Origin of the sequence: Pseudomonas sp. NPDC089406 (assembly GCF_044900265.1) — a bacterium.
GTDB classification, from domain to species: domain Bacteria; phylum Pseudomonadota; class Gammaproteobacteria; order Pseudomonadales; family Pseudomonadaceae; genus Aquipseudomonas; species Aquipseudomonas fakonensis.
Window position 1 is genome coordinate 1 of record NZ_JBJDNC010000001.1, and the last position, 228,263, is coordinate 228,263.

Annotated in this window: 189 protein-coding genes, 3 tRNA genes, 3 pseudogenes, 4 CRISPR repeat arrays and 1 riboswitch (1 of these 200 running past the window's edge); of the genes and pseudogenes, 115 read left to right on the forward strand and 80 right to left on the reverse strand. The window is 64.6% G+C overall.

Features of this window, described 5'->3' with window-relative positions:
* Positions 1 to 96: 96 nt before the first annotated feature.
* Positions 97 to 1,260 carry a hypothetical protein gene (locus ACI2KK_RS00005; protein WP_404667417.1) on the reverse strand — a complete coding sequence of 388 codons (1,164 nt, stop codon included), beginning with the start codon at positions 1,258 to 1,260 and terminating at the stop codon, positions 97 to 99.
* A gap of 68 nt (positions 1,261 to 1,328) precedes the next feature.
* On the opposite strand from ACI2KK_RS00005, the gene ACI2KK_RS00010 reads away from it, so the two are divergent.
* Positions 1,329 to 1,913 (forward strand): YcbK family protein, encoded by a 585-nt coding sequence (locus ACI2KK_RS00010; RefSeq protein ID WP_404667418.1) that lies wholly within the window; start codon positions 1,329 to 1,331, stop codon positions 1,911 to 1,913.
* On the opposite strand, the gene ACI2KK_RS00015 is transcribed toward ACI2KK_RS00010, so the two are convergent.
* Entirely contained in the window at positions 1,853 to 2,755 is a 903-nt protein-coding gene (locus tag ACI2KK_RS00015) for a LysR substrate-binding domain-containing protein (RefSeq protein ID WP_404667419.1), read from the reverse strand. The two genes, ACI2KK_RS00010 and ACI2KK_RS00015, sit on opposite strands and share 61 nt — an antisense overlap.
* Positions 2,756 to 2,951: 196 nt before the next feature.
* Here ACI2KK_RS00015 and ACI2KK_RS00020 point away from each other — a divergent pair, with 196 nt between their 5' ends.
* Positions 2,952 to 3,569 (forward strand): LysE family translocator, encoded by a 618-nt coding sequence (locus ACI2KK_RS00020; RefSeq protein ID WP_404667420.1) that lies wholly within the window; start codon positions 2,952 to 2,954, stop codon positions 3,567 to 3,569.
* Between the two features lie 54 nt (positions 3,570 to 3,623).
* Here the strand turns inward: ACI2KK_RS00020 and ACI2KK_RS00025 are convergent.
* A tRNA-Met gene (locus ACI2KK_RS00025) sits at positions 3,624 to 3,700 on the reverse strand.
* Between the two features lie 96 nt (positions 3,701 to 3,796).
* Entirely contained in the window at positions 3,797 to 4,729 is a 933-nt protein-coding gene (locus ACI2KK_RS00030) for a FecR family protein (protein ID WP_404667421.1), read from the reverse strand.
* Positions 4,730 to 4,923: 194 nt separating this feature from the next.
* Between ACI2KK_RS00030 and ACI2KK_RS00035 the strand changes: the two genes are divergently transcribed.
* Together ACI2KK_RS00035 and ACI2KK_RS00040 are read left to right on the forward strand one after the other, a co-directional pair.
* The gene (locus ACI2KK_RS00035; RefSeq protein ID WP_404667422.1) at positions 4,924 to 6,129 is read left to right on the forward strand and encodes an MFS transporter; all 1,206 of its coding nucleotides are present in this window, start codon (positions 4,924 to 4,926) and stop codon (positions 6,127 to 6,129) included.
* A 501-nt stretch (positions 6,130 to 6,630) separates the two neighbouring features.
* A complete protein-coding gene (locus ACI2KK_RS00040) occupies positions 6,631 to 7,788 on the forward strand; it encodes an MFS transporter (protein WP_404667423.1) in 1,158 nt (385 codons plus the stop codon).
* Positions 7,789 to 8,097: 309 nt separating this feature from the next.
* Here the strand turns inward: ACI2KK_RS00040 and ACI2KK_RS00045 are convergent, their stop codons facing one another.
* Together ACI2KK_RS00045 and ACI2KK_RS00050 are read right to left on the reverse strand one after the other, a co-directional pair.
* A complete protein-coding gene (locus ACI2KK_RS00045; protein ID WP_404667424.1) occupies positions 8,098 to 9,054 on the reverse strand; it encodes a DUF4880 domain-containing protein in 957 nt (318 codons plus the stop codon).
* Positions 9,041 to 9,556, reverse strand: a complete 516-nt coding sequence (locus ACI2KK_RS00050; protein ID WP_369988145.1) for a sigma-70 family RNA polymerase sigma factor — start codon at positions 9,554 to 9,556, stop codon at positions 9,041 to 9,043. The genes ACI2KK_RS00045 and ACI2KK_RS00050 overlap by 14 nt, the downstream gene beginning before the upstream one ends.
* A gap of 213 nt (positions 9,557 to 9,769) precedes the next feature.
* Here ACI2KK_RS00050 and ada point away from each other — a divergent pair, with 213 nt between their 5' ends.
* Both ada and ACI2KK_RS00060 read left to right on the forward strand, forming a co-directional pair.
* Positions 9,770 to 10,810: a bifunctional DNA-binding transcriptional regulator/O6-methylguanine-DNA methyltransferase Ada gene (gene ada, locus ACI2KK_RS00055; RefSeq protein WP_404667425.1), complete on the forward strand. Its 1,041-nt coding sequence runs from the start codon at positions 9,770 to 9,772 to the stop codon at positions 10,808 to 10,810.
* Positions 10,811 to 10,865: 55 nt separating this feature from the next.
* On the forward strand, positions 10,866 to 13,265 hold the full coding sequence (locus ACI2KK_RS00060; protein ID WP_404667426.1) for a DUF3772 domain-containing protein: 2,400 nt from the start codon (positions 10,866 to 10,868) through the stop codon (positions 13,263 to 13,265).
* A 156-nt stretch (positions 13,266 to 13,421) separates the two neighbouring features.
* On the opposite strand, the gene ACI2KK_RS00065 is transcribed toward ACI2KK_RS00060, so the two are convergent.
* The 13 genes from ACI2KK_RS00065 to ACI2KK_RS00125 all read right to left on the reverse strand — a co-directional run bounded on the left by ACI2KK_RS00065 (position 13,422) and on the right by ACI2KK_RS00125 (position 26,157).
* A complete protein-coding gene (locus tag ACI2KK_RS00065; RefSeq protein WP_404667427.1) occupies positions 13,422 to 13,676 on the reverse strand; it encodes a hypothetical protein in 255 nt (84 codons plus the stop codon).
* Between the two features lie 607 nt (positions 13,677 to 14,283).
* On the reverse strand, positions 14,284 to 15,714 hold the full coding sequence (locus ACI2KK_RS00070; protein ID WP_404667428.1) for an aldehyde dehydrogenase family protein: 1,431 nt from the start codon (positions 15,712 to 15,714) through the stop codon (positions 14,284 to 14,286).
* Between the two features lie 13 nt (positions 15,715 to 15,727).
* Complete coding sequence (locus ACI2KK_RS00075; RefSeq protein WP_404667429.1) at positions 15,728 to 17,227, reverse strand: purine-cytosine permease family protein; 1,500 nt, start codon at positions 17,225 to 17,227, stop codon at positions 15,728 to 15,730.
* An 86-nt stretch (positions 17,228 to 17,313) separates the two neighbouring features.
* The gene (locus tag ACI2KK_RS00080; RefSeq protein WP_217886521.1) at positions 17,314 to 17,703 is read right to left on the reverse strand and encodes a nuclear transport factor 2 family protein; all 390 of its coding nucleotides are present in this window, start codon (positions 17,701 to 17,703) and stop codon (positions 17,314 to 17,316) included.
* A gap of 263 nt (positions 17,704 to 17,966) precedes the next feature.
* Positions 17,967 to 19,145, reverse strand: a complete 1,179-nt coding sequence (locus tag ACI2KK_RS00085) for an MFS transporter (protein ID WP_404667430.1) — start codon at positions 19,143 to 19,145, stop codon at positions 17,967 to 17,969.
* A gap of 223 nt (positions 19,146 to 19,368) precedes the next feature.
* Positions 19,369 to 20,469, reverse strand: a complete 1,101-nt coding sequence (gene ychF / locus ACI2KK_RS00090) for a redox-regulated ATPase YchF (protein WP_095115861.1) — start codon at positions 20,467 to 20,469, stop codon at positions 19,369 to 19,371.
* Positions 20,470 to 20,492: 23 nt separating this feature from the next.
* A complete protein-coding gene (gene pth, locus ACI2KK_RS00095; protein ID WP_404667431.1) occupies positions 20,493 to 21,077 on the reverse strand; it encodes an aminoacyl-tRNA hydrolase in 585 nt (194 codons plus the stop codon).
* 79 nt (positions 21,078 to 21,156) lie between these two features.
* Complete coding sequence (locus ACI2KK_RS00100) at positions 21,157 to 21,750, reverse strand: 50S ribosomal protein L25/general stress protein Ctc (protein ID WP_404667432.1); 594 nt, start codon at positions 21,748 to 21,750, stop codon at positions 21,157 to 21,159.
* Between the two features lie 120 nt (positions 21,751 to 21,870).
* A complete protein-coding gene (locus tag ACI2KK_RS00105; RefSeq protein ID WP_404667433.1) occupies positions 21,871 to 22,812 on the reverse strand; it encodes a ribose-phosphate pyrophosphokinase in 942 nt (313 codons plus the stop codon).
* Positions 22,813 to 22,857: 45 nt separating this feature from the next.
* Positions 22,858 to 22,932 (reverse strand) — tRNA-Gln (locus ACI2KK_RS00110).
* Positions 22,933 to 22,952: 20 nt separating this feature from the next.
* Complete coding sequence (ispE, locus tag ACI2KK_RS00115; RefSeq protein ID WP_404667434.1) at positions 22,953 to 23,813, reverse strand: 4-(cytidine 5'-diphospho)-2-C-methyl-D-erythritol kinase; 861 nt, start codon at positions 23,811 to 23,813, stop codon at positions 22,953 to 22,955.
* Between the two features lie 4 nt (positions 23,814 to 23,817).
* Complete coding sequence (gene lolB, locus ACI2KK_RS00120; protein ID WP_369988132.1) at positions 23,818 to 24,435, reverse strand: lipoprotein insertase outer membrane protein LolB; 618 nt, start codon at positions 24,433 to 24,435, stop codon at positions 23,818 to 23,820.
* Between the two features lie 3 nt (positions 24,436 to 24,438).
* On the reverse strand, positions 24,439 to 26,157 hold the full coding sequence (locus ACI2KK_RS00125) for a tetratricopeptide repeat protein (protein WP_217840348.1): 1,719 nt from the start codon (positions 26,155 to 26,157) through the stop codon (positions 24,439 to 24,441).
* Between the two features lie 316 nt (positions 26,158 to 26,473).
* Here ACI2KK_RS00125 and hemA point away from each other — a divergent pair, with 316 nt between their 5' ends.
* From hemA to murI, 5 genes are read left to right on the forward strand one after another with little or no spacing between them, the layout of a single operon-like run.
* Positions 26,474 to 27,751, forward strand: coding sequence for a glutamyl-tRNA reductase (gene hemA / locus ACI2KK_RS00130; RefSeq protein ID WP_217886513.1), 1,278 nt, complete (start codon positions 26,474 to 26,476; stop codon positions 27,749 to 27,751).
* Positions 27,748 to 28,830 carry a peptide chain release factor 1 gene (prfA, locus tag ACI2KK_RS00135; protein ID WP_186662811.1) on the forward strand — a complete coding sequence of 361 codons (1,083 nt, stop codon included), beginning with the start codon at positions 27,748 to 27,750 and terminating at the stop codon, positions 28,828 to 28,830. Before hemA ends, prfA begins: the two co-directional genes overlap by 4 nt.
* A gap of 1 nt (position 28,831) precedes the next feature.
* Positions 28,832 to 29,662 carry a peptide chain release factor N(5)-glutamine methyltransferase gene (gene prmC / locus ACI2KK_RS00140; protein WP_404667435.1) on the forward strand — a complete coding sequence of 277 codons (831 nt, stop codon included), beginning with the start codon at positions 28,832 to 28,834 and terminating at the stop codon, positions 29,660 to 29,662.
* A complete protein-coding gene (locus tag ACI2KK_RS00145; RefSeq protein WP_404667436.1) occupies positions 29,656 to 30,411 on the forward strand; it encodes a molybdopterin-synthase adenylyltransferase MoeB in 756 nt (251 codons plus the stop codon). Before prmC ends, ACI2KK_RS00145 begins: the two co-directional genes overlap by 7 nt.
* Positions 30,404 to 31,201, forward strand: a complete 798-nt coding sequence (gene murI, locus ACI2KK_RS00150) for a glutamate racemase (RefSeq protein WP_404667437.1) — start codon at positions 30,404 to 30,406, stop codon at positions 31,199 to 31,201. The genes ACI2KK_RS00145 and murI overlap by 8 nt, the downstream gene beginning before the upstream one ends.
* A 25-nt stretch (positions 31,202 to 31,226) precedes the next feature.
* Here murI and ACI2KK_RS00155 read toward each other — a convergent pair whose 3' ends face one another.
* The 5 genes from ACI2KK_RS00155 to ACI2KK_RS00175 all read right to left on the reverse strand — a co-directional run bounded on the left by ACI2KK_RS00155 (position 31,227) and on the right by ACI2KK_RS00175 (position 36,291).
* Positions 31,227 to 31,919: an SDR family NAD(P)-dependent oxidoreductase gene (locus tag ACI2KK_RS00155; protein ID WP_404667438.1), complete on the reverse strand. Its 693-nt coding sequence runs from the start codon at positions 31,917 to 31,919 to the stop codon at positions 31,227 to 31,229.
* A gap of 1 nt (position 31,920) precedes the next feature.
* Complete coding sequence (phrB, locus tag ACI2KK_RS00160; RefSeq protein WP_404667439.1) at positions 31,921 to 33,357, reverse strand: deoxyribodipyrimidine photo-lyase; 1,437 nt, start codon at positions 33,355 to 33,357, stop codon at positions 31,921 to 31,923.
* A gap of 13 nt (positions 33,358 to 33,370) precedes the next feature.
* Positions 33,371 to 34,240: a MerR family transcriptional regulator gene (locus tag ACI2KK_RS00165; protein WP_404667440.1), complete on the reverse strand. Its 870-nt coding sequence runs from the start codon at positions 34,238 to 34,240 to the stop codon at positions 33,371 to 33,373.
* Complete coding sequence (locus ACI2KK_RS00170) at positions 34,230 to 35,198, reverse strand: YbgA family protein (RefSeq protein ID WP_404667441.1); 969 nt, start codon at positions 35,196 to 35,198, stop codon at positions 34,230 to 34,232. The genes ACI2KK_RS00165 and ACI2KK_RS00170 overlap by 11 nt, the downstream gene beginning before the upstream one ends.
* A 106-nt stretch (positions 35,199 to 35,304) precedes the next feature.
* Positions 35,305 to 36,291, reverse strand: a complete 987-nt coding sequence (locus tag ACI2KK_RS00175) for an NAD(P)/FAD-dependent oxidoreductase (RefSeq protein ID WP_404667442.1) — start codon at positions 36,289 to 36,291, stop codon at positions 35,305 to 35,307.
* A gap of 188 nt (positions 36,292 to 36,479) precedes the next feature.
* On the opposite strand from ACI2KK_RS00175, the gene ACI2KK_RS00180 reads away from it, so the two are divergent.
* Both ACI2KK_RS00180 and hemH read left to right on the forward strand, forming a co-directional pair.
* Positions 36,480 to 37,385, forward strand: coding sequence for a TIGR01777 family oxidoreductase (locus ACI2KK_RS00180; protein ID WP_404667443.1), 906 nt, complete (start codon positions 36,480 to 36,482; stop codon positions 37,383 to 37,385).
* 13 nt (positions 37,386 to 37,398) lie between these two features.
* Positions 37,399 to 38,412 carry a ferrochelatase gene (gene hemH, locus ACI2KK_RS00185; protein ID WP_404667444.1) on the forward strand — a complete coding sequence of 338 codons (1,014 nt, stop codon included), beginning with the start codon at positions 37,399 to 37,401 and terminating at the stop codon, positions 38,410 to 38,412.
* 88 nt (positions 38,413 to 38,500) lie between these two features.
* On the opposite strand, the gene ACI2KK_RS00190 is transcribed toward hemH, so the two are convergent.
* Together ACI2KK_RS00190 and upp are read right to left on the reverse strand one after the other, a co-directional pair.
* Positions 38,501 to 39,775 (reverse strand): uracil-xanthine permease family protein, encoded by a 1,275-nt coding sequence (locus ACI2KK_RS00190; protein ID WP_404667445.1) that lies wholly within the window; start codon positions 39,773 to 39,775, stop codon positions 38,501 to 38,503.
* A 2-nt stretch (positions 39,776 to 39,777) separates the two neighbouring features.
* Positions 39,778 to 40,416: a uracil phosphoribosyltransferase gene (gene upp / locus ACI2KK_RS00195; protein WP_011532223.1), complete on the reverse strand. Its 639-nt coding sequence runs from the start codon at positions 40,414 to 40,416 to the stop codon at positions 39,778 to 39,780.
* A gap of 161 nt (positions 40,417 to 40,577) precedes the next feature.
* On the opposite strand from upp, the gene ACI2KK_RS00200 reads away from it, so the two are divergent.
* The 4 genes from ACI2KK_RS00200 to ACI2KK_RS00215 all read left to right on the forward strand — a co-directional run bounded on the left by ACI2KK_RS00200 (position 40,578) and on the right by ACI2KK_RS00215 (position 42,556).
* Positions 40,578 to 41,135, forward strand: a complete 558-nt coding sequence (locus tag ACI2KK_RS00200; RefSeq protein WP_217840334.1) for a hypoxanthine-guanine phosphoribosyltransferase — start codon at positions 40,578 to 40,580, stop codon at positions 41,133 to 41,135.
* 3 nt (positions 41,136 to 41,138) lie between these two features.
* Positions 41,139 to 41,612 (forward strand): WbuC family cupin fold metalloprotein, encoded by a 474-nt coding sequence (locus tag ACI2KK_RS00205; RefSeq protein WP_404667446.1) that lies wholly within the window; start codon positions 41,139 to 41,141, stop codon positions 41,610 to 41,612.
* Positions 41,613 to 41,727: 115 nt separating this feature from the next.
* Positions 41,728 to 42,198, forward strand: a complete 471-nt coding sequence (locus ACI2KK_RS00210) for a hypothetical protein (RefSeq protein ID WP_217840332.1) — start codon at positions 41,728 to 41,730, stop codon at positions 42,196 to 42,198.
* Positions 42,199 to 42,265: 67 nt separating this feature from the next.
* Positions 42,266 to 42,556 carry a PA4642 family protein gene (locus tag ACI2KK_RS00215; protein WP_404667447.1) on the forward strand — a complete coding sequence of 97 codons (291 nt, stop codon included), beginning with the start codon at positions 42,266 to 42,268 and terminating at the stop codon, positions 42,554 to 42,556.
* Between the two features lie 219 nt (positions 42,557 to 42,775).
* Here the strand turns inward: ACI2KK_RS00215 and mqo are convergent, their stop codons facing one another.
* Together mqo and ACI2KK_RS00225 are read right to left on the reverse strand one after the other, a co-directional pair.
* Positions 42,776 to 44,281, reverse strand: coding sequence for a malate dehydrogenase (quinone) (gene mqo, locus ACI2KK_RS00220; RefSeq protein ID WP_404667448.1), 1,506 nt, complete (start codon positions 44,279 to 44,281; stop codon positions 42,776 to 42,778).
* Positions 44,282 to 44,885: 604 nt separating this feature from the next.
* Entirely contained in the window at positions 44,886 to 45,116 is a 231-nt protein-coding gene (locus ACI2KK_RS00225) for a hypothetical protein (protein WP_404667449.1), read from the reverse strand.
* Between the two features lie 146 nt (positions 45,117 to 45,262).
* On the opposite strand from ACI2KK_RS00225, the gene ACI2KK_RS00230 reads away from it, so the two are divergent.
* Positions 45,263 to 45,847 (forward strand): YajG family lipoprotein, encoded by a 585-nt coding sequence (locus ACI2KK_RS00230; RefSeq protein ID WP_217886494.1) that lies wholly within the window; start codon positions 45,263 to 45,265, stop codon positions 45,845 to 45,847.
* Between the two features lie 368 nt (positions 45,848 to 46,215).
* On the opposite strand, the gene ACI2KK_RS00235 is transcribed toward ACI2KK_RS00230, so the two are convergent.
* A complete protein-coding gene (locus tag ACI2KK_RS00235) occupies positions 46,216 to 46,422 on the reverse strand; it encodes a hypothetical protein (RefSeq protein ID WP_369988100.1) in 207 nt (68 codons plus the stop codon).
* 159 nt (positions 46,423 to 46,581) lie between these two features.
* Between ACI2KK_RS00235 and ACI2KK_RS00240 the strand changes: the two genes are divergently transcribed.
* On the forward strand, positions 46,582 to 46,842 hold the full coding sequence (locus ACI2KK_RS00240) for a hypothetical protein (RefSeq protein WP_217840326.1): 261 nt from the start codon (positions 46,582 to 46,584) through the stop codon (positions 46,840 to 46,842).
* Between the two features lie 144 nt (positions 46,843 to 46,986).
* Here ACI2KK_RS00240 and ACI2KK_RS00245 read toward each other — a convergent pair whose 3' ends face one another.
* Complete coding sequence (locus tag ACI2KK_RS00245) at positions 46,987 to 48,153, reverse strand: 1-acyl-sn-glycerol-3-phosphate acyltransferase (RefSeq protein WP_404667450.1); 1,167 nt, start codon at positions 48,151 to 48,153, stop codon at positions 46,987 to 46,989.
* A gap of 125 nt (positions 48,154 to 48,278) precedes the next feature.
* Here ACI2KK_RS00245 and ACI2KK_RS00250 point away from each other — a divergent pair, with 125 nt between their 5' ends.
* Genes ACI2KK_RS00250 through ACI2KK_RS00260 form a run of 3 tightly spaced genes read left to right on the forward strand, consistent with a single transcriptional unit; the run spans position 48,279 to position 49,357 of the window.
* Positions 48,279 to 48,461 (forward strand): CPXCG motif-containing cysteine-rich protein, encoded by a 183-nt coding sequence (locus ACI2KK_RS00250; protein WP_217886491.1) that lies wholly within the window; start codon positions 48,279 to 48,281, stop codon positions 48,459 to 48,461.
* The gene (locus tag ACI2KK_RS00255; RefSeq protein ID WP_217840324.1) at positions 48,461 to 48,721 is read left to right on the forward strand and encodes a putative signal transducing protein; all 261 of its coding nucleotides are present in this window, start codon (positions 48,461 to 48,463) and stop codon (positions 48,719 to 48,721) included. The genes ACI2KK_RS00250 and ACI2KK_RS00255 overlap by 1 nt, the downstream gene beginning before the upstream one ends.
* Positions 48,722 to 48,736: 15 nt before the next feature.
* A complete protein-coding gene (locus ACI2KK_RS00260) occupies positions 48,737 to 49,357 on the forward strand; it encodes an SOS response-associated peptidase (protein WP_404667451.1) in 621 nt (206 codons plus the stop codon).
* Positions 49,358 to 49,728: 371 nt separating this feature from the next.
* Here ACI2KK_RS00260 and ACI2KK_RS00265 read toward each other — a convergent pair whose 3' ends face one another.
* Entirely contained in the window at positions 49,729 to 50,571 is an 843-nt protein-coding gene (locus ACI2KK_RS00265) for a methyl-accepting chemotaxis protein (protein ID WP_404667586.1), read from the reverse strand.
* Positions 50,572 to 50,583: 12 nt separating this feature from the next.
* Positions 50,584 to 51,870: pseudogene (locus ACI2KK_RS00270) on the reverse strand (HAMP domain-containing protein); the annotation flags it as partial.
* A 152-nt stretch (positions 51,871 to 52,022) separates the two neighbouring features.
* On the opposite strand from ACI2KK_RS00270, the gene ACI2KK_RS00275 reads away from it, so the two are divergent.
* Complete coding sequence (locus tag ACI2KK_RS00275) at positions 52,023 to 52,838, forward strand: M48 family metallopeptidase (protein WP_404667452.1); 816 nt, start codon at positions 52,023 to 52,025, stop codon at positions 52,836 to 52,838.
* Positions 52,839 to 52,964: 126 nt separating this feature from the next.
* On the opposite strand, the gene ACI2KK_RS00280 is transcribed toward ACI2KK_RS00275, so the two are convergent.
* The 3 genes from ACI2KK_RS00280 to ACI2KK_RS00290 form a co-directional block, all read right to left on the reverse strand.
* A complete protein-coding gene (locus ACI2KK_RS00280; RefSeq protein ID WP_217888805.1) occupies positions 52,965 to 53,546 on the reverse strand; it encodes a TMEM165/GDT1 family protein in 582 nt (193 codons plus the stop codon).
* A gap of 91 nt (positions 53,547 to 53,637) precedes the next feature.
* A riboswitch (yybP-ykoY riboswitch) is annotated at positions 53,638 to 53,756 on the reverse strand.
* Positions 53,757 to 53,796: 40 nt separating this feature from the next.
* Complete coding sequence (locus ACI2KK_RS00285) at positions 53,797 to 54,795, reverse strand: methyltransferase (RefSeq protein ID WP_404667453.1); 999 nt, start codon at positions 54,793 to 54,795, stop codon at positions 53,797 to 53,799.
* Positions 54,796 to 54,847: 52 nt separating this feature from the next.
* Positions 54,848 to 55,813, reverse strand: a complete 966-nt coding sequence (locus ACI2KK_RS00290; protein ID WP_404667454.1) for a 2-hydroxyacid dehydrogenase — start codon at positions 55,811 to 55,813, stop codon at positions 54,848 to 54,850.
* 287 nt (positions 55,814 to 56,100) lie between these two features.
* Here ACI2KK_RS00290 and ACI2KK_RS00295 point away from each other — a divergent pair, with 287 nt between their 5' ends.
* From ACI2KK_RS00295 to ACI2KK_RS00340, 10 genes are all read left to right on the forward strand, one after another.
* Positions 56,101 to 57,783, forward strand: coding sequence for a fatty acid--CoA ligase (locus ACI2KK_RS00295; protein WP_404667455.1), 1,683 nt, complete (start codon positions 56,101 to 56,103; stop codon positions 57,781 to 57,783).
* A gap of 326 nt (positions 57,784 to 58,109) precedes the next feature.
* A complete protein-coding gene (locus tag ACI2KK_RS00300) occupies positions 58,110 to 60,047 on the forward strand; it encodes a DUF1302 domain-containing protein (protein ID WP_404667456.1) in 1,938 nt (645 codons plus the stop codon).
* A gap of 18 nt (positions 60,048 to 60,065) precedes the next feature.
* On the forward strand, positions 60,066 to 61,430 hold the full coding sequence (locus ACI2KK_RS00305; RefSeq protein ID WP_404667457.1) for a DUF1329 domain-containing protein: 1,365 nt from the start codon (positions 60,066 to 60,068) through the stop codon (positions 61,428 to 61,430).
* 254 nt (positions 61,431 to 61,684) lie between these two features.
* Positions 61,685 to 64,399, forward strand: coding sequence for a LuxR C-terminal-related transcriptional regulator (locus ACI2KK_RS00310; protein ID WP_404667458.1), 2,715 nt, complete (start codon positions 61,685 to 61,687; stop codon positions 64,397 to 64,399).
* Positions 64,400 to 64,528: 129 nt separating this feature from the next.
* Positions 64,529 to 66,136, forward strand: a complete 1,608-nt coding sequence (locus tag ACI2KK_RS00315) for a response regulator (protein WP_369988082.1) — start codon at positions 64,529 to 64,531, stop codon at positions 66,134 to 66,136.
* Positions 66,133 to 66,825 carry a sensor histidine kinase KdpD gene (locus ACI2KK_RS00320; RefSeq protein ID WP_217840313.1) on the forward strand — a complete coding sequence of 231 codons (693 nt, stop codon included), beginning with the start codon at positions 66,133 to 66,135 and terminating at the stop codon, positions 66,823 to 66,825. The genes ACI2KK_RS00315 and ACI2KK_RS00320 overlap by 4 nt, the downstream gene beginning before the upstream one ends.
* Positions 66,826 to 67,183: 358 nt before the next feature.
* Positions 67,184 to 67,705 (forward strand): N-acetyltransferase, encoded by a 522-nt coding sequence (locus tag ACI2KK_RS00325; protein ID WP_404667459.1) that lies wholly within the window; start codon positions 67,184 to 67,186, stop codon positions 67,703 to 67,705.
* Between the two features lie 34 nt (positions 67,706 to 67,739).
* Entirely contained in the window at positions 67,740 to 67,901 is a 162-nt protein-coding gene (locus ACI2KK_RS00330; RefSeq protein WP_404667460.1) for a hypothetical protein, read from the forward strand.
* A 70-nt stretch (positions 67,902 to 67,971) separates the two neighbouring features.
* The gene (locus ACI2KK_RS00335; RefSeq protein ID WP_404667461.1) at positions 67,972 to 68,616 is read left to right on the forward strand and encodes an MBL fold metallo-hydrolase; all 645 of its coding nucleotides are present in this window, start codon (positions 67,972 to 67,974) and stop codon (positions 68,614 to 68,616) included.
* 95 nt (positions 68,617 to 68,711) lie between these two features.
* Entirely contained in the window at positions 68,712 to 69,425 is a 714-nt protein-coding gene (locus ACI2KK_RS00340; protein ID WP_217840309.1) for an OmpA family protein, read from the forward strand.
* Between the two features lie 117 nt (positions 69,426 to 69,542).
* Here the strand turns inward: ACI2KK_RS00340 and pta are convergent, their stop codons facing one another.
* Positions 69,543 to 71,633, reverse strand: a complete 2,091-nt coding sequence (gene pta, locus ACI2KK_RS00345) for a phosphate acetyltransferase (RefSeq protein ID WP_404667462.1) — start codon at positions 71,631 to 71,633, stop codon at positions 69,543 to 69,545.
* Positions 71,634 to 71,665: 32 nt separating this feature from the next.
* Positions 71,666 to 71,968 carry a DUF3565 domain-containing protein gene (locus tag ACI2KK_RS00350; protein ID WP_404667463.1) on the reverse strand — a complete coding sequence of 101 codons (303 nt, stop codon included), beginning with the start codon at positions 71,966 to 71,968 and terminating at the stop codon, positions 71,666 to 71,668.
* Here ACI2KK_RS00350 and ACI2KK_RS00355 point away from each other — a divergent pair.
* The 3 genes from ACI2KK_RS00355 (at position 71,967) to ACI2KK_RS00365 (ending at position 74,472) form a co-directional block, all read left to right on the forward strand.
* Positions 71,967 to 72,452, forward strand: coding sequence for a peptidylprolyl isomerase (locus tag ACI2KK_RS00355; protein WP_217840306.1), 486 nt, complete (start codon positions 71,967 to 71,969; stop codon positions 72,450 to 72,452). The two genes, ACI2KK_RS00350 and ACI2KK_RS00355, sit on opposite strands and share 2 nt — an antisense overlap.
* Before the next feature lie 142 nt (positions 72,453 to 72,594).
* On the forward strand, positions 72,595 to 73,077 hold the full coding sequence (locus ACI2KK_RS00360; RefSeq protein ID WP_217886477.1) for a glutathione peroxidase: 483 nt from the start codon (positions 72,595 to 72,597) through the stop codon (positions 73,075 to 73,077).
* A gap of 291 nt (positions 73,078 to 73,368) precedes the next feature.
* Entirely contained in the window at positions 73,369 to 74,472 is a 1,104-nt protein-coding gene (locus tag ACI2KK_RS00365) for an NADH:flavin oxidoreductase (protein ID WP_404667464.1), read from the forward strand.
* Here the strand turns inward: ACI2KK_RS00365 and ACI2KK_RS00370 are convergent.
* Positions 74,441 to 75,652: a glycosyltransferase family 4 protein gene (locus tag ACI2KK_RS00370; protein WP_404667465.1), complete on the reverse strand. Its 1,212-nt coding sequence runs from the start codon at positions 75,650 to 75,652 to the stop codon at positions 74,441 to 74,443. The two genes, ACI2KK_RS00365 and ACI2KK_RS00370, sit on opposite strands and share 32 nt — an antisense overlap.
* A 179-nt stretch (positions 75,653 to 75,831) precedes the next feature.
* Between ACI2KK_RS00370 and ACI2KK_RS00375 the strand changes: the two genes are divergently transcribed.
* The gene (locus ACI2KK_RS00375) at positions 75,832 to 77,148 is read left to right on the forward strand and encodes a methyl-accepting chemotaxis protein (RefSeq protein WP_404667466.1); all 1,317 of its coding nucleotides are present in this window, start codon (positions 75,832 to 75,834) and stop codon (positions 77,146 to 77,148) included.
* Between the two features lie 191 nt (positions 77,149 to 77,339).
* On the opposite strand, the gene cysZ is transcribed toward ACI2KK_RS00375, so the two are convergent.
* Complete coding sequence (cysZ, locus tag ACI2KK_RS00380; RefSeq protein WP_404667467.1) at positions 77,340 to 78,068, reverse strand: sulfate transporter CysZ; 729 nt, start codon at positions 78,066 to 78,068, stop codon at positions 77,340 to 77,342.
* 319 nt (positions 78,069 to 78,387) lie between these two features.
* Here cysZ and trxB point away from each other — a divergent pair, with 319 nt between their 5' ends.
* Positions 78,388 to 79,350 (forward strand): thioredoxin-disulfide reductase, encoded by a 963-nt coding sequence (trxB, locus tag ACI2KK_RS00385; RefSeq protein ID WP_217886469.1) that lies wholly within the window; start codon positions 78,388 to 78,390, stop codon positions 79,348 to 79,350.
* A gap of 152 nt (positions 79,351 to 79,502) precedes the next feature.
* On the opposite strand, the gene nadC is transcribed toward trxB, so the two are convergent.
* Positions 79,503 to 80,351, reverse strand: coding sequence for a carboxylating nicotinate-nucleotide diphosphorylase (gene nadC, locus ACI2KK_RS00390; RefSeq protein ID WP_404667468.1), 849 nt, complete (start codon positions 80,349 to 80,351; stop codon positions 79,503 to 79,505).
* Positions 80,352 to 80,595: 244 nt separating this feature from the next.
* On the opposite strand from nadC, the gene ACI2KK_RS00395 reads away from it, so the two are divergent.
* From ACI2KK_RS00395 to ACI2KK_RS00415, 5 genes and pseudogenes are all read left to right on the forward strand, one after another.
* On the forward strand, positions 80,596 to 82,749 hold the full coding sequence (locus ACI2KK_RS00395) for a DUF1631 domain-containing protein (protein ID WP_404667469.1): 2,154 nt from the start codon (positions 80,596 to 80,598) through the stop codon (positions 82,747 to 82,749).
* Between the two features lie 100 nt (positions 82,750 to 82,849).
* The gene (gene ampD, locus ACI2KK_RS00400) at positions 82,850 to 83,416 is read left to right on the forward strand and encodes a 1,6-anhydro-N-acetylmuramyl-L-alanine amidase AmpD (RefSeq protein ID WP_404667470.1); all 567 of its coding nucleotides are present in this window, start codon (positions 82,850 to 82,852) and stop codon (positions 83,414 to 83,416) included.
* Complete coding sequence (ampE, locus tag ACI2KK_RS00405; RefSeq protein ID WP_404667471.1) at positions 83,413 to 84,243, forward strand: regulatory signaling modulator protein AmpE; 831 nt, start codon at positions 83,413 to 83,415, stop codon at positions 84,241 to 84,243. The genes ampD and ampE overlap by 4 nt, the downstream gene beginning before the upstream one ends.
* A 1,201-nt stretch (positions 84,244 to 85,444) precedes the next feature.
* Positions 85,445 to 85,648 (forward strand): annotated as a pseudogene (locus ACI2KK_RS00410) (HAMP domain-containing protein); the annotation flags it as partial.
* Positions 85,649 to 85,801: 153 nt separating this feature from the next.
* Complete coding sequence (locus ACI2KK_RS00415) at positions 85,802 to 86,506, forward strand: methyl-accepting chemotaxis protein (RefSeq protein ID WP_404667587.1); 705 nt, start codon at positions 85,802 to 85,804, stop codon at positions 86,504 to 86,506.
* 270 nt (positions 86,507 to 86,776) lie between these two features.
* Here ACI2KK_RS00415 and ACI2KK_RS00420 read toward each other — a convergent pair whose 3' ends face one another.
* Positions 86,777 to 87,553, reverse strand: coding sequence for a TatD family hydrolase (locus tag ACI2KK_RS00420; RefSeq protein WP_404667472.1), 777 nt, complete (start codon positions 87,551 to 87,553; stop codon positions 86,777 to 86,779).
* A gap of 2 nt (positions 87,554 to 87,555) precedes the next feature.
* Positions 87,556 to 88,548 carry a catabolite repressor/activator gene (gene cra, locus ACI2KK_RS00425; RefSeq protein WP_369988061.1) on the reverse strand — a complete coding sequence of 331 codons (993 nt, stop codon included), beginning with the start codon at positions 88,546 to 88,548 and terminating at the stop codon, positions 87,556 to 87,558.
* Between the two features lie 293 nt (positions 88,549 to 88,841).
* Between cra and ptsP the strand changes: the two genes are divergently transcribed.
* Genes ptsP through ACI2KK_RS00440 form a run of 3 tightly spaced genes read left to right on the forward strand, consistent with a single transcriptional unit; the run spans position 88,842 to position 94,370 of the window.
* On the forward strand, positions 88,842 to 91,694 hold the full coding sequence (ptsP, locus tag ACI2KK_RS00430) for a phosphoenolpyruvate--protein phosphotransferase (protein WP_404667473.1): 2,853 nt from the start codon (positions 88,842 to 88,844) through the stop codon (positions 91,692 to 91,694).
* Between the two features lies 1 nt (position 91,695).
* Positions 91,696 to 92,646, forward strand: a complete 951-nt coding sequence (gene pfkB, locus ACI2KK_RS00435) for a 1-phosphofructokinase (RefSeq protein WP_404667474.1) — start codon at positions 91,696 to 91,698, stop codon at positions 92,644 to 92,646.
* Positions 92,646 to 94,370 carry a PTS fructose-like transporter subunit IIB gene (locus tag ACI2KK_RS00440; RefSeq protein WP_404667475.1) on the forward strand — a complete coding sequence of 575 codons (1,725 nt, stop codon included), beginning with the start codon at positions 92,646 to 92,648 and terminating at the stop codon, positions 94,368 to 94,370. Before pfkB ends, ACI2KK_RS00440 begins: the two co-directional genes overlap by 1 nt.
* Before the next feature lie 146 nt (positions 94,371 to 94,516).
* On the opposite strand, the gene ACI2KK_RS00445 is transcribed toward ACI2KK_RS00440, so the two are convergent.
* Positions 94,517 to 94,738, reverse strand: coding sequence for a DUF3820 family protein (locus ACI2KK_RS00445; protein WP_404667476.1), 222 nt, complete (start codon positions 94,736 to 94,738; stop codon positions 94,517 to 94,519).
* Positions 94,739 to 94,940: 202 nt separating this feature from the next.
* Here ACI2KK_RS00445 and ACI2KK_RS00450 point away from each other — a divergent pair, with 202 nt between their 5' ends.
* Positions 94,941 to 95,417: a PA2169 family four-helix-bundle protein gene (locus ACI2KK_RS00450; RefSeq protein ID WP_217840288.1), complete on the forward strand. Its 477-nt coding sequence runs from the start codon at positions 94,941 to 94,943 to the stop codon at positions 95,415 to 95,417.
* Between the two features lie 108 nt (positions 95,418 to 95,525).
* Here the strand turns inward: ACI2KK_RS00450 and ACI2KK_RS00455 are convergent, their stop codons facing one another.
* The 7 genes from ACI2KK_RS00455 to ACI2KK_RS00485 form a co-directional block, all read right to left on the reverse strand.
* Positions 95,526 to 97,028, reverse strand: coding sequence for a diguanylate cyclase (locus tag ACI2KK_RS00455; RefSeq protein WP_404667477.1), 1,503 nt, complete (start codon positions 97,026 to 97,028; stop codon positions 95,526 to 95,528).
* Between the two features lie 260 nt (positions 97,029 to 97,288).
* Complete coding sequence (locus ACI2KK_RS00460) at positions 97,289 to 98,599, reverse strand: OprD family porin (protein WP_404667478.1); 1,311 nt, start codon at positions 98,597 to 98,599, stop codon at positions 97,289 to 97,291.
* 204 nt (positions 98,600 to 98,803) lie between these two features.
* Positions 98,804 to 99,028, reverse strand: coding sequence for a hypothetical protein (locus tag ACI2KK_RS00465; protein WP_404667479.1), 225 nt, complete (start codon positions 99,026 to 99,028; stop codon positions 98,804 to 98,806).
* A gap of 137 nt (positions 99,029 to 99,165) precedes the next feature.
* Positions 99,166 to 100,572 (reverse strand): heavy metal sensor histidine kinase, encoded by a 1,407-nt coding sequence (locus ACI2KK_RS00470; RefSeq protein ID WP_404667480.1) that lies wholly within the window; start codon positions 100,570 to 100,572, stop codon positions 99,166 to 99,168.
* A gap of 132 nt (positions 100,573 to 100,704) precedes the next feature.
* Positions 100,705 to 101,376, reverse strand: a complete 672-nt coding sequence (locus tag ACI2KK_RS00475) for a heavy metal response regulator transcription factor (RefSeq protein ID WP_217886452.1) — start codon at positions 101,374 to 101,376, stop codon at positions 100,705 to 100,707.
* 9 nt (positions 101,377 to 101,385) lie between these two features.
* Positions 101,386 to 104,478 carry a multidrug efflux RND transporter permease subunit gene (locus ACI2KK_RS00480; protein WP_404667481.1) on the reverse strand — a complete coding sequence of 1,031 codons (3,093 nt, stop codon included), beginning with the start codon at positions 104,476 to 104,478 and terminating at the stop codon, positions 101,386 to 101,388.
* Complete coding sequence (locus tag ACI2KK_RS00485) at positions 104,475 to 105,653, reverse strand: efflux RND transporter periplasmic adaptor subunit (protein ID WP_404667482.1); 1,179 nt, start codon at positions 105,651 to 105,653, stop codon at positions 104,475 to 104,477. Before ACI2KK_RS00485 ends, ACI2KK_RS00480 begins: the two co-directional genes overlap by 4 nt.
* Positions 105,654 to 105,926: 273 nt before the next feature.
* Between ACI2KK_RS00485 and ACI2KK_RS00490 the strand changes: the two genes are divergently transcribed.
* The 7 genes and pseudogenes from ACI2KK_RS00490 to ACI2KK_RS00520 all read left to right on the forward strand — a co-directional run bounded on the left by ACI2KK_RS00490 (position 105,927) and on the right by ACI2KK_RS00520 (position 113,658).
* On the forward strand, positions 105,927 to 106,475 hold the full coding sequence (locus ACI2KK_RS00490) for a fimbrial protein (RefSeq protein WP_404667483.1): 549 nt from the start codon (positions 105,927 to 105,929) through the stop codon (positions 106,473 to 106,475).
* Positions 106,476 to 106,547: 72 nt separating this feature from the next.
* Entirely contained in the window at positions 106,548 to 107,276 is a 729-nt protein-coding gene (locus ACI2KK_RS00495; protein WP_404667484.1) for a molecular chaperone, read from the forward strand.
* 31 nt (positions 107,277 to 107,307) lie between these two features.
* Positions 107,308 to 109,815: a fimbria/pilus outer membrane usher protein gene (locus ACI2KK_RS00500; RefSeq protein WP_404667485.1), complete on the forward strand. Its 2,508-nt coding sequence runs from the start codon at positions 107,308 to 107,310 to the stop codon at positions 109,813 to 109,815.
* Positions 109,812 to 110,900, forward strand: a complete 1,089-nt coding sequence (locus tag ACI2KK_RS00505) for a fimbrial protein (protein WP_404667486.1) — start codon at positions 109,812 to 109,814, stop codon at positions 110,898 to 110,900. The genes ACI2KK_RS00500 and ACI2KK_RS00505 overlap by 4 nt, the downstream gene beginning before the upstream one ends.
* Before the next feature lie 34 nt (positions 110,901 to 110,934).
* Complete coding sequence (locus ACI2KK_RS00510; RefSeq protein WP_404667487.1) at positions 110,935 to 111,990, forward strand: fimbrial protein; 1,056 nt, start codon at positions 110,935 to 110,937, stop codon at positions 111,988 to 111,990.
* An 84-nt stretch (positions 111,991 to 112,074) separates the two neighbouring features.
* Positions 112,075 to 112,404: pseudogene (locus tag ACI2KK_RS00515) on the forward strand (PAS domain-containing protein); the annotation flags it as partial.
* Positions 112,405 to 112,563: 159 nt separating this feature from the next.
* On the forward strand, positions 112,564 to 113,658 hold the full coding sequence (locus tag ACI2KK_RS00520) for a methyl-accepting chemotaxis protein (protein WP_404667588.1): 1,095 nt from the start codon (positions 112,564 to 112,566) through the stop codon (positions 113,656 to 113,658).
* A gap of 267 nt (positions 113,659 to 113,925) precedes the next feature.
* On the opposite strand, the gene ACI2KK_RS00525 is transcribed toward ACI2KK_RS00520, so the two are convergent.
* On the reverse strand, positions 113,926 to 114,660 hold the full coding sequence (locus tag ACI2KK_RS00525; RefSeq protein ID WP_404667488.1) for a YkgJ family cysteine cluster protein: 735 nt from the start codon (positions 114,658 to 114,660) through the stop codon (positions 113,926 to 113,928).
* Positions 114,657 to 114,965: a hypothetical protein gene (locus ACI2KK_RS00530; RefSeq protein ID WP_404667489.1), complete on the reverse strand. Its 309-nt coding sequence runs from the start codon at positions 114,963 to 114,965 to the stop codon at positions 114,657 to 114,659. Before ACI2KK_RS00530 ends, ACI2KK_RS00525 begins: the two co-directional genes overlap by 4 nt.
* 190 nt (positions 114,966 to 115,155) lie before the next feature.
* On the opposite strand from ACI2KK_RS00530, the gene ACI2KK_RS00535 reads away from it, so the two are divergent.
* Positions 115,156 to 116,898 (forward strand): anti-phage dCTP deaminase, encoded by a 1,743-nt coding sequence (locus tag ACI2KK_RS00535; protein ID WP_404667490.1) that lies wholly within the window; start codon positions 115,156 to 115,158, stop codon positions 116,896 to 116,898.
* A gap of 198 nt (positions 116,899 to 117,096) precedes the next feature.
* Here ACI2KK_RS00535 and ACI2KK_RS00540 read toward each other — a convergent pair whose 3' ends face one another.
* Positions 117,097 to 117,996 carry a chemotaxis protein gene (locus ACI2KK_RS00540; RefSeq protein WP_217840271.1) on the reverse strand — a complete coding sequence of 300 codons (900 nt, stop codon included), beginning with the start codon at positions 117,994 to 117,996 and terminating at the stop codon, positions 117,097 to 117,099.
* Positions 117,997 to 118,174: 178 nt separating this feature from the next.
* Positions 118,175 to 119,725, reverse strand: coding sequence for a nitric oxide reductase transcriptional regulator NorR (gene norR / locus ACI2KK_RS00545; RefSeq protein ID WP_404667491.1), 1,551 nt, complete (start codon positions 119,723 to 119,725; stop codon positions 118,175 to 118,177).
* A gap of 154 nt (positions 119,726 to 119,879) precedes the next feature.
* Between norR and hmpA the strand changes: the two genes are divergently transcribed.
* The 13 genes from hmpA (at position 119,880) to ACI2KK_RS00610 (ending at position 149,623) form a co-directional block, all read left to right on the forward strand.
* Positions 119,880 to 121,055 carry an NO-inducible flavohemoprotein gene (hmpA, locus tag ACI2KK_RS00550; protein ID WP_404667492.1) on the forward strand — a complete coding sequence of 392 codons (1,176 nt, stop codon included), beginning with the start codon at positions 119,880 to 119,882 and terminating at the stop codon, positions 121,053 to 121,055.
* Between the two features lie 430 nt (positions 121,056 to 121,485).
* Positions 121,486 to 121,992 carry a disulfide bond formation protein B gene (locus ACI2KK_RS00555; protein WP_369988036.1) on the forward strand — a complete coding sequence of 169 codons (507 nt, stop codon included), beginning with the start codon at positions 121,486 to 121,488 and terminating at the stop codon, positions 121,990 to 121,992.
* Positions 121,993 to 122,552: 560 nt separating this feature from the next.
* Positions 122,553 to 123,497 carry a ubiquinol oxidase subunit II gene (cyoA, locus tag ACI2KK_RS00560; protein WP_404667493.1) on the forward strand — a complete coding sequence of 315 codons (945 nt, stop codon included), beginning with the start codon at positions 122,553 to 122,555 and terminating at the stop codon, positions 123,495 to 123,497.
* Positions 123,498 to 123,500: 3 nt separating this feature from the next.
* Positions 123,501 to 125,519: a cytochrome o ubiquinol oxidase subunit I gene (gene cyoB / locus ACI2KK_RS00565; RefSeq protein WP_404667494.1), complete on the forward strand. Its 2,019-nt coding sequence runs from the start codon at positions 123,501 to 123,503 to the stop codon at positions 125,517 to 125,519.
* A 3-nt stretch (positions 125,520 to 125,522) separates the two neighbouring features.
* Positions 125,523 to 126,146 (forward strand): cytochrome o ubiquinol oxidase subunit III, encoded by a 624-nt coding sequence (cyoC, locus tag ACI2KK_RS00570; RefSeq protein WP_217840265.1) that lies wholly within the window; start codon positions 125,523 to 125,525, stop codon positions 126,144 to 126,146.
* Positions 126,146 to 126,478 (forward strand): cytochrome o ubiquinol oxidase subunit IV, encoded by a 333-nt coding sequence (gene cyoD / locus ACI2KK_RS00575; protein ID WP_404667495.1) that lies wholly within the window; start codon positions 126,146 to 126,148, stop codon positions 126,476 to 126,478. Before cyoC ends, cyoD begins: the two co-directional genes overlap by 1 nt.
* 11 nt (positions 126,479 to 126,489) lie before the next feature.
* A complete protein-coding gene (cyoE, locus tag ACI2KK_RS00580; protein ID WP_217840263.1) occupies positions 126,490 to 127,377 on the forward strand; it encodes a heme o synthase in 888 nt (295 codons plus the stop codon).
* Positions 127,378 to 127,874: 497 nt separating this feature from the next.
* On the forward strand, positions 127,875 to 129,002 hold the full coding sequence (locus ACI2KK_RS00585) for a hypothetical protein (protein ID WP_404667496.1): 1,128 nt from the start codon (positions 127,875 to 127,877) through the stop codon (positions 129,000 to 129,002).
* Positions 129,003 to 129,166: 164 nt separating this feature from the next.
* Positions 129,167 to 130,375: an alanine transaminase gene (gene alaC, locus ACI2KK_RS00590; protein ID WP_404667497.1), complete on the forward strand. Its 1,209-nt coding sequence runs from the start codon at positions 129,167 to 129,169 to the stop codon at positions 130,373 to 130,375.
* Between the two features lie 335 nt (positions 130,376 to 130,710).
* Entirely contained in the window at positions 130,711 to 131,094 is a 384-nt protein-coding gene (locus ACI2KK_RS00595) for a YkgJ family cysteine cluster protein (protein WP_404667498.1), read from the forward strand.
* Between the two features lie 337 nt (positions 131,095 to 131,431).
* Positions 131,432 to 148,282, forward strand: coding sequence for an autotransporter-associated beta strand repeat-containing protein (locus tag ACI2KK_RS00600; protein WP_404667499.1), 16,851 nt, complete (start codon positions 131,432 to 131,434; stop codon positions 148,280 to 148,282).
* Positions 148,283 to 149,129: 847 nt separating this feature from the next.
* On the forward strand, positions 149,130 to 149,375 hold the full coding sequence (locus tag ACI2KK_RS00605) for a hypothetical protein (RefSeq protein ID WP_404667500.1): 246 nt from the start codon (positions 149,130 to 149,132) through the stop codon (positions 149,373 to 149,375).
* Complete coding sequence (locus ACI2KK_RS00610) at positions 149,372 to 149,623, forward strand: DUF3077 domain-containing protein (RefSeq protein ID WP_404667501.1); 252 nt, start codon at positions 149,372 to 149,374, stop codon at positions 149,621 to 149,623. Before ACI2KK_RS00605 ends, ACI2KK_RS00610 begins: the two co-directional genes overlap by 4 nt.
* Positions 149,624 to 149,834: 211 nt before the next feature.
* On the opposite strand, the gene ACI2KK_RS00615 is transcribed toward ACI2KK_RS00610, so the two are convergent.
* From ACI2KK_RS00615 to ACI2KK_RS00625, 3 genes are read right to left on the reverse strand one after another with little or no spacing between them, the layout of a single operon-like run.
* Positions 149,835 to 150,140 carry a hypothetical protein gene (locus ACI2KK_RS00615; RefSeq protein ID WP_404667502.1) on the reverse strand — a complete coding sequence of 102 codons (306 nt, stop codon included), beginning with the start codon at positions 150,138 to 150,140 and terminating at the stop codon, positions 149,835 to 149,837.
* A 2-nt stretch (positions 150,141 to 150,142) separates the two neighbouring features.
* Positions 150,143 to 150,688 (reverse strand): DUF4225 domain-containing protein, encoded by a 546-nt coding sequence (locus ACI2KK_RS00620; protein ID WP_404667589.1) that lies wholly within the window; start codon positions 150,686 to 150,688, stop codon positions 150,143 to 150,145.
* A 37-nt stretch (positions 150,689 to 150,725) separates the two neighbouring features.
* On the reverse strand, positions 150,726 to 151,211 hold the full coding sequence (locus tag ACI2KK_RS00625; RefSeq protein ID WP_404667503.1) for an Hcp family type VI secretion system effector: 486 nt from the start codon (positions 151,209 to 151,211) through the stop codon (positions 150,726 to 150,728).
* Positions 151,212 to 151,888: 677 nt separating this feature from the next.
* Here ACI2KK_RS00625 and ACI2KK_RS00630 point away from each other — a divergent pair.
* The 6 genes from ACI2KK_RS00630 to ACI2KK_RS00655 all read left to right on the forward strand — a co-directional run bounded on the left by ACI2KK_RS00630 (position 151,889) and on the right by ACI2KK_RS00655 (position 157,678).
* Positions 151,889 to 152,452: a GNAT family N-acetyltransferase gene (locus ACI2KK_RS00630; protein ID WP_217886429.1), complete on the forward strand. Its 564-nt coding sequence runs from the start codon at positions 151,889 to 151,891 to the stop codon at positions 152,450 to 152,452.
* Positions 152,453 to 152,509: 57 nt separating this feature from the next.
* Complete coding sequence (locus tag ACI2KK_RS00635; RefSeq protein ID WP_404667504.1) at positions 152,510 to 153,037, forward strand: sigma-70 family RNA polymerase sigma factor; 528 nt, start codon at positions 152,510 to 152,512, stop codon at positions 153,035 to 153,037.
* Between the two features lie 2 nt (positions 153,038 to 153,039).
* A complete protein-coding gene (locus ACI2KK_RS00640) occupies positions 153,040 to 154,005 on the forward strand; it encodes a FecR family protein (RefSeq protein ID WP_404667505.1) in 966 nt (321 codons plus the stop codon).
* 74 nt (positions 154,006 to 154,079) lie between these two features.
* The gene (locus ACI2KK_RS00645; RefSeq protein WP_404667506.1) at positions 154,080 to 156,608 is read left to right on the forward strand and encodes a TonB-dependent siderophore receptor; all 2,529 of its coding nucleotides are present in this window, start codon (positions 154,080 to 154,082) and stop codon (positions 156,606 to 156,608) included.
* A gap of 67 nt (positions 156,609 to 156,675) precedes the next feature.
* Positions 156,676 to 157,221 (forward strand): hypothetical protein, encoded by a 546-nt coding sequence (locus ACI2KK_RS00650; protein WP_404667507.1) that lies wholly within the window; start codon positions 156,676 to 156,678, stop codon positions 157,219 to 157,221.
* 70 nt (positions 157,222 to 157,291) lie between these two features.
* Positions 157,292 to 157,678: a lysozyme inhibitor LprI family protein gene (locus tag ACI2KK_RS00655; protein ID WP_404667508.1), complete on the forward strand. Its 387-nt coding sequence runs from the start codon at positions 157,292 to 157,294 to the stop codon at positions 157,676 to 157,678.
* A 332-nt stretch (positions 157,679 to 158,010) separates the two neighbouring features.
* Here the strand turns inward: ACI2KK_RS00655 and mnmH are convergent, their stop codons facing one another.
* Positions 158,011 to 159,126 (reverse strand): tRNA 2-selenouridine(34) synthase MnmH, encoded by a 1,116-nt coding sequence (gene mnmH, locus ACI2KK_RS00660; RefSeq protein WP_404667509.1) that lies wholly within the window; start codon positions 159,124 to 159,126, stop codon positions 158,011 to 158,013.
* Complete coding sequence (gene selD, locus ACI2KK_RS00665; RefSeq protein ID WP_404667510.1) at positions 159,126 to 160,160, reverse strand: selenide, water dikinase SelD; 1,035 nt, start codon at positions 160,158 to 160,160, stop codon at positions 159,126 to 159,128. Before selD ends, mnmH begins: the two co-directional genes overlap by 1 nt.
* 253 nt (positions 160,161 to 160,413) lie before the next feature.
* Here selD and ACI2KK_RS00670 point away from each other — a divergent pair, with 253 nt between their 5' ends.
* Genes ACI2KK_RS00670 through phnE form a run of 4 tightly spaced genes read left to right on the forward strand, consistent with a single transcriptional unit; the run spans position 160,414 to position 163,644 of the window.
* Positions 160,414 to 161,268, forward strand: a complete 855-nt coding sequence (locus tag ACI2KK_RS00670) for a putative selenate ABC transporter substrate-binding protein (RefSeq protein ID WP_404667511.1) — start codon at positions 160,414 to 160,416, stop codon at positions 161,266 to 161,268.
* On the forward strand, positions 161,265 to 162,059 hold the full coding sequence (locus tag ACI2KK_RS00675; RefSeq protein WP_404667512.1) for a phosphonate ABC transporter ATP-binding protein: 795 nt from the start codon (positions 161,265 to 161,267) through the stop codon (positions 162,057 to 162,059). Before ACI2KK_RS00670 ends, ACI2KK_RS00675 begins: the two co-directional genes overlap by 4 nt.
* Complete coding sequence (locus tag ACI2KK_RS00680) at positions 162,053 to 162,880, forward strand: PhnE/PtxC family ABC transporter permease (RefSeq protein WP_404667513.1); 828 nt, start codon at positions 162,053 to 162,055, stop codon at positions 162,878 to 162,880. The genes ACI2KK_RS00675 and ACI2KK_RS00680 overlap by 7 nt, the downstream gene beginning before the upstream one ends.
* Positions 162,877 to 163,644 (forward strand): phosphonate ABC transporter, permease protein PhnE, encoded by a 768-nt coding sequence (gene phnE, locus ACI2KK_RS00685; protein ID WP_404667514.1) that lies wholly within the window; start codon positions 162,877 to 162,879, stop codon positions 163,642 to 163,644. Before ACI2KK_RS00680 ends, phnE begins: the two co-directional genes overlap by 4 nt.
* Positions 163,645 to 163,896: 252 nt before the next feature.
* Here phnE and ACI2KK_RS00690 read toward each other — a convergent pair whose 3' ends face one another.
* Positions 163,897 to 164,793 carry a bestrophin family protein gene (locus ACI2KK_RS00690; protein ID WP_404667515.1) on the reverse strand — a complete coding sequence of 299 codons (897 nt, stop codon included), beginning with the start codon at positions 164,791 to 164,793 and terminating at the stop codon, positions 163,897 to 163,899.
* Positions 164,794 to 165,033: 240 nt separating this feature from the next.
* Between ACI2KK_RS00690 and ACI2KK_RS00695 the strand changes: the two genes are divergently transcribed.
* Positions 165,034 to 165,330, forward strand: coding sequence for a type II toxin-antitoxin system RelE/ParE family toxin (locus tag ACI2KK_RS00695; RefSeq protein WP_404667516.1), 297 nt, complete (start codon positions 165,034 to 165,036; stop codon positions 165,328 to 165,330).
* Positions 165,327 to 165,623 (forward strand): addiction module antidote protein, encoded by a 297-nt coding sequence (locus ACI2KK_RS00700; protein WP_404667517.1) that lies wholly within the window; start codon positions 165,327 to 165,329, stop codon positions 165,621 to 165,623. The genes ACI2KK_RS00695 and ACI2KK_RS00700 overlap by 4 nt, the downstream gene beginning before the upstream one ends.
* Positions 165,624 to 165,640: 17 nt before the next feature.
* On the opposite strand, the gene ACI2KK_RS00705 is transcribed toward ACI2KK_RS00700, so the two are convergent.
* Positions 165,641 to 166,120, reverse strand: coding sequence for a GNAT family N-acetyltransferase (locus tag ACI2KK_RS00705; RefSeq protein ID WP_404667518.1), 480 nt, complete (start codon positions 166,118 to 166,120; stop codon positions 165,641 to 165,643).
* A 223-nt stretch (positions 166,121 to 166,343) separates the two neighbouring features.
* Between ACI2KK_RS00705 and ACI2KK_RS00710 the strand changes: the two genes are divergently transcribed.
* Entirely contained in the window at positions 166,344 to 167,384 is a 1,041-nt protein-coding gene (locus ACI2KK_RS00710) for a diguanylate cyclase (RefSeq protein WP_404667519.1), read from the forward strand.
* Between the two features lie 200 nt (positions 167,385 to 167,584).
* Here the strand turns inward: ACI2KK_RS00710 and ACI2KK_RS00715 are convergent, their stop codons facing one another.
* The 10 genes from ACI2KK_RS00715 to ACI2KK_RS00760 form a co-directional block, all read right to left on the reverse strand.
* The gene (locus tag ACI2KK_RS00715) at positions 167,585 to 168,508 is read right to left on the reverse strand and encodes a hypothetical protein (RefSeq protein WP_404667520.1); all 924 of its coding nucleotides are present in this window, start codon (positions 168,506 to 168,508) and stop codon (positions 167,585 to 167,587) included.
* A 660-nt stretch (positions 168,509 to 169,168) separates the two neighbouring features.
* Positions 169,169 to 169,856: a CRISPR direct-repeat array (repeat unit 28 nt; unit sequence TTTCTGAGCTGCCTACACGGCAGTGAAC).
* Between the two features lie 130 nt (positions 169,857 to 169,986).
* Positions 169,987 to 170,550, reverse strand: a complete 564-nt coding sequence (gene cas6f, locus ACI2KK_RS00720) for a type I-F CRISPR-associated endoribonuclease Cas6/Csy4 (RefSeq protein WP_404667521.1) — start codon at positions 170,548 to 170,550, stop codon at positions 169,987 to 169,989.
* Positions 170,551 to 170,553: 3 nt separating this feature from the next.
* Positions 170,554 to 171,579, reverse strand: coding sequence for a type I-F CRISPR-associated protein Csy3 (gene csy3 / locus ACI2KK_RS00725; protein ID WP_404667522.1), 1,026 nt, complete (start codon positions 171,577 to 171,579; stop codon positions 170,554 to 170,556).
* 31 nt (positions 171,580 to 171,610) lie between these two features.
* A complete protein-coding gene (csy2, locus tag ACI2KK_RS00730; RefSeq protein WP_404667523.1) occupies positions 171,611 to 172,600 on the reverse strand; it encodes a type I-F CRISPR-associated protein Csy2 in 990 nt (329 codons plus the stop codon).
* A complete protein-coding gene (csy1, locus tag ACI2KK_RS00735; RefSeq protein WP_404667524.1) occupies positions 172,593 to 173,918 on the reverse strand; it encodes a type I-F CRISPR-associated protein Csy1 in 1,326 nt (441 codons plus the stop codon). The genes csy2 and csy1 overlap by 8 nt, the downstream gene beginning before the upstream one ends.
* A 92-nt stretch (positions 173,919 to 174,010) precedes the next feature.
* A complete protein-coding gene (gene cas3f / locus ACI2KK_RS00740; protein ID WP_404667525.1) occupies positions 174,011 to 177,400 on the reverse strand; it encodes a type I-F CRISPR-associated helicase Cas3f in 3,390 nt (1,129 codons plus the stop codon).
* The gene (cas1f, locus tag ACI2KK_RS00745) at positions 177,397 to 178,374 is read right to left on the reverse strand and encodes a type I-F CRISPR-associated endonuclease Cas1f (protein WP_404667526.1); all 978 of its coding nucleotides are present in this window, start codon (positions 178,372 to 178,374) and stop codon (positions 177,397 to 177,399) included. Before cas1f ends, cas3f begins: the two co-directional genes overlap by 4 nt.
* A gap of 245 nt (positions 178,375 to 178,619) precedes the next feature.
* Positions 178,620 to 179,728: a CRISPR direct-repeat array (repeat unit 28 nt; unit sequence GTTCACTGCCGTGTAGGCAGCTCAGAAA).
* Positions 179,729 to 179,752: 24 nt separating this feature from the next.
* Entirely contained in the window at positions 179,753 to 181,081 is a 1,329-nt protein-coding gene (locus tag ACI2KK_RS00750; RefSeq protein ID WP_404667527.1) for a Fic family protein, read from the reverse strand.
* A gap of 219 nt (positions 181,082 to 181,300) precedes the next feature.
* Positions 181,301 to 182,350: direct repeats of the CRISPR family, unit length 28 nt; unit sequence GTTCACTGCCGTATAGGCAGCTCAGAAA.
* 92 nt (positions 182,351 to 182,442) lie between these two features.
* A complete protein-coding gene (locus ACI2KK_RS00755) occupies positions 182,443 to 182,697 on the reverse strand; it encodes a DUF3077 domain-containing protein (RefSeq protein ID WP_217886415.1) in 255 nt (84 codons plus the stop codon).
* 17 nt (positions 182,698 to 182,714) lie between these two features.
* The gene (locus ACI2KK_RS00760; protein ID WP_404667528.1) at positions 182,715 to 182,951 is read right to left on the reverse strand and encodes a hypothetical protein; all 237 of its coding nucleotides are present in this window, start codon (positions 182,949 to 182,951) and stop codon (positions 182,715 to 182,717) included.
* 520 nt (positions 182,952 to 183,471) lie between these two features.
* On the opposite strand from ACI2KK_RS00760, the gene abiEi reads away from it, so the two are divergent.
* On the forward strand, positions 183,472 to 184,026 hold the full coding sequence (abiEi, locus tag ACI2KK_RS00765) for a type IV toxin-antitoxin system AbiEi family antitoxin (protein WP_404667529.1): 555 nt from the start codon (positions 183,472 to 183,474) through the stop codon (positions 184,024 to 184,026).
* A complete protein-coding gene (locus tag ACI2KK_RS00770) occupies positions 184,013 to 184,912 on the forward strand; it encodes a nucleotidyl transferase AbiEii/AbiGii toxin family protein (RefSeq protein WP_404667530.1) in 900 nt (299 codons plus the stop codon). Before abiEi ends, ACI2KK_RS00770 begins: the two co-directional genes overlap by 14 nt.
* 374 nt (positions 184,913 to 185,286) lie before the next feature.
* Positions 185,287 to 185,735: direct repeats of the CRISPR family, unit length 28 nt; unit sequence GTTCACTGCCGTATAGGCAGCTCAGAAA.
* Between the two features lie 285 nt (positions 185,736 to 186,020).
* On the opposite strand, the gene ACI2KK_RS00775 is transcribed toward ACI2KK_RS00770, so the two are convergent.
* The 3 genes from ACI2KK_RS00775 to ACI2KK_RS00785 all read right to left on the reverse strand — a co-directional run bounded on the left by ACI2KK_RS00775 (position 186,021) and on the right by ACI2KK_RS00785 (position 187,292).
* A complete protein-coding gene (locus ACI2KK_RS00775; protein WP_404667531.1) occupies positions 186,021 to 186,746 on the reverse strand; it encodes a zeta toxin family protein in 726 nt (241 codons plus the stop codon).
* 7 nt (positions 186,747 to 186,753) lie between these two features.
* The gene (locus tag ACI2KK_RS00780) at positions 186,754 to 187,011 is read right to left on the reverse strand and encodes a hypothetical protein (RefSeq protein WP_404667532.1); all 258 of its coding nucleotides are present in this window, start codon (positions 187,009 to 187,011) and stop codon (positions 186,754 to 186,756) included.
* A 196-nt stretch (positions 187,012 to 187,207) separates the two neighbouring features.
* Positions 187,208 to 187,292, reverse strand: a tRNA-Leu gene (locus ACI2KK_RS00785).
* A gap of 108 nt (positions 187,293 to 187,400) precedes the next feature.
* Here ACI2KK_RS00785 and queA point away from each other — a divergent pair.
* The 6 genes from queA to ACI2KK_RS00815 all read left to right on the forward strand — a co-directional run bounded on the left by queA (position 187,401) and on the right by ACI2KK_RS00815 (position 193,475).
* A complete protein-coding gene (gene queA, locus ACI2KK_RS00790) occupies positions 187,401 to 188,450 on the forward strand; it encodes a tRNA preQ1(34) S-adenosylmethionine ribosyltransferase-isomerase QueA (protein WP_404667533.1) in 1,050 nt (349 codons plus the stop codon).
* A gap of 14 nt (positions 188,451 to 188,464) precedes the next feature.
* On the forward strand, positions 188,465 to 189,580 hold the full coding sequence (tgt, locus tag ACI2KK_RS00795) for a tRNA guanosine(34) transglycosylase Tgt (RefSeq protein WP_014589748.1): 1,116 nt from the start codon (positions 188,465 to 188,467) through the stop codon (positions 189,578 to 189,580).
* Between the two features lie 44 nt (positions 189,581 to 189,624).
* On the forward strand, positions 189,625 to 189,960 hold the full coding sequence (gene yajC / locus ACI2KK_RS00800) for a preprotein translocase subunit YajC (RefSeq protein ID WP_138218914.1): 336 nt from the start codon (positions 189,625 to 189,627) through the stop codon (positions 189,958 to 189,960).
* Between the two features lie 64 nt (positions 189,961 to 190,024).
* Complete coding sequence (gene secD / locus ACI2KK_RS00805) at positions 190,025 to 191,887, forward strand: protein translocase subunit SecD (RefSeq protein ID WP_404667534.1); 1,863 nt, start codon at positions 190,025 to 190,027, stop codon at positions 191,885 to 191,887.
* A gap of 10 nt (positions 191,888 to 191,897) precedes the next feature.
* Positions 191,898 to 192,806 (forward strand): protein translocase subunit SecF, encoded by a 909-nt coding sequence (gene secF / locus ACI2KK_RS00810; RefSeq protein ID WP_404667535.1) that lies wholly within the window; start codon positions 191,898 to 191,900, stop codon positions 192,804 to 192,806.
* Between the two features lie 120 nt (positions 192,807 to 192,926).
* Positions 192,927 to 193,475: a glycine zipper 2TM domain-containing protein gene (locus tag ACI2KK_RS00815; protein ID WP_369987998.1), complete on the forward strand. Its 549-nt coding sequence runs from the start codon at positions 192,927 to 192,929 to the stop codon at positions 193,473 to 193,475.
* Positions 193,476 to 193,684: 209 nt separating this feature from the next.
* Here ACI2KK_RS00815 and suhB read toward each other — a convergent pair whose 3' ends face one another.
* Positions 193,685 to 194,503, reverse strand: a complete 819-nt coding sequence (gene suhB / locus ACI2KK_RS00820) for an inositol-phosphate phosphatase (protein ID WP_217886407.1) — start codon at positions 194,501 to 194,503, stop codon at positions 193,685 to 193,687.
* Positions 194,504 to 194,654: 151 nt separating this feature from the next.
* Here suhB and trmJ point away from each other — a divergent pair, with 151 nt between their 5' ends.
* The 21 genes from trmJ (at position 194,655) to ACI2KK_RS00925 (ending at position 213,343) form a co-directional block, all read left to right on the forward strand.
* On the forward strand, positions 194,655 to 195,410 hold the full coding sequence (trmJ, locus tag ACI2KK_RS00825) for a tRNA (cytosine(32)/uridine(32)-2'-O)-methyltransferase TrmJ (protein WP_404667536.1): 756 nt from the start codon (positions 194,655 to 194,657) through the stop codon (positions 195,408 to 195,410).
* A 3-nt stretch (positions 195,411 to 195,413) separates the two neighbouring features.
* Positions 195,414 to 196,214 (forward strand): serine O-acetyltransferase, encoded by an 801-nt coding sequence (cysE, locus tag ACI2KK_RS00830; RefSeq protein WP_217840225.1) that lies wholly within the window; start codon positions 195,414 to 195,416, stop codon positions 196,212 to 196,214.
* Between the two features lie 167 nt (positions 196,215 to 196,381).
* A complete protein-coding gene (iscR, locus tag ACI2KK_RS00835) occupies positions 196,382 to 196,873 on the forward strand; it encodes a Fe-S cluster assembly transcriptional regulator IscR (protein ID WP_050704358.1) in 492 nt (163 codons plus the stop codon).
* A gap of 42 nt (positions 196,874 to 196,915) precedes the next feature.
* Complete coding sequence (locus ACI2KK_RS00840) at positions 196,916 to 198,130, forward strand: IscS subfamily cysteine desulfurase (protein WP_404667537.1); 1,215 nt, start codon at positions 196,916 to 196,918, stop codon at positions 198,128 to 198,130.
* A 46-nt stretch (positions 198,131 to 198,176) separates the two neighbouring features.
* Positions 198,177 to 198,563, forward strand: coding sequence for a Fe-S cluster assembly scaffold IscU (gene iscU, locus ACI2KK_RS00845; protein ID WP_007929523.1), 387 nt, complete (start codon positions 198,177 to 198,179; stop codon positions 198,561 to 198,563).
* Between the two features lie 28 nt (positions 198,564 to 198,591).
* Positions 198,592 to 198,915 carry an iron-sulfur cluster assembly protein IscA gene (gene iscA / locus ACI2KK_RS00850; RefSeq protein ID WP_003248536.1) on the forward strand — a complete coding sequence of 108 codons (324 nt, stop codon included), beginning with the start codon at positions 198,592 to 198,594 and terminating at the stop codon, positions 198,913 to 198,915.
* Between the two features lie 8 nt (positions 198,916 to 198,923).
* Positions 198,924 to 199,445 (forward strand): co-chaperone HscB, encoded by a 522-nt coding sequence (hscB, locus tag ACI2KK_RS00855; RefSeq protein WP_404667538.1) that lies wholly within the window; start codon positions 198,924 to 198,926, stop codon positions 199,443 to 199,445.
* A gap of 43 nt (positions 199,446 to 199,488) precedes the next feature.
* Entirely contained in the window at positions 199,489 to 201,351 is a 1,863-nt protein-coding gene (gene hscA, locus ACI2KK_RS00860; RefSeq protein WP_404667539.1) for a Fe-S protein assembly chaperone HscA, read from the forward strand.
* 3 nt (positions 201,352 to 201,354) lie between these two features.
* Positions 201,355 to 201,696, forward strand: coding sequence for an ISC system 2Fe-2S type ferredoxin (fdx, locus tag ACI2KK_RS00865; protein WP_304548609.1), 342 nt, complete (start codon positions 201,355 to 201,357; stop codon positions 201,694 to 201,696).
* Between the two features lie 11 nt (positions 201,697 to 201,707).
* Complete coding sequence (gene iscX, locus ACI2KK_RS00870; RefSeq protein WP_016393987.1) at positions 201,708 to 201,908, forward strand: Fe-S cluster assembly protein IscX; 201 nt, start codon at positions 201,708 to 201,710, stop codon at positions 201,906 to 201,908.
* Between the two features lie 89 nt (positions 201,909 to 201,997).
* Positions 201,998 to 202,423 carry a nucleoside-diphosphate kinase gene (ndk, locus tag ACI2KK_RS00875; RefSeq protein ID WP_008092560.1) on the forward strand — a complete coding sequence of 142 codons (426 nt, stop codon included), beginning with the start codon at positions 201,998 to 202,000 and terminating at the stop codon, positions 202,421 to 202,423.
* A gap of 28 nt (positions 202,424 to 202,451) precedes the next feature.
* The gene (gene rlmN, locus ACI2KK_RS00880) at positions 202,452 to 203,594 is read left to right on the forward strand and encodes a 23S rRNA (adenine(2503)-C(2))-methyltransferase RlmN (protein ID WP_404667540.1); all 1,143 of its coding nucleotides are present in this window, start codon (positions 202,452 to 202,454) and stop codon (positions 203,592 to 203,594) included.
* 15 nt (positions 203,595 to 203,609) lie between these two features.
* Positions 203,610 to 204,371 (forward strand): type IV pilus biogenesis/stability protein PilW, encoded by a 762-nt coding sequence (gene pilW / locus ACI2KK_RS00885; protein ID WP_404667541.1) that lies wholly within the window; start codon positions 203,610 to 203,612, stop codon positions 204,369 to 204,371.
* A complete protein-coding gene (locus ACI2KK_RS00890; protein WP_404667542.1) occupies positions 204,368 to 205,387 on the forward strand; it encodes a RodZ domain-containing protein in 1,020 nt (339 codons plus the stop codon). The genes pilW and ACI2KK_RS00890 overlap by 4 nt, the downstream gene beginning before the upstream one ends.
* Before the next feature lie 3 nt (positions 205,388 to 205,390).
* Positions 205,391 to 206,500, forward strand: coding sequence for a flavodoxin-dependent (E)-4-hydroxy-3-methylbut-2-enyl-diphosphate synthase (ispG, locus tag ACI2KK_RS00895; RefSeq protein ID WP_217840218.1), 1,110 nt, complete (start codon positions 205,391 to 205,393; stop codon positions 206,498 to 206,500).
* Between the two features lie 22 nt (positions 206,501 to 206,522).
* Positions 206,523 to 207,809, forward strand: a complete 1,287-nt coding sequence (gene hisS, locus ACI2KK_RS00900) for a histidine--tRNA ligase (RefSeq protein WP_217840217.1) — start codon at positions 206,523 to 206,525, stop codon at positions 207,807 to 207,809.
* Between the two features lie 38 nt (positions 207,810 to 207,847).
* Positions 207,848 to 208,489: a tetratricopeptide repeat protein gene (locus ACI2KK_RS00905; RefSeq protein WP_217840216.1), complete on the forward strand. Its 642-nt coding sequence runs from the start codon at positions 207,848 to 207,850 to the stop codon at positions 208,487 to 208,489.
* A complete protein-coding gene (bamB, locus tag ACI2KK_RS00910) occupies positions 208,464 to 209,633 on the forward strand; it encodes an outer membrane protein assembly factor BamB (protein ID WP_404667543.1) in 1,170 nt (389 codons plus the stop codon). Before ACI2KK_RS00905 ends, bamB begins: the two co-directional genes overlap by 26 nt.
* Before the next feature lie 117 nt (positions 209,634 to 209,750).
* Positions 209,751 to 211,214: a ribosome biogenesis GTPase Der gene (gene der, locus ACI2KK_RS00915; RefSeq protein ID WP_404667544.1), complete on the forward strand. Its 1,464-nt coding sequence runs from the start codon at positions 209,751 to 209,753 to the stop codon at positions 211,212 to 211,214.
* 201 nt (positions 211,215 to 211,415) lie between these two features.
* Complete coding sequence (locus ACI2KK_RS00920; protein ID WP_404667545.1) at positions 211,416 to 212,564, forward strand: pyridoxal phosphate-dependent aminotransferase; 1,149 nt, start codon at positions 211,416 to 211,418, stop codon at positions 212,562 to 212,564.
* Positions 212,552 to 213,343 (forward strand): amidohydrolase, encoded by a 792-nt coding sequence (locus tag ACI2KK_RS00925; RefSeq protein ID WP_404667546.1) that lies wholly within the window; start codon positions 212,552 to 212,554, stop codon positions 213,341 to 213,343. Before ACI2KK_RS00920 ends, ACI2KK_RS00925 begins: the two co-directional genes overlap by 13 nt.
* Positions 213,344 to 213,454: 111 nt before the next feature.
* Here ACI2KK_RS00925 and ACI2KK_RS00930 read toward each other — a convergent pair whose 3' ends face one another.
* Complete coding sequence (locus ACI2KK_RS00930; RefSeq protein WP_404667547.1) at positions 213,455 to 216,007, reverse strand: PepSY domain-containing protein; 2,553 nt, start codon at positions 216,005 to 216,007, stop codon at positions 213,455 to 213,457.
* Between the two features lie 336 nt (positions 216,008 to 216,343).
* Entirely contained in the window at positions 216,344 to 218,644 is a 2,301-nt protein-coding gene (locus ACI2KK_RS00935) for a TonB-dependent receptor (protein WP_404667548.1), read from the reverse strand.
* Positions 218,645 to 218,915: 271 nt separating this feature from the next.
* Between ACI2KK_RS00935 and ACI2KK_RS00940 the strand changes: the two genes are divergently transcribed.
* Together ACI2KK_RS00940 and ACI2KK_RS00945 are read left to right on the forward strand one after the other, a co-directional pair.
* Positions 218,916 to 219,596, forward strand: coding sequence for a Fe2+-dependent dioxygenase (locus ACI2KK_RS00940; RefSeq protein WP_217886394.1), 681 nt, complete (start codon positions 218,916 to 218,918; stop codon positions 219,594 to 219,596).
* Between the two features lie 2 nt (positions 219,597 to 219,598).
* Positions 219,599 to 220,348, forward strand: a complete 750-nt coding sequence (locus ACI2KK_RS00945) for a tetratricopeptide repeat protein (protein ID WP_404667549.1) — start codon at positions 219,599 to 219,601, stop codon at positions 220,346 to 220,348.
* A 193-nt stretch (positions 220,349 to 220,541) separates the two neighbouring features.
* Here the strand turns inward: ACI2KK_RS00945 and ACI2KK_RS00950 are convergent, their stop codons facing one another.
* Entirely contained in the window at positions 220,542 to 221,705 is a 1,164-nt protein-coding gene (locus ACI2KK_RS00950) for a type III PLP-dependent enzyme (protein ID WP_217886392.1), read from the reverse strand.
* A gap of 582 nt (positions 221,706 to 222,287) precedes the next feature.
* Here ACI2KK_RS00950 and ACI2KK_RS00955 point away from each other — a divergent pair.
* The 3 genes from ACI2KK_RS00955 to ACI2KK_RS00965 all read left to right on the forward strand — a co-directional run bounded on the left by ACI2KK_RS00955 (position 222,288) and on the right by ACI2KK_RS00965 (position 226,280).
* Positions 222,288 to 222,773, forward strand: coding sequence for a sigma-70 family RNA polymerase sigma factor (locus ACI2KK_RS00955; RefSeq protein ID WP_404667550.1), 486 nt, complete (start codon positions 222,288 to 222,290; stop codon positions 222,771 to 222,773).
* A 17-nt stretch (positions 222,774 to 222,790) separates the two neighbouring features.
* The gene (locus ACI2KK_RS00960; protein WP_404667551.1) at positions 222,791 to 223,753 is read left to right on the forward strand and encodes a FecR family protein; all 963 of its coding nucleotides are present in this window, start codon (positions 222,791 to 222,793) and stop codon (positions 223,751 to 223,753) included.
* A gap of 109 nt (positions 223,754 to 223,862) precedes the next feature.
* Complete coding sequence (locus ACI2KK_RS00965) at positions 223,863 to 226,280, forward strand: TonB-dependent siderophore receptor (protein WP_404667552.1); 2,418 nt, start codon at positions 223,863 to 223,865, stop codon at positions 226,278 to 226,280.
* A gap of 232 nt (positions 226,281 to 226,512) precedes the next feature.
* Here the strand turns inward: ACI2KK_RS00965 and ACI2KK_RS00970 are convergent, their stop codons facing one another.
* Both ACI2KK_RS00970 and ACI2KK_RS00975 read right to left on the reverse strand, forming a co-directional pair.
* The gene (locus tag ACI2KK_RS00970) at positions 226,513 to 227,670 is read right to left on the reverse strand and encodes a betaine/proline/choline family ABC transporter ATP-binding protein (RefSeq protein WP_404667553.1); all 1,158 of its coding nucleotides are present in this window, start codon (positions 227,668 to 227,670) and stop codon (positions 226,513 to 226,515) included.
* Positions 227,667 to 228,263, reverse strand: partial view of an ABC transporter permease gene (locus tag ACI2KK_RS00975; RefSeq protein WP_217840199.1) — the 3' portion only. 57 nt of this gene lie beyond the right edge of the window; only the last 597 of its 654 coding nucleotides appear in the window; the start codon falls outside the window, past its right edge — the gene reads right to left on this strand; the stop codon is at positions 227,667 to 227,669. The genes ACI2KK_RS00970 and ACI2KK_RS00975 overlap by 4 nt, the downstream gene beginning before the upstream one ends.

Below are 228,263 nucleotides of genomic sequence, written 5' to 3' on the forward strand. Positions count from 1 at the left end.
CCCCCCCCCCCCCCCCCCCCCCCCCCCCCCCCCCCCCCCCCCCCCCCCCCCCCCCCCCCCCCCCCCCCCCCCCCCCCCCCCCCCCGCTCCTACACCTCAGATCTCCGGCTGCTGCACCTCGAGCGGTTTGCGCAAATCGCGCAGGTTGCGCGTCGCTGCCCCGGTATTGCACTTGGCCGCCGCCTGCTCCGGGGTCATCTCGCGGATGGTGCGGTAGAACAGCTCGCAGGTCTGCTTCTTCTGGGTCACCTGCCACTTGCTGGTACAGGCCTGCAAGGTCAGCTTGGCATCAGCCTGCGGGTTGCGCCCAATGCCGGCCTGCCAGCAGGCGGCAGACAAGTCCTGGCCCATCATCTTCAGGCCGGCGGCATCGGCTTTTTCCTGGTCACCGTTGTAGCTTTTCGGGTCGGCGGCGTACCAGATGGCGCTCGGGTGGTTGGCGCCCAGTACCGGCACCTTGGCCGCGCCCGGCTCGGGGCTGATGTCGACCAGCCCGAGCACATCCACCTTGGGCCCGTATTGCTGCTGAACCCAGCTGCGCACCGGCGCGCCGAAGGCGACCATCGGCAAGGCGGCCTTGCCGCCCTGGGTCAGGGCCATCTCCTTGACCATGCGCACCTGGTAGTCGTGGAAGTAGCTGTAGGTGCCCTCCAGCGTACTGCCGGCGCTGGCTGGCGCGGCGATGGGGGCAATGTCGATGATGGTCTGGTAGGCCGGCGTGCTGGCTGCCTCGATGCCATTGAAGGTCAGCAGCTCGGCCCAGCGGTCGGTGGTGCTGGACTCGAGGTAATCCTGGTAGCGGGTCAGCGAATAGTCCGGCGGGAAGTGCAACAGCTCGATGCTGCGGCGCTGCTCAAGGGCCATGCCCAGCGGCAGGAACAGGTACCAGTCATAGGACCATTTGCCGTCCTTGTTCAGCTTGCTGGCGCCTTCATAGGCCAGCTCGCCGCTGTCGAGCAGCTTGCGCAGCGGCTCGGTGTAGCCTTCGGGCACGCCGCTGATACGGGCATGCAGGCGGTCGTGTTCGCGGGTTACCTGCACTTTGGCGTCGGTGTAGCCGTCGCGCTGCACGCTTTGCGTCAGGTAGTGCTCGACGGTCTGTTCCAGGGTCCAGTCGCGGTAGCAGATTACGTGGCAGTTGTTGGGGAAGGCGAACAGGCGGGTGGCGCGCTGGGCGTCGCCCAGGTCGATGCGCGCGTCAGCCATGGCCAGGCCGCTGAAGGCGAGGGCGGCCAGGCCCGATAGTGCAATCTTGTGCATGCTTAACTCCATGTCAGTGGCCGCCAGGACGGCGGGCGCGCGCCCATGGTGGATGAAGAGGAGGGGGGATGAAAAGTGCCCGGATGTGGCTGCTGGCCACGGCTTTTTGCGCTGTGCTACCCGCGCAGGCCGACCAGCGCGACCTGTGGATGTTCGCCCAGTGGGCCGGTGACCACGAGAACCGCGCCTTTCGCGAAATGCTGGTGCAGGCGCGGCTGTACGGGGTAGTGCCCATTCACCAGTTGCTGCGCTCGGCCTCGGACTGGCGCTTGTGCCATGCCGCGCCGTTCGCGGTGCCACCGGCCAGCCATTGGCCGGCAGTGCGCTCCACCCTGGCACTGCTCAAGACGCTGGGCGAGCAAGGCGCACTGGGCCCGTTCGAGGTGGTGTCGGCCTACCGCGACCCACGCCTGAATGCCTGCGCCGGTGGCGCCCCGAGCAGCGCCCACATGCGCGCTTTCGCCGTCGACCTGTTGCTGCCGCCCTGGGCAGACCCCAACCCGCTGTGCCGCTTCTGGCAGCAGCACGGCGAGGCCTGGAACATGGGGCTGGGGCGTTACCCGTCGGGGCGCATCCATATCGACACCGCCGGCTACCGCACCTGGGGTGGCGATGGCGGGGCGGGTTCGTCGTTCTGCCCCAGGCTCAAGTGAGCCAGGCAAGCCTGGCATTCGCCGCTGACCCATTCGGCGAAGCGCTGGCGCTTGCTGCCGTCGTTCAGTGGCTGCGGGCTGAGCAGGTGGTAGGCAGAGCCGTCGCGGATGAAACCGAACGGTGCCTGCAACTGGCCGCTGTCCAGTTCGTCACGCACCATCAGCGCCGAGGCCATGGCCTGGCCAAGGCCGGCGCTGGCGGCCTGGATCGACAGGTAGAAGTGCTCGAAGTCGCTGCGCTCACTGCTGCCTGGAGGTTGGCCGGCCAGGCGTTGCCAGGTCGCCCAGGCATCGGCGCGGGTGGCGCTGTGCAGCAGGCGTGTGCCCTGGTGCCCCGGCGCGTTGACCGGGCCGATCCATTCGTCGCAGATCTTTTGGCTGTGCAACTGGCGGCTCCAGTGGAAGTCGTCGCGGCGCAGGGCCAGGTCGATACCACCGCGGGTGAAGTCCACCGGGCCGCCGGCGGCCACCAGGTGCAGTTGCAGGCCAGGGTGCGCTGCGTGAAAGCGCGGTAGCCGCGGGATCAGCCAGCGCATGGCGATGGTGGGTTCGCAGGACAGCACCAGCACCTTGTCCTCGGGCTGCTGCAGGCGCTGCACGGCGCCTTCGAGCTGCTCGAAGATCGCCCGGGTGGTGTCGTGCAGGCTGCGCCCGGCGTGGGTCAGGTGCACGGCGCGGTTGCGCCGTTCGAACAGTTCGACCCCAAGGCTTTCCTCGAGCAGGCGTACCTGGCGGCTAACGGCGCCGTGGGTGACGTGCAGCAGCTCGGCGGCCTGCACGAAGCTCTGCGTGCGGGCGGCCATGTCGAAGTAGCGCAGGGTGGCGAGTGGGGGCAGTTTCATAGATTTCTGCTGGCTTTACTGCCCCCATCGCCGGCAGGTGATCTCCTGTAGGAGCCGGCTTGCCGGCGATAGGGCCAGTGGCATCAATAAAAAATGTGTGAAGAAAACTAGCAGATCCACAACGTAATTAATCGATTTTATGCCTTGCCCAGTCATTCGATACTCACGCCTCAGTCAATTCCCATCGAGTATCTATATGGCCGAACTCCTCGCCATCGCCCTGTTCACCATCCTGGCCGTCATCAGCCCCGGCGCCGACTTCGCCATGGTCACCCGCAGCAGCTACGCCCAGGGCCGCAAGGCTGGCCTGGCCGCCGCCGTGGGCATTGCCTTGGGCGTGCAGGTACATGTGCTGTACACCGTGCTCGGCATTGCCGTAGTCATCAGCCAGAGCCCGGCACTGTTCCTGACCATGAAGCTGCTGGGCGCGGGCTATTTGATTTACCTGGGTTACAAGTCGCTGACCAACCGCACGCACATTCAGCTCGACGGCCTGGACGTCACTAACAACGCGCACCTTGCCCAGGCGCTGCGCACCGGCTTTTTGACCAACGCCCTCAACCCCAAGACCATGCTCTTCGTGGTTAGCGCCTACACCCAAGTGGTGCAGCCCGGCAGCTCGCTGGCACTGAGCTTTGCCTACGGCGGCTTCATGTCGTTCGCCCACTGGGCGTGGTTCAGCCTGGTGGCGGTGTTCTTTTCCAGCGAAGGGCTGCGAGGCTTGATGATCGAGCGCCAGCTGCTGGTGGACCGGGTCATCGGCGTGGCGTTGATCGGCCTGGGGCTGGCCGTGGCAGTGGCGGGGGTGAGGTAGGTTTTCTGCAGGCAAATAAAAAGGGCTTATCTTTCGATAAGCCCTTTTTGAAGGTGGTGGCTACACAGGGACTTGAACCCCGGACCCCAGCATTATGAATGCTATGCTCTAACCAACTGAGCTATGTAGCCAACTTGGCGCGCATTATTAGCTCGAAAGGCCAACCTGTCAACACTCACTTCAAAAAAAATTTCCAACCTTTCAAAAACTTAGCCGGCATACCCGGTTCAGCGGGCGATCAGCCAGTGGCCAAGCACCCCGTGCAGGCTCAGGTGCTGTTCGCTGGCCAGCTGTTGCAGGCTCTGGGCCGGGTGATCCAGGTCGAAATCACCGCTCACCCGCCGGTAGCCGGCTTGTTCGTCCATCAGCCAAACCCGCTGGCCCTGGTAACCGGCCAGGCGCTCCAGCACTTCACCCAGCGGCCTTTCCTTGACTTGCAGGCGCCCACGGCGCCAGGCGTCGGCGGCCTTGGCGTCGGTTTTTTCCGTTGAATTGATGCGCGTGCTGGTAAAGGTCACCCGTTCGCCGGCATTGACCATGCGCTGGTCGCCGCCCAGCAGCACGGCGGCCTTGCCGGCCAGTACCACCAGTTCGTCGTGGTCGCTGTAGCGGGCCAGTTGCAGGCGGGTGCCGAATACCTGAATACGCGCATCGTCCACCTGCACCTCCATGGCCCGGCCATCGAGCATCACCTCCAGGTACACCTGCCCCTGCACCAGGTGCAGCAGGCGGGTGCGGCTGCGCAAATCGACGTTCATCGCGCTGGCGCTGTCCAGGTGCAGGGTGGAGCCGTCGGCCAGGCGCACGCTGCGCCGTTCACCGCTGTCGGTGTGCAGCTCGCAGCTCAGGCGTTGCAGCATGGGCCAGTAGAGAAAGGCCAGCACTGCCAGCACCATCAGGAACAACAGCCCCAGCCACAGCCCAACGCGGCTGCGGCGCAGGCGGGTTTCGCGCGGGCGCGGGCGCGCGGGCTCCGGCGCCTGCAGCTTTTGCCAGTAGGCCTCCAGCTGGGCGTAAGCGCGGGCGTTGAGCGGGTCCTGGCACCAGTTGCCGAAGGCCTGGCGCAGGGCTTCGTCGCAACCTGGCTGGCGCAGGCGCGAGAACCAGTCCAGGGCTTCCTGCTCGGGGTCGGGCTGCTGCAAGGCGGGCATCGGGCTCATGGGGTGGGGTGCTCGCAAGGGCAGGGCGGTTACGCCCAGCGTTTACGGTGAGGAGATGCAAGGATGCTAAGTATATTGAGAACCATTTACAAGTGCGTGCCAGATGGATGGTGGCCCATGCAAATAAAAAGGTAGCTTCGTATCTATTTGTTTCACGATAATCGGTTCCCAACCTGCGCACGGAAACCGAGCCCATGGCCACCAGCAGTACCTCGACCAGCAGCGCCACCAGCACCGCCAGCCCGTTGGTGATGCGCATCATCACCTTCTGCGCCCTGGCGCACCTGATCAACGACCTGATCCAGTCGGTGCTGCCGGCCATCTACCCGATGCTCAAGGCCAACTACGACCTGAGCTTCACCCAGATCGGCCTGATCACCCTGACCTTCCAGGTGACCGCCTCGCTGCTGCAGCCTTGGGTGGGCTTTTTCACCGACAAGCGCCCAACCCCCAACCTGCTGCCCATGGGCACCCTGTGCACCCTGGTGGGTATCGTCATGCTGGCGTTCGTCGGCAGCTTCCCGATGATTTTGCTGGCCTCGGCGCTGGTGGGCATCGGCTCGTCGACCTTCCACCCCGAGACCTCGCGCATCGCCCGGCTGGCTTCGGGCGGGCGTTTTGGCCTTGCCCAGTCGACCTTCCAGGTGGGCGGTAACGCAGGCTCTGCGTTCGGCCCGCTGCTGGCGGCGGCCATCGTCATCCCGTTCGGCCAGACCCACGTGGCCTGGTTCGGCGTGGCGGCGCTGTTCTTCTTCGCCGTCACCCTGATGCTGCGCCGCTGGTACAAGGAACACCTCAACCAGGCCAAGGCGCGCAAGGCGGTGCAGGCTAACCACGGCATCTCGCGCCAGCGGGTGATGATGGCGCTGGTGGTGCTGGGGCTGCTGGTGTTCTCCAAGTACTTCTACATGGCCAGCTTCACCAGCTACTTCACCTTCTACCTGATCGAGAAGTTCCAGCTGTCGGTGGCCAGCTCGCAGTTGCACCTGTTCCTGTTCCTCGGCGCGGTGGCGGCCGGCACCTTCTTCGGCGGGCCGATCGGCGACCGCATCGGGCGCAAGGCGGTGATCTGGTTCTCGATTCTTGGCGTGGCGCCGTTCACCCTGGTGCTGCCCTACGCCGACCTGTTCTGGACCACCGTGCTCAGCGTGGTGATCGGCTTCATTCTGGCTTCGGCGTTCTCGGCCATCGTGGTGTATGCCCAGGAACTGGTGCCGGGCAACGTGGGGATGATCGCCGGGATTTTCTTCGGCCTGATGTTCGGCTTCGGCGGTATCGGCGCGGCACTGCTGGGTTACGTGGCCGACCTGCGGGGTATCGAATATGTGTACGGGGTGTGCTCGTACCTGCCGTTGTTCGGCTTGTTGGCGGTGTTCCTGCCGTCTACCGGCAAGCGCTGACAGTGTTCGCATGAGCGCCGCGTACCTGTAGGAGCGGGTTTACCCGCGAAGCAGACGACGCGGTGGATGGCACCGGCTGCGCCGGTGTTCGCGGCTGAAGCCGCTCCCACAGGGACCGCATAGCCTTCAAACCTGCGCCGTACTTGTAGGAGCCGGCTTGCCGGCGATTGACGCAACCATCACCGCTGGCCTAGAGTGCCGCCTCCATTCTTCCACCTGCGTAGTTCAAGCGATGCGCCGTACCGATGTATTCAGCTCCCCCCGCCAGCCTGTCGCTCCGACAGCGCGCCGCGCGTGGCCGAGCGACACGGTGCTCAAGCGTCGGCGCAGCGTGCTGTTTGCCTTCACCTTCTCGCCACACCTTGCCCTGAACTGATCCGCGCCCCTGCGTGCCGCGCCTTGCCGGCGTGTGCGCATGCGCCTGCGTTCGAACATCTTTCAGTGGTTTTTCAGCCGGCCCGGGCGTTGCGCCCGTGCGTGCCGGTTTGCAAGGAGTGGTACATGAACATGCGTTTGCTGGCGGGCCTGTTGTTCGCCGTTTCGGTGGTTGGCTTCAGCCTGGGGGCGAGCCTGCCGCTGGTGTCGTTGCGCCTGCACGAGGCCGGGGCCGGCACGTTGCAGATCGGCATCATTTCGGCGATACCCGCAGCGGGCATGATGCTCTCGGCGTTCATGGTCGATGCCTGCTGCAAGCACCTGACCCGCCGCGTCATCTACCTGCTCAGCTTCAGCCTGTGCACCCTGAGCATCGCCCTGCTGGAGTGGGCCTTCGACTCGATGCTGTGGCTGGCGCTGCTGCGCCTGGGCTTAGGTATCGGCATGGGCATCGCGATCATCCTCGGCGAGTCGTGGGTCAACGAGCTGTGCCCGGAGCATAACCGCGGCAAGATCATGGCCCTGTACGCCACCAGCTTCACTGGCTTTCAGGTACTGGGCCCGGCGCTGCTGGCGCTGCTGGGCGCCGACAGCCCGTGGCTGACCGGGGTGGTCACCGCCTGCTACGGCCTGGCCTTGCTGTGCATTGTGTTCACCGTGCCCAACGACCATGTCGAGCACGAAGAGGGCGAAAAAAGCTTCGGCCTGGCCGGCTTCTTCCGCGTCGCCCCGGCGCTGTGCGTGGCGGTGCTGTTCTTCTCGTTCTTCGATGCGGTGGTGCTGTCGCTGCTGCCGGTGTACGCCACCAGCCATGGCTTTGCCGTGGGTGTGGCGGCGCTGATGGTGACTGTGGTGTTTGCCGGCGACATGGTCTTCCAACTGCCGTTGGGCTGGCTGGCCGACCGGGTCGAGCGCACCGGGCTGCACCTGGTGTGCGGGCTGGTGGCCATGGGCATCGGCATCGCGCTGCCGTGGCTGTTGCAGATGACCTGGCTGCTGTGGCCGCTGCTGGTGGTGCTGGGCGCGGTGGCGGGGGGCATCTACACCCTGGCGCTGGTGCTGATCGGCCAGCGTTTCAAGGGCCAGGACCTGGTAACGGCCAATGCCAGCGTGGGCTTGCTGTGGGGTGTGGGCAGCCTGGTGGGGCCGCTGGTCAGCGGCGCTGCGATGGACGTGGCGCCCCATGGCTTGCCCATGGCGCTGGCGCTGATGGCCGGGCTGTTCGTGTGCTTTGCGCGGCAGGCCTATCGCCGGGCGGGCAGGTTGCAGGCGGCGGTGGACTGACAAGGTCACAAGCGCACCGCCTGTCCTGTAAGCGGCTTTAGCCGCGGCAGGCGACGCGGTGGATGGCACCGGCTGCGCCGGTGTTCGCGGGCAAGCCCGCTCCCACAGGATTGCGCAAAGCCTGCGGCAAGCGCCGTACCTGTGGGAGCAACTGTCTTGCTCAACTTCTAAAAGCTGGCGCGATCCCTGTGGGAGCGGGCTTGCCCGCGAACACGGGCAAAGCCCGTGCCATGCCGCGCGGTGCTTTCAGCGCGGGCAAGCCCGCTCCCACAGGATTGTGCAAAGCCTGCGGCAAGCCCAACCCAGGCCTTACGCCGCGCCGATGCTCACCCAATAGCGCGTACGGTAGTCGACCCGCACCGGCAGGCTGCGGGCGATCAGTAGCAGAATCTGGTCGGTATCGGCCAGCTGGTAGGTGCCGGACACCTTCAACCCGGCCACCTCCGGCGCGCAGCGCAGCAGGCCCGGGCGGTAGCGCGACAGCTCGTCGACGAACTCGCCCAGCGGCATCTGCTGCACACTGAGCACGCCTTCGGTCCAGCCCCAAGGGTCGCCATGCAGGGTGGCGGGCTGGTAGCGGCCATTGCTGGAAATCTGCAGCACCTCGCCGGCTTTGACCGGGTGGGCGGCGGGTGACGCGGGGAACAGCGTCACCTCGCCGTGACGCACCGCCAGCAGCAACCCTTCTTTGTTTTCCCGCAGCAGCAGCTGGCCGCCTTGGGTGGCCAGGTCACCGATGCGGGTGACGATATGGAACGGGCGGTTATCGCCGGCGTTGCTGTTCAGGCTGACTTCACCCTGCACCAGGGTCAGGTGGCGCAGGTCGGCGCTGTAGTGCAGGTCGATGGCGCTGTCGGTGTTCAGGCAGATCTGGCTGCCGTCGTTGCCGGTCAGGTCGCGGTGCTCACCGGTGGCGGTGCGGCTGTCGGCCATCAAGGCCGTAAGGCCCAGTGGTTCGCGCGCGGTCCAGCCCACTGCGCCGCCCGCGGCCAGCAGCGACAACAGCTTGAGGTGGTCACGCCGGCTGCTGCGCAGGCTTTGGCTGGCGTCCAGGGTGCGCCGGCTCAGCTCGCCCGGCAGCCCGGCCAGTTCGTCGCCCATGGCGCTTACCCGTTGCCAGGCCCGTTCATTCAGCGGGTCGCTGGCAAGCCACAGCTGGAACTGGCGCTCGGTGCGCGGGCCGGGGCTGTCGTAGCGCAGCCGCACCAGCCAGTCGATGGCCTGGTCGACCTGGGCCTGGCTGGGTGGTTGCTCAGGCGTCGGCATAGCGCAACCGGTAGCAGGCGCCCAGGGCCTTGGCCAGGTCGCGCTCGACCGTGGCCCGCGACACGTTCAACTGCAGGGCGATCTGGTTCAGTGGCAGGCCGTCGAGCTGGGCCAGCAGGAATGCCTGGCGTGCCCGGGGCAGCAGCTTGTGCAGGGCAAGGTCGAGGCGCTCGAGGGTGTCGAGGATGACCAGGCGCTGTTCTTCACTGGGCGCCTCCTGCTCAGGCAGGCTGGCCAGGCTTTCGAGGTAGGCCTTTTCCAGCGCGCGGCGGCGGAACTGGTCGATCATCAGCCCCCGGGCGATGCTGCTGAGGTAAGCGCGGGGCTCTTTGAGCGGCGATACCTGGCGGGCCTTGAGCAGGCGCACGAAGGTGTCCTGGGCAAGGTCCGCGGCGTGCTCGCGGCAACCCACCCGCCCGGTCAGCCAGCCGCGCAGCCAGCGGTGGTGGGTTTGATAGAGCAGATCGACCTCGGCCGGTTTCAGCGTGTCATTGATCTGCATCGTCAGAAGAGCCTTGCCCGAGGAATGTGATTGTTAATTGTTCTCAATTCTATGTGGGGCAGTGCTGGCAGATCAATGGTATGCCAAGGTTTTTGCCGATGAATGGTTGTTCATTGACCTGCGAGGGTGAGCGTGGAATTACCTGCAAGAATCGGAGTGATAGCTTCGGTCAACCCTGTCAGGCTAGCCCTACCGCACCCCGGAGAGCCCCCGATGAAGCCCTACACCACCGACGCCGACCGCTGGCAAGCCGTGCAGGCCAGGGACAGCACCGCCTACGGCCATTTCGTCTACGCCGTGCGCAGCACCGGCGTGTATTGCCAGCCAGCCTGCAAGTCGCGCCTGGCCAAGCGTGAGAACGTCGAGTTCTTCGACGCCGCCGCCCAGGCCGAAGCTGCCGGCTACCGGGCCTGCAAACGCTGCTGGGCCAGCCCTCGGCGCACCGACCTGGTGGCCCGCGCCTGCCGCCTGATCGAAGCCGGCGACCCGGCGCCCAGCCTCGATCAGCTCGGCGCTGCGCTGAACGTCAGCCCGTTCCACCTGCACCGCCAGTTCAAGGCCGAAACCGGCCTGACCCCCAAGGCTTACGCTTCGGCCTTTCGCGCCCGGCGCCTGCGCGAGCGGCTGGGCGAGGCCGGCAGTGTCACCGAGGCCATTTTCGATGCCGGTTACAACTCCAACAGCCGCTTCTACGAAAGCGCAGGCGAACGCCTGGGCATGCGCCCGCGCGAGTACCGCGCAGGCGGCGAGGGCGCGGTAATCCGCTTTGCCTTGGCCCAATGCTCGCTGGGGGCAATCCTGGTGGCGCAGAGCGAGCGCGGCATCTGCGCGATCTTCCTGGGCGATGAACCCGAGCCGCTGCTGCGTGACCTGCAGGACAAATTCCCCAAGGCCCGGCTGGTTGGTGGCGATGCTGACTTCGAGCGCTTGGTCGCCGAGGTGATCGGTTTTGTCGAAGCGCCGGCCCTGGGCCTGGCCTTGCCGCTGGATGTGCAGGGCACGGCCTTTCAGGAGCGCGTATGGCAGGCGCTGCGCGAAGTGCCGCCGGGCTGCCGGGTCAGCTACAGCGACATCGCCGAGCGCATCGGCGCGCCCCGTGCGGTACGCGCCGTGGCCCAGGCTTGCGCGGCCAACAGCATCGCCGTGGCCATCCCCTGTCACCGCGTAGTGCGCCGCGACGGCGACCTCAGCGGCTACCGCTGGGGGGTAGAGCGCAAGCGCCAGCTGCTGGGCCGAGAAACGGCGCCCTCTTGAACCTGCGGAACGCGTAGAATTTCCTCTTTGTCGAGTTGTGCTAGAGGAATGTTCGATGGGGCGTGTCAGCCTTGAGCGATTTTATGCAGGCATCCTGGCCCTGCTGTTGTGGGTGGCCATGCCGGCCTGGGCGGCGCCTGTCACGCCGGTATCGCGCCTGGCGGTGGCCGAACAGCAGGTGCTGGACGAAGACGCAAGCCTTGAGCAACTGAGCGAGCGCCTGGACCAGATCCGCCAGGGCGTCACCGCCAATGCCAATGACGATTTGCTCTCGCAACTGCGCCAGTCGGCGATGCAGGTGCAGCGCCAGGCTGATGCCCTGGCCACCCAGCGCACCACCGATGTCGAGCGCCTGGATGACCAGCTCAAGGTGATCGGCCCGGTGCAGGCGGACGAGGCCGAAAGCCTGACCCGCCAGCGCCAGCAGCTTACCGATGAAAAGAACGCGGTGCTGGCTGAGCAGAAGGAGGCCACCACCCTGACCCAGTCGGCCCGCGACCTGTCCACGCAAATCGTCAACCTGCGCCGCAGCCTGTTCAACTCGCAGATCACCAGCCGCGCCGCCAGCCCGCTGAGCCCGGCGTTCTGGTCGAGCCTGATCCGCCCCACCGACGAAGACGTGGCACGCCTGCGCGAGTTGCGCGGCGAGGCTGCCGATGCTGTGGCCAGTGCTTTCAGCGTCGAGAACCGTGGGCTGTTCATCACTGCGCTGATTGCGGCGGTGCTGGTCTGGACCCTGCTGCGCAAGTTGCTCGAACGGCTGCTGGCCAAGGCCATGGTGCGCTGGCTGCCCGAAGGCCGGCTGCGCCGCAGCGCCCTGGCACTGGGCGTGAGCCTGGCCACCCTGGGCACCATCGCCGGGTCCGTGTCGCTGCTGCGCTGGGGGCTGGAGAGCAGCGCCGAGCTGGGCAGCGACGTGGCCAGCCTGACCAACCACGTGCTCACCCTGGTGGTGTTCAGCGCCTTCATCGCAGGCCTCGGCCGCGCCATGCTGATGCTGCAGCGCCCGTCCTGGCGCCTGCCGCCAATCCCTGACGAGGTGGCCAGTGCCCTGGGCTGGTTCCCCAAGGCACTGGCCCTGAGCCTGATGGTGCTGCTCACCCAGGAGCGCATCAACAGCGTGATCGGCACCAGCCTGGCGCTGACCCTGGCCACCAACGGCCTGACCGCGCTGGTGGTGTCGTTGCTGTTCGTCGCCGCGTTGGTGGCCTACCGCCGCACCCGGCGCAAGCATGAACTGGAGCGCCCGACGGGCCTGGCCGGGTTGATCCCGTTCGTGATCGTGGTGTGGGTGGTGTTGATTCTGCTGACGCTCTTGGCCGGTTACCTCACCCTGGCGTACTTCCTGACCGCCAAGCTGCTGTGGATCAGCGTGGTCACCACCTGTGCCTACCTGTTGGTGACGGTGTTTGGCGACCTCTGCGAAACCCTGCTGTCGCCACGCCAGCCCGGCGGCCTGGCGCTGGCCTCGGCCCTGGGCCTGCAACAGCGCCATCAGGCCCAGGCCAGCACCATCCTGGCCGGTATCGGCCGCACCGTGCTGCTGTTCTGCGCCGCATTGCTGGCGTTCATGCCGTCGGGCACCAGCCCCGGCGAGCTGCTGCTGAGCCTGGCCGACTGGGACGGCAGTGGCGGCAAGGTGCTGGGCAACCTGAACATCGTCCCGGCGGATATCTTCCTGGCACTGGCGATGCTGGTCGGTGGTTGGTTCGCCATCCGCGTGGTCAAGCGCTGGCTGAGCGAGCGCCTGCTGCCGGAAACCGACATGGACGCCGGCATGCGCGCCTCCCTGGTGACCCTGGTCGGTTACCTGGGCTTCCTGTTCCTGGCCATGCTGGTGATGTCGACCCTGCGCATCAACCTCACCAGCCTGACCTGGGTGGTCAGTGCGCTGTCGGTGGGTATCGGTTTTGGTTTGCAGCAGATCGTGCAGAACTTCATCTCCGGCCTGATCCTGTTGACCGAGCGCCCGGTGAAGGTGGGCGACTGGGTGAGCCTGGCGGGGGTCGAGGGTGATATCCGCCGCATCAACGTGCGCGCTACCGAAATCCAGATGTCCGACCGCTCGACGGTGATCGTGCCCAACTCGCAGTTCATCTCGCAGAACGTGCGCAACGTGACCATGGCCAATGCCCTGGGCGTGGTCGGCATCACCCTCACCCTTCCGCTGGAGACGGACCCTGCCAAGGTGCGCGAGGTACTGCTGGCGGCGTACCACGAGCACGAGGCGATTCTCGATGCGCCGGCCTGCTCGGTGTCGTTCAAGGATTTGACTGCCAGCGGCATGGTGATTGGCGTCAGCGGCTACGTGGCCTCGCCGCGGCAGGTTTCGGGCACCCGCAGTGATCTGCTGTTCACCATTCTTGGCCGGCTGCGCGAGGAGGGCATCGCCCTGTCGTCACCGGCGAGCATGGTGCTGGTGCAGGAAGGGCCACGGCCGGAGGAGCCTGCGTGACAGCAGGCTCAATTTCTAGCCCCAGGATCTCGACCTCATGCAAAATCGCCGGGGCCGCTACGCGGCCCTTTCGCGACACAAGGCCGCTCCTACAGGGATCGCATGACCCTGTAGGAGCCGGCTTGCCGGCGATGAGGCCGGCACAGGCAGGCCAACTCAGGCCTGCCCGGCCTTCAACGCATGCTCTGCCAACGCCCGCCCCATCTGCACGTTGTGCGCGGCATTGACCAGCATCCCCAACCCCGGCTCCCCGGCCAGGGCGCAGCAGTATTCATCGATGGTGTCTTCGATCCCGCGCATCAGCTGGATCGCGTGCACCAGCGCCTCGGCGACGGGCATGTCGTGGTTGATGGTGAAGAAGGGGCGTTGTGCGGATTTTGCGGTGGGTGGGTCGGGGACAAGTTTTTTCATCGTGAATCTCCCAGGTTGGTCAGGAGCTGCACGCTGATCCCTCTCACAGGATTGGGTGGCAGCTGGACGCGGGGTGAGAGACCGGAGACCTGGGAACCCGGCCAGGACAAAGCCTGCCCGCGTACAGCTGCCGCTAGGCTGCAAACCAGATCTCAGGCTCTCACACCCGGTCGCCATTACGACGACCCGGGGGAAGTTAGTCCTGCTAGTGATGATCGACAATGCCGAAGCGTCTGCAGCGCGCGTAGGGTAATTCCCAAGCTGATGGGCTTTGAAGCACTTTGTTTCAAGTTCGGAAATGTCTTACGGATGGAGAGGGGTACTGGACCGGCGTGGGAGCGGGTTTGCCCCGCGATGGGTTCTGCATGCGATCGCGTCAGGGCTGACAGGTGTTCGCCGATAGCCTTGCAGCGCCTATCAGATCGAGCGCCGCCCGCGCGGCGCTCGATCTCACAGGCGCTGAAACTCTTTTGCCATGCACCTGCCAGCCTCCCACAGCCCGCGAAAGGGATGGCTACCAGATCAGTCAGCCTCCCACAGCCTTCGAAAGGGATGTGCTACCAGACCTGCCAGCCCCCCGAAATCCTCAAAAGGAACGCCTAAAAACTCACCCCAAACACCGCGTCACATGCTTCACCGACTGATATCCCGAAAGCCCCCAAGGCCCGAGCTCGCGGCCAATCCCGCTGCCCTTGGTGCCGCCCCACGAGGTCTCGACGAACACCGCCTGTACCGAGTTGATCCACACATGCCCCACCTCCAGCGCATCGGCCACGCGTTCGGCGCGTTCAAGGTCGGCGCTGCACACGGTGGCCACCAGCCCGAAGCGGCTGTCGTTGGCCTGGGCGATGGCTTCGGCTTCACTGGCAAAGCGCCGGGCGCATAGCACCGGGCCGAAGATTTCCTCGCTCCACAGGCGGCTGCTGGTGGGCACATCCACATACAGCGTGGGGCTGACGAACCAGCCGTCGCGGTCCAGCGCCTGGCCGCCGGCCAGGCATTTCAGGCCTTCTTCGCGAGCGGTGGCGAAGTAGCCGGCCACCTTCAGCCACTGCGCCTGGCTGGTCAGCGGGCCCATGCCAACCTCTTCGAGCAGCGGGTTACCCACCAGCAACTGCTGCAGCGCGGCCTGCAGGCGCGGCAGCAGGGCATCGGCGATGCCGTCCTGCACCAACAGGCGCGAGGTGGCCGAGCACATCTGCCCGGCGTTCCAGGTGATGCCGGCGACAATCCATTCCACCGCCTGGTCGACGTCGCAATCGTCGAACACCACGATGGCCGACTTGCCGCCCAGCTCCAGGGTCACCGGCCGGCACTGCGCGGCAGCGGCGCGCATCACCTGGCTGCCAACGCCGTTGCTGCCGGTGAACGACAGCTTGTCCAGGCCGTTGTGGCCGCTCAGGGCGGCGCCGGTTTCGGCCTTGCCGTTGACGATGTTCAGCACCCCGGCCGGCAGGCCCAGCTGCTCGGCGATCTGGCCGTAGGCCTGCTCCACCAGCGGGGTCACTTCGGAGGGCTTGAGCACCACGGTGCAGCCGGCCGCCAGGGCCGGGGCGAGCTTCCAGGCGCTGGTCACCAGCGGGAAGTTCCACGGCACGATCAGGCCGACCACACCCACCGGTTCAAGGCGTGTACGGGCAGTGAAGCCCGGTGCGGCCAGGGGTACGTCGCGGTTTTTGCCGGGCAGTTGCTCGGCAAGGTCTGCGTAGTAGGCAAAGGTGGCGATGGCATCGTCCAGGTCGATCTCGGCCTCGAAGCGCGGCTTGCCGTTGTTGCGCATTTGCAGGGCGATCAGTTCGTCACGGCGCTGGCCGAGCTGTTCGGCAAAGCCGCGCAGGTAGGCGGCGCGTTCGGCTGGCGTGACGGTTTTCCAGCTGGCTAGGGCGCGCCGCGCAGCGGCCACGGCCTGGTCTACCTGGGCGGTGCTGGCGGCCATCAGTTCGGCGAACGGCTGGCCGCTGGAGGGGTCGTGGACAACGATGCAGTCGTTGCCCTGGCCTTCGACCCAACGGCCGTCGATGAAGTGGGGAGTGGTCATGGGCAAATTCCGGTCAGGCCATTTCGGCAGTGGTCACAGGTTGTACCGGCACGCTTTTGCAGCGCACCCAGCGCGGGCCCTTGGGGCCATACACGCCAGCCGGTTCAGGGAACAGGTTGAGCAAGATCAGGTACAGCACGCAGGCGATGCCCAGGGTCACCGGCAGGCTCAGGTCGATGCCGCCAGCCAGCTCGCCCAGCGGGCCGACGAACTGCCCCGGCAGGTTGACGAAGCACAGGCCCACCGCCGCGCTGGGGATCCACGCCCCCATGCCGCGCCAGTTCCAGCCGTGGTTGAACCAGTAATGGCCGCCCTGCTGGCCGCGGGTGAACACCTGCAGGTCGTCGGCGTGGTAGAAGCCGCGGCGGGTGATCAGGCCGAGAATCATGATCACCATCCAGGGGCTGGTGCAGGTGATGATCAGCACGGCGAAGGTCGATACGCTCTGCACCAGGTTGAAGGTGAAGCGGCCGACGAAGATGAAACCGATGGCCAGCACGCCGATCAGCAGCGTGGCCGCGGCGCGGCTGAGCAGGCGCGGGAACACGCTGGACATGTCCAGGCCCGTGCCATACAGCGCCGTGGTGCCGGTGGACATGCCGCCGATCACGGCAATCAGGCACACCGGCAGGAAGAACCAGCCCGGCGAGATCGCCAGCAGCCCGCCCACGTAGTTGTTGGCGGCGATGTAGTCCGGTGCCTGGCTGGCCACCAGGGTGGCGGTGCACAGGCCGAACAGGAACGGGATCAGCGTGGCGGTTTGCGCGGCGATCACCGCCAGCATGATGCGGCGCTTGGGCGTGGCGCGGGGGATGTAGCGCGACCAGTCACCGAGGAAGGCGCCGAACGACACCGGGTTGCTCATGGCCAGAATGGCCGCGCCGACGAAGGCCGCCCAGAAGCCCGCCTGGCCCAGGTTGACGCTGCCGGCGTAGCCCGCATCGAACGGCCCGGCAAAGGCGACGATGCCCAGCAGAAACAGCAGGCTCGAGGCCCACACGGCAATCTTGTTGACCCACAGCATGAAGCGGAAACCAAAGATGCACACCACCAGCACCAGCACCGCGAACAGGCCGTAGGCCAGGCCCAGGGTCAGGTCGGTTTCCGGCAGGCCCGCCAGGCGCTTGGCGCCGCCCACCAGGGCGTCGCCCGAGCTCCACACCGACAGCGAGAAGAACGCCACGGCCGTCAGCAGCGACAGGAACGAGCCGACGATGCGCCCGTGCACGCCGAAGTGCGCGCCGGACGACACGGCGTTGTTAGTGCCGTTGAGGGCACCGAACAGGCCCATGGGGGCGAGGATCAGCGCGCCCACGCCGACCCCCAGCAAGATCGCCCAGACCCCGGCCTGGAACGACAGCCCGAACAATACCGGGAAGCTGCCGAGCACGGCGGTGGCGAAGGTGTTGGCACCGCCGAAGATCAGGCGGAACAGGTCCAGCGGGGCGGCGTCGCGTTGATCGTCGGGGATCTGTTCGACGCCATTGGTCTCGATACCGGTCGAGTGGCTCATGGTGGTGCTCCAGCGCGAGTGTTGTCGGCCTGTGGCAGGCCTTGTTGTGGGTGCGATGGCAGTGCGGCAAGGCCGCTTTCAAAGGGTCAGGCGGGTGAAACGACCGACAGGTGCTCGTGGCACGCCAGCCAGCGTTCGCCGTGCTGGCGGAACACGATGGTCTCACGCTCGTTCAGCGCGTGTTCTTCACCGGCGATGCGAATGCGGGTAGCCACGTCGTGCATGAAGATCGCCACATCCCCTTGCAGGCTCACCTGCACGTTGCTGGATTGGCAGCCGAGCACGGCAAAGCCTTCGGCCTGCCAGCCGGCCCAGACTTCTTCGTAGGCACGGCGCGACAGCAGCGGCTGGGGCAAGGTGTGGAAAAGGAAGGTGGCATCTTCGCTGAAACAGGCGAAGTAGCGGGCGGTGTCGTTGCTGGCGAAGGCGGCTACGAGGTCGGCGGCGGCCTGCCGTACCTGGAGTGTCTGGTCCACGGGAGTGGCCTCACGGTTATTGTGATTGTTGATGAAGCGATTCTGGTGGCGGCGGGCGGGGGGACAAATCGGCTGGGGCAAATAATCAGTTCAGGAATTTGTGAACCAATGGGCTGTTTGGGTCTGCCCCTGTCGAGGCCTTGGCAGGCGACTTTGGCTTTTGTGGGGCAGACCGACCAAGTAACCGACCAAGTAACTGCCGGGAATATGCCCGCCCAGCCCCTCTGCTTCCAGGCCCGGCCCCATCGCCGGCAAGCCGGCTCCTACAGGGGGACGCGGTCTCTGTAGGAGCCGGCTTGCCGGCGATGGGGCCCTCTGACCGAGCGCACGGCAAACCCCGCCGCCAACACGGTCAACGCAACACCGGCCCATGGCGTGTGGGCCAACGACGCCGCGCCGATCACTGCCCCGCCAATGGCCGAGCCCAAGCCCACCCCCAGGTGCATTGCCGACAGGTTCAGGCTCATGCCGGCGGGGAAGGTGTCGTTGCCACGGCTGGCCAAAAAGCTCTGCACCACAGGAGAAGTGGTCCAGCTCAACGCCCCCCACAGCATCATCGCCGGAATGAACAGCCACGGCGTGCTTGCGCAGAACGGCAGCATCAGCAGGCTGGCCAGGTACAGCAGGGGCGCCAGTACGATGGCCTTGCCCGCGCCCAGGCGGTCAGCCATCCAGCCTCCCAAGTAACCACCCGCCACACCGGCAATGCCGAACGCGGCAAACACCGCCGCCAGCCAGGCGGCCGGTACCTTGGCGATGTGCTGGGCGTAGGGCGCAAGATAAGCGAACACGGTGAAGTGCCCGGCAATCATCAGCAGCGACACCAGCTGCGCCGCCACCAGCCGCCCATCGCGCAGGTGGCGCAGGTAGCTGGCCAGGGCAATCGGCTCGCTGCCCTGTAGCTGCGGCAGGCCGCGCCAGGTCATCAGCAGCACCAGTGCCGCCAAGGCGCTCAGGCCAACGAACACCCCGCGCCAGCCGAGCACGTCGCACAGCAGCATGCCGGCAGGCACCCCCAGCACCAGCGAGCTGCAGATACCCATGAAAATCACCCCGATGGCGCGCCCGCGCAGCGTATCGGGCACCAGGCGCGTGGCCATCAGCGTACACACAAGGCAGGTCAGGGCGCTGGTGGCGGCCATGCCCAGGCGCGCCAGCAGCAGCGCGGTATAGCCCGGCGCCAGGGCGGCCAGCAGGTTGCACAGGGCAAACACGGCCAGTGCGGCGCACAGCAGTCGACGCAGCGGTAGGCGGCGGGTAAGCAGGGGCGAGAAGGGCGCGGCGAGGGCGAAGCTTAAGGAGAACACCGTGGTCAGTTGCCCGGCGACGCCAAGGGGGACGTCAAGGCCATCGGCCAGGGCAGGGAGAATGCCAACGGTGATGTTTTCGGCCATGCCGGTGACGAAGGTCGCCAGGGCCAGCAGCCAGATACGCGGGTTCATGTGTTGCCTCCGATAAACAGGCCGGCGGTGGTCCGGACCCATTGGCCCCGACGGCTGACCGGCGAGGTCAGGTCCATCGGGTTTCGAGGCAGTGCTTCGGTTATCCCGGGTTCAAGCAAGGGGGAGTGTATTGAGCAAAAAATCGCGGGGCAAGCCCGCTCCCACGCCAAGTCAGGAACCGGCGTGGGAGCGGGCTTGCCCCGCGATTGCATAGCGCTTGCGCTTAGACGTTGAAGCGGAAGTGCATCACGTCACCGTCCTTGACGATGTAGTCCTTGCCTTCCAGGCGCCATTTACCGGCTTCCTTGGCACCGCTTTCACCCTTGAACTGGATGAAGTCGTCATAGGCCACCACTTCGGCGCGGATGAAGCCTTTTTCGAAGTCGGTGTGGATCACGCCGGCGGCCTGTGGTGCGGTGGCACCTACGCGCACGGTCCAGGCGCGAACTTCCTGTACGCCTGCGGTGAAGTAGGTCTGCAGGTTGAGCAGCTCGTAGCCGGCGCGGATCACGCGGTTCAGGCCAGGCTCTTCCAGGCCCAGGGCCTCGAGGAACATGTCCTTCTCTTCGCCGTCGTCCAGCTCGGCGATTTCGGCTTCGATCTTGTTGCACACCGGCACCACCACCGCGCCTTCTTCTTCGGCGATGGCCTTGACCACGTCCAGGTGCGGGTTGTTGTCGAAGCCGTCTTCGGCCACGTTGGCGATGTACATCACAGGCTTACTGGTCAGCAGGTGGAAGCCACGGATGACGGCTTTCTCGTCGTCAGCCATGTTCTTCATCAGGCTGCGCGCCGGCTTGCCTTCGGTGAAGTGCGGGATCAGCTTTTCCAGAATCGCCTTCTGCGCCAGGGCTTCCTTGTCGCCGCCCTTGGCGTTGCGGGCAACCTTCTGCAGTTGCTTCTCGCAGCTGTCGAGGTCGGCGAAGATCAGCTCGAGGTCGATGATCTCGATGTCACGCTTGGGGTCGACGCTGTTGGAAACGTGGATCACGTTCTCGTCTTCGAAGCAGCGCACCACGTGGGCGATGGCGTCGGTCTCGCGGATGTTGGCGAGGAACTTGTTGCCCAGGCCTTCACCTTTCGACGCACCGGCCACCAGGCCTGCGATGTCGACGAACTCCATGGTGGTCGGCAGGATGCGGTTCGGTTTGACGATCTCGGCCAGTGCTGCCAGGCGCGCGTCGGGCATCGGCACGATGCCGCTGTTCGGCTCGATGGTGCAGAAGGGGAAGTTCTCCGCCGCGATGCCGGACTTGGTCAGGGCGTTGAACAGGGTGGACTTGCCGACGTTGGGCAGGCCGACGATGCCGCAATTGAAACCCATGGGAATTCCCCTTTAGAGAGTTGTCAGGCCTTCTGGCTGTGCAGCTCGCGCATCGCCTTGGCGAAATCGCCAGCGAGCACGTCCGGCAGCACGCCGAGGGCAAAATCGATGCTGGCGTCGAGCTTCTCCTGCTCGGCGCGCGGCGCGCGGCCCAGGACGAAGTTGGAGACCAGTTTGGCGTCGCCCGGGTGGCCAATGCCAAGCCGCAGGCGGTGGAAGTCGTTCTGGTTGCCGAGCTGCGCGATGATGTCGCGCAGGCCGTTATGCCCGCCGTGGCCGCCGCCCTTCTTGAGCTTGGCGACGCCCGGAGGCAAGTCGAGTTCGTCGTGGGCCACCAGAATGGCGTCCGGTTTGATCCGGAAGAAATTCGCCAATGCCGCCACGGCCTGGCCGCTGCGGTTCATGTAGGTGGTGGGGATCAACAGACGAACATCGTTGCCTTGATGGCTGAATTTAGCCGTCAGGCCGAAATACTTTTTGTCAGCAGACAGCGATACGCGCTGGGCACTGGCAATGCGTTCAACGAAAAGAGCCCCTGCGTTATGCCGGGTCTGTTCGTATTCGGGGCCGGGGTTACCCAGGCCAACGATCAACTGGATGGCGGTCACGTCAGGGGCTCTTCCTTGGTGTTGGTGGGTTACGGTGCGCGCGGCACTGTAACCCGATCAACGCCGGCGTGCGAGTGGATTACTCGGCAGCGCCTTCTGCTTCTGGTGCAACGCGTGGAGCGTGAACGTTGGCAACAGCTTTATCATCACCGTGGGCCAGAGCGACGAACTCTACGCCTTTCGGAGCTTTCAGGTCCGACAGGTGGATGATGGCGCCGATTTCAGCGTTGCTCAGGTCCACTTCGATGAACTCAGGCAGGTCTTTGGCTTCGCAGGAAACTTCGATCTCGGAAACGACGTGCGAGATTTCGCCGCCTTTCTTGACCGGGGCTTCTTCGCCGACGAAGTGAACCGGTACCTTGGCGGTCAGTTTCTGGCCAGCAACGACGCGAACGAAGTCGGCGTGCATGATGAAGCCTTTGGCCGGGTGACGCTGCATGGCCTTGACCACGACGTTTTGCTTGGCGCCGTCGACGTTCAGTTCGATCACGTGGCTGAAGGCAGCTTCGTTTTCGAACAGCTTGGCGATTTCCTTGGCCACGATGGTCAGGGATTGGGCTTCTTTATCGCCACCGTAAACAACGGCAGGGATGTTCAGCGAGTGACGCAGGCGGCGGCTCGCACCTTTCCCCAGGTCAGTACGCGCTTGGGCGTTCAGGATGAAGTCAGTCATTTTGTTTCTCCAAAATAGCCTCCCGAAAGGCGTTTGCGACCAGCGCCAGACGGGGATGGCAAAAAAGCCCCGCCCCAACAGGTGTTGGGGCAGGGCGCTTCATATCAACACGTGTTCCGCTTAGCGGAACATCGCGCTGATCGATTCTTCATTGCTGATGCGACGCATCGCTTCAGCGACAACCGGTGCGATATCCAGCTGGCGGATACGGTCACAGGCTTGAGCAGCGGCGGACAGCGGGATGGTGTTGGTCACCACCAACTCGTCCAGTACCGACTTCTCGATGTTCTCGATCGCGCGGCCCGACAGGACAGGGTGCGTGCAGTAGGCGTAAACCTTGGCAGCGCCGTGTTCTTTCAGGGCCTTGGCCGCGTGGCACAGGGTGCCGGCGGTGTCGACCATGTCGTCCACCAGGATGCAGGTGCGACCTTCGACATCACCGATGATGTGCATCACTTCGGAGTGATTGGCCTTTTCGCGGCGTTTGTCGATGATACCCAGGTCGACGCCCAGAGACTTGGCGACGGCGCGAGCACGCACCACACCACCGATGTCCGGGGAGACGATCATCAGGTTCTCGAAACGCTGGTCTTCGATGTCGTCGACCAGTACGGGCGAGCCGTAGATGTTGTCGACGGGGATATCGAAGAAGCCCTGGATCTGGTCAGCGTGCAGGTCGACGGTGAGAACACGGTCGATACCCACGACAGTGAGCATGTCAGCGACGACTTTGGCGCTGATGGCTACACGTGCCGAACGCGGACGGCGGTCCTGGCGGGCGTATCCGAAGTAAGGAATCACGGCGGTGATTCGCGACGCTGAGGAGCGGCGGAAGGCGTCGGCCATCACTACCAGTTCCATCAGGTTGTCGTTGGTTGGGGCACAGGTCGGCTGAATGATGAAGACGTCTTTACCGCGAACGTTTTCGTTGATTTCAGCACTGATCTCGCCGTCGGAGAATTTACCGACAGACACATCACCCAGTGGAATATGCAGCTGACGTACGACACGCCGAGCCAGATCGGGGTTGGCATTCCCCGTGAAGACCATCATCTTGGACACGCGCAGTACCTGAAGGCTGAGGGTAACCTGGATGAGTAGAAGAAATGGCAGGGGCGGCTGGATTCGAACCAACGCATGGCAGGATCAAAACCTGCTGCCTTACCGCTTGGCGACGCCCCTGTATCTGTTGCTGCGAACGCTTATGCGCTCGACTTCTTGAGCAGGCTCTGCAGCTTGCGATGCAACATCGAAACGTTGCTTCCTTTCGCCACAAACCCTGTTTGGGTCTCTGAAAGAAGGGCCAGAACTCTATCAGCTTCGGCTTTGCTTGGGAAGGCCCCAAACACACAACTTCCAGTGCCGGTCATTCGAGCTTCGGTATATTTACCCAGTGAATTCAACGCATTGCGAACTTCTGGATAACGCTGCTCTACTACCGGTTGGCAGTCATTTCGACTGTTTCCCTCGGGAACGGGGCGCATCTTAAGGGGGAGGGAATCACGTGTCAACTCTGGATGCGAAAAAATTTCCGCTGTGCTGACAGACACTTGCGGCACCAGCACGACGTACCAGGGTTCTTCAGGGTCGACCGGGGTCAGTTGCTCGCCCACGCCCTGGGCAAACGCCGCGTGGCCACGCACGAACACCGGCACGTCGGCGCCCAGGGTCAGGCCCAGGGCGGCCAGGCGGTCTTCATCCCAGTCCAGCTGCCACAGGTGGGCCAGGGCCAGCAGGGTGGTGGCGGCGTCGGAGCTGCCGCCGCCGATGCCGCCACCCATGGGCAGCACCTTGTGCAGCCAGATGTCGGCGCCAAGCGTTGTGCCGGACTGCTGCTGCAGCAGGCGCGCGGCGCGCACGATCAGGTTGCTGTCGTGGGGCACGCCTTCGATCTCGGTGTTCAGGCGTACCTGGCCGTCGTCACGCAGGGCAAAACCCAGTTCGTCAGCGTGGTCGAGAAACTGGAACACGGTTTCCAGCTCGTGGTAACCGTCCGGGCGTCGGCCGGTGATGTGCAGCCACAGGTTGAGCTTGGCCGGGGCTGGGAGCAGCAGCTGTTGCATGGTTTCAGTGCCCCAGCTGGCGTGGTTGCCAGTCTTTCACCACCAGCGTCACGTCGATGTTCTCGCCGTGCAGCTTCAGGCGCTCGGGCAGCCAGTAGCCGTTCTGCTCGGTATAGCTGAGGTATTCCACCTGCCAGCCGTCCTGGGTCAGGGCGGCCAGGCGGCTGTCGCCGTCCAGGGTCAGTTGGCTTTTGCTGTCGGGGGCCGGCAGGCCGCGTACCCACCACACCAGGTGCGACACCGGCAGGCGCCAGCCGAGCTGTTCTTCTAGCAGCGCTTCAGGGTTTTCGGCCTGATAACGGCCCTGGTTGGCCACCTCGAGCGTGACGCCGCCGGGGCGGCCGGTCAGGCGAGCGGCGCCGCGGCCCAGCGGGCCGGCCAGGCGAATGTCGTAGTAGTCCTGGCGCTGCAGCCAGAACAGCGTGCCGCTGCCCGAGTCACGCGGTGCGCGAATGCCCACCTTGCCGTTGATCTGCCAGCCGTCGAGGGTGCTCAGCTGCTGCTTGTGCTCGCGCCACTGTTGCGGGTTGCCTTGGCCGCGCACGGCTTCTTTGCTGCCGAAGCCGGCGCAGCCGGCCAGCAGGGCGATGAGGGTGAGGGTGATGCAATGGCGCAGCAACATGGTTTACAGGCTCTCGGATCCGGTCAGGCGCAGCAAGGTCTTGCGCAGGATGGGGCTGTCGGGCTGGGCTTCGAAGCCCTTGGCCCAGAACTGGCGGGCTTCGCGGCGTTTGCCGTTGGCCCACAGCACTTCGCCCAGGTGGGCGGCCACTTCATGGTCGGGGAAGCGCTCGAAGGCCTGGCGCAGCAGGCGCTCGGCTTCGTCGAGCTTGCCCATGCGGTAGTTGACCCAGCCCAGGCTGTCGAGCACCGCCGGGTCGTCCGGAGTGAGCTGGTGGGCCTTGTCGATCAGTGCCTTGGCCTCGGCGTAGCGGGTGGTGCGGTCGGCCAGGGTGTAGCCCAGGGCGTTCAGGGCCATGGCGTTTTCCGGCTCGCGGGCGATGATCGCGCGCAAGTCCTTCTCCATTTCCGGCAGGTCGTCGCGTTTTTCGGCGAGCATGGCGCGGGTGTAGAGCAGGTTGAGGTCGTCGGGGTAGCGCTTGATCGCCTGTTGCAGCACCTGGTCGGCCTGGGCCTCCTTGGCGTTGTTGCCCAGGCTCTCGGCTTCGATCAGGTACAGTTGGATGGCGTAGTCGGGCTGCGCCTCGCGGGCTTCGGCGAGCAGGCGCGAGGCCTCGGCGCTGCGGCCGTTGGCGATGAGGATGTCGGCCTGGCGCAGCTGCGCCGGCAGGTAGTCGGGGCCGGCACCGACCAGGGCGTATTCACGCAGGGCCGAAGCCGGCAGGCCACGCTCTTCGCGGATGCGGCCGAGGTTGAAGTGGGCGGCGTCGGCATTGCTGTCGCGCTCGACCATTTCCTGCAGGTAGCCCTCGGCTTCGTCCCAGTGCTTGGTTTCCATGCATACCAGGGCCAGCGAGTAGCGCACTTCGTCGTCTTCGGGGTACTGCTGCAGCAGGCTTTCGAACTCGGCCTTGGCGTCATCGATGCGGTCCTGCTCGACCAAGGTGCGTGCATAGGTCAGGCGCAGGCGCTTGTCGTCGGGGTTGTCGCGGATCGCGCCGCGCAGCAGCGGCAGGGCTTCCGGGCCGCGGTCCATGGCCTGCAACAGGCGGGCGCGCAGCAAAATCGGGGCGATCTCGCCGTTTTGCGGCGGGTGCGCCTCGAGCAGGTCGAGTGCCTGCTCGGGCTTGTTGTCCTGGTTCAGCAGCAGCGCCTTGCCGAACACCAGCTGGCCGTTGTCGGGGTACTTCACCAGCAGGCGGTCGAAGCTCTGCATCAGGCCGTCGCGGGTGCTCTGGTCGGTTTCGGCGGCGGACAGCGCGAGGAAGTCGAAATGGGTGTCGCCCTGGCCCTGCAGAACCTTCTCCATGTACACCATGGAGTCGTCGTAACGCCCGGCGCGGGCCAGCTGAATGGCGGCGGCGCGCTGGGCATCGAGGTTTTGCGGGTCGTTGCGGGCCCAGATCAGCGCGCTGTCCAGAGCCGGCTCGTCAGCGCCGAGGTACTCGGCGATGCGGTAGGCGCGCTCGGAAACCCCTGGGTCCTGGGTTTTTTCGGCCTGGTCGGCGTAGTTGGCCAGGGCGATGTCGAAGCGGTTGCGCTGGCCGGCCAGCTCCGCCACCAGCAGGCTGTACAGGGTGTCCTGCTTGAACGAGCCGTACACCACCGGTTTTTCCGCCTGCTTGTCGGCGTCGGCGGGCGACTGGGCGTCCGTCTTCGGGGCCAGGCTCTGGCAGCCTTGAAGCAGGGCGAGGGCGAGCAGCAGTGCGTAGGATTTATTCATATGAGGCTTAATAAAGAGGCTCAACCGGCGGTCGGAGCATGATGACACAAGCGCCGTGGCAAACCCACCCGCGCAACGTCCGGTTAACTGCGACCATGGCGGGGTGGGGGAGGTTCCGATCATGGTCCCTGTAGGAGCCGGCTTGCCGGCGATCAGCGGCCGTGCCGGTGCCATCCACTGCCTGCTCGGGCCCCATCGCCGGCAAGCCGGCTCCTACAGATAATTGCGTCATGGCAGCACAATAGCGAACGGTGGTTGTTCTGGAACCTGCGAAGTAGGACAATTATCGGCTTCACGTCCCAACCAGCGACCTTGCATGGCCTTTCTTGCACTTGGTATCAACCATAAGACTGCCTCGGTAGACGTACGCGAGCGCGTGGCGTTTACCCCAGAGCAGCTGGTCGACGCCCTGCAGCAGCTCTGCCGACTGACCGCCAGCCGCGAGGCTGCGATCCTGTCCACCTGCAACCGCAGCGAGCTTTATATAGAGCAGGACCACCTGTCCGCCGATGCCGTGCTGCAATGGCTGGCCGACTATCACCGGCTGAGCCTGGACGAACTGCGCGCCAGCGCCTACGTCCACGAGGAGCACGATGCGGTCAAGCACATGATGCGCGTGGCCTCGGGCCTGGACTCGCTGGTGCTGGGCGAGCCGCAGATTCTCGGCCAGATGAAGTCGGCCTACGCCGTGGCGCGCGAGGCCGGCACCGTCGGGCCGCTGCTCGGGCGGCTGTTCCAGGCTACCTTCAGCGCCGCCAAGCAGGTGCGTACCGATACCGCCATCGGCGAGAACCCGGTGTCGGTGGCCTTTGCCGCAGTGAGCCTGGCCCGGCAGATTTTCTCCGACCTGGGCCGCAGCCAGGCGCTGTTGATCGGCGCTGGCGAAACCATCACCCTGGTGGCCCGCCACCTGCACGAGCAGGGCGTACGCCGCATCGTCGTGGCCAACCGCACGCTGGAGCGGGCGAGCATTCTTGCCGAGCAGTTCGGCGCCCACGCCGTGCTGCTATCGGATATCCCCCAGGAGCTGGCCAACAGCGACATCGTCATCAGCTCCACCGCCAGCCAACTGCCGATTCTGGGCAAGGGCGCGGTGGAAAGTGCGCTGAAACAGCGCCGGCACAAGCCGATCTTCATGGTCGACATCGCCGTGCCGCGGGATATCGAGCCGCAGGTAGGGGAGCTTGACGACGTATACCTGTACACCGTCGACGACCTCCACGAAGTAGTGGCCGAGAACCTCAAGAGCCGCCAGGGCGCGGCCCAGGCGGCCGAAGAGCTGGTGTCGGTCGGCGCCGACGACTTCATGGTGCGCCTGCGCGAGCTGGCCGCGGTGGATGTGCTCAAGGCCTACCGCCAGCAAAGCGAGCGGCTGCGTGACGAAGAACTGCAAAAGGCCCTGCGCTTGCTGGGCAACGGCTCCAACCCCGAAGACGTGCTGATGCAGCTGGCCCGGGGCCTGACCAACAAGCTTTTGCACGCCCCCAGCGTGCAGCTGAAAAAGCTCTCTGCCGAAGGCCGCCTCGATGCGCTGGCCATGGCCCAGGAACTCTTTGCCCTCAACGAGGGCTCGACGGACAAACCCCCGCAATGAAAGCGTCGCTGCTGAACAAACTGGACACGCTCCAGGACCGCTTCGAGGAACTCACCGCCCTGCTCGGTGATGCCGAAGTCATTTCCGACCAGACGCGCTTTCGCGCCTACTCCCGCGAGTACGCCGAAGTCGAGCCGGTGATCGGCGCCTATAAAGAGTGGCGCAAGGTGCAGGACGACCTGGAGGGCGCCCAGGCGCTGCTCAAGGACGCCGACCCTGACCTGCGCGAAATGGCCGTGGAAGAAGTGCGCGAGGCCAAGGAGCAACTGGTGGGCCTGGAGTCGCAGCTGCAGCGCATGCTGCTGCCCAAGGACCCCAACGACGGGCGCAACGTGTTCCTCGAAATCCGTGCCGGCACCGGTGGCGACGAGGCGGCGATCTTCTCCGGCGACCTGTTCCGCATGTACTCGCGCTACGCCGAAAAACGCGGCTGGCGCCTGGAAATTCTCTCCGAGAACGAGGGCGAGCACGGCGGCTACAAAGAGATCATCGCCCGGGTCGAGGGCGACAGCGTGTACGGCAAGCTCAAGTTCGAGTCGGGCGCGCACCGCGTGCAGCGCGTGCCCGAGACCGAGTCGCAAGGCCGTATCCACACCTCGGCGTGCACCGTGGCGGTACTGCCCGAGCCCGACGAGCAGGTGGCCATCGAGATCAACCCGGCCGACCTGCGGGTGGACACCTACCGCGCCTCCGGCGCCGGCGGCCAGCACGTCAACAAGACCGACTCGGCGATCCGCATCACCCACTTGCCCACCGGCATCGTGGTGGAGTGCCAGGAAGAGCGTTCGCAGCACAAGAACCGTGCCCGCGCCATGTCCTGGCTGTCGGCCAAGCTCAACGACATGCAGACCAGCGCCGCGCAGAACGCCATTGCCAGCGAGCGCAAGCTGCTGGTGGGCTCGGGCGACCGCTCCGAGCGCATCCGTACCTACAACTACCCGCAGGGTCGGGTCACCGACCACCGCATCAACCTCACGCTCTACTCCCTAGACGACATCCTCGCCGGTGGCGTGGATGCAGTGATCGAGCCGCTGCTGGCCGAATACCAGGCCGATCAGCTGGCCGCCCTGGGGGACTGACATGACCATCATCGCCAGCCTGCTGCGCAACGCGCAGCTGCCGGAATCGCCCTCCGAGCGCCTGGACGCCGAGCTGCTGCTGGCCGCTGCCCTGGGCAAGTCGCGCAGCTACCTGCACACCTGGCCCGAGCGTATCGTCAGCAGCGAGGCGGCCGAAACCTACGCCGGTTACCTCGCGCGCCGCCGCGCCGGTGAGCCGGTGGCCTACATTCTGGGCCAGCAGGGCTTCTGGAAGCTCGACCTGGAGGTGGCGCCGCACACGCTGATCCCGCGCCCGGATACCGAGCTGCTGGTGGAGACCGCGCTGGAGCTGGTGCCGGGCAAACCGGCCCGGGTGCTCGACCTGGGCACCGGCACTGGCGCCATCGCCCTGGCCCTGGCCAGCGAGTGCCCGGCCTGGCAGGTGACTGCGCTCGACCGTGTCGACGAGGCCGTGGCCCTGGCCGAGCGCAACCGCCAGCGCCTGGGGCTGGGCAATGTGCAGGTGCGTAGCAGCCATTGGTACAGCGCGCTGGCCGGCGAGCGTTTCGACCTTATTCTGAGCAACCCGCCCTACATCCGCGCTGCCGACCCGCACCTGGCCGAAGGCGACGTGCGTTTTGAACCCAGCAGCGCGTTGGTAGCCGGTGAAGACGGCCTGGATGACCTGCGGCTGATCGTCGCCCAGGCCCCGCAGCACCTGCTGCCCGGTGGCTGGTTGTTGCTCGAGCACGGTTACGACCAGGCCGCCCAGGTGCGCGAATTGCTCGGTGCTGCCGGCTTCATCGAGGTGGCCAGCCGTATCGACCTGGGTGGGCATGAGCGCATCAGCCTGGGGCGCCTGCCATGCTGAGTGATCAGGAGCTGCTGCGCTACAGCCGCCAGATCCTGCTGTCGCAGGTGGACATCGAGGGCCAGTTGCGCCTGAAACACGGCAAGGCCCTGGTGATCGGCCTTGGCGGCCTGGGCTCGCCAGTGGCGCTGTACCTGGCAGCAGCCGGTGTGGGCGAACTGCACCTGGCCGACTTCGACAGCGTCGACCTGACCAACCTGCAACGCCAGGTCATCCACGACAGCGCCAGTGTCGGCATGAGCAAGGTGGATTCGGCGATTCAGCGCCTGCAGGCGATCAACCCCGAGATCGCGCTGATCGCCCATCGCCAGGCACTGGACGAAGACTCGCTGGCCGCGGCCGTTGCCGCGGTGGACGTGGTGCTCGACTGCTCCGACAATTTCGGCACCCGCGAAGCGGTCAACGCAGCGTGCGTAGCAGCCGGCAAGCCACTGGTCAGCGGTGCGGCCATTCGCCTCGAAGGCCAGCTGTCGGTGTTCGACACCCGGCGTGACAACAGCCCCTGCTACCACTGCCTGTACGGCCATGGCAGCGAGGCCGAGCTGACCTGCAGCGAGGCCGGCGTACTCGGCCCGCTGGTGGGCCTGGTGGGCAGCCTGCAGGCGCTGGAAGCACTCAAGCTGCTGGCCGGTTTCGGCGAGCCGCTGGTGGGCCGCCTGTTGCTGATCGACGCCCTGAGCACCCGTATGCGTGAGCTGCGGGTCAAGCGCGACCCGGCCTGCGCCGTGTGCGCCAGCCGCCATGGCTGAACGTTCGGCGCCGGTGGGCGTGATGGACTCGGGGGTCGGCGGCTTGTCGGTGCTCGCCGAGATCCAGCGCCTGCTGCCCAACGAATCCTTGCTGTACGTGGCCGACAGCGGCCACGTGCCCTACGGTGAGAAAACCCCCGACTACATTCGCCAGCGCCTGCGCCATATCGCCGGGTTTTTCCACGAGCAGGGCGCCAAGGCCATGGTGCTGGCCTGCAACACCGCCACCGTGGCGGCGGTGGCCGACCTGCGCGAGCGCTACCCGCATTGGCCGCTGGTGGGCATGGAGCCTGCGGTCAAGCCGGCGGCAGCCGCCACCCGCTCCGGGGTGGTCGGCGTGCTGGCCACCACCGGTACGCTGCAGAGTGCCAAGTTCGCCGCCTTGCTCGACCGCTTCGCCAGCGACGTGCGGGTGATCACCCAGCCGTGCCCGGGCCTGGTCGAGCGCATCGAGGCCGGCGACCTGGCAAGCCCGGTGCTGCGCGAGCTGCTGGCCGGTTACCTGCAACCGCTGCTGGCGGCGGGCTGCGACACGGTGATTCTCGGCTGCACGCATTACCCCTTCCTGCGCCCGCTGCTGGCTGGCATGGTCCCGGCCGAGGTGGCGATCATCGACACTGGCGCCGCCGTGGCGCGGCAACTGCAACGGCTGCTGGGCGCCCGCGAGCTGCTGGCTGAAGGGCCAGCGCGGGCTACGCGGTTCTGGAGCAGCGCCGACCCAGGCAGCCTGGAAAAAGTCCTGCCGTTGCTGTGGCATACACCCGACAGCGTGCAACGCTTGCCGATGTAAAAGAGGTATGAAGGCTGCGCTGCCCTTACTCAGGCAGCGGCCACAGCCTGTCGGGCCTGAGCACCTCGAGCACCAGCTCCGGCTGGCGCAGCGCCAACCGTTCGATCAGTTCCTGGGCCGTGCGCTCGGGCGTCCAGTCTTCAGCGATGGCCAGGGGCAGCGGGCTGTTCAGCGGCTGCGGGGCTACCAGCGTCAGGTCGATGCCCAAGGCTTTGAGGGTGGCGCGTTGATCACGCAGCCATTGCACCAGGCTGTTGCTGGCGGATACCGGCTGGGTCGGGTGGTACAGCTGTTGCGCGGTGTAGCGGCTGAGCACGGCCATTACCTGCGGCTGTTCGCCCTTGGCCAGCAATGGCAAGGCGGCCCTCAGGCATAGTTCGGTGGCCTTGAAATTGCTGGTGGCAATCGCTTCGAAGACTTGCCCGGCCTTCAGCCCTGCTTGCAGGTAATCGCAGGCTCCGGCATTGATCACCAGGCTGTCGAGTGCGCCCCAGGTTTGTTGCAGGCCAAGGCCGGCAGCATCGGCCTGGCCGCTGTCGTGCAACTGGCCTGGCAGGCGCTGCAGTTGCCCGCCAGCCTGTTCGCCCAATGAGTCAAGTGCCTGGCTGTCCCTACCGCTGGCGGCGACCCGGTGCCCGTGTATGAGCGCCCGGTTCACCAGGGCCAAGCCAAGTCCGTCGGCGGCCCCTGTAACCCAGAAACGGCGTGAAATGCTCAATTCAAATCCCCTGATCCTGCCAGCCGGACAGGCCCTTGAAGGCTTCCAGTGCCCGCTGGCGACTACTGTCGAGATCGACTATTGGACGTGCATAGGAATTAGTAGCAAAGAGGTCAGCGGATTTCACCGGTAAATGAATTAATTTTTCACTTTGGCCGTGCAATTCGGGCAGCCAGTGCCGGATGAATAGGCCCTGCGCATCGAAACGCTGCGACTGGGTGACCGGGTTGAAGATACGAAAGTACGGAACCGCGTCGGTGCCGGTGGAGGCGCTCCACTGCCAGCCGCCGTTGTTGGCGGCCAGGTCGCCGTCGATCAGGTGGCGCATGAAGTGCCGCTCACCTTCGCGCCAGTCGATCAGCAGGTTCTTGCTGAGGAACATGGCAACGATCATGCGCAGGCGGTTGTGCATCCAGCCGGTGTGCAGCAGTTGGCGCATCGCCGCGTCGATGATCGGGAAGCCGGTGCGGCCCTCTTTCCAGGCTTGCAGGTCAGCCGGCGCGTCGCGCCAGGGCAGGTGCTCGGTGTGGGCGCGGAAGGCGCGGTGCCGGGACACCTGTGGATAACCCACCAGAATGTGCTTGTAGAACTCGCGCCAGAGCAGCTCGTTGACCCAGGTCTGCACCCCGGCGTTACCGCTGTCGAACTCGCCGTGGTTGCTGGCAAGCGCTGCGTGCAGGCACTGGCGCGGTGAGATCACCCCGGCAGCAAGATAAGGCGAAAGCTGGCTGGTGCCTTGCTTGGCCGGCAGGTCGCGCTGTAGCGGGTAGTCTTCGACGCGTTCGTCGATGAAGCGGGCCAGGCGCTGGTGCGCTTCGTCTTCGCCGGCCGGCCAGTGTTCGCGCAGGGCTCGCGGCGTGCCTTCGAAGCCTTCGATGTGCTGCGGAATCGGGTCGCTGTCGATGATCAGCGGGGCCTGCGCCTTCACCTGCGCGGCGCGGGCCGGCAGGCTGCGGTGCAGGTGCTCCAGGCACACCCGCTTGAACTGGCTGAATACCTGAAAGTAATGGCCGGCGCGGGTGAGGATGGTGCCGGGCTGGAACAGCAACTGGTCGAGGTGGCCGTGGGCGGCGATGCCTTCGTCCTGCAAGCGCTGGCGGGTGGCTTGGTCGCGGTCGGCCTCGTTGACCCCGTACTCGTCGTTCCAGTGCACCGCTTCGATGCCATGCTGGCGGCAGACCTCCAGCACGGTTTGCGGTACATCGGCCCAGGTGTCGGTATGGCGCACCAGCAGCGGTATGTTCAGCGCCTGCAGGCCCTGGCGCAGCTGGCGCAGGTTGCGCAGCCAGAAGTCCACTTTGCAGGCGGCATCGTCATGGGCCTGCCACTGGCCGGGGCTGGCAACCCACAGGGCGAGGGTCGGCCCGCGTTGGCAGGCGGCCGCCAGGGCGGTGTTGTCGTCGATGCGCAGGTCGCTGCGCAGCCAGATCAATTGCATGGGGTGTCCGCGGTCAGGGTTGCTGGAGGGCGCGCAAGGCGGCCTGGGGGCTGTCGAACAACTGTGTGTCGGGCAGCGCTAACTGCTGCAGTTCGCCCTGGTGCAGGCTCAGGGTGGGGCCGCCGAGCAGCTTGGGCATGCCGATGTCTTTCAGCGCGCGCGCCCAGGCGGCGAGGTCTGGGCGCTTGCCCAGGTGCAGCAGCACGGCCCGTGGTTGCAGCAGTTCCACGGCCTGGCGCAGTTGGCGCGGCTCCACCTGCCATTCGAGAATTTCCAGGGGCTGGCCACTGCTGCTGAGCAGCCAGGCACACAACCAGAATTCGGCATCGAAGGCGCTATCGTCGGTGCGTGCCAGCAGCACGGCGGGGCCGGCCAGGGAGTGGCTGTCGTGGTACACCCGGGCGCCCAGCTTGCTGCGCAGCCAGGTGTTGAAGAAGGCCTGTTCCAGGCGTGCGTCGAAGTGCGATTGCCAGCGCCGGCTCAAGGTGCCGAGCAATGGCAGCAGCAGGTGCTCGCACACGGTCACGGCCGGGTACAGGGCCATGGCCTGGTTGAGCAACTGGTCGAGCTGGCGCTGCGCCAGGCGGCCGACGGCGTCGGTCATCTGGCCGATGCGCTCGCCCCATTCGCCGGAAACCTCGGTGGTGGCGTGGGCGGCGTTGTCCAGCAGCTCGCGCACCTGGCTTACGGCAGCGCCGCGTTCGAGCCAGCGCAGCACGTCATGCACACGCTGCACCTGGTCCTGTGGATAAAGCCGGTGGCCCTTGGCGGTGCGCTGGGGTTTGATCAGGCCGTAGCGGCGCTCCCAGGCGCGCAGGGTGACCGGGTTGACCCCGGTCAGCCGGGCCACTTCGCCAATGGGGAGCAGGTCGTCAGATTGCATTGCGTAGTCCAAGGTTCTCGGGGTGAGGCTGCAGGTAGGCCTGCTGCGTCAGGTAGGGGGTAGGGTGCTTGCGCAGGTGGTGCTTGAGCAGGGTCAGCGGCACCACCAGCGGCACCACGCCACTTTGGTACTGCGCGATCAACTGCTTGAGTTCGGCCTTGTCGGCCTGGCCCAGGTCGTTGCGCAGGTAGCCGCTCAGGTGCAGCAGCACGTTGCAGTGGGTGCCGCGGCTGGCGCAGCGGCGCAGGGCCTGCATCAGCTGGCTGAAGTAACGGGGGCCGACGTGTTGCGGGTCGTCGTCGCGGGTCATGCTGCCCAGCAGCTTGCCCAGGGTGCGATAGGCGTGCGGGTTGTGGGCCATCAGCAGGTATTTGTAACGGGCGTGGAAGCGCAGCAGCGCGCCACGGCTCAGGCCTTGCTGCAACAGTTGCTGCCAGTCGGCGTAGGCGTACACGCGGCTGATGAAGTTCTCGCGCAGCACCGGGTCGTGCAGGCGGCCTTCTTCCTCCACAGGCAGGTCCGGGCGCTTGTCGCAAAAGGCGGCGGCATAGGCGCCCCGGGCACTCTTGAGGGCAGGGCGGCCATCTTCCTGATACACCTTGACGCGCTCCAGCCCGCAGGAGGGGGACTTCTGCATGAACACGTAGCCGCAGATATCGTCGAGCTCGCCGGCCATCTGCTCACCATAGGCGCGCAGCGGGCCAGACAGGTCGGCGCCGCTGTCGCGGCTGCCAGTGACGATGGGGTGCTCGGGATCGCCCACCAGGCGGATCGGCTCGCGCGGAACGCCCAGGCCAATGGCGACTTCAGGGCAGACGGTCACCCAGTCAAAATGCTCGCCGAGCAGTTGCCGGCACAGGTCGGAGTGTTTGTGGCCGGCGTTGTAGCGTACGTCGTGGCCGGCCAGGCAGGCGCTGATGGCAATGCGGGGCTTGTGGCCGGGTGGGGAAACATTCATCGCGGCCTCCGGAATAGGCTTGTACAAAATTGATTTGTTGTACAAGTCTATTCCAGCACAAAACCGAACTTATACAAATAGCCTTTTGTGTATAAGCCTGTTGAAACTACTCCAGATGCTCGAGCAAACGCCGTGCGGCTTCCTGGCCGCTGAGCCAGGCGCCCTCGACGCGGCCCGACAGGCACCAGTCGCCGCAGGCATAAAGGCCCTGGTCGGCATCGGCCAACGCGCCCCATTCGTGGTTGCCGGCAGGGCGCGCGTACAACCAGCGGTGGGCGAGGGCGAAGGTCGGTGGCGGTACCACGCAGCCGACCAGCTCGGCGAACTCGCCCCACAGCTGTTCGATCACGCTTTCCTTGGTCAGGTCGATGTGCTGCTTGCTCCAGTCCGAGGTGGCGTGCAACACCCAGGTATCGAGCTGCTCGTCACGGCCGGGCTTGCTGCGGTTGCGGGCCAGCCAGTCGAGCGGGTTATCCTGCACGAAGCAGCCTTGCATGGGGGTTTCCAGGGCGTTCTGAAAGCCCAGGGCGACGGCCCAGGTGGGTTCCATCTGCACGCCTGCGGCCACGGCGGCGAGCTTGGGGGTGGCGGCCAGCAGCGGGGTGGCCTGGGGCGCCGGCACGGCGATAACCACCCGGCTGAACGGGCCGTGGCTGCAGCCTTCGGTATCTTGCAGGTGCCAGTACTGCTTGCCGCGGAACACCTCGGCAATGCGGCAGCCGAAGTTCACCGTGACGTCCTTGAGCAGGCCGCGGGTGATGGCGCTCATGCGCGGCACGCCGACCCAGCGGGTTTGTTCGTCGGGGGAGGGGGTCAGTTCACCGTCGCGGTAGTTGTACAGCTGCGGTTTCCACTGCGCGGTCCAGCCGGCGGCGACCCATTGCTGTACCTGCTCGACGAAGCGCCGGTCGCGGGCGGTGAAGTACTGGGCACCGAGGTCCAGCGCGCCGGCTTCGCTGCGCTTGCTGGCCATGCGCCCGCCACTGCCGTGGCCCTTGTCGAACAGGTGGACGTTCTGCCCGGCCTTTTGCAGCGCCTGGGCGGCGGAAAGGCCAGCGATACCGGCCCCGATGATGGCGATTGGTACAGTCATGATGGCCTCTTCGAACCTTGCTGTGTTGCAGCCTACGCTGCCAGGCAAACCTGTACAATGCACAAATACTGTATAAGGATATTCCGCTCGAGATACAGGTTGGCCTATGGTTTATCCGAGAGCGTTCGGTCAAAAAAGTGCCTTGATCTTAAAAATAGACCACGGCTGCCAACTGTGAGGACACAGCCATGCATATATTGCTGACCGGTGGTACCGGGTTGATCGGCCGCCACCTGTGCCAGCTGTGGCACGGGCAGGGCCATCGCCTGACCGTATGGAGCCGCAGCCCCGGCGAGGTGGCGAAACACTGCGGCCCGGGCGTGCGCGGCATCGCCCGGCTGGATGAAATTGCCGAGGATGATGCGGTGGATGCGGTGGTCAACCTGGCCGGCGCGCCCATCGCCGACCGGCACTGGACCGCGGCCCGGCGCAGCTTGCTGTGGGCCAGCCGCATCAGCCTCACCGAGCAGTTGCTGGCCTGGATGGAGGGCCGCGAGCAGCGCCCTGAAGTGCTGGTTTCCGGTTCGGCGGTGGGTTGGTATGGCGACGGCGGCGAGCGCGAGCTGAGCGAAGCCTCGCCACCGGTGAAGGAGGACTTCGCCAGTCAGCTGTGCATCGCCTGGGAAGAAACCGCCAGCCGCGCCGAGACCCTTGGCATTCGTGTGGTGCTGGTGCGTACCGGGTTGGTGCTGGCCAGCGACGGCGGCTTTTTGTCGCGCCTGTTACTGCCGTACAAGCTGGGGCTGGGCGGGCCTTTGGGCAATGGCCGGCAGTGGATGCCCTGGGTACATATCGACGACCAGATCGCCCTGATTGATTTTCTGTTGCAGCACAAGGACTGCCGCGGTCCCTATAATGCCTGCGCCCCGGAGCCGGTGCGCAACCGCGAGTTCGCCAAGTGCCTGGGCCGCACCCTGCATCGGCCGGCCTTCCTGCCGGTGCCGGCGCTGCTGCTCAAGGTCGGGCTGGGCGAGCTGTCGACGCTGCTGCTGGGTGGCCAGCGCGCGCGCCCGGTGCGCCTGCTGGCCGCCGGTTTCACGTTCCGCTACAACGATCTGCAATCGGCCCTGGACGCGCTGTCCAGCCGCCTCTGACATAGGACGCTGCATGACCGATCATGCCCTGCTGCTGGTCAACCTGGGTTCGCCGGCCTCCACCTCGGTGGCCGATGTGCGCCGTTACCTCAACCAGTTCCTCATGGACCCGTACGTGATCGACCTGCCCTGGCCGGTGCGGCGCCTGCTGGTGTCGTTGATCCTGGTCAAGCGCCCCGAGCAGTCGGCCCATGCCTATGCCTCGATCTGGTGGGATGAAGGCTCGCCGCTGGTGGTGCTGACCCGCCGGCTGCAGCAGGCGATGCAGGCCCACTGGCCGCATGGCCCGGTGGAAATCGCCATGCGCTACGGCCAGCCGGCCTTGCCCGAGGTGTTGGAGCGCCTGGCCGCGCAGGGCGTGCGCAAGGTCACTTTGGCGCCGCTGTACCCGCAGTTTGCCGACAGCACCGTCACCACCGTGGTGGAGCTGGCCAGGCAGACCATCGCTGCGCGCAACCTGCCGCTCGAAACCCGCGTACTGCAGCCGTTCTACGAGCACCCCGAGTACATCGATGCCTTGGTGGCCAGTGCCAGGCCGCACCTGGAGCAGGATTACGACCACCTGCTGCTGAGCTTCCATGGCCTGCCCGAACGCCATCTGAAAAAACTCGACCCTACCGGCACGCACGACTTCCAGGCCGCCGACTGCTGCGCCGGCGCCAGTGCCGAGATGCGCGCGGTGTGTTACCGCGGCCAGTGCCTGGCCACGGCCAAGGCGTTCGCGGCGAAGATGGGCATCCCCGATGGCAAGTGGTCGGTGTCGTTCCAGTCGCGGTTGGGCCGGGCCAAGTGGATCGAACCCTATACCGAGACTCGCCTGGATGAGTTGGCCAAGGCCGGGGTGAAGAAGCTGCTGGTGATGTGCCCGGCGTTCGTCGCCGACTGCATCGAGACGCTGGAAGAGATCGGCATGCGCGGGAGCGAGCAGTTTGTCGAGGCCGGTGGTGAGCAGCTGGTGCTGGTGCCGTGCCTGAATGATCACCCAGAGTGGGTGCGGGTGTTGGCGGGGATGTGCGAGAAGGTTTGAGGGCCTCATCGCCGGCAAGCCGGCTCCTACAGGGATATGTGTAGGAGCCGGCTTGCCGGCGATAGGGCCCTGTCAGGCTAACGCCGGATCAAGGCTGCTGATCATCCAGCTGTTTGTGTTTCCAGGCATCATTGCCCGGCAGCAGCAGGTTCAGGGCAATGGCCACGATGGCGCACAGGGCAATACCTTTCAGGCCCCAATCGTCCGGGCCGTCGCCGCTGCCGATCAGCACACCGCCAATACCGAACACCAGGGTCACCGAAACGATCACCAGGTTGCGCGCCTCACTCAGGTCGACCTTGTGGCGGATCATGGTGTTCAAGCCCACCGCGGCGATCGAGCCGAACAGCAGGCACAGAATGCCGCCCATCACCGGTACCGGAATACTCTGCAGCAGCGCGCCGAACTTGCCGATGAAGGCCAGGGTGATGGCGAACACCGCCGCCCAGGTCATGATCTTCGGGTTGTAGTTCTTGGTCAGCATCACCGCGCCAGTCACTTCGGCATAGGTGGTGTTGGGCGGGCCGCCGAACAGGCCGGCTGCGGTGGTGGCCAGGCCGTCGCCCAGCAGGGTGCGGTGCAGGCCGGGCTTTTTCAGGTAGTCACGGCCGGTCACGCTACCCACGGCGATCACGCCACCGATGTGTTCGATGGCCGGGGCCAGGGCCACCGGGACGATGAACAGGATGGCCTGCCAGTTGAACGCGGGCGCGGTGAAGTTGGGCAGCTCAAGCCAGGGCGCAGCGGCGATTTTTGCCGTGTCGACCACGCCAAAGGCGAACGACAGGGCAAAGCCCACCAGCACGCCGGCAATGATCGGCACCAGGCGGAAGATGCCCTTGCCGAACACGGCCACGATCAGGGTGGTCAGCAGCGCCGGCATGGAAATCAGCATGGCGGTCTTGTACGGCATCAGGGCGGCGCCGTCACCACCTTTGCCCATGGCCATGTTGGCGGCGATCGGCGCCATGGCCAGGCCGATGGAAATGATCACCGGGCCGATGACTACCGGGGGCAGCATGCGGTCGATGAAACCGGTGCCCTTGATCTTCACCATCAGGCCCATGAAGGTGTACACGAAGCCTGCCGCCATCACCCCGCCCATGGTCTCGGCCAGGCCGAACTGGCCCTTGGCGAGAATGATCGGGGTAATGAAGGCAAAGCTCGAAGCCAGGAACACCGGCACCTGACGGCCCGTGACCAGCTGGAACAGCAAGGTGCCGATGCCGGCGGTGAACAGGGCCACGTTGGGGTCGAGGCCGGTGATCAGCGGCATCAGCACCAGCGCGCCGAATGCCACGAAGAGCATCTGCGCGCCCGAGACGACCTGGCGCCACAGCGGGTCGTTGAAGCCGTCCTGCATGGTCAGGCGTCCTTCTGTTTGGTGCCGAAGATCTTGTCACCGGCATCGCCCAGGCCCGGCACGATGTAGCCGTGCTCGTTCAGGCGCTGGTCGATGGAGGCGGTGTAGATCTGCACGTCCGGGTGGGCCTTTTCCACCACCTCGATGCCTTCCGGGGCGGCGACCAGCACCATGGCGCGGATCTCCTTGCAGCCGGCCTTTTTCAAAAGGTCGATGGTGGCGACCATCGAGCCGCCGGTGGCCAGCATCGGGTCGATGATCAGGGCCAGGCGCTGGTTGATGTCCGGGGCGAGCTTTTCAAGGTAGGTGTGCGCCTCGAGGGTTTCCTCGTTGCGCGCAACGCCCACGGCGCTGACCTTGGCGCCCGGGATCAGGCTGAGCACGCCGTCGAGCATGCCGATACCGGCGCGCAGAATAGGCACCACGGTGATCTTCTTGCCGGCGATTTTCTCGACTTGCACCTTGCCGCACCAGCCGTCGATTTCGTAGGTTTCCAGCGGCAGGTCCTGGGTGGCTTCATAGGTCAGCAGCGCGCCGACTTCCTGGGCGAGTTCGCGAAAATTCTTGGTGCTGATGTCGGCGCGGCGCATCAGGCCGAGCTTGTGGCGGATCAGCGGATGGCGGATCTCACGAGTGGGCATAGGGGGGCTCCGGAAGGCGGGCAAAAAAACCGCGCTAGGTTAATCTATTCAGTCCTGCCTGTCGTGCAGTCATTGTGCACGTTAGTCCATAAAGGCTTGATCTGGGACGAGCGGATGCGTACCTTTGCCCGCTTTTCCAAAACGCCCCCCTGGAGAGCGCCATGTCCGCCGATCTCGAGCACATCCGTCAAGTCATGCGCGAGGCAGACTGCCTGTACAACGAAGCCGAAGTCGAAGCGGCCATCGCCAAGGTCGGCGAGCAGATCTGCAAGGACCTGCACGACAAGAACCCGGTGGTCTTCTGCGTGATGAACGGCGGCCTGATCTTTGCCGGCAAGCTGCTCACCCACCTGCAGTTCCCGCTGGAAGCCTCGTACTTGCACGCCACCCGCTACCGCAACCAGACCAGCGGCGGCGAGCTGTTCTGGAAGGCCAAGCCTGAAGTGTCGTTCATCGACCGCGACGTGCTGATCGTGGACGACATTCTCGACGAGGGCCACACCCTCAGCGCCATCATCGAGTTCTGCAAGCACGCCGGCGCCCGCTCGGTGCACACCGCCGTGCTGATCGACAAGGACCACGACCGCAAGGCCAGCCCGGACCTTAAAGCCAACTACGTTGGCCTGCCGTGCGTGGACCGCTACATCTTCGGCTACGGCATGGACTACAAGGGCTACTGGCGCAACGCCAACGGCATCTTCGCCGTCAAGGGCCTGTAAGCCATGCGCCAACCCGCGTTCCTCGACCAGTCGTTGTTCGCCGGGCTGGCCGCACAGGCGGCGGCCAACCCCCGTGGCCGCCAGCACCACAACCTGCATGACATGGCCGAGCCGTGCCACCGCATGGCCGTGGGCCTGCAGCCTGACACCTACATCCCGCCGCACCGCCACCTGAGCGAGGACAAGGCCGAAGCGCTGATCGTGCTCAAGGGGCGCTTGGGGCTGCTGATTTTCGACGACAGCGGCGGGCTGCTCGACAAGCGCGTGCTGCAGGCCGGCGGCGACTGCCTGGGCGTCGACCTGGCGCCGGGCACCTACCACGGGTTGGTGGTGCTGGAGCCGGACAGCATCCTGTTCGAATGCAAGGCCGGGCCGTACCGCCCGGTGGGCGAGGGCGAGCATGCCCATTGGGCGCCGCGTGAAGGTGAGCCGGGCGTGGCCGACTACCAGGCCTGGATGCGCGCGCAGTTCGATTGACCTGCCGGCTCCTACAGAAAGAACGCTCCCCATGTAGGAGCCGGCTTGCCGGCGATAGGGCCGTTACAGGCCTACCCACCATGCTAGAGTGCCCCTTCATGCCAAGGAGCCCCACATGCGTGCGATCTTCCCCCTGCTGCTGGCGGTGAGCCTGCCACTGTCCGCTGCCCCGCTGCACAGCCAGTTCCTGCCTGCCGACGACCTTTCGCTGCGCCAGGAGGCGCCTACCGCCCAGCAACTGCTGCAAGTCACCGACTACTCGGTGGTGGTGGGCACCCAGCGCCAGTCCGACCAGCAACCCATCCCGATCACCGCCTCGCTGCAGATGCGCCTGAAGGGCAAGCCGATGAACAAGGGCGCGACCATCGCCCAGGTGCTGCTCAACTTCGACGGCGAGGGTGGCAAGAGCCTGAAAAAGCCGGTGTTCGACGACAAGACCCGCACCCTCACGCTCAACTACCCCATGGCCGACTACCGGGTGATCATGGACCTGCTGCGCAACGAAACCCTCTACGTGCAGTTTCTCAGCTACCCCAACGGCCACATCTGGGCCGACCTGCACACCGGCACCGTACGTACGCGTTGAGGCAGGCGGGGCCGGGGGTTACACTGCCGGCCTTCGAAATTCCGTGATGGCTTAGTTGGAGTCGGCGATGCGTAAAGACAAGAAACAGGTGATTGGTGACGAGATCAGCGATGACTACATCAAGAGCTTCCTGCAATTCGAGCCGGCCGATGGCCTGACCTCGCCTTCGCACCACAAGCTGATCAAGGCCTACCGCGGCCTGCGTGTCGACGACTTCGAGCGTTTTGTCGGGTTCTTCGTCGAGGCCGGCCTGGATGTGGACGGCAAGGACGAGCACGGCAAGACCTTCGCCGAAGTGATCGCCGACCAGCGCAATGCGCCGGAGTACATCGAGATCATCGGTAACGCCCGCGGCTGATCCGGCGCTGGTTGCTCGCCTGTAGGAGCGGCCTTGTGTCGCGAAAGGCCTGCGTAGCGGGCCCAGGATTTGAGCATCATGCAAGATTGCCGGGCCTGCTGCGCAGGCCTTTCGCGACACAAGGCCGCTCCTACAGAGAGAAGAGGCCGGGACAGGCTGACAACGTTATCGGCCACAAAAAAACGCCCCGGGGGGCGTTTTTTCGTTTCAGTCAGCTGCTCAGGCGTAATGCTTGGCCGGGCTGCTTTCCACCAGTTCCAGCGCCACGTCGTTGTCGGCGCTGATCTTGTGGTAAAGCGCGGCATCGGCAGCCAGGACCTTCTCGCGGGCCGGGAAGATTTCCTTGAGCTTGGCAGCCCAGGCGCCCTTGGCCTGCTCGGGGAAGCAACGCTCGATCAGATCGAGCATGATCGACACGGTCACCGAAGCGCCCGGGGATGCGCCGAGCAGCGCGGCCAGGCTGCCGTCCTGGGCCGAGACCAGCTCGGTACCGAACTGCAGGATGCCGCCCTTTTTCGGGTCCTTCTTGATGATCTGCACGCGCTGGCCAGCCACTTCCAGGCGCCAGTCCTCGGCCTTGGCCTCGGGGTAGAAGCGGCGCAGCGACTCCAGGCGTTGCTCCATCGACTGCATCACTTCGCTGACCAGGTACTTGGTCAGGTCCATGTTGTCGCGGGCGACCGCCAGCATCGGGCCGATGTTGCCCATGCGCACCGACAGCGGCAGGTCCATGAACGAGCCGTGCTTGAGGAACTTGGTGGTGAAGCCGGCATACGGCCCGAACAGCAGCGACTTCTTGCCGTCGACCACGCGGGTGTCCAGGTGCGGCACCGACATCGGCGGGGCACCGACTGCAGCCTGGCTGTAAACCTTGGCCTGGTGCTGCTTGACGATTTCCGGGTTGTCGCAACGCAGCCACTGGCCGCTGACAGGGAAGCCGCCGAAGCCTTTGCTTTCGGGGATGCCGGAAGCCTGCAGCAGCGGCAGTGCCGCGCCACCGGCGCCGAGGAAGACGAAGCGGGCGTCGACTTCACGGCTGCTGCCGCTGTTGACGTCCTTGATGCTCACGGTCCAGCCGCTGCCGTTACGGCGCAGGCCGACGACCTTCTTGCTGTACTTGACCTGTGCATCCTGGGTGTTGCCCAGTTGCTTGAGCAGCTTGTTGGTCAGGGCGCCGAAGTTGACGTCGGTGCCTTTCATCACGCGGGTGGCGGCGATGCGCTGGTCGGCCGGGCGGCCCGGCATCATCAGCGGCATCCAGTCGTTCATCACGGCCTTGTCTTCGGTGTACTCCATCTCGGCGAAGGCATGGTGCTGCTTGAGCAGCTCGAAGCGCTTCTTGAGGAAGTCGACACCCTTGTCACCTTCGACGTAGCTCAGGTGCGGGACCGGGTTGATGAAGGCGCGCGGCGAGCCGAAGCTGCCTTTCTTAGCCAGGTAGGCCCAGAACTGGCGCGATACCTCGAACTGGGTATTGATGTGCACGGCCTTCTTGATGTCGATGCTGCCATCGGCGGCCTGCGGGGTGTAATTCAGCTCGCACAGGCCGGCATGGCCGGTACCTGCGTTGTTCCAGGGGTTGGAACTTTCAGCGGCCCCGGAGTCCATGGCCTCGACGACCTCAAGCTTCAGGGTCGGGTCAAGCTCCTTGAGCAGTACGGCCAGGGTGGCACTCATGATGCCCGCGCCTACCAGTACTACATCAACCGATTCGTTCTGCGCCATTTAACGCGTCTCCACAATCTACAGCTACCTAATTGACAGCATAGGACCACTGGGGTTGCCAGGGTCACCATGTCCGACTCTTCGCAGTTCTTGCTACTTGCGCAGACACCGCCAATCAGCCTTCGGGTTGCGATATTGAACCCTGATTGCCACGGGTGCGGCAATTCGACTTATGGTCAAGGTGTCGTGCGTGCGCTATGGAACGACCTCAGACACCCATGCCGGATGAGTGTTTTAGCCGCCTGTTCAGGGCTGTTCGGGACACATCTGCCGCTTTTGCACATGCCAGACTGTTCATTTGCTCGCCACACTCTTGTGAAGTAGTGAAAACCGTTTTTTCACGCTCTTTTGGATACGTGAACCTCAAAAGGGGACTGCGCGATGGCAACCCGCAGGTTCATGCGAAGCGGAAGGCCGGAACAGCAGGCACGACAGCCAATGCAAGACCTGAGTGGAAGGCTCTCTGTGGGCGAAGCTTCGGGGGTGCCGGGGTCAATCGGCGAATGCGGGGCCCGATCAGGAGACGTCCTTATAATCGGGGGGAGATTATAACGAGGTCGCGGGCAGAAAGGTCGTTCTTCTTGGGTTTTTATTGCAGCGTTTGTCAGGCCAGCAGGGTGCGCAGCTGCCAACGGCGCCTTGCACGGGCGCAAACCCGGGCGCTGGCGGGCAGGGGTTGGCCCAGCCATCCCAGGTACGCTTCGCTGACCTGCACCCAGCCACTGGCGGCCGGAGGCTGGCTGCACTGGCGAAAGCCCAGGCAGATGCCGTCGCTATCGAGGCGGGCGTAAGTAGCGTGGCGCGGGCGTTGCAGCAGGTTCCAAAGCGAGCTCATGGCAGCGGTGTCCGGTTTTGATCGGGCTGGGGCAAGGATAACGGCCAGGCCATGAAACCATTGTGACAAGCGGCCCGGGCCGATGGCTGGCCTGTGGCACGCTGGGTATACTGTGGGCCTTTGTCGCTTTTTCTGGAGAAACGCGCATGTTGCAACGTCTGTTGTTCGGTATGTTCGCGGTGGCCAGCCTGAGCCTGGCCGGTTGTGCCCACAGCCCGCAACAACTCAGCCCGCAGCCCAAGCTCACGCAACAGCTGGCGCCGGTCGGCCATGGCCAGCCGGTAGTGGTCAGGGTCGTCGATGGCCGGGCCTCGCAGTCGCTGGGCACCCGCGGCGGCATGTACCCTGAAACCAGCACCATCACCGTCAACGGCAACGATGTGGTGCCCAAGCTGCAGGCCCAGGCCGAGGCTGCGGTACGCCTGCTCGGCTTCACCCCGACGCCGAACGCCGGCAACGCGCCGCAGTTGACCGTCACCCTGGCCGAGCTCAAGTACCAGTCGCCCAAGGACAAGATGTACGTGACCGAGGCCACCATCGGCGCCACCTTCCGTGCCGATGTGTCCAACGCCAACCGCCGTTACAGCGGCCGCTACGGCGCCTCGCTGGACCAGCGCTTCGGCATGGCGCCGAACCAGGAAACCAACACCAAGCTGGTGGGCGACGTGCTGAGCGATGCCCTGACCCGCCTGTTCAAGGACCCGACCATCGGTCAGGTACTGGGCGAGTAAGCGCTTCGTAGTAACGCAAAAGCCCGCTGCCAGGGTGACTGGCAGCGGGCTTTTTTGTGGGTGTTTAGTCGCGCAGGGCCGTACCCTGTGGGAGCAACTGTTTTGCCCAATTTTTAGAAGTTGCCGCGATTCCTGTGGGAGCGGGCTTGCCCGCGAACACCGGCAGCGCCGGTGCCAGCCACCGCGTCGCCTGCTTCGCGGGTGAACCCGCTCCCACAGGGTTTTGCGCAACCTGAGCCCAGCGCTGTACCTGTGGGAGCGGCTTTAGCCGCGAAGCAAGCGACGCGGTGGCTGGCACCGGCGCTGCCGGTGTTCGCGGGTAAACCCGCTCCCACAGGGGCTGTGTGCTCATGTTGGCCTTGGTGGGTTCAGGCCGCCTGCACGTGAAAGTCCAGCAGGCTGATACCGGTCTGCATGTCCACCTCGGGCAGGTCGTCATGGCTGTGCCCGCCCAAGGCGCAGTACACCAGCCACTGGCGGTCCTGCACGTTGATGGCGAAGCCGTCGATCAGTGCCTGTTGTTCGTCGCTTTGCGCCACGAGGTAGAGGCGGTCCTGGTTTTCGGCGTGCAGCATGTCTAGCTCCGGTCTGGTGAAGGCCGACAGGGTGGCCTGCCTTGATGACGAGCGTATGACAGATGAAATTTAGTGACACTTGGTCGCAAAGATCGGGGGCAGGCGGTGGGCTTGGGTAGAATGCCGGGCTTTGCAAAACCCGATACCGAGGTCGTGACGATGTCGTTGCAAGTGCTCATGGGCTTTCTGGCTGCCCATCCGGCCAAGCTGATCAACCTGCTGGCCCTGCTGATTACCTGCCCGGGCGGGCTGTTGCTGCACAGTGCCCGGCGCCGCGCGGCGATGACCCGCGAGAGCCTGGCAGTGGACGAAGGCCTGGTGGATGCCTTCGACATGCGGGTGCCGCGCTACTACTACATTCTCGGTTTTTCGTGCCTGGCGATGGCGCTGCTGCTGTCGTGGTTCAGTACCTGGGTGTGAGACCGCTGGCTGAATGACCCTGTAGGAGCCGGCTTGCCGGCGATGGGGGCATCACCGGTTCACACATGGCACCGGCTGCGCCGGTGATCGCCGGCAAGCCGGCTCCTACAGGGGTAGCACCCGCAGATCGCGCAATGGCGCGTATCAGGCGGACAGTGGCTGGCGCTTGACCTGGTACTGGTTGCGCACCGGCGTCGCGTATTGCTGCACCAGGTAGGGCTGCTGCTCCACCGGGCAGGCGTCCAGGCGGCGCTGCCATTCTTCGCGGGCCTTTTGCAGCTCTTCGGCCGGGAACACCTTCTCGGCGCTCGGCACCTGCAGTGCCTCATCCTTCTCCGCCCACATCGCGTAGGCCAGGTAGTGCACCGGGAACAACCGGTAGCCGCCGAGAATCTGCCGGTCGATGGCCTGGGCCAACTGTTTGGTGTCCTCGTGGTACTCGGTCACAGGTGGAGCGAAGTTGATGTGCACCCGGCCTTTGTAGCCGGTGATGCCCTGGGCGATGCTGTTGTCGTCCTCGCCCGGCGCCTTGGTATAGCTGCCGGTGGTGGCGCGGATGTACAGCTCGCGGGCCTTGGCCTGGTCGCACGGGTCGTACTCGTAGCTGATCGACACCGGGATCAGGTTCAGGCTCTGGATCACTGCGCCGAACGGCTCGTCCTTGCGGCTCATGTGGAACATCTTGAGGATCGCCGAATCGGTGCGGTCGTCACCATCCTTGGCGCGGCCTTCGGCCTGGGCGATCCAGATCGAGGCGCCGTCGTTGCGGATCGAGTGGTTGATGTACGCCGACAGCAACTGGTAAGCCGCCAGCTTCTCGCGCCGGCCGCTGATGGAACGGTGCACGATGAAGCTCTTGTTCAGGCGCATCATGTCGCTGACGAAAGGCTTTTGCAGCAGGTTGTCACCGATGGCGATGCGCGGGGTCGGCAGGCCGGCGTGGTACACCGCATAGTTGACGAACGCCGGGTCCATCACGATGTCACGGTGGTTGGCCAGGAACAGGTAGGCGGTGCCTGCCTTGAGCTGCTCGACGCCGGTGTAGGTGACGCCGTCGGTGGCGCGGTCGATGGTCCGGTCGACGTAGTACTCGACCTTGTCCTGCAGGGTCGACACACAAGTGACGCCAGCGAACTCCTGGCGCAGGCGCCGGGCGATCAGCGGTTTGAGCAGCCAGCCGAAGGCGCCCGCCGCACGCGGGAAGCGGAAGTGGGTGAGGATATCGAGGAATGCCGGGTCGCTGAGCAGGCGTGCCAGAACGGCAGGGACCTCAGCGTCGTCGTACGGTCGGATGGCATCGAATTCGCCCATCATGCTCTCTTGTTGGAAACGGCTAGGGTAATTAGGTAGGGACGGGGTCCGAAAAACGGCTCGGACACACACAGGCCCTGTAAACAGACCGGCAATTATACGCACAAGTCACCCCGGAGGCCGCGATGCTGGAAAGTGCGATCTACGATTGTCCTTATTGTGGTGAGCAAGTGGAAACCACGGTGGACCTGTCTGGCGGCGATCAGGACTACATCGAGGACTGCCAGGTGTGCTGCAAGCCTATCCGCTTCGTGCTGCAGGTTCATGGCGAGGAATGGATGCTGGATGTCTACGGCGAGAACGACTGATGCAACGAATCTACGACCCGGAAAACCTGCTGGAGGCGCAGATGCTGGTCGGCATGCTGGCCAGCGAGGGCATCGAGGTGCACCTGGTGGGCCGCGACCTGATGGGCGGCGTTGGCGAGTTGCCGATGCAGGGCCTTTTGGGCCTGGCGGTACCCGACGAGCAGGCCGGATACGCACGCCAGCTGATCGATGCGTACAATGCCGCCCAGCCCCTTGCCGGCGACGAACCGGAAAGTTACCCCGGAACCCTGATCTGCTAGGTTTTGAATTCGCCCATGTGTGGACGCTACGCCCTGTTTCGCTGGTCCCAGACCTTTGCCGGCCTGCCGGGGTTTCCCCCGGGCCAGCAGCCCCAATGGAACATCTCCCCCGGCGCCTCGGTGCTGATCCAGCGCCAGCTCGACGGCGAGCGGCAGTTGGCCAGTGCCCGTTGGGGGCTGACCCCGGCCTGGCTCACCGACCTTTCGCGCACCCCGGCCCAGGCACGGGCCGAAACCCTGGCCGAGCAGCCGATGTTTCGTGATGCCTTCCGCCAGCGGCGTTGCCTGCTGCCGGCCAACGGTTTCTACGAATGGCGCGGCACGGCGCGCAAGCGGCCATACTGGGTCACGCCGGGGGAGGGGGCTTCGCTGTTCTTTGCCGGGGTGTGGGAGGTTTACCCGGTGCAGGAGCAAGAATGGCTGAGCTGCGCGGTGATCACGCAGGCGGCGATGAACCAGCGCCGGCCGTTGATCCTGGATGAAGCCGAGCAGGCCCTGTGGCTCGACCCCGAGACCCCGCTGGCGCGCCTGCATGAACTGCTGGCCAAGCCGCCGGCGACCCTGCGCGAGCGGGCACTGGCGCTGTTCGTCAACGACCCGAAACTCGACGGGCCGGAGTGCCTGACGCCGGCGTGAAGCCTGTAGGGTATTGCTGATGATCCAGAAGCTGGCGTGATTCCTGTAGGAGATCACCCAGCCCTTTCGGGCTGCGCTGTCGCGCAGAGAACTGGTCTCGCAAATGCGCCACGGTCTCTGTGGGAAGCGGCCTTGTGTCGCGATGGGCTGCACAGCAGCCCCGGCAATTTTGCATGAGGCCGAGGCCTTGGGGCCGCTACGCAGCCCATCGCGACACAAGGCCGCTTCCCACAGAGACCGTGTTAAATCAATGAGTTGTAGTTTGTTCTATGAGAGCCGGCTTGCCGGCGATAGGGCCCGAGCAGACAACAGCATTGCCTGATTTGACGCCATCGCCGGCAAGCCGGCTCCTACAGGGGAATGTGCCAGCCTCAGACCCTGAACTGATTGATCAACCGCCGCTGCTGCTCGGCCAGCTTGGTCAGCTCGGCGCTGGCCTGGCTTGACTCGTCGGCGCCGCCGGCCACCTCGCCGGCCACCTGGCCGATGTTGATCACGTTGCGGTTGATGTCGTCGGCCACCGCGCTCTGCTGCTCGGCGGCGCTGGCGATCTGGGTGTTCATGTCGTTGATCACCGACACTGCCTGGGTGATGCTCTCCAGCGACTGCGCGGCGCGGCTGGCCTGCTGCACGCTGACGTCGGTCTTGCCCTGGCTGTCCTCCATCACCCTGACCACCTCGCGGGTGCCCTGCTGCAACTGCTGGATCATCTGCTGGATCTCGCCGGTGGCCTGCTGGGTCTTCTGCGCCAGGTTGCGTACTTCGTCGGCCACCACCGCAAAGCCGCGGCCCTGCTCGCCGGCCCGGGCTGCCTCGATGGCGGCGTTGAGCGCCAGCAGGTTGGTCTGCTCGGCAATGGCGCGGATGGCCACCAGGATGGCGTTGATGTTCTCGCTGTCGCGGGCCAGGTCCTGCACCACGGTGACCGCGCGGCCGATCTCGCTGGCCAGCGCGCCGATGGAGTGCGAGGTATCACGCACGATATCCAAGCCCTGGTTGGCAGCGCGGTCCGCTTCGCCGGCGGCCTGGGCGGCCTGGGTGGCATTGCGCGCCACGTCCTGGGCGGTGGCGGTCATTTGTTGAACGGCGGTGGCCACCAGGTCGATTTCGGCCATTTGCTTGTGCACGCCCTGGTTGGTGCGGATGGCGATGTCGGCGGTGTGCTCCGACGAGTCGCTGACCTTCTGCACCGAGCCCACCACCTGGCTGATCATCGCCTGCAACTTGGCCAGGAAGGTGTTGAAACCGTTGGCGATGGCGCCCAGTTCGTCGGCGCGGTCGCTGTGCAGGCGGCGGGTCAGGTCGCCTTCGCCCTGGGCGATGTCGTCGAGCATCGCCACCATCTGGCGCAGCGGGCGGGCGATGCCGTGGGCCAGCAGCCAGATCACCAGCAGGCCAAGGGCGGCGATGCCCAGGCCCACCACGGTCATGCCGGCGATGTCGGTGCGGCGCTGCTCGCCAAGGTCTTGCTGCAACTGGTTGACGTCGGCCATTACCACGCTCAGCGGCAGTTCCAGCAGCAGGGTCCAGCGGGCGTCGGTGCCGGCGATGCGGAACGGCAGGTACAGCTCGATGCGGTCCTTGCCGGGGGCGACCTTGTAGTGCAGGTCTTCACCGCTCAGGCCCTTGAGGGTTGCGGCCTCTTCGCTGTCCAGCACGTCGCTGGCCTTTTCGCCGAACTTGGCCGGGTCGCGGGTGTAGGCCACCAGGCGGCCATTGCTCGATACCAGGGCCATTTCGCCAGCGCCGTCATACAGCTGGCGGTCGGCGGCGCTGAGCAGGTCCTGGATGAAGTTCACCGAAAGGTCCGCGCCGGCCATGCCCTGGAACTGGCCGTCGATCATGATCGGCTCGACGAACGAGGCGAGCATGACCATCTTGTCGCCCACCTTGTAGGGCGCCGGGTCGATCACGCAGGCCTTCTTAGATTCTTTGGGGCACAGGTAATACTCGCTGGCGCGCACGCCGGTGGCCAGAACGGTGCGGTCGTTGACGTCGGCCAGCTTGTCCTGGCCAAGGCTGCCGTCGCCGTTGCGGAACCACCAGGGCAAAAAGCGTCCGCTGGCGCTGTCGATGCCCACCAGGCTGCTGCCCACATAGCGGGCGTCGGCGTGGTCCAGAGCGTCGGGCTCCCAGCCCAGGTAGGCGCCGAGCACGCTCGGGTTGACCTCGACGGTGCGCTTGAGCTGGTTGATCAGTGACTGGCGGTCGACCTGCATCAGCGGCTGGCCATCGGCGCCCTGCATACCGACCATGGCATTGCCGGTGGCCAGGCTGCGGGCGATAGACAGGGGCGCTTCGAGGCCGCGCTGGATCTCGCTGACCTGGGTGCGGGCCAGGGCCGAAAGGCGCTGTTCGATCACCGCCTCGAACTGCTGCTGGGTGCGTTGTTGCACCAGGGCCTGGGTGCGTTGCCCGGAATACACGGCATAGAGCACCAGCGCTGCGACAATGCTCAGTACGACGGCGCCGGCCAGGGCCGCCACGGAAAACTGGATCGACTTGAACTTCATGAAAAGCTCCGCACGCAAGGGAGGTCGTGTGCTTGGGTTATCGGCGGGCTAATACCAAAGCATGAGTTCGGTGTGGAAAACTTGCCCGTGGCTCTGGCGGCCCAAGGCGTCAACGCCTAGGATACGCGGCACGTAAAATAGGGAGTGTTTTCATGCGTAAGTCATTCGTTGTCAGCATGTTGAGCGCCAGCGTCGTGCTGGGCGGCTGCCAGGCGGTCAATACCACCAGCGGCGGCGCCGTTGGCGTCGAGCGCAAGCAGTACATGTTCAGCATGCTCTCGACCGATGAGGTCAACCAGATGTATGCCCAGTCGTACCAGCAGACCCTCGGTGAGGCGTCGAGCAAGGGTGTACTGGACAAGAACAGCAGCGATGCCAAGCGCGTGCAGGCCATCGCCGACCGCCTCATCGCCCAGGCTCCACAGTTCCGGCCGGATGCCGCGCAGTGGAAATGGGAAGTCAATGTGATCAAGAGCGACGAGCTCAATGCCAACTGCGGCCCGGGCGGCAAGATCATCGTCTACACCGGCCTGATCGACCAGCTCAAGCTTACCGATGCTGAAATTGCCGCGGTCATGGGCCACGAGATCGCCCACGCCCTGCGCGAGCATGGCCGTGAAGCGATGTCCAAGGCCTACGGCGTGGAAATGGCCCGACAGGGCGCTGGTGCGCTGTTCGGCCTGGGCCAGGACAGCATGGCGCTGGCCGATACTGTGGTGAACTACTCGATGACCCTGCCCAACAGCCGGGCCAACGAGAACGAAGCCGACCTGATCGGCCTGGAACTGTCGGCCCGTGCCGGCTACGACCCGAACGCCGCGATCACCCTGTGGAACAAGATGAGCAAGGCGTCCGAAGGCGCGCCGCCTGAGTTCATGAGCACCCACCCGGCCTCCAGCAGCCGTATCGCTTCGCTGCAGGCGGCCATTCCGAAGGTGATGCCGCTGTATCAGGCGGCCAAGAAGTAAAACCCTTTTGGCAGGGCTGCCTTGCAGCCCATCGCGGCACACGGCCGCTCCTACAAGGGACCGCACATTCCTGTAGGAGCGGCCTTGTGCCGCGAAAGGGCCGCACAGCGGCCCCCTTTCAAGCGGTCAGCCTATCCAGCCACTGGTCTTCATCGCCGAGTACACGGCGACCACGGCCAGCACGAAGAACGCAGTCGCCGCCAGGCGGCGGATCAGCGTCAGCGGCAGTTTGTCTGCGGCAAAATTACCCGCCAGAACCACCGGCACGTTGGCAATCAGCATGCCTAGGGTGGTGCCGATGATCACCATGATCAGGTGCGGGTACTGGGCGGCCAGCATCACCGTGGCAACCTGGGTCTTGTCGCCGATCTCGGCCAGGAAGAACGCAATCAACGTGGTCAGGAACGGGCCGAAGCGCCGTGCCGGGTTCTCGTCATCGTCCATCTTGTCCGGCACCAGGGTCCACAACGCAGTGGCGGTGAAGCTCGCGGCCAGGACCCAGTGCAATACCGATTCGCTGAAGAAACCACCGACCCACGCCCCCACGGCACCGGCTGCGGCATGGTTGGCCAGGGTGGCGGCGATGATGCCGGCAATGATCGGCCAGGGCTTGCGAAAGCGCGCGGCAAGAATGAGTGCGAGCAGTTGCGTCTTGTCGCCGATTTCGGCGAGGGCAACGATGGCGGTGGGGACTAGCAGCGATTCCAGCATCAGGATTCCTACGGGGGCGGGTCGACACGGCTATGACACGTACAGCCTCCCCGCCCCGGGTAAGGTGTGCGTGTCATAGGTCTTGTCAAACCCAGGCCCGTCTGTGCGGACCGCGGGTCGTACGCGCCATGGCCTGTGGGCCAAGTATGTTGACGCGTACCGGGCGAGCAGGGCGCTCGCGGGAGACTACTCCCCTAGGACGGAGCGGATTCTGCCTACGCCCATGGCTTTAGGCAAGCGCTGTTTTTCAACCGCGTGTGGCGCGGTAAATACGAAAACCCATGGCCTCGGCGCGGGTTTCACAGTTGCCCAGTGCCTCCTGTATCAGTGGCTGGTAACGCAGGAAACTGTTGGCGACTAGCCGCATTTCGCCACCTTTTCGCAGGTGTTGGCCGGACTTTTTCAGCAAGTTCTCCGCGGCCTGGTAATGCGTGTGCACCCCGGTGTGGAACGGCGGGTTGCTCAGGATCAGGTCCAGGCCCTGGGGGGCGGCGTCGATGCCGTCACCGCTGATCACCTCGCCCTCCAGGCCGTTGGCGGCCAACGTCAGGCGGCTGGCGGCAACCGCAAAGGCGTCCACGTCCAGCAGCGTCACCTGGCTTTGCGGGTAGCGGCGCTTGACCGTCGCCCCGAGCACGCCAGCGCCGCAACCGAAGTCCAGCACCTGGCCGACCGGCAGGCCGTCGAGGTGCTCAAGAAGCAGTGCACTGCCCTTGTCCAGACGGCCATGGCTGAACACCCCTGGCAGGCTGACCACCTGCAGCGGGCCGTCGGCCAGCGCCAGTTCGAAGCGTTCGGCCAGGCTTTCCAGCGGCTTGGCTTCTGGGGCGTTGTCCACTGTCACCTGCCACAGCTGGCAATGCCGCGCGCTGTCGAGCTTGCGTGGCTTGCCGAAGGCCTGCAACTGCTTGGCCGCGCCCTCGATGCCGCCGCGTTTTTCGCCCACCAGGTACAGGGTGCGACCGGCCAGGCGCGAAGCCAGGGCGTTGAGCAGGTAGGCCGCCAGTTCGCGAGACTTGGGCAGAAACAGCACGGCGCTGTCAAAGGCCACGGCAGGTGCCTCGACACCGTGGTGGCAGCGGCCGGCGAAGCGGGCCTGCAACAGCGCCTGGTCGCCGGCGTGCCAGGTCCAGGCGTGGGCCTGTGGCAGCTCGGCGAGCAGGCCGTCGGCGGGGGCACCGGCGATCAGCAGCGGGCCCTGGAACAGGTCCGCCTGGCGGAGCAACACTTCACTGCGCGGGTCCATGGACGACGCCTCCTGAAAAAGTGGCGCAGTGTAGCAGAGCCCGGCCTCGGGCTCAGCTGACCACGCGGCGTGGCTGGCCTGCGAAAAAGGCCTGCACGTTCTCGGCCAGCTGGCCGACGATGCGCTGGCGCGATTCCACCGCGCCCCAGGCGCTGTGCGGGGTGATGATCAGGCGCGGGATATCTGCCGCCAGCAGCGGGTTGCCGTTGACTGGTGGTTCGACGCTGAGCACATCGGTGGCGGCGCCACCCAGGTGGCCATTACGCAGGGCGTCGGCCAGGGCCTGTTCGTCGATCAGGCCGCCGCGGGCGGTGTTGACCACCAATGCGCCCTTTTTCAGCAGGGCCAGTTCGCCGGCGCCGATCATGTGCCGGGTATGTTCGTTGAGCGGGCAGTGCAGGGTCAGCGCATCGACCTGCGGCAGCAGTTCTTGCAGCGGCAGGCGATCGTCACGTGCCGGGCGCCCCGGGATCTGCCCGCTCAGCACGCGCATGCCGAAGGCTTCGGCCAGCCGCGCCACGGCGCCGCCCAGTTCGCCATGGCCGAGCAGGCCGAGGGTCTTGCCTTCCAGCTCGACGATGGGGAAGTCCAGCAGGCAGAACTGGCTGGCCTTGGCCCATTGGCCGGCGGCCACGGCCTGGTTGTAGTCGCACAGGCGGGTGGCCAGGGCCAGCAGCAGGGCGATGGTGTGCTGGGCCACCGACGGCGTGCCGTAGCCCTGGCAGTTGCACACGGTAATGCCCTGGGCGCGGGCGGCGGCCAGGTCGACATTGTTGGTGCCGGTGGCGGCCACCAGGATCAGCTTCAACTGCGGGTTGGCCGCGAGCGCCGCGGCGTCGAGCATGACCTTGTTGCTGACCACCACGCTTGCGCCCTGCAACCGTTCAGCCACTTGCCCGGGGGCGGTGGCAGCGTACAGCTCGAATTCGTCGAACTGCTGACTGAGTGGCGACAGGTCGAGGTCACCGAGGTCGAGGGACTGATGGTCGAGAAACACGGCGCGACGCAAACTGGGCATGGGGCTCTCCGGTGGTGGGGCGCAACGGATGGGGTGGGGCTTTCGCGGGCAAGCCCGCTCCTACAGGTATTGCGCAGGTTTAAAGGCTGGCGCTGTACCTGTGGGAGCGGGCTAGCCCGCGAAGAGGCCATCAGCGGCAGTGTCGAGCGCCAGGTCGCCTTGAGTCAACGCTTGCCACTCATACCTCGCGCCGCCAAATCATTCCTTCGGCTGATTTGACCGGTGCGTCACCGTTCTACAGTAAGTATCTGAATTGTCCTGCCTGTTTTCGAGAAAAGGGATACTCCATGCTGCAGACGCGCATCATCAAGCCCGCCGAGGGCGCCTACCAATACCCTCTGCTGATCAAGCGCCTGCTGATGTCGGGCAGCCGTTACGAAAAAACCCGTGAAATCGTCTACCGCGACCAGATCCGCCTGACTTATCCACAGCTGAGCGAGCGCATCGCCCGGCTGGCCAACGTGTTGACCGAAGCCGGAGTGAAGGCCGGTGACACCGTTGCGGTGATGGACTGGGACAGCCACCGTTATCTTGAATGCATGTTCGCCATCCCGATGATCGGCGCGGTGGTACACACCATCAACGTGCGCCTGTCGCCCGAGCAGATCCTCTACACCATGAACCACGCCGAAGACCGCTTCGTGCTGGTCAACAGCGACTTCGTCGGCTTGTACCAGGCCATCGCCGGCCAACTGACCACGGTGGACAAGACCCTGCTGCTGACCGACGGGCCGGACAAATCCGCCGAGCTGCCCGGGCTGGTGGGCGAGTACGAGCAGTTGCTGGCCGCGGTCAGCCCGCACTACGACTTCCCCGACTTCGACGAAAACTCGGTGGCCACCACCTTCTACACCACCGGCACCACCGGCAACCCCAAGGGCGTGTACTTCACCCATCGCCAGCTGGTACTGCACACCCTGGCCGAGGCCTCGGTCACTGGCAGCATCGACAGCGTGCGCCTGTTGGGCAGCAACGATGTGTACATGCCCATCACCCCGATGTTCCACGTGCATGCCTGGGGCATCCCCTATGCCGCCACCATGCTGGGCATGAAGCAGGTGTACCCGGGGCGCTACGAGCCGGACATGCTGGTGCGCCTGTGGCGCGAAGAGAAGGTCACGTTCTCGCACTGCGTGCCGACCATCCTGCAGATGTTGCTCAACTGCCCCAACGCCCAAGGGCAGGACTTCGGCGGCTGGAAAATCATCATCGGCGGCAGCGCGCTCAACCGCGCCCTGTACGAAGCGGCCCTGGCCCGCGGCATCCAGCTCACTGCGGCGTATGGCATGTCGGAAACCTGCCCGCTGATCAGCGCCGCCCACCTGAACGACGAACTGCAGGCCGGCAGCGAGGACGAGCGCGTCACCTACCGGATCAAGGCCGGCGTACCGGTGCCCTTGGTGGAGGCGGCCATCGTCGACGCCAACGGCAACTTCCTGCCTGCCAACGGTGAGGCCCAGGGCGAACTGGTGCTGCGCGCACCGTGGCTGACCATGGGCTACTTCAACGAGCCGGAAAAAAGCGAGGAGCTGTGGCAGGGCGGCTGGCTGCACACCGGCGATGTGGCCACCCTCGACGGCATGGGCTTCATCGATATCCGCGACCGCATCAAGGATGTGATCAAGACCGGCGGTGAGTGGATCTCGTCGCTGGACCTCGAAGACCTGGTCAGTCGCCACCCGGCGGTGCGCGAAGTGGCGGTGGTCGGGGTGCCCGACCCGCAGTGGGGCGAACGGCCGTTCGCCCTGGTTGTGCTGCGTGACGGCCAGGCCCTCGATGCGCGTGCTTTGAAAGAGCACCTCAAGCCGTTCGTCGAGCAGGGGCACATCAACAAGTGGGCGATCCCCAGCCAGATCGCCGTTGTTACTGAAATTCCCAAGACCAGCGTCGGCAAGCTCGACAAGAAGCGCATCCGCCTGGACATCAGCCAGTGGCAGGCCAGTAACAGCGCATTCCTGTCCACCTTGTAACAGCATGCGGCCCATGCCGTTCAGGTTGTGGGCCGCATTCCAGAGCGGTTGGCGCCTTGCCAAACGATTAAAATGGTCCATGCTTGAGCACGGTCAGCACCCAGGTGGGTTACCGAGGTGTGTCACGGCCACGCAACACAAATCACACTTTAGAGGGATCAAGCGCCTGTGACCGCTGGCTATAGTCGGGTCAGGGGAATTTCAGGAATGGGGGAGGCGACGCGCGGCATGCGCAGCGCCACGGGCAGGAGCCTGCGTCATCGGGCGCTCGAGCCGTTCTTGAAGGGACTCACTGCCATAACAATAAAGTACATGGAGTAGCGTCGATGACATCTGCAAACCCGTTCTGGCGCCGGGCACGTCTGCCTCTGGCCGTCAGCCTCGCTTCTACGCTCGCAAGTCCCGCTTTCGCTGTCAGCTTCAACATCGGGGAAATCGAAGGCCAGTTCGACTCGTCGCTCTCCATCGGCGCCAGTTGGTCGACCGCCAACCCCAACAAGAACCTCATCGGGGCCAACAACGGTGGCAGGGGGTTGTCGCAAACCTCCGACGACGGCCACCTGAACTTCAAGAAGGGCGAAACCTTCTCGAAGATCTTCAAGGGCATTCACGACCTCGAACTCAAGTACGGCGACACCGGCGTGTTCGTGCGCGGCAAGTACTGGTACGACTTCGAGCTCAAGGATGAACACCGCGAGTTCAAGGACATCAGCGACTCCAACCGCAAGGAGGGCGCTAAGTCTTCTGGCGGCCAGATCCTCGACGCGTTCCTCTATCACAACTACAGCCTCGGCGACCTGCCGGGCACCGTGCGCTTCGGCAAGCAGGTGGTGAGCTGGGGTGAAAGTACCTTCATCGGCGGCGGCATCAACGCCATCAACCCTATCGATGTCTCGGCGTTCCGCCGGCCTGGCGCGGAAATCAAGGAAGGCCTGATTCCGGTCAACATGTTCTACCTGTCGCAGAGCGTCACCGACAACCTGACCATGGAAGGCTTCTACCAGCTGGAGTGGGACCAGACCGTCGTCGACAACTGCGGTACGTTCTTCTCCCAGCCCGACGTGATCGCCGATGGCTGCGACAACAACCTGGCGGTGCTGGCGACTCAGTCCGCCGTGGCCGGGCGCCTGGGTGCACAGATCGGCCCGTTCGCAGGCCCCGCGATGAACGCCCTGGCCAACCAGGGCGTGAGCTGGGGGTCGCCGGACGAAGGTGTGATCGTACGGCGCGGCCCGGATCGCGATGCCCGCGACAGCGGTCAGTTCGGTGTGGCCCTGCGCTATATGTTCGAGCCATTGAACACCGAGTTCGGTGGTTACTTCATGAACTACCACAGCCGTGCACCGATCTTCAGCGGCCGTGGCGCCGATGCGCGCTTCTACCAGCCGGGCAACCTGGCGGGCGCCTTGATCGCCGCCGGTGTACCCGGTGCAGCCGCGACCAACCCGGCACTGCTTCAGGCGCTGATGCCGCTGTACGTGGCGGGCAACTCCAGCTACTACGTGGAGTACCCCGAGGACATCCGCCTGTATGGCTTGAGCTTCTCCACCACCTTGCCCACCGGTACCGCGTGGAGTGGTGAAATCAGCTACCGGCCGAATGCGCCCGTGCAGCTGAACACCACCGATATCCTGTATTCGGGCCTGACGCCGCTCAACCCGAATGCCTCGGTGCTTCAGGGCTTTGCCAATACTGATCAGTCGGGTTACCGGCGCAAGGAAATCACCCAACTGCAAACCACCTTCACCCATTTCTTCGATCAGGTAATGGGGGCCGAGCGTCTGACCATGGTCGGCGAGGTGGGCTGGACCCACGTTGGCGGCCTGGAAAGCACCTCCAAGGCGCGTTACGGGCGTGATCCGGTATACGGCCCGGGGCCTCTGCCCAATGGCACCTGCCAGACGCTCAATGCCAGCACACTGGCCGGCGCCCCGCAGAACAACCTGTCGCGCTACTGCGAAAACGACGGTTTCACCACCTCCGACTCCTGGGGTTACCGCGTTCGCGCCATCTGGGACTACAACAGCGTCTTCGCCGGGGTGAACCTGCGCCCAAGCGTGGCCTGGTCCCACGACGTCTCGGGCTACTCGCCAGGCCCTGGCGGCAACTTCGAAGAGGGCCGTAAGGCAGTCAGCCTGGGCCTGGACGCCGAGTACCAGAACACCTACACCGCCAGCCTGTCGTACACCAACTTCTTCGACGGCAAGTACACCACCGTGGATGATCGCGACTTTGTTGCCCTCAGCTTCGGCATGAACTTCTAATTCAGGACGAGACAGACAATGAACACCACAAAAAGTCTGCTGAAAGCCGGTGTGCTGGGCTTGTCCCTGCTGGCCACCAGCGTCATGGCGGCGGTGTCCGCCGACGAGGCGGCCAAGCTGGGCTCGACCCTCACGCCGATGGGCGCAGAAAAGGCCGGCAACGCCGATGGCTCCATCGGCCCTTGGGAGCCACTGTCCAAGTCGGCCGGCAGCGCCGACGCCAAGGGCTTCCTGTCCGACCCGTATGGCAGTGAAAAGCCGCTGTTCACCATCACCGCGCAGAACGCCGAGCAGTACAAGGACAAGCTCTCGCCCGGCCAGATGGCGATGCTCAAGCGCTATCCCGACAGCTACAAGCTCCCGGTGTACAAGACCCACCGCAGCTCTACGGTGCCTGACGATGTGTTCGCCGCCATCAAGGAAAACGCCACCAAAACCACCTTGGTCGAAGGCGGCAACGGCCTGAACAACTTCCGCACTGCGGTGCCGTTCCCGATCCCCAAGGACGGCCTCGAGGTGATCTGGAACCACATCACCCGCTACCGCGGTGGCAGCGTCTCGCGCCTGGTCACCCAGGCCACACCACAGCCGAACGGCTCCTACAGCTTGGTGTACTTCAGCGACAAGTTCGTGTTCCGCGACAAGATGAAGGACTACGACCCGAACAACCCGGGCAACGTGCTGTTCTACTTCATGCAGGAAGTGACCGCGCCGTCGCGCCTTGCCGGTACAGTACTGCTGGTGCACGAGACCCTCGACCAGGTCAAGGAACCGCGCAAGGCCTGGATCTACAACGCCGGCCAGCGCCGTGTGCGCCAGGCGCCGCAAGTGTCGTACGACGGCCCGGGTACCGCCGCCGACGGCCTGCGTACCTCCGACAACCTGGACATGTTCAACGGTGCGCCAGACCGCTACGACTGGAAGCTCGAAGGCAAAAAGGAGCTGTACATCGCCTCCAACGCCTTCAAGCTCGATGACCCGAAGCTCAAGTACGCCGACATCATCAAGGCCGGCCACATCAATCAGGACCTGGCACGCTACGAGTTGCGCCGCGTATGGCATGTGGTCGCCACGCTCAAGCCGGGCCAGCGGCACATCTATGCCAAACGTGACTTCTACATCGACGAGGACACCTGGCAAGCGGCCGTGATCGACCAGTACGACGGGCGCAATCAGCTGTGGCGCGTGTCCGAGGCGCATGCCCAGCCGTACTACGACAAGCAAGTGCCGTGGTACACCCTCGAGTCCATCTACGACCTGCAATCGGGCCGTTACCTGGCACTGGGCATGAAAAACGAAGAGAAGCGCGCCTACGACTTTGGCTTCACCGCCAGCAAGGCAGACTTCCAGCCCGCCGCGCTGCGTCAGAGTGGCATCAAATGAGTTGAGCGCTGCACCCTCCTTGTAAACTCCCAGAACGCCCCGGCTTGCCGGGGCGTTTCTGTTTACCCAGACCTGGTGGGGCATGGGCTGGTTTATGGCCCATCATTGCCTTGGCTGATATCTGGCAGGGTTGTCTTTTTTTGTCGTAGTCTTTTTTGCGCAAATCGCGCCCATCATCTTCAAATGCTCAAGTTTTGCCGCTAGTCTCGCAAAAATCCGTTTTGCCGAAGTCTTCCCAACAGAACGAGCCGGCCATGACAGACCTGTCCCGCATACATGGAGTCGCCAGCCAGGCACTGGGCCTGTTGGACGGGCGTTTCTTTCGGCCACCGTTGCCGCAAGCCCATGTCCCCCGGGACCGCCTGTGCCAGCGCCTGAGCGCAGGCCTGGCGGGGCGCCTGTTGCTGATAAACGCGCCGGCAGGCTTCGGCAAAAGCTCACTGGCCATCGAGTTCTGCCAGGGCTTGCCTGGGCACTGGCGCAGCCTTTGGCTTGGCCTCAGCCAGCGCGACGCCGACCCAGGGCGTTTTCTTGAGCGCCTGCTCGAAGGCCTGCAGCAGTTTTGCCCGGCCTTGGGCGGCCAGGCGCTGGGGCTGCTGAAAATGCGTCAGCGCCATCAGCCATTCGCCTTCGAAGAGTGGCTCGATGGGTTGCTCGACGAGCTGGCGCTGTACCTGCAACCCGACACCCCCTTGCTGCTGGTGCTGGACGACTACCACCTGGCCCAGGGCCCGGTGCTCGACCGCTGCCTGCAGTTCTTCCTCAACCACCTGCCCGCCGGGCTGGTGCTGCTGGTCACCAGCCGCCAGCGCCCCGACTGGCACCTGGCGCGCCTGCGCCTGTCGCGCCAGCTGTTCGAACTCAACGAACAGGACCTGCGCCTGACCCCTGAGGAGTCATTGGCGGTGATTGGCCGCCAGCCCACCGGCCTGCGTGGCCAGGCGCTGGACAACCTGATCCAGCGCAGCGACGGCTGGGTGGCCGGCTTGCGCTTCTGGCAGCTGGCGGCCAGCGAGTCAGGTGACGACGGCGCGCTGCCCCAGGCCCTGCACGGGGGCGAAGGGCTGATCCGCGACTACCTGCTTGAAGAAGTCATCGACATTCTGCCGGCCACCGTGCAGGCGTTTCTCTACGACACCGCATGTCAGGAGCGTTTTTGCGCCGAGCTGTGTGACGCCGTGCGCGAGCGTGACGACAGCGCCGAGGTGCTGGGTTACCTGCAGGCCCACCAGGTGTTCCTGGTGCCGCTCGACGAGCACGGTCGCTGGTTCCGCTACCACCACCTGTTCTCCGACCTGCTGCGCAGCCGTCAGGCCAGCGGGCCCCTGGCCAGCCAGCACCTGCGCGCCAGCCGCTGGTTCGAAAGCCAGGGCCTGCTGGATGAAGCGGTGGAGCAGGCCTTGCGCGCAGGTCACCTGGATGTGGCGGCGGACCTGGTGCAGAGCCTGTCCGAAGAGCAACTGCTGGCCGAGCAGAACGTCGGCATGTTGCTGCGCTGGAAAATGGACTTGCCCGACAGCCTGCTGATCAGCACCCCGCGCCTGATCGTGCTGTACAGCTGGGCCCTGGGCCTGGCTTGCCAGCTGGATGCGGCTGAAGAGCTCGCCGGCTACCTGAGCCGTTTCCTGCCGGCGCCTTCGGCCACGGCCCAACGCTCGATGCTGGCGCAATGGCTGGCCCTGAGCGGCATCATCGCCAGGGGTCGCGGTGACCGCCAGCGCACCTTCAGCTATTGCAGCGAAGCCCTGCAAAGCCTGCCCTGCAAGCGTTACGGGCAACGCCTGGTGTGCCTGTCGACGCTGTCCAACCTGGCCATCGCCGATGGCGATTTCTGGCGCGCCCGGGGCTGGAACCGTGAGGCCCTGGAGCTGGCCCAGCGGGTCGGCAACCCACTGTTCGAGGCGCTGGCCCATTACGACCGGGCCCGGGTGCTGCACGCCCGTGGCGAGGTGCTCAGGGCGCTGGATGAAGTGCGCCAGGGCCTGCAGCGCCTGCAGGGGCTGTCGGGCCAGCGGCTGTATGCGGTGCGCGCCCGGCTCACGCTTTACGAAGGCTACCTGCTGGCTACCCGGCTGCAGCCCGCACAAGCACGCACACGCCTGCGTGCCGGGCTCAGCGAGGCACGCGCCTGCCGTGATATCAGCGTACTCATCGGCCACTGTGTGATCGCCACCCTGGACGGTCGCGAAGGGCGCTTTGCCGAGGCCTTCTCGGAACTGGCCGAAGCCGAACGGCTGATGCATATCTGGGATGTGCCACCCATCTTCTATCTGGCCATGATCACCTTGGTGAAGTGTGAGTTGTGGCTGGCCCAGGGCCGCACCGACCTCGCCGAATCCTGGCTGCTGCGCCTGGGCCAGACCTACGGCGGCGAGCAACCGGCCGCGGCCCCCGAATTTCACCCCTTGCTGCCGCTGCATATCGAACTGCAGCGGGCGCTGCTGGAGCAGGTGCTCGAGCGCCCGGCGGATGCCGAGGCACGCCTGCATGCGCTGGCCGCCCGGGGGCAGGCCAGTGGCGGCATGGCGCTGGCCATCTGTGCGATGTGCCAGTCGGTCGGGTTGTTGCTGGCCCAGGGGCGTGAAAACGATGCGGTGAAACTGCTGGCGCAGGCCGTTGAGGCAGCGCAAGGTGGCGCGCTGCAAGCGTTCCAGCGGCTTATCGAAGTACATCCGCAGTGGTTGCGCGAGCAACTCGCCGTACGCGCGTGCGCGGTCCAGGCCGAGTTGCTGGCGCGCCTGCCCGACGCCCCGCAAACCGCCAGCAGCCCTGCCGAATCGCTCAGCGGCCGTGAACTGGCGGTGCTCGAGCTGATCGCCCAGGGTTGCTCCAACCAGCAGATCAGCGAACGGCTGTTCATCTCGCTGCACACGGTCAAGACCCACGCCAGCCATATCAACAGCAAGCTGGGCGTGGAGCGCCGCACCCAGGCCGTGGCTCGGGCCAAGGCCTTGGGTTTGCTGGCGTAGTGGCGTTTTGCCCGCTAACATGGCGGGCTGCTGAGCGCTCATCTTTCCAGGCTCGCTGCCGATACACAGTTCGGCGGCATGCATCGGCGCGCGCCACTTTTTCCCATTATTCCAATACAGGCCGTCTTGATGCTGCAGTACGGGCAAAAAAGCTTTCTGATCGTCGACGACTTCACCGATTTTCGTACGTCGACCCGCTCCATGCTGCGTGAGCTGGGCGTGCGCGACGTCGACACCGCCGACAGCGGCGAGCAGGCGCTGCGCATGTGCGGGCAGAAGCGCTACGACTTCATCCTCCAGGACTTCCACCTGGGCGACGGCAAGAAGAACGGCCAGCAGGTGCTCGAGGACCTGATCCTCGACAAGCTGATCAGCCATGAATGCGTGTTCATCATGGTCACCGCCGAGAGCAGCCAGGCCATCGTGCTCAGTGCCATCGAGCACGAGCCGGACGCCTACCTGACCAAACCGTTCAACCGTGTCGGCCTGGCCCAGCGCCTGGAAAAACTGGTACAGCGCAAGACCCTGCTCAAGCCGATCCTCCAGGCCCTGGACCGCGGCCAGCCGGCCCAGGTGCTCGCCGCCTGTGCCGAGCTGTGCAAGAAAGACCCGCGCTTCGCCCCGCTGTGCCTGCGCTACCGAGCCGACGCGCTGCGCGACCTGAACCGTTTCGACGAGCTTGAGAAGTTCCTGAAAGGCATTCTCGCCAGCCGCCCGCAGCCGTGGGTGTATGCGGCGCTGGGCAACCTGCTGCACAAGCGCGGCCAGCATGCCCAGGCCCAGGGCGTGTTCGAGCAGGCGCTCAAGGCCTTCCCGATCATGCCCAGCCTGTATGACGGCATGGCCGACGTGCTGGTGGCCCAGGGCGAATCGCGCCGTGCCCAGCACATGCTTGAAGAGGCCGTGCGCCTGTCGCCGCTGGCTGTGCGCCGGCAGGCGGCGCTGGGCAAGCTGGCGCTGGAGAACGCCGACTTCGAAACCGCCTCCAAGGCTTACCGGCACTCGGTCAACCAAGGGCAGAGCTCGCGCTACAAGGATGCTGAAAGCAACCTGGGCCTGGCCCAGGCGCTGATGAACAAAAACGCAGGCTTTGGCCTGGATGCGCGTACCCGGGTTGAAATCAACACCGTGCTCAGCGAAGTGGCCAAGGAGCATGTCGAGGACCAAGGCCTGCAGGTGCGTGCGCGGCTGATGAAGGCCGCCAGCCTGCAGCAGGCCGGTGACCCGGACACCGCAGCCAAGCTCACCGAACAGGCCATGCAGCGGCTTGAGAAGATGGACCAGTTCTTCTCGGTGGAAGCCGCGTTGACTGTGGCCAAACAGCTGCAGCAGCTTGGTCAGGATGCGGCGGGCACCTCCATCCTGAAAGGCTGCGTGGAAACCTACGGCGATGACCCAAAAGTCATGCAGAGCGTGGCCAAGCTTACCGACGACCCCACGGTGCTGGGCGCGGTGACCGAAGCGGTCGACCTCAACCGCCAGGGCGTTCGCAGCTACCAGGGCGGCCAGCTCAGCGAAGCGCTGGGCATGTTCCGCAAGGCGCTGTCGCTGCAACCGAAAAACATCAGTATCGCCCTCAACACCGCCCAGGCCTTGCTGCGCATCGGCGGTGAAACTCCGCCGCCGGCACTGCTGCAGGAGTGCCGCGACTGCCTCACCAGCGTGGCCGGCATCCCGGCCAGCGACAGCCGCTACGAGCGCTACCGCAAGCTGCATGTGCGGGTGTTCGGCGCATGAGCCAGGGCGACCAGGGGCTGGATTTTTCCACGGTGATCGCCTCCACCGTGCACGACCTGAAAAACTCGCTGTCGGCGTTGATCCAGGCCCACAACCAGTGGCTGGCACGCCTGCCCGAAGAGCTTCAGGGCGGCGCCGAGCAGGGCATCATGGAGCATGAGTTCAGCCACCTGAACGGCATGCTGGTGCAGTTGCTGGGCCTGTACAAACTGGGTGTCAACCAGCTGCCGGTGTGCCCCGACTACCACGAGCTGGACGACTTCATCGAAGCCCAGCTGGCGGCCCACCAGGAGGTGCTCAAGCACCGCGACATCCTCGCCACCTGGCGCATCGACACCGACAACCCGCTGGGTTTCTTCGACCGCGAGCTGGTCGCCTCGGTGGTGGCCAACGTGCTGACCAACGCCATTCGCTACGCCGGCCACGCACTGCTGATCAGCATCGAGGAGGAGGGCGAGCAACTGGTCATCAGCGTCAACGACGACGGCGCCGGTTATCCACAGCGCATGCTCGAGCGCCAGAGCGATTACGTGCAGGGCATCGACCAGCAAAGCGGCAGCACCGGCCTGGGCCTGTACTTCGCCGCGCGCATCGCTGCGCTGCACGAGCGCAACGGGGTGCGCGGGCGGATCGAGATCGCCAATGGCGGGGCGCTGGGGGGCGGGTTGTTCAGGTTGTATTTGCCTTGAACTCGGTAATCAGGTGAAACACTCCCAGGATCAGTTGCAGGGGCTTTCCTTCTGTTTGTAGGAGCACTCCTTGAATGCTGATTTAGCCTCAGGAGGCCTGTTTTTCGGTGCTGATGGTGGTTAGTAATACGGCTCCCAAACAATCCAGGAGTCGTACCGATGCAAAAAACAGTCAGCCATCGTCGTAAACCTTCGCGTGAACATAATTCTCCCCATGGGCAAGCCAGGGTTCGATATGACCTCGACACTCTGTTGAGCCAGTGCGACTTCCACGCCCCAGCCCCGAAAGACCTCGAAGCCTGGGATCAAATGCGCCCTGTAGCGCGTGAAATTTGCTGAACCTGGTTGAGTGAGTGCCATGGGAGATGGTCTTCGCTACCAGGTGTACCGTTCATTGGCAAGAAAACGTGTGGAGGAGGTTCTGCTTGATCAGCCTGCTCTTCTTAAGGATGGCGTTCAGGCTGATCAGGTCAGGATGGAGCCCATAACACCCGCGTGTGTTGAGGCAAGCCTGCAATGGGGAGATAGCGCCACGCTGTTTCCATGGGAGTGCGTTCAGCGATGGAAGGGCAAGGACCGCAGAGGTTTCGATCTGGCGATTTGGCACGCTAGTGAGCTGTGCGGCCTTTGCTATGCCACGCCACGCAAGAGTCGTCTGTGCATCAAGATCATCTTGCTTGAAAGCCAGCCAGGCCGTTCTCATCCTCTGGCCGGCTCCGTGGCGGCGCTTGCAATCATGTCGACCGAGTTTTACGGTCGGATGCTGGGCTGTCGTGAAATCGAGATCGAGAATCCCGTATTCGCAATACGCCCGTTGTATGAAGCGCTAGGCTTCAAATGCATGCTTGGCAGTCGCCTTGTGATGAAAATCGATCCTTAATACTATCGGGCGCCAGTCCTTTGTGGAGGCAGTCGTGAAATCTGCAAAACAGCACACAGCAGAGCAGGCCATGGCCCATTTCGAAGCGCAAGCACGACGATTGGTGGGTGAGGTATCCCGTACTCAGTTGCGCTTGCTTCAAGTGGCCAAGGAACAGGGCGTTAAACTTGAGCCGGGCGGGCGTATGGCTGGTTGAGTCGGCAGTACTGCCGTGATTACCCGACGACCTTCACCGGCCGTTTTTACCGTGATTTCCCTAGGCAAGCATGAACCTACAACCCACTAGCCTCATCCGCGAAACCTTCCCCGTCGGCCCTTTGCAGTGCAACTGCACCCTGATCGGCGACCCGCTCAGCAAAAAGGCCATCGTCGTCGACCCGGGCGGTGACGAGCAGAAAATTCTTGCCCGCCTGCAGCACCACGGCCTGACCTTGGTGAGCATCATCCACACCCACGCCCACTTCGATCATTTCCTCGCCTCGGGCCGGCTCAAGGAACTGACCGGCGCCACCTTGCACCTGCACAAGGCCGACCAGCCGTTGTGGGACAACCTCGAAATGCAATGCCAGATGTTCGGTGTGCCCTACACGCCGGTCCCCTCGCCCGACCGCTGGCTGGGCGACGATGAAGCGCTGGCCTGTGGCTGCGGCGTGGCGCTGCACACCCCGGGGCACACGCCGGGCTCGATGAGCTTCTGGTTCGCCGAGCACAAGCTGCTGATCGCCGGCGACACCCTGTTCCGTCGTGGTGTCGGCCGTACCGATTTGTGGGGTGGCGATCAGCGGGCTATCGTTCGTTCCATCAAGGAGCGGCTGTACCGGCTGGATGAAGAGGCGATCGTGGTGACCGGCCATGGCCCGGACACCCGCCTCGGTGACGAGATGCGCGAGAACCCGTTCGTGCGGGCGTAAAGTTTCATGGAATTTTTGCGCGCGGGTGCAATCCAAGCCACGGCACAGATCCGTATGTGATCCGCTGCACTTATGAATTCAGTAGGAGCTTGTCCATGATGCGTCGTCTGATTATCGTCGCTACCGCCGCCGCCCTGATGACCGGTTGTGCCGGCCAGAACCCCTATGACGGCCAGAGCCAGGACCAGGGCTCCACGGGGATGAGCAAGACGGCCAAATACGGCGGCCTGGGCGCGCTGGCCGGCGCCATTGCCGGTGCCGCCATTGACCACAACAACCGTGGCAAGGGGGCGCTGATCGGCGCTGCCGCGGTAGGTGCCGCTGCCGCAGGTTATGGCTACTACGCCGACAAGCAGGAAGCCGAGCTGCGCGCCAAGATGGCCAATACCGGCGTCGAGGTCCAGCGCCAGGGTGACCAGATCAAACTGATCATGCCGGGCAACATCACCTTCGCCACCGACTCTGCGAACATCTCGCCAAGCTTCTATGCGCCGCTGAACAACCTGGCCGGCTCGTTCAAGCAGTTCAACCAGAACACCATCGAGGTGGTCGGCTTCACCGACAGCACCGGCAGCCGCCAGCACAACATGGACCTGTCGCAGCGCCGCGCGCAGGCAGTCAGCACCTACCTGACCTCGCAGGGCGTGGATGGCACCCGGGTGAGCGTGCGTGGCATGGGCCCGGATCAGCCGATCGCCAGCAACGCCGATGCCAATGGCCGGGCGCAGAACCGTCGGGTAGAGGTGAACCTCAAGCCGATTCCGGGCCAGCAGTATGACCAGCAGGGGACTGTGCAGCAGTATCCGTAAGGGCTGACATCGCAAGGGGCTGCTGCGCAGCCCAATCGCTGGCAAGCCAGCTCCTACACGGACCTCTGTAGGAGCTGGCTTGCCAGCGATCGGGCCGCGCAGCGGCCCCTTTTCATTTCAGCGCACGTTACTGGCCTGGATGGCTGTCAACGCAATGGTATGCACGATGTCATCCACCTGCGCCCCGCGCGGCAGGTCGTTCACCGGTTTGCGCAAGCCCTGCAGCATCGGCCCTAGGCTGACGCAGTCGGCGCTGCGCTGCACCGCCTTGTGGGTGGTGTTGCCGGTGTTCAGGTCGGGGAACACGAACACCGTGGCGCGCCCGGCAACCGGGCTGTGCGGCGCCAGCTGGCGGGCGATGTCCGGGTTGGCGGCGGTGTCGTACTGCAGTGGGCCGTCGATCAGCAACTGCTGCTCGGCGTGTTGCGCCAGGCGCGTGGCTTCACGCACCTTCGCCACTTCTTCGTCGCTGCCGGCCGAATCACTCGAATAGCTCAGCATCGCCACCCGCGGCGCAATGCCGAACGACTCGGCCGACTCGGCGCTCTGCCGGGCGATTTCGGCCAGTTCCTCGGCGCTGGGGTGCGGGTTCATCACGCAGTCGCCGTACACCAGCACCTGGTCGGGGAACAGCATGAAGAACACCGACGACACCAGGCTGGCGCCCGGCGCGGTCTTGATCAGTTGCAGGGCCGGGCGGATGGTGTTGGCGGTGGAATGCACCAGGCCCGACACCAGCCCGTCCACCTCGCCCAGCGCCAGCATCATGGTGCCGATCACCACTGGGTCTTCCAGTTGCTGCTCGGCCATGGGCGCGTTGAGGTTCTTGCTCTTGCGCAGCTCGACCATCGGCTCTACGTAGCGCCCGCGGATCAGCTCCGGGTCCAGCACCTCGAGGTCCGGCGGCAGGCTGATGCCCTGGGCGCGGGCCACGGCGGCCACCTCTTCGGGTTTGGCCAGCAGCACGCAGCGGGCGATGCCGCGGGCCTGGCACAGCGCAGCAGCCTGCACCAGCAGCGGCTCGGCACCTTCGGGCAGGACAATGCGCTTGTTGGCTTGCTGGGCGCGCTGGATCAACTGGTAGCGGAACACCGCCGGCGACAGGCGCAGCTCGCGCGGGGTGCCGCAGCGCTGGTGCAGCCAGGCCGCGTCCAGGTGGGTGGCGACAAAGTCGGTGATGAATTCGGCGCGCTCGCGGTCATCCACCGGGATTTCCCGGTTCAGCGAGTTGAGCTGGTTGGCAGTGTCGTACGAGCCGGTACTCACCGACAGGATCGGCAGGCCGGCCTGCAGCGCACCGCTGCACAGCTCGAGGATGCGCGGATCGGGCTTGCTGTCGCTGGTCAGCAGCAGGCCGGCCAGAGGCACGCCGTTGATCGCTGCCAGACTCACCGCCAGGATGATGTCGTCGCGATCGCCCGGGGTAACCACCAAGGTGCCGGAGGTGAGCAGCGGCACGGTGTTGGCCACGGTGCGGGCGCAGATGATGATCTTGTTCATGCGCCGCTGCTCGTAGTCACCGGCGTTGAGCACCTGGGCGCCGAGCAGTTCGGCCACGTCGCGGGTACGCGGGGCGTTGAGTTCGCTTTGCCAGGGGATGCAGCCCAGCAGGCGGAAGTCGCTGCCGCGCAGCAGCGGCGAGTGCTCGCGCAGGCGCGTGGCGAACTCGGCCATGCTCTCGTCGGTGCGCACTTTGTTCAGAATGACCCCGAGCACCTTCGGGTCGCGCGGCCCACCGTACAGCTGGGCCTGCAATTCGACCCGGCCGGACAGCTCGCTGAGCACCTCGTTTTCCGGCGCCGATACCAGGATCACCTCGGCGTCCAGGCTCTTGGCCAGGTGCAGGTTGACCCGGGCCGCGTAGCTGGCGTGGCGGGTCGGCACCATGCCCTCGACCACCACCACGTCCTTGCCGACGCAGGCCTGCTGGTACAGGCGGATGATCTCTTCAAGCAACTCGTCCAGCTGGCCATCGCCGAGCATGCGCTCGACCTGGCCCAGGCTCAGCGGGGTGGGCGGCTTGATACCGTGGGTACGCGCCACCAGTTCGCTGGAGCGCTCAGGCCCGGTGTCACCGGGGTGCGGCTGGGCGATCGGCTTGAAAAAGCCGACCTTCAGCCCGGCGCGCTCGAGGGTGCGAACGAGGCCCAGGCTGATGGAGGTCAGGCCGACACCGAAGTCGGTCGGCGCAATGAAAAAAGTCTGCATGCGTGCTTCTCGAAATAAGCGGTGCAAAAGAATCAACGGCCAAGGGTATCGCTAACCGCCCCCTGGGCGCACCAGCCACAGGCAAATGCCTGGCCGATGCGGCGCTGGCGCTGTTCGGCGTCGAGCACCCAGGGCCGCGCCTGCCAGGGGGGCTGGTGGCGCAGGTGCTGGGTATGGCCGCAAGACAGCGACACCACCCAGTGGCCTTCCTGGTCCTGGTGAAAGCCCGTGATCAGACTGACGGGCGACCCTTCGTCCATGGTCGGTTCGCAATCGGCCGATGCCTTGGTTACACTTCCCCGTTCTACATTCTTTTGCAAAAGGTCTTGCCCCATGCTGATCGCCGCCAACAAGGCTGTGTCCATCGACTATACCCTGACCAACGACGCCGGGGAGACCATCGACAGCTCCGCCGGTGGTGCGCCGCTGGTTTACCTGCACGGTGCCGCCAACATCATCCCGGGCCTGGAAAAAGCCCTGGAAGGCAAGCAAGCCGGTGACGAACTTGAAGTTGCCATTGAGCCGGAAGACGCCTACGGCGAATACCTGGCCGAGCTGGTCAGCACCCTGAACCGCAGCCTGTTCGAAGGCGTCGACGTGCTGGAAGTCGGTATGCAGTTCCACGCCTCTGCACCGGACGGCCAGATGCAGATCGTCACCATCCGTGACGTAGACGGCGACGACGTCACCGTCGACGGCAACCACCCGCTGGCCGGCCAGCGCCTGAACTTCAAGGTGAAAGTGGTCGACGTGCGTGACGCCAGCGAAGAAGAAATCGCTCACCGTCACATCCACGGTGAAGGTGGCCATCACCACTGATTTTCTGCGCTAAGCTCAGAAAGTCGCCAGGCGCTCGGACAAGCCGGCATGCCCCCGACGGGGGTACGCGGCTTGGAAGAGCGCCTTTTTAGTGGGCGCAATTCGCCCCAGCGACAATCGGGAACCTGAGAGGGGATTCAACATGAGTGCATTTCACGACCTGACATTGAAGGCGTTGAACGGCGAGGACCTGCCCCTCGCCCCGTTCAAGGGCCAGGTGGTGCTGGTGGTCAATGTCGCCTCCAAATGTGGCCTGACGCCGCAGTACGCCTCGCTGGAAAAGCTGCACCAGCAATACAAGGGCAAGGGCTTCAACGTGCTGGGCCTGCCGTGCAACCAGTTTGCCGGGCAGGAGCCGGGCAGCGAGAAGGAGATCCAGGACTTCTGCAGCCTCAACTACGGCGTGAGCTTCCCGCTGGGTGCCAAGCTCGAGGTCAACGGCCACGAGCGCCATCAGCTGTACCGCCTGCTGGCGGGTGAGGGCGCGGAGTTCCCCGGCGACATCACCTGGAACTTCGAAAAGTTTCTGGTCGGCAAGGATGGCCGCGTGCTGGCCCGTTTCGCCCCGCGTACCGCACCGGACGACCCCAGCGTGGTGCAGGCCATCGAGAAGGCCCTGGCCTGATGCAGCCTCTGCAGGCTCGGCTGTTTTGTGCTGCCTGTACCGGCCTCATCGCCGGCAAGCCGGCTCCTACAGGGGCTGCATGGATCTGAGGGTTATGCGATCTCTGTGGGAGCGGCTTTAGCCGCGAAGCAAGCGACACGCTGGATGGCACCGGCAAAGCCGGTGTTCGCGGGTGAACCCGCTCCCACAGGGCTGCGATACCCTTCAATCACCCCAATCAATAATGCTGTGCCGGCCCCCGCACTGCCCCTAAGCTCAGGCGCATTTCCTCACCCGTGCCGGGAGCGCCGCATGTCCAGCAACCCTCTGTTCCAGCCCTTCACCCTGGGTACCCTCGAGCTGCCGACCCGTGTGGTCATGGCGCCGATGACCCGTACCTTCTGTCCCGGCGGCGTGCCCCACGACGGCGTGGTCGAGTACTACCGCCGCCGTGCTGCAGCAGGTGTCGGCCTGATCATCACCGAGGGCACCACGGTCGAGCACAAAGCGGCCAACGGCTACCCCAACGTGCCACGCTTCTACGGCGCGGACGCCCTGGCCGGCTGGCAGCGCGTGGTCGAGGCGGTGCACGCCGAAGGCGGGCGCATCGTGCCGCAGCTGTGGCATGTGGGCAGCGTGCGTCGCCTGGGTGTGGAGCCGGACGCCAGCGTGCCGGCCTATGGCCCGAGCGGCAAAGAGAAGGACGGCACTGTGCTGGTGCAGGGCATGAGCCACGCTGATATCCGCGAGGTGATCGCTGCTTTCGCCCAGGCGGCGCGCGATGCCCAGGCCATTGGCATGGACGGGGTGGAGATCCACGGCGCCCACGGCTACCTGATCGACCAGTTCTTCTGGGAGGCCAGCAACCGCCGCAACGACGAATATGGCGGCGACCTGGCCGGCCGTTCGCGTTTTGCCATCGAGCTGATCCAGGCCGTGCGCGCGGCGGTGGGTCCTGACTTCCCGATCATCTTCCGTTTTTCGCAGTGGAAGCAGCAGGACTACAGTGCGCGCCTGGTGCAAACCCCCGAAGCGCTGGCAGCCTTCCTCGAGCCGCTGTCGGCGGCGGGTGTGGATATCTTCCACTGCTCCACCCGGCGTTTCTGGGAACCGGAGTTTGACGGCAGCGAGTTGAACCTGGCCGGCTGGACCCGCCAGCTCACCGGCAAGCCGAGCATCACCGTGGGCAGCGTCGGCCTGGATGGCGAGTTCCTGCAGTTCATGGTCGACACCGACAAGGTTGCCGAGCCTGCCAGCCTCGAAGGCCTGTTGCAGCGCCTGGAGGCCCGGGAATTCGACCTGGTGGCGGTCGGCCGCGCGTTGCTGGTCGATGCGCAATGGGCGCAGAAGGTGCGCGAGGGGCGTGAAGCCGAAGTGCTGCCGTTCAGCCGCGAGGCGTTGACGAGCCTGGCTTGAGGGCCAGGGGCGGGGCTGCCTCACTGTTGGCCGTGCCGCCCCGGCAGGCGTTGAACAGGTAGCCCTCGAACTGCTCGACGATCGCTGGCCAGCCCTGGCGGCTGGCGTGCTGGCGGGCGTTCAGGCGCACCCGGCGCAGGGTTTCGCTTTCTTCCAGCAGCCAGCAAGCGGCGTCGATGAAACCCGCCTGATCGCCCGGCATGGCCAGCGCGCCGCTGTGGCCGTGGCGGATGTGCTGGGCGGCGGCGGCCTCGTCGTAGGCGACCACCGCCAGCCCTGAGGCCATGGCCTCCAGCACCACGTTGCCGAAGGTTTCGGTGAGGCTGGGGAACAGGAACAGGTCGGCGCTGGCGTAGTGTTCGGCAAGCACTTCGCCGCGCTGGGCGCCGCAAAATTCGGCGTGCGGCAGTTGCTGCTGCAGGCTGGCGCGCAATGGCCCGTCACCGACCATCACCAGGCGCAGGCGCCGCTGTGGATAACTTTTCTGCAGCGCCGCCATGCACGGGCGCAACAGTGCCAGGTTCTTCTCCGCCGCCAGTCGCCCGACATACAGCACGGCGATGTCGTCCGCAGCCAGCCCCCATTGCTCGCGCAAGGCCTGGCTGCGCCGGGCCGGGTTGAACAGACTGGCATCCACGCCCCGGGCCATCAGCCCCAGGCGCTCGAAACCACGGCGCTCCAGCTCAAGGCGCTGGCTGGCGCTGGGCACCAGGGTGATGGCGGTGCGCCGGTGGAACCAGCGCAGGTAGTGAGTGAGCAGCCTTGCCAGCAGGCCAAGGCCGTATTGCCCCGAGTACTGCGGGAAGTTGGTGTGAAAGCCGCTGACCACGGCAATGCCCAACCGCCGAGCGGCACGCAGGGCGCTCAACCCCAGCGGCCCTTCGGTTGCGATGTACAGCACATCGGGGCGCTGCCGGCGCCAGCGCCGCCACAGCTTGTGCATCGACACCTCGCCCCACTGCAACCCCGGGTAGCCCGGCAGTGGCCAGCCGCGGCACAGCAGCAGGCTGTCATCCGGCCCCGCTGCGCAATCGCTGGCCTGGCGCGGGCGGACCACCTCCACCTGGTGCCCACGCAGGCGCAGCCCCTCGGCGAGCCGGCCAAGGGTATTGGCCACGCCGTTGATTTCGGGAGGGAAGGTCTCGCTGACCAGGGTGATACGCAAGGGCGGAGTATTCATGACAAAAAGTTTCCGCCGCCCCGATTGCGGGCATGTGACGCCTTTATGACGTACAGATGACGCCTGATTTCCGGCTGTTTCGAAGTCGTGAATATTTCATGGCAAAGCGCTCAAGAAGCGCGCTGGCGCGGCCGATGCAGATGCATTCGACTATCGCTATGCGCTCCAGGAGAGCGGTGATGTTCAACAGCAAACTCAAGCAAGAAATCCAGCAGCTGCGCGAAGAACTGCTGTCCATCGAGCAGGTCAAGAACAGCCTCGACAGTGAAATGCTGGTGCTCCAGCTCGACCCCCAGGGGCGCATCGAGTCGGTCAACGCCAATTTCGAAGCCGAGATGCACTACCGCGCCGAGCAACTGATCGGGCGCAACATCGAAGAAATCGTCCCGGCCCATGTGAAGCAGCTCGACTTCCACCAGCGCATGAAGGCCGCCATCACCCGTGGCGAACACCTCAACGGCGCATTTCGCCTGTTGCGCGGCAATGGCCAGGAAGCCTGGCTGCGCTCGATCCTGCAGCCGGTGAAGGACAGCAGCGGGCGCATCCGCTATTTCTCGCTGCATTCCAGCGACCTCACCCGCACCATCGAGACCGCCCGCGAGCATGAGAGCCTGATCAAGGCGCTGATGCGTTCCACGGCCGTGATCGAGTTCGACCTTGACGGCCAGGTGCTCACCGCCAACGACCGCTTCCTCGAGGGCATGGGCTACCGCCTCGAGCAGGTGCGTGGCAAGCCGCACCGCATGTTCTGTGACCCGCAGGAAGCCAGCGCGCCCGAGTACAAGGCGTTCTGGGACAAGCTGCGCCGCGGCGAGTATGTTGCCGACCGCTTCAAGCGCATCGATGCCCATGGCCGTACGGTGTGGCTGGAGGCCTCGTACAACCCGATCTTCGATGCCCACGATGTGCTCTACAAGGTGGTCAAGTTCGCCACCGTGGTCACCGACCAGGTCAATCAGGAGCAGGCAGTGGCCGAAGCGGCCGACATCGCCTACACCACCTCGCTGGAAACCGACGGCTGCGCACGCAAGGCCACCGAGGTGGTGACCCAGACGGTGGAAGTGATGCGCGGCCTGGAGGGTTCGATGCAGGACGCCGCCGACGGCATCCAGGCGCTGGACAAGCAGTCCAAGGTGATCGGCGCGATCATCAAGACCATCAGCGACATTGCCGGGCAGACCAACCTGCTGGCGCTCAACGCCGCCATCGAGGCCGCCCGTGCCGGCGAGCAGGGCCGTGGCTTTGCCGTAGTCGCCGACGAGGTGCGTCAGCTAGCCTCGCGCACCAGCAGCGCCACTGAAGAAATCGCCAAGGTGGTGCAGCAGAACGAGCAACTGGCTCAGGCTGCGGTGGACATCATCGACACCAGCAAGCGCCAGGCCGAGCAGGGCCTGGCGCTGGCCGCCGACACCGGCGGGGTGATCGTGGAGATTCAGGAAGGGGCGAAAAAGGTGGTGGATGCAGTGGGGCAGTTCTCCAGCCAGCTGTCGCACTGATTCACCCCCTGTAGGAGCCGGCTTGCCGGCGATCACCGGCACAGCCGGTGCCAGCATTCGCCTGTGCTGGCCTCATCGCCGGCAAGCCGGCTCCTACAGGTACTGCACAGGCTGACGGTGCCCCCTGTGGGAGCGGCTTTAGCCGCGAACACCGGCGCAGCCGGTGCCATCCACGGCAAAGCCCCCAGCAATTACTTGCGCTCTCGCACCCAGAACAACGTCGCCCCGGCCACCGCCGCCGGCATCATCAGCACGTTGACCAGCGGGATCATCAACGCAAGATACGTAATGCCGCCAAAACCCAGCGACTGCCAGCGCTTGCTGCGCAGCCAGGCGAGCATGTCCTGCCAGCTCATCTTGTTGTTGTCCGCCGGGTAGTCGATGTACTGGATCGCCATCATCCACACGCCGAATGCCAGCCACAGCGGCGCGGCGATCACGTTGACCACCGGGATCAGCGACAGGATGAACAGGCCGATGGCCCGCGGCAGGAAGTAACCCAGCTTGCGCATCTCGCGGCTGAAGGTGCGTGGCACCATGGCCACCAGCTCGCCCCAGCTGAACGCCGGGAAGTTGTCCTGCCCGCGCACCACTACTTCGACCTTTTCTGCCAAAAAGCCGTTGAACGGCGCGGCGATGACGTTGGCCAGCATGGTGAAGGTGAAGAACACCATCAGCGCCACCAGGGCGACGAACAGTGGCCAGAGGATGTAGGTGAGGAAGCTCAGCCAGCCGGGCAGGGTGGGCATCAGGTGGTCGACCCACAGGCTGAACTGGTGCCCGGCAAACCAGATCAGCCCGCCAAACAGCAGCAGGTTGACCGCCAGGGGCAGCAGCACGAACAGGCGCAGGCCCGGGCTCAGGACCAGTTTCAGCCCTTCACGCAGGTATTGGGGGCCGGAAAGAACGGGGGCTTGCATCGGAATGCTCCGCAGATGGAAAACGCGCTGACCATACCCGAGTTTGCCGCGCCGACGAAAGGCGGGCGGGCTTGGCGAAACGGCGTGTAACAAAGCCCATGGGCAGCGCCTATCGGTTTCTTCTGCACATAGAGACTGTCTATAAGGTGGATTGTCTAAGGATATTTCCTTAATCTCTGCGGCCTCGCTACAGTGCGCTCAACTTTTCGTTTCAGGGCCGACGCGTTGTAGCCTTCCCCAAGTGCTGCGTGGGTCCCTTTTAATTCCAGCTGGCGCAACCGCCACCTTGACGGTGCGGCCCGCTCGACAGGAGTTCGTCATGTCCGAAGTACGTCATTCGCGCGTCATCATCCTCGGTTCCGGCCCTGCCGGTTACAGCGCCGCGGTCTACGCTGCCCGCGCCAACCTCAAGCCGTTGCTGATCACCGGTATGCAGGCCGGCGGCCAGCTGACCACCACCACCGAAGTCGACAACTGGCCGGGCGACCCCCACGGCCTGACCGGCCCGGCACTGATGCAGCGCATGCAGGAACACGCCGAGCGCTTCGAGACCGAAATCGTCTTCGACCACATCAACGCCGTGGACCTGGCCAACAAGCCGTTCACCCTGCAGGGCGACAGCGGTACCTACACCTGCGACGCGCTGATCGTCGCCACCGGTGCCAGCGCCCGCTACCTGGGCCTGCCGTCGGAAGAAACCTTCATGGGCAAGGGCGTGTCGGCCTGCGCCACCTGCGACGGCTTCTTCTACCGCAACAAGCCGGTGGCTGTGGTCGGTGGCGGCAACACTGCCGTGGAAGAGGCGCTGTACCTGGCCAACATCGCCAGCAAGGTAACCCTGGTGCACCGCCGCGATACCTTCCGCGCCGAGAAGATCCTGATCGACAAGCTGCACGCCCGTGTGGCCGAAGGCAAGATCGAGCTCAAGCTCAACGCCACCCTGGACGAAGTGCTGGGTGACAACATGGGTGTGACCGGCGCGCGCCTGAAGAACAACGACGGCAGCTTCGACGAAATCAAGGTCGACGGCGTGTTCATCGCCATTGGCCACACCCCGAACACCTCGCTGTTCGAAGGCCAGCTGACCCTGAAAGACGGCTACCTGGTGGTTGCCGGCGGCCGTGAAGGCAACGCCACCGCGACCAACGTCGAAGGCGTGTTTGCCGCCGGCGACGTGGCCGACCACGTGTACCGCCAGGCGATCACCTCGGCCGGCGCCGGCTGCATGGCCGCGCTGGATGTCGAGCGCTACCTGGACGGCCTGGCCAACGCCTCGTTCTAAGCCAGGCGATCCCCTGTAGGAGCCGGCTTGCCGGCGATAGCGTCAAACCAGGCGACATCACCGTTGCGTCTGACGCCATCGCCGGCAAGCCGGCTCCTACAGAAAGCAAAAAACCGGCCCTTGGGCCGGTTTTTTTGTGCTTGGTGAAACCTTCAAAGGCTCAGGCGCATGGACAAGTCCACCGCCTTCACATCCTTGGTCATCGCACCGATGGAGATGTAGTCCACACCGGTTTCGGCAATCACCCGCAGGGTGGTTTCGTTGACCCCGCCACTGGCCTCGAGCTTGGCCTTGCCAGCGGTAATGCGCACCGCCTCGCGCATTTCGTCCAGGCTCAGCTCGTCGAGCATGACGATATCGGCGCCCGCCGCCAGTGCCTGACGCAGTTCGTCCAGGCTCTCCACCTCGATTTCCACCGGCTTGCCCGGGGCGATGCGGTGCGCGGCGGCCACGGCCTCGGCCACGCCACCGCTGGCGGCGATGTGGTTTTCCTTGATCAGGAAGGCGTCGTACAGGCCGATGCGGTGGTTGTGGCAACCGCCACAGGTGACTGCGTACTTCTGCGCCAGGCGCAGGCCCGGCAGGGTCTTGCGGGTGTCCAGCAAGTGCACCTGGGTGCCCTCGACCAGGTCGGCCAGAAAGCGCGCTCGGGTGGCCACGCCCGAGAGCATCTGCAAGAAGTTCAGCGCCGAGCGCTCGCCGCTCAGCAACGAGCGCGCCGGGCCTTCGAGGTGGAACAGCACCTGGTTGGCTGCCGCCCGCTCACCGTCGGCCACCTGCCAGTGCACCGCTACCCGCGGGTCGAGCTGGCGGAACACCGCATCCACCCACGCAGTGCCGGCGATCACGCAGTCTTCGCGGGTGATGATGGTGGCCTTGGCCAGGCGCTCGGCCGGGATCAGCTGGGCAGTGATGTCGCCGCTGCCGATGTCTTCGAGCAGCGCGCGGCGCACGTTGGCTTCGATTTCGGCGGTCAGGTCGGCGAGGCGTAGGTTCGGCATGGTCGGCTCCACAAGCTAGATGGCGGCGATTATAGGGCAGGGGGGCGGCCTGTACAGCAACCGTACAGACGACCTTTGGTCAGGACGGGTGAGCATTTCGGCAAATGCGTGGTCAGTTCAGGCGTGTGAAACCTTAGCTAGCGGCTGTAAGAATTTTCACCGATAATGGCGCCCAGTATTTGGCGTCATAGCTTTGACGATTTCCACGCAATCGACCCGCGCAACATCCATCAAGGAGTCCCGGATGCATAAAGAAGGCAAGGTGGTGCCCCTGGCGGGGGCCATCGATCGAGGCGCGCGCGCGCTCTCGCCCTGCCTTCCCGTGCTGTTGCTGCAGGTGCGTGACAAGGCTGCGCTGCAATTGCGCCAAGGTTTGCAGGCGTTGTTCGACAACGCCGACGACACCCTCTTCGAAATGGCCGACAAGGCCAGTGGCCGCGCCGACCAGAACCTTTACTTCGAAGCCATGCGCGACCTGCGCCTGAAGCGCAAGAGCATCGAGCGCGGCTTCCTCGACACCTTCTACGAAGCCTTCGCCCGCATCGGCCAGGCCGATGCCTTCGAGCTGCCGGGCATGCTGCCGTTGACGCAGGGCTTGGGCCCGCTGGAGCGTGCAGTGGCGGTGCAGGGCATGGTCGACCGGGTACTGTCGCGCGATGGCCTGGTGCTTGGGCAATTGAACCTGCGCTTCGGCGTGCTGCTGGAGCTTGAGCTGGATGAGCCGCGCAACCCCATGGGCCCGGCCAACCTGTGCGGCTACTTTCTGGCCGCCGGGCGCAATCTGGGGGTGGGGCTGAGCGTCAAGCTGGTGCTGCTCAAGCTGTTCGAGCGCTATGTGCTGCGCGATCTTGACCTGTTGTATGGCGAGGCCAACCAATTGCTGGCCAGCGCCGATGTGCTCCCCGAACTGCAGGCGGCACCGCGCCGCCGCGCCGAAGACCGGCGCAGCACTGGCCGCTGCGCCCCGGCCGACCCGACGCTGGCCGATGACGGCGAGGCCGACAGTGCCGGCCATGCCTTCGTCGCCTCGCTGGGCGAGCTGCTGGCACCGGCCCGCGGGCAGTTCGCGCCGCGCCTGCAAAGCGCTGGCAGCGCGCAGCCGATCAGCACCAGCGACCTGCTGCGCCTGCTCACCCACCTGCAGCACTATGTGCCGGCCCCTGGCGAGGCGGACGACTTCCACCTCGGCCAGCAGCTGCAACAGCTGTTGCTGCGGGTCAGCGTGCGCAGCGGCACGCGTCGCCATATCGCTGCCAGCGACGAGGACATGATCCACCTGGTGGCACTGTTGTTTGGCTACATAGAAGCCGACGACAACCTGCCAGCCAGCCTGCGCGCGCTGATTGCCCGCCTGCATATCCCGCTGCTCAAGGTGGCGCTGATCGACAAGGCCATGTTCAGCCGCGCGACCCACCCGGCGCGGCGCCTGGTCAACGAGATCGCTGCCGTGGCCATCGGCTGGGAGGCCGATGGCGAAGGGCTGCGCGACAGCCTGCACCTGCGGGTGGAGCGGGTGGTGCAACGGCTGCTCAACGACTTTTCCGAAGACTGCACCCTGTTCAACGAACTGCTCGACGAATTCCTCGCCTTCAGCCAGGACGAGCGGCGGCGCAACGAGCTGCTCGAGCAGCGCACCCGCGATGCCGAAGAGGGCCGCGCCCGCACCCTGCAGGCCCGCCTGAAGGTGCAGGACGAACTCAACCAGCGCCTGCGCGGGCGAGTGTTGCCGCTGGTGGTGGTGCAGATGCTCGAGCAGGCCTGGAGCCAGGTGCTGCTGCTGGCCTGGCTCAAGCAGGGCGAAGCCTCGACTGCCTGGGCCGATGCCCTGGCCACGGTGGACGCGTTGTTGGCCAGCATTGCCCCGCACCCGCAGGCCGGGCAGTTGCTCGAGCAATTGCCCGGCCTGCTCAAGGCCCTGCGCGACGGCCTGGCCGGGGTGGCGCTGGATTCGGCCGCCACCCGTGACTTCTTCCAGCAGCTGGAACAATTGCACCTGCGGGCCTGCGGCGGTTCGCCGGTCGAGGGCGTGGCGCTGCCTGATGTATGGGTGCAGTCGGACATCGTGCTGGCCATCGCCGAGGAGTCTGCCTGTGCGCCGAGCCTGCTGCCGGGCGAGGAAGAGCCGGCCCTGCGCCAGGTCGATCGCCTGCGCCTGGGCAACTGGGTCGAGGTGATGGACGACGACGAGCCGCTGCGCTGCAAGCTGGTGGCGCGCATCGACAGCAGCGACCGCCTGGTGTTCAGCAACCGCACCGGCATGAAGGTGCGCGAATGGAACCGCGCCGGGCTGGCCATGGCCCTGCGCCGGGGCGAAGTGCGCCTGCTGGATGACGGGTTGCTGTTCGAGCGGGCGCTGGAAGCGGTGCTCGAGCAGTTGCGCGGGCAGCAGGCACGCTGACCCCTGTAGGAGCCGGCTTGCCGGCGATAGGGCCGGTGCAGCCGCCCTTGCCTTTCAGGCATACTGCCCCCTGTTCCCGGCCTTTTTCAGGATCTGCCCCATGCAACTGGACCGTGCCACAGGCTGGTTCTCCGGCGTCACCCACTGCCCCTCGCCGAACTTCAACGCCCGCCCTGAAGGCGAGGCCATCTCGCTGCTGGTGATCCACAACATCAGCCTGCCGCCGGCCTGCTTCGGCACCGGCAAGGTACAGCAGTTCTTCCAGAACCGCCTGGACCCGGCCGAACACCCGTACTTCGAAAGCATCTGCCAGCTGACCGTGTCGGCGCATCTGTTCGTCGAGCGCGATGGCGCCGTCACCCAGTTCGTCTCGCTGCTCGACCGCGCCTGGCATGCCGGCGTTTCACGCTTCGACGGGCGCGAGGGCTGCAATGACTTCTCCATCGGCATCGAGCTCGAAGGCACTGACGATCTGCCCTACACCGATGCCCAATACGCGACGCTGCAGCAACTCACCCGGCAGATTCGCAAGATTTGGCCGGCCATCGACGCGCAGCGCATCCAGGGCCACAGCGACATCGCCCCCGGGCGCAAGACCGACCCGGGCCCGGCATTCGACTGGCCGCGCTACCGCGCCGGCGTACAACCTGACGAGGACATGGCATGAGTTTTCTGGTGTTGGTGTTGGTGCTGTGGGTCGAGAAATTCTCGGCGCTGCGCCAGCGCTTGCAACGCGACGGTTTCTTCCTTGGCGAACTGGCGCGGCTGGAACGTACCGGCAAGGCCCAGCCGGGCTGGGCGCTGGCCGTGCTGGTGCTGGCACCGGTGGCGCTGCTGGTACTGCTGCTGCATGTGCTGGAGCCGGTAGCCTACGGCCTGTTGGCACTGCCGGTGCACCTGCTGGTGCTGGTCTACAGCCTGGGGCGCGGTGATGTGAAGGCTTCGCTCGGGGCGTTTCGCGATGCCTGGCGCCGGGGTGACGATCAGGCGGCGCTGCATGTGGCCGAGCGTGACCTGGGCCTGGCCGCGGACGATGCCGAGAACCTGATCAAGCGGGTGCAGGGCCATTTGCTGTGGCAGGCCTACCAGAGCTTCTTCGCGGTGATTTTCTGGTACTTCCTGCTGGGGCCTGGCGCAGCGCTCGCGTACCGCCTGCTGGCGCTGGCCAATGACAGCAGCCGCCAGCCCGGTATCAAAACCTTGGCCGGGCAACTGCGCCACGCCATGGACTGGCTGCCGGTGCGGGTGGTGGCGGTGAGTTTCGCCCTGGTGGGTAACTTCGTCGCGGTCACCCGGGTGATGCTGCATGCACTGCTCGACTGGCACATCAGCGCCGGGCACCTGGTGGCTCAGGTCGGCCGCGTGGCGGATGATATCGCCGAGGACGAAGACCGCCTGCAGGGCCTGGCGCGGCTGGACAGCCTGTGGGAACTGCTGCTGCGCTGCGCGGTGCTGTGGTATGCCTGCTTTGCCCTGTGGACGGTGCTGGTCTGACCGATCGGCGCCGCCTCGATCGCCGGCAAGCCGGCTCCTACAGGTTTCGCGTGAGCAGGGGCAATCGCGTCTGCTGCATCGCCGGCAATCGCGCCCCCTGTAGGAGCCGGCCTGCCGGCGATAGGGCCCTCGAACCCAACGCTTAACCTTAAGTTACAAACCTTGAATCGAATCTGCGCTATACAAGCCCACAGGCCACAGATGGCCTTGTGCTACCCCGCAGAACAACAAGAATTCAAGGAGGTGACCCGTGAAGCGTCTGCTCTATCCGGCCATCGCACTGATGAACCGGCTGAGCTTCGGCATGAAGTTCAGCCTGATCAGCGTCCTGTTCTTCCTGCCCATGCTGGTCACCAGTTTTTACCTGGTGCGCGATGCCTACAACCAGTTCCACGCCACCCGTGTCGAGCTGCAGGGCCTGGCGCCGCTGGGGGAAAGCCTGGCGCTGCGTGGCAACCTGGAAACCCTCGGCAACCTTTTGCAGATCAACGCCGTGCTCGGCCAGTCGGGCCAGGCGGGTGATGTGGAAGCGCGTATCAAGGCGCTGGAGGACAAGGTGCAGGCTCAGCTGGATGCGCTGCAGGGCGGCGACCCGACTATCGAGGCCAAGCGCAGCGAGCTGGCCGAGGCCTTTGCCCGCGCCCGTAGCGAAAGCTCGCTATCGAACAAGGCCGCATTGTTCGACAAGCTGCTGGCCCAAGCCCAGGTGCTGGGCAAGCTGATTGCCAGCCAGTCGGGCCTGAACCAGGACAGCCAGGCCTCGGTGCGCCAGCTCGGCGAGCTGGTGGGCAGCGGCACGGCCCAGGTCACCCAGGCCATCGGCGAAGGGCGCTGGATGGGCGCCGTGGCCCTTGGCCGGGGCTTTATGGACTCTTCCGGCAGTGCCCGTTTCGAGGACCTGTTGCAACGCCTGGAACGGCTGGCCGGCGACTACGCCATCCGCCTGGATGACGCTCTGGCCAGTGATACCCGTGCCAAGGCGGCGCTGGCCGCCAGCGCCCAGGCCAGCCAGGCCACCGTCAAGCAGGCGGCGAGCTTGTTCGAGGACCAGGTGGTGGTGGCCGAAACCCTCGATGCCCCCTGGGCCGCTTTCTACCAGCAGACCAGCGACCTGATGGCGCAAACCTGGCAGCTCAACGACGCCGTGCTGGCGCACCTGCACGGCCAGCTGGAAGAGCGCCTGGGCCAGCACCGCTTGCGCATGTTCGCGCTGGTGGCGGCGCTGGGCACGGTGTTCGTGCTGATCATCTACCTCTACAGCGGCTTCTATGTGTCCACCCGCAAGACCCTGCGCAACCTGGGCAGCGCCATGGACAAGGTGGCTGCCGGCGACATGACCGTGAGCTTCCAGGCCCAGAGCCAGGACGAGCTGGGCGAACTGGGGCGTGGCTTCAGCGAGACCGTGCGGCGCATTCGCGGGTTGATCGAACAGGTCGGCCTCACCGTGAGCACGGTGGAGGAGCAGGCCGGGCAGGTGCTGTCGGTATCGGCGCGCAGCAACCAGGCGGTCAGCGGCCAGCGCGAGCAGATCGAGCAGGTGGCCACCGCCATGAACCAGATGAGCGCCACCGCGCTGGAAGTGGCGCGCAGTGCGGCGCGGGCGGCCGAGGGCGCCGAGCGGGTCAACCACGAAAGCGCCTCGGGGCGCGACCTGGTCGAAAGCCAGCAGGGCAGCATCGCCCGCCTGGCCGGGGAAATCGATCAGAGCGTGGTGGCGGTGCATCAACTGGCCGATGACAGCCAGGCCATCGGCCGGGTGCTGGAGGTGATCCGCAGCATCGCCGAGCAAACCAACCTGCTGGCCCTCAACGCCGCCATCGAGGCCGCCCGGGCCGGCGAGCAGGGCCGTGGCTTTGCCGTGGTGGCCGACGAGGTGCGCACCCTGGCCAAGCGCACCCAGGACTCCACCGCCGAAATCGCCCAGATGATCCAGCGTCTGCAGGATGGCGTGGGCACGGCGGTGCGGGTGATGGGCAGCAGCCACCAGATGGCCGCAGGCACCGTGGACGAGGCGCGCCAGGTGCAGCAGGCGCTGGGCAATATCCTTGGCGCGGTGGGTGGCATCGTCGAGCAGAACCAGCAGATCGCCGCCGCCGTGGAGCAGCAGACCGCCGTGGCCCACGACATCGACCAGAACATCGTGGCCATCAACCGCGCCGCCCAGGACACCACCGACGGCGCCTGCCAGACCGAGGACGCCAGCCGGGCGCTGTCGGCACAGGTGGTGGAGTTGAAGCGGTTGATCGGGGCGTTCAGGGTGTAGTGACTGCGCCGGGAACCTGAGAGATCGCATAACCCTGGCAGATGCGCGGAACCTGTAGGAGCCGGCTTGCCGGCGATGAGGCCGGCACAGGCAGCACGAGGCTGTTGCTCCCACAGGTTCAGCGCTAGCCTTGAGGCGGGTGCGATCTTGTGGGTGCGGGTTCACCGAAGCGCCGGGCCACATGCGCTGTATGGCACCGGCTGCGCCGGTGTTCGCGGCTGAAGCCGCTCCTACAGGACTTCACTGGCTCGAATGCTGAGTTGTGAAGCGTTACCAGCCAAACACCTCACAAGCATTGCGACTACTGGCCTCGGCCAGCACCCCACACTCAACCCCCATCACCTGCGCCAACGCCTCGGCAATCTCCGGCAAATGTTCCGGGCTGTTGCGCACCCCCGGGTACATGGCCGGTGCCATGTCCGGCGAGTCGGTCTCCAGCACGATGCTGTCCCGCGGCAGGCGGGCGAGGGTCTTGCGCAATCGCAGTGCCTGGGGCCAGGTGGCGGCGCCGCCCAGGCCCAGCTTGAAGCCGAGCTTGATGTACTCGCGGGCCTCTTCGTAGCTGCCGGCGAAGGCGTGGATGATGCCCGCGCGTGCCGGCTTGTAGCGTTTGAGGGTGGCGATCACCCGGGCGTGGCTGCGGCGCACGTGCAGCAGCGCCGGCAGCTCGAAATCGCAGGCCATTTGCAGTTGTGCTTCGAACAGCGCTTGCTGGCGCTCCTGGTCGAGCTCGGGCAGGTAGTAGTCCAGGCCGAACTCGCCCACGGCGCACAACCGAGGGTCGCCGCGCAGGCGCTCCAGCCACTCGCGCAGTTGCACCAGGTGTTCGGGGCGGTGCTGCTCGAGGTACACCGGGTGCAGCCCCAGCGCCGCGAAAATTCGCTCGTCGCTACTGGCCAGGTCCCACACCCGCTGGAAGTTTTCCTGATACACCCCCAGCACCACCATGCGCTCCACCCCGCGCGCCGCCGCATTGGCCAAAAGGTGCGGGCGGTCGGCGTCGAAGTCGGGGAAGTCCAGGTGGGTGTGGGTGTCGATCAGGCGCATGGTCAGGCCGGGATACGCTGCTTGAAGGTGCGGCCGATGGCGTGCACGCCGGGCTCGTAGCGTTTCTCTTCGATGGCGGCCAGGGCCAGCTCCAGCGCGGTGGCGGCGATCAGGCCGTGCTGCTGGGCCATGGCGTTGACCGGCAGCGGCAAAAAGTCCAGCAGCTGGTTGTCGCCAAAGGTGCCCAGGTGCAGTTGGCGCGAGCCGGACGGGCGCGCCTGCAAGGTGTCGAACACCCCTTGCAGCAGCACGTAGGAGGTGGTCACCAGGGCGTCCGGCAGGCCACCGTGCTCGTCGATCAGTTGTTGCATCAGGCGCTGCCCGCATTCACGGCTGAAGGCCTCGCCCTGGTAACGCCGCACCTGGCCGGCAAAGCCTTGCAGTGCCTCGTCGAAACCACCGGCACGGGCCTGGCTGACCGACAGCTCCGGGCGGGCGCCGATCAGCGCGATGCTTTGCGGGCGGGTGTGCAGCAGGCTGCCCGCCAGCTGGCGGCTGGCGTCACGGTCGTCGCTGATCACCGAGCAGAAGTGCGCCGGGTCCAGGCGCCGGTCGATAGCGATTACCGGCAGGCCCTTGTCTTGCAGTTCGCGGTAACTGTCATCGCCGGGCGGCAGGCAACTGGCGACGAACAGCGCATCGCAGCGCCGGGCGCGGAACAGCTGCTGCAACTGGTGCTCGCTGCCTGGCTGGTCGTCGCTGCTGGCAATCAGCAACTGGTAGCCACGGGCGCGGGCGCCTTGCTCCAGTTGTTTGGCGATGCGCGCGTAGCTGGGGTTCTCCAAGTCGGGGAGAATGAACCCCAGAGTGCGGGTATGGCGGCTGCGCAGGCCGGCGGCCTGGGGGTTGGGGGTGAAGCCATGGGCTTCGACCACGGCCCGTACGCGCTCGACGGTGGCGTTGCTGATGCGCTGCTGCTCGGCCTTGCCATTGATGACGTAGCTGGCGGTGGTGACTGACACTCCGGCCAGACGGGCGATATCGCTGAGTTTCACCGAATTTTCCTTGTTATTTCCGGGGCTGGCTGCTTGCCTGACCGGGTAGTTTCGCCCATGTGCAAGCCTGCGCGCAGGCGACCATTGTCGCAATTGTCCGACAGGATGGGGCTTTTTCGTCGGAAGATTATCGAGTAACGTGGCCGCTTGGTCAGATTAAACGTTTCAGCTTGGTGAATTTTCCTGCCTGGAATTAAGAATTTACCGATTGCACTGGGCGTTTTTGCGGCGCTGGCCGCTAAATTTCACAACAATACCTCGGCCGCCAACAGGGCGCCGCAAAGGAGAAGGTCATGCTCGAGCTCGCCGTGGAGCAGATTGCCATGGGCCAGAAGGCCGCCGACAAAGGCCAGGCCCTGGCCTTGCTGGCCGGGCGACTGGTAGCGGACGGCCTGGTCGCCCAGGGCTACCTCGAGGGCCTGCGCGAGCGCGAGGCGCAGGGCTCGACCTTTCTCGGCCAGGGCATCGCCATCCCCCACGGCACGCCGCAGACCCGTGAGCTGGTGTTCAGTACCGGTGTGCGCCTGATGCAGTTCCCCGAGGGCGTCGACTGGGGCGACGGGCAAATGGTCTACCTGGCGATTGCCATCGCCGCCCGCAGTGACGAGCACCTGCGCCTGTTGCAACTGCTCACCCGCGCTCTGGGCGAGACTGACCTGGCCGAGGCCCTGCGCCGCGCCAGCTCCGCCGAAGCCCTGCTCAAGTTGCTGCAAGGCGCACCCCAGGCCCTGGCGCTGGATGCCCAACTGGTGGGCCTGAACCAGGCTGCCGAAGACTTCGACGAGCTGGCCTGGCGCGGCGCCCGCCTGCTGCAACGGGCCGGTTGCGTCGACAGCGGTTTTGCCGCCGTGCTGCAACAGGTCGAGCCGCTGCCGCTGGGCGAGGGCTTGTGGTGGCTGCACAGCGAGCGCCAGGTACGCCAGCCGGGCCTGGCCTTCATCACCCCGCAACAGCCTTTGCGCTACCGCGACCAGCCGCTCAACGGCCTGTTCTGCCTGGCCAGCCTGGGCGCTGCGCACCAGGCCCTGCTCGAACGGCTGTGCGAAGTGCTGATCGAAGGCCGTGGGCAAATGCTCTACCAGGCCACCAGCAGCCGTGCGGTGCTCGAAGTACTGGGCGGCGAGGCGCCGGCCGACTGGCCGAGCGTGAAGGTGGTGCTGGCCAACCCGCATGGCCTGCATGCCCGCCCGGCCAAGGAGCTGGCGCAGTTGGCCAAGGGTTTTGACGGCGAAATCCGTATACGTGTGGCCGACAGCGGCCAGCCTGCGGTGTCGGTGAAGAGCCTTAGCAAGCTGTTGAGCCTGGGCGCGCGCCGTGGCCAGACCCTGGAGCTTGCCGCCGAACCCGGCATCGCCGCCGATGCCTTGCCGGTGTTGCTGGCGGCCATCGAGCAGGGGCTGGGCGAGGCGGTCGAGCCGCTGCCGCAAACTGTGCCGGCGGCGCTACAAGCCCCGGTCGAAGCGCTCTGCGCTCCGGTTGCCGGCAGCATCGTCCAGGGCGTGGCTGCCGCCCCCGGTATCGCCTGTGGCCCGGCCCACCTGTGCGTTGAGCGCGACATCGACTACCCCCTGCGCGGCGAGTCGCCCGCCCAGGAACGCCTGAAACTGCAAAACGCCCTGAAGGCGGTACACGCCGACCTGCAAGCACTGGTGCAGCGCAGCGAAAAATCCATCGGCGAGATCTTCGTCACCCACCAGGAAATGCTCGGCGACCCGGCCCTGGCCGATGAAGTTGCCCTGCGCCTGGCCCAGGGCGAAAGCGCTGCCGCCGCCTGGATGGCCGTGATCGACGCCGCCGCCCGCCAGCAGGAAGCCCTGCAGGACGTATTGCTGGCCGAGCGCGCCGCCGACCTGCGCGACATCGGCCGCCGGGTGCTGGCGCAGCTGTGCGGTGTGCAGCAGGCCGCCGAACCCGAACAACCCTACGTACTGGTGATGGCCGAGGTCGGCCCGTCCGACGTCGCCCGCCTGGACCCGGCGCGGGTCGCCGGTATCGTCACCGCCCACGGCGGCGCCACTGCCCACAGCGCCATCGTTGCCCGCGCCCTGGGCATCCCGGCGGTGGTGGGCGCCGGGGACGCGATCCTGTTGCTGGCCAGCGGCACGCCGCTGCTGCTCGATGGCCAGCGCGGCCGGGTGGCGGTGGCCCCGGCGCAGGACGAGCTGCAACGCGCCCTGGCCGAACGCGATGCCCGCGAACAACGCCTGCAAGCGGCCTGGGCGGGGCGCCATGAGCCTGCGCAGACCCGTGACGGCCATGCCGTTGAAGTGTTCGCCAACATCGGCGAGAGCCGCGGCATCGACAAGGTGGTGGAGCAGGGCGCCGAAGGCGTTGGCTTGCTGCGCACCGAACTGATCTTCATGGCCCACCCGCAAGCGCCCGATGTGGCGACGCAAGAGGCTGAATACCGCCGCGTGCTCGATGGCCTGGGCGGTCGCCCGCTGGTGGTGCGCACCCTCGATGTGGGCGGCGACAAGCCGTTGCCCTATTGGCCGATTGCAGCAGAAGAAAACCCCTTCCTCGGGGTGCGCGGCGTGCGCCTGACCCTGCAACGCCCGCAGGTAATGGAGGACCAGCTGCGCGCCCTGCTGCGCGCCGCCGAAGGCCGGCCGCTGCGGATCATGTTCCCCATGGTTGGCCAGGTGCACGAATGGCGCGCAGCCAAGGCCATGGTCGAGCGGCTGCGTGAAGAGATCCCCGTGGGTGACCTGCAGGTCGGCATCATGGTCGAGGTGCCGTCCGCTGCGCTGCTGGCGCCACAGCTGGCGCGCGAGGTGGATTTTTTCAGCATCGGCACCAACGACCTGACCCAGTACACCCTGGCCATCGACCGTGGCCACCCAAGCCTGTCGGCCCAGGCCGACGGCTTGCACCCGGCGGTGCTGCAACTGATCGACATGACCGTGCGCGCCGCCCACGCCCACGGCAAGTGGGTCGGGGTGTGCGGCGAGCTGGCCGCCGACCCGCAAGCGGTACCGGTGCTGCTGGGCCTTGAGGTAGACGAGCTGAGCGTCGCCGCCCGCAGCATCCCTGAAGTGAAGGCACTGGTGCGCCAGGCCGATTATTCGACGGCCCGCGCCCTGGCGCGCGAGGCCCTGCAACAAGACAGCGCCGACGCGGTTCGGGCGTTGGTGGAGCGTTACTGACATGGCCAAGATCCTCACCCTTACCCTCAACCCGGCGCTGGACCTGACCATCGAACTGGACAGCCTACGCGCAGGTGCGGTCAACCGCAGCCAGGCCCAGCACAGCCATGCCGCCGGCAAGGGCCTGAACGTCGCCCAGGTGCTGAACGACCTTGGCCACAGCGTCACCGTGGGCGGCTTCCTCGGTCAGGACAACCTGCAACCCTTCGAGGCGCTGATCGAATGGCGCGGCTTTGCCGACTGCTTCGTGCGCGTGCCGGGCGAGACCCGCAGCAACATCAAGCTGGTCGAAGCCGATGGCCGGGTCACCGATATCAACGGCCTCGGCCCACAGGTGGACGAGGCTGCGCGCAGCGCACTGCTGCGCCGCCTGGAACAGATCGCCCCGGGCCATGACGCGGTGGTGGTGGCTGGCAGCCTGCCCCGCGGGGTCAGCCCCGAGTGGCTGCGCGAACTGCTGCAGCGGCTCAAGTCCCTGGGCCTGAAGGTGGCTCTGGACAGCAGCGGCGAAGCCCTGCGTGCGGGCCTTCAGGCCGCGCCGTGGTTGGTCAAACCCAACACTGAAGAGCTGGGCGAGGTGCTCGGCCTGCCTGTGGATAACCCGGCCCGGCAGCGCGCCGCCGCAGAGCAGTTGCTGGCCAGTGGCGTCGAGCATGTGGTGGTGTCCGAGGGCGAGCACGGCGTGCGCTGGTTCGCCAACGGCCTGGCGCTGCACGCCCAGCCGCCCAAGGTGCGCATCGCCAGCACGGTCGGCGCCGGTGATTCACTGGTGGCCGGCATGGTCCACGGCTTGCTGCTGGGCGAGGCGCCCGCCACCACCCTGCGCCGTGCCACTGCCATCGCCGCCCAGGCCGTCACCCAGGTCGGCTTCGGCATCCGCGACCGCGAACAGCTGGCGCGCTTCGAAGCCGCCGTGCAGCTGACAGAACAACAAGAACAAGAGGGCCGCTGATGAACATTGCGATTGTCACCGCCTGCCCCAACGGCCAGGTGTCCAGCGTGCTCAGCGCGCGCCTGCTGGCAGCCGCCGCACAGCGCCGGGGCTGGAGTACCAGCGTCGAGGTGCAGGACGCCGAGCACCCCGAACGCCAGCTGAGCGCCGCGCAAATTGCCGAGGCCGACTGGGTGCTGGTGGTCAGCACCGGCCCGGTGGACCTTTCGCGCTTTGCCGGCAAGCGCCTGTACCAGAGCACCCCGGCTCAGGCCCTGGCCGACCGCGAGGGCTTCCTCGACCAAGCGGCCGCCAGCGCCCAGGTGTTGCAGGATGTCGCCCCCGTGGCGGCGAGCAAGGTGGTGAAGATCGTCGCGGTCACCGCCTGCCCGACCGGTGTGGCGCACACCTTCATGGCCGCCGAGGCCTTGCAGCAGGCCGCTGCCGCCCAGGGCTACCAGCTCATCGTGGAGACTCAAGGCTCGGTGGGCGCGCGCAACCCGTTGCCGGCCGAGGCCATCGCCGCAGCCGACGTGGTGCTGCTGGCCGCCGACATTGAAGTGCCCACCGCGCGTTTTGCCGGCAAGCGCATCTACCGCTGCGGCACCGGCATCGCCCTCAAGCAGGCCCGCGCCACCCTGGACAAGGCCCTGGCCGAGGGCAAGGTCGAAAGCGCCGGTGATGCCGCCAGCACAGCGCCGAAAACCGAGAAGACCGGGGTGTACAAGCACCTGCTGACCGGCGTGTCGTTCATGCTGCCGATGGTGGTGGCCGGCGGCCTGCTGATCGCCCTGTCGTTCGTGTTCGGTATCGAAGCCTACAAGGAGGCCGGCACGCTGCCGGCCGCGCTGATGCAGATCGGCGGCGAGGCGGCATTCAAGCTGATGGTGCCGCTGCTGGCCGGCTACATCGCCTGGTCCATCGCCGACCGCCCGGGGCTGGCCCCGGGCATGATCGGCGGGCTGTTGGCCGGCACTCTCGGTGCCGGCTTCATCGGCGGTATCGTCGCGGGCTTTCTGGCCGGCTACAGCGCCAAGGCCATTGCCCGCTGGGTGCGCCTGCCCAGCAGCCTGGAGGCGCTCAAGCCGATCCTGATCATCCCGCTGGTGGCCAGCCTGTTCACAGGTTTAGTGATGATCTACGTGGTCGGCCAGCCGGTGGCGGCCATGCTGGTGGGGCTGACGCACTTTCTCGACAGCATGGGCAGCACCAACGCCATCCTGCTCGGGCTGTTGCTGGGCGGCATGATGTGCGTCGACCTGGGCGGGCCGATCAACAAGGCGGCCTATGCGTTCTCGGTGGGGTTGCTGGCGTCGTCCAGCTACGCGCCGATGGCGGCGACCATGGCCGCCGGCATGGTGCCGCCGATCGGCCTGGGCATTGCCACCTTCATTGCCCGGCGCAAGTTCGCCCAGAGCGAGCGCGAGGCCGGCAAGGCGGCGCTGGCGCTGGGGTTGTGCTTCATTTCCGAGGGGGCCATCCCGTTCGCCGCCAAGGACCCGCTGCGGGTGATCCCGGCCAGCATCGCCGGCGGTGCGCTGACCGGCGCGCTGTCGATGTATTTTGGCTGCAAGCTGATGGCGCCCCATGGCGGGCTGTTCGTGCTGCTGATCCCCAACGCGATCAACCATGCGCTGTTGTACTTGCTGGCGATTCTCGCCGGCAGCCTGGTGACGGCGGTGGTGTATGCGGTGATCAAGAAGGGCGAGCAGGTGGAGCTGGCCGTGGCGCCGGTGAAGGGCTAATCCATTGCATGCCCCCTTGTAGGAGCGGCCTTGTGTCGCGAAAGGGCTGCGCAGCAGCCCCAGCAATATTCGCATCAACTCAGAAATCTGGGGCTGCTCTGCAGCCCTTTCGCGACACAAGGCCGCTCCTACAGGCGATGGTGCCTTCAGCCTCTACCCTTGCCCCGCAACGGCTTCAACAAATCCCCCAGCCCGTTGTGGTCGATCTCGTGCATCAACGCCAGCAACCCGCCCAGCTCCCCGGGCGGGAAGCCCTTGCGCGCGAACCAGGCCAGGTAGTCGCCGGGCAGGTCGGCGATCAACCGGCCCTGGTACTTGCCGAAAGGCATGGTGCGGGTAACCAGCAGTTGCAGGGATTCGGGTTTCATCGGGCGACGGCCTTGGGCAGGTGAAGCGCGGACCTTACTGCAATCTGCACGAAGGCCCAAGCGGCGATCATGCAGAACGCCGGGTGGGCTGAACCTTAATGCGGATATAAGTTATTGATTTATAGGGGGTAATTTATTTCGTCTGGCTTGGCACGAAGCCTGCTCTTTTCAAAGGGACTTCCACCTGCCAAGGAGTTTTGCCATGAGCAATCCCAACAAAGACGTGATTGACGTACTCAACGACCTGATCGAGTACAGCAAGGATGGTGAGAAAGGTTTCAAGACTTCGGCCGAAGATGTGAAAAACCCTGAACTCAAGGCGTTCTTCGTGCAGCGCGCCGGTGAATGCGCCAATGCCGCCGCCGAGCTGCAAAGCGAAGTGCGCCGCCTGGGTGGCGACCCGGAAACCAGCACCAGCATCAGCGGTGATCTGCACCGTGGTTGGGTCAACCTCAAGTCGATGGTCACCGGCAAGGATGAAGAAGCGGTGCTCAACGAGGTGGAGCGCGGCGAAGACCACGCCTTGAAAGCCTACAAGGATGGCCGCGAGAAGCTGGTCAAGCTGGGCCGTAGCGCCAGTGACCAGACCTACGCGCTGGTGGAAAAACAGCTGCAGGGCGTGCAGCGCAACCATGACCAGGTCAAGGCACTGCGCAACGCTGCTCGCGCGCGGTCCTGAGTCTTCGCAAGCGAAAGATTCCGGGGCTGCTCCTACAGGCCTGCGCTGTCCCTGTAGGAGCCGGCTTGCCGGCGATGAGGCCGGGGCGGGCAGCACAAGTCAATTGCGCTACCCCTCCGGCCCTTCAACCCGGTTACGCCCCTTGGCCTTGGCCCGGTACAACGCCTCGTCCGCATCCCCTAACAAGCGCGTCAGGTCCTGCTGGGTGCCGGGTATATGCAAGCCAATCCCCACACTCACCGTCACCGAGCGTTCATCCCCGGCAAACGGCGGCATCGCCTCGACGCTGGCTCGAATACGCTCGGCCAGCAGTAGCGCGCCGGCAAGCTCAGTCTCCGGCAACACCACCTGGAACTCCTCGCCGCCATAACGCGCCGCAAGATCCGCCGGGCGGCGGATGCACTGTTCGATGGTCTTGGCCACTTCACGCAGCACATGATCGCCGCCGGCATGGCCGTGGCGCTGGTTGAACGCCTTGAACAGGTCCACATCCACCATCAGCACCGCCAGCGGCTTGCGGTTGCGCTGGGCGCGGGCCCATTCCAGGCGCAGCACCTGGTCGAGCCGGCGGCGGTTGGCCAGGCCCGTGAGGCTGTCGGTAGCGGCCAGGGTCGCCAGTCCCTGCTCGGCCTCGTGGCGGCGGCGCAGCTCGCGGCCCAGCAGCAAGGTCAGCCACAGGATGCCGATGCACAGCACCCCGGTGGCCACGCTGACCAGCAGCGCGGTGCGCCGCCAGGCCTGGTACACCTCGTCGGAGGAATGCACCACCAGCACGATCAGCGGCAGGTCGGCGACCCGGGCGAAGGTGTACATGCGCTGGCTGTTGTAGGTGGCCGAGTGCGCGGTAAAGCTGCCGGCGCGGTCGTCGAGGATGCGCTTGAAGTTGGGGAACTCGGCGAAATTGGTGCCAATCAGCGGGTCTTGCGGGCGGGTGGGCTGGCGCGCCAGCAACTGGCCGTCGGTGTTGAGCAGGTTGATGCTGCTGTCCTCGCCGATGTCCAGGCGCTCGAACAGCTGGCTGAAGTACGACAGGCGCAGGGCGCCGGCGGCCAGGCCGATGAACTCGCCGTTGTGCCCGGAAATGCGCCGGCTGAAGCTGATGCACCAGTCCAGGTTGCCCAGGCGCGCCTTGAACGGCGGGCTGATCAACAGGCCAAGCCCCGGGCGGTCGCGGTGTGCCTGGAAGGGGATGGTGTCGGCGAAATTGGCCTGGCGCGGCACCGCGCTGGTGGAATCGCCGACCACATCACCCTTGGCGTCGAGCCAGAGAATGTCGCCGCGCACCGGGGCGGAGAAAGCCTGGTTGAACAGGATCTGCTGGCGCAGCTTGGGTGAGACGTTCAGCAAGTCCGGGTGCTGCACCGCCCAGATCACCCCTTTGAGCGACTGGTCGTACAGCTCGACGTTGCGCAGGATGTCGCTTTCGATCAGCTGGACGATGTTGCCCGACGAGCGTATGGCCGCCTGTTCGACGCTGTCGCGCTCGCGCGCCAGCAAGAAGGTGACGATGGCCAGGATGGCGAGCACGGCCAGGCAACTGCCCAGGTTCAGGACCAGTTCAGGGTGTGACTTGTACAGGGCGCAACGCGGTGATCGGGAGAGTGACGTCATGCTCGCTACTGCATAAGCCCCTGGGTCCATGGGGGATGGGCCATAAAGCGGCGGCGATATGATAGGGAAGCTGCGATTGTCGGACAAGAATTATGCGAAGTTGTCCGACGGAAATGATTCAGTACGGGTTGCCCAGGCTGGCGCGAACCCTGTAGGAGCCGGCTTGCCGGCGATGAGGCCGGCACCGGCGACACAAAGCCCAAGGGCCCTATCGCCGGCAAGCCGGCTCCTACAGGGGATAGTGCGGGAGCGGGTTCAGATCAGAACACGTTCACCGGGTAATCGACGATCACCCGCAGTTCGTCGTTGTCGTCCCCTTCCGAATAGCCCTGGCCTGCGCGGTGGGTGGCGTAGCGCACCAGCACCGAGAGGTCCTTCAGGTCGCCTTCCTGGAACACGTACTTGATGTCCAGGTCGCGTTCCCAGTGCTTGGCGTTCTTGCCGTCGACGTTGTAGTAGTCGTAGCCAGGCGAGTTCTGCGCAGCCTTGGTCAGGTCGGCCTCACCGCGCGAGTACGACAGCGAGCTGGTCAGGCCCGGCACGCCGACACCGGCGAAGTCGTAGTCGTACTGCAGCTTCCACGAACGCTCGTTGGGCGCGTTGAAGTCCGAGTACATGCGCGAGTTGTCCAGGTAGATGCTGTCACCCAGGTTGATGTAGTCGAACGGCGTGTTGCCGTTGACCCGCTGGTAGGCGGCGGTGACGCTGTGGTACCCGGCGGCGACGGTGAAGTGCACGCTGTAGGTGTTGTTGTCGATCTTGCCCAGCAGCGACTGGCCGGTGTCCTGGGTGTGGTAGAAGTGCACGCCCGGGTTCAGGCTGACCAGGTCATTGACCACGTAGGTGTAGTCGAAGTCGGCGTAGTACTGGTTCCAGATATCCTTCAGCTCGGCGGCGTACAGGTTGGCCGTGATGTTCTCGCTGCCGCTCCAGGAGGCGCCGGCCCAGTTCAGGTGCTTGCTCTTGTCGCCTTCAGCCAGCGCACCGTAGTAGGTGTCGATGCGGCGGTGGCCGCTCTGGTTGTACGGCTTGGTGAAGCTGACCTGGCCACCTTCGAGCATCAGCCCGTCGATGCTGTTGTTGGTCAGCGCAAAGCCGCGGAAGGTCTGCGGCAGCATGCGGGTTTCGCCACCGGCGATTACCGGGTTGGTGAGGAACAGGTCACCTGCCTTCAATTCGGTGTCGAAGCCCTTGAGCTTGATCGCACCACCGGCAGTGGAGAACGCATGGCGCGACTTGTCGCCCGGCTCGCTCGGCAAGATCGAAGTACCGGCATGGCCGCTGCCGCCGTCGAGCTTGAGCCCGACCATGGCGTGGGCATCGAGGCCAAAGCCGATGGTGCCGGGGGTGTAGCCCGACTCGAAGCGCGCCACGGCGCCCTGGCCCCACTCGCGCTTGTCATGCACGCCGGCGTTGCGCTCGTTGCGGTTGAAGTAGGCGTTACGGAAATTCAAATTGAGGGTGGAACCTTCGATGAAGCCATCAGCCTTGTCTTCATCGGCCTGTGCGGCCACAGGCATCGTTGCAGCCAATGCAACGAACAATGGGGTAAAACGGAACGCGTAAGGCACCGGGACAAGCTCCTTTGGTCTGGCGGTGGGGCAGTTTTTATTGTCGTATCTGCAAGTTTCTTATTAGAGACGCAGCAGCCGGGCTGATATTTTCGACACATAAAAAAAGCCGCTGATCGGCAGCGGCTTTAAAAGGCTAACATATCAACACGGGCAGTGCCCATGGCGTAGCCAAGGGAAAACTTGAAACCGGGCAACGGCCGATCAGCTATCGGCATTGTCGTCGGTTTGAACCTTGGAAGCGGTCTGCTGTGCATCTTTGCCAGCATCGGATTTCTGTGCGGCAAAGGCTTCGCGAGCTTCTTGGTGAACCGCGGAAAGTTCGGCGTTACGGGCGACGAAGGCCGGCGATTCTTCAGCCATGGCCAGGGGCGACAACAACAGGGACGACAGGACGAATACGCTGGCAACACCCATACTGTTGGACATTTGATGCAACCTTCTTGCGGGGCAAGTGCTAATGGAGACAGGGCGTAAGTTAGCCCTGTAAACAGCCGGGAAACAGAGGCTGTTCCGATAAGCACTGTTGCGCAAAAAGTAATTATCCCGGCGAAAATGCCCTGTTTTTACCGCAAACCCGCGTAGTTGACGCTCGGCAGGCTGATGCCGAAGGTATTGGCGCCGCCCTCGCTGCGCACGAAAACGCTGCCGCCATGCATCAAGGCGATGGCTTTGACGATGGCCAGCCCCAGCCCGTGGTTGTTGCCGCCGCTGTTGGCGCGGGCGGCATCCACCCGGTAGAAGCGCTCGAACAGCAAGGCCAGGTGCTCCTCGGCAATGCCCGGCCCGGGGTTGCTCACGGCGATGCTCACCTGCCGGCCATGGGTTTCGATGCGCACCTGGATCAGCGCCTGCGGCGCGCTGTGCTGCACGGCGTTGTTCAGCAGGTTGATCAGGGCCCGGCGTAGTTGCGCCTTTTCGATCAGCGCCTCGGCATCACCGCTGACCTGCACCTGCACCTGGGCGTCCTCGAGGATGTAGTCGAGGTAGTCCAGGGTGGTGGCCACTTCACCGGCCAGCGAGGCGACGCTCAGCGCGGTGGCCTTGCTGCCCTGGTCGGCGCTGGCCAGGAACAGCATGTCGTTGATGATGCTGCGCAGGCGCTCCAGCTCTTCGAGGTTCGATTGCAGCACCTCGAAGTAATGCTCGGCGCTGCGCCCGCGGGTCAGTGCCACTTGGGTCTGGCCGATCAGGTTGGTCAGCGGCGAGCGCAGCTCGTGGGCCACGTCGGCGTTGAAGGCTTCCAGTTGCGAATAGGCCTGGCTGACCCGCTCCAGCGCCGCATTGAAAGCCCCGGCGAACTGCGCAAGCTCCGGTGGCAGGTGCTGGGTTTGCAGGCGCCCGTCCAGGCGCGGCGGTGCCAGTTGCTGGGCTTCATCCGACAGCGCCTGCAACGGCTTGAGGCCGACGCGCGCCACCCAGTAGCCCAGCAGCGAAGCCAGCAGCACACCCAGCGCCGCCAGGCCGACGATGGCCACCAGCAGGCTGTGTTGGGCCTGCCAGAAGGTCTCGGTGTCGATGCCGATCAGAAAGCGCAGCGCCGGGCGCTCGCCCAGGGCCGGCAGCTCGCTGAGCAGCACCTTGTACGGGTAGGGGTGTTCGGGCAGGCGCAGGTCGCGCATGCCCGGCGGGCCTTCGGCGAAGGCGCGTACCAGCTCGCTGGGGTGGCCGTACTCGAAGGCCGGGTCGCTGCCTACCGCCCAGAAGCGGATGCGCCGGTCTTCTTCGGCCAGCAGGTTGAGCTTGTTGTGGATCTTGGCCCAGTGCTCGGCGGTGCCGTAGCGGTTCAGCGCCGACTCCAGCACGCTGAAGCGCGCGTCCAGTTCGGCCTGGGGGAGCATGTCGAGGCTGCGGTCGACCTGGCGGTACAGGGCGCTGCCGATCAGCACGAACACCGCCAGGGCGACCAGGGTGAACAGCAGCGACAGGCGCAGGGCGATGGAGTTGCCGTGCTTTTTGTGAAAAGTGCTCATTGGGCGCCTGCCTTTGGGGCTGCTGCGCAGCCCTTTCGCGACGCAAGGCCGCTCCTACAGGTGACCGCGATCTCCTGTAGGAGCGGCCTTGCGTCGCGAAAGGGCCGCATAGCGGCCCCGGCGATACCGATCTCAGGCGCGGTTTTCGAGGACATAGCCCATCCCCCGGATGGTGTGCAGCAGCTTGTTGTCGAACGGCCCGTCGAGCTTGGCGCGCAGGCGCTTGATGGCCACCTCCACCACATTGGCGTCGCTGTCGAAGTTGATGTCCCAGACCAGCTCGGCAATCGCCGTTTTGGACAATATTTCGCCCTGCCGGCGGGCCAGCACGCTGAGCAGCGAGAACTCCTTGGCCGTCAGTTCCAGGCGCTGGCCTGCGCGGGTGGCCTTGCGCGCCATCAGGTCGATCCACAAGTCCGCCACCTGAACCTGCAGCGGCTCGTGGCTGGCGCTGCGGCGGGTCAGGGCCTGCAGGCGGGCGACCAGTTCGAGGAACGAGAACGGCTTGCCCAGGTAGTCGTCGGCGCCTTCGCGCAGGCCGTGGATGCGGTCCTCGACCCGCTCGCGGGCGGTGAGCATGATCACCGGTGTCTGCTTGCGCGCCCGCAGCGCGCGCAGCACGCCGTAGCCGTCCAGGCCCGGCAGCATCACGTCGAGCACGATCACCGCGTAGTCGCCTTCCAGCGCCAGGTGCAGGCCGTCGATGCCGTCCCGCGCCAGGTCCACGGTGAAGCCTTGCTCACTGAGGCCGCGATGCAGGTAGTCGGCGGTTTTCTCTTCGTCTTCGATGATCAGCACACGCATGGTCTTGCCTCAACTGGCGGTCGGCGCGGGGGCGGTGATAGCCCGGCGGCGGTGGAACAGGCGCTCCAGGGCCAAGTATATGACCGGGGTGGTGAACAGCGTCAGCGCCTGGCTGACCAGTAGGCCACCGACCACCGCGATACCCAGCGGCTGGCGCAGCTCGGCGCCGGCGCCAAAGCCGAACATCAGCGGCACCGCGCCAAGCAGCGCGGCCAGGGTGGTCATGATGATCGGGCGAAAACGCACCAGGCACGCCTGGTGAATCGCCTGCTCCGGGGTCATGCCGTGGTGGCGCTGGGCTTCCAGGGCGAAGTCGATCAGCAGGATGCCGTTCTTCTTGACAATGCCGATCAGCAGCACCACGCCGATCAGCCCCATGATGGTGAAGTCCTGCCCCATCGCCCATAGCAGTATCAGCGCGCCCAGGCCCGCCGAGGGCAGGGTGGAGATGATGGTCAGCGGGTGCACGAAGCTCTCGTAGAGCACGCCGAGGATGATGTACACCGCCACCAGCGCGGCCAGGATCAGCCACGGCTGGCTGGCAAGCGAGCTCTGGAACGCCTGGGCTGCGCCCTGGAAGTTGCCGGCAATCGAGTCGGGCATGCCCAGTTCGCGCTGGGTGCGTTCGAGTATTTGCACTGCATCACCCAGGGCCACGCCTGGCGCCAGGTTGAACGACAGGTTGGCGGCCGGGAACAGCCCGTCATGGCTGATCGACAGCGGCCCGGTGCTGGGCGCGGCAACATGCGCCAGGGCCGACAGCGGCACCATCTCGCCCGACAGCGGCGAGCGCAGGTAGAAGTAGTTGAGGCTCTCGGCCTTGCCGCGTTGGCGGGCGTCCAGTTCGAGAATCACCTTGTACTGGTTGGTTTCGGTCTGGAACTCGCTGATCTGCCGCTGGCCGAAGGCGTCGTACAGCGCCTGGTCGACGTCGGTGGTGGTCAGGCCGAAGCGCGCCGCGGCCTGGCGGTCGATGTCGATGCGGGTGACGCTGGCCCCCAACTGCAGGTCGTTGGACAGGTCGCGAAACGCCGGGATCTGCCGCAGGCGCTCGGTCAGGCGTTGGGTCCACAGGTTCAGCGCCACGCCGTCGTTGCTCTTGAGCACGTACTGGTACTGGGTGCGCGAAGGGCCGGAGCTCAGGTTGATGTCCTGGCCGGCGCGCAGGTACAGGACGATGCCCGGCACCTGGGCCAGCTTGGCGCGCATGCGGTCGATCCACTCGCTGGCCGACACGTCGCGTTCGCCGCGCGGCTTGAGGGCGATCCAGAAGCGGCCGTTGGCGATGGTCTGGTTGCTGCCGGTGACCCCCACCGAATGGGAGAACGCGCGCACTGCCGGGTCGGCTTCGATAATCTTCGCCAGCGCCTGGTGCTTCTCGATCATCGCCGGGTACGACACATCCGCCGCCGCCTCGCTGGTGCCGAGGATGAACCCGGTATCCTGCAGCGGGAAGAAGCCTTTGGGGATGCCGACATAACCCGCCACCGCCAGGGCCAGGGTGATGCCGAACACACCGAGGGTGATGCGCTGGTGTGCCAGGGCCTTGTTCAGGCCCTTTTCGTACCAGCGCACCAGGCGCTGGCCAAAACCGTCGTGCTGTTCATGGGGCGGCTTGCGCATGAACAGCGCGCACAGGGTCGGCGCAAGCGTCAGCGACACCACCACGGAAATCAGGATGGTCGCCGTGGCAGTCAGGGCGAACTCCTTGAACAACCGGCCCACCACGCCGCCCATGAACAGCAACGGGATGAACGCGGCGATCAGCGAGAAGCTGATCGACACCACGGTGAAGCCGATTTCGCCGGCGCCCTTCAGCGCGGCTGTGCGGCTGTCGTCGCCGGCCTCGAGGTGGCGGTGGATGTTCTCCACCACCACGATGGCGTCGTCCACCACAAAGCCCACCGAAATGACGATGGCCACCAGGGTGAGGTTGTTCAGGCTGAAACCCAGCACGTACATCAGCGCGCAGCTGGCGATCAGCGACACCCCCAGCACGCTGGACACCACCAGGGTTGCCGACCACTGGCGCAGGAACAGCGCCATCACCCCGATCACCAGCACCACGGCGATCAGCAAGGTCAGCTCCACCTCGTGCAGCGAGGCGCGAATGGTTTGCGTGCGGTCCTGCAGCACCGACACCTCGATGGCACTCGGCAGCATGCCCTGCAAGCGCGGAAGCTCGGCCATCACCCGGTCGACGGTGTCGACGATGTTGGCCCCCGGCTGGCGGAAGATCACCAGGTTGAGCCCTGGCTGCTCACCGGACCAGGCCTTGACGTAGGCGTTCTCGGCGCCGTCCACCACCTTGGCCACATCGCTCAGGTGCACCGGCGCGCCGTTGCGGTAGCTGACGATCAGCCGGGCGTAGTCCTCGGGGTGGAACAGCTGGTCGTTGGCGGCGATGGTCGACACGCTGTGCTCGCCATACAGCGCGCCCTTGGCCAGGTTCAGGCTGGTCTGTTGGATGGCCTGGCGGATGTCGGCGAGCGTGAGGCCGATGGCGGCAAGCTTTTCCGGTTGCGCCTGCACGCGGATGGCCGGGCGCAGCTGGCCGGTGATGTTGATCAGGCCGACCCCGTCGATCTGGCTGAGCTGGCGCGCAAGCAAGGTTTCGGCGTAGTCGCTGAGCTGGTTGCCGGGCATTTGCGCCGAGCTTACGGTGAGGATCAGCACCGGGCTGTCGGCCGGGTTGACCTTGCGCCAGGTCGGCGGGCTGGGCAGGTCCTGGGGCAGGCGCGCGGTGGCGGTGTTGATTGCCGCCTGCACTTCCTGCGCGGCAGTGTCGATGTTCTTGTCGAGGGTGAACTGCAAGGTCAGGTTGGTCGAGCCCAGGGCGCTGCTGCTGGTCATCTGGGTCATGCCGGGGATGGCGCTGAACTGCACCTCCAGCGGGGTGGCCACCGACGAGGCCATGGTTTCGGGGCTGGCGCCGGGCAGTTGCGCGGTGACCTGAATGGTCGGGAAGTCGGCTTCGGGCAGCGGCGCCACCGGCAAACGCGGGAATGCGATGGCGCCCAGCAGCACCAGGGCGAAGGTCAGCAGCAGGGTGGCGATGGGGTGGTCGATGCACCAGGCCGAGACGCCGTTGCGGGTGTTCATGGCTGCGGCTCCGCGTCGTTTGCGCGATTGCCATCGGCCAGGCGCTGCGGTTCGGCGCACTGTCCGCTGGTTTCAACCTGGCTTCCTGGTTTTAGCCGCGACTGGCCATCGAGGACCAGGCAGTCCCCTGGCTTCACGCCATCAATGACGTTCAGCGCGCTGTCCTGGTACAGCACCTTCACCGGCACGCTGGTGACCTTGTCACCGTCCAGCCGGTAGACGAAGTGCCCGTCGATGCTGCGCTGCACCACCGGCGGCGGCACCACCAGGGCGTTCTGCTCCACCGCCGTGAGCAGGCGCACGGTCACCAGTTGGCCGGGCCACAGGTGGCCGTCCTTGTTGTCGAACTCGGCTTTTACCCGCACCGTGCCGGTGTTGGCCGACACCTGGTTGTCGATCAATGCCAGGTGGCCCTTGCCCAGCAGGCTGCGTTCGCCGTCGGCATCCATGAACGCCTCCACTTCGGCGGGCGTGGCGGCTTCGAGCAGTTTGTGCAGGGTCGGCAGGTTTTGCTGGGGCAGGGAAAACTCCACGGCAATCGGGTCGATCTGGGTCACGCTGAACAGGCCCTGGGTGTCGCTGGTGCGCACCAGGTTGCCCGGGTCGACGTTGCGAATGCCCACCCGGCCGCTCACCGGCGAGCGGATCTGCGTATAGCTGAGCTGTACAGCGGTGTTGTCGATGGCTGCCTGGTTGCCGGTAATGGTGGCCTGCAACTGGTTCACCAGCGCCTGCTGCTGGTCGAGGGTCTGCTTCGACACGCCGTCATCGCTGCTCAGCAACTGGTAGCGCTTGAGGTTGACCCGCGCCACCTGCAGTTGCGCCTGGGTTTGGCCAAGTTGTGCGCGGGCCTGGTCTAGTTGCGCGCGGATTGCCCGGTCATCCAGGGTGGCCAGCAGGTCGCCCTGTTTCACCCACTGCCCTTCCTTCACCAGCACCTGGGTCAGCACGCCTTCGACCTGCGGGCGCACCTCGACGCTGTGCAGCGACAGCACCGAGCCGATGGCACCGAGGTAGCGCGGCACATCCTGCTGGGCCACACCAACCACCCGCACCGGGATGGCGGCAGCAGGCTTGTGCGCGGTGCCTGCGGTCGGGCGCAGCCACCAGGCGGTGGCGCCGAGGGCGACGACGAGCAGCAGGATCAGGGCTTTGCGGGGCAAGGGTCGGGTCATGTGGCGGTGGCCGGGTAGGGGAGGGGGACAGTGTCTTATAGCGCGCCGATCGGGTCGCCAGGGTGACCGCTGGCTGTCAGCGCTGTCAGTATTACAAGCGTTGAGGAAATTTCGCAGTTCGCTTGGGAAATCGTTCCCTTGTGCTTGCTCCGTTTCGCCATGGAGCGCCTTGCCAGCTTCGGCATGATGCCCCTCGTACCCGGCAGCCACTCACGGTTGCCGTTGCACGAATCATCAAGGCGCAACGTGCGCAGCATCATAAAGGGAGCATCCATGAAAAAGGTAACCTTGAGCGGCCTGGCCGCCGCAGTGGCATTGATGGGCGCGGCCCAGTTCGCACAGGCCGCCGACGGCGAAATCAGCTTTGAAGGCAGCATCGTCAACAGCACCTGCGCCATCGAAGTGGGCAACGGCACCGGCGGTGCCAAGGGCGTGGTCAAGCTCGGTGACGAAGTGCCGGTAAGCAGCCTGGCCAAGGCCGGCGACGTGGCTGGCGGTGGCTCGTTCACCCTGCAAGTCAACGATACCGACCCAGGTTGTGACATCACCGGCAAGGCCGCCACCGTAACCTTCCTGCCGATCACAGGCTCCGCCGGTGCTGCCGGCCAGTGGCTGGCGCTGGAGCCGGTGGCCGGTGCCGCCAGCAATGTGGCAGTGCAACTGCGCGATTTCAGCGGCACCGAACTGCCGATTTCCGAGCCGTCCGCCGAGTACGCCAACCTCAGCCAGCCGCTGCGCTTCACTGCCAACTACATCGCCACCGGCGCGGCCACCCCGGGCCCTGCCAACGCCAAGGCGCAGTTCACCGTGAACATCCAGTAAACCGGGCTGCAGCCGCGCCCCGTGCAGGGCGCGGCTCACCTTGAAACTCACCTTGTAAAAAAGGGGGCTGCGATGTTCCGCACGCATTCACACAGGTGGCTGGCCGGCGCGCTGTTGCTGGCGCTGTTGCCCACGGCGCAGGCCGGGGTGACCCTGAGCGGCACGCGTATCATCTTCGATGCCAGCAAGCGCGATGCATCGATCACCGCCGGCAACGGCACCGACAAACCCTACGCCGTGCAGGCCTGGATCAACACCGAAGAAGACGACCACGCCATCACCGCGCCGTTCATTGCCACGCCGCCGCTGTTTCGGCTGGATGCCATGAAGGAGCAGATGGTGCGCATCGTACCGACCGCGCACAACCTGCCGACCGACCGCGAGTCGGTGTTCTATTTCAACGCCCAGGAAATCCCCGCTGCCAGCAACGACGACGGCAACACGTTGAAGATCGCCCTGCGCACCCGCATCAAATTGTTCTACCGCCCCAAGGGCCTGCAGGGCAGCCTGCTCGAGGCCCTGCCACGGCTGGAATGGGCCATCCGCCAGGAGGCCGGCGAGTCGCGCCTGCAGGTGCACAACCCAACGCCGTTCCATGTCTCGTTCATCCATATCAAGGTGGCCGACGGCGGGCGCGACAGCGAAATCGACAAGCCGGTGATGGTGGCGCCGTTCTCCACCCGCCAGTACGCCATCGCCCCGCGCCTGGGCTGGACGCCGAACAGCGTCGAGTTCTCGGTGATCAACGACTACGGCGGCTACACCAAGCCCGAACGGGTCAGCCTTACCGCTACGCGCTGACTGGCGCCCGCCCTCTGATCGAGTAACCGCAATGCCCAATTCTTCCTGCCGCAGGCTCAGCGCCTGCGGCCCGACCCTGCTTGCCTGTGTGTTCGGTGCCGGCCTGCCGGTTGCCCAGGCGGCGATGTTCGACAGCAGCTTCATGCAGCCCTTTGGCGGCGGCTCGGCCGGCCCCAACCTGGACCTCGAGGCCATTGCCCACAACGCCCAGGTTCCGCCAGGCCTGCACCAGGTGACCATCCGCCTGAACCAGAGCTTCTACGACCGCCGCGAACTGCGCTTTGACGATGCCGGCAACGGCGAGGTGCGTGCCTGCCTGAGCCCAGCGATGCTCGAGGCCATGGGCGTGAAGCTGGCGGCGTTCATCGACCAGCACGAACTGGATGCGCTGGATTGCGTCGACCTGCAGCAGGCGGTCGAAGGCGCCTTGGTAACCTTCGACCCGGCCTACCTGGCGCTGGACATCAGCGTGCCGCAGGTGGCCCTGCGCCGCGACGCAGCGGGCTACGTGGCACCCGAAGAATGGGACGCCGGCATCAACGCCGGCTTGCTCAACTATCAGTTCACCGGCTCGCAAGGGCACACGGCAGGGCAGGGTGACCACAACCAGTTCAGCCTGTACCTCAATGGCGGCCTGAACCTCGCCGGCTGGCGCCTGCGCTCCAACGGCAGCTACACCCAGGACCAGAACAACCGCCGCCAGTGGCAGCGTTCGACCAGCTACGCGCAAACCGACTTGCCCGGCAGCCTCGGCACCTTCACCTTGGGCGAGAGCTTCACCGCCGGTGACGTGTTCGACAGCCTGCCGTTTCGCGGCGTGCAGCTGGCCAGCGACATCGGCATGCTGCCCGACTCGATGCAGGGCTACGCGCCGGTGATTCGCGGCGTGGCCGAAACCCGTGCGCGGGTCGAGGTGCGCCATAACGGCTACTCGCTGTACACCACCTACGTGCCGCCCGGGCCGTTCGAGATCAACGACCTCAACGCCTCCAGCGGCAGCGGCGACCTTGAGGTGATCATCACCGAGGCCGATGGCCGCGAGCGGCGCTTCACCCAGCCCTACGCGACGCTTGGCAACCTGCTGCGCGAGAACACCTGGCGCTATGGCCTGACCTTCGGCGAGTACAACGGCGTCGATGAAAACGGCAATCGCCCGGGGCTGGCCCAGGCCACGTTGGCCTACGGCCTGCCCTATGACTACACCTTGTCTGGCGGTGTGCTGGGCAACGATTTCTACCGCGCCACACAGCTTGGCCTGGGCAAGAACCTGGGCAGCCTAGGCGCCATCTCGCTGGACCTGACCCAGGCCCGCACCGAAGGCCGCGACGGGCGCACCGACCAGGGCCGCAGCTATGGCATTCGCTACGGCAAGGCCTTCGCCACCGGCACCTCGGTGCGCTTCGCCGGCTACCGCTATTCCACCGAGGGCTACCGCGATTTCAGCGAGGCGGTATGGCAGCACCAGGGCGATGACTTCAACCGCATGACCAAGCGCAGCCGGGTGCAGGCCAGTATCAACCAGAACTTCGGCAATACCTCGCTGTACCTGAACCTCAGCCAGCAGGACTACTGGAACACCTCGCGCCGCGAGCGCCAGTTGCAGTTGGGCGTCAACACCGTGCACCGCGGGGTGAGCTATGGCCTGTACGCCAGCAAGAGCCTGGTGGACTCGTTCGGCCAGTCCAGCTTCATCAGTTTCAACGTGTCGATACCGCTGGGCGGCGGCAGCAGCGGCACCCTGGCGCTGACCCGCAACAACGACGGCAGCTACGACCAGCGTGCCGGTTACCGGGGCCGCTCCGGGCACCTCAATTACGCGGTGGATGCAAGCCACGCCGAGCGCTCCGGGGGCAGCGGCTCGGCCTCGCTCAACTACCTGGCGCCGTTCGCGCAACTAGGCGCTGGTGTAAGCGCCGGCGAGCGTTACCAGCAGGTCAATGTCAGTGCCTCGGGCTCGCTGCTGGCCCATGGCGGCGGCATCGCCCTGGGCCAGACCCTGGGCGAAACCCTGGGCCTGGTGCATGTGGCCGACACTCCAGGAGTAGGGCTGGCCAACGCGCCGGGCACCCGTACCGACAGCAGCGGCTATGCGCTGATCCCTTATCTGACGCCCTATCGCAAGAACCGCGTGAGCCTCGATACCAGCGGGCTGGACCACAGCACCGAAGTAGAAAACGGCGTCACCAATGTGGTGCCGCGACGGGGTGCGGTGGTCAAGGCCGAGTTCGCCGCGCAGCGGGTGGAGAAGGTGTTGTTGAACCTGCGGCTGGAAGATGGCGGGCTGCCGCCGTTCGGGGCGCAGGTGGTGGATGGCGAACAGCGAACGGTGGGTGTGGTGGGGCCGGGAGGCCAGGTGCTGCTGGCGCTCGAGGGTGATACAGGCGCTGTGACCGTGCGCTGGGGCAAGACCGCCGACCAGCGCTGCCAGGTATTGCTGGTCGTCAGCGAAGCGCCGCCGGCGGTGGGTTACCGAGAGCAGCAGGGCGTCTGCCGTGCAGGGGATATGGCGATGAATGGCCGTTCGAGCAGCTCGTCGTGAACAACGTTTGGGAGAAATCAATGAAGGTGTTTATGAAGTTCGGCGGGGTGTGCCTAACAGTCATCAGCTTGTGGCTACCGCTGCAGGCGGTCGCCTGTAACTTTCCGGCGGGTTTCTTTCATCGAATGGAAGTCAACCCAGGCACGATTTTCGTAGGACGGGATGCACCGATCGGTACTGAGATCACCCGCTGGATTTTTGACGAAGCGGGCTTCGGCCCACCGAGTGGTAATGGGCGTTATGACTGCCCCACTGGTTCTCGGATCGAGGCGATGACACCACTGCCGCAGATTCATAACTCACCCTTGGTACCGGCCGGTGAGGTCATCCTGCAAACCAGAATTCCAGGTATCGGGCTTGTGGTTTCGGCGCACATGATGGGAGGAGGGAGAACTGAGTTCTGGAACTTCGTTCCAGCCCAAGGGCATCGAAATTTTGGCGTGCCCTATGTCGCCACCCAGACTAATAGTGAAACTGCACGCATCGGCAGCGTGTGGCTTTTCTACCGCCTGATCAAGATCGGCCCGACGCAGCCCGGCATGGGGCCGCAGTCGCTTGCCGGGCACACCCTGGTGGAATTTACCAGCAGCACCCATGGCAAGGTGCTGGATATCGTGATCGCCAGCGGAGCGCTGGACGAAGCCATGTGTGGGCTTCCTGCGGGGCCTGGCAAGCAGATCACGGTGCCGATGGGCACTTGGCGCACCGGCCAGTTCCGGGGTGAAGGCAGCGTCACCGACACGATGTCGTTCAACGTTGCGCTGGAGGCTTGCCAGGCGGGTACCAGCTACGAGAATCGTAATTTTGCCCACCTGCGCCTGGACCCTCGCAACGGCTCCAGCGTGCTCGATGCCCAGCGCGGCATCCTCGGCCTGAACAGCGACTCGGACGCAACTGGCGTGGGTGTGCAGGTACTCAAGGACGACCTCACGCCCATGCCGCTGACCGAGGAAGTGCAGATGGTCCGCATGCGCAACGGCGATATCCAGATCCCCATGGCTGCCCGTTATATCCAGGTCGGCAAGGATACCCCTGTGGGCGGGGTGGCCAACGCATCAGTGGGCTTCACCCTGACCTACAAGTGACCCTGAATCGGCTGTTCTGCAGAGGCGTAGTAGTATGAATTTACGCAAACTGGCAACGCTTACAGGCCTGTACCTGCCATTGCAGGCCCTGGCCTGTGAGTTTCCCGCTGGCTTCTTGCAGCGGGTTTCTCTGGACCCTGGCAACCTGGTGGTGGGGCGCGATGCCCCGGTTGGCACCGTGATCTACCCGGTCGGTGGCGGCTTCCAGACAGTGAAACTCTCCATCGAGCGCATCGAATGCCCTCAGGAGACAACCTTCGAAGTCACCACACCGTTGCGCCAGGAAGAAGGCTCCCCCTGGGTAAACCCAGGTGAGGTGTTGCTGCACATCGGGATCCCCAATGTCGCCCTGGTGGTAGCGACAAGCCTGGGCACCCACAGTGGTTACTGGCAATACATTCCAGGCCAGGGGCGCAATGGCATGGGCGTGCCGCACCGGGAGATCGTCAGGCCCGTGCAGGAGGGTTCGACCATCAGGGTGCCATTCCTCAGTTCGTTTGTGTATGACTACCGCCTGGTCAAGGTAGGTCCCATCGACCCGGGCATGGGGCCGCAATCGCTGAATGGGCTGACCCTCGCTACGTTCACCAGCAGTCGCAGCGGCCGGGTGCTGGAGCTGGTGTTTACCGGCGGTACGCTGAACGTTGCGCAATGCGGTTTGCCAGGCTCTCCTTCGCAGCAGGTTCGAGTGCCGATGGGCACCTGGCAAGTTGCGCAGTTTGCAGGGGCGGGCAGCTTCACCGAGAGCCGGGAGTTCGTCATATCCTTGCGTAACTGCGTGGGTGGGGAGGTGCCTGGCAACTCCCCGACCGCCTACCTGCGCCTGGACCCTCGCAACGGTTCGCCCGTGCTGGACGCCCCGCAGGGCATCATCGGCCTGAACAGTGAATCCGATGCGACCGGGGTGGGGGTTCAGGTATTGCAATATGACAGGACGCCCGTGCGCCTTAGCGAGGAGGTGCCGATCTTCCAGTTCGCCGATGGCGACTTCGAAATCCCGTTTGCCGCCCGCTACATCCAGTTGGCCGACCGTGCCCCCACGGCAGGCGTGGCCAACGCCTCGCTGAGCTTCACCCTGACCTACAAATGATTGAGCCAGGTCAAAAGTTGATTGCCAATTGCCACTAATCTCGAGCGCCCTGCCGATTGTACCCAACAACAACGAGAGCCTCCGATGAAGTGCAATTTGCCCGTTACCGGTCGCGAAGTGGATTACCCCGGCGACGCCAACATTCTTTCCACCACCGACCTGGACAGCCGCATCACCTACGCCAATGACGTGTTCATGCAGGTCAGCGGCTTTACCCGCGACGAGTTGCTGGGCCAGCCCCATCACCTGGTCCGCCACCCGGACATGCCGCCCCAGGCCTTCGCGCAGATGTGGCAGGCGCTCAAGGCCGGGCGTTCTTGGATGGGGCTGGTGAAGAACCGCTGCAAGAACGGCGACCATTATTGGGTCAGTGCGTTCGTTTCGCCCATCAGCAGTGGCGGGCAGGCGCTGGAGTATCAGTCGGTGCGCACCAAGCCCGGCAGAAAACAGGTGGCGGCTGCCGAGGCCTGCTATGCCCGGCTGCGTGCAGGGCGGCGCAGCTGGCGCGAGCGCTTGCCGGTGGCGGGCCTGGCAACCCGGCTGTCGCTGGCGGTGGCGGGGGTCGCAGCGCTGGTGATCGGCGCGGGGCAATGGTGGGCAGGGGCGCCGCTGCTGCTGTCATTGGTTGAGGTACTCGCCGTGGCGGGGCTTGCGGCTCTTGCCATCCTGCTGTTGCTGCGCCCCTATGAGCGCCTGCGCCGCCAGGCCCTGGCAATTGCCGACAACCCGTTGAGCCAGCTTTTATACACAGGCCGGCGCGACGGCCTGGGCCAGATCGAGTTCGCCATGCGCATGCTCAAGGCGCAATTGGGGGCGGTGGTCGGGCGCATTGGTGATACCTCATCACGCCTGGCCGGGCATTCCGGCTCGCTGGTAGAGGCGCTGCACAGCAGCCATGCCAACAGCCTGGAGCAGCAGAGCGAGGCCGACCAGGTGGCCACTGCCATCCACCAGATGAGCGCCAGCGTGGCCCAGGTGGCCAGCAGTGCGCAGATGGCCTCGATGGCCGCCGACCAGGCCGAGGGCGAGACCCAGGCTGGGCATCAACTGGTGGACCGCAACCGCTGTGCGATTCAGGACCTGGCCGGCTCGTTGCTGGAGGCCGGCGAGGTGATCCAGCAGCTGGAAAGCCACAGCAGCGAGATTTCCGGGGTGCTCGATGTGATCCGCGGCATTGCCGAGCAGACCAACCTGCTGGCGCTCAACGCCGCCATCGAGGCGGCGCGGGCCGGCGATCAGGGCCGTGGCTTTGCGGTGGTGGCCGACGAGGTCCGCGGTTTGGCCAAGCGCACCGCGCAGTCCACTCACGACATTCAGCACATGATCAGCGCCTTGCAGGACGGCGCCCGCGCGGCGGTGCAGGTGATGCGCGAGAGCAGCGCCCATGCCGGGCACAGCGTCGAGCAGGCGCAATTGGCCAGTGATGCGCTGGACAGCATCAGCGTGCGGGTCAACCAGATCAACGAGATGAGTTTGCAAATTGCTGCGGCGGTGGAGCAGCAGAGCCAGGTCAGCGAGAACATCAACCGCAACATCATCAGCATCCGCCAGGCCAGCGAGGCGACGGTGCAGGTGGGGCAGCGCAGCCACGGCAGCGCCAGCGACGTGGCGCACCTGGCGCAGGACCTGCGGCGCTTGGCGGATGAGTTCTGGCGCAGGTGCCAGTGAGGGAGGCTATCGCGGGGCAGAACTACGGTCTCTGGGAGCAACTGTCTTGCTCAATCTCTAAAACTGGGCACCGCGTCGTCTGCTTCGCGGTGGTCCGGCACTCCGGTAAACCCGCTCCCACAGGATCGCACGAGGTGCGAAACAGGCGCGGTACCTGTGGGAGCGGCTTTAGCCGCGAACACCGGCGAAGCCGGTGCCATTCACCGCGTCGCTTGCTTCGCGGCTAAAGCCGCTCCCACAGGGTATGCGGTGCGTTTGAAAATTGGCTCAGAAGCCGATGAAGGCGTAATACACCGGCGTTTCGGCGGTAGTCTGCAACCCATGCCCTCGCAGGCTGCCAGTCAATTCATCCGCTACCACATGCACCTGCCACTGCACGGGGTTATCCACAGGCACTGCCTCCAGCGCCGATGCAAACGCCCCCATGTCCGGCAGCCAGGCGGTGAACCCATTACCCTTCAGTGCACTGGTGGTGATGCCCAGCGCCTGGCAGATGGCAACCTTGCTGGCGATGTCTTCACGGTCGGCCTGACGCGAGGCCTCGATCAGCCCACGCAGTTCGGCGTCCTGCAACAGCCCGCCATGGATCAACTCAGGCCCCTGCTCCCAGGCTTCAGGGGGGCAGTCCTTGCTCTCGGGGCGCAGCGGCAGGTGCGGGTTGATTTCGGCCGGGTAGATGCGGCACACCAGCGGGCGGCTTGCATAGATGCTGCACAAATCGTCTGCGTCGAGGTTGCGGCAGCGCCCCGGGTTGAACGCGGCGAAGGTCACCGACACGCGCAGCTCGCCTGTGCCGCAGGGCACCGGGTGGGAGCGGCGCAGCACGTGTTCGCGTTGCTCGGGCGGCATGCCTGGGCCGTCGGCCATGAAGCCTTCGATCAGCACGATCACCTGGCCCCCGGCGCGCGCCCACTGGCCCGCTTCGGCGAGGGTCAGCGGCACATGGTGGCCAGTGCAGCACTTGCCGCAGCCGGTACAGCCGAAACGGATGCTGTCGCTCACTTGCCGGCGGCCCACTCGGTGACGAAGGCCTGCTGGCGCTGGCGGTCATACAGGCACAACTCGGTGCCGGTAGCGTTGTTCATGTGCTTTTGCGGGTACACGCCCTCGATCAACAGGGCGCTGTAGCCGACCTGGTCGTCGAATTCGGCAGGTTTGCCCAGGGCGTGGGCATCCTTGAACTGGCTGGCCTTCAGGCAAGCCTTGAGCATGTGCTGGCGCTGGTCGTTCCAGGCCTGGGTGCTGGAGGCGTGGGCGCAAGCGGTCATTAATGTAAAGCTGAGCAGTATCAAACGTAGCATGGGCATGTCCTTACCAGGAGACGGAATTATGCCTTTCCATTGGGTCTACGCAAGGTAATAATTTTCTTACATTTTTTATCTGTCTCTATTCTAAAATCGAAGCTTCATTACCAATCGTTGCCTGAGCTGGAAAGACAGAAAATCGTGGCTATACCTACAGGAGTTTCGACGGGGGTGTAAACCGAGAGGGCATGGAATGCGTTTCGACGGGACGTTTCTACAGTTGCAGCAGCGTCTGGAAGTGCTGGCGAATGTTGGTGATTGGGCAGAGCTTAATCCGAATCAGTACGAGTTTCGTAGCCACAGTGGCGGGGTGATGTGCTGGTTTCCAGGCAGCGGGGAGCTGAGTTTTCAGGGGAAGCTGGAGCCGGCATTGGAGCTGGAGCAATTGGTTCGGGGCACCTTGTCAGATGGCGGTGAAACCATGCCTGATGCAGGGCAGCTCATCAAGAGCCTGGCGCAAGTTCCAGATTTCATGAACATGTCCTTTCTGGATGACTCGTATACCGACTCGGAGTTGGTGCTGGGGTTCGTTGGCGCCCTGGGGACTGATTTGAAAGTGGTTTGCCAAATTGTCGAAGAGCGACTCAAGGCATTTCGCTACAAGTCTCATGCTATCCGTATATCCAGCGATGTGATTGAAAAGATCGGAAATGTTCCAGTATTTGAACATAGCCTTGAACGCATTGATGGATACATGCGTGAGGGTAATCGATTGCGCGAGGTATCAGGCGATAACTCGATACTGGCGCTCGGCGCAGCGGCTGCCATCGGTCAATTGAGGGGGCAGGCGGAGCCCCGCAGGCAGGCCTACTTGATTAACTCGCTGAAAACACCGTTTGAGGTACAGCGGTTACGAAAGATATATGCAGGGGGGTTCTTCTTGATCGGTGTGCATGCTGACCATGAGCGCCGCAGCCGTTACCTCGTGGAGGACTTGCGATTAACCAAGGATCAGGCTGCGGACCTGATCTCAAGGGATGAAAACGAAAAGGAGCCCCACGGGCAGCATACTCGGGACACTTACCACTTGTCTGATTTCTTTGTCAGCTATGACGGTAATCATGACGCGTTGAAAAAGCAGGTTTGGCGGATTCTCGATCTGTTGTTTGGAAGACCGTATGTGACCCCGACCTTTGATGAGTATGCAATGTTCATGGCATTTTCCGCGTCACTAAGGTCTGCTGACCTGTCACGGCAGGTGGGCGCGGTATTGACCAAAGACGATTGTATTATCGCAACGGGGGCTAATGATGTGCCGAAGAGCGGGGGCGGCCTCTACTGGCCGACTAAAAACGCGGCGCATGAAATAGGTGATGCCCCGGACGGGAGAGATTACAAACGTGGTGAAGACTCTAACGCCATGCAAAAAAAGGAAATTGTAGAAGCGATCATCCGCTCATTGCCTGAGCACTACCGAGATGAAGTAGCGCCTTTGATAAAAAATAGTGGAATAAAAGATATTACTGAGTACGGTCGAGTCGTGCATGCTGAAATGGAAGCGCTGTTATCATCCCTGAGGGTCGGGGTCAGTGCGGTCCACAGTACGTTGTACTGCACAACCTACCCTTGCCATAACTGCGCGAAGCATATTATTGCAGCAGGCGTGGATCGTGTGGTGTATGTCGAGCCTTACCCAAAAAGTAAAGCGCAGAAGTTTCACTCTGATTCGATTTCGCTGGAACGCTCAGGTAAAGGTGTATTTTTTGACGCGTTCATCGGTGTAGGGCCAAGAAGTTTCTTCGACCTCTTCTCAATGAGCCTGGGGAGCGGCTACGCTGTCATACGTAAGACCGAGGACGGGCAAAGGGTTGACTGGACTGAAGCAGATGCTAAATTGCGCACCCAGATGCTGCCTTGCTCATATATTGATCGCGAGGCCATTGCTGGACAAACGTTGTCAATGTATTTGAAAGGAGGTTCCGATGAGCGGAAGTAAAGAGGAATTTCTTCGTTATCTCGATGAGTGCCGTGAGAAAGTCGAGCAGTGGCCATCGTGGAAGCGGGAGGCCCTGAAAGCCCCTAACCGTGAGCCCGTCGTTTCCAGATTGGCCTCACCGTCCCGGCCACAGCCGCCGAAGTAGTCGTCCAGTAGCCACAGAGCCATGCACTTGCATGGCTCTTTGCTTTCTGGCTTTCAGCGCTCGGCAAACACCACAGCGCGGGCCGCCACCACCAGGCAGTCGGTCAGCTCTGGCGAGCTGAACTTGGTGAGGATGGCGTTGGCCCCGGCCTCTTTGGCCTTGTTGCCGCTCATGGCGCTGTCCAGCGAGGTGTGCAGCAGAATGTAAAGGTGCTGGAAGTCCGGGGTTTCGCGCAGGGTGCGGGTAAAGGCGAAGCCGTCCATCTCGGACATTTCGATGTCCGAGACGATGATGTTGATCTCCCGCTCGGTGCCTTGCAGCTCCAGCAGCACGTTGATCGCATCCTTGGCGCTGCGCGCGGTGTGGCACTCGATACCGAGGTTGCGCAGGGTGTGCACCGACTGTTGCAGCGCCACCTGGCTGTCGTCCACCACCAGGATGTTGGCCGCAGCCAGCAGGCTTGCGTCTTCTTCGCCGACCTCGCCTGGGTGCGGCTCGGGCTGTGGCGGGGCGATGCCGTGGATGACCTTTTCGATGTCCAGCACCTGCACCAGGGTGTTGTCGACCCGGGTTACGCCAGTGATGAACGAGCGGTTGCCCGAGCCGAATGGCGGCGGCTTGATGTCGGTGCTCAGGCAATGGACGATGCGGCTCACCGCCTGCACGTGCAGGCCTTGGCGCGAGCGGCTGATCTCGGTGACGATCAGGCAGCCGCCATCGGGGTCGGCCAGGGGCATTTCACCGATGGCGCGGGACAGGTCGATGACCGACAGCGAGTTGCCGCGCAGGGTGGCCACGCCTTTGACGTGCGGGTGCGCCTCGGGCAGCTTGGTCAGCGGCGGGCAAGGGATGATTTCGCTGACCTTGAGCAGGTTGATTGCCATCAGCTTGCCGCTGCGCAGGGTGAACAGCAGCAGGGACAGCGAGTCCGCGCGGGCGTTTTGCGTGGCCATGGGCGACCTTCGGTATTAAATGTCGGGGAGGATGCCGGGTTATCGGCCTGGGGGCCAGTGGCTTTAGGTGAAGTTGTAACCGGGGAATGCTATTGCCTGCCAGGGCCCTATCGCCGGCAAGCCGGCTCCTACAGGGTTCGCACAGCCTTGTAGGAGCCGGCTTGCCGGCGATGCTTTTTCAGCGCAGCCCCAGGCGCTTGGCCAGCCGGCTCAGGTTCGCCCGGTCCAGCCCCAGCTCCCGGGCGGCCGACGCCCAGTTGTCGCCATGGCGCTTCAGACACTCCTCAACCACTTGCCGCTGGTACTCATCCACAGCCTCGCGCAGCCCGCCTTCGGGCAGCGTCAGGTGTGTTTGCACAGGCGGGGCGGCCACGGTTGCAGCCGGTGCGACACTGCGCACGTCCAGGTCGGCTGCTTCCAGCGTCAGAATCTTCGGCCGCTGCCCATGTTGCCCCAGCGCCTTGAGCGCCGAACGCCCGATCAGGTGCTCCAGCTCGCGCACGTTGCCCGGCCACTGATAGGCCAGCAGCGCCTGCTGCGCCTCGGCAGACAGCCGTAAGCTGCCCAGGCCCAGGCGCGAGCGGTTCTGCTCGAGGAAATACCCCGCCAGCAATAGCACGTCACGGCCCCGTTCGCGCAGCGGCGGCACTTGCAGGGGGTACACGCTCAGGCGGTGATAGAAGTCGGCGCGAAACTGGCCGCTGCGTACCTCTTCGGCCAGGTCGCGGTTGGTGGCGGCGATCAGGCGCACGTCCACCCGGTGTTCGCGGTCCGAGCCCAGGCGCTGCAACTGCCCGCTTTGCAGCACCCGCAGCAGCTTGGCCTGCACCGCCAGCGGCAGCTCGCCGACTTCGTCGAGGAACAAGGTACCGCCATTGGCCAGCTCGAACTTGCCGCGTCGCTCGCCATGGGCGCCGGTGAAGGCGCCGCGTACATGGCCGAACAGCTCGCTCTCTACCAAGGTGTCGGGCAGCGCGGCGCAGTTCAGGCTGATCAGCGGCTTGTCGGCGCGCTGGCTGGCGCGGTGCAGGGCCTGGGCCACCAGTTCCTTGCCCACGCCGGTCTCGCCGGTAATCAGCACGGTCAGGTCGCTGCCGCCCACCAGGCGGATTTCCTCCACCAGATGTTTATGCGCCTTGCTCTGGCCGATCAGCTCGCGGTCCTGGCCGCTGGCCTGGCGGTACACCTCGGCGCGCTGGTGCTCGTCCTCGGCGCGCAGGGCCAGGTGCTCGATGCGTTCGGCCACGGTTACGGTGGCTGCGGCCAGGCTGGCGAAGGCCTGCAGGGCGTCCAGTTCCAGGCTCTGGAACTGCCCGGGGGTGAGCGCATCGAGGGTCAGCAGGCCCCAGGGCTGCTCGTCGACCATCAGCGGGCAGCCCATGCAGTCGTGCACCTCCAGGTCGACGTGCTCGGCGTTGACCAGGCCGTCGTAGGGGTCGGGCAGCGGGCTGTCGCTGGGAAAACGGGTGGGTTCGGGGTTGCCCAGCAGCACCTGGAAGCGCGGGTGCTCGCTGACCCGAAAGCGCCGCCCCAAGGTGTCCGCCGACAACCCGTCCACCGCCAGCGGCACCAGCCACTCGCCGTCCAGGCGCAGCAAGGCCGCGGCATCGCAGGGCAGCAGGCCGCGCATGGCTTGCAGCAGGCGGCGGTAGCGCTCCTGGTCGGGCAGGTCGCGGGACAGGTCGCTGACCAGGGGGAGCAGGGCGGTGAGCAGGGGCTTTGCAGTCATATGGACTCCTGTTGGTCGTAATGACTATACGCTTGCGTGTGTCATTTTGACACTCGCCAGGCAAAGCTCCTGAATTCATTGGCTTTTGAAGTTGGCACGATTTCTGAAATACACAAGGCAATCATTCGAAGCCAAAGGCTCAGGAGTTGTCGCAATGCTCAATGCCGAACAACGTGCAATCATCAAAGCCACCGTGCCCCTGCTGGAAAGCGGCGGTGAGGCGCTGACCACCCACTTCTACAAGATGATGCTCAGCGAGCACCCCGAGGTACGCCCGCTGTTCAACCAGGCCCACCAGGCCAGCGGTGACCAGCCGCGCGCCCTGGCCAACGGCGTGCTGATGTACGCCCGGCACATCGACCAGCTCGAGCAGCTCGGCGGCCTGGTCGGGCAGATCATCAACAAGCACGTGGCCCTGCAGATTCTCCCCGAGCACTACCCGATCGTCGGCAAGTGCCTGCTGCGCGCCATCGAGGAAGTGCTGGGCAAGGAAATCGCCACCCCTGAAGTGATCGCCGCCTGGGCGGGTGCCTACGGCCAGTTGGCCGACATCCTCATCGGCGCCGAAGAGACCCTGTACAAGCAGAAGGAAGAAGCCGTCGGCGGCTGGCGCGGTACCCGCGAGTTCCGCCTGGTGCGCCGCGAGCAGGAAAGCCGCGAGATCGTCTCGTTCTACTTCGCCCCGGTGGACGGCAAGCCGGTACTCAAGGCCGAGCCTGGCCAGTACATTGGCCTGAAGCTGGACATCGATGGCGCCGAGCAGCGCCGCAATTATTCGCTGTCGGCCCTGTGCGATGGCGAGCAGTACCGCATCAGCGTCAAGCGCGAGGCCGGCGGCAAGGTCTCCAACTACCTGCATGACGAGCTGATGGTGGGCGACACCCTGCAGCTGTTCCCGCCGGCCGGCGACTTCACCCTGGCTGCCAGCGACAAGCCGCTGGTGCTGATCAGTGGCGGCGTGGGCATCACCCCGACCCTGGCCATGCTCGAAGCCGCGCTGAAAACCCAGCGCCCGGTGCACTTCATTCACTGCGCGCGCGACGGTGCGGTGCATGCGTTCCGCGACTGGGTCGATGGCCTGGCAGCGTGTCACCCGCAGCTCAAGCGCTTCTATTGCTACGCCGAAGACCCGGCCAACCAGGCCGATGCCGTGGGCCTGCTGAGCCAGGACCTGCTGGCCGAGTGGCTGCCGCGCGAGCGTGACGTGGATGCCTACTTCCTTGGGCCGAAGGGCTTCATGGCAGCGATCAAGCGTCAGCTCAAGGCGGTTGGTGTGCCGGAAGGGCAGAGCCGCTACGAGTTCTTCGGGCCGGCGGCGGCGCTGGAGTGATTGGTCGGGGCTGATGGCCTCATCGCCGGCAAGCCGGCTCCTACAGGTGCAGCGCAGGCTTGAAGGTTGTGCGTCCCCTGTAGGAGCCGGCTTGCCGGCGATGAGGCCGGGACAGGCAACAATCCCATAGGCCTGCACCTTCTTCTATATAAAGAGAGATGAACGCACTTACACCCGCGTTCATCTTTAATCCTCCTTTAATCACTGTATCCTTCACTCCCGAGTGTCGAGGGGCCTGCCCCTGTCCGGCGCTTGGGCTGCCGCGTTTTTTACGTGCAGCGTTGAACCGAAACCGGCCCGCCCGGTCCTAGGTCATCAATGGATAGCCGCGCTCACCGTTCCTCGACGCAGTCACAGGTCCACTCCAGCGTGTAGACTTGGCGCCCGTCGGGCAGCCCGCGCTGCCACTCTCCATTCGAAGGAATCGGCTATGAACGAACTCTCATCGCGCCTTAACCGCGAGCGGCGCTTCCTGGTGCTGCTGGGCGTGATCTGCCTGGCGCTGATCGGCGGCGCACTTTACATGCAGGTGGTGCTCGGCGAGGCGCCATGCCCGCTGTGCATCCTGCAGCGTTACGCGCTGCTGTTCATCGCGATCTTCGCCTTCCTGGCCGCGGCCATGCCGGGGCGGCGCAGCCTGACCGTCTTCGAGGTGCTGGTGGTACTGAGCGCCGTGGGCGGAATCGTTGCGGCCGGCAACCATGTGTATATACTCGCCAACCCGATGGTCAGCTGCGGCATCGACACCCTGCAACCGATCGTCGACGACCTGCCCCTGGCCAAGCTGTGGCCGCTGGCGTTCCAGGTCGACGGCTTCTGCTCCACCCCCTACCCGCCGATCCTCGGCCTGTCCCTCGCCCAATGGGCCTTGGTGGCCTTCGTCCTGACTGCCGTGCTGGTACCCCTGGGGATCTACCGCAACCGCCGTCGCGGTTAGACCAAAGTCCCCATTTGACCCAGGTCTATTGCAGCGCGGGATAAGGCACAAACCCCGCTGAAAGATTGACCAGGGTCATGCCCCGGGCCTTGCGTGATGCGGGTTTCAGGGTTACTGAAAGGGGTGCGACAAACTGTCGCGAAGTTGAATTTTTGAGCAGTATTGTTACGTATTCTGTAAAAGACTGTTGCTCAATAAGTCATAGTCAAGGGTGGGCGACCTCACTACAATCGCCCCCAATTTCCGTTCGGCACTGCTTGCGAGTCGCAGGATTGAAGGAAGCCGCAGCGCTCCCTTTTGCTGACTTCGTCAAGTTTCGCCCAACGGCGATACCGGGCGGACCCCCCTCCGCGTTTTCCCGCACCAAATGGACTTGGTCTGAAGTACAGGCCTGTTGCCTACGAAACCATAAGCACCGCTAACCCGCTTGACGCCAAGGTTCCTGCAGCCGGACCCCGGGCAGGAGCGAGTACGGGCGCGAATTGCCGCACTTGGCAGGACGAAGTGTTGGCTACCAAAACACAAATTGCATTGAAGCAAGCTGATCTAGAGGTCGTGAGATGAGTAAAAAGCGTTACCCCAGACTGTTTGGCATATTGCCCTTTTTAGGCATGCTTTTACTCAGTGGGTGCAACTGGACCCTGCTCGACCCGAAGGGCCAGGTCGGCATTGAGCAAAAGAACCTGATCCTGATCGCCACCGGCCTGATGCTGCTGGTGGTGATTCCCGTGATCATCATGACCGTGGTGTTCGCCTGGAAGTACCGTGCTTCCAACAAGGCTGCCACCTACACCCCCGACTGGTCGCACTCGACCAAGATCGAAGCCGCGGTGTGGATCATCCCGATCCTGATCATCATCGCCCTGGGTTACGTCACCTACCACTCCACCCACAAGCTGGACCCGTATCGTCCGCTGGATTCGGACGTCAAGCCGATCCAGATCGACGTGGTCGCACTGGACTGGAAGTGGCTGTTCATCTACCCGGAGCAGGGCATCGCCACGGTCAACCAGATCAACTTCCCAGCCAACGTTCCGGTCAACTTCCGTGTGACCTCGGACGCCGTGATGAACTCGTTCTTCATCCCGGGCCTGGGCGGCCAGATCTACGCCATGGCCGGCATGACCACCAAACTGCACCTGATCGCCAACGAGAACGGTGTGTTTGACGGTATCTCCGCCAACTACAGCGGTGAAGGTTTCACCGGCATGAAATTCAAGGCAAATGCCACTTCCCAGGAAGACTTCGACAAGTGGGTCGCCGAAGTGAAGCAGTCGCCGAAGAAGCTGGACCAGGCCACCTACGACGCCCTGGCCAAAGCAAGCAAAAACAACCCGGTCGAGCTGTACAGCGAGGCTTCGCCTGAACAGTTCCAGCTGATCGTCGACAAGTACGAAGGCATGAACCGCGGCAAGCCGGTCCACGAAGAAGCAGGCAGCAAAGATCTGGCCACCACCAAGGGTGTGGAATCGAGTACGCAACCAGCTGCCGGTGCAGAGGAGTAAGAGATGTTCGGTAAATTAACCCTGGAGGCGATACCCTATCACGAGCCGATAGTCATGGTGACGCTTGCCATGATCGCGCTCGGCGGTATCGCTGTCGTCGGCCTTATCACCTATTTCCGCAAGTGGACCTACTTGTGGACCGAGTGGCTGACCACCGTCGACCACAAGAAAATCGGCGTGATGTACATCATCGTCGCGATGGTCATGCTGCTGCGTGGCTTTGCCGACGCCATCATGATGCGTACTCAGCTGGCTGCCGCTACCGGTGGCTCCGAAGGCTACCTGCCGCCTGAACACTATGACCAGATCTTCACCGCCCACGGTGTGATCATGATCATCTTCATGGCGATGCCGTTCTTCACCGGCCTGATGAACCTTGCGGTTCCTCTGCAGATCGGTGCACGTGACGTTGCCTTCCCGTTCCTGAACTCCCTGAGCTTCTACCTGCTGCTGGCAGGCGTGCTGCTGGTCAACATCTCGCTGGGCGTTGGTGAATTCGCCAAGACCGGCTGGGTTGCCTACCCGCCGCTCGCAGGCATTCAGTACAGCCCGGGCGTGGGTGTCGACTACTACATCTGGGCGCTACAGCTCTCAGGCCTGGGTACGACGCTTACCGGCGTGAACTTCCTCGTCACCGTGATGAAGATGCGCGCCCCTGGCATGAAGCTGATGGACATGCCGATCTTCACCTGGACCTGCACCTGGGCCAACGTGCTGATCGTCGCTTCGTTCCCGATCCTGACCGCCGCACTCGCCCTGCTGACCGTTGACCGTTATCTGGACTTCCACATTTTCACCAACGAGCTTGGTGGGAACCCGATGATGTACGTCAACCTGTTCTGGGCCTGGGGTCACCCTGAGGTTTACATCCTGATCCTGCCGGCCTTCGGCGTGTTCTCGGAAGTCACCTCGACGTTCTCTGGCAAGCGTCTGTTCGGCCACCACTCGATGATCTACGCATCGGGCGCAATCGCCGTACTGGGCTTTGCAGTCTGGCTGCACCACTTCTTCACCATGGGTGCCGGCGCCAGCGTCAACACCTTCTTCGGCCTGGCGACGATGCTGATCTCCATCCCGACCGGTGTGAAGCTGTTCAACTGGCTGTTCACCATGTACCAGGGCCGCGTGCGTTTCACCGCGCCAATGCTCTGGACCCTGGGCTTCATGATCACCTTCTCCATCGGTGGCATGACCGGCGTACTGCTGGCCGTTCCAGGTGCTGACTTCGTCCTGCACAACAGCCTGTTCGTCATTGCCCACTTCCACAACGTGATCATCGGTGGTGCGGTATTCGGCTACATCGCCGGCTTCGCCTACTGGTTCCCGAAAGCCTTCGGCTTCACCCTGAACGAGAAGTGGGGCAAAGCTGCCTTCTGGTTCTGGATCTCGGGCTTCTACGTTGCGTTCATGCCGCTGTACGCCCTGGGCTTCATGGGCATGACCCGTCGTCTGAACCACTCCGACAACCCGCTGTGGGAACCCTACCTGTACGTAGCCGTCGTCGGCGCCGTGCTGATCCTGTTCGGTATCGCTTGCCAGCTGATCCAGCTCTACGTTTCGGTCCGCGACCGCAACCAGAACCTGGACGTGACCGGCGACCCATGGGGCGGCCGTACCATCGAGTGGTCCACTTCGTCGCCACCTCCGTTCTACAACTTCGCTCACATGCCTGAGAAAGTTGGCCTGGACGCCTGGCACGAAGCCAAGGAAGCCGGTGTTGCCTACAAGCCTGCTGCCAAGTACGAAGCCATTCACATGCCGAGCAACACCTCTACCGGCCTGTTCATGGGTCTGTTCCTGACCGTGTTCGGTTTCGCCTTCATCTGGCACATCTGGTGGCTGGTGGGCGCAAGCCTGGTAGCGACCATCGCAGTCTTCGTTCGCCACGCCGCGCGTGACGACCAGGGCTACATGGTTCCGGCAGAAGAAGTGGCGCGCATCGAAGGCGAGCGCATGAAAGCGCTGGCTCAAGCAGGTGCTCTGCCTGCCGGCGCACGTGTCGAATCGTTTGAACGGGTGTAATCAATGTCCAGTCAAGTAATGCACGGTGATGCACATGGTCACGACCATGGGCACGACGATCACCACCACGACTCGGGCCAGATGACCGTACTGGGTTTCTGGCTGTACCTGATGACCGACTGCATCCTGTTTGCGTCGCTCTTCGCCACCTACGCGGTGCTGTCCGGCAGTTTTGCCGGCGGCCCGTCGGGTCACGACATCTTCCAGCTCGACTTCGTGCTGGTTGAAACCGCGTTCCTGCTGCTGTCCTCGATCACCTTCGGCTTCGCCATGCTGAAGATGTTCGCCGGCAACAAGGCAGGCGTACTGGGCTGGTTGGCTGTGACCTTCCTGTTCGGTGCAGGCTTCATCGCGATGGAAATCTATGAGTTCCATCACCTGATCGTTGAGGGCTTCGGCCCGCAGCGCAGTGGCTTCCTGTCGGGCTTCTTCGCCCTGGTAGGTACCCACGGCCTGCACGTGACTGCCGGCCTGATCTGGATGGCAATCATGATGTACCAGATCAACAAGCACGGCATCACGCCGACTGCCAAGACCCGCATGAGCTGCCTGAGCCTGTTCTGGCACTTCCTCGACGTGGTCTGGATCTGCGTATTCACCGTCGTCTACCTGCTGGGAGTTATCTGATGGCTAGCGCACACGACACTCATCACGAAGGCAATCACGGTAGCGTGAAGTCCTACATGGTCGGCTTTGTCCTGTCGATCATCCTGACCGCGATCCCGTTCGGCCTGGTGATGTTCCCGAGCCTGCCGAAGAACCTGACCGTTCTGATCGTTGTGGCCATGGCCGTGATCCAGGTAGTGGTACACCTTGTGTACTTCCTGCACATGGACCGCTCGAAAGAGCAGCGTTCCAACGTGTCGACGTTCCTGTTCACCGCTCTGGTAATCGCTCTGCTGGTCGGCCTGTCGCTGTGGATCATGTTCAGCATCCACTTCGAAATGATGGCCAAGTGAGGTAAGACTGCATGTCCGTTAAGCACTTTATCCAAATCACCAAACCGGGGATCATTTTCGGTAACGTGCTTTCCGTGGCAGGCGGCTTCTTCCTTGCCTCGAAGGGCCATGTGGACTTCGCCCTGTTCCTGGCAGTGGTGATCGGTACTTCGCTGGTGGTGGCGTCCGGATGCGTGTTCAACAACTGCATCGACCGTGACATCGACCACAAGATGGAGCGCACCAAGAACCGCGTCATGGTGCAGGGCGGCATGCCGCTGCCCCTCGCGCTGATCTACGCCACCCTGCTCGGGGTGGTCGGCTTCAGCATGCTGTACGTGCAGGCCAACCCGCTGGCGGCGTTCTGCGCCCTGGCCGGTTTCATCGTCTACGTCGGTTTCTACAGCCTGTGGCTGAAGCGCAAATCGGTGCACGGCACCCTGGTCGGCAGCCTGTCCGGTGCCATGCCTCCGGTGATCGGCTATTGCGCCGTGAGCAACAGCTTCGACCTGGCTGCAGTGACCCTGCTGGTGATGTTCAGCCTGTGGCAGATGCCGCACAGCTTTGCCATTGCCATCTTCCGCTTCAAGGACTACAGCGCTGCCAACATTCCGGTGTTGCCGGTGGCGCGCGGTGTCCTGGCGGCGAAGAAGCAGATCGTGCTGTACGTACTGGCCTTCGTCCTCGCCACCCTGATGCTGACCCTCGGCGGCTACGCCGGCCTGGGTTACCTCGCCGTGGCGGCTGCCATGGGCCTGTACTGGCTGTACATGGCCTGGAGCGGCTACAAGGCCGAGGACGACAGCAAGTGGGCGCGCAAGGTCTTCGGCTTCTCCATCCTCCTCGTCACTGCCCTGAGCGTGATGATGGGTGTGGACAGCCAGACCGCCGCCGACGTGCTGATGACCTACGCACGCTGATACAGCGCAGCCTGTTACACAAAAAGCCCCGGCCCAGTGCCGGGGTTTTTTATTGCCCATACCCTCAGCCCTGCGCCCTACCTGTAGGAGCCGGCTTGCCGGCGATGAGGCCGTTACAGGCAACCCAAGGCAGTAATGCCTGTCAGTTAGCGTTTCAGCGTGACCAACGGGGCTGCTTTGCAGCCCTTCGCGGGCAAGCCCGCTCCCACAGGGATCGCACAACCCTCGGGCCTAAGCTGCACCTGTAGGAGCCGGCTTGCCGGCGATGAGGCCAGTACAGGCAGCGCAAGACAGTTGCTCCCACAGGTAAAGCGCCAGCTTGAGGCTTTGCCCGGTCCTGTGGGAGCGGGCTTGCCCGCGAAGGGGCGTACAGCGGCCCCAGTTTCGTTGACTGACTGGCATTAGCCCAACAGTGGCTCCCAGCAAGACTTCCTGCTGCCGTGGTTGCAGGGCCAGGCGCTAGCGTGGCCGCTCCCATTTTCAAGGAGCCACGCCCCATGAGCGTATTCACCGTCTACTTCTGCGGCACCGGCGCCACCGCCGGCGATGTCAGCAACCGCGACTACTGGAATGGCGAGCTGGTCTCGACCCTGGCCTTCAACGACCAGGGCCGCGAGTTCGCCCACAAGATCGTGGTCGACGGCCCCGGCAGCGGCAACCTGCACGACGACAACCTGTTCGTTGACGACCGCGACCACGGCCAGACCATGGGCACCTTGCTCGGCCATGGCTGGGAGGAGAACGTCGCCCACGCCCTGCAGATGATCAAGGGCAAGAGCCTGTGGTCGCGCGGCAGCCGCACCAAGGCCGAATACCAGCGCCTGAAGGACGCCGGTGTGCCGATACCCAACGCCGGGCGTAACGGCAACTGGTTCCGCGACCGCTACCACTATGGTGACCGCGAAGTGGTGCCCCAGGCGCTGCAGGAGCAGATCATCCAGACCTTCCGCAAACCGCTGATTCCCACCCAGGTCAACCTGGTGGGCTGGAGCCGCGGCGGCATCAGTTGCCACATGCTGGCCAATGCCATGGCCAGCGACCCGCAGCTGCGCGATGTGCCGGTGAACATCCTGGCACTGGACCCGGTGCCGGGCATCCTCAACGTGCAGGATGAACGCACCGGGTTGGCCGGCAACGTGCGTGAGTACGTAGGCTTTTTCGCCCGCGACGAGCGCTCCCGGGGCTTCGCCTGCGTAGTGCCGCAGGTGGCGGGCAGCACCCGCATGAGTATTTTCCCCATGCCCGGGCGCCATGCCACGCTGGTGGGCAATGCCTCGGCCACGGGGGAGGGCGCGGGTGATGCCTGCAAGGCGCCCGGGCTGATCGTGCGCCACCTGGCCGAACAAAGCCTGGCGCGCTGGGGCGTGGTGCTGGGCAACCGCCTGGCGCTGAGCGATGCGCAACTGATGCGCGAGCACCAGGCGCTGCTCAAGGATGACGCCACCTATACCGCCATGCGCAAGCATTCCTATACCTACGTCACCGAAGGCGAGGGCGACGAACGCAGGGTCCATCATGGGCCGCTGCGCAAGGCATTCAGCCTGGTGCGTGGCGAGCACATGGAGCCGAGCGACGGCCTGAGCCTGCGGCGCTGGGACCAGCACACTTACAAAGCATTGCGGTGAATCCTGAAATTATGGGTTTTTCGATTCATCGATCTTAAAAGTTATAACTAAAAAGGAAATTTTCCTTTACGAGCAAGCTGTGGCGGCATTATCTTCTGATTCGGCCGCCGCAGCGGCCAACGTCGCTCGGACGGTTCCGGGCGCTTACGTCTTCAGAGGAAACCATGGCCAACCCAGGTTCGCCGCGCCGCTTCGCGCGCATCGATCGTCTGCCCCCTTACGTGTTCAATATCACCGCCGAGCTCAAGATGGCCGCGCGCCGCCGTGGCGAGGACATCATCGACCTGAGCATGGGCAACCCCGACGGCGCCACCCCGGCGCACATCGTCGACAAGCTGGTGCAGGTCGCCCAGCGCGAAGACACCCATGGGTACTCCACCTCCCGTGGTATCCCGCGCCTGCGCCGGGCCATCTCCAACTGGTACAAGGAACGCTACGAGGTCGACATCGACCCGGAAAGCGAAGCCATCGTCACCATCGGCTCGAAAGAAGGCCTGGCGCACCTGATGCTGGCCACCCTCGACCAGGGCGACACCGTGCTGGTGCCCAACCCCAGCTACCCCATCCACATCTACGGCGCGGTAATCGCCGGTGCCCAGGTGCGTTCGGTGCCGCTGGTGCCGGGTGTGGATTTCTTCAACGAGCTGGAGCGGGCGATCCGCGAGTCGATCCCCAAGCCGAAGATGATGATCCTGGGCTTCCCGTCCAACCCCACCGCGCAGTGCGTCGAGCTGGACTTCTTCGAGCGCGTGGTGGCCCTGGCCAAGCAGTACGACGTGCTGGTGGTACACGACCTGGCCTACGCCGACATCGTCTACGACGGCTGGAAGGCGCCGTCGATCATGCAGGTGCCGGGGGCCAAGGATATTGCGGTGGAGTTCTTCACCCTGTCCAAGAGCTACAACATGGCCGGCTGGCGCATCGGCTTCATGGTCGGCAACCCCGAGCTGGTCAGCGCCCTGGCGCGCATCAAGAGCTACCACGACTACGGCACCTTCACCCCACTGCAGGTGGCGGCCATTGCCGCGCTCGAGGGCGACCAGCAGTGCGTGCGCGACATCGCCGAGCAGTACCGCCAGCGCCGCAACCTGCTGGTCAAGGGCCTGCACGAGCTGGGCTGGATGGTCGAGAACCCCAAGGCGTCGATGTACATCTGGGCCAAGATCCCCGAGCAGTATGCGCACCTGGGCTCGCTGGAGTTCGCCAAGAAGCTGTTGGCCGAGGCCAAGGTGTGCGTATCGCCCGGCATCGGCTTTGGTGAATACGGCGACGATCACGTGCGCTTTGCCCTGATCGAGAACCAGGACCGCATCCGCCAGGCCATCCGCGGCATTCGCCAGATGTTCCGCGCTGACAGCCTGGCCGGCAAGTAACCTCACCTCTGCAGGGGCTTACAGGTTCAGCACAGGCCAAAAGGCTACGCGATCCCTGTAGGAGCGGGCTTGCCCGCGAACACCGGCGAAGCCGGTGCCATCCACCGCGCTGCCTGCTTCGCGGCTAAAGCCGCTCCCACAGGGGCGGCGCTTGCCTCGGGCTTTGCCCGACCCTGCAGGAGCCGGCAAGCCGGCTCCTGCAGTCGATCTGCTCAGGCCACCGATCAGCGGCCATCTTTTTTTACATTCCCCCTCTTCTCAGCCGCTCTTGGCTGGATTACAAATAGCGCCGCGAGCGCTCGCTCCCATAACAACAACCTCCTTCCCTGGCCATCATGTCCGAACAGAACCCTTGCCTGACCTGCGGCGCCTGCTGCGGCTACTTTCGTGTGTCTTTCTTCTGGGGCGAATGCCAGTCTTCCGGTGGCCTGGTGCCCGACGACCTGGTGGTGCAAATCAACCCGACCCGCGTTGCGATGATCGGCACCGACGCCAAGCCCTGCCGCTGTGTGAGCCTGGGCGGCGAAATCGGCACCCAGGTGGCCTGCAACATCTATGAAAACCGCTCCAGCCCCTGCCGTGAGTTCGACGCCTCGTGGGAGCACGGCGTGCACAACCCCAGTTGCGACGATGCCCGGGCCGCCTATGGCCTGCCACCGCTGACCCCGCCCGGGGCGAACGAGCCGCACTGGCCGGATGACGGCGCCGAAGTGGCCTGATTGGCTGGCAAGGCTACGCAAGAGGTTGATCCGCAAGAAAACACTGGAACGTTTAAGTGCGTCACGTTTTGGCAAGTGGCCACTACCGTTCGTCGGTTGGATCCAACCCGTTTCGCCCTGTAGCCCGCGAAACACGTGGTGCTACGACAAAGTATTAACACCATTTGACCGCCCCGCGCGGCGTGCCCGGCGCCCCTGAGCGGCTACACATTCCCTCAAAGGAAAACTTGTAGCCAGGGTCAGGATGTTTGGCCGACGCGTGTCTTTGTTCACCTACCGCCGCACTGCTGCACACGCATTCAGGGACTGAACCGCCTGATCCACGAAGGAGCTCTCCGTGGACAGAAGCGTTGCCGCCCGTTTACCCGCTCGTCTTTCTCACCTGTCGCTGGCTGTCAGCCTGGCGGTGGGGGCCTTTGGCCTTGGCCTGTCGAGCGAGGAGGCGCTGGCTGCCTGCACGGTGGCGGGCTCGACCGTCACCTGCAGTGGCACTGGCACGGTGCTGGTGCCCAACAACTACAGCAACGCCACCAGCGGGCTGACGGTCAACGTACAAAGTGGCACCACCATGGGCGCCCCGTTGCTGGGCGGTGCGGCGCTGTCGCTGACTGGCAGCACCATCACCCTGAACAACTCCGGCACTGTCGACCCCTCGATCCTCGGGCTGCTCAGCGCGCTGACCACCGGCACCGTGGTGGGTAACACCGCTACCGCCGGCACCATCAACATCACCAACAATGCCGGCGGCTCGCTCAAGGGTACCGGCGGCTTGCTCGGGGCCAACCTGCTCAACCTCGATGGCATGGCGCTGGATGTGCGCAACGCCGCCGGTGGTGTCACCACCATCAGCAACGCCGGCACCATCGGCTCCTCGGCGCTGCTCGGGCTGACCCTGCTCAGCGAAGACACCCCGGTGGTGTCGGTAACCGGTGGCGGTACGGTGAATTTCACCAACACCGGCGCCATCATCGGCCGTACCGCCTTCCAGGCTTCGAGTACCGGCAACACCTTCACCAACGCAGGCTCCATCACCGGCAGCCTGTCGATGGGCGTCAACAGCACCAACCGCTTCAACGCCATCACCGGCTCCACCGTCAGTGCCGGGGCAGGCATCGGCATATCGCTATTGGTCACCGGCAACCCCAACCTGGCCTTTGCCGCAGCAGGCGTGGTCGACGGCGGTGCCGGCGGCACCAACACCCTGGCCCTGCAGAACGCCATCGGCGGCGGTAGCGGTACCGGCGGCAGCGGCACCATCAACGCCGCCAACTACATCAACTTCAACCGGCTGATCGTCAGCAGCGGCACCTGGAACCTGATCGGCAGTGTGCTCGGCGGCAGCACCGCCACCACCCTCAATGGCGGCATTCTGATCTTCGACAACGCCGCAGCCATGGGCAGCGGCGCCATCACCGCCAACGGCGGCACCCTGCAAGGCAGCATTGCCGGCCTTGCGCTGAGCAACGCGCTGACCCTCGGCAGCGGCGGGCTGACCATCGCCGGCGTGAACGACATGGGGCTGTCCGGCGTGCTGACCGGCACCGGCGGGCTGATCAAGAACGGCACGGGCCTTTTGACCCTGGCCAACAGCAACACCTACAGCGGCGGCACCACCCTGTCCGCTGGCGGCCTCAACCTGGGCAGTGCCACCGCACTGGGCAGCGGTACCCTGAACGTCACCGGCGCTTCTACCCTGCAGGGCAATACCGCGCTGACCCTGGGCAACGCCGTCACCCTGAACGCCGCACTGACCTTGCCCGGCAGCAATGCCCTGGCCCTCGGCGGCTTGGTCAGCGGCACCGGCTCGCTGGTCAAAAGCGGCACCGGCAACCTCACCCTGAGCGGCGCCAACACCTACAGCGGCGGCACCAGCCTGGCCGGTGGCACCCTCACCGTGGGCAATAACAACGCGCTGGGCACCGGCGCGCTGACCCTCACCGGCAACGGTACTCTGGACGCCAGCACCGCCGTCACCTTGGGCAACAACATCGCCCTGGGCGCCAACACCCTGACCCTGCCGGGCAACAACGCCACCACCCTGAGCGGGGTGATCGGTGGGACTGGCGCGCTGGTAAAAAGCGGCACTGCCGGCCTGACCCTGAGCGGCAACAACACCTACAGCGGCGGCACCACCCTCAATGCCGGCACCCTCACCGTCGGCAACAGCAATGCCCTGGGCACTGGTGCCCTGACCCTGGGCGGCAATGCCAACCTCGATGCCAGCACTGCCGTGACCCTGGCCAACGCCGTCAACCTCGGCGCCAATACCCTGAGCCTGCTGGGCACCAGCGCCACCACCCTGGGCGGGGTGATCAGCGGCACCGGCGCGCTGGTGAAAAGCGGCAGCGCGGGCCTGACGCTGAACGGCAACAACACCTACAGCGGCGGCACCACCCTCAACACCGGCACCCTGACCGTGGGCAACAACAATGCCCTGGGCGGCGGCGCGCTGACCCTGGGCGGCAACGCCAGCCTCGATGCCAACACGGCGGTCAGCCTGGCCAACGCCGTCAACCTCGGCGCCAACACCTTGAGCGTGCTGGGCAGCAACGCCACCACCCTGGGCGGTGTGATCGGCGGTACCGGCGCGCTGGTGAAAAACGGCACTGCCGGCCTTACGCTCAACGGCAACAACACCTACAGCGGCGGCACCACCCTCAACGCCGGCACGCTCACCGTGGGCAACAACAACGCCCTCGGCACCGGCGCGCTGACCCTGGGCGGCAACGCCAGCCTGGACGCAGGCGTAGCGGTCAGCCTGGGCAACGCGGTCAACCTCGGGGCCAACACCCTGACCCTGCCGGGCACCTCGGCCGCCACCCTCAGTGGCGTCATCAGCGGCAGCGGTGCGCTGATCAAGAACGGCAGCACCAACCTGACCCTGAGCGGCACCAACACCTTCAGCGGCGGCCTGAACCTCAACGCCGGCACCCTGACCCTGGCCAGCGCCGCGGCCCTGGGCACCGGCGCGCTGACCGTCGGCGGCGCCTCGGTGCTGGCCAACAGCAGCGCCATGGCCCTGAACAACGCGGTCAATCTGGGCGCCAACCTCACCCTCAGCGGCGCCAACCCGCTGACCCTGGGCGGTGTCATCAGCGGCACCGGCGGGTTGGTGAAAAACGGCGCCAGCAGCCTGACCCTGACCGGTGCCAACACCAACACCGGCAACACCACCCTCAACGCCGGCAGCCTGGTAGTCGGCAGCAACACCGCGCTCGGCAGCGGTGCGCTGAATGCCGCCGCCGGCACCAGCCTGGACAGCAACGTCGCCGGCCTGAACCTGGCCAACGCCCTGAACCTGGCCGGCAGCCTGGCGGTGCAGGGCAGCAACAACCTCACCCTCAGCGGCGTGATCGCAGGTGTCGGCGGCCTGACCAAGAACGGCAGCAGCAGCCTGACCCTGACCGGTGCCAATACCAACACCGGCAATACCACCCTCAACGCCGGCACCCTGGTGCTCGGCAACAACACCGCACTGGGTACCGGCGCATTGAACGCCGCCGCCGGCACTACCGTGGATGCCAGCACCGCCGTCACCCTGGCCAACGCGGTCAACCTGGCAGGCGCCGTCAACATTGGCGGCACTGCCAACCTGGGCCTGGGCGGGGTCATCGCCGGCACAGGCTCGCTGGTCAAGAACGGCGCCGCCGGCCTGACCCTGAGCGGCAACAACACTTTCAGCGGCGGTACCACCCTCAACGCCGGCACTCTCACCGTGGGCAACAACAATGCCCTGGGCACTGGCGCCCTGACCCTGGGCGGCAATGCCAGCCTCGATGCCAGCACCGCCGTCACCCTGGGCAACGCCGTCAACCTCGGCGCCAACACCCTGAGCCTGCTGGGCACCAGCGCCACCACCCTGGGTGGTGTGATCAGCGGTACCGGCGCATTGATCAAAAACGGTGCTGCGGCCCTGACCCTGAGCGGCAACAACACTTATCAAGGCGGCACCACCCTCAACGCCGGCACCCTGATCGCCGGCAACGACAACGCCCTGGGCACCGGCGCGTTGACCCTGGGCGGCAACGCCAGCCTGGATGCCAGCGCCGCGGTCAACCTGGCAAACGCCGTCAACCTCGCCGGCAACACCCTGAGCGTGCTGGGCAGCAACGCCACCACCCTGGGCGGGGTGATCAGCGGCACCGGCGCGTTGGTGAAAAGCGGCAGCGCCAGCCTTGCGCTGAACGGCAACAACACCTTCAGCGGTGGTACCACCCTCAATGCCGGCACGCTCACCGTGGGCAACAACAATGCCCTGGGCACTGGCGCCCTGACCCTGGGCGGCAACGCCAACCTCGATGCCAGCACTGCCGTATCCCTGGCCAACGCCGTCAACCTCGGCGCCAATACCCTGAGCCTGCTGGGTACCAGCGCCACCACCCTGGGCGGCGTGGTTAGTGGTACTGGTGCGCTGGTCAAAAGCGGCAGCGCAGGCCTGACCCTCAACGGCAACAACACCTACAGCGGTGGTACCACCCTCAACGCCGGCACCCTCACCGTGGGCAACAACAACGCCCTGGGCATCGGTGCACTGACCCTGGGCGGCAACGCCGCCCTGGATGCCGGCGTGGCCGTCAACCTGGGCAACGCCATCAACCTGGGCAGCAGCAACCTGACCCTGCCGGGCACCAGCGACACCACCCTGGCCGGGGTAATCAGCGGCACCGGCAGCTTGATCAAGAATGGCGCCAGCAACCTCACCCTGAGCGGCGCCAACACCTTCAGCGGCGGCCTCAACCTCAACTCCGGCACCCTGACCCTGGCCAGCGCCGCTGCCCTGGGCACCGGCGCGCTGAACGTCGGTGGCGCCGCCACCCTGGCCAACACCACGGCCATGACCCTGAACAACGCCGTCAACCTGGGCGCCAACCTGACCCTGGCCGGCACCAACAACCTCAACCTGGCCGGCGTGGTCAGCGGCACCGGCGGCCTGGTGAAAAACGGCAGCGGCGTGCTCACCCTGACCGGCAACAACACCCAGAGCGGCGCCACCACCCTCAACGCCGGCACCCTGGTGGTCGGCAGCAACAGCGCATTGGGTACCGGTGCGCTGAATACCGCCGCCGGCACCACGCTGGACGCCAGCACCGCCGTCACCCTCGCCAACGCCGTTAACCTGGGCGGAGGCCTGACCATCGCCGGCAGCGCCAACCTGGGCCTGGGCGGGGTGGTCAGCGGCACCGGCTCGCTGGTCAAGAACGGCAGCGCCAGCCTGACCCTGAACGGCAACAACACTTATCAAGGCGGCACGACCCTCAATGCCGGTACCCTGATCGCCGGCAACGACAACGCCCTGGGCACCGGCGCGTTGACCCTGGGCGGCAATGCCAGCCTCGACGCCAACACGGCGGTCAACCTGGCCAACGCGGTCAACCTCGGCGCCAACACCCTGAGCCTGCTGGGCACCAGCGCCACCACCCTGGGTGGTGTGATCAGCGGTACCGGCGCACTGGTGAAAAACGGCAGCGCGGGCCTGACGCTCAACGGCAACAACACCTACAGCGGCGGCACCACCCTCAACGCCGGCACCCTCACCGTGGGCAACAACAACGCCCTGGGCACGGGTGCCCTGACCTTGGGCGGCAATGCCAACCTCGACGCCAGCACCGCTGTCAGCCTGGGCAACGCCGTCAACCTGGCCGGCAACACCCTGACCCTGCCGGGCACCGCGGCCACCACCCTGGGCGGCGTGATCAGCGGCACCGGCGCGTTGGTCAAAAACGGCAACAACAACCTCACCCTGAGCGGCGCCAACACCTTCAGCGGCGGCCTGACCCTCAACGCCGGCACCCTGACCCTGGCCAACGCCGCGGCCCTGGGCACCGGCGCGCTGACCGTCGACGGCGCCTCGGTGCTGGCCAACAGCAGTGCCCTGGCCCTGAACAACGCGGTCAACCTGAACGCCAACCTGACCGTCAGCGGCGCCAACCCGCTGGCCCTCAATGGCGTGCTCAGCGGCACCGGCGGGCTGATCAAGAACGGCAGCAGCACCCTGACCCTCAACGGCAACAACACCCAAAGCGGCGCCACCACCCTCAACGCCGGCACCCTGGTAGTCGGCAGCAACACCGCGCTGGGCAGCGGCGTGCTGAACGCCGCCGCCGGCACCAGCCTGGACAGCAACACCGCCGGGCTGAACCTGGCCAACAACTTCAACCTGGCCGGCAACCTGAACCTGCCGGGCAGCAACGACCTCACCCTCAGCGGCGTGATCGCAGGTGCCGGCGGCCTGACCAAGAACGGCAGCAGCACCCTGACCCTGACCGGCAGCAACACCAACAGCGGCGCCACCAACCTCAACGCCGGCACCTTGGTGCTGGGCAACGCCAACGCCCTGGGCAGCGGTGTGTTGAACGCAGCGGCCGGCACCCACCTGGACAACAGCACCGCACTGACCCTGGCCAACGCCGTTAACCTGGCCGGCGACCTGACCGTGGACGGCAGCGCCGACCTGGGCCTGGCCGGCCTGGTCAGCGGCGCCGGCAGCCTGGTCAAGGACGGCGCCAGCACCCTGACCCTGAGCGGCAACAACACCTACCAAGGCGGCACCACCCTCAACGCCGGCGGCCTGGTGCTCGGTACCGGCGCCTCGCTGGGCACCGGCAAGCTCACCGTGGCTGGCGCCGGCACCCTGGGCAACAGCGCGGCAATCACCGTCGGCAACGCCATCACCCTGGACGACGACCTGACCCTGGCCGGGGTCAACGACCTGACCCTCGGCGGCCTGATCGACGGCACCGGCAGCCTGATCAAAAACGGCAACGCCACCCTCACCCTCACCGGCAGCAACACCTACAGCGGCGGCACTCAGCTCAACGGCGGCGGCCTGGTGCTGCACAACGGCAGCGCCATCGGCACGGGCACGCTGACGGTCGGCGCCGCTTCGACCCTGGACAACACCGACACCATCACCCTGGGCAATGCCGTCAACCTGGGCGCCGACCTGACGCTGGCCGGCAGCAACGGCCTGACCTTGGGCGGCGTGGTCAGCGGGGCAGGGCAGTTGATCAAGGACGGCAACACCACCCTGACCCTCGATGGCAACAACAGCTACAGCGGCGGCACCGTGCTCAATGCCGGCGGGCTGATCGTCGGCAGCAACACCGCCCTGGGCAGCGGCGCCCTGAACGTGAACGGCGCTGCCAGCCTGGACAACAGCGTCGTGGCCAACCTGGGCAACGACATCCTGCTGGGCAACGACCTGACCCTCGGCGGCAGCAACGACCTCACTCTCAGCGGCGACCTAAGCGGCGTCGGCGGCCTGATCAAGAACGGCCTGGCCGACCTCACCTTAAGCGGCAACAACACCTTCACCGGCGCCATCGACCTGGTGGGCGGCAGCCTCACCACCGTCGGTGGCACCGCCTTGGGCAACGCCTCGTCGCTGAACGTCGGCGCCGGTGCCTCGCTGAACCTCGGCGCCAGCGCCAGCGTCGGTGGCCTGAGCGGCGCCGGTGCGGTGAACCTGGGCGCCGGCAGCAACCTCAGCGTGGGCAGCAACAACCTCGACAGCGTGTTCAGCGGCGCCCTGGCCGGCAGTGGCGGGCTGATCAAGAACGGCAGCGGCAGCCTGGAGCTGTCGGGCATCAACGTGATCGGTGGCAGCGCCACGGTCAATGCCGGCACCCTCGACGTCACAGGCTCGCTGGCCTCGGCCGGTGTGCAGGTCAACAGCGGCGGCACCCTGACCGGTACCGGCAGCGTGCTGGGCGCGGTGGACATCGCCAATGGCGGGCACCTGGCGGCCAACAGCGGCGCCACCCTGAGCACTGGCAGCCTGACCCTGCACAGCGGCTCGATCTTCGACGTTGGCCTGGGCAGCCCGGCCACCGGCGGCACCGCGCTGGTCAACGTCAACGGCAACCTCACCCTCGACGGCACCCTCAACGTCAGCGACATCGGCGGCTTTGGCGTGGGTATCTACCGCCTGATCGACTACACCGGCAGCCTGACCGACAACGGCCTGCTGATCGGCAGCGTGCCGGGCAGCGTGCTGCCGGGCGACCTCGAGGTGCAGACCTCGGTCGGCAGCCAGGTCAACCTGCTGGTGGGCGGCGCCGCTGGCGGCGTGCAGTTCTGGGATGGCAGCAACACCGTGGCCAACGGCGCGGTCGACGGCGGCAACGGCACCTGGGGCGGCGCCACCAACAACTGGACCGACGTCAACGGCACCCTCAACAGCGCCTGGGGCGGCAGCTTCGCGATCTTCCAGGGCGCGGCCGGCACCGTCACTGTGGTGGGTACGCAAACCGCCACCGGCCTGCAGTTCGTCACCAGCGGCTATACCCTGGCCGGCAGCGGCGGCCTGAACCTGGTCAACGGCAGCAACGGCGCCTTCGCCGTACGGGTCGACCCCGGCGCGACCGCCACGATCAACGTCGGGCTGTCGGGCAGCGGCACCCTCGGCAAGCTGGATACCGGCACCCTGGTGCTGGGCGGCGCCAACAGCTACACCGGCGGCACCCTGCTGCAGGGCGGCACTATCGTTGTGGGCAACAACAGCGCCCTGGGCAGCGGCCAGGTCAGCGCGGCGGCCAATACCACCCTGGACAGCAACACCGCCGTCACCCTGGCTAACGCCTTCGCCCTGGGCGGCGCCTTCACCGTGGCCGGCAGCGCCGATCTGGGCCTGAGCGGCGTGGTGTCCGGTGCTGGCAGCCTGATCAAGAACGGCGCCGCCAACCTGACCCTGAGCGGCGCCAACAGCTACAGCGGCGGCACCACCCTCAACGCCGGTAGCCTCACTGTGGGCAATGCCCAGGCGCTGGGCACTGGCGGCCTGGTGGTGGGCGGCAACGCCAGCCTGGCCGGCACCGGCAACCTCAGCCTGAACAACACCATTGCGCTCAACGCCAACCTGACCCTGGCAGGTGCCAACAACCTCACCCTCAACGGCAACATCAGCGGCACCGGCCAACTGATCAAGAACGGCACCAGCACCACCACCCTCAACGGCAGCAACAGCTACAGCGGCGGCACCACGCTCAATGCCGGCACGCTCATACTCGGCAGCAACGGCGCCTTGGGCACGGGCGCGCTGAGCGCCTCGGGCGGCACCACACTGGGCAGCACCGGCAACATCACCCTGGCCAACCAGATCAACCTGCTGGGCAACCTCACCCTGGCCGCCGCACAGAACATGGTGCTCAACGGCGACATCAACGGCATCGGCGGGCTGATCAAGAACGGCGCCGGCAGCCTGACCCTGGCCGGCAACAGCAGCTACCTGGGCAACACCGCACTCAACGCCGGCACCCTGGTGCTGGGCAACAACAATGCCCTGGGCCTGGGCACGCTCAACGCCGCCAACGGCACCACTCTGGACAGCAGCACGGCCGTCACCGTGAACAACGCGGTCAACCTGGCCGGCAACCTGAACCTGGCCGGCAACAACGACCTGACCCTCAATGGCCTGGTCAACGGTGTCGGTGGCCTGACCAAGAACGGCGCCGCCAACCTGACCCTCAACAACAGCAACCTCTACCTCGGTGGCACCACCCTCAACGCCGGCACCCTGACCCTGGGCAACAACGGCGCCCTGGGCAGCGGCACTCTCACCGTCGCTGGCGCCGCCACTCTGGCCAGCAACACCGCGCTGGGCAACGTCACCAACCAGGTGCTGCTCAACGCCGGCCTGACCGTGGCCGGCAGCAACGACCTGGCCCTCAACGGCGCGATCAGCGGCAGCGGCAGCCTGACCAAAACCGGCAGCGGTAACCTCACCCTGGGCAGCGCCAACAGCTACACCGGTGGCACCACCCTGGCCGCTGGCACCCTGACATTGGGCAACAACACCGCCCTGGGCAACGGCAGCCTGGCAGTCACCGGCAACAGCACCCTGGCCAGCATTGGCGTGCTGCAAGTGGGCAACGCCATCGGCCTGGGCAACGCCGCCACGCTGGCGGTCAACAACGCCCAGACCCTCACCCTGGGCGGCGTGATCAGTGGCAGCGGTGCCCTCGACAAGCAGGGCAGTGGCCAGCTGATTCTCAACGGCGCCAACATCTACAGCGGTGGCACCACGCTGGAGGCCGGCAGCCTGTTGCTGGGCAACGCCAGCGCCCTGGGCAGCGGCGCGCTGAACGTCACCGGCGACAGCAGCCTGGACAGCAGCCAGGCCCTGGCCCTGGCCAACAACGTCAATCTCAATGGCGGCAACCTGACTGTCAGCGGCAGCAACGAGCTGGCCCTGAACGGCGTGGTTGGCGGCAGCGGCCAACTGGTCAAAAACGGCAACGCCAACCTGACCCTGGGCAGTGCCAACAGCTACAGCGGCGGCACCCTGCTCAACGGCGGCACCCTGACCGTGGGCAACGACGCGGCGCTGGGCAGCGGCGACCTGAGCGTGGCCGGCAACGCCAACCTGGCCACCCTGGGCGACACCACCCTGGCCAACGACGTGCAACTGGGCGGCACCCTCAACCTGACGGGCACCGACGACCTGACCCTGAACGGGCAGATCGACGGCCTGGGTAACCTGGTCAAGAATGGCAGCGGTACCCTGACCCTGAACGGCAGCAACACCTACCTGGGCGGCACCACCCTCAACGGCGGTACCGTATTGGCGGGCGCCGACGGCGCCCTGGGCACCGAGCTGATCACCGTTGCCGGGGCCTCGACCCTGGGCAGCACCGGCACCGTGAACCTGGGCAACAACCTCAATCTCAACGCCGGGCTGACCGTCGACGGCGCCAACGACCTGACCCTGGCCGGCACCATCAATGGCAGCGGCGGGCTGGTCAAGCAGGGCAGCGGCAACCTGACCCTGGGCGGCAACAACGGCTACCAGGGCGGCACCGACCTTGCTGCCGGCACCCTGACCCTGACCAGCAGCGGCGCCCTGGGCGTTGGCGGGCTGAACGTCACCGGCGATGCCACCCTGAGCAACGCCGCGGCCATGGTGCTGGGCAATGCGGTGGATATCGCCGGCGGCACCACCCTGACCCTCGACACCCCCAATGCGCTGGTGGTCAGTGGCGATATCAGCGGCAGCGGCAGCCTGGTCAAGACTGGCCTGGACGATGCCACCCTGGTCACCGCCAAGAGCCTGACCGGCGCTGTGGATATCCAGGCCGGCTCCCTGACCCTGCTGGGCTCGGGCGTGCTCGACAGCGTGTCGGGCATCAATATCGGCAGCTCCGGCGTCCTGAACATGGACGGCGACGCCAACCTGGCCAGCCTCACCGGCAGCGGCCAGGCAGTGATTGGCACTGGCGCCACCTTGAGCGTCGGCAGCAACAACAGCGACAGCCTATTTGCTGGCGCCTTCAGCGGCTCGGGCAACTTGAACAAGGTCGGCACCGGTACCCTTACCCTCAGCGGCATCAGCACCCTCGGCGGCACCGGCCAGGTCAGCGGCGGCACCCTCAAGGTCGACGGCAGCCTGACCAGCGCCGGCCTGAACGTGGCCAGCGGCGCCAGCCTGAGCGGTAGCGGCAACGTGGGCGGGCCGGTGACCATCGCCAGCGGCGGCCACCTGGTCGGCAGCAGCGGCAACACCCTCGGCCTGGGCTCGCTGGTACTGAACAGCGGCTCGATCGTCGACGTTGGCCTGGGTGCACCTTCCACCGGCGGCACTGCGCTGTTCAACGTGGGCGGCAACCTGACCCTGGACGGCACTCTCAACGTCAGCAACATCGGCGGCTTCGGCAACGGCGTGTACCGCATCTTCGACTACGGCGGCGTACTCACCGACAACGGCCTGGACTTCGGCAGCCTGCCAGCCGGCGTCAGCGTCGGCGACCTGAGCCTGCAAACCAGCCTGGCCAACCAGGTCAACCTGCTGGTCGGCAGCAACGGCCAGAGCATCCTGTTCTGGGACGGCAGCCAGACCACCGCCAACGGCCAGGTGGACGGCGGCAGCGGCACCTGGAATGCCGGCAACAGCAACTGGACCGACCTCAACGGCACCAACAACAGCACCTGGAACAGCAGCTTCGCGGTGTTCCAGGGCAATGCCGGCAACGTTACCCTGGTCGGCAGCCAGACCGTCAACGGCCTGCAGTTCGTGACTAACGGCTACCACCTGCTGGCCGGTGCCGGCGGGGTGCTCAACCTGGTCAACGGCAGCAGCGGCGACACCAGCGTGCGGGTCGACCCGGGCGCCATCGCCACCCTCGATGTGGGTGTGGCCGGCAGCGGCACGCTGAACAAGCTCGACACCGGCACCCTGGTGCTCAACGGCAACAACAGCTACAGCGGCGGCACCCTGCTCAGCGGCGGCACCCTGATCGTCGGCAGCAACACCGCGCTGGGCACCGGCACCCTGAGCACCACCGCCGGTACCATCCTCGACAGCAACCAGGCCGTGACCCTGGGCAACGCCATCAACCTCACCGGCCCGCTGAACCTGGCCGGCAGCAACAGCCTCGGCCTGACCGGCAACATCAGCGGCACCGGCGCCCTGGTCAAGGCCGGCAGCACCAGCTTGCTGCTGTCGGGCAACAACAGCTACAGCGGCGGCACCCTGCTCAACGCCGGCAGCCTGGTGGTCGGCAGCAACACCGCCCTGGGCACCGGTACGCTGAACGCTGCCGGCGGCACCAGCCTGGACAGCAGCCAGGCGGTGAGCCTGGCCAACAATGCCAACCTGGCCGGCGTATTCAACGTGCTGGGCAGCAACGACCTGACCCTGGGCGGCACCCTGGTCGGCGCCGGCAGCCTGGTCAAGAGCGGCAACGCCAGCCTGACCCTCAACGGCGCCAGCACCTACAGCGGCGGTACCGTGCTGCAGGCCGGCACCTTGGTGCTGGGCAATGACGCGGCCCTGGGCAGCGGCGGCCTGAACGTCACCGGCACCGGCAACCTGGACACCAACACCTCGGTGACCCTCGGCTCGCCAGTAACCGTCGGCGGCACCCTCAACGTGCTGGGCAGCAACGACCTGGAACTGGCCGGCGTGCTCAGCGGCGCCGGCACGCTGAACAAAAGCGGCGCGGCCGACCTGACCCTGTCGGGCAACAACACCTTCAGCGGCATCATCAACCTGCTGGCCGGCAGCCTGAGCACCGTCGGCACCACCGCCCTCGGCACCCAGAGCGCGCTGAACGTCAGCAGCGGCGCCAGCCTCAACCTGGACGGCAACACCACCCTGGGCACCCTCAACGGCAATGGCGCGGTACAGATTGCCGCCGGCAACAGCCTGGGCGTGCAGGGCGGCCTGTTCGGCGGCAACATCGGCGGTACCGGCACCCTCAACAAGCAAGGCAGTGGCAACCTGACCCTGAGCGGCAGCAACAGCCACACCGGCACCACCAATGTGCAGGGCGGCAGCCTGCTGGTGAACGGCAGCCTGGCCAGCAGCACGGTCAACGTTGCCAGCGGCAGCACCTTGGGCGGCACCGGTAGCCTCAGCGGCAGTGTGGTGGTGGCCAACGGCGGCACCCTGGCTGTCAGCAGCGGCAACACCCTCAGCGTCGGCAACCTGACCCTGGGCAACGCTTCCAGCTTCAACGCCGCCCTCGGCGCGCCGCTGGGCAGCACGCCGCTGGTCAGCGTGGCCAACAACCTGACCCTGGGCGGCACCCTCAACATCACCGACGTCGGCGGTTTCGGCGCCGGGGTGTACCGCCTGTTCAACTACGGCGGCTCGCTGGTCAACAACGGCATGGCCATCGGCAGCACTCCGGTGCCGGCCAGCGACCTGACCGTGCAGACCAGCGTCGCCAACCAGGTCAACCTGGTGGTCGGCGGGGCCAACAACGTGCTGTTCTGGGACGGCAGCCAAAGCGTGCCCAATGGCTCGATCGACGGCGGCAGCGGGGTGTGGGACGCCACCAACAGCAACTGGACCGATGCCGACGGCGTGCTCAATACCCCCTGGAACGACACCTTTGCGGTGTTCCAGGGCCTGGCCGGCACCGTCACCGTGGACGGCAGCCACAGCCTCAGCGGCATGCAGTTCGTCACCGACGGCTATGTGCTCGACGGCGGTACCGGTGGCGAGCTGCTGACCAGCGGCACCACCAACCTGCGGGTCGACCCCAACGCCACCGCCACTCTCAACGTCGCCATCAATGGCACGGGCAGCCTGGTCAAGTTCGACACCGGCACCCTGGTGCTGAACGCTGCCAACGGCTACAGCGGCGGCACCACCCTCAACGGCGGCACCCTGGTGGTGGGCAACGACAGCGCCCTGGGCAGCGGCACCCTGACCGCCGCCGCCGGCACCACCCTGGACAGCAACACCGCCGTCACCCTGGCCAACAACGCCGTGCTCAACGGCGCCGTGGGCATTGGCGGCAGCAACGCTCTGGAGCTGGCCGGCAACATCAGCGGCAGCGGCGGCCTGATCAAGAACGGCAACGCCGAGCTGACCCTGAGCGGCAGCAACAGCTACACCGGCGGCACCCTGATCAACGCCGGCAGCGTGGTCGGCAACAGCAGCAGCCTGCAGGGCGCCATCATCAACAACGCCGCGCTGACCTTCGAGCAGAACAGCAACGGCAGCTACACCGGCAACCTCACCGGCACCGGCACCCTGAGCAAGACCGGCACCGGCGAGCTGCTGCTGACCGGCAACAACACCCTGACCGGTGCCACCACCGTCAGCTCCGGCACCTTGCTGGTCAACGGTCGCCTCGACAGCACCAGCGTGCAAGTGGGCACCGGCGCCACCCTGGGCGGCACCGGCACCCTGGCCGGTGCCGTGCAGATCCAGAACGGCGCCACCCTGGCCGCCGGGCAAAGCGCCACGCCGCTGTCGGTGGGCAGCCTGAGCCTGGCCTCCGGCAGCGCCCTGGACTTCTCCCTCGGCGCCCCCAACGCCGCCACCACGGTGGTCAACGTAGCCGGCAACCTGACCCTGGACGGCACCCTCAACATCACCGATGTCGGCGGTTTCGGCCCGGGCGTGTACAGCCTGTTCAACTATGGCGGCAGCCTGACCGACAACGGCCTGGTGTTCGGCGCCATCCCCGGCAGCGTGGCGCTGGGCGACCTGAGCCTGCAGACCGCCATCGCCAACCAGGTCAACCTGGTGGTGCAGGGCGCACCGGGCTCGCTGCAGTTCTGGAACGGCAGCAAGACCACCGCCGACGGCACCATCAGCGGCGGCAACGGCACCTGGGGCAGCAGCGGCACCAGCAACTGGACCGACTCCACCGGCGCCAACAGCGAGACCTGGGGCGGGCAGTTCGCGGTGTTCGGTGGCCAGGCCGGCACCGTCACCGTGCAGGGCAACCAGACCTTCACCGGCATGCAGTTCCTCAGCAGCGGCTACCAGCTTGTGGCTGGCAACAATGGCAGCCTGACCGCCACCAACGGCACCGGCGGCACCTTGGCCGCCATGCGGGTAGATGCCGGCGCTACGGCGCTGATCAGCGCGCCGATCGTCGGCAGTGGCGGCATCGAGAAGCTCGATTCCGGCACGCTGATTCTGTCTGGCGCCAACACCTACACCGGCGGTACCACCGTCAGCGGCGGCACCCTGGCCGGCAACACCACCAGCCTGCAGGGCAACATCGCCAACAACGCCAGCCTGGTGTTCGTGCAGGCGGCCAACGGTACCTTCAACGGCAGCCTGACCGGTACCGGCACCACCACCAAACAGGGCACCGGCACCTTGCTGCTGACCGGCAACCAGGCCTTCAGCGGCGCCTTCAACGTCAACCAGGGCGTGCTCGAAGTGGGCAACGCCGCCAACCCTGGCGCCAGCCTGGCCGCCGCGGTGACCGTGGCCAACGGCGCCGCGCTGACCGGCACCGGCAGCGTCGCCAGCCTGACCAACCAGGGCACGGTGATGCCCGGCAAGGGCGGTAACCTGACGGTTACCGGCAACTTCACCAACGCCGCCAGCGGCACCCTGGCCATCGACCTGGCCGCCAACCCTGTGAGCTACCTGAACGTCGGCGGCACCGCCAACCTGGGTGGCAGCCTGCAGGTGGTCAATCTGGCCGGTTTCACCGGCAGTGCCCAGTACACGGTGGTCAATGCCACGGGCGGTATCAACGGCACCTTCGCCAGCACCAACCTGAGCAACTCGGCGTTCCTCAGCAGCTCGCTGGACTACGGCGCCAACGAGGTGACCCTGTCGCTGCGGCGCAACAGCCTGGGCTTCATGCGTGTGGCTGCCAGCCCCAACCAGGCAGGTGTGGCGGCAGCCCTGAGCGGGCCGGGCGCGCCGACGGAGATTGTCAACAACCTGCTGCCGCTGAGCGTGGCTCAGGCCCAGGCAGCGTTCGACAGCTTGTCGGGTGAGATCCACGCCAGCACCGCCACCACGCTGATCGAGGACTCGCGCTATCTGCGCGAGGCCGCCAACGACCGCATGCGCCAGGCCGACTGCACCCAGCAGGACGACCCGCGCCGCACCCTGGCACCGACGGCCAACCAGCAGCTCACCAGCGAAGGTTGCCAGGGCCAGGCGGTGGGTTGGATGCGTGCCATCGGTGGTTGGGGCAGCTACGACGCCAGCAGTGGCGCCGCCAGTGTCGACCGCCAGTTGCAAGGCTTCCTGCTGGGCGTGGACAAGGCGCTGGACGACCAGTGGAAGGTCGGCGTTGCCGCCGGCTACACCAACTCAAGCATCGATGCGCACCGCCGCAGCTCGGATGCCACGGTCGACAGCTACCACCTGCTGACTTACCTCAATTACCAGCTCGACGCCTTCTCGGCGCGCCTGGGTGCCAGCTACACCTGGCACGATATCGAGACCAAGCGTGATGTTGCGGTGGGCGCCTATAACGACCGGGTGAAAGCCAAGTACAAGGCGCGCAGTGCCCAGGTGTTCGGCGAGCTGGGCTATGCCATCGACGCCGGCAACGGCGTGGCGCTCGAGCCGTTCGCCGGGCTGGCCTATGTCAACTACGACAGCGACACCGCCCACGAGAAGGGCGGGGCAGGGCGGTTGTCTGGCAGTGTCGAGCAGGATGTGACCTATTCGACCCTGGGTGTTCGGATTGGCAAGCGCATCGAACTGAGCAAGGGCAACAGCATTACCCCACGCTTGTCGGTGGGCTGGCGACATGCCTTTGGCGATGACCAGCCCAGCGCCGACCTGCGCTTCAGCGAAGGCGGCAGTGGCTTCAGCACCTCGGGCGTGCCGATTGCCAAGGATGCGGCGGTGGTCGAGGCCGGGCTGGACATGTCGGTCGGTGAGAGCGGCAAGCTGGGGATCGGGTATTCCGGGCAGTTGTCCAGCGAGGCGAAGGACCATGGGGTGGTGGTGAGCTTCAGTATGGGGTTCTGAGGGCTGTGGCCCATCGCGGGGTCTGTAATGGCTGTGTGGGGGCGGGGTTGCCCTGCCAGTTTTTGGGTGGCGGTTGGCAGTGGGTTGAGTTGGGGCCTGCAGGTTCCTGGCTGTCGGTTGTATCAGGGCATACAGGTGCTCGCCACAACCCTTGCAGCGCCTATGAGATCGAGCGCCGCCCGCGCGGCGCTTCGCGGGTAAACCCGCTCCCACAGTTTGTTTCGGTCCAATTATTCCTGTGAAAGTACCGGCGCCTGCCTTGGTACATGCCTTGAGTCATGTGGGGCGGCGGCAACGCACACGCTGAAACCGCGTCGGACCAACAAGGCGGACCAGGTGATGACACAGGACAGACTGGCCCGAAACAAACTGTGGGAGCGGTTTTACCCGCGAAGCGCCGCGCGGGCGGCGCTCGATCTGATAGGCGCTGCAAGGGTTGTGGCGAGCACCTGTAAGCCCTGATGCAATCCATAGACAGGCCCCTGTATGCCCTGATGCAACCTCAAGACAGGCACCCCAAATCCTGTAAGACATTTCCCAACTTGAAACCAAATCCTTCAGCCGAGCCAAGTTTCGGACCTATCCTACGCGCCTGTCGGAAGCTGCCGCATTGGCTGGGAAATACCCCGGGGGTAACGTCGCTGGGTCGTCACATTTGGCGACCGGGTGTGAGAAGCCCGGCGTGTTCCCACCAGGCTTGCCAGTTATGGCAGCCGTGCGCGTGCAGGCTCCGGTCTGGCCGTGGTGGAATGGGACACGGTCTTCTCACCTCGCGTACGGCTGCCACCCATATCTGTGAGAAGGATGGGGGTGGTTGTTTCTGACAACTTTCCCGTTCGGTAAGCCAATGAAAAAGATCGTTCCAGATCCACCTTTTCCAATCCCCTACCTCACCATCATCCAGGACCTCACCCCCGAGGCCGCCATGGCCCACGCCGCCAACCTGATGGAAACACTGGTCGACACCGTCCACGCCTACGTCGAATGCCCGCAACAGCACCGCCCCGGCATCATGCTGGAGAACTCGGCCATCCTGTCCCACCTGGTGGTCCTGCTGATCAACCACGCCATTGTGCGGAGGGAAGAGCCATGACCGATGAGTCTTCACAGGGGATGACCCGGGGCAAGACCACCTGCCTCGAGCTGTTCCGCATCCAGCCGGGCGTCCCGTTCGAGCAGGCGTTCAGTGACCTGTCGGTGCTGCTGGGCTGCATTTCCCACCTGACCACCGAAGCCGAAATGGAGAACGACCGCAAAGCCGGCAGCGCCGCGCGGATTCTCAGCGGGTTGGCCAAAGGGTTGATCGATGACATGGAGCTGGGGATGAACCGGGCGAGGTGAGGGGCGGGCTGGTAGGTGCATGCCTTTGGATGGCGTCTGGGCATGCAGGTGCATGTCTGTGAATCGCATCAGGGCTTACAGGTGCCCGCCGAAAGGTTTGCAGCGCCTATCAGATCGAGCGCCGCGCGGGCGGCGCTCGATCTCGAGGGCGCTGCAGGGCTCCCGTCGAACACCTCTCAGCCCTGATGCAACCCCAAGACAGGCATTGCGGCTAACCAAGATCTTTATATTTGCCAGGGTAGGTCCTCAAACCACTTGCAAATGCCCATAAGTGAAAAAAGAACATGCAAAAACAAAATATAAGTGAGCCGGGCAGGAGTGTTGAGTAAAGCTCGGTTATGGCAGGTGCCTTTGCGAGTTCTTTGTGTTGGGCGAGGTATAAATAAAGAGCGCCAAGTATGGCGTTGTAAATATACCCAGCAATGACGACGATCAGTAATGGATCTTTCTTCATCAAGTAGTGCCGGATGTTCAATGAGACGAACACGTCTGCGGCAAAGAAAAGAATGACTGTCATGATCACTTTTTGAAGTACTCCACGATCATCTGATACGCCGTGATGCCGCTCACCGCCCCTTCAAAAAACAGCGTGCTGACCCCCATCAATCGAAATGCGCGAACACGATCGATATCGTGATATTTGTATAAGCGCCATGCCCCTGGCTTCAGCGGTTTACGGAAAAACACCCCATATCCCGCCATCCCCAAATCTGCCGAATAATAAGCAAGGTTTCCCTCTCTCTCGCCATACCCCAGCTTCTTCGCTGCCTCTTGATATCCCTTGCGAATGGGCCCCACGGTGTCATCTCTCCCGTTCCATAAGTTATTTCCATTTTCATAAATGTTGTTTACACCATGGGCAAATACAGGAGCGCCGAAATAGCTGCATAGACCCGGGCCTGTCGCACAGGCCCCCGCCCCTGCGCCACCTTGTCCGCCACCTGCTTGGCGAAATACGCCACCTCCCGGTTGAACATCACCCGCCCCATCCCGTGGCGCAAATGCCGCGCACTGACGCTGCAGGCGTATGCCGTCAACCGCGTGGCGGCCTGGTTCACCTCCCAGTAATCAGGCCCGAGCGGGTAGTTGCCTTGCCGGGCGCTCATTCTGCGTCGCGCCAGGCGGCGTGGGCTGAGGTGCTGCCGGTGTGGTGAATCCAGCTGATGTCGCGGTAGCGGATGGCCAGGTGCTCCTGCGCCTCCTGGTCGCTTTGCAGCATGCTGTGGGGCATGTCGACTCGTTGTTCCACCAGCACCGCGCCGGACAGCTTGAGGGTGAAGTAACGCTCCAGGTGCCCGGCCGGGTTGGTGCGGTAGAAGTTGAAGTCGCAGTCCAGCCGTTCGCCGCTGTCGATGGCCTGGGCCAGTAGCGGGGAGGCCTTATCGACGAATTTGGTGACCAGCACTGGCTGGTGCAGGGCACGCTGGTTGTTGTCGCCGCTGAGAATCTGATGGGCCAGCGACAGCACCATCACCTCGTCGGTGTGGCCGCTGCGGCAATGTTTGCCAATCGAGGCCTCGCTAGAGCAGCCAGCGGAAATCAGGCCCTGGCGGGCGCCGTTGATGGACAGGTATCCGTGAAAAGCCATGGGGGATCACTCCTTCGAAATGGAAGTGAAACCCTAAAGGGATGATGGGGGCCGGGTCTGCCGGACCGGTCTGTCGGTGGTTTCGGACGTTGCCTCATGGTTTGCAGGCGTTTGCCTACAGGAATGTGGTGGGGTTAAACATTGGGAAATTGGGGGAGGGGATGGCATCGGCGCAGGCAGGTGCCTGTCTGTGAATTGCATCAGGGCTTACAGGTGCCCGCCGAAAGTTTTGCAGCGCCTATGCGATCGAGCGCCGCCCGCGCGGCGCTTCGCGGGTGAACCCGCTCCCACAGTTTGTTTCGGGCCAATTATGCCTGTGAAAGTACCGCTGTCCGCCTTGGTGCACGCCTTGAGTCATGTGCAGCGGCGGCAACGCACATGCTGAAATCGCGTCGAACCAACAAGGCGGACCAGGTGATGGCACAGGACAGACTGGCCCGAAACAAACTGTGGGAGCGGGTTTACCCGCGAAGCGCCGCGCGGGCGGCGCTCGATCTGATAGGCGCTGCAAAACTTTCGGCGAGCACCTGTAAGCCCTGATGCAATCCAAAGACAGACCCTTGCATGCCCCGGTGCAACCTCAAACCAGCCCACCCCTGCGCCTTTCCCCCCCTACCTCCCACACCTCCCCTGACGCTAGACTGTCATCTCCCCCACAATCGGACAGGAGTCCCGGCGTGCCCGACCCCCGCAGTTTCCCCAGCGACTTGTGCCTCGACAGCCCACGCCTGCAACTGCGCCCCATGCGCCATGGCGATGCGCAGCGCTGGCTGACCATCATGGCCGACCCCGAAGTGATGCGTTACTGGTACCACGCCCCCTGGCAAACCCTGGCCGAGGCCGAAAGCGCCCTGGCCGCCGACCGTGAAGCCTACGCCAGCGGCCAGATGCTCAAACTGGGCATGTACCGCCGCGACAACGGCGAGCTGATCGGCATGGTGCAGCTGTTCAACCTCGACCAGCCCTCGCGCCGCGGCGAGATCGGCTACTGCCTGGCCCGCGAGGTACAAGGCCGTGGCTACATGGACGAGGCGCTGACCTGCTTCATCGACTACCTGGCCCACACCCTGCACCTGCGCCGTCTGGAAGCCGAAATCGACCCGCGCAACCAGGGCTCGGCACGCACCCTGGAGCGTCAGGGCTTCGTGCTCGAAGGCACGCTGCGCGCGCGCTGGTGCGTGGCCGGCGAGCTGTCGGACTCGGGCTTGTACGGGCTGCTGCTGGAACCGCCGGTTGCATAAAGCGCGTGGCAATGGATAACATCCGGTAACGATTCTCACTTACGTCCCGGTAATTCCATGCCCGCAGCCGACACGCCGAGCCCGTACCCGCTCGAACAGCTGTACACCGAGCACCATGGCTGGCTGTTCGGCTGGCTGCGGCGCAAGCTGCGTTGCTCGCACCGCGCGGCGGACCTGGTGCAGGACACCTTCGTGCGCATTCTGGCCTCGCGCGATGCACTGCTGGGCATGCGTGAGCCGCGGGCCTATCTGAGCACCACGGCGCGCCGCCTGGTGATCGACCAGGCCCGCCGCCAGCAGATCGAAAACGCCTACCTGGCCGAGCTTGCGCTGACCGTCGAGGCCCTCGACGGGCACCAGTCGCCGGAGCGCATCCTGCTCACCCTCGAAGCCCTGGAGCAGATCGCCTTCCTGCTCGAAGGCCTGCACCCCAACGCCCGCGCGGCTTTTGTCGGTTACTACCTGGACGAACTCAGCCAGCCACAGATCGCCGAGCGCCTGGGCATTTCGCCGCGCATGGTGCGCAAGTACCTGGCCCAGGCTCTGGTGCATTGCCACCAGGCGCTGGACCTGGGCGAGGGCTGAGGGTGGCAGGCATCGAGGAACAGGCCGCCGAGTGGGTGTTGCGCCTGGGTGAGGGCGCCCTGGATGCCGGCGAGCAGGCCGAACTGGATGACTGGCTGCAGGCCGATCCACGCCACCAGGCTACCCTGCAGCGCATGCAGGGCGTCATCCATCAACTGCAGGGTTTGCGCGAGCAGCGCGGCCCGGTGTCGGCGGCGCTGGCAATCGGTAATGTGCCGGCGCGGCGTACCCCGGCGGCGCGGCGCACCTTGCTGGGGCTGGCCCTGGCCGCTGCGCTGCTGGGTGGCTTGCAACTGGGCGGCGTTCAGCCGCAGGTCTGGCTGGCCGATGCGCGCACCGCACCCGCCGAGTGGCGCAGCCTGGCCCTTGAAGATGGCTCGCAAATTACCTTGGCCGGCAATTCTGCCGTGGACCTGCAGTTCACGGCCGGCGAACGGCGCCTGCGCCTGCTGCGCGGCCAGGTGCTGGTGGATGTCGCCCACGACCCTGCGCGGCCGTTCGTGGTGCAGACCGATGAGGGCAGCTTCCGCGCCCTGGGCACGCGTTTTGTGGTCAGCGAAGGGGCCGGGCGCAGCGAGCTGACCATGCTCGAGTCGCGGGTCGAGGCGCGCAGTGCCGAGGCCGGTGGCTATATCGTCGCCGGGCGTGGCGAGCGCGCCTGGGTGGAGCGCGAGCGGGTAGGGCCGTTGCCGGCCATCGACCCGCAACGCATCGACCTGGCCTGGCAGCAGCACCAGTTGGTGGCCGATGGTTTGCCGCTGGACCAGGTGCTCGATGCCTTGGCCGCCCAGCGCCGCGGCCTGCTGCGCTTTGACCGTGCAGCGCTGCACGGCATCAAGGTGTCGGCGGTGCTGCCGCTGGACGACAGCGAGCGTGCCCTGCAGTTGCTGGCCGAAGCGCTGCCGGTGCAGATCAGGCGTTTCGGCCCGTGGTGGACGAGCGTCGAGCGCGTGCCTGTAAAAAATTGAAACCCGTGGTTCCGCTTCTGCCGGATGGCCCGTCATTCAAGAGGCCAACCAATCAAGAATGGAGCCACCCCAACATGCGCCGATTCCCTGGCCGCCCCGTCCTCAGCCCGCTGTCGCTGTGCCTGCGCCTGGCCTTCGCCGGCCTTGCGCTGCCCGCCATGGCTGCGCCAGCCGCCGCCCAGGACGAAGCCCGCCGCCACTACGAAGTGCCCGCCGGCAGCCTGGCCGAGGCCCTGGGCAGCTTTGCCCAGCAGGCCGGGGTGGCGGTGGTGTTCCAGCCAGAAACCCTGGCCGGGCGCCATAGCGAGGGCCTGCACGGGCTGTATGCGGTGGACAGCGGCTTTGCCGTGCTGCTGGCCGGCAGCGGTTACCGCAGCGAGCGCAGCGACAACGGCTACCGCCTGGTGGCCGAGCCGCAGGCGCCGCTGGGCGCGGGGGTGTTGGAGCTGGGGACGACGACCGTGGCCGGGCAGGGCATGGGCGAGAGCACCGAGAACACCGGCTTCTACGCGCCAGGGCTGGTCAGCGTCGGCTCCAAGACCCCCACCAGCGTGCGCCAGACGCCGCAGTCGGTGTCGGTGCTGACCCGCCAGCTGATCGAAGACCAGCAGATCACCGACATCAACCAGGCCATGAAGGCCACCCCCGGGGTGATCACCCAGAGCACCACGGTGCGCACCCAGGACTTCATCTCCCGCGGCTTTTCCATCCAGAACCTGCAGATCGACGGCGCCGCGCCGCAGTCGCTGGGCACGGCCATGGGCTCGTTCTATTCGTCGAACATCTTCGACCTGGCCGAGTTCGACCACATCGAGGTGCTGCGCGGCTCGGGTGCGTTGTTCGGTGGCACGGGCGACCCGGGCGGCATCATCAACATGGTGCGCAAGCGGCCCACGGCCTATAACCAGTTCAAGTTCACCCTGTCGGCCGGCAGTTGGGACAACTACCGCCAGGAGATCGACCTGTCCGGCCCGCTGGGCTGGGATGGCCGCCTGCGCGGGCGGCTGGTGGTGGCCAATACCGACCGCCAGTACTTCATCGACAATCGCGCCACTGAAAAGCCGCTGGTGTACGGCGTGTTCGAAGCCGACGTGACCGACGACACCATGCTCACCTTCGGCGTGCGCTACAACAAATCCCACGAGACCGGCACGCAGAGCTCGGTGCCGCGCTATTCCACCGGCGCCGACCTGGGCCTGCCACGGCACACCGGCCTGACCCAGAACTGGTCGTACATCGACGTGACGGCGCGCGAGTACTTCGCCAAGCTCGACCACCGCATCAACGACGACTGGAAGCTCAACCTCAGCTACACCAACATCTGGGACCTGGGCCTGTTCAAGACCGCCTCCACCCTGAACGCAGTGAACCCGAACACCGGCACCGGGGCGACCTGGTACGGCACCCTCAGCCGCCAGGAAAACCAGCAGCACCTGTACGACGCCAACCTGTCGGGGCATTTCGAGGCGTTCGGGCTGGACCACGAGTTGACCGTCGGCGCCGACTACCAGCGCATCGACAGCCGCTGGCTGGGGACTGCGCCGCATGCCGGTGCCGGGGGCGGGGTGGATGTGTTCGACCCGGATGCGACGCCGTTCCCCGACCAGTCCAGTGCCCGCAACTACACCCGCGACTACAGCCCCAACTCCCAGCGCCAGTACGGCCTGTACGCCAGCCTGCGCCTGCAGCTGGCCGAGCCGCTGCACCTGATCGTTGGCGGCCGGGCCCAGCGCTATCACTTCTGGCAGACCTACCAGACCCTGCAAAGCGGCGCCTGGACCACGGTGTCCAACCCTGACCAACGCATTGCGACCAAGGTCACGCCGTTTGGCGGCGTGGTCTACGACTTGAACGACCAGTGGTCGGCTTATGCCAGTTATTCGGAAATCTTCAAGCCGCAGTCCAACCGCCTGGCCGGGCCCCTGGGCAGCAACAATACCCTTGAGCCGATGACCGGCAAAACCTACGAAACAGGCCTGAAGGGCGAGCTGTTCGATGGCCGCCTGAACACCAACATCGCGCTGTACTACACAACCCGTGAAAACGAGGCTACCCGCGACCTGGCCTTCCCGCAGCAGAACAACCTGTTCGCCGGCAGCTGCTGTTACCTGCCCAACGGCAAGGTGATGAGCAAAGGCATCGATGTGGAGGTGTCCGGCGAGCTGCTGCCAGACTGGATGTTGACCGGTGGCTACACCTTCAACCTCAACCGCAACCGCGCCACCAGCACGGCCTTGAGCACGGTGATGCCCAAGCACCTGTTCAAGCTGTACACGACCTACCGCCTGCCGGGCGTGCTGCATGACTTCAAGGTGGGCGGCGGGGTGCAGGTGCAAAGCGCCACCTACGTCAGCGGCGAGGCGGCCAGTACCGATGTCAACGGCAATGCCACCAGCAACCTGGTGCCGTTCGACTACAAACAGTCTGGCTACGCGACCTGGAGCGGCTTGGTGGAATACCGCGTCGACGAGCACTGGGACCTGACCCTCAACGGCAACAACCTGTTCGACAAGAAGTACTACGAGACTGTGGGCACTTCGACCTACGGCAACTACTACGGCGAGCCGCGCAACTTCATGCTGACCCTGCGCGGCACCTATTGAGGGTTTGGAGGCGGGGCAGGGGCTGGGTTATGGTCGCACCCTGTCCCGCTTGCCCAGGTTCGTTCCCTTGCCCGCCCTGTATCTGACTTTCAGCCTGCTTCTGTATTTGTCGAGCCTGTGCTTCGACGCTGTCCTGACCGGGGCCGGGCAACGCCTGCCGGCCTTGCAGATATTGCTGTACGGCCTTTGGGGCATCCCGATGGAGCTGTACCAGTGGTTCGCCAACCCGCTGCTGGCGCTGGCGATACTGGCCCACCGGCGGTTCCGCCGGCTGGCCCTGGGCTTTGGCCTGGTGGCGCTGTATTTGGCGATTTCCAGCCTGGGCGTCGAGCGTTTGCCCGACAGCCGCACCTACGGTTTTCAGGACGTGACCGGCTTTGGCGCCGGGTACTACCTGTGGCTGGGGGCGATTTTGCTGTTCTGCGCCGGGCAGGCGTGGTGGTGCTGGAAGGCCAAGAGCGCCGCCGAGGTGCCGGGCTGGCGCTGGTTCGATGTGGCGCTGATGGCTGCGCTGGGTTTGGCGTTTTACGTTGGCACGCAAATGCCGAGCATGCGCTTCGAGCCGCACAAGGTGGTGGCACCGCCGCAGCCGCAGCCGGGGCAGATGTTGTAGCGCAATCCCTACAGAGCGGTGCAAAAGCGGGTGCTAGGCTTGCACCCGCCTACTTCTGAAAGGACTGCCCATGTTCAAGCCTTACCTGTTCGCCAGCATCGCCCTGCTGGCGGCGGCCACTGCCCAGGCCGACGAATACTCCTCCAGCTACACCCAGTGCATGGACAAAGCCTCCAGCACCACAGCCATGGGCGCCTGCATCCAGGCCGAGACCAAGCTGCAGGACGAGCGCCTGAACCGGGTGTACAAGCAGCTGCTGATTAAGCTCGACCCCGCCCAGCAGAAGGCTCTGCGCGAGGTGCAGCGCAAGTGGATCGCCTACCGCGACGGCAACTGCGCGTTCCACCGCAACCTGAGCGACGGCAGCCTGTACCGTATTGAAGGGGCGATGTGTTTCATGGACATGAGCAAGGAACGCGCGGCGGAGCTGGAGCGGGTGCTTAGCCCGGGGCAGTGACCCTGGCGGCGACCAGCCTGTTCGATTTTACGCGGACCTGTAGGAGCGGCCTTGTGTCGCGATGGGCTGCGTAGCAGCCCCGACGATTTTGCATGGGGCCCACACCCTGGGGCTGCTGCGCAGCCCTTTCGCGACACAAGGCCGCTCCTACAGAGGGCGCATAGTCTTCAGGCCAGCGCAGTACCTGTAGGAGCCGGCTTGCCGGCGATGAGGCCCGGCCAGGCGGTGCAGGGCTGCCGGTTTGCGCAGGGCGCTGTTTTGAGGCTGCCTGGGCGGGCCCTATCGCCGGCAAGCCGGCTCCTACAGGGGGTGGGCCCGAGCAGGTGGTGGGGCTAGTGCCCGGTGCGCTGCTGGCGCTGGGCCCGGGCCTTGAGGTATTCGCGCACCTCGACCGCGTCGCCGGCAAACTCGATACGGCCTGCCTTGGCATCGCGCTGGTAGGCGTACATCGGGTCGTAGTACTCCTTCAGCAAGCCTTCGATCCAGCCACGATGCAGGCTCACCTCGCCACTGCGCAGCTGCTCGTCCAGGGCCTGGTTCAGCAGCTCGGCCAGACGCTGGAAGCGCTCGCCGCCCAGGCGCTTGTGGATATTGGCCATGCTCTGGCGCAGGCGCTCGGCGAACAGCCGGCGGCCATCTTCCTCACCGTGCACGGTCACGAACTCGGCGCACAGCTGGGTCACGTAATCGCGCAGAATACGCTGTACGCGGTTTTCGAAGCTGTCCTCCAGCCACACCAGCGGGTACTGCTGCATGCCTTTGTACAATTCAAGCGGCACGGCGCAACTGCCGACGATACGGCCTTCGTCCTCAAGCACGAACTGGCCGATGCCGCGGTGGCGCTTTTTCAGCAGGTCGATGGCCAGAGCGTTCTCGAAGTCGATCTGCGCCGGCTGCGCGGTGGCGCGCTTGCCGAAGCTGGAGCCGCGATGGTTGGCGTGGCCTTCGAGGTCGAGCACGTTGTCCAGCTGGTGCAGCACGTCGGTCTTGCCGGTGCCGGTCAGGCCGCCCACCAGCACGAAGTCGCATTGCGCCACCGCCTGCTGGGTGGTCTCCAGCAACAGGGTACGCATGGCTTTGTAGCCACCGACCACTTTCGGGTACTGGATGCCGGCCTCTTTCAGCCAGCCCTGGACGATCTGCGAGCGCAGCCCACCCCTGAAGCAATACAGGTAACCCTCGGGGTGGGCCTGGGCGAAGGCGGCCCAGGCCTCCAGGCGCTGCTGCTTGATGGCGCCGTTGACCAGCTGGTGGCCGAGGGCGATGGCGGCGGCCTGGCCCTGCTGCTTGTAGCAGGTACCGACCTTGTGCCGTTCCTGGTCGGTCATCAGCGGCAGGTTGACGGCGCCGGGGAAGGCGCCCTTGGTGAATTCGACCGGGGCGCGCATGTCCATCAGCGGCACGTCGTCGAGAAACAGCTGTTGCAGCTGGGTGCAGTCGGGGCGCATCAGAGCACCTCGACTGCGTGGCTCTGTCGCTCGACCAGCGCGCCGATTGGCGCAAGGTCCAGCCCCAGCTCTTTGGCCACGGCGAGGAACTCGGCCTCGCCTTCAGGGGCGACCGCCACCAGCAGGCCGCCGCTGGTTTGCGGGTCGCACAGCAGGTGCTTTTGCTCCTCGCTGAGGGCGCCGAGCTTGTGCCCGTAGCTTTCGAAGTTGCGCAGGGTGCCGCCGGGCACGCAGCCCTCGGCCAGGTAGTGTTCGACGCTGGGCAGGCGCGGTACGGCGCTGTATTGCAGGCGCGCGGTCAGGCCGCTGCCTTCGGCAACCTCCACCAGGTGGCCGAGCAGGCCGAAGCCGGTGACGTCGGTCATGGCCAGCACGCCGGCAAGCTTGCCGAAGCGGCTGCCGGGGGTGTTCAGGGTGCACATCCAGTCGCGGGCCAGGCCTTGGTCCTGCGGGCGCAGCTTGGCCTTTTTCTCGGCGGTGGTCAGGATGCCGATGCCCAGCGGTTTGGTCAGGTACAGCTGACAGCCGGCGCGGGCGGTGTCGTTGCGCTTGAGGTGGCGCTTGCTGACCACGCCGGTGACGGCCAGGCCGAAGATCGGCTCGGGGGCGTCGATGGAGTGGCCGCCGGCCAGCGGGATGCCGGCCTCGGCGCACACCGCGCGGCCGCCGCGAATCACTTCGCGGGCCACCTCAGGTGGCAGCACGTTGACCGGCCATCCGAGGATGGCGATGGCCATCAGCGGGTCGCCGCCCATGGCATAGATGTCGCTGATGGCGTTGGTGGCGGCGATGCGGCCGAAGTCGTACGGGTCGTCGACGATGGGCATGAAGAAGTCGGTGGTCGAGACCACGCCGCGCTCGTCGTCCAGGGCGTATACCGCAGCGTCGTCACGCGAGGCGTTGCCCACCCAGAGTTTTGGGTCCAGTGCCTGGGCGCCGCTTTCGGCGAGGATCACATCCAGCACCTTGGGGGAGATCTTGCAGCCACAGCCAGCGCCGTGGCTGTACTGGGTCAGGCGAATCGGCTCGCTCATACGCACCTCTGCACAAAATAATGGCGCGATTGTAGCAAAGCTGGCCTTTGCGCCTGCGGCTCTTATACTTGCGCGATGACGCGCGGCACCCGTGGGAGCAACTGTCTTGTGCTGCCTGTTCCGGCCTTATCGCCGGCAAGCCGGCTCCTACAGGTACGGCACGGACCTGAAACTCATTCACTACCTGTGGGAGCGGGCTTGCCCCGCGATGCGCCAGCGAACTTGCCCCCGCCCTCGACCCGGAGAATCCCCCATGCTCAAACGCCCCCTGGCCCTCGCTGCCGGCCTTGCGCTGGCCTGCAGCGCCTTCATCGCCCAGGCCGCCGATGTGCTGCGCGTCAGCGCCATCCCCGACGAAGCGCCGACCGAGCTTCTGCGCAAGTTCAAGCCGTTGGGCGAGTACCTGGAGCAGAAGCTGGGTATGAAGGTGCAGTTCGTGCCGGTGGCCGACTACCCGGCGGTAGTCGAGTCGCTGGCCAGCAACCGCCTGGACATGGCCTGGCTGGGCGGCTTCACCTTCGTTCAGGTGCATCTGAAAGACCCGACCGCAACGCCGCTGGTACAGCGTGAGCAGGACGCCCAGTTCACCTCCAAGTTCATCACCGCCAACCCGGACGTGAAGAGCCTGGCCGACCTCAAGGGCAAGACCTTCGCCTTTGGCTCGATCTCGTCCACCTCGGGCAGCCTGATGCCGCGCTACTTCATGTTGAAACAAGACAACATCAAGCCCGAGAGCTACTTCAGCCGTGTGGCCTACTCCGGTGCCCACGACGCCACCGTGGCCTGGGTTGCCGCCGGCAAGGTCGATGCCGGGGTGCTCAACGCCAGCGTGTGGCAAAAACTGGTAGACGCCGGCAAGGTCGATACCAGCAAGGTCAAGGTGTTCGCCACCACGCCGAGCTACTACGACTACAACTGGACCGTGCGCGGCAGCATGGACCCGGCGCTCAAGGCCAAGATCAAGCAAGCCTTCCTCGCCCTGGACCCGGCCAAGCCTGCTGACAAGGCGATTCTCGACCTGCAGGCGGCCAGCCGCTTCATCGAGACCAAGCCTGAGAACTACCAGGGCACCGAGCAGGCTGCCCGCGAGGCCGGCCTGCTGAAGTGAGTATCCGTCTGCAAGGGGCCGGCCTGCGCCATGGTGAGGTTCAGGCCCTGCACGCAGTCGAACTGCGTATCGAACGCGGCGAGCGGGTGGCGATCATCGGCCCGTCCGGCGCTGGCAAGTCCAGCCTGCTGCACCTGATGGCCACCGCCGTGCAACCCAGCGCCGGGCAACTGCAGTTGCTTGGCGCGCAGCCCTGGGCGCTGTCTGCCCGCGCCCGCCAGCGCCTGCGTGCGCGGGTGGCGCTGGTGCACCAGGCGCCGCCTTTGCCGCCCCGCCAGCGGGTGGTGACGGCGGTGCTGGCCGGGCGTTTGGGGCAGTGGGGCACCCTGCGCGGGCTGCTCAACCTGCTGCACCCAAGCGATGTGCCCGGCGCGCGCCAGGCCCTGGCGGAGCTGGGGTTGGCCGACAAACTCTTCGTGCAGTGCGGGCAGTTGTCCGGTGGCCAGTTGCAGCGGGTCGGCATCGCCCGGGCGCTGTACCAGCGCCCCGAGGTGCTGCTGGCCGACGAGCCGGTGTCGGCCATGGACCCGGTGCTGGCCGACCACAGCCTGGCGCTGCTCAACCGCCATGCGAGTGAGCACGGCGTCACCCTGGTGGCCAGCCTGCACGCGGTGGAGCTGGCGCTGGCGCACTTCCCGCGTGTTGTGGGCATTCGCGAAGGGCAGGTGATGTTCGATTGCCCGGCCCAGGCGGTGACCGAAAGCCTGCTGGAGGCGCTGTACGCCAACGAGCAACTGGCCCTGCCGGTGGCGCCGGGCCCGACCCTGACGGTGCAGATTCCGCGATGCTGAAAACCGATGCCCGCGACCCTGCGGCGCTGCCCCGCCTGTTGCTGACCTTGCTGTGCCTGGCCCTGCTGTGGCCGGGGCTGGTGTTGAGTGAACTGAACCCCGGCGTGCTGCTGCTGGCCGAGAACCGCCAACAGATGGCCAGTTTCGTCAGCGCCTTCTGGCCGCCGGCCCACGACCCCGAGTTCCTCGCCCTGCTGTGGCAGGCCACTTTGCAGACCTTGGCCGTGGCCACCGCCGGCATGGCCCTGGCGCTGCTGCTGGCGGTGCCCACCAGCCTGCTGGCCAGCCGCGCGTTGTCGCTGCGGGCGGCGTCCCGCGGCGGGCGCCCTGGGGTGTGGTCGCGGGTGCTGCGCCTGCCGGTGCGTGGGCTGCTGGTGTTTCTGCGCAGCGTGCCGGAAATCGTCTGGGCGCTATTGTTCGTGCGCGCCGTCGGCCTGGGCCCGACCGCCGGGGTGCTGGCCATCGCCATCACCTACAGCGGCATGCTCGGCAAGGTGTATGCGGAAATCTTCGAGTCGGTGGACCAACGCCCGGCCCATGCCTTGCTGCAGGCCGGCAGCAGCCGGTTGGCGGCGTTCTGCTACGGCATCCTGCCCAATGCGGCGGCCGAGGTGGTGTCGTACACCGTGTACCGCTGGGAGTGCGCGGTGCGTGCCTCGGTGGTGATGGGCTTTGTCGGCGCCGGCGGCCTGGGGCAGCAGATCGACCTGTCGATGCGCATGTTCGCCGGGGCCGAGGTGGCGAGCATGCTGCTGGCGTTTTTGGCATTGGTGATTCTGGCCGATGTGCTCAGCCGCCTGCTGCGCGGGAGGCTGGCATGAACCGGGCGATCAACCTGCTGGTGCTGCTGGGCATCGTTGCGGCGGCGGTGGCTTCGTTCGCCTACCTGGAACTGGACCTGCACGCGGTCATCGGCAATGGCGGGCTGGGGCAGATGGCCGAGTACGCCGGGCGCTTCCTGCACCCGGACCTGTCGCTGGAGCAACTGCGGGCGGTGGGCTGGGGCGCGTTGGAAACCCTGGCCATGTCCGGGCTGGGTACCCTGCTGGCGATGGTGCTTGGCATGCTGCTGGCGCTGCCGGCGGCCGGGCGCTTCGGCTGGCCGTTGCAGGGCGCCGCGCGTTTGCTGCTGAACGCCTTGCGGGCAATCCCGGAGCTGGTGTGGGCGGCGCTGACGGTGCTGGCCGCAGGCCTCGGCCCCAACGCCGGTACCCTGGCGCTGGCGCTGCACACCGCCGGGGTGCTGGGCCGGTTGTTCGCCGAGGCGCTGGAGAACGCACCGCCGGAGCCTGCGGCAGCAATCCGCCTGCAGGGCGGCAGCCAGGTGGCGGCGTTCTGCTTCGGCACCTTGCCCAACCTGTGGCCGCAATTGCTGGCGTACAGCCTGTATCGCTGGGAGAACAACATCCGCATGGCCAGCGTGCTGGGCTTTGTCGGCGCGGGCGGGTTGGGGCAGATGCTCTACACCACCCTGAGCCTGTTCCAGGAGGCCCAGGCCAGTACGGTGATCATCGCCATGCTGGTGCTGGTGTTGCTGGTGGATGGCTTCAGTGATGTGCTGCGCCAGCGGTATGTGCGGGCCTGACGCAGACGGTTTGAAGGTACTGCGCAGGTTTGAATGTCGTGCGAGCCCTGTAGGAGCGGCCTTGTGTCGCGAAAGGGGTGCGCAGCAGCCCCAAAATCGGTGCATCACACAAAATCGCCGGGGCTGCTATGCAGCCCTTTCGCGACACAAGGCCGCTCCTACAGGGACTGCACGACCTTCAGCGTTGTGCTGTACCTGCGGGTGGCGGCGATGAAGCCGGAGCGGCCATCACAAGACCGTCGCCCCACGCCGTCACCTGCTGCCCTGCACCTCCCCGCACTGCGCCTCGCGTTGCATCGAATCCAGATTCCGCTCGATGGTTTCGCAGATCGAATCCATCGGGATCTGATGCTCGCTGAAGCGAAACGGGCTTTGCAGGTCGGTGCCGATGCGCTCGATGGCCAGCAGCATGAAGCCCACCACCGTCGAGGCCAGCGGCGTGAACCAGCCCAGCGACTCCACCAGCCCCACCGGCACGATCAGGCAGAACAGGGTGATGAACAGCCGTGGGAAGTACACGTAGGGGTAGGGTAGCGGCGTGTTGGCGATGCGCTCCATGCCGCCCTGGGCGTTGGACAGGTCCACCAGCGTCGACTCCAGCCGCGCCAGGCGAATGCTGTCCAGCCGCCCGGCCTGGTATTCCCGCGCCAGCAGCGCCGCCGAGCCGCCGAGGATGTCGTTGGCGAAGTTGTTGGAGCGGTTGCGTCGCTCGAACTCCTGGGGCGGGATGAAGGCCATCAGCTCGTCCGGGCACTTTTCGTTTTTAAGGTGCGCGGCCAGGCAGTTCACGTAGGCGATATGCCGGCGCAGCAAGGTGGCCTTGACCGGGTTCAGGCCTTCGTCCGGGTCGTCGATCAGGGTCAGCACCTGGCGGGCGAAGCTGCGCGAGCTGTTGACCAGCGCGCCCCACAACGTGCGCGCCTCCCACCAGCGGTTGTAGGCGCTGCTGTTGCGAAAGCTCACCAGCACCACCAGCGCCGAACCCAGCAGGGTGAGGGGGATCAGCGGCAGGCTGAACTTGCTGTTGAAGAACAGCATGAAGTCGATGGTGACCAGCACGTCCCAGATCAGCAGCCAGAACAGTGACCAGCCGATGTAGGCGAGGGTTTTGTGGGCCAGGCGGAGTTTGCGGATGAGGAGGTTTTTCACGCAGGGATCTCGCAGCGGGGGTGCTCTATCCGACGCCGTGACTGCGCTCAGGGTTCACGACGTGGATGTAACAGGAAATGGGTGACGTGCAACGGGGAAATAGACCACGTGAGCCTGGGACGCCGCCGGATACCTCTTTTTGCACATTCAAGGCAGTGTCTGTAGTCGGTCAGGAAATGACAGACGGCGGCATCAAGTCTTGATTTTGTGTATCCATAGGGATACATTTTCGGAGGTCTGGTGATCTGTGAAATTGAGCAAACGCAGAGCTTTGCCCTCTGGTTGAGCCAGCTGCGCGATCTACGCGCCCGGCTTTCGATAGGCCGTAGGATCGAGCGTCTTGCGCTGGGTAACCCAAGTGATTGCAAATCAGTCGGTGGGGGCATCAGCGAACTGCGTATCGACGTATCTGGCGGGAACAGGGTCTACTTCACCCGTCGGCATAACCGGTTGATCCTGCTCTTGGTGGGCGGTGACAAGTCTTCACAAGCTGGCGACATCCTCAAGGCGAGGGCGCTGGCAAAGGAGTTGAAATGAGCGAGAAACTCATCCCGTTCGACATGGCGCAGTTGCTCGACAGCGACGCAGCGATCAGCGAATACCTGAGCCAGGTGCTCGCTGATGGCGATACCGATGAAATACTCCGCGCACTGGGCCATATCGCCCGGGCGCGGGGCATGTCACAGATCGCGAAGGATACCGGGCTAGGTCGTGAAAGCCTGTACAAGGCGTTGGGTCCAGGGGCCAAACCGCGGTTTGACACTGTGCTCAAAGTCATTCGCGCGTTGGGGATTGATCTGTCGGCACAGCCGCACGCCTTGGCGCGCTGAGCGACGCGTGACGATGGTCAGGTTGCGGCCATTTTCATCTGTACCAATGCAACCCTGGCGCCATCCGGTGCTTGCCGCTCTTCAATTGCGAACGGTACGAAGCCCAGCTGTGGATAAAGCAGCAAGCCAGCAGTGTTGTGGTTGAAGCACGACACCCAAATCTCCCGCGCCGCGAACTCCTCGCGTGCCAGGGCGATCATGCTTTGCACCAGATAACGCGCCACACCCCGGCCCCGGGCGCCTGGGGCTACCACGACGTTACCCAGGGCGCAGACGCCGTCGCGCTCGGCCTTGTAGAAGTTGGCGAAAGCCAGGATTACGCCATCGCCTTCCACCACGGTCGAGCAGCTGCGCTGGGCGATGGCTTCGCTCAGCTGTGCCGGTGTGAGCGGGTAGGTGGCCTTGGGGAACATGTAGAACAGTTCTTCGGGGCCTTGGGGGAAGCAGCAGATTGCCGGGATGTCCGTTGTGCGGGCGGGGCGGTGGCTCAGGCGCATGCAATTATCTTCCTTGAAAGTGCTGGGTCAGAGTAGCTGGGTGCCGGCGGTTGCGGCATTGCACGAAAAAACTAACTCGTTGGTTCGTGTATTTCGTCCGCACGGTTTGTGCGTCAATTGAGCTGATGGCAGAATGCCTTATCGCCGAACCGCAATGCACTTTTGCGCATTGCCGCCTGTCCGGTGTTAACCCAGGACAGCAACTCTCATTCGGTGACCCGCGATGATCGAACGCAGGGGCAGTGGCCTTTCTTTTGCCAAGCGTATGTACCCGCCCCGGGCCATCGGCACGGGGCTCGGCTTCTTCTGCGTGCTGATCGGCATCTGGCCGTTGCAGCCAGCGTGGTGGGTGTGGGCGTTGCTGGTGGCCCACGGGTTTGTCTGGCCCCATGTGGCTTTCCAGATCGCGCGTTTGTCCCGGCACCCGTTCAAGGCTGAGCAGCACAACCTGGTGTTCGATGGTTTTGCCGGCGGTTGCTGGGCCGGGGTGATGGGGCTGAACCCACTGCCGAGCGTAATCATTCTGTCGATGATTGCGATGGACAAAATTGCCGCCGGCGGCTGGCACATGCTGTTCAAGACGCTGGCGGCGCAGTTGGTCGGCATCGGCTTGGGCTTGTGGCTGTCCGGCACGCCACTGTTTGCGCAGACCACCCAGGCGCAGATGCTCGCCTGCTTGCCCATCCTGCTCATCTACCCGATGACTATCGGCCTGATCTGCTACCAGGTTACGGTACAGCTGGCACAACACAAGCGTGCGCTGGCCCGGCTCAGCCAGACCGACAGCCTGACCGGGCTGATCAATCACGGTGCGTGGAAAGAGCTTTTGTTACGTGAGTTTCAGCGTAACCGCAGCAGCCATCAGCCCGATTGCCTGGCACTGATCGATATCGACCACTTCAAGCAGATCAATGACCGGCATGGGCACCTGGTGGGTGACGATATCCTGCGTACCTTGGGTGCCATGCTGCCGGCGTATTTGCGCAAGAGTGACCCGCTGGCGCGGTACGGCGGGGATGAGTTTTGCGTGCTGCTGCCGGGGACGACCTCGGGGCAGGCTGAAGAGATTCTTGAACGCTTGCGCGAGGCTGTGGAGGCATACCGGTTTGCAGCCCTGCCACAGTTGCGTTTGAGCTTGAGCATTGGTGTGGCGCCTTACGGGGCGCATCTGGAAAGTGCCGATGCCTGGTTGCATGAGGCAGACATGGCTTTGTACCAGGCCAAGAGTGCCGGGCGTAATCGGGTGGTCGGCAGCCCGGCGTGAGCTGTATTGAGCTCCATTTGAGCTGCATTGAGCTGAATCACAAACCCCCTGTAGGAGCTGGCTTGCCAGCGATGAGGCCAGTGCAGGCAGGCAATATCTGCCGGGCAAACGCCTGATGCTGGCGCTGTCGGCCTCATCGCGGGCAAGCCCGCTCCTACAGGCAGGGGCTTGCAGCGGCTAAGGCCCTGTTTCTGGATGGTCTAGGGGATAGTGATGACAGAGTAGTTAAACTCGTAGTCCTCGCGCACGCCCGCGCTTTGTGCAAGTTTCACCTTGACCCGGTCATCGTCATGCACCACCAGTACGTGATGTTGGTCAAGTACTTCGACCCCTTCCGGCTTGTTTGCGAATTTCACCGGCATGGCGTCCTTGCCGCTGACAGGTTGCGGCGGCCCGATAATGCCGTTGTCCAGAGGCAGCATCCACAGGTAGCCGCCAATGACATCACCTGTCTCGAAGCTGGTAACTGCGTAAAAACGGTCCTTGTTGTGACGGTCGAATTCCATGCCCGACAGCCCGAGCTCAGGAAGCGAGCCGTCGGGCAGTGACAGTCTGCGTGCGAGTTCATCAGGCGTGAGGTTCAGCACAACCTTGAACGTATTGCCCAATTCCAGCCCACCCTCGTGTTCGATCAATGGCACTGAGAGCAGCAGGAAGGAGAAGGTGGCTGTCTTGCTGTCCTTTCCGTACTTGCGGATTCCCATCAGCAGGGTGCCATCGGGGGCAGTAGTCAGTGCCTCTACCTGGAAATAGGACGTGGCAGGTGACGGGGTGCCCTGTGCCTGGCGCCCGTACGAGTCGATTGCCGTGACGATCTTCTCCCTCAAATCGCGAGAGCTGGTGATACCGCCTCGCGTTGAAGGCGACATGACCCTGGCTTGCCCTGGCGCGCTGGCAGGCCAGTACACCAAGGTATTGAGCACATCCAGCCCAGGGTTTTCGCTGGTGCCTTCCTTGTTGAAAGCGGTGCTGGCGATGATGAATTTGCCGTCCAAGGTACTGGTCAAGGCTTCGTACTTGTCGGCCTGGCTGAGTACCTGGCTTTCCAGGTAGGTCGGCGCTCCGCTGACCCGGTTATCTTCGAACGGTACGGTGAATACCGCCGAGTTGGCTGGGGCCGGCATGGGTTTGTCATTTACAAGGACCAAACCGGCACCATCGCGCGTAACTCCGGATACTTCGCAATTGACCTTTTGCCCAGCGGTGAAGCAGGGGGCAGTGAAGTGTTGTATGGATTCTGCGGTGATGGCCCAGACAGCCGTCGTGGGCAGGCAGTACAAGACAGCTACCAGCAGGATGGATACGTTCCGTGTACACATATTGATGGCTCTCCGGCAGAGGGACGCAAGGGGGCACCCATGTCCGCCAACATACTCAGACTCTCGAAACTCGGTAACTGACATTTTTATCAGGGGGAGAGGGCGTCACTAAGGGGGAAGGACGCTTTCATGTGCTCGAAATCGTTGAGGCGTGGATGTTCCGGTGTGGGCGACCCTGTTCCCTTCACTCGAAGGCAGCCGGGAATCTGGCACGGTTGTCGGAGCGGGCTCGCGCGGGATGCACGGGCTTTGGTGGATGGCACCGGCGTTGCCGGTGATCGCGGGCAAGCCCGCTCCTACAGGTACAGCGCCAGCTTGAGGCTTTGCGCGTTCCTGTGGGAGCGGGCTTGCCCGCGAAGGGCCGCACAGCGGCCCCAATTACGTTGAATGACTGGTAGCTCATGGTGTTGTTTTTTAAGAGAATTAGGAATCTGTACGAAAACCTTGGGCGAAAAGATTGGGGGCTTTCTGGGCTGCCTGCACGGCGGTGAACTCAGTCGGGAAATCCCCCTGCAAGGCGCTGCATTTCTGAGCTGCCTACACGGCAGTGAACGCACCGATGAAAAGGAAATAGCGCTCGATCTCTTTCTGAGCTGCCTACACGGCAGTGAACGCACCCAGGCCTGATGGAGCTGCGAGGCCGCCTTTCTGAGCTGCCTACACGGCAGTGAACTGCTGATCAGTCCGAGCGGCGAGCCGGCGCAATTTCTGAGCTGCCTACACGGCAGTGAACCCTCGATGCTGGCCAACCCCTGCCTTTCCTTTTTTCTGAGCTGCCTACACGGCAGTGAACCGAACAACATCGCAAGCGGCACGGGAGGTATTTTTCTGAGCTGCCTACACGGCAGTGAACTCCCCGCTCAACCGGGCGCGTGTGCGCGCGAGTTTCTGAGCTGCCTACACGGCAGTGAACGCGCAGCGCGCCAATGGTCCCTTTGCGGGAATTTTCTGAGCTGCCTACACGGCAGTGAACATCAGCTGGACCTCGCTGAAGGCGATGCTCGATTTCTGAGCTGCCTACACGGCAGTGAACATGGCGGCGTTACATTTGGCCCTGCAACGGTATTTCTGAGCTGCCTACACGGCAGTGAACGGCCGAGGAGGTGCTGATCTGATGTCGCTCGGTTTCTGAGCTGCCTACACGGCAGTGAACTAGAGCAAAAAGCCCCTAACTAATTGAAGGTAATAGATAAACTCACGCGATCACTACCAAACCCCTTTTTCTGACCACCCTCGTAAGTCATTGATTTATCGAGGGTGGCCAGTCACTCCAGAAAAAAGGGTCAGAACCACGGCACAGTAGCAACGCTGCTCAGCCCATACCCCCCAAACGTCCCTTCACAGCGTTCATCGACAATCCCCCCCTGGCGCACGAACAACCTGAACAACTGGCCACTGGTCTGGCTGCGCATTTGTGCAAACGGCAGCGCGCACTGCTTGCCTGTGTTATCAGGAATGCGCTGCCGGGCCTCTTCGGCACTGATGCCGTGCCGCTTGATCAGCCGGCGGCGTAGGCGTTCGGGGTTGCTGTCGACTTGCACGCGTGACACGCTTCGGAAGCGGACCTGCTCAGGTATTGGCTCAGGCCCCAGCACCTCTGTGTGGTCACGCATGCCGCTGAGCCAGTTGAGCGCTTGCAGGCTGTCCAGCGCTACCAGGTTGCCATGTACACGCAGGCGCGTACCCAGGCTTTGCGGTTTCAGGCTGTAGCCCGGGAAGCTGACGCCGATATCGTCGCGGCGCAGGTCATGCAGGGCCCTGTGCAGCTTGGCCAGCAGCGCACTCATCAGCATCGGCTGGGTGAACTCGGGGTCTGGCAGCAGCGTCAGTTCGAGGTAATGGTCCATGGCTCAGCCCGCCTCGCCGAACACACCACCGCGAATCAGGGTGGCGATCACGAAGTGCTGCTGCTCCAGCGCTGGCACCTTGTCCTTGAGCACCCAGGCATCGAGCAGCGAGTAGAAGTCATCCTTGCTCTTGTTGCGCGGCTGGCGGTAGGCCTTGCCCTGGGTGGTTACCGAGCCATAGGGTTCCACGGCGATCGGGCCGTTGGCCTCGGCTTCTTCGTACCAGGTGTCGATGCTGCGCAAGGCGTTGCCGACCTTTTGCGAGTGCAGCCCGGCAATGCCGTCGACTGTGTACAGGGTTTTGCTCTTGTCGCCGCGGCTGCGATCCATGATCAGTTCCTGCGACGGGAACACCTCCTGGCCCGCGCCCAGGCGTGCCAGGGCGGTCACCCGCAGCAGCACGTGCTGTTCACCCAGCAGGCCATTGCCGATGAGCTGGGCCAGGTCCTTGAGTGCAGTGGCGTTGGCGCCGTGGCTGTCGAAATGGCGCAGCGACAGGCTGAATGCATCGAAGGTCCAGCTTTGCTTGGCCTGGCCGTCCACCAGTTGTTCAACCAGCACTTCGACCTGCTCGGCGCCAATGCGGTTGCGCCACAGAAAGCGTGCATTGGCCAGGTTGCAGGCATAGCGGTAGGCCAGCGCTTCGAAGCCGTTGTTTTCGACGTAGCCTTTGACCGTGGCTTGCAGCTTGTGCCGGTAGGCCGCGTCGTTGCAGGCCGAAGGTTGGCCGATGTTGCCCAGCACGCGTAGGGTGAAGGACACCTGCAGGGTGTCGGCGTCGTGGGGCAGGGTGGCGACGTCGATGGTTTGCAGGTTGGGCTTTTGTACTTCCGCATCCAGCTTGGCTGGGTCCAGGTCTTTGCTTTTCATGCGGTTGGAGATGGTGCCGCGCACGGACTTTTCGCGTACTGCAATGGGCGCCCAGTGGCTGCGCTTTTGCCAGTCACCGGCCTGGAACAAAGCGTCGGAAGGGTCGAGCTTGCGTTCGAAGGCCAGTACGGAAGCAGTCTTGAGGGTGTCGGTAGTCATTGGCAAATCCTTCTGTAATGAAATGACGGCTTCAGTCGAAGCTGTGCTCGAGTTCGGGTTGGTAGCCGTTGCGGCAGCGGTAGAGGCCGGTGTGCAGATCGGTGGTTGGGTACCAGAGCAGTTGCTCGACTGACTCCAGCCGGTGCGGGCTCAGCCATTCGCCGATGCTGTACAGGCTCTCTGCCAGGCACAGGGGCGTTTCGTTGTCGCGGGCATTGGCCACCGAACCGGCCGCCAGCGCTGGCGTGAGTGCGCCGTAACCCACGGGGATGGGTACGACCCAGCCAAGGCCCTGGCGGTCGTTGTGCCAGATGATCTTTGCATCGGCATCGGCATCGGCATCGGGCTCGCCTGCGTGCCAATTGATACGCGCCAGCGACAGCAGGGCATCCAGTGCGGTGGCGTCGGGCTGGTTGGCTTTCAGCTCGTCGTGGCGCAGCAGCAGCAGGTCGGGGCGTTCGACCAGGGTGAAGCCGGGGAGCCAGTTCGGCACTGTGCTGGCGAACACGTCCAGCCGGTCGTCTTCGCTGCCGCCCAGCGGCATGAAGTACGGCACATGCTCGGCGCGGTGCTGGCGCGGCGGTACCAGGCTGCCGCCCGCCACTCGCATGCCGTAGAGCAGGTCGAGCAGTTGCCGGGTGAGTGGGCCGGTATGGGTCGGGTCATCCAGCGCAGCGCCCTTTACGCCCAGCAGCAGCGTGAGCTCCAGGTGTATGCGGCCTTCTTCGACGATGGGCGAGGGGCTGCCGCTGCGGTCATTGGGGTTGCGGGTGAGGTGCAGGGTTTTCACGTAGCGGTCAGGCGTCGCCTGCTCTTCGTGCCGGTGCACCACTACACCAACGGCAGGGAAGCGCAGGTCGATACCGGCTGCCCGGGCCTTGCGCTCCATGGCCCACATCAGCCCGATGAACGCGGTCATCGACGGAAAACCGTGGGTCAGGGGGCTGGAGATGGCGTTGGCATTCTGGATACGCAAGCGGGGCAGGACCAATATCGCTTCAAGGTTCGGCAGTTCAGACACCGGTGGCCTCCTTCGGTCGGTCGGCGAAGCCGAGGGTATGCTCCATGGCTTTGCGTGCCCATTGCTGGTGCTCGGTATCGCTCACGGCGAAGCCTTTGCGCAGTAGCAGGCCGTTGAGCCAGAGGGCGTAGTTTCTCGCGACGGCTTCAGGCCAGGTGTGTTGCTCGACGGCGTGGAGGAAGGCCTGGTCTTCATCTTCGTAGCCTTCGCGAACGCCCAGGCTGGCGCGGCCGGGGTCCAGCCAGGCCTGCTCGCACACAGGCAGCAGGCATTGCGGGTCGCGAGTCCAGCCGGCGGTGGACTGGCTGCGGATGGTCAAACCGAAGGCGGTCAATGCCAGGCCCAGGGCGCGCTCGATGCGCTTGCGCCGTTCGCGGTTTGGCTGGGTGGCCGCTGGCTCTTCCTTGATGAAGTTGCACAAGGCATTGAGCTGGCGCTGCACACCCTCGAAACGCTGGAAGCGCTGAAAGGCCGACTCCACTGTCAGCAGCGGCTTGCTAGGCAGGGTTTTCCAGGTAGGCGGCAACGAGGCGAGCAGGTAGTTGACGCCGCCCCGCTCGCTGTTGAGCTGGCTGATGTTTTGCGGTTTGGTGCCGCCCAGCTTGCGGGCCACCAGGTCGCGGTATTCGCGATAGAGGCCGGGGTGTGGCTGCTTAGCGCGTCGCGCCTGGCGGGCCAGCTTGTTGGCTTCGCCAAAGCGTGCGTCGTTGATATCGGTGTGCACGGCATGCACCAAGCTGCTGGGGAACAGCGGTTGCAGCAGGTGGAACGAGGCGTTTTGCGTGACATCACCGCCCACGCACCAGTACAACTGCTTGGCTTTTTCGTGGGAGACCACTGGCTCACCGTGGCGGACCAGGCCTTTGAAGGCTGTGGCCCAGGCCTTGGCCTGCTCGGCTTCTGGCGACAGAGCGCTCAACAGGTCTGCATCGTCTTGTTGCAGCCATTCCAGCAGTGACCGGCCTTCGACCGGCAGCTTGAGAAACTTGTACACGTCCAGGGCTGCAGCGTTGCCGACGATGTCGGTGGCGAATTGATCGCCCAGCGTGTGGCTACCGACTTCGTCGCGGGCGGGGAGTGAGTGGGGGGCGACGAACAGGCTGCTGCCGCGGGCGTCAGGGTGAGTGGCCTTGAGTACGTGGGTCACGGCCTGGATTTGCGTGACGCGGCGGGCAGCGTCGGCGAGCCAGGTGGTGTAGTCGTACTTGGCAGCGGTGGTGGGGTCGTCCTTGCCGTTGAGCTTGGTGTCTCGGCGGTCGGTGATGAATTGAGTGATGGTGGATTTGAACAGGTGTGTTCGGGAGAGTTTTTCTTCCATAAGCAACTCTGTTATCGCCGTGCAGGCAGTTAAAGAAACCAGCCAAACCGAACTGACTGGGAGTAATTTGCATGATGGCTCTTGGCTATTGTTTATCTGTTCGTGCTTTTCTTGGCAAACCCTAAAATTGGGTGATACCGCCAGCCGCCGTCGTTCGCCGGGACGGATACCGGTGTGAACCTTCTGGCGCACTCCTCCAGAGTAATGCTCTGATCTGCCGCCAACTCCTCCAATTGCACCAACAAATCGAACTCCCCCCATGGCTGGATACCCACACCCATATGCGCTTGCAGGTCGACTGTGCTCAGCATCAGATCACTGGGTAGGCTAACGGGAGGCTTACGCCGATCCGGCTGATGCAGCATGTGCAGGCATAGCCGCTCCCCATCCTCGTCGGGTAGAAACACCAAATCGACCATCCGCTGCGTCTGCTTGCGGAACGGTTGATGCTGCGGGAGTGCGTGGGTCAGCGCTGCATCGGGGAACAGCCAGGCGCAGGTAGCATCCAGTTCGTCCTTGTCTGCGTTGGGCAGCATCAAGTCCGTCAAGCGGCGATGCTCGAGGTCTACCAGGTTTTCCTTGGGGTTCTGATCATGCGCTGGGCGAGGCTGGATACGTGGGCGAGCATTGAAAGGGGCCAGGTCTTCCAACAGCAGCAGCTTGTTCAGATTGTGAGTGTTCAGGCGGAACGGGTGCTTCACGTCACTCACGTCATGTTCGAAACCCGGATAGACAAATGCTGCATCGTTCTTCCCCCTTGGCTTGAAGGTGTTTTCGAAATGCTTGAGGTTGAAGTTGAACACCAGCACGTTGGGGGCATGGCAGGGCTTTCGCCGGTGCCTTTGTACCCGCCCGGCCACTTGAACCAGCGAGCGCATTGACGACGGCTCGACGATGGCCCAGTCATAGTCGTGGTCGCGGCCCACTTCTGTCACTGGCGAGCCGAGTACCACGAACAGGTGCTCCTGCTCCGGATAAGCGTCCAGTGCCTGGCGTATCTCTGGCAGGCCATAGACGGCCTCGCGCTTTTTACGGTTGAGGCAACGGTCAAGCCGGGCTTCGATGGCCGAGCGCAGGATCAGCGGGAAGCGCGAGTGATACACGCACAGGTGAATGCGCAGCCCAGGTGCTGCACCCTGTTTGAACAGGGCGAGGGCGACGTCGAACATGGGTTCGATGTTGGCCATGCGGATGAGGCCGAAACTCACCCGTTTGCCGCTAATTGGGCAGGTTTCTGCATGGTCCGCGTGGGCTCGTCGCATTGTCTCGTGAAGTTGCTGTGCAAAATGTTCGCGCACCTGGGCTTCGGAACGTGGTGCTGCCAGGTCCCAAGTCAGTCGCTCTATGATGTGAACGGGCTGTTCGCACGCTTTGTCCAGCCCAATGACCCTTTGCGCCACGAATGCAGCGTGTTGATCGGCAAAGGCATCTGCATCCCTGTGGCTACTTGCCACAGCCGTGAATTCGTCCACCCACAGGCAGGGAATGTTTTCTGCTGGTTGCAGCGCGCTACCCGGTTCACCACGGTTACGCCGGTACTGCTGGCGCCCGGCAAGGTAGGCGTGGAACATGCCTACCACTAGAGCAGGTGGTAGCGTGGCCGAAGACAGCAGCACCCTCGTCCCTAGCATGCCAGCCCAGTGCATCAGGCGGGTGAGTGCGGGTAAATCGCCAAGGTCGAAGTCATCGAGCTCATCCAGTACCAGGTCGCCGCTCATCAACCTCAATATCGGCGCAGTCTGTCGACCGCCTCGCTGCGCCTCAGTCGCTGGCATCAGCTGATCGATGGTGCAGACCAGCATCGGTGCGCACAGCATGGCGCGTATGTTCCGCTCGCCCATGGCCTTGCCCAGCAAGCCATGGTTATCGGTATTGCCTTCGTAGAACACATGGCTGTCTTCGTCGATCAGGCTTTGGATGGAGGCCGAACCGAGGTTCTCGTGCTGGGCTTCGAAGTATTGCTGCAGCAGCCCGGCGTCCGAGCCGCCGACACGGATGGCCAGTTCGTCGTCGCCCAGGTGCAGGTCTTGCCGGTAGCTCTCACCGGTTTGCCGGGTGAGGGTGCGAAGGCCCAGGGCAAAGGCGCAACGCAGGCCGTGCCGAGGCTCGGCCAGGGCGTTCATGATGCGTGCGTTGGCCAGAGTTTTGCCGCAGCCGGTGGAGGCCATGTTGATGATGAAGGCGCCGTGTTGCAGGCTGGCCTCGCGCAGGCCTGCGGCCTGATCGGTGGCCTTGTTCTGCCAGCGGAAGCGGTCTTCGCTGCTACGTTTACGCAGGCCTTTATGCTGGGCCAGGGCAGGCAGGTGGCGTTCGAATCCGGGTAGGGCATGGACGATGCTGGCGGCCATTCTGTCCACCCCTAGCAGGTGCTCGTCCAATGGCTGGCGGGGGCTGCCATCTTCATTGGTATTGGCGTAGAGCGGAGTGCGGCCGTCACCCTCGATGCGTCGTGAATCTTTGATGCCAAAGCTTGAGTAATAGCGGTCGCCGAGCATCAGGCTCAAGCGGGCCAGGTGCATCACATAGGGGTTGTTCAACCAGTCGCCCTTGCCGGGCTTGTTGCATAGCGCCAACAGCTTGGTGGCCACTTTGGCAGCCTTGGCCCGCCACTTCGGTTCGGTCACCGGTAAGCCGTGTTCGAACTGCCAGTAGTGTTGCAGTGGTTCCGGGCTTTCGGGGTCGGGCAGTTCGTTCCACAGGTGGGTGATGTTGTGCAGCAATTGCCCCAGTTTGCGCCGGTTCAGGTCGCGGGTCGGCTTGCCAAAATAGTTGGAGTTGCGATCAGTACGTTCATCTTCAAGGTTGGGCACCACCGGCAAGCGATGGTGGCTGACCACCAGCCAGCCAATGGCGGCGGCCAGTGGTGGCAGCTGGCGAAACGGCGGCGGGGTGTGTTCATCCAAACCATCGCGCATCAGCCGCCCGGGCGCCAGCCAGCTGGCGTCGTCCTGCGAGCTGGGGGCCATCAGCCGTTGCAGCCAGGTGGCGTCGTCATCTTCGCCGACGAAGGCTTGGAACAGGCGCAGTGAAATCCATTCGTGGCGGTACAGGTTCTTTGTTTTGGGGCGCGGACCCAAGCGTGCCTGGAACGATGCACAGGCCTTGCCCAGGTCGTGCAGCAGCGCTGCCATGCGCGCCAGCAACTGGATGTCTTCGGCGGTGTGCCAGTCGTTTTCGTCCTGCTGGCGCAGCACGTTGCGTTGGGTGCTGTTGGTGGGGACGCTGCCTTGGGCGTTGAAGCGGCTGGCATCGCCCACCACCCACAGCAGCTCGCTGTGATCGAGGCCACGGACCCAGTGGCAGGCCACGGCGGTGTTGCGCCGGGCGGTTGTTTTCAGCAGGCGGCGCAGGGTGTCGAGGCCGGCCTTGGTGATTGGGGTTTGCCAGGTACGGTCGCCGCGCCGCTCGGCGAACTGGTCGAGGATGCGCCGGGTTTCGGTGAGGGCGCGTTTGTCGCATTGCGAAATCAGCAGAATGTTCACGAAAGCGGTGCCCCCAACTGCTGCGCCACGGCCTTGAGGCTGTCGATCATGAAGTCGAGGGCTTCGTTGCGGGTGAGGCTTTCGATGCAGGCCTGGCGGAATGCTTGCTCATCGTCGCCGCGCATGGCCGAGATGAACGCCTGGGGCAGGATCAGGCCGTCCTTCACCAGGTCGGCGGCATCGAACACCAGCCCGCCACGGCGGGTTTTGCCATGCAACACGGCCAACCCGTGCGGCAACCCGAGCACCCAGGTGGCAGTGGCGCCCAGGCCATAGGCCAGGTAGTTGCCGTGGTCGAGAAAACTGTTGGCCGGGTCGGCACCGCTGCCGCGCTTGGCGCGGGTGAAGTCGCCGTAGCCGGTGGCGTTGGCGGCGAGCTTGAACAGTTGCTTGGTCAGGCGGGCTTCTTCGAGCAGCAGGGCGTCATGGTTGTGGGCCTGCTCGATACGGGCGAGCGATTCGCTGATCAGGTTGTTGAGTGTGGCTGGGGTGATGTTGAAACCGGCTTTGTCGAACGTGCGGCTGCCCAGCCATTGCTTGCCCAGGTAGTCCAGGCGCAGGCGCTGGAAGGCCTTGGCCGCTGCCAGGCGCTGGTCTGCATCGAACCAGAACGACACCCAGCGTTGCAGGTATTCGGTGGGGCGGTACTCGCTTTGCGGGGAGAACCAGGCGACGTCGATATCTACTTCGTTGGCGCTGAACAAGGGCGTTGCGCCGCTGCCGCAGAAGCCCACCAGCACGCCGGCCCGCGCCAGTTCGCGCATGGCCGCCTGGGTGACCGAGGTGCCGGTGCCCAGTAGCACAGTGGTGGTGTTGGCGATGGGGATGTTCCAGTAAAGCGATTGCTTGCCGGCGTCGGTGACGTATTCGACCCGGCCGCCTTTGACCAGCACGCGGCAGTGTTGCAGGTAGTAGATGTTGGCGCGTTTGGAGTGAAGGATGCTCTTGAGGTCGGACGAGGGGATGCCTTCCATGGTGGCCTTCTGCTCGTTGGGGGAGGTGGGTGTTATAGCGGAAATGGGGAGGGCAGGGGGCGGGATTCTGTTGCGGGAGGATTCTGGTTGAGGGGCGTGAAGGATGAGGCGTTGACCCTTTTTTTCTGAGGGTGGTGAAGGAGCTTTTAAATCAATGAGTTAGGAACGGGGGCGAAAAAAGGGTTTTTGGCGGGAGGAGGATGGTTTTTGTTTTGGGGGCAATGGGTTATGGTTTTTGGGCTCTAGTTCACTGCCGTGTAGGCAGCTCAGAAAGAAATCCCAGGCTTTGGCGATTCGCTGCCGTTGTTCACTGCCGTGTAGGCAGCTCAGAAATCAACGCCGCCGGTGGCGATCAATTGGTCACCGTTCACTGCCGTGTAGGCAGCTCAGAAATCGCAGATTTCGGCGATCGTGACCGCCATTGGGTTCACTGCCGTGTAGGCAGCTCAGAAAAGTGATAACCAACTGGGTACCGTCGACCTTGAGTTCACTGCCGTGTAGGCAGCTCAGAAATACAGTGCTAGTGATACTCGTAATCTGCACCGGTTCACTGCCGTGTAGGCAGCTCAGAAATGCAGGGCGGGCGCTGTCGCCGGCGTCGGTCAGTTCACTGCCGTGTAGGCAGCTCAGAAATCCAGGTACCTCCGCATACCTTCGTTGATGGCGTTCACTGCCGTGTAGGCAGCTCAGAAAAGTCGCCAGGGTGTTGCAGCCACTTGCGTTGCGTTCACTGCCGTGTAGGCAGCTCAGAAATGGCTGGCCCTGGACGGTGATCGGTGCGTTGAGTTCACTGCCGTGTAGGCAGCTCAGAAAACTTGTCCAGCAGTGCGAGCCTGCTTGAACTGGTTCACTGCCGTGTAGGCAGCTCAGAAATTACCGCCATCGCATTCAGTGCTGTTGTCATGGTTCACTGCCGTGTAGGCAGCTCAGAAAAGGGCGAGCGGATCACGAACGTGACGCTGTCCGTTCACTGCCGTGTAGGCAGCTCAGAAATGGCGTGGCTTCACCCATGTCGATGGTTTCGTGTTCAATGCCGTGTAGGCAGCTCAGAAAATCAGCTCCGACCTGTCCCTGCAGGATCGCTGGTTCACTGCCGTGTAGGTAGCTCAGAAAAAGGGCCGGAACAGCACGAACATGGAGTCGCTGTTCACTGCCGTGTAGGCAGCTCAGAAAATCTGGATTTCCTTGGCGCCCTTGGCCTTCGCGTTCACTGCCGTGTAGGCAGCTCAGAAACGCCCCGGTGGAGGTGCTCAACGACCTTAACGGGTTCACTGCCGTGTAGGCAGCTCAGAAAGAACGCGTGAGGATCCGAGCGCAGCGGCCCTTGTTCACTGCCGAACAGGCAGATCCATCAACCCGGCCAAGCCTGCCACTCAACTCACCCCTCAGGCCGCCCCGCCTCAATCCATCGCGTCACCTGCTTCATCGTCAGCCTGTACCGCGCACAGTTGTGCAGCGCCAGTGCCCGCAGCTCACTTTCCAGCAATGGCTGGAACACAGCCCGCTGCTCGTCCGTCAGCAGCAACCCTGCCAGCGCCTGCTCCTTGGTAAGCCCATCGCGCACCACTGCCCCAATGGCCTCGTTCAATGCCTCCCGGAACTGCAGGCGCACTGGGTCCGCCACGCCCATGGCTTCGAGCATCACGGCGTACTTGCTGATTGAGCGTCGGTAAACCCACTCGAACAGGTCGATGGCCATGCTCATGTCGCCTTGCTCGTATACGCCCATCATCGCCAGTGCGTAGTCGTGCGGCGCGACATCCAGAAACGACAGCGGCGCGCAGTTGTAGAGCATCAGCGGAATGTTGGCCGCAAGCCGGCTGGTGCGCTTGTTGCCGTCTTCGAACGGTTGCAGATAGGCCAGGTTGACCCACAGGAAGAACGCCGCCTCGACCGGGTTCTTGACCTGGCGGGCCTTGTCGAGGACCAGTTCGAACATTTCCTCCAGCAACGAAGGCACCTGGGTGGGGATGTAGGTGGTGTCGCTGATGTTGACCAGGGTCTGGCAGATGCTGCCCAGGGCGCTGGTGTCTGGCAGCAGGTCCTGCATCAGCAGGGCGTGCAGGTTGCGGATGACGGGGGAGGTCAGGCCGTATTCGGGAACGGCGTCGATCATGAACTCGATCGCCGCCTTGTGGTTGAGCAGCATCACGGCATCCAGGTCGCCGTCGGTGATGCCGCTGTTGAACAGGCGCTCGGTGTCGAGCAGCGAGTAGCGGTTACCTTCCAGGCGTGAGGACGACCAGGAGAGGTCGATCAGCAGTGGTTCCAGCACCTTGCGCGCGTAGGTGCCGGCGGGCTGCTGGCCACGCATGCGGCCCTCCAGCTCCAGCCGGGCGGCCAATGGCGCAGGGAGCCAGTGGCTGAGGTTGGGGCGGTAGGTGTCTACCAGGGTGCGGTGGTAGGTAACGATTTCTCGGCTGGCCAGCGGGCGTAGCAGGGAGGTGCGCAGGGCGAGGCTTGCCGGGGACCAAGGGAGGTCGGATTGGAAGTTGTGGTCGGCCTGTGGTGCAGGGGCCGGTTGAGTGGCCAGATGGTAGCTGGTGCTGCGGCCTGAGCGTTCTCGGCGGATTTTGCCGGTGGTCAGCAATAGGTCGAGGTGACGCTTGGTGGTGGACCAGCTGGTGTTCAGTTGGTCGGCCAGCTGGCGTGAGCTGACGCCGGGGGACGAGGCCAGGAGGGTGAGGATTTGGTTTTGAAGAGACATGGGGACCGACTCAGCTCAATTGAGCTCAAATATAGCTCAATGTAGCTCAAATTGAGCTCGATACAGCTCATGGGGGTGAGCTGGGTGGACCCTTTTTTTCATCGGGTAGGGGAGGGGTATATAAATCAGTGAGTTAGAGATGGGGCGGGGAAAAGGGTTTTTGGCAGGTGAGGGGTGGTTTCTGTTTTGGGGTCAATGGGTTAAGGTTTTTGGGCTCTGGTTCACTGCCGTATAGGCAGCTCAGAAATGGGCGAGGAGCTGCACAAGCAGTTCCCTGGCGTTCACTGCCGTATAGGCAGCTCAGAAATGATACGGCTGGAACTTGCCCATCTCGCCTTTGTTCACTGCCGTATAGGCAGCTCAGAAATCGATGCGCAGGTTCGCGGTGACCTTCATGCGGTTCACTGCCGTATAGGCAGCTCAGAAATCAAGGTCGACGCCGTGAAGACCCCCGGTTTTGTTCACTGCCGTATAGGCAGCTCAGAAATGGGTGCCCAGGGCCTCGCCTTCGCTGAACTCGTTCACTGCCGTATAGGCAGCTCAGAAACGTAGTTGGTAAGACTTACATCCGGTCATTCGTGTTCACTGCCGTATAGGCAGCTCAGAAATGTACGGCTGGCAAGCGTGGCCCATTGGGGGCGTTCACTGCCGTATAGGCAGCTCAGAAATGGTACAGCCCGCCGGCATGCCGGCGATCACCGTTCACTGCCGTATAGGCAGCTCAGAAAAGTCACCTGGATGAGGCCACGGCCACGGTACTGTTCACTGCCGTATAGGCAGCTCAGAAAAGCAGTTCACCGGCATCGAGTCGCTGCACTTCGTTCACTGCCGTATAGGCAGCTCAGAAAGACAAGCGTGAGACCGACAGCCTTTCTGCTGAGTTCACTGCCGTATAGGCAGCTCAGAAAAATGCCTTTGTCCTGTTCGACGCCGGCGTGCCGTTCACTGTCGTATAGGCAGCTCAGAAAATCACCTTGCCGGCGGCCAGCCGCCTGATGGATGTTCACTGCCGTATAGGCAGCTCAGAAAGAAGTCGGTCTTCGCGATCAACGACGGCCAGTGTTCACTGCCGGATAGGCAGCTCAGAAAAGGTGACGATATCGTTGCCACAGTCGATGAACGTTCACTGTCGTATAGGCAGCTCAGAAAATCTGCAGCAGGTCGGCGAGGGCGATGCCGCAGTTCACTGCCGTATAGGCAGCTAAGAAATCACCCCGGGTGCGCAGCGTCGAGCACCGCATGTTCACTGCCGTAGGCAGCTCAGAAATGCCTGTAAGAGCAGGCTTGCGCCTTTTGTTGGATGGCACCGGCGTTGCCGGTGATCGCGGGCAAGCCCGCTCCTACAGGGGGAGCGTCCTGGTTCAGGTTTGCCTGTTACGGCCCAGCTCTACATCGTCGATCACGGCCTTGGCCATGTCGCTTAGCAGGTGCGCTCCCCAGCCTAGGTTGGCCTCGCCGTCGGTGGAGGCCAGCAGGGTCATGCGCTTCACGCAGGTCATGATCGCCGAGGCCTGCTCCATTGCCATTTTTGCATCCTGGCCGGCTGCTACGCGGAACAGAGGCTGATCGTCGTCGCCATAACCGAAGCCGGTCACGCCGGCAGTCTTGTCGCTCATTTTGATCACTCCCTTGTTCAGTGCCTGACCTGGATCTTGCCCAGGGCGGTTTCCACCAAGGTGCTGGCGGCTTCGAGTTCGTGCATGGTTGCCAGTGACAGGCCGCGGCCTGATGAGGTGATTTGCTGCAGGGCGTTCTGGTGGGCGACTGCGATGGCGCTGAACAGGCGTTCGGAGATCTGGATCAGCAGGTCTTCGAGGGCGTTGGACAGTTCGGGGGAAAGGGGGGGGGGGGCGGGGACAATCTTCAACATGGTGGTCTCCCAGCTTCATGAACAGGAGCCACCACCATTTGCTGTCAAACAAGAGGGTGGCGGCGGTACGTGGGTTGACAGACCGAGGAAGCTAGGAACCCGGCGCACTCGAAAGTGCCCCACGCACAACCGCCATAAAAAGACAGCTAATGCGTTGGTAGCTTCGGGTCGGCCTGTCAAAGCCGGTCGTTGAATGTGCAACGACCGGCCGAGACTAGAACCCGATCCAGACCACCGCAATGGCTTGAAAGGCCCCGGGAGTATGTTTGGGAAATGGACTACAGGGAATGGGGAAAGTCTTAGGAATTAGGCTTAGTGACTGGGCTGGTCTTACAGAAATCATCATTGCTGGAGAGTTCTTTTGCATGGAGCGGGCACAGCCACCCGGCGCGAGTGGCAACGCGCTGAATTCCCCTATGACTCAACAGAAAGTTACTGTTTCTGTAACTTTCTGTGCAGTGATCACGTGGCAGGTCTACACTAAGTTTCACTTTCCGTGACTTTCTGTAGAGTCATCAAAATGCACAACCAGCCCTTGCGGCGCCTGTACCAAGGCCTTCAGCAACTGGCCACCCCGCAACGCTACCTCTTTACCCCGGCGGATATGCGCGTGCTGGTGCGCGACATTTCCGACCGTGCCTACCGTGCCTTGCTGAGCCGGGCGGCCGATGACAACATCCTGATCCGGCTGTGCCGTGGCCTGTATCTCTATACGCCGGCCAAACCCAACCCAGGGCTGGTGCTGTACCACGCCGCCGCACGCCTGCGGGCGCACAGCCTGAACTACATCAGCCTGGAATCGGCACTCAGCGATGCCGGGGTCATTTCCCAGCTGCCGCTGAACTGGCTCACCCTCATGTCGTCCGGGCGCACGCAGGTCATTCGTTGCGGCGCATTCGGGACCCTCGAGTTCATCCACACCAGCCGCAAGGCTGCCGAGCTTCAGGGCCAGATCGATTACGACGAGCGCTGCCGGCTGTGGCGCGCCAAGCCAGCCCTTGCCTTGGCTGACATGAAGCGCACGCGCCGCAACCTGGACCTTATCGACTGGAACATCGCCAATGAACTTGTTTGACCAACTCGTCCAGCAGGCCCTGGCCAACACCCCCGACCTTGCCCCGCTGCAGGTGGTCGTGGAAAAGGAGCTGCTGCATCACGACATCATGCGCATCCTGAGCGAGAGTGGCCTGCTCAAGGACCTGTGCTTTATCGGCGGCACCTGCTTGCGCACCTGCTATGGCTCAAGACGGCTCAGTGAAGACCTCGACTTCACCGGTGGCGCCGGCTTTCAGCGCGAGGACTTTGCCTCGTTGAAAGAAAACCTGATCGCAAACCTGAACGACAAATATGGCCTGCAGGTGGAGGTCAGCGAGCCCCTGCGCGAGGAGGGCAATGTCGACACCTGGAAGCTGCGGGTTCAGACCCGCCCCGAGGCCAGGAGCCTGCCAGCGCAGAAAATCCATATCGATATCTGTGCCATCCCCTCCTACCAGCCCAGGCCGATGACCTTGTTGAACCCTTATGGCGTCGACATGGGCACCGAAGGTTTGATCGTCAATGCGCAAAGCCTTGAAGAAATCTTTGTCGACAAGCTGCTGGCCTTCGCCCTGCGCCGGGGGCGCATCAAGAACCGTGACCTGTGGGACATTGCCTGGTTGAGGCAGCGGGCTGTTACGCCGGCTTATGAGTTGGCCGAGCGCAAGCTTGCGGACCATGCATTGAGCACCCAGGCGTATTTGCAGCTGGGGGAGGGGCGGGTGGCGAGCCTTGCAGTTGAGCAGACGCAGCGGGATTTCCAGAACGAGATGCGGCGGTTTTTGCCGGTGCAGGTGGTGACGCAGACGGTGGATAACCCGGCGTTCTGGGGGTATGTGGTGCAGAGCGTGCGCGAGCATTTTGAGCAGATGCGCGGGCATCTTGCTGGCGGGGGTAATGGCGGGGGCTCTGGGTTTTTGATGTGAAGGCACAGCGGGGGCGTTTGTTTGTGCGGGTGCTACCGCTCAACCAGCGTCACATGAGCCTGGGGGCGGAAGAGGTAAATGTGCTCTTGAGTCTGTGCGATTTGCTCGATCTGGTACATGAAATGAACCTGCAACTGGCCGGGCACATGCATGGGTCGGCGCTGCCATCAACCAACGCAGGTGCATTCAATCAGGCTGGGGCGTTGGCGCAAATGCTATTCAGCCATTTGAAGAGCTGGGTGGACCCTTTTTTTCATAGGGTGGGGGAGAGGTATATAAATCAATGAGTTAGAGATGGGGTGGGGAAAAGGGTTTTTGGCAGGTGAGAGGTGGTTTCTGTTTGGGGGTCAATGGGTTAAGGTTTTTGGGCTCTGGTTCACTGCCGTATAGGCAGCTCAGAAATTGCACAGGCCGAAGCTCGGGAATCCACATCCGTTCACTGCCGTATAGGCAGCTCAGAAAAGCAACTGGGTCAAACCTCAGCCCAAATTATCGTTCACTGCCGTATAGGCAGCTCAGAAATGCGGCGCCATCGCTACCCAGCAGCGCCAGGCGTTCACTGCCGTATAGGCAGCTCAGAAATCCGTGCCAATCAGGTAGCAGGGCTCAGTTGCGTTCACTGCCGTATAGGCAGCTCAGAAAAGAACGCGCTCCTCAGTGCGTATCAAGACCAGGTTCACTGCCGTATAGGCAGCTCAGAAATTCAAGTAAATCGTGTTGAATGTCAGACCAGGGTTCACTGCCGTGTAGGCAGCTCAGAAATTCCGCCCGTAACGCCGCCCGCCAGAAGCGAAGTTCACTGCCCTCTAGGCAGCTCAGAAATGCCTGTAAGAGCAGGCTTGCGCCTTTCGGTGGATGGCACCGGCGTTGCCGGTGATCGCGGGCAAGCCCGCTCCTACAGAGGAACGCGTCTTGGTTCAGGTTTGCCGGCTACGGCCCTGATCACTCCCTTGCCTAGGGCGGCTTCACCCGATCCAGACCACCGCAATGGCTTGAAAGGCCCTGGGAGTATGTTTGGGAAATGGACTACAGGGAATGAGGAAAGTCTTAGGAATTAGCTGTAGAAGCTGTACCTGATTTTCGACTGGGCGCAATCCAACTGGCCCATTCAGTGGTCGACTTTGTCAACATAGGCCTCGAAGAACCAGTCCGGAACATCCTCGGAACGATACTCAAGCAAGCTTCCATCAGTGATCTCTGCCAGCAGCACGGAGCTGTCACCCGAGTTATCAAAGATGTATGCCCGATGACTGGCCGCCACGGCCTGCGGCAGCAGCGCCAACGACTTCGCATAGCGCTCTCGCACCTTGTCCGGGGCGACTGGGTGACCGCCTTCGTGAACACGGATTGCGACGCGGTCTACATTGATGTCCGGGTCTTCGGTCGAGACGAAATACAGATATGTGCGGTATCCCGCAGCCTGCGCCTCGCGCATGAAGTCGACTTTGCCTGGGTGGGACATCACCGTTTCAAAGGTAAAGCTCATATCGTGATCGAGCAGGTACTGGCGAATGAAGTCGGCGATGACAGAGGCGAAGTAAGAGTCGACCTGGACAGCGCGATAATCGACTTTGTTCTCGATCAAACCCAACCGATTGACCTGCTCGGTCAGGCCTTTCTTGATCAGCAGGTAGTGGCGTGCATGAAAGGCGAGCAGTTCCGGCAGTTCGGGGGCCATGCCAAATGCCGACAAGTCGATAAAGCCCGTGGCCTTGGCCTGCTTTTCCAGTTCGTCAGCATTGACGTAGATTCTTACCAGGGCTTGGGGAAGGCTTTCCTTGATGGTGCTCTTGCCGGACCCGTTGGGGCCTGCGAACACTCGAAGCCGGGCCACCCGGTGATTACCCTTCGATACGCCGTACGTGGATGACTTCGCCAACCTTGACCTTGCGACGTGGCTTGGCTTTGGCGATCACGACTTTCTGGCCGTTCTGGGAGATGCGTACCAGGTTGCCTGCCTCGATGACCAGTACGCCGTCTGGGCTGGCCGCCAAGGCGCGGGAGTGAGCCGTGGAGGTCGCCACACGGGCTTGCCCGGAAATCTGGTTTTCCATGTCGTCCAGTTCGCGGTCTGGCGCTTTGCGGTGATTGCTTTTCATAGAAACGCTCCACACAGGCATGCAGGTCGGCCTGTGGTTCAGATCATAGCGTTGATGCCGGCCGTGCGACAGGGGGGACCCTGGACGGGCCATCGCGGGGCAAGCCCGCTCCCACAGCCATGGCTGGCCCGCGCCCACAAGTGCACAAACCAATGGCCAAAAAAAAACCGACCATAAGGTCGGTTTTTTTCAGATTTGGTGCCCCGAGGGAGACTCGAACTCCCACTCCTTTCGAAAACGGATTTTGAATCCGCCGCGTCTACCAATTCCGCCATCAGGGCTTGTGGCGCCGCAGTATAGAGAGGGTCATGGGGGCGGTCAATCGGCTTTCATGGTCAATTTTCATGCATTGGGCTAAACTTCCCGGCCCTGCCGAACCGAACATCATCATGCGCGTCGCCGATTTTTCCTTCGAACTCCCAGACTCCCTCATCGCCCGCCACCCCCTGGCCGAGCGTCACGGCAGCCGCCTGCTCGTGCTCGACGGCCCCAGCGGCGCGCTTGCCCACAAGCAGTTCACCGACCTGCTCGACTACCTGCGCCCCGGCGACCTGATGGTGTTCAACAACACCCGGGTGATCCCGGCGCGGCTGTTCGGCCAGAAAGCCTCCGGCGGCAAGCTCGAAGTGCTGGTCGAGCGCGTGCTCGACAGCCACCGGGTGCTGGCCCACGTACGGGCCAGCAAGGCACCGAAGGAAGGCGCGCTGATTCTCATCGACGGCGGCGGCGAGGCCGAAATGGTCGCGCGCCACGACACGCTGTTCGAACTGCGCTTCACAGAAGAAGTGCTGCCGCTGCTGGAGCGCGTCGGCCACATGCCGTTGCCGCCGTACATCGACCGCCCCGACGAGGGCGCCGACCGCGAGCGCTATCAAACGGTCTACGCCGAGCGCGCAGGCGCCGTGGCGGCGCCCACCGCCGGGCTGCACTTCGATGAAGAGTTGCTGGCCAAGATCGCCGCCAAAGGCGTCGAGCGCGCCTTCGTTACCCTGCACGTGGGCGCTGGTACCTTCCAGCCGGTGCGGGTCGACAAGATCGAAGACCACACCATGCATAAAGAGTGGCTCGAAGTGAGCCAGGATGTGGTCGATGCGGTCGAAGCCTGCCGCGCCCGGGGCGGGCGCGTGGTTGCCGTGGGCACCACCAGCGTGCGCTCGCTGGAAAGCGCGGCCCGCGACGGCGTGCTCAAGGCGTTCAGCGGCGATACCGACATCTTCATCTTCCCGGGCCGGCCGTTCCATGTGGTCGACTGCCTGGTGACCAACTTCCACCTGCCGGAGTCCACGCTGCTGATGCTGGTCTCGGCCTTCGCCGGTTACCCCGAGACCATGGCTGCCTACGCGGCGGCGGTCGACAACGGGTACCGCTTCTTCAGTTACGGTGATGCCATGTTCATCACCCGCAATCCGGCGCCACGCGGCCCAGAGGATCAAGCATGAGTCGCACCTGTCGAATGTCGTTCGAACTGCTGGCCACCGACGGCAAGGCCCGTCGCGGCCGCATCACCTTCCCGCGTGGCACCGTCGAGACCCCGGCCTTCATGCCGGTGGGCACCTACGGCACGGTCAAGGGCATGCTGCCGCGCGACATCGAGGCGATCGGCGCCGAGATGATCCTGGGCAACACCTTCCACCTGTGGCTGCGCCCGGGCACTGAGGTGATCAAAAAGCACAACGGCCTGCACGACTTCATGCAATGGAAAGGCCCTATCCTCACCGATTCCGGTGGTTTCCAGGTGTTCAGCCTGGGCGCCATGCGCAAAATCAAGGAGGAGGGCGTGACCTTTGCTTCGCCAGTAGATGGCTCGAAAGTGTTCATGGGCCCGGAAGAGTCGATGCAGGTGCAGCGCGACCTGGGCTCGGACGTGGTGATGATTTTCGACGAGTGCACCCCGTACCCGGCCGAGCACGATGTGGCGCGGACCTCCATGGAGCTGTCGCTGCGCTGGGCCCAGCGCTCGAAGAACGCCCACGCCGACAACACCGCGGCGCTGTTCGGGATCGTCCAGGGCGGCATGTACCAGGACCTGCGCATGCGCTCGCTGGAAGGCCTGGAAAACATCGGCTTCGATGGCCTGGCCATTGGCGGGCTGTCGGTGGGCGAGCCCAAGCACGAGATGATCAAGGTGCTGGACTACCTGCCGGGCCAGATGCCGGCTGACAAACCTCGTTACCTTATGGGGGTAGGCAAGCCGGAAGATCTTGTAGAGGGTGTGCGCCGCGGCGTCGACATGTTCGACTGCGTGATGCCGACGCGCAATGCGCGCAACGGCCATCTGTTCGTTGACACAGGAGTGATCAAGATCCGCAACGCGTTCCATCGCCACGATGAATCGCCGCTGGATCCGACCTGCGACTGCTATACCTGCACCAACTTCTCCCGCGCTTACCTGCACCACCTGGACAAGTGCGGCGAAATGCTGAGCAGCATGCTGAATACCATCCACAACTTGCGCCATTACCAGCGCTTGATGGCCGGTTTACGCGAGGCTATTCAACAGGGTAAATTGGCCGCCTTTGTCGACGCCTTCTACGCCAAGCGCGGGCTCCCAGTGCCGCCCTTGGACTGACTGTCCGCATCCATTATTAGAAAATATTGCATTAGGAGTGCCCAATGAGCTTCTTGATTCCCGCCGCCTACGCGGACGCAGCAGCCCCCGCCGCCGGCCCAGCCGGTACCGGCTTCGAGTGGATCTTCCTGGTCGGTTTCCTGGTCATCTTCTACCTGATGATCTGGCGCCCGCAGGCCAAGCGTGCCAAAGAGCAGAAAAACCTGCTGGGCAACCTGCAAAAAGGTGACGAAGTGGTCACCAACGGTGGTATCGCTGGCAAGATCGTCAAAGTTTCCGATGACTTCGTGGTTCTGGAAGTGTCGGACAACGTCGAGCTGAAGTTCCAGAAGGGCGCAATTGCCGCGACCCTGCCAAAAGGTACGCTCAAGGCTATCTGAGTTACCGGTTTCATTTTTCCAGTCGGGGCGCGCAAAGCGCCCCGCGTCTTGAACGGGCGGCGTGATGCTGAACAAATACCCTCTGTGGAAATATGCACTGATCGTGCTGGTACTGGTGGTCGGTTTCATTTATTCCGCTCCCAACCTTTACCCGGATGACCCGGCGGTGCAGATCAGCGGTGCCAGCTCGGCGCTGCAGGTGAACCAGGCCGACCTCGACCGCGTCAGCAAGGCGCTGGCCGATGCCAAGATCACCGTCAAGGGCGCAAGCCTGGGCGAGAAGGGCAGCGGGCTGATCCGCTTGACCAGCCAGGAAGACCAACTGCCGGCCAAGGATGTGGTGCGCCGTGCACTGGGCGATGATTACGTCGTGGCCCTGAACCTGGCCCAGACCACCCCGCAGTGGCTGCGCAACCTGGGCGCAAGCCCGATGAAGCTGGGCCTGGACCTGTCCGGTGGTGTGCACTTCCTGCTGGAAGTGGACATGGACAAGGCCATGACCGCTCGCATGAAAGTCTACGAAGGCGAGGTCAAGACCTTGCTGCGCAAAGAGCGCGTCCGCTACCGCAGCCTGCCTCAGCAGGATGGCGGCATCATGCTGGGCTTCGCCGACGATGCTACCCGCGAACAGGCCCGTAGCCTGATCCGCAAGAATTTCAATGACTTCGACCTGACCACCACCGAGCGCAACGAGCTCGCCGTGCTGCGTCTGGCGCTGACTCAGGCAAAAGTCGCCGAGATCCGCGAATACTCGATCAAGCAGAACCTGACCACCGTTCGCAACCGGGTCAACGAGCTGGGCGTTGCCGAACCGCTGGTACAGCGCCAGGGTGCCAACCGCATCGTGGTCGAGCTGCCAGGCGTGCAGGACACCGCAGAAGCCAAGCGTATTCTCGGTAAAACCGCCAACCTGGAGTTCCGCTTCGGTGCCGAACCGGGCGCATCCAAGGCCACCACCGAGGTGTTCGAGTTCCGTGAAGGCGGCCGCTCCGCGCCGGTCGAGCGTGGCCTGATCATCACCGGTGACCAGGTGACCGACGCCCAGGCCAGCTTCGACGAGCACGGCCGCCCGCAGGTGAACATTCGCCTCGACGGCCACGGCGGCGAGCTGATGAGCCGTGCTACCCGCACCAACGTCGGGCGCAGCATGGCGGTGATCTTCATCGAGCAGAAGCCGGTTACCCGCTACGTCAAGCAGACTGTCGACGGCGTCGAAAAAGACGTGGCCGTGCAGAGCTTCCAGGAAGAGAAGAAGATCATCAGCCTGGCGACCATCCAGTCGCCGCTGGGCAGCCAGTTCCGCATCACCGGCCTGAACGGCCAGGGTGAATCGTCCGAACTCGCCCTGCTGCTGCGTGCCGGTGGTCTGGCCGCGCCGATGTACTTCGCCGAAGAACGTACCATTGGCCCAAGCCTGGGTGCCGACAACATCACCAAGGGTATCGACGCATCCCTGTGGGGCATGCTGTTCGTCTCGCTGTTCATCATCGCCATCTACCGCGGCTTCGGCGTGATCGCCACCATCGCCCTGGCGGGCAACATGGTGCTGCTGCTGGCCCTGATGTCGCTGCTGGGCGCTACGCTGACCCTGCCAGGTATCGCCGGTATCGTGTTGACCATGGGTATGGCGGTGGACGCCAACGTGCTGATCTTCTCGCGTATCCGTGAGGAGCTCAAAGCCGGCATGTCGGTGCAGCGCGCCATCCACGAAGGCTTCAACCGTGCCTACACCGCGATCATCGACGCCAACCTGACCAGCTTGCTGGTGGGCGGCATCCTGTTCGCCATGGGTACCGGCCCGGTCAAGGGCTTCGCGGTTACCATGTCCCTCGGGATTTTCACCTCGATGTTCACCGCGGTCATGGTGACCCGTGCCATGGTCAACCTGACCTGTGGCGGGCGTGACATCAAGAAGCTGTGGGTTTGAGGGAGCTGCGATGAAAACCATCAACTTCATGGGCGTGCGCAATGTCGCGTTCGCCATTACCGTGCTCCTCACCGTGCTGGCGCTGTTCAGCTGGTGGCAGAAGGGCCTGAACTTCGGCCTGGACTTCACCGGCGGTACGCTGATCGAGCTGACCTACGAGCGCCCGGCAGACCTCAAGGCCGTACGTGCCGAGCTGGTCGACTCCGGCTTCCACGAGGCCGTGGTGCAGAGCTTCGGCGCTACCACCGACCTGCTGGTGCGTATGCCGGGTGATGACCCGCAACTGGGCAACAAGGTCGCTGCTGCCCTGCAAAAGGCCGGCGGTGACAACCCGGCCACCCTCAAGCGCGTCGAGTTCGTCGGCCCCCAGGTGGGTGAAGAGCTGCGCGACCAGGGCGGCATGGGCATGCTGCTGGCGCTCGGCGGCATCCTCATCTACCTGGCGTTCCGCTTCCAGTGGAAGTTCGCCGTGGGCGCGATCATCTCGCTGATCCACGACGTGGTGGTCACCCTGGGTATCCTGTCGTTCTTCCAGATCACCTTCGACCTGACGGTGCTGGCGGCGGTACTGGCGATCATCGGCTACTCGCTGAACGACACCATCGTCGTGTTCGACCGGGTGCGTGAGAACTTCCGGGTAATGCGCAAGGCGTCGCTGATCGAGAACATCAACGTCTCGACCACCCAGACCCTGCTGCGCACCATCGCCACTTCGGTGTCGACCTTGCTGGCCATCGCCGCGCTGCTGTTCTTCGGCGGCGACAATCTGTTCGGCTTCTCCCTGGCCCTGTTCATCGGTGTCATGGCGGGTACCTACTCGTCGATCTACATCGCCAACGTGGTGCTGATCTGGCTGAACCTGAACAGCGAAGACCTGATTCCGCCGGTGAAAACCGAGGGTGTGGACGACCGTCCGTAACGGGTTTTCCTACGCCGCTTGGCGTAAAGAGAGGCGCGAGTGTTGAACTCGCGCCTTTTTTTTTGCTCCAAGGCTGGGAGAAAGCGGGCTGGAACCCGTAGTGACGATCAGGAGGTTCACGTGAACAAATCAATGCTGGTGGGTGCGGTTCTGGGTGCTGTCGGTGTTACCGCCGGAGGTGCTGTGGCGACCTACAGCTTGGTGAACAAGGGGCCTGAGTACGCCCAGGTCACCGACGTGCAGCCGATCAAGCAGCAAGTGAAAACCCCGCGTGAGGTGTGCAAGGACGTGGCGGTGACCCGCCAGGCCCCGGTCAAGGACCAGCACCAGATCGCCGGCACCGTGGTCGGTGCCCTGGCCGGTGGCCTGCTGGGCAACCAGATCGGCGGCGGTACCGGCAAGAAGATCGCTACCGTGGCTGGCGCCGTGGGGGGTGGCTATGCGGGCAACAAGGCCCAGGAATACATGCAGGAGCGTGACACCTACACCACCACGCAAACCCGCTGCAACACGGTCAACGACCTGAGCGAGAAGGTGGTGGGCTACAACGTCACCTATTCGATCGGTGACCAGGTGGGCAAGGTGAAGATGGACCACGAGCCGGGCTCGACCATTCCGTTGGACAAGAACGGCAAGCTGGTGCTGGGGCAGAATCAGCCGGGGCAGTGAGGTTTGCGCGCCCCTTGTAGGAGCGGCCTTGCGTCGCGAAAGGGCTGCGTAGCAGCCCCGGCAACTTTGTGGTGGGCCGCAGATCCCGGGGGCTCTTCGCACCCCTTTCGCGACGCAAGGCCGCTCCTACACAAGGCAGATCGCGTTGCTGGCTGGGAATGGCGCAAAAAAAAGCACCCAGAAGGGTGCTTTTTTTATGCCCGAAGCAATCAGCGCTTCATGTATTCCGGCAGGTGCGGCTGGATCGCCGTCAGCACTGCCTTGAAGCACTTGATGTTGCCGGCAACGATGTGGCCCTTCTCGAGGAAGTCGTGGCCACCGTTGAAGTCGCTCACCAGGCCGCCTGCTTCCTGAATCAGCAGCACGCCTGCAGCCATGTCCCACTCGGACAGGCCCGACTCCCAGAAGGCGTCGAAGCGGCCGGCCGCTACATAGGCGAGGTCCAGGCTGGCGGAGCCGGCGCGGCGGATGCCGGCGGTCTGGCCGGTCAGCGCACGGAACATGCCCAGGTAGTTGTCCAGGTCGGCCATTTGATTGTCGCGGAACGGGAAGCCGGTACCCAGCAGGGCGCCTTCAAGGCTGGTGCGCGAGCTGACGCGCAGGCGACGGCCATTGACCTGGGCGCCACGGCCACGGCTGGCGGTGAATTCTTCCTGGCGCACCGGGTCGACGATGACCGCGTGCTCGAGGCGGCCGCGGTATTTGCAAGCGATGCTGACCGCAAAGTGAGGAACGCCACGCAGGAAGTTGGTGGTGCCATCGAGCGGGTCGATGATCCACAGGTAGTCCTTGCCTTCTTCACCGGAGCCGGCGTGCAGGCCGGTCTCTTCACCTTGGATGGAGTGGTTCGGGTAAGCCTTGCGCAGGGCCTCGACGATGACTTTTTCAGCGGCGCGGTCAACCTCGGACACATAGTCCTTGGCCTGCTTCTCGTCGACTTTGATGCTATCCAGGCGTTCGATGGAGCGGAAAATCAGTTCACTGGCGCTGCGAGCGGCGCGCAGGGCGATATTCAGCATAGGCTGCATGGGCGTTTCACCTGGGGATGTTAAAGAGGAAAGCCGCATAGTCTATCAGAAATCTGCTTCGGCAGAAGGGTGACATGCGCATTCGTGGCGTTACGCCCGTCGGTTCTGTAAGATCATTTGCCCCTTCATCTGTATCCGTGAGCTCAACACCTTGTTGCAGAATATTCGTGTTGTTCTGGTCAATACCAGCCACCCCGGTAACATCGGCGGCGCTGCGCGTGCCATGAAAAACATGGGCCTGTCGCGCCTGGTGCTGGTGCAACCGAAGGAGTTTCCGTCCTCTGAAGCCTCTGCCCGCGCCTCGGGCGCCGACGACATCCTGGCCAGTGCCCAGGTGGTCGAAAGCCTTGAAGATGCGCTGGTCGGTTGCAACCTGGCGATCGGCACCAGCGCTCGCGAGCGCAGCATCCCCTGGCCGCTGCTCGACCCGCGCGAGTGCGCGGTCAAGGCTGTCGAGCGCGCCGCCGTCGGCGAGGAAATCGCCCTGGTGTTCGGTCGCGAACACGCCGGCCTGACCAACGACGAACTGCAGCGATGTCACTTCCACGTGCACATTCCTTCGAACCCCGACTTCAGCTCGCTGAACCTGGCTGCCGCGGTGCAAGTGCTCGCCTATGAGGTGCGCATGGCCTGGCTGGCCGGGCAGGGTGAGCCTTCGAAAGTCGAAAAGGACAACGCCTGCGAGTTGGCGACCCTGGACGAAATGGAGCGCTTCTACGACCACCTGGAGCAAACCCTGGTGGGCATCGGCTTCCTCGACCCGGAAAAGCCCAAGCACCTGATGGCGCGCCTGCGCCGGCTGTACGGGCGCAGCTCGGTAGAGCGTACGGAAATGAGCATTTTGCGCGGCATCCTCACCGAGACTCAAAAAGTCGCTCGGGGCGAGCCGCATAAACGGAAGGACTGAAACATGTTCGAGCGTCTGCGTGAAGATATTCAAAGCGTGTTCCATCGTGACCCGGCGGCGCGCAACGCCTTCGAGGTACTGACCTGCTACCCGGGCATGCACGCCATCTGGCTGCATCGCCTGGGCAACGCCCTGTGGAAGCGCGACTTCAAGTGGCTGGCCCGCCTGGTGTCGAACTTCGGCCGCTGGATGACCGGCATCGAGATCCACCCCGGCGCCACCATCGGCCGGCGCTTCTTCATCGACCACGGCATGGGCATCGTCATTGGCGAAACTGCCGAAATCGGTGACGACGTGACCCTTTACCAGGGCGTGACCCTGGGCGGCACCAGCTGGAATAAAGGCAAGCGCCACCCCACGCTGGAAAACGGCGTGGTGGTGGGCGCCGGCGCCAAGGTGCTGGGCCCGTTCACCGTCGGTGCCGGGGCCAAGATCGGCTCCAACGCGGTGGTCACCAAGGCGGTGCCGGCCGGCGCCACGGCGGTGGGTATCCCCGGGCGCATCATCGTCAAGAGCGAAGACGACGCCGTAGAGGCCAAGCGCAAGGCCATGGCCGAGAAGATCGGCTTCGACGCCTACGGTGTCAGCGGCGACATGCCCGACCCCGTGGCCCGCGCCATCGGCCAGATGCTCGACCACCTGCAGGCCGTCGACGAGCGCCTGGAGGGGATGTGTGGCGCGCTGACCCGGATGGGCAGTGACTACTGCGCCAAGGAGCTGCCGGCGCTGCCCGACGACGAGTTCGCCGACGCCTGCGCCGAAGCCTGTACCGAGGCCAAGCAGGGCGACACTCAGCCGCATTGATTGCGCCGTCCGGCACATGGGGCGTGTGCTTGCGCCCCTTGTCTGCTACACTCGCGCCCGCCTTCCACATGCATACCCGACTAAAGCAGTAGGTCTAATAGTTGACTTAAATGCTCGGGAATCGCATACTCGCACACATCCTGTAACTCCCGTGGTAACCATACGCCATGCGACTGACTACCAAAGGCCGATACGCCGTGACCGCCATGCTTGACCTGGCGTTGCACGCGCAGCATGGGCCGGTGTCTTTGGCCGATATTTCCGAGCGCCAGGGCATTTCCCTCTCTTATCTGGAGCAGCTGTTCGCCAAGCTGCGCCGCAGCAGCCTGGTTTCCAGCGTTCGCGGCCCGGGCGGCGGCTACCAGCTGTCGCGGGGCATGGAAACCATCCAGGTGGCCCAGGTCATCGATGCGGTCAACGAATCGGTCGATGCCACCCGTTGCCAGGGCCTGGGGGATTGCCATGCCGGCGATACCTGCCTGACTCACCACCTGTGGTGCGATCTGAGCCAGCAGATCCATGAATTCCTCAGTGGCATCAGCTTGGCCGACCTCGTCATGCGCCGCGAGGTGCAAGAAGTCGCCCAACGCCAGGACCTGCGCCGTGTCGCGGGCCGTGTTGCCCAGCTGGACAAGATTGAGACGTCCGCCGTCGACTGATAACCGCGACGAGCGACGCCACCGCCTGATAGGAGATACTCAATGAAGTTGCCGATCTACCTCGATTACTCCGCGACCACCCCGGTCGACCCGCGCGTTGCCCAGAAAATGGCCGACTGCCTGCTGGTCGACGGGAACTTCGGTAACCCGGCCTCGCGTTCCCACGTGTTCGGCTGGAAGGCTGAAGAAGCCGTCGAGAACGGCCGCCGCCAGGTGGCCGAGCTGATCAACGCCGACCCGCGCGAGATCGTCTGGACCAGCGGTGCCACCGAGTCCGACAACCTGGCGCTGAAGGGTGTTGCGCACTTCTATCAGACCAAGGGCAAGCACATCATCACCTCCAAGATCGAGCACAAGGCGGTGTTGGACACTGCCCGCCAGCTGGAGCGTGAAGGTTTCGAAGTCACCTACCTCGAACCAGGCGAAGACGGCATCGTCACCCCGGCCATGGTCGAGGCGGTGCTGCGCGACGACACCATCCTGGTCTCGCTGATGCACGTGAACAACGAAGTCGGCTCGATCAACGACATCGCTGCCATCGGTGAACTGACCCGCGCTCGCGGCGTACTGTTCCACGTCGATGCCGCCCAGTCGGCCGGCAAGGTCGAAATCGACCTGCAAAAGCTGAAAGTCGACCTGATGTCGTTCTCGGCGCACAAGGTCTACGGCCCCAAAGGTATCGGCGCGCTGTACGTCAGCCGCAAGCCGCGTGTACGCCTTGAAGCCATCATCCATGGCGGCGGCCACGAGCGTGGCATGCGCTCCGGCACCCTGCCGACCCACCAGATCGTCGGCATGGGCGAAGCCTTCGCCATTGCCAAGCAGGAAATGGCCGCTGAAAACGTGCGCATCAAGGCCCTGAGCGACCGCTTCTTCAAGCAGGTCTCCGACCTTGAAGAGCTGTACGTCAACGGCAGCAGCACCGCTCGCGTACCGCACAACCTGAACCTGAGCTTCAACTACGTCGAAGGCGAGTCGCTGCTGATGTCGCTGAAAGACATCGCCGTATCGTCCGGTTCGGCCTGCACCTCCGCTTCGCTCGAGCCGTCCTACGTGCTGCGCGCCCTGGGCCGCAACGACGAACTGGCACACAGCTCGATCCGCTTCTCCTTCGGCCGCTTCACCACTGAAGAAGAAGTCGACTACGCCGCGCAGGAAGTCTGCAAGGCGGTCAACAAGCTGCGCGAACTCTCGCCGCTGTGGGACATGTACAAAGACGGCGTCGACATCTCCAAGATCGAGTGGGCCGCCCACTAAGCAGTCGCCGGCAAGAGCGGCTCCCTGATGAGGAAGGAATTGCACCATGGCATACAGTGAAAAGGTCATCGACCACTACGAAAACCCACGCAACGTCGGCAAGATGAACGCCGAGGACCCGGATGTCGGTACCGGCATGGTCGGCGCCCCGGCGTGCGGTGACGTGATGCGTCTGCAGATCAAGGTCAACGAGCAAGGCATCATCGAAGACGCCAAGTTCAAGACCTACGGCTGCGGTTCGGCCATCGCCTCCAGCTCCCTCGCCACCGAGTGGATGAAGGGCAAGACCCTGGACGAAGCCGAAACCATCAAGAACACCCAGCTGGCCGAAGAACTGGCGTTGCCGCCGGTCAAGATCCACTGCTCGGTACTCGCCGAAGATGCCATCAAGGCAGCCGTTCGCGATTACAAGCAGAAGAAAGGCTTGATCTAAGTCGCCTGTTGCAAGGTAAGGAGTTCCGATGGCTATCAGCATGACAGAAGCCGCCGCCAACCACATTCGCCGCTCCCTCGACGGGCGCGGCAAGGGTGAGGGCATTCGCCTGGGCGTGCGCACCACCGGCTGCTCGGGCCTGGCCTACGTGCTGGAGTTCGTCGACGAGCTGGCTGACGAAGACCAGGTGTTCGAGAACCACGGCGTGAAGGTCATCATCGACCCGAAAAGCCTGGTATACCTCGACGGCACCGAGCTGGACTTCGTCAAGGAAGGGTTGAACGAAGGCTTCAAGTTCAACAACCCCAACGTGCGCGGTGAGTGTGGCTGCGGCGAAAGCTTCAACGTTTGAGGCTTGCCGTGGGTACTCCTTGCCATTTCGCCCTGTTCGACCTGCAACCCGGCTTCAGCCTGGACCTCGACAAACTGGCCACGCGTTATCGCGAACTGGCCCGCGAGGTCCATCCGGACCGCTTCGCCGACGCTTCCGAGCGTGAGCAGCGCGTTGCCCTGGAAAAGTCCGCGGCGCTGAACGATGCCTACCAGACCCTGCGCAGCGCCCCGCGCCGAGCCCGCTACCTGCTGGCCATCGGCGGCCACGAGGTGCCCCAGGAAGTCACCGTGCACGACCCGGACTTCCTGTTGCAGCAGATGCAGTGGCGCGAAGAGCTCGAAGACTTGCAGGACGAAGCCGACCTGGACGGCGTTGCCGTGTTCAAGAAGCGCCTCAAGGCCGCCCAGAGCACCCTCAACGAGGATTTCGCCGGCTGCTGGGATGTAGCTGCCGAGCGCGAGCAGGCCGAGCGCCTGATGCGCCGCATGCAGTTCCTCGACAAGCTCGCCCAAGAAGTGCGCCAACTCGAAGAGCGCCTCGACGATTAACCCCGGCGTCGCCCGTGACGACGCCTAAGGTACCCAGACAAGCATGGCCCTACTGCAGATCGCCGAACCCGGTCAGAGCCCCCAGCCGCACCAGCGCCGCCTGGCGGTGGGCATCGACCTGGGCACCACCAACTCCCTCGTCGCCGCCTTGCGCAGCGGGCGCAGCGAACCGCTGCCCGATGCCCAGGGCAACGTCATTCTGCCGTCGGCAGTGCGTTACTTGGACGCCGCCATCGAAGTCGGCCAGGCCGCCCGCGACGCCGCCGCCAGCGACCCGCTGAACACCATCATGTCGGTCAAGCGCCTGATGGGCCGTGGCCTGGCCGACGTCAAGCAACTGGGTGATCAACTGCCATACCGCTTCGTCGGCGGCGAGTCGCACATGCCGTTCATCGACACCGTGCAGGGCGCCAAGAGCCCGGTGGAAGTGTCTGCCGATATCCTCAAGGTGCTGCGCCAGCGCGCTGAAGACACCCTGGGCGGCGAACTGGTGGGTGCGGTGATCACCGTGCCGGCCTATTTCGACGACGCTCAGCGCCAGGCCACCAAGGACGCCGCGCGTCTGGCCGGCCTGAACGTACTGCGCCTGCTCAACGAACCCACCGCTGCCGCCGTGGCCTACGGCCTGGACCAGAATGCCGAAGGCGTGGTGGCGATTTTCGACCTGGGCGGCGGTACTTTCGACATCTCCATCCTGCGCCTGACCGCCGGGGTGTTCGAGGTGCTGGCCACCGGTGGCGACACCGCCCTGGGTGGTGACGACTTCGACCACGCCATCGCCGGCTGGATCATCGAACAGGCCGGGCTGTCCGCCGACCTCGATCCGGCCACCCAGCGCCAGCTGCTGCAGGCCGCTTGCGCGGCGAAAGAAGCCCTGACCGACAGCGATGTGGTCAGCGTGCGTCACGGCGCCTGGCAGGGCGAACTGAGCCGCGCCGCTTTCGAAGCCATGATCGAGCCGCTGATCGCCCGCAGCCTCAAGGCCTGCCGCCGCGCCGTGCGCGACAGCGGTATCGAGCTGGAAGAAGTGGCTGCCGTGGTGATGGTCGGTGGTTCGACCCGCGTGCCGCGTGTGCGCGAAGCGGTCGGCGGCCTGTTCGGCCGTACCCCGCTGACCTCCATCGACCCCGACCAGGTGGTGGCCATTGGCGCCGCCATCCAGGCCGACACCCTGGCCGGCAACCGCCGCGAAGGTGGCGAGCTGCTGTTGCTGGATGTCATCCCGCTGTCGCTCGGCCTTGAGACCATGGGCGGGCTGATGGAGAAGGTGATCCCGCGCAATACCACCATCCCGGTGGCCCGCGCCCAGGAATTCACCACTTACAAAGACGGCCAGTCGGCCATGATGATCCACGTGCTGCAAGGTGAGCGCGAACTCATCAGCGACTGCCGTTCGCTGGCCCGCTTCGAACTGCGCGGCATCCCGGCCATGGTCGCCGGTGCGGCGAAGATCCGCGTCACCTTCCAGGTGGACGCTGACGGCCTGCTCAGCGTCGCCGCCCGCGAGCTGGGTTCGGGGGTGGAATCGAGCATCCAGGTCAAGCCGTCGTACGGCCTGACCGACGGCGAGATCGCCCGCATGCTCAAGGATTCGTTCGAGCACGCAGGCTCCGACAAGCACGCGCGCCAGTTGCGCGAGCACCAGGTCGACGCCGAGCGCCTGCTCGAAGCAGTACAGGGCGCCCTGGACGCCGACGGCGAGCGTCTGCTCAGCCCTGACGAGCGCGACGCCATTGCCTTCCAGATGCAGGAACTACGTGATTTGCTGGCCGGCACCGATGGCGCTGCCATCGAGCAACAGACCAAGCGTCTGTCGCAGGTGACCGATGCATTTGCCGCCCGTCGCCTTGATTCGACGGTCAAAGCCGCACTGGCCGGGCGCAACCTGAATGAGATCGAGGAGTAACCGATGCCGCTGGTGACATTCCTGCCGCATGAAAAATTCTGCCCCGAGGGGCTGACCGTGGACGTGCCGGCCGGGACCAACATCCTGGAGCTGGCCCACGACCATCACATCGAGATGGAAAGCGCCTGCGGTGGCGTCAAGGCCTGCACCACCTGCCACTGCATCGTGCGCAAGGGCTTCGACTCGCTTGAAGAAGCCGACGAGCTCGAAGAAGACATGCTGGACAAGGCCTGGGGCCTGGAAGCGCAGTCGCGCCTGGGTTGCCAGGTGGTGGTCGCCGACGAAGACCTGACCATCGAGATCCCCAAGTATTCGCTCAACCACGCCGCCGAAGCGCCGCACTGAGGGATGTCCGCATGAGCCTGAAATGGATTGATGTACTTGAGATCGCCATCCAGCTTGCCGAAAGCAAGCCGGAAGTCGATCCTAAATATGTGAATTTCGTCGATCTGCACCGTTGGGTGCTGGCACTGCCCGAGTTCAGCGACGATCCGTCGCGCGGCGGCGAGAAAGTGCTCGAGGCCATCCAGGCGGCCTGGATCGAAGAAGCCGACTGAGCGCACGCTGCAGGTTAGGCAATCCCCTGGAACCCGCGTATAATTCGCGGGTTTAATTTTTCGCAACACTCATATTTCTGGAGTTTTCCATGGCTGTTCAACGTACTTTCTCGATCATCAAGCCTGACGCCGTCGCCAAAAACGTCATCGGCAAGATCACCACCCGCTTCGAAGAAGCCGGCCTGAAAATCGTCGCTTCGAAAATCAAGCAACTGTCCAAGGCCGAAGCCGAAGGCTTCTACGCCGAGCACAGCGCTCGTGGCTTCTTCGGCGACCTGGTTGCCTTCATGACCTCCGGCCCGGTTGTCGTTCAGGTTCTGGAAGGCGAGAACGCCATCGCTCTGAACCGTGAGCTGATGGGCGCCACCAACCCTAAAGAAGCTGCTGCCGGCACCATCCGTGCTGACTTCGCCGAGTCGATCGACGCCAACGCCGTTCACGGTTCGGACTCCGAAGCTGCCGCTGCTCGCGAAATCGCTTACTTCTTCGCTGCTACCGAGGTAACCACTCGCTAAGCGAAAGCTTAGGAGTGAGGGTGAATCCATGACGACATCGACCGACAAGATCAACCTGCTGGGGCTTACCCTGGCGGAAATGGAACAGTTCTTCGACTCAATCGGGGAGAAGCGCTTCCGTGCCGGTCAGGTGATGAAATGGATTCACCATTTTGGCGTGTCCGACTTTGCGGACATGACCAACGTCGGCAAGGTCTTGCGCGAAAAGCTCGAGGCCGTTGCCGAGATTCGCCCCCCGGAAGTGGTCAGTGAAGACATTTCCGCCGACGGCACCCGTAAATGGGTGGTCCGCGTTGCCTCCGGCAGCTGCGTCGAAACCGTCTACATCCCCACCGACGACCGCGGCACCCTCTGCGTTTCGTCGCAAGCCGGCTGCGCCCTGGACTGCAGTTTCTGCTCCACCGGCAAGCAAGGCTTCAACAGCAACCTCACCGCCGCCGAAGTGATCGGCCAGGTGTGGCTTGCCAACAAATCCTTCGGGACCGTCCCTGCCAAAGTCGACCGCGCCATTACCAACGTGGTCATGATGGGCATGGGCGAGCCCTTGCTGAACTTCGACAATGTCATCGCTGCCATGAAGATCATGATGGAAGATCTGGGCTATGGCATTTCCAAACGTCGCGTCACGCTCTCCACCTCCGGTGTGGTGCCGATGATCGACGAGCTGGCCAAGCACATCGACGTGTCGCTTGCGCTTTCGCTGCACGCGCCCAACGACGAGCTGCGCAACAAGCTGGTACCGCTGAACAAGAAGTACCCGCTCAAGGTATTGCTGGAGTCGTGCATGGGCTACATGTCGACCCTGGGCGGCAAGCGTGTGCTGACCATCGAGTACACCCTGCTCAAGGACGTCAACGACCAGCCTGAGCACGCGGCGCAAATGATCGAGCTGCTGCGCGACGTGCCGTGCAAGATCAACCTGATCCCGTTCAACCCGTTCCCGCATTCCGGTTACGAGCGCCCGAGCAACAACGCCATCCGCCGGTTCCAGGACCTGCTGCACCACGGCGGCTTCAACGTCACCACCCGCACCACCCGCGGTGACGACATCGATGCCGCCTGCGGCCAGCTGGTCGGCCAGGTCAATGACCGCACCCGCCGTAGCGAGCGCTACATCGCCGTGCGTCAGCTCGCCGCCGACGAGCCGCAAGACAGCGCTGCGCGCCCCTGACGAGTACCAGCAGCCATGGCCCTGCGCAGCGCGCTGTCAGTCCTCATGTTCATGCTGCTGGCCGGCTGCGTGTCGGGCGGCGGCGGCGACCCCCTGGCCAGCCGCCAGGGGCGTGAAGAGGCGGGCAGGGCGTACGTGCAGCTTGGCCTGGGCTATTTGCAACAAGGTTTGACCGGGCAAGCCAAGGCGCCGCTAACCAGGGCGCTGGCACTGGACAGCCGTGACGCCGATGCCCACGCCGCCCTGGCGCTGGTGTTCCAGGCCGAGGACGAACCGCAGCTGGCCCTGCAGCACTTTGAAAAGGCGTTGGCGGCGCGCCCCGGCGACACACGAATCCGCAACAATTTCGGCAGTTTCCTATATGCTCAGGGCCGTTTTGCCGATGCCCAGGCAATGTTTCGCCTTGCCGCGGCCGATACCCTGTATCCTGAGCGTTCCCGGGTGTACGAGAACCTTGGCCTGACTGCCCGCAAGCTCGGCCAAGGCGAGCAGGCCCGGCAATATTTGCACAAGGCGCTTCGGCAGGACCCGCGGCAACCCAAGGCGTTGCTCGAAATGGCTGAGTTGTCCTACGAAAACAGGCATTATGTGCCGGCCTGGGAGTATTACGATCGTTTCAGCCAGTTGAGCGACCACGACGCCCGCAGCCTGCTGCTGGGTACGCGCCTGGCCAGCGCCCTTGACGATCAGGGCACCGCGGCCCGCATGGGCCAGCAATTACAACGACTTTATCCCGGTACGCCGGAATATCAGCAATACCTGTCGGAGCAACGATGAAAGCCGCGCACACCGAAGTAGCAGCAGCGCCCCGCCACAACCCCGGTGATGTCCTGCGCCAGGCCCGCGAAAAGCGGGAGTGGAGCCAGGCTGAGGTCGCAAAAAGGCTCAACCTTACGGTTTCTTCGCTGAACAACCTCGAAACCGGCGCCTTCGACAAGCTGCCCGGGCACACCTTCGCCCGTGGTTACATCCGTGCCTACGCCAAGCTGATGGACATGGACCAGGCACCGCTGGTCGCCGCCTTCGACCAGATCACCGGCAGCCACGCCCAGGGCAGCGATGTGCACGCCCTCGGCCGTATCGAAGAACCCGTCCGCCTGTCGCACAACATCCTGCGCGTGGTCAGCCTGCTGCTGCTGGTGGCCGTGGTCGGTGGCGGCTTCGTCTGGTGGCAGGACCAGGGCAGCCTGCGCGGCAAGGACCTGGCCAAGATCGCCCTGGAGCACGTCGAGGTCGAAAGCGCCGACGGCACCACGCAGATCCACCCGCTGGACGAGCCGGAAGACCAGGCCGTCAACGAAGCCCAGCAACCCGAAACCCAGACCCTGCCACTGGAGCCCGCCGTCACTGGCGAGGCCCCGGCCAGCGAGGCGCCGGCCATCGCCACCGCGCCGGTGGTCAGCACCCCGGCCCCGGTTGTGGCCAGCACGCCTGCCGCAGCAGCACCGGCTGACCCGGTAGCACCAGTGGCCCCGGCTGCACCTGTGGCACCTGCCGCCCCTGTGGCCGCCGCCCCGGCACCGGCCGCCGAAGCTGCGCCCGCCGCCGCCGGCAGCGCCAATGTACACATCCAGTTCACCGCCGATTGCTGGACCCAGGTCTCCGACGGCAACGGCAAGGTGCTGTTCAGCGCCATCAAGCGCAAGGGCGATAGCCTGGAACTGACCGGCAAGCCACCGTTCGCGGTACGCCTGGGCTTTGCCCGTGGCGCCCAGGTGAGCTACAACGGCCAGGCGGTCGATGTCGCCCCGTTCACCAGTGGCGAAACCGCTCGCCTGAAGTTGGGACAGTAAGTCATGCACGGCGAATCTCCGATCAAACGTCGCGAATCCCGCAAAATCTGGGTCGGCAATGTGCCGGTGGGCGGCGATGCCCCCATCGCGGTGCAGAGCATGACCAACACCGATACCAACGACGTCATGGCCACCGTCGGGCAGATCCAGCGCCTGGTGGATGCCGGCGTCGATATCGTCCGCGTCTCGGTACCAGACATGGACGCCGCCGAAGCCTTCGGCAAAATCAAGCAACTGGTCAGCGTGCCGCTGGTGGCCGACATTCACTTCGACTACAAGATCGCCCTGCGTGTGGCTGAGCTTGGCGTCGACTGTTTGCGCATCAACCCCGGCAACATCGGCCGTGAAGACCGCGTGCGCGCGGTGGTCGATGCCGCCCGCGACCGTGGCATCCCGATCCGCATCGGGGTCAACGCCGGCTCCCTGGAAAAGGACCTGCAGAAGAAGTACGGCGAGCCAACCCCCGCCGCGCTGGTGGAATCTGCCCTGCGCCATGTCGAGCACCTCGACCGCCTGGACTTCCAGGACTTCAAGGTCAGCGTCAAGGCCTCCGACGTGTTCATGGCCGTCGAAGCCTACCGCCTGCTGGCCAAGCAGATCATCCAGCCGCTGCACCTGGGCATCACCGAAGCCGGTGGCCTGCGTTCGGGGACGGTGAAATCCGCCGTCGGCCTCGGTATGCTGCTGGCCGAAGGCATCGGTGACACCATCCGTATTTCCCTGGCGGCGGACCCTGTCGAGGAAGTGAAGGTCGGCTACGACATCCTCAAGTCGCTGCGCCTGCGCTCGCGTGGTATCAACTTCATCGCCTGCCCGAGCTGCTCGCGGCAGAACTTCGATGTGGTCAAGACCATGAACGACCTGGAAGGGCGCCTCGAAGACCTGCTGGTGCCGCTGGACGTGGCGGTGATCGGCTGCGTGGTCAACGGCCCGGGTGAAGCCAAGGAATCGCACGTCGGCCTCACCGGCGGTACGCCGAACCTGGTGTACATCGATGGCAAGCCTGCGCAAAAACTGAACAACGACAACCTGGTGGACGAGCTGGAAAAGCTCATTCGCCAGAAAGCGGCCGAGAAGGCCGAGGCCGACGCGGCGCTGATCGCCCGCGGCTGACACAGATTCGTAAGGACTATTCGTGAGCAAATCGCTGCAAGCCATCCGTGGCATGAACGACATCCTGCCCGACCAGTCGCCACTGTGGCGCTACTTCGAGGGCACCGTGGCCGGCCTGCTGGACAGCTACGGCTACAGCCAGATCCGCACGCCGATCGTCGAGTTCACCGAGCTGTTCAAGCGCTCCATCGGTGAAGTCACCGACATCGTCGAAAAAGAGATGTACACCTTCCAGGACAACAAGGACTCGCTGACCTTGCGCCCGGAAGGCACCGCCGCCTGCGTGCGTGCCGTGCTGGAGCACGGCATCATCGGCAATGGCCAGGTGCAGAAGCTCTGGTATGTGGGCCCGATGTTCCGCCACGAACGCCCGCAGCTGGGGCGCTACCGCCAGTTCCACCAGATCGGTGTCGAGGTGTTCAACCTGGCCGGCCCGGATATCGACGCCGAGCTGATCATGCTCACCTGGCGCCTGTGGGCGTTGCTGGGCATCCAGGACGCGGTAACCCTGGAGCTCAACAGCCTGGGTACCAGCGAAGCCCGTGCGCGCTACCGTGATGCACTGGTCGAGTTCCTCTCCCAGCGCATCGACCAGCTGGACGAAGACAGCAAGCGCCGCCTGCAAAGCAACCCGCTGCGCATCCTCGACAGCAAGAACGAAGGCACCCAGGCCGCCCTGGTGGGCGCGCCCAAGCTCGAAGAGTACCTGGACGAAGAGTCCCGCGTGCACTTCGAGGGCGTGAAGGCCCGCCTTGATGCAGCCGGTATCCCGTTCGTGATCAACACCAAGCTGGTGCGCGGCCTGGATTACTACAGCAAGACGGTGTTCGAGTGGGTCACCGACAAGCTCGGTGCCCAGGGCACGGTGTGCGCCGGTGGCCGCTACGATGGCCTGGTCGAGCAGATGGGCGGCAAGCCGACCACCGGCGTTGGCTTTGCCATGGGTATCGAGCGCCTGCTGCTGCTGATCGAAACCCTGGGCAAGGTGCCCGAGTCGATCAGCCGTACCCTCGACGTTTACCTGTGCGCCTTTGGCGAGCAGGCCGAGCTGGCGGGCCTGAAGCTCAGCGAGCAACTGCGTGACCGCCTGCCGAAGCTGCGCCTGGCGGTCAACGCCGGCGGCGGCAACTTCAAGAACCAGTTCAAGAAGGCCGACAAGAGCGGCGCGCTGTTCGCGCTGATCCTCGGCGACGACGAGCTCGCCAAGCAGCAAGTCGGCGTGAAGCCCCTGCGTGGCCAGGGCGAACAACAGAACATTGCCTGGGATGCTCTTGCCGAGCACCTGGAAACCGCGATCGCCCAGGCGTAACGCGGTTCAACAACGAATAGGCGAAAAGGAGTATTGGGGTGTCGAGTACCGATGATGATGATCTGGCAGGCGTCAAGGACTGGTGGAACCGCAACGGCAAGCCGCTGCTGACCGGTGCCTTGCTGGCCGGCGTGGTGGTGATGGGCTGGCAGACCTGGCACAAGTACCAGGCCAACCAGTCCCAAGGCGCTTCGGCGCTGTACCAGGCCCTGCTGGAAACCTCGCTGACCCCGGACGGCCAGCCAGACGCCGGCAAGGTTGCCGAGCTGTCCGGCAAGCTCAAGAGCGAGTTCGGCGGTACCGCCTATGCCCAGTACGGCAGCCTGTTCGTGGCTAAAGTGGCGGTCGACAGCGGCAAGCTGGACGACGCCGCTGCCGAACTCAAAGCCGTGCTGGACAAGCCGGCCGACGCCACCCTGGGCGAGATCTCGCGCCAGCGCCTGGCCCGCGTGCTCGCAGCTCAGGACAAGGCAGAAGAAGCGCTCAAGCTGCTCGACGGCGACACCGACAAGGCGTTCCAGGCCAGCCGCGAAGAGCTCAAGGGCGACCTGCTGGTACAACTGGGCCGTGCCGACGACGCGCACGGTGCCTACGAAAAAGCCAAGGCTGCGCTGTCTGACGACGCCGCGGTCGGTGGCCTGCAACTGAAGCTGGATGACCTGGCCAAAGGGGACGCCTGACGTGAAGGGTTGGAAAACAGCAGCTGTGCTCACCCTCGCCGTACTGGCCGCAGGTTGCAGCAGCAACAGCAAGAAGGAACTGCCACCGGCCGAACTGACCAAGTTCACCGAAGAAGTGGTGCTGAAAAAGCAGTGGAGCCGTTCGATTGGTGACGGCCAGGGTGAAACCTACAACACCCTGGTACCGGCCATCGAGAACGACCGCATCTACGCAGCCGACGTCAACGGCAAGGTGTTCGCACTCGACCGCCTGAACGGTGACGTGGTCTGGAAGAAAGACCTCGAGCTGCCGGTTTCCGGCGCCGTCGGCGTGGGCTACGGCCTGGTCATGCTGGGCACCCTCAAGGGCGAAGTCGTCGCCCTGGACTCGAGCACCGGCGAAGAACGCTGGCGTTCGCGCGTTACCAGCGAAGTACTGGCACCGCCCGCCAACAACGGCGACGTGGTGGTGGTACAAACCCAGGACGACCGCCTGATCGGCCTCGACGCCACCACCGGTGACCGTCGCTGGATCTACGAAAGCACCCCGGCGGTACTGACCCTGCGTGGCACCGGTGCGCCGATCGTCACCAACCGCCTGGCCGTCGCCGGCCTGTCCACCGGCAAGGTGGTGGCGGTAGACATCAGCAACGGCGTGCCGGTGTGGGAAAGCCGTGTGGCCATCCCGCAGGGTCGTTCGGAGCTTGACCGCGTAGTGGACATCGACGGCGGCCTGCTGCTGACCGGTGGCACGCTCTACGTCGGCACCTACCAGGGCCGCGTCGCCGGCCTGGACCTGGAAAGCGGCCGCGTGATGTGGCAGCGCGATGCCTCCAGCTACGTGGGTGTCGCCCAGGGCTTCGGCAACGTCTACGTCAGCGAGGCGTCGGGCACCGTCGAGGGTATCGACGAGCGCTCCTCCAGCGCCCTGTGGAGCAACGACAGCATGGCTCGCCGCCAGTTGTCGGCGCCGGAAGTGTTCTCCAGCTACGTGGCGGTAGGTGACTTCGAGGGTTACCTGCACCTGCTGAGCCAGGTCGATGGCCGCTTCGTCGGCCGTGAGCGTATCGACAGCGATGGCCTGCGCGCCCGCCCACTTGTGGTCGGCGACACCATCTATGTCTTCGGCAACAGCGGCAAGCTCGAGGCACTGACCATCCGCTGAAGCTAAGCTTGGGGCTCTGACCGGCCCCGGGCTGCGGTGCACGATGCACCGCCCGAATACCGGCCGCTGCCTTTGCAGCGGCCTTTGCATTTTCAAGAATTCAAGAGTGGAGACCGCATGGTTCCCGTAATCGCCCTGGTGGGCCGGCCCAATGTCGGCAAATCCACCATGTTCAACCGCCTGACCAAGACCCGCGATGCCATCGTCGGTGACCTGTCCGGCCTGACCCGTGACCGCCAGTACGGCGATGCCAGCTGGCAGGGCCGTTCGTACATCCTCATCGACACCGGTGGTATCACCGGCGACGAAGTGGGCATGGACGAGAAAATGGCCGAGCAGTCGCTGATGGCCATCGAAGAGGCCGACTACGTCCTGTTCCTGGTCGATGCCCGCGCCGGCATGACCGCTGCCGACCAGATGATTGCCGACCACCTGCGCAAGCGCAACAAAGAGGCAATCCTGGTCGCCAACAAGATCGACAACATCGACCCGGACATCGCCCGCGCCGAATTCTCGCCGCTGGGCATGGGCAACGCCATCCCGGTGGCCGGCTCGCAGGGCCGTGGCATCAACGCGCTGATGGAGTCGTTGCTCGGCCACATCCCGCGTGACGCCGAGGACGAAGCCCTCGACGAGGACGTCGCCGAAGGCGAGGAAGCCACGCGCATCCCCGGCCCGAGCGAGAAGGACGGCATCAAGATCGCCATCATCGGCCGCCCCAACGTGGGCAAGTCGACCCTGGTCAACCGCATGCTCGGCGAAGAGCGCGTGGTGGTGTACGACCAGCCGGGCACCACCCGCGACAGTATCTACATCCCGTTCGAGCGTGATGGTGACAAGTACACCTTCATCGACACCGCCGGGGTGCGCAAGCGCGGCAAGATCCACGAAGAGGTCGAGAAGTTCTCGGTGGTGAAGACCCTGCAGGCGATCAAGGACGCCAACGTGGTGATCTTCGTCATGGACGCCCGCGAAGGCGTGGTCGACCACGACCTCAACCTGCTGGGCTTCGCCCTGGACGCCGGCCGCGCCGTAGTGATTGCCCTGAACAAGTGGGACGGCATGGAGCCGGGCGAGCGTGACTACGTCAAGACCGAGCTGGAGCGCCGGCTGTTCTTCGTCGACTTTGCCGACATTCACTTCATTTCGGCGCTGCACGGCACCGGCGTGGGTAACCTGTACAAGTCGGTGCAGGCCGCGTTCAAGTCGGCTGTCACCCGCTGGCCGACCAGCCGCCTGACGCAGATTCTCGAAGACGCCATCGTGGTGCACCAGCCACCGCTGGTGAATGGCCGCCGGATCAAGCTGCGTTATGCCCACCTGGGTGGCGCCAACCCGCCGCTGATCGTGATCCACGGTAACCAGACCGACAAGATCCCCAACTCCTACTCGCGCTACCTCGAGAACACCTACCGCCGCGTGCTGAAGCTGGTGGGTACGCCGATCCGCATCGAGTACAAGGGTGGCGACAACCCGTTCGAGGGCAAGAAGAACACCCTCACCGACCGCCAGGTCAACAAGAAGCGCCGCCTGATGTCGCACCACAAGAAAGCCGAGAAGAAGCGCCGCGACAAGCGCTGATACTCGACTGGGCTGATGGCCCTATCGCCGGCAAGCCGGCTCCTACAGGGGATCGCACAACCCTGTAGGAGCCGGCTTGCCGGCGATGAGGCCCTTTGACCCAACGCAATCCCCCTATTGTTTCAACCTTTTTCCTGACTGCTCGATCCGCTATGCTCGGACTCACCCCCGTGCCGGACAAACCCCAGGAAAGAGGGCTCCATGATCCGCAGCAAACTGCCGAACGTCGGCACGACCATCTTCACCACCATGTCGCAGCTGGCCGTCCAGACCGGCGCGCTCAACCTCTCCCAAGGCTTCCCCGATTTCAACGGCCCCCAGGCCCTGCTCGATGCCGTTGGCCGCCATGTGGCTGCCGGGCACAACCAGTACGCGCCGATGACCGGCCTGCCGGCCCTGCGCCAGCAGGTAGCGGCCAAGGTCGCCCGGTTGTACGGGGTGAACGTGGATGCCGACCAGGAAGTGACCATCACCCCCGGTGCCACCGAGGCGATTTTCTGCGCCATCCAGGCGGTGATCCAGGCCGGTGACGAGGTGATCGTCTTCGACCCTTGCTACGACAGCTACGAACCCTCGGTGGAACTGGCCGGTGGCCGCTGTGTGCACGTGCCGCTGGCCGACGGCAGCTTCAGCATTGACTGGCAGCGCTTCAGCGACGCCCTGAGCCCGCGCACGCGCATGGTCATCCTCAACTCGCCGCACAACCCAAGCGGGGCGCTGATCAGCCTGCAGGACCTCGACCAGCTGGCGGCCCTGATTGCCGGGCGCGACATCTACCTGATCAGCGACGAGGTGTACGAGCACCTGATCTACGACGGCGTGCGCCATGCCAGCGTGCTTGCCCATGAACAGCTGTACTCGCGAGCCTTCGTCATCAGCTCGTTCGGCAAGACCTACCACGTCACCGGCTGGAAGACCGGCTACGTGATCGCCCCGCCGGCCCTGAGTGCCGAGCTGCGCAAGGTGCACCAGTACGTCAACTTCTGCGGCGTCACGCCACTGCAGTGCGCCCTGGCCGACTTCATGGCCGAACACCCGGAGCATATCGACGAGCTGCCGGGCTTCTACCAGGCCAAGCGCGACCTGTTCTGCGACCTGCTGCAGGGCTCGCGATTCAGCTTCACCCGCACCCCGGGTACCTACTTCCAGCTGGTGGATTATTCGCAGATCCGCCCGGACCTTAACGACGTCGACATGGCCCTGTGGCTCACCCGCGAACACGGTGTGGCAAGCATCCCGGTGTCGGTGTTCTACCAGCAACCCATCCCCGAGCAACGCCTGGTACGCCTGTGCTTTGCCAAACGTGAGGAGACGCTGCGTCAGGCGGCGGAACGACTATGCGCGATCTGAGTGCACTGCCCAACCTGAAAGTGGCCTTGGTGCAGACCACCCTGGCCTGGCAGGACCGCGAGGCCAACTACGCCCACTTCGAAGAGCTGATTGCCCAGGCCGGCGCGGTCGACCTGGTGATACTGCCGGAAATGTTCACCACCGGTTTTTCGATGGAGTCCGAAGCCCTCGCCGAGCAAGAGAACGGCCCGACCTACAAGTGGCTCAAGGTCCAGGCGAAGAAGGCCGGGGCGGTGGTTACCGGCAGCGTGATCATCCAGGCCGCTGACGGCAGCCACCGCAACCGCCTGCTGTGGGCGCGCCCGGATGGCGAGATACTGCACTACGACAAGCGCCACCTGTTCCGCATGGCCGGCGAGCACAAGCACTACACCCCCGGCGAGCGCCAGGTGCAGTTCGAGCTCAAGGGTTGGCGCATTCGCCCGCTGATCTGCTACGACCTGCGCTTCCCGGTGTGGAGCCGCGACGCTCAGGACACCGACCTTTTGCTGTACACCGCCAACTGGCCAGCAGCGCGCCGCCTGCACTGGAACCGCCTGCTGCCGGCACGCGGCATCGAGAACCTGTGCTTCGTGGCGGCGGTGAACCGGGTGGGCACCGATGGCAAGGGCTTTGCCTATTCCGGCGACAGCCAGGTGCTGGACTTCCAGGGCGAGAGCCTGCTGAGTGCAGGCGAGGCCGACGGGGTGTTCACCGTGGAGTTGCGAGCGGCGGAACTGGCCGCCTACCGCACCCGCTTCCCGGCCAACCTGGATGCCGACACCTTCGATTTGCATTAAAACAGGCCTGGCCTCTTCGCGGGGCAAGCCCGCTCCTACAGATTGCAACGTGTCCTTGTAGGAGCGGGCTTGCCCCGCGAAAGGGCCGGCCCTGTTTACATCAAATTCAAATCAGTACACATCCCGCCGATAGCGCCCATCCTCTATCAGCTGCTGTACCTGTGCCTCCCCCAGCATGCCCTGCAACGCCGCATCCACCCCGGCCGCCATGCCATGCAGGCTGCCGCACACATAAATGCAGGCACCGTCCTCGACCCAGCGCTTGAGCTCGCCAGCCTGTTGCAGCAGTACGTCCTGCACATAGACCTTCTCGGCCTGGTCGCGCGAGAACGCCAGGTCCAGCCGCGCCAGTTCACCCTTGGCCAGCCAGCCCTCAAGCTGTGCAGCGCACAGCAGGTCGTGGGCGCGGTTGCGTTCGCCGAACAGCAGCCAGTTGCGTGACTCGCCGGCCGCGATACGCGCCTTGAGCAGGCTGCGCAGCCCGGCAAGGCCCGTGCCGTTACCGATCAGCACCAGCGGCGCATCGCCCTCGGGCAGGTGGAAGCCGCTGTTGCGGCGCAGGCGCAGGCTGACGCTGCCTTGCACCGGCAGGTACTCGGTCAGCCAGCCCGACCCCAGCCCCAGGTGGCCATCGGGGTGACGTTCCTGGCGCACGATCAGCTCCAGCACGCCGTCGCTGGCAATCGAGGCGATCGAGTATTCGCGGCTGCCGATGGGCACCAGCGCATCCACCAGCGCCTGCGGATGCAAGCCGATCAGGTGGTCGCGACGGGTCGGCAGTTGGCGGCCGGCCAGGGCCTGGCCGAGGGTTTCAGCCAGGCCGTCGACCTGCACCTGGGCTGCAGCGTCCAGCGCCATGCCGTGGAGGAAGGCGTCGATGCGCACCTGGCCGTTGAGCGGCAGGATCTCCACCAGGTCACCGGCCTCCCAGCTGGCGGGCTCCTGCGGGCGCAGGCCCAGCAGGTACACCGGCTGGCCCTGGCTGCCCGGGTTGAGCAGCTCGCGGCTGGCCAGGGTCCAGTTGCCGAAGCTTGGCGGCTGCCAGGCGGCGACCGGCTGGGTGCCGGTCAGCTGCGCCAGTTCCTGCTGCCACAGTTGCAGCGCGGCCGGGTCGGCGTTATCCACCTCTACCGGGCTGAACGCGCTGCTGGCACCGCGCTCGGCCAGCCAGGCCTGTAGGCGCCGGGCGAAGCCGCAGAAGTGCGGGTACTGGCGGTCGCCCAGGGCCAGCAGGGCGTAATCCAGGTGCTGCAGCGCCCAGGGCTGGCCGATGACCTTGCGCTCGAAGCCGCGGGCGCTGTCCGGCGCCTCGCCATCACCAAAGGTACTGACCACGAACAGCGCGCGGTTGGCCTGGCGCAGCTCGGGCTCGCCCAGTTCGGCCAGCGGGCGCACCTGCACCGGGTAGCCGGCGGCCTGCAACTGGCCGGCGCTTTGCCAGGCCAGTTGTTCGGCCAGGCCGCTCTGGCTGGCAAAACCCACCAGCCAGCTGTCGTCCGCCTTGCCGGCAGCACCCACCGCGCCACGGGCAGCACGCACCTGGCGCTTCTTGCGGCGGCGGTCGAGGTACAGCAGCCAGCCGGTGACGAAGAACAGCGGCATGGTCAGGCTGGCTGCGGTGACGATGATGCGCCCCGGCAGGCCGAAGTACTCGCCCACGTGCAGGGCGTAGACGCTTTGCAGCAGCTGCGCCTTGAAGGATTTGTCGAGGTAGCGGTCGTGGCTTTTGACCTGGCCGGTGGCCGGGTCCAGCACCAGGGTGTTGAAGGCACGCGGGTGCGCGGCATCTGCTTGCAGGTAGAACAGGTTGGCCGGCTGGCCACCTGCCGGTGGCAGGCGCAGGTTGTACATGGCCAGGCCCGGGCCTGCAGCCTGTTTGAGGCTGGCCCAGATGGCGTCGTAGTCGACCACCAGCGCCGGCGCGTTTTTGTCGACCTTGGGCGGGCCGTGGCGGCCACGACCTTCGCCGCGTTTTTGCTCGCCTGCGGCAGGCGGGTCGGCCAGCAGCTTGTTCAGCCCGGCGCGGTACCACTCATAGGACCAGAACAGCCCGGTCAGGGCGAACAGCAGGTAGAACACCAGGCACCATGTACCGAACACGGCGTGCAGGTCCCAGTTGAAGGCGCGGCCCTTCTTGGCCCAGTCCAGGGTCAGCCAGGTGCGCCAGTTCAGCGCCTTGCGCGGCCAGCGCAGGTAAAGGCCAGACAGGCAGAAGAAGATCAGCATCAAGGTGCAGGCACCGGTGATCTGCCGGCCGGTGTCGCCCATGGCCAGGAAGCGGTGCAGGTTGAGCATCAGGCTGAAGAAGCCTTGCCCCGCGGCTTCGCCCTTGAGCTCGCCAGTGTACGGGTCGGCGTAGCGCAGGGTGCCGCGGCGCTCGCCGGGCGGCGGGGTGAAGAAGATCCGCGCGGCATTGCCTTCGCGCACGTCCACCCACAGCATCGAGACCTTCTCGCCCTGGGCGGCCTCGACCCGTTGTACCAGTTCGGCCGGCGGCAGCACGCCCTCGGCGCGTACCTCGACCTTGAGCACATCGGCGTTGAACGCGCGCAGCAGTTCTTCCTGGAACGAATACAGTGCCCCGGTAATGCCCATCAAGGCCAGCACCAGGCCTGCGGTAATGCCAAAGAACCAGTGCAGCTGGAACAGCGTCTTCTTCACCACGTCTCTCACCTTGTATTGCCGCCGTCTGTTGCGCGGCGTGCATTATGCCTTGATACGCGAACGCCCCGTTCAGTAATGAACGGGGCGCAGGGCTGCAAGTTCAGGCACATCCTGTGCCGGCCTCTTCGCGGGCAAGCCCGCTCCCACAGGGGCCGCACAATTTTCAGGCCTGTGACAGTCCTGTGGGAGCAACTGTCTTGTGCTGCCTGAACCGGCCTCATCGCCGGCAAGCCGGCTCCTACAGGTACGGCACTGGCCTGAGGCTTATGCAGTCCCTGTGGGAGCGGGCTTGCCCGCGAAAGGGCCGGTGCAGGTATCGACCAGCCTTGGGTCCTATCAGAAATGCACGCTGGTGGTCAGCAGCGCCGTGCGCCCGGCCGCCTGGTTGGCGAAGTGGGTGGAGAACGCCTTGTCGTAGTACACCTTGTCGGTCAGGTTCTGCACGTTCAACTGCAGGTCGATGTTCTTGGTCAGCTTGTAGGCGGCCATGGCGTCGTAGCGCACGTAACTGTCGACCATGGTGGTGTTGGCCACGTTGCCGTACACCTCGTCCATGTAGAAGGCGCCACCCCCGACGGTGAACTTCGGCGTGACCTGGTAGGTGGTCCACAGGCTGGCACTGTTGTTCGGCGTGTTCGGCAGCTGGTTGCCGTCGTTGACCTTGCCCAGCGCGCCGCCGTCGATCTGGCGGGCCTGCATGTAGGTGTAGCCGGCGAACACCTGCCATTTTTCGGTGATCTTGCCGCTGGCCGACAGCTCGATGCCCTGCACGCGGGTTTCGCCGACGTTCTCGTAGGTGGTGGTGTTCACCTGTACCCGGGCGTTTTCCTTCTCGGTGCGGAACAGCGCGGCGGTCAGCGACAGGCGTTCGTCGAGCAGGTCCCACTTGGTACCGATTTCGTAGTTGGTGGTTTCTTCCGGCTCCATGTCGCTGCTCAGCAGGTTGCCGCTGCGGTCGGTGCTGTTGCCCAACGGGTTGCCTTCCATACCTTCACCGAGCGAGGCGCCGGGCGGGGTAGCGGAGGTGGCGTAGGACACATAGATGCTGCCGTTGTCGGCCGGTTTCCACACCAGGCCCAGCTGGCCGGTGACGAACTCGCTGGTGTCCTCGCCCTTGGAGGCGACACCTTTGCTGTTGACCACGGTGGAACCGTCGGCGTTGTAGCCGCGGTACTCGGTATCGAAGTGGTCGTAGCGCAGGCCCATGTTCAGCAGCCACTGCGGGGTCAGTTCGAGGGTGTCGAAGACATACAGGGCCGCGGTGTTGCTGCGGGTGGTGGTGCCGGCGTAGTTGCGCGAGATGGCGCCGTTCCACGGGTCGTCCGGGGTCGGGTTGCCCAGCGAGGTGCAGTTGTATGGTGCGCCGATGCCGTTACACACGTTCAGGTTGCCGACCTTGGTGGTGCCGGCCAGGGTGCTGACGTTGTAGGTGCTGCGCTCGGACTCCTCACGGCTGAACTCTACGCCGGTGGAGAAGCTGTTCTTCAGCCCGCCCAGGTAGAACTCGCCAAACAGGTCGGTCTGGTTGGTGGTGGTGGCGGTATTGCCTACCCGGGTGTTGGCCCGGCGCCAGACGCTGCCGCGGTTGACGTTGCCCTGGCTGTCGTCGGGCTGGGTGAGGATGTAGTCCTGCATGCTGTTGCCGTGACGCAGGGTGTTCTTGATGGTCAGCGCGTCAGTCAGGTCGTGCTCGATGGCGAAGGTGGCGATGTCCACCCGGCTCTTGCGGAAGTCCCGGTTGGTCAGGCCATAGAAGTTGCTGCTGTCGCCGCCGTCGTCCGGCTTGCTTGGGTGCGCCGAGGTGCGCGCGGCGCTGCCTGCCGTGGGGATGCTGTAGGGGATGCCCGAATCCGGCAGGTCATCGCTTTCGAGGTGGTAGTAGTCGAGGTTGACGCGGGTCGGCGTACCCAGGCCGAAGGCCAGCGACGGGGCGATGCCCCAGCGGTCGTAGTTGACCTTGTCGCGCCCGGCCACGTTGCTTTCGTGGGTCATCAGGTTCAGGCGCCCAGCCACGCTGTCGCTGAACTGGTAGTTGCCATCGAAGGTGTAGCGCTGGGTCTGGTCACTGCCCCAGGTCCAGGCGCCGTCCAGCGAGTTGCCCAGGTGGGCGCGCTTGCTCACCAGGTTGATGGTGCCGCCGGCGGCGCCACGGCCACCGATGGCCGAGTTCGGGCCTTTGGCTACTTCCACCGACTCGATGGCGAAGATTTCGCGGGTTTGCGCGCCGGTGTCGCGCACGCCGTCCAGGTAGGTGTCGCCCTGGGCATCGAAGCCGCGGATGAACGGGCGGTCGCCCTGGGGGTTGCCGCCTTCGCCGGCGCCAAAGGTGATACCCGGCACGGTACGCAGGGCATCCTGCAGGTTCAGGGCGTTGGTGTCCTTGATCACCTGCTGCGGGATCACGGTGACCGAACGCGGGGTGTCCACCAGCGGTGCGGTGTACTTCTGCGACGACGCCTTTTCGACCTTGTAGTCGGTGCTGGCCTGCTCGGCCTTGCCGTTGACGCTGGTGGCGTCCAGGGTGATGGCGGAGCTGGCTGCAGGGTCTGCGGCGTAGGCGGAAGTGGCGGTGATCGCCATGCCGATGGCAGAGGCGAGCAGGCGTGGTGAACTGACGGCGTTTGGCACGTGGCGCATTGTTTTTGACCTTCCCCAAGGTAGTGAAGGCCGCGGATGCTAATGTAAGCGAATGTAAGTAACAATTGAGAAGCGTTACCATCCGTTAAGAATTTACATTCTTTACACCTTGTGTTTCATGAATTTAACAAGGTTGTGCCGGGCCCTGACCGCGGGGCAAGCCCACTGCCACGGGCGTAACGGTTGGGGCGGTCAACCGATGAAGGGGCTTGTGTCGCGTAAAAGGGAATCAATATCATTGCCCCCCCCTTAGGCTCCAGGTACCACCGCCATGCTGCTGCACATTCCCGGGCTGTTCGACGCTGACGAGATCAGCCGTATCCGCGAGGCACTGGAGCAGGCGGACTGGGCCGATGGCAAGGTGACTGCCGGTTACCAGTCGGCCAAGGCCAAGCACAACCTGCAGTTGCCCGAAGGCCATGCGCTGGCGAAAGAGCTGGGCAGCGCACTGATCGACCGCCTGTGGCGCAACCCGCTGTTCATGTCGGCGGCGCTGCCGCACAAGGTCTACCCGCCGCTGGTCAACTGCTACCGCGAGGGCGGCAGTTTCGATTTTCATATCGACAACGCCCTGCGCCAGCCCAAGGGCAGCCCGGAACGGGTGCGCACCGACCTGTCCTCGACCCTGTTCTTGAGCGACCCGGCCAGCTACGACGGCGGCGAGCTGGTGATCCAGGACACCTACGGTGTGCAGCAGGTCAAGCTTGCCGCCGGCGACCTGGTGCTGTACCCCGGCACCAGCCTGCACAAGGTCAACCCGGTCACCCGCGGCGCGCGCTACGCGGCGTTCTTCTGGACCCAGAGCCTGGTGCGCGACGACGGCCAGCGCACCTTGCTGTTCGAGATGGACAACGCCATCCGCCAGCTCACCGCCGATGTGCCCGAGCACCCATCGCTGCTGCAACTGACCGGCACCTACCACAACCTGCTGCGCCGCTGGGCGGAGGTTTGAGCATGTCGTATCAGTTGCGCCGTGAAGAACTGGTGGATGTGGCGGGCCTGAAGGCCATGCTCGAGCACAGCCCGGGCCAGGCCGCCCAGGCGATTCTGGCCGCTGCGGGGCAGGGGGTGGTGGAGGCGCAGTTGCTGCTGGGGCAGATCCTGCTCGACGGGCTGGGTATCGAGGCCGACGAGGTGGTTGCCCGGCGCTGGTTCGGCATTGCCGCCCAGGGTGGCAGCGCCATGGGCCACAACATGCTCGGGCGTTGCCTTGAGCATGGCTGGGGCGGTGAGGTGAACCTCGCCCAAGCGGCGATCCACTATGCACGTGCCGCTGACGCGGGGCTGGACTGGGGCATGTACAACCTGGGCAACCTGCTGGCCACCGGGCGCGGCGTGCCGGCCAACCAGGCCCAGGCACTGGCCTGCTACGAGCAAGGCGCGCAGTTGGGCCATGCCAAGTCGATGAACCTGTACGGGCGTTACCTGGAGCAGGGCATTGCCACTACCGCAAGCCCTGCGCGGGCGGTGCGCTGGTATCGGCGCTCGGCCGAGGCGGGGGATTTTCGCGGCATGTTCAGCCTGGCGCTGGTGTTGCTGGAGCGGGGCGAGGTTGCCGAGGCGGCGCCGTGGCTGGAGCGGGCGCGGGAGGAGGGTAACCTGAACTTTTTGCGCAGTGCGCTGGCGACCCTTCAAGGGGCGGGGCCTTCGCTGATGAGCTTTGCGCAGCGCTATGCCGAGGAGATCGAACAGCGCAAAGAATGAAGCCGACGCGATCCCCTGTAGGAGCGGCCTTGTGTCGCGAAAGGGGCGCGTAGCGGCCCCAGGATTTCAACTTCGCCGCATCAATTGCCGGGGCTGCTGCGCAGCCCTTTCGCGACACGAGGCCGCTCCTACAAAGAGCACCACGGTGCAGGGGCTGGCAAACAAAAACGGGGCCTTGCGGCCCCGTCTTGCATTACAGGTAGTAGGCTTTCAGCGGCGGGAATCCGTTGAATTCCACGGCGCTGTAGCTGGTGGTGTAGGCACCGGTGGACAGCCAGTACAGGCGGTCGCCGATGGCCAGGTTCAGCGGCAGGCCGTACTTGTAGTTCTCGTACATGATGTCGGCGCTGTCGCAGGTCGGGCCGGCGATGACCACTTCTTCGGCTTCGCCCTTTTTCTCGGTCCAGATCGGGAACTTGATGGCTTCGTCCATGGTTTCGATCAGGCCGGAGAACTTGCCCACGTCGGTGTAGATCCAGCGCTCCACGGCGGTACGCGACTTGCGCGCCACCAGCACCACTTCGCTGACCAGAATACCGGCGTTGGCAATCAGCGAACGGCCAGGCTCGAGGATGATTTCCGGCAGGTCGTCACCGAAGTCTTCTTTCAGGAAGCGGATGATTTCTTCGGCGTAGGTTTCGAGGCTGTTGGTACGGGTGATGTAGTTGGCCGGGAAGCCGCCACCCATGTTGATCAGCTTCAGCTCGATGCCGTCTTCTTCCTTCAGGCGCTCGAAGATCACCTTCACCTTGGCGATGGCAGCGTCCCACACGCTGATGTCGCGCTGCTGCGAGCCTACGTGGAACGAGATGCCGTAAGGCACCAGGCCCAGGTCGCGGGCGAGGATCAGCAGGTCCATGGCCATGTCGGTCTGGCAGCCGAATTTGCGCGACAGCGGCCAGTCGGCGGTGGTGGAGCCTTCGGTCAGAATGCGCACGTAGACTTTCGAGCCCGGGGCGGCCTTGGCGATGTTGCGCAGGTCAGCTTCGGAGTCGGTGGCGAACAGGCGCACGCCCTTCTCGTAGAAGTAGCGGATATCCTTGGACTTCTTGATGGTGTTGCCGTAGCTGATGCGGTCGGCGCTGACGCCGCGGCTCATCACCTTGTCCAGCTCGTAGATCGAGGCGATGTCGAAGCTCGAACCCTTCTCTTTGAGCAGGTCGATGATTTCGACCGCCGGGTTGGCCTTGACCGCGTAGTACACCTTGGCGAATTCGAACCCGGCGCGCAGGTCGTCATAGGCCTGGCTGATCATCTGGGTGTCGATGAGTACGAACGGGGTTTCCTGCTTGTCGGCGAACGCCTTCATTTTCTGGAAGGTGTCACGCGCGAAGTAGTCTTCGACCTGGATCGACATGCTCAAGGGCTCCATGGGCAAACTGAAAAGATAAGTGGCTGCAACTGAACGTCCTCCGTATCCCCACTTTGGTTCGCCTACTTCCCAAGGCATGTCGCCGAAAGCAAAAAGGTCAACCGTGCCCGTGAAGCGGCGGCGGGTGACCTTGCTGTCTCGTCGTCAGTACTTGAGCCGGATGGATCGTTTCCAGCATGGACGTTCGGCGCGCACTTTAGGGCGTGAACCCGGCAAGATCAACAGGCAATCCGGGCGTGTTCGTCGCGGATCGGCCACCTGCATTCTGAATAACCGACTCGTGTGACCGGCAGATGTTCCCCTCGGTATTTCAAGCGTTAAAAATTGTGGAATAGACAGCGTCACGGCCATCGCAGGCAAGCCTGCTCCTACAGGGTTTCGCAATTCCTGTAGGAGCAGGCTTGCCTGCGATAGGGCCCGAAGTGTTCATATTTATGGCCACGATTTACTGGCACCTTGGTGCATGAAACTACGCATAAATTTTTTGTTACCGACTGGCGGAATTGCCGGTTTTGATGCGAAACATTACTATTCGCACCCTTGTCTGCCGCCCTGACGACCCTGACCGTGTCTGGACACAAAGGCTTCTTCGACCACTACCACGAGCTGATCGGCACCTGGACGCGCAAGCTGCGCAGTCGTCAGCAGGCCGAGGACCTCACCCACGATGCGTTCGTGCGCGTGCTGGAAAACCCGCGCGAGCAGGTCGAGCAGCCGCGTGCCTACCTGCACCAGACCGCGCGCAACATTGCGGTGGACGGCTATCGCCGCGAAGACCGTCGCCAGGCCCTGGCGCTGGAGGCGTTCGATGAAAGCGCCGGCGCCGGCAGCGACCCTGAAGCCTACGTGCACGCCCTGGAGTTGGCCGACAGCGTCGAGCGGGCGTTGGCCCAGCTTCCGCTGAACTGCCGCCAGGTGTTCATCTGGCAGAAGCTCGAGGGCCTGACCCAGGCCGAGATCGCCGAGCGCATGGGCCTGAGCAAGAACATGGTCGAAAAGTATATGATCCGCACGCTCCGCCACCTGCGTGAGCACCTGGATGTGGCCGGATGAGTCAGGAGACCCGATCGATGAAACAGCAGCTTGCGCAGCCGGTGGGCGAGCAGGCAGCCGCCTGGTTTGCCCGGGTGCAGGACGCGCCGGGCGATGCGCCGCTGCGCGCTGAACTGGAGCACTGGCTGGCCCAGGCACCGCAACACCGCGAGGAGTACCAGCGGCTGGTGGAGCTGTGGCGCGCTGCCGACTTCATTCCCCGGCAACGCCTCGAAGCCCTGTGCCGCGCCGAGCCCGTGCGCCAGTTGCCGCGCCGCCGCGTGTTGCGCCAGGCCCTGGCCGCCGGCGTGGCGCTGGCGGCCTTGGGGTTGGGGTGGACGGGCTGGCAGTACCAGCGGCTCAACCACCACGAGGTGCTGCAAACCGCCATGGGCGAGCGGCGCACCTTCGAGCTGCCCGACGGCTCGCATCTGGAGCTGAACAGCGCCACGCGCCTGAGCGTCGAGTTTGCGCCGGGGCAACGCCGCGTGCAGTTGAACCAGGGCGAGGCGATGTTCGTTGTCGCCCACGACAGCGCCCGGCCGTTCGTGGTCGGCACCGCCCAGGGCCAGGTGACCGTCACCGGTACCCGTTTCGATGTGCGCCAGGATGCGGCCAGTACCCGCGTTGCGGTGGAGCAGGGCTCGGTACGGGTGCAGGGCGCGGGCGAGTCGCTGGCGCAACTGGGCGCAGGCCAGGGCTCGCACATCGATGCCCATGGCCAGGTGGCCCCGGCCTACGCCGTGGATGCCGGCGCCCTGACCGCCTGGCGCCAGGGCAAGCTGGTGTTCGACAACGCCCCGCTCAGCGAAGTGGTGGCCGAAGTGTCGCGCTACCGCGCCCAGCCACTGCGCGTGGCACCGGGCAAGGTCGCCAACCTGCGCCTGTCGAGCACCTTCAGCACCGACGACCCGGACGCTCTGTTGCGCGCCTTGCCGAGCATCCTGCCGGTGGCGGTGAAGCAGCACGCCGATGGTTCCAGCGAAATAATTGCAAAATAGATTCAGGTTTTTTTTCGCCCGTTCGTCTTCCCCGCCAGCTGCAACTGCCAAGCATTTACATTTGCATGCGGTTGGCGTTTATCCCGACCTCTCAGGATTTATCGAAGACGTGAACAACAACAAGCCCCTTCATACCCTGCGCCGCCTGGCGCTGGCCCTGGCGGTCAGTGCCGCAGCCGCCAACAGCTACGCCGACAGCATCCAGATCCAGGCCCAGCCGCTGGCGTCGGCCTTGAAGCAACTGGGCCAGCAAACCCAGCTGCAACTGTTCTTCAGCCCGGAGCTGGTGGCCGGCAAGCAGGCGCCGGCGGTGTCTGGCAACCTGGCCCCGGAGCAGGCCCTGCAACAGTTGCTGCAGGGCAGCGGGCTGACCTTCGAGCAATCTGCCGACACCGTGGTGGTCAAGCCTGCGCAACCTGCCGGCACCCTTACCACCGGCAGCCTGGAGCTGGCGCCCACCGATGTGAAGGTGGTCGGCGACTGGCTGGGTGATGCCCAGCAGAGCGTGGTGCAGAACCACCCCGGCGCGCGCACCGTGGTGCGCCGCGAGGCGATGGTCGAGCAGGGCGCGATGAACGTGCGCGACGTACTGCGTGGCATCCCCGGGGTGCAGGTGCAGGACTCCAACGGCACCGGCGGCAGCGACCTGTCGCTGAACGTCGGCGTGCGCGGCCTGACCTCGCGCCTGTCGCCGCGCTCGACGGTGCTGATCGACGGCATCCCGGCGGCGTTTGCCCCCTATGGCCAGCCGCAGCTGTCGATGGCGCCGATTTCCTCGGGCAACCTCGACAGCATCGACGTGGTGCGTGGGGCTGGTTCCGTGCGCTATGGGCCGCAGAACGTCGGCGGGGTGATCAACTTCGTCACCCGGGCCATCCCCGAGAAGGCTTCGGCCGAGCTTGCCACCACCCTTGAGACCTCGCAGCGCGGCGGCTGGAAGCACACCGAGTCGGCCTTCGTCGGTGGCACCGCCGACAACGGCATGGGCGTGGCGTTGCTGTACACCGGGGTCAACGGCAACGGCTACCGCGAGAGCAACAATGGCAACGACATCGACGACGTCATCCTCAAGACCCACTGGGCGCCCACTGATGTGGACGAGTTCTGGCTCAACTTCCACTATTACGATGGCCGCGCCGATATGCCCGGCGGCCTGACCCAGGCCCAGTACGACAGCAACCCGTACCAGTCGCTGCGTGATTACGACTACTTCGCCGGGCGGCGCAAGGATGTGTCGTTCAAGTGGCAGCGCCAGCTGGACGACGCCACCCAGCTTGAAGTGCTCACGTATTACACCGACAGCTTTCGCGGCAGCGCCATCGCGGCCCGCGACATGAAGACCCTGTCGTCGTACCCGCGCAACTACCACACCTTCGCCATCGAGCCGCGCCTGTCGCGGGTGTTCTTCGCCGGCCCCACCACCCAGGAGGTCAGTGTCGGCTACCGCTACCTGAAAGAAGCCATGCGCGAGCAGTCCACGCGTCTTGAGCTGATCGACAACGTTCCGACCCCCACCCCGACTTCCGACGGCCATGTGTTCCAGGACCGCAGCGGCGGCACCGAGGCCAGCGCCTACTACATCGACGACAAGATCGACGTGGGTAACTGGACCATCACCCCGGGCATCCGCTTCGAGCACATCAATACCGACTGGCGCGACCGCCCGGTGCTTGACCCCGATGGCGTACCGGTCTCGGAGAAGAACCGCAGCATCAGCAGCAACGAGCCTTTGCCGGCGTTGAGCGTGATGTATCACCTGTCCGATGCCTGGAAGCTGTTCGCCAACTACGAGACCTCGTTCGGCAGCCTGCAGTACTTCCAGTTGGGCCAGGGCGGCAATGGCGACAGCACCGCCAATGGCCTGGAACCCGAGAAAGCCAAGACCTACGAGGTCGGTACGCGCTATGACGATGGTGGCTTTGCCGGCGAGCTGACGCTGTTCTACATCGACTTCGACGACGAGCTGCAGTACATCAGCAACGACGTGGGCTGGACCAACCTGGGGGCGACCAAGCACCAGGGCATCGAGGCTTCGGCACGCTACGACCTGGCCGGCCTGGACCCGCGCCTGAGCGGGCTGTCGGTGAATGCCGGGTACACCTATACCCGCGCCACCTATGAAGGGGAAATCCCGGGCTTCAAAGGCCGCGACCTGCCGTTCTATTCGCGCCAGGTGGCCACTGCCGGGGTGCGTTACCAGGTCAACCACTGGACCTGGAACCTGGATGCCTACGCCCAATCGAAGCAGCGCGCGCCGGGTACCGGGGTGACCAGCACCGGCGCGTTCACCGGTAACTACATCACCGAACCGAGTGCCGATGGGCGGTATGGCGACATTCCCGGGTACGTCACCTGGCATGCCCGCGGTGGTTATGACTTCGGGCCGCAGTTGTCCAACCTGAAGCTGGCGGCGGGGGTGAAGAACCTGTTCGACAAGCAGTACTTCACCCGCTCGAGCGACAACAACGCCGGCATTTATGTGGGTGAGCCGCGGACCTTCTATGTACAGGCCAGTGTAGGGTTCTGATACCGCATCGCCTGCTTCGCGGGTAAACCCGCTCCCACAGGCCCAGCGCAAACTTGAAACCTTGCGCTGCCTCTGTGGGAGCGGGTTTACCCGCGAAGAGGCCGGCACCTGCCCCACGGCTATATAAGGCCTGATACCGCATCGCCGGCAAGCCGGCTCCTACAGGTGAACGCGAACCCCTGTAGGAGCCGGCTTGCCGGCGATTGGGGTGCAACGCGCCCCCGGCGTTGGGTCAGGAGGCCACAGCCTCAGCCGGCGACACAATGCTGGTCTTGGCCCCGCGCGAACGCCCCGAGCTCAGGTACGCAGCAATCGATTCCTGGGTCACCTCGCCCAGGAACACCTGCTCGGCATCCAGCACCGGCAACCACGCGCGGTTGAATTCGTACATGCGCGACAGCAGGATGCGCAAATGCTCGTCGTGGGCTGCCGTGGCGTTGAACGGGCGCAAAAAGTCCGCGCAGCTGCCTTGCTGGCGGTGCATGTCACGCCGGCGCACATAACCCAGTGCCTTGTTCTGCCCGTCGGTCACCACCACGTAGCGGCGGTCATGCTCGTCGAGCAGTTCCAGGGCATCGGCCACCGGTGTTTCGGGGCTTACCGACGGCGCGTTGTCCGCGGCGTCCTCGGCACGCACCAGCAGCAGGCGCTTGAGGGTGCTGTCCTGGCCGACGAAGTTGCTGACGAAATCGTCCACCGGGTGCGCCAGCAGGGTGTCCGGGTGGTCCAGCTGCAGCAGCTTGCCTGCGCGGAAGATGGCGATCTTGTCGCCCAGCTTGATCGCCTCGTCGATGTCGTGGCTGACCATGATCACGGTCTTGTTCAGCGCCCGCTGCATTTCGAAGAACTCGTTCTGGATCATTTCGCGGTTGATCGGGTCGACCGCACCGAACGGCTCGTCCATCAGCAGCACCGGCGCCTCGGCCGCCAGCGCGCGGATCACCCCGATGCGCTGCTGCTGGCCACCGGACAGCTCGCGCGGGTAGCGCTGCAGGTACTGCTTGGGCTCGAGCTTGATCATGTGCATCAGCTCGCGGGCGCGGTCATGGCATTTTTGCTTGTCCCAGCCCAGCAGGCGCGGCACCACGGTGATGTTCTCCTCGATGGTCATGTTGGGGAACAGGCCAATCTGCTGGATCACATAGCCGATGTGCCGGCGCAGGGTCACTTCGTCCAGCGCGCTGGTGTCTTCACCATTGATGAACACCTGGCCGCTGGTCGGGGTGATCAGGCGGTTGATCATCTTCAGCGTGGTGCTCTTGCCGCAGCCCGAGGGGCCGAGGAATACGCAGATTTCGCCTTCGTTGACAGTCAGGCTTACCGAGTCGACGGCTTTGACGTCTTTGCCGTTGACGTTGAAGGTCTTGCTGAGGTTCTTCAGTTCGATCATGAGCGCAGTCCTTCTGGAGTCAGGGCACGTTGCAGGGTTTGCAGCAGCAGGTCGGCGATGATGGCCAGGAGGCTCACCAGCACGGCGCCGACCAGCAGCATCGACATGTCGCTGCGGCTGATGGAGGTAAGAATGAGCACACCCAGGCCGCCGGCGCCGATGGTGGCGGCGATGGTCATCACGCCGATGTTCATCACCACGGCGGTGCGCACGCCGGCGAGGATCACCGGCACCGCGATGGGCAGCTCGACCATGCGCAGGCGCTGGCCGAAGGTCATGCCGATACCGCGCGCCGCTTCACGGATGCCGGGCTCGACGTTGGTCAGGGCCAGGTAGGTGTTGCGCAAAATTGGCAGCAGCGAATAAAGGAACACCGCCGTGATCGCCGGCAGCGGGCCGAGGCCCTGGCCGAATTTGCTGTAGAACGGCAGCAGCAGGCCGAACAGGGCAATCGACGGGATGGTCAGCAGCACCGTGGCGCTGGCCTGCAAGGGGCCGGCGACGGCCGGGAAGCGGGTCATCAGGATGCCCAGCGGCACGCCGACCAGAATCGCCAGGCTGACGGCGATGCCCACCAGCATGATGTGTTGCCA

What these genes read in the sequence shown, in the direction of transcription:
- ACI2KK_RS00005 (WP_404667417.1), bottom strand. Translation starts at nt 1,260, where the DNA reads ATGCACAAGATTGCACTATCGGGCCTGGCCGCCCTCGCCTTCAGCGGC.
- ACI2KK_RS00010 (WP_404667418.1), top strand. Translation starts at nt 1,329, where the DNA reads ATGAAAAGTGCCCGGATGTGGCTGCTGGCCACGGCTTTTTGCGCTGTG.
- ACI2KK_RS00015 (WP_404667419.1), bottom strand. Translation starts at nt 2,755, where the DNA reads ATGAAACTGCCCCCACTCGCCACCCTGCGCTACTTCGACATGGCCGCC.
- ACI2KK_RS00020 (WP_404667420.1), top strand. Translation starts at nt 2,952, where the DNA reads ATGGCCGAACTCCTCGCCATCGCCCTGTTCACCATCCTGGCCGTCATC.
- ACI2KK_RS00030 (WP_404667421.1), bottom strand. Translation starts at nt 4,729, where the DNA reads ATGAGCCCGATGCCCGCCTTGCAGCAGCCCGACCCCGAGCAGGAAGCC.
- ACI2KK_RS00035 (WP_404667422.1), top strand. Translation starts at nt 4,924, where the DNA reads ATGGCCACCAGCAGTACCTCGACCAGCAGCGCCACCAGCACCGCCAGC.
- ACI2KK_RS00040 (WP_404667423.1), top strand. Translation starts at nt 6,631, where the DNA reads ATGAACATGCGTTTGCTGGCGGGCCTGTTGTTCGCCGTTTCGGTGGTT.
- ACI2KK_RS00045 (WP_404667424.1), bottom strand. Translation starts at nt 9,054, where the DNA reads ATGCCGACGCCTGAGCAACCACCCAGCCAGGCCCAGGTCGACCAGGCC.
- ACI2KK_RS00050 (WP_369988145.1), bottom strand. Translation starts at nt 9,556, where the DNA reads ATGCAGATCAATGACACGCTGAAACCGGCCGAGGTCGATCTGCTCTAT.
- ada (WP_404667425.1), top strand. Translation starts at nt 9,770, where the DNA reads ATGAAGCCCTACACCACCGACGCCGACCGCTGGCAAGCCGTGCAGGCC.
- ACI2KK_RS00060 (WP_404667426.1), top strand. Translation starts at nt 10,866, where the DNA reads ATGGGGCGTGTCAGCCTTGAGCGATTTTATGCAGGCATCCTGGCCCTG.
- ACI2KK_RS00065 (WP_404667427.1), bottom strand. Translation starts at nt 13,676, where the DNA reads ATGAAAAAACTTGTCCCCGACCCACCCACCGCAAAATCCGCACAACGC.
- ACI2KK_RS00070 (WP_404667428.1), bottom strand. Translation starts at nt 15,714, where the DNA reads ATGACCACTCCCCACTTCATCGACGGCCGTTGGGTCGAAGGCCAGGGC.
- ACI2KK_RS00075 (WP_404667429.1), bottom strand. Translation starts at nt 17,227, where the DNA reads ATGAGCCACTCGACCGGTATCGAGACCAATGGCGTCGAACAGATCCCC.
- ACI2KK_RS00085 (WP_404667430.1), bottom strand. Translation starts at nt 19,145, where the DNA reads ATGAACCCGCGTATCTGGCTGCTGGCCCTGGCGACCTTCGTCACCGGC.
- ychF (WP_095115861.1), bottom strand. Translation starts at nt 20,469, where the DNA reads ATGGGTTTCAATTGCGGCATCGTCGGCCTGCCCAACGTCGGCAAGTCC.
- ACI2KK_RS00100 (WP_404667432.1), bottom strand. Translation starts at nt 21,750, where the DNA reads ATGACTGACTTCATCCTGAACGCCCAAGCGCGTACTGACCTGGGGAAA.
- ispE (WP_404667434.1), bottom strand. Translation starts at nt 23,813, where the DNA reads ATGCAACAGCTGCTGCTCCCAGCCCCGGCCAAGCTCAACCTGTGGCTG.
- lolB (WP_369988132.1), bottom strand. Translation starts at nt 24,435, where the DNA reads ATGTTGCTGCGCCATTGCATCACCCTCACCCTCATCGCCCTGCTGGCC.
- ACI2KK_RS00125 (WP_217840348.1), bottom strand. Translation starts at nt 26,157, where the DNA reads ATGAATAAATCCTACGCACTGCTGCTCGCCCTCGCCCTGCTTCAAGGC.
- hemA (WP_217886513.1), top strand. Translation starts at nt 26,474, where the DNA reads ATGGCCTTTCTTGCACTTGGTATCAACCATAAGACTGCCTCGGTAGAC.
- prfA (WP_186662811.1), top strand. Translation starts at nt 27,748, where the DNA reads ATGAAAGCGTCGCTGCTGAACAAACTGGACACGCTCCAGGACCGCTTC.
- prmC (WP_404667435.1), top strand. Translation starts at nt 28,832, where the DNA reads ATGACCATCATCGCCAGCCTGCTGCGCAACGCGCAGCTGCCGGAATCG.
- ACI2KK_RS00145 (WP_404667436.1), top strand. Translation starts at nt 29,656, where the DNA reads ATGCTGAGTGATCAGGAGCTGCTGCGCTACAGCCGCCAGATCCTGCTG.
- murI (WP_404667437.1), top strand. Translation starts at nt 30,404, where the DNA reads ATGGCTGAACGTTCGGCGCCGGTGGGCGTGATGGACTCGGGGGTCGGC.
- phrB (WP_404667439.1), bottom strand. Translation starts at nt 33,357, where the DNA reads ATGCAATTGATCTGGCTGCGCAGCGACCTGCGCATCGACGACAACACC.
- ACI2KK_RS00165 (WP_404667440.1), bottom strand. Translation starts at nt 34,240, where the DNA reads ATGCAATCTGACGACCTGCTCCCCATTGGCGAAGTGGCCCGGCTGACC.
- ACI2KK_RS00170 (WP_404667441.1), bottom strand. Translation starts at nt 35,198, where the DNA reads ATGAATGTTTCCCCACCCGGCCACAAGCCCCGCATTGCCATCAGCGCC.
- ACI2KK_RS00175 (WP_404667442.1), bottom strand. Translation starts at nt 36,291, where the DNA reads ATGACTGTACCAATCGCCATCATCGGGGCCGGTATCGCTGGCCTTTCC.
- ACI2KK_RS00180 (WP_404667443.1), top strand. Translation starts at nt 36,480, where the DNA reads ATGCATATATTGCTGACCGGTGGTACCGGGTTGATCGGCCGCCACCTG.
- hemH (WP_404667444.1), top strand. Translation starts at nt 37,399, where the DNA reads ATGACCGATCATGCCCTGCTGCTGGTCAACCTGGGTTCGCCGGCCTCC.
- ACI2KK_RS00190 (WP_404667445.1), bottom strand. Translation starts at nt 39,775, where the DNA reads ATGCAGGACGGCTTCAACGACCCGCTGTGGCGCCAGGTCGTCTCGGGC.
- upp (WP_011532223.1), bottom strand. Translation starts at nt 40,416, where the DNA reads ATGCCCACTCGTGAGATCCGCCATCCGCTGATCCGCCACAAGCTCGGC.
- ACI2KK_RS00200 (WP_217840334.1), top strand. Translation starts at nt 40,578, where the DNA reads ATGTCCGCCGATCTCGAGCACATCCGTCAAGTCATGCGCGAGGCAGAC.
- ACI2KK_RS00205 (WP_404667446.1), top strand. Translation starts at nt 41,139, where the DNA reads ATGCGCCAACCCGCGTTCCTCGACCAGTCGTTGTTCGCCGGGCTGGCC.
- ACI2KK_RS00210 (WP_217840332.1), top strand. Translation starts at nt 41,728, where the DNA reads ATGCGTGCGATCTTCCCCCTGCTGCTGGCGGTGAGCCTGCCACTGTCC.
- ACI2KK_RS00215 (WP_404667447.1), top strand. Translation starts at nt 42,266, where the DNA reads ATGCGTAAAGACAAGAAACAGGTGATTGGTGACGAGATCAGCGATGAC.
- mqo (WP_404667448.1), bottom strand. Translation starts at nt 44,281, where the DNA reads ATGGCGCAGAACGAATCGGTTGATGTAGTACTGGTAGGCGCGGGCATC.
- ACI2KK_RS00225 (WP_404667449.1), bottom strand. Translation starts at nt 45,116, where the DNA reads ATGAGCTCGCTTTGGAACCTGCTGCAACGCCCGCGCCACGCTACTTAC.
- ACI2KK_RS00230 (WP_217886494.1), top strand. Translation starts at nt 45,263, where the DNA reads ATGTTGCAACGTCTGTTGTTCGGTATGTTCGCGGTGGCCAGCCTGAGC.
- ACI2KK_RS00235 (WP_369988100.1), bottom strand. Translation starts at nt 46,422, where the DNA reads ATGCTGCACGCCGAAAACCAGGACCGCCTCTACCTCGTGGCGCAAAGC.
- ACI2KK_RS00240 (WP_217840326.1), top strand. Translation starts at nt 46,582, where the DNA reads ATGTCGTTGCAAGTGCTCATGGGCTTTCTGGCTGCCCATCCGGCCAAG.
- ACI2KK_RS00245 (WP_404667450.1), bottom strand. Translation starts at nt 48,153, where the DNA reads ATGGGCGAATTCGATGCCATCCGACCGTACGACGACGCTGAGGTCCCT.
- ACI2KK_RS00250 (WP_217886491.1), top strand. Translation starts at nt 48,279, where the DNA reads ATGCTGGAAAGTGCGATCTACGATTGTCCTTATTGTGGTGAGCAAGTG.
- ACI2KK_RS00255 (WP_217840324.1), top strand. Translation starts at nt 48,461, where the DNA reads ATGCAACGAATCTACGACCCGGAAAACCTGCTGGAGGCGCAGATGCTG.
- ACI2KK_RS00260 (WP_404667451.1), top strand. Translation starts at nt 48,737, where the DNA reads ATGTGTGGACGCTACGCCCTGTTTCGCTGGTCCCAGACCTTTGCCGGC.
- ACI2KK_RS00265 (WP_404667586.1), bottom strand. Translation starts at nt 50,571, where the DNA reads ATGATCAGCCAGGTGGTGGGCTCGGTGCAGAAGGTCAGCGACTCGTCG.
- ACI2KK_RS00275 (WP_404667452.1), top strand. Translation starts at nt 52,023, where the DNA reads ATGCGTAAGTCATTCGTTGTCAGCATGTTGAGCGCCAGCGTCGTGCTG.
- ACI2KK_RS00285 (WP_404667453.1), bottom strand. Translation starts at nt 54,795, where the DNA reads ATGGACCCGCGCAGTGAAGTGTTGCTCCGCCAGGCGGACCTGTTCCAG.
- ACI2KK_RS00290 (WP_404667454.1), bottom strand. Translation starts at nt 55,813, where the DNA reads ATGCCCAGTTTGCGTCGCGCCGTGTTTCTCGACCATCAGTCCCTCGAC.
- ACI2KK_RS00295 (WP_404667455.1), top strand. Translation starts at nt 56,101, where the DNA reads ATGCTGCAGACGCGCATCATCAAGCCCGCCGAGGGCGCCTACCAATAC.
- ACI2KK_RS00300 (WP_404667456.1), top strand. Translation starts at nt 58,110, where the DNA reads ATGACATCTGCAAACCCGTTCTGGCGCCGGGCACGTCTGCCTCTGGCC.
- ACI2KK_RS00305 (WP_404667457.1), top strand. Translation starts at nt 60,066, where the DNA reads ATGAACACCACAAAAAGTCTGCTGAAAGCCGGTGTGCTGGGCTTGTCC.
- ACI2KK_RS00310 (WP_404667458.1), top strand. Translation starts at nt 61,685, where the DNA reads ATGACAGACCTGTCCCGCATACATGGAGTCGCCAGCCAGGCACTGGGC.
- ACI2KK_RS00315 (WP_369988082.1), top strand. Translation starts at nt 64,529, where the DNA reads ATGCTGCAGTACGGGCAAAAAAGCTTTCTGATCGTCGACGACTTCACC.
- ACI2KK_RS00320 (WP_217840313.1), top strand. Translation starts at nt 66,133, where the DNA reads ATGAGCCAGGGCGACCAGGGGCTGGATTTTTCCACGGTGATCGCCTCC.
- ACI2KK_RS00325 (WP_404667459.1), top strand. Translation starts at nt 67,184, where the DNA reads ATGGGAGATGGTCTTCGCTACCAGGTGTACCGTTCATTGGCAAGAAAA.
- ACI2KK_RS00335 (WP_404667461.1), top strand. Translation starts at nt 67,972, where the DNA reads ATGAACCTACAACCCACTAGCCTCATCCGCGAAACCTTCCCCGTCGGC.
- ACI2KK_RS00340 (WP_217840309.1), top strand. Translation starts at nt 68,712, where the DNA reads ATGATGCGTCGTCTGATTATCGTCGCTACCGCCGCCGCCCTGATGACC.
- pta (WP_404667462.1), bottom strand. Translation starts at nt 71,633, where the DNA reads ATGCAGACTTTTTTCATTGCGCCGACCGACTTCGGTGTCGGCCTGACC.
- ACI2KK_RS00355 (WP_217840306.1), top strand. Translation starts at nt 71,967, where the DNA reads ATGCTGATCGCCGCCAACAAGGCTGTGTCCATCGACTATACCCTGACC.
- ACI2KK_RS00350 (WP_404667463.1), bottom strand. Translation starts at nt 71,968, where the DNA reads ATGGGGCAAGACCTTTTGCAAAAGAATGTAGAACGGGGAAGTGTAACC.
- ACI2KK_RS00360 (WP_217886477.1), top strand. Translation starts at nt 72,595, where the DNA reads ATGAGTGCATTTCACGACCTGACATTGAAGGCGTTGAACGGCGAGGAC.
- ACI2KK_RS00365 (WP_404667464.1), top strand. Translation starts at nt 73,369, where the DNA reads ATGTCCAGCAACCCTCTGTTCCAGCCCTTCACCCTGGGTACCCTCGAG.
- ACI2KK_RS00370 (WP_404667465.1), bottom strand. Translation starts at nt 75,652, where the DNA reads ATGAATACTCCGCCCTTGCGTATCACCCTGGTCAGCGAGACCTTCCCT.
- ACI2KK_RS00375 (WP_404667466.1), top strand. Translation starts at nt 75,832, where the DNA reads ATGTTCAACAGCAAACTCAAGCAAGAAATCCAGCAGCTGCGCGAAGAA.
- cysZ (WP_404667467.1), bottom strand. Translation starts at nt 78,068, where the DNA reads ATGCAAGCCCCCGTTCTTTCCGGCCCCCAATACCTGCGTGAAGGGCTG.
- trxB (WP_217886469.1), top strand. Translation starts at nt 78,388, where the DNA reads ATGTCCGAAGTACGTCATTCGCGCGTCATCATCCTCGGTTCCGGCCCT.
- nadC (WP_404667468.1), bottom strand. Translation starts at nt 80,351, where the DNA reads ATGCCGAACCTACGCCTCGCCGACCTGACCGCCGAAATCGAAGCCAAC.
- ACI2KK_RS00395 (WP_404667469.1), top strand. Translation starts at nt 80,596, where the DNA reads ATGCATAAAGAAGGCAAGGTGGTGCCCCTGGCGGGGGCCATCGATCGA.
- ampD (WP_404667470.1), top strand. Translation starts at nt 82,850, where the DNA reads ATGCAACTGGACCGTGCCACAGGCTGGTTCTCCGGCGTCACCCACTGC.
- ampE (WP_404667471.1), top strand. Translation starts at nt 83,413, where the DNA reads ATGAGTTTTCTGGTGTTGGTGTTGGTGCTGTGGGTCGAGAAATTCTCG.
- ACI2KK_RS00415 (WP_404667587.1), top strand. Translation starts at nt 85,802, where the DNA reads ATGAGCGCCACCGCGCTGGAAGTGGCGCGCAGTGCGGCGCGGGCGGCC.
- ACI2KK_RS00420 (WP_404667472.1), bottom strand. Translation starts at nt 87,553, where the DNA reads ATGCGCCTGATCGACACCCACACCCACCTGGACTTCCCCGACTTCGAC.
- ptsP (WP_404667473.1), top strand. Translation starts at nt 88,842, where the DNA reads ATGCTCGAGCTCGCCGTGGAGCAGATTGCCATGGGCCAGAAGGCCGCC.
- pfkB (WP_404667474.1), top strand. Translation starts at nt 91,696, where the DNA reads ATGGCCAAGATCCTCACCCTTACCCTCAACCCGGCGCTGGACCTGACC.
- ACI2KK_RS00440 (WP_404667475.1), top strand. Translation starts at nt 92,646, where the DNA reads ATGAACATTGCGATTGTCACCGCCTGCCCCAACGGCCAGGTGTCCAGC.
- ACI2KK_RS00445 (WP_404667476.1), bottom strand. Translation starts at nt 94,738, where the DNA reads ATGAAACCCGAATCCCTGCAACTGCTGGTTACCCGCACCATGCCTTTC.
- ACI2KK_RS00450 (WP_217840288.1), top strand. Translation starts at nt 94,941, where the DNA reads ATGAGCAATCCCAACAAAGACGTGATTGACGTACTCAACGACCTGATC.
- ACI2KK_RS00455 (WP_404667477.1), bottom strand. Translation starts at nt 97,028, where the DNA reads ATGACGTCACTCTCCCGATCACCGCGTTGCGCCCTGTACAAGTCACAC.
- ACI2KK_RS00465 (WP_404667479.1), bottom strand. Translation starts at nt 99,028, where the DNA reads ATGTCCAACAGTATGGGTGTTGCCAGCGTATTCGTCCTGTCGTCCCTG.
- ACI2KK_RS00470 (WP_404667480.1), bottom strand. Translation starts at nt 100,572, where the DNA reads ATGAGCACTTTTCACAAAAAGCACGGCAACTCCATCGCCCTGCGCCTG.
- ACI2KK_RS00475 (WP_217886452.1), bottom strand. Translation starts at nt 101,376, where the DNA reads ATGCGTGTGCTGATCATCGAAGACGAAGAGAAAACCGCCGACTACCTG.
- ACI2KK_RS00480 (WP_404667481.1), bottom strand. Translation starts at nt 104,478, where the DNA reads ATGAACACCCGCAACGGCGTCTCGGCCTGGTGCATCGACCACCCCATC.
- ACI2KK_RS00485 (WP_404667482.1), bottom strand. Translation starts at nt 105,653, where the DNA reads ATGACCCGACCCTTGCCCCGCAAAGCCCTGATCCTGCTGCTCGTCGTC.
- ACI2KK_RS00490 (WP_404667483.1), top strand. Translation starts at nt 105,927, where the DNA reads ATGAAAAAGGTAACCTTGAGCGGCCTGGCCGCCGCAGTGGCATTGATG.
- ACI2KK_RS00495 (WP_404667484.1), top strand. Translation starts at nt 106,548, where the DNA reads ATGTTCCGCACGCATTCACACAGGTGGCTGGCCGGCGCGCTGTTGCTG.
- ACI2KK_RS00500 (WP_404667485.1), top strand. Translation starts at nt 107,308, where the DNA reads ATGCCCAATTCTTCCTGCCGCAGGCTCAGCGCCTGCGGCCCGACCCTG.
- ACI2KK_RS00510 (WP_404667487.1), top strand. Translation starts at nt 110,935, where the DNA reads ATGAATTTACGCAAACTGGCAACGCTTACAGGCCTGTACCTGCCATTG.
- ACI2KK_RS00530 (WP_404667489.1), bottom strand. Translation starts at nt 114,965, where the DNA reads ATGCCCATGCTACGTTTGATACTGCTCAGCTTTACATTAATGACCGCT.
- ACI2KK_RS00535 (WP_404667490.1), top strand. Translation starts at nt 115,156, where the DNA reads ATGCGTTTCGACGGGACGTTTCTACAGTTGCAGCAGCGTCTGGAAGTG.
- ACI2KK_RS00540 (WP_217840271.1), bottom strand. Translation starts at nt 117,996, where the DNA reads ATGGCCACGCAAAACGCCCGCGCGGACTCGCTGTCCCTGCTGCTGTTC.
- norR (WP_404667491.1), bottom strand. Translation starts at nt 119,725, where the DNA reads ATGACTGCAAAGCCCCTGCTCACCGCCCTGCTCCCCCTGGTCAGCGAC.
- hmpA (WP_404667492.1), top strand. Translation starts at nt 119,880, where the DNA reads ATGCTCAATGCCGAACAACGTGCAATCATCAAAGCCACCGTGCCCCTG.
- ACI2KK_RS00555 (WP_369988036.1), top strand. Translation starts at nt 121,486, where the DNA reads ATGAACGAACTCTCATCGCGCCTTAACCGCGAGCGGCGCTTCCTGGTG.
- cyoA (WP_404667493.1), top strand. Translation starts at nt 122,553, where the DNA reads ATGAGTAAAAAGCGTTACCCCAGACTGTTTGGCATATTGCCCTTTTTA.
- cyoB (WP_404667494.1), top strand. Translation starts at nt 123,501, where the DNA reads ATGTTCGGTAAATTAACCCTGGAGGCGATACCCTATCACGAGCCGATA.
- cyoC (WP_217840265.1), top strand. Translation starts at nt 125,523, where the DNA reads ATGTCCAGTCAAGTAATGCACGGTGATGCACATGGTCACGACCATGGG.
- cyoD (WP_404667495.1), top strand. Translation starts at nt 126,146, where the DNA reads ATGGCTAGCGCACACGACACTCATCACGAAGGCAATCACGGTAGCGTG.
- cyoE (WP_217840263.1), top strand. Translation starts at nt 126,490, where the DNA reads ATGTCCGTTAAGCACTTTATCCAAATCACCAAACCGGGGATCATTTTC.
- ACI2KK_RS00585 (WP_404667496.1), top strand. Translation starts at nt 127,875, where the DNA reads ATGAGCGTATTCACCGTCTACTTCTGCGGCACCGGCGCCACCGCCGGC.
- alaC (WP_404667497.1), top strand. Translation starts at nt 129,167, where the DNA reads ATGGCCAACCCAGGTTCGCCGCGCCGCTTCGCGCGCATCGATCGTCTG.
- ACI2KK_RS00595 (WP_404667498.1), top strand. Translation starts at nt 130,711, where the DNA reads ATGTCCGAACAGAACCCTTGCCTGACCTGCGGCGCCTGCTGCGGCTAC.
- ACI2KK_RS00605 (WP_404667500.1), top strand. Translation starts at nt 149,130, where the DNA reads ATGAAAAAGATCGTTCCAGATCCACCTTTTCCAATCCCCTACCTCACC.
- ACI2KK_RS00610 (WP_404667501.1), top strand. Translation starts at nt 149,372, where the DNA reads ATGACCGATGAGTCTTCACAGGGGATGACCCGGGGCAAGACCACCTGC.
- ACI2KK_RS00615 (WP_404667502.1), bottom strand. Translation starts at nt 150,140, where the DNA reads ATGACAGTCATTCTTTTCTTTGCCGCAGACGTGTTCGTCTCATTGAAC.
- ACI2KK_RS00625 (WP_404667503.1), bottom strand. Translation starts at nt 151,211, where the DNA reads ATGGCTTTTCACGGATACCTGTCCATCAACGGCGCCCGCCAGGGCCTG.
- ACI2KK_RS00635 (WP_404667504.1), top strand. Translation starts at nt 152,510, where the DNA reads ATGCCCGCAGCCGACACGCCGAGCCCGTACCCGCTCGAACAGCTGTAC.
- ACI2KK_RS00645 (WP_404667506.1), top strand. Translation starts at nt 154,080, where the DNA reads ATGCGCCGATTCCCTGGCCGCCCCGTCCTCAGCCCGCTGTCGCTGTGC.
- ACI2KK_RS00655 (WP_404667508.1), top strand. Translation starts at nt 157,292, where the DNA reads ATGTTCAAGCCTTACCTGTTCGCCAGCATCGCCCTGCTGGCGGCGGCC.
- mnmH (WP_404667509.1), bottom strand. Translation starts at nt 159,126, where the DNA reads ATGCGCCCCGACTGCACCCAGCTGCAACAGCTGTTTCTCGACGACGTG.
- selD (WP_404667510.1), bottom strand. Translation starts at nt 160,160, where the DNA reads ATGAGCGAGCCGATTCGCCTGACCCAGTACAGCCACGGCGCTGGCTGT.
- ACI2KK_RS00670 (WP_404667511.1), top strand. Translation starts at nt 160,414, where the DNA reads ATGCTCAAACGCCCCCTGGCCCTCGCTGCCGGCCTTGCGCTGGCCTGC.
- ACI2KK_RS00680 (WP_404667513.1), top strand. Translation starts at nt 162,053, where the DNA reads ATGCTGAAAACCGATGCCCGCGACCCTGCGGCGCTGCCCCGCCTGTTG.
- phnE (WP_404667514.1), top strand. Translation starts at nt 162,877, where the DNA reads ATGAACCGGGCGATCAACCTGCTGGTGCTGCTGGGCATCGTTGCGGCG.
- ACI2KK_RS00700 (WP_404667517.1), top strand. Translation starts at nt 165,327, where the DNA reads ATGAGCGAGAAACTCATCCCGTTCGACATGGCGCAGTTGCTCGACAGC.
- ACI2KK_RS00705 (WP_404667518.1), bottom strand. Translation starts at nt 166,120, where the DNA reads ATGCGCCTGAGCCACCGCCCCGCCCGCACAACGGACATCCCGGCAATC.
- ACI2KK_RS00710 (WP_404667519.1), top strand. Translation starts at nt 166,344, where the DNA reads ATGATCGAACGCAGGGGCAGTGGCCTTTCTTTTGCCAAGCGTATGTAC.
- ACI2KK_RS00715 (WP_404667520.1), bottom strand. Translation starts at nt 168,508, where the DNA reads ATGCCGGCCCCAGCCAACTCGGCGGTATTCACCGTACCGTTCGAAGAT.
- cas6f (WP_404667521.1), bottom strand. Translation starts at nt 170,550, where the DNA reads ATGGACCATTACCTCGAACTGACGCTGCTGCCAGACCCCGAGTTCACC.
- csy3 (WP_404667522.1), bottom strand. Translation starts at nt 171,579, where the DNA reads ATGACTACCGACACCCTCAAGACTGCTTCCGTACTGGCCTTCGAACGC.
- csy1 (WP_404667524.1), bottom strand. Translation starts at nt 173,918, where the DNA reads ATGGAAGAAAAACTCTCCCGAACACACCTGTTCAAATCCACCATCACT.
- cas1f (WP_404667526.1), bottom strand. Translation starts at nt 178,374, where the DNA reads ATGGAAGGCATCCCCTCGTCCGACCTCAAGAGCATCCTTCACTCCAAA.
- ACI2KK_RS00750 (WP_404667527.1), bottom strand. Translation starts at nt 181,081, where the DNA reads ATGTCTCTTCAAAACCAAATCCTCACCCTCCTGGCCTCGTCCCCCGGC.
- ACI2KK_RS00755 (WP_217886415.1), bottom strand. Translation starts at nt 182,697, where the DNA reads ATGAGCGACAAGACTGCCGGCGTGACCGGCTTCGGTTATGGCGACGAC.
- ACI2KK_RS00760 (WP_404667528.1), bottom strand. Translation starts at nt 182,951, where the DNA reads ATGTTGAAGATTGTCCCCGCCCCCCCCCCCCTTTCCCCCGAACTGTCC.
- abiEi (WP_404667529.1), top strand. Translation starts at nt 183,472, where the DNA reads ATGCACAACCAGCCCTTGCGGCGCCTGTACCAAGGCCTTCAGCAACTG.
- ACI2KK_RS00770 (WP_404667530.1), top strand. Translation starts at nt 184,013, where the DNA reads ATGAACTTGTTTGACCAACTCGTCCAGCAGGCCCTGGCCAACACCCCC.
- ACI2KK_RS00780 (WP_404667532.1), bottom strand. Translation starts at nt 187,011, where the DNA reads ATGAAAAGCAATCACCGCAAAGCGCCAGACCGCGAACTGGACGACATG.
- queA (WP_404667533.1), top strand. Translation starts at nt 187,401, where the DNA reads ATGCGCGTCGCCGATTTTTCCTTCGAACTCCCAGACTCCCTCATCGCC.
- tgt (WP_014589748.1), top strand. Translation starts at nt 188,465, where the DNA reads ATGTCGTTCGAACTGCTGGCCACCGACGGCAAGGCCCGTCGCGGCCGC.
- yajC (WP_138218914.1), top strand. Translation starts at nt 189,625, where the DNA reads ATGAGCTTCTTGATTCCCGCCGCCTACGCGGACGCAGCAGCCCCCGCC.
- secD (WP_404667534.1), top strand. Translation starts at nt 190,025, where the DNA reads ATGCTGAACAAATACCCTCTGTGGAAATATGCACTGATCGTGCTGGTA.
- secF (WP_404667535.1), top strand. Translation starts at nt 191,898, where the DNA reads ATGAAAACCATCAACTTCATGGGCGTGCGCAATGTCGCGTTCGCCATT.
- suhB (WP_217886407.1), bottom strand. Translation starts at nt 194,503, where the DNA reads ATGCAGCCTATGCTGAATATCGCCCTGCGCGCCGCTCGCAGCGCCAGT.
- cysE (WP_217840225.1), top strand. Translation starts at nt 195,414, where the DNA reads ATGTTCGAGCGTCTGCGTGAAGATATTCAAAGCGTGTTCCATCGTGAC.
- iscR (WP_050704358.1), top strand. Translation starts at nt 196,382, where the DNA reads ATGCGACTGACTACCAAAGGCCGATACGCCGTGACCGCCATGCTTGAC.
- ACI2KK_RS00840 (WP_404667537.1), top strand. Translation starts at nt 196,916, where the DNA reads ATGAAGTTGCCGATCTACCTCGATTACTCCGCGACCACCCCGGTCGAC.
- iscU (WP_007929523.1), top strand. Translation starts at nt 198,177, where the DNA reads ATGGCATACAGTGAAAAGGTCATCGACCACTACGAAAACCCACGCAAC.
- iscA (WP_003248536.1), top strand. Translation starts at nt 198,592, where the DNA reads ATGGCTATCAGCATGACAGAAGCCGCCGCCAACCACATTCGCCGCTCC.
- hscA (WP_404667539.1), top strand. Translation starts at nt 199,489, where the DNA reads ATGGCCCTACTGCAGATCGCCGAACCCGGTCAGAGCCCCCAGCCGCAC.
- fdx (WP_304548609.1), top strand. Translation starts at nt 201,355, where the DNA reads ATGCCGCTGGTGACATTCCTGCCGCATGAAAAATTCTGCCCCGAGGGG.
- iscX (WP_016393987.1), top strand. Translation starts at nt 201,708, where the DNA reads ATGAGCCTGAAATGGATTGATGTACTTGAGATCGCCATCCAGCTTGCC.
- ndk (WP_008092560.1), top strand. Translation starts at nt 201,998, where the DNA reads ATGGCTGTTCAACGTACTTTCTCGATCATCAAGCCTGACGCCGTCGCC.
- rlmN (WP_404667540.1), top strand. Translation starts at nt 202,452, where the DNA reads ATGACGACATCGACCGACAAGATCAACCTGCTGGGGCTTACCCTGGCG.
- pilW (WP_404667541.1), top strand. Translation starts at nt 203,610, where the DNA reads ATGGCCCTGCGCAGCGCGCTGTCAGTCCTCATGTTCATGCTGCTGGCC.
- ACI2KK_RS00890 (WP_404667542.1), top strand. Translation starts at nt 204,368, where the DNA reads ATGAAAGCCGCGCACACCGAAGTAGCAGCAGCGCCCCGCCACAACCCC.
- ispG (WP_217840218.1), top strand. Translation starts at nt 205,391, where the DNA reads ATGCACGGCGAATCTCCGATCAAACGTCGCGAATCCCGCAAAATCTGG.
- bamB (WP_404667543.1), top strand. Translation starts at nt 208,464, where the DNA reads ATGACCTGGCCAAAGGGGACGCCTGACGTGAAGGGTTGGAAAACAGCA.
- der (WP_404667544.1), top strand. Translation starts at nt 209,751, where the DNA reads ATGGTTCCCGTAATCGCCCTGGTGGGCCGGCCCAATGTCGGCAAATCC.
- ACI2KK_RS00920 (WP_404667545.1), top strand. Translation starts at nt 211,416, where the DNA reads ATGATCCGCAGCAAACTGCCGAACGTCGGCACGACCATCTTCACCACC.
- ACI2KK_RS00925 (WP_404667546.1), top strand. Translation starts at nt 212,552, where the DNA reads ATGCGCGATCTGAGTGCACTGCCCAACCTGAAAGTGGCCTTGGTGCAG.
- ACI2KK_RS00935 (WP_404667548.1), bottom strand. Translation starts at nt 218,644, where the DNA reads ATGCGCCACGTGCCAAACGCCGTCAGTTCACCACGCCTGCTCGCCTCT.
- ACI2KK_RS00940 (WP_217886394.1), top strand. Translation starts at nt 218,916, where the DNA reads ATGCTGCTGCACATTCCCGGGCTGTTCGACGCTGACGAGATCAGCCGT.
- ACI2KK_RS00945 (WP_404667549.1), top strand. Translation starts at nt 219,599, where the DNA reads ATGTCGTATCAGTTGCGCCGTGAAGAACTGGTGGATGTGGCGGGCCTG.
- ACI2KK_RS00950 (WP_217886392.1), bottom strand. Translation starts at nt 221,705, where the DNA reads ATGTCGATCCAGGTCGAAGACTACTTCGCGCGTGACACCTTCCAGAAA.
- ACI2KK_RS00960 (WP_404667551.1), top strand. Translation starts at nt 222,791, where the DNA reads ATGAAACAGCAGCTTGCGCAGCCGGTGGGCGAGCAGGCAGCCGCCTGG.
- ACI2KK_RS00970 (WP_404667553.1), bottom strand. Translation starts at nt 227,670, where the DNA reads ATGATCGAACTGAAGAACCTCAGCAAGACCTTCAACGTCAACGGCAAA.